This is a genomic window from Chitinophaga costaii (genome assembly GCF_900094705.1).
In the GTDB taxonomy this organism is placed as follows: domain Bacteria; phylum Bacteroidota; class Bacteroidia; order Chitinophagales; family Chitinophagaceae; genus Chitinophaga; species Chitinophaga costaii.
In genome coordinates, this window is record NZ_FMAR01000001.1 from 519,042 (window position 1) to 749,727 (window position 230,686).

Sequence of the window (230,686 nt, forward strand, 5' to 3'; positions counted from 1 at the left end):
GAAATGCAGATGGTTTCTATAACTTCCTGCAGGCTTTCGTCTTTGAAGAAACCCGTATAGTCCCATTCCTGCTGGCAGCTTTGATTAACAATGGTTACGCCATACCGGTTGCCGATTTCTATAGCCACTTCCTTAAAGCTGGCGTCTTTGAAGACCAGGAAGCCCTGTTTCCAACCGATGATCTCTTCTGGTTTGGTAAAGAAATTTTTCTGGCCTGCGGTAGATCTGCAATCGTAGTCCAGGCGTTCACTGGGCAGCAATACGATGGGCTGATTTAGCCGGTTGGCAGCACCATCTATCTTCACTTTGCCGGTTAGCAACGATACGGTGATATGATTTTCCTGGCGGTAAGCGCGGATATTAAAGGAAGTACCCAGGGCGGTGGTTACCAGCGATCCGGATACCACGCGGAAGGCCCGGGCGGCATCTTTGGCTACATTAAAATAAGCTTCTCCTTCTTCCAAATAAACCTCCCGTTTGTTGTCAGGAAACTTTAATGGATAGCGTATGCGGCTGGATGCGTTAACCGTTACCGTGCTGCCATCTGCCAATGCCACCTGTTCGGTGCTGCCTTTGCCGGTAGTAATAATCATGTAGCCATTTTCCACCACGCGGTTGCTATGCGCCGGTATCACTATGGGAGCGGCCGCAACTACCGCTTCCGCAGGAGATGGGGGTGCCGACTGCTTATAAAAAAATGCGAGCAGCAGCAAGCTGGCAGCCATACTGGCTACAGCGATGGTCCACACCTTCCGTACGCCATGGGTGGGTGCAGGCAATATATACTGCAACTGCATTTTTACTTCGTCTAATTGCGCTTGTAGCGGGGCTTCCTGGATTACCTGGGTGCGATGGCTGTTAATGCTGTCAAACCATTGCTCCACCACCTGCGTTTCTGCCGGCGTGCAGGCATTATCCTGGTAGCGCGCCAGTAGTGCTTTGATCTGTTCCGTATCCACTGGGTTTATTTGTCGTATTTAGGTGTCGGTAAAAAAAGGACAAAGTACCATGCTCTCCGAAAAAAGGCCTGGTACTGCTTAGTGCTGCAGGAAGTGTAGCAACAACAGCCAAAGCAGCAAATCGGTTTGTGCATATCGCTCCCGCAAAATTTTCAATGCCTTGCTGATCTGGTTTTTTACCGTTTGCTGGGAAAGATCCATGCGGGCGGCAATTTCTTCAATACTGCGATGTTCAAAACGGCTCAGCATAAACGCTTCTTTCATACGGTCTGGCAGGTGGTTAATACCTTCCAGAACCCGTTGGGCCTTTACTTTATGATCCAGCCGGTCGGAGATGAGATGCGGTTGCGTATCAAAGTGTTCTATCAGTTGTTGCAGGTAGCGGCGGTAGGTATCGTCTTTGCGATAGAGGTCTATAATCTTATGGCGTGCACATTGGTACAGGTAAGCCTTGAGTTGCTGTGTAACTTCAATGGTGGCGCGGTTTTCCCATAAATAGGTGAAGATATCCTGCAATATATCCTTACCCGCTTCGCCGGTATCCGTTTTACTACAGATGTATAGGAAAAGCGGCTGGCTATAACGGTCATAAATGGCGTTGAACGCGTGTACATTATGCTTGCGCAGCAATGCCAGTAGTTGCCGGTCATCATACTGTTGATACATGCAAGAGCGTGTTCATTATTGGTTGAAAAAAGGTACCCGGTATTACAGTGCTTTTATACATAAGCATTGCCATACCGGATTCCTAACTTTGTTATCTTTTTCTTGATACTTAAATGGAAAGGGGTTAATAATTCTTGCTTTCTGTTGCTTTTTCAAAAATACGTGAAACTCATAAAAGGCAAACGGCGCCGATCAGCTACTGACAACGGGCGACTTTGGTCATCAGGGGATGTAAAGTATAAATAATTTTACAATTTCTTAACTTTTTTTTCCGGGAACGATGCCGGAAATCCATTTTTCCGCCTATGCTTCTTTGAGCCGCAGCTCCTGTTTGTACTCCTTGGGGGTTTTGCCTACAATCTCTTTAAAGAAGCGGTTAAAGTTGGAAAGATTCTTAAACCCGCAACTGTAGGCTATTTCAGCGATACTCCAGTCTTCCTCTGTAAGCCGTTTGCAGGCATGACCAATACGCACTTCGTTCAAAAATTGTACAAATGACTTTTTAGTGCGGTTTTTAAAGAAGCGGCAAAACGACTGGGGAGAAAGGTTGGTAATGCTAGCCACATCCTGAAGGGAGATTTCACGGGAAAAATTGTTCATCACGAATTTAAACACCTCGTCTATTTTATGATTGTCCTTCGCGTTATAAGCGTGTGAATAACCGGTACTGGCCAGGAAGTAGTAATCGCGGGTCTCAGAGAGTATTTTCAAAATATGCAGCAGGCTGATAATCCGGTCTAGCCCTTCTTTTTTCGGCAGGGCCAGTATTTCGGGCTTTAGCAGGGCCTGCGTGGCCCCGGTTATTTTCATGCCACGCTGCGCACGGTGAAATAATTCGCTCATAGCCCGGGTTTCGGGCAATGCGTAAAATTTGTCCCCGAAAATATCCCGGGGGAAATAAATTACTACTGAGCGCGCCCGTAAAGCGTCGTCGCCCTGGTAATAATTTTCCTCGTTGTACCACACGTGAGGAATGTTAGGGCCCAGAAACACCATGTCGCCTACATCGAAGCTCTCAATACTATCGCCTACAATGCGTTTTCCATGGCTCTCAGTCACGTATACCAGTTCACATTCAGGATGAAAATGGAACGGGGTATTGAAATACGCATCAGCGCGTTCCACCATCGTGATTTGGTTGTCGGCAAAAGCCCCCACTTTAATGAGAATGGGTTTCATTCAGGTTACGATTTAGGCTAAAGTTAGCGATGTTAGTATGATGGTTGATTTGGGTATGTTGTAGTAATAAACACGCTCCAGCTATGCCTACCGGACGAATTTTGTCCGATGCTCTGCCAAATTATAAAAATTTGGTTAAAAAAGCACTACCTGCCAAAATAATTAAAAAAAATCTTTGCGCCTCACACAATAAGTAACAAGATAATTAAAAACCAATGGGGTACACTAGTCAGGGCATATTTATTTTTGTATCTTAGTCTTGGACGGATCGGGCTAAATCGATTTAACTGAACTGAATGAAGGGAATTTCAATTAAAGATATAGCAAAACAGGCAGGTGTTTCGCCTACTACTGTATCTTTTGTACTTAATGGCAAGGGTAAGGAAAAGCGTATTAGTGAAACGGTGATCAAAAAGATTAACAGGATTGCCACGAAGTTGAAATACAGACCTAACCAACTGGCCCGTGGCTTACGCACCGGTAAAACTAAAACCATTGGCCTGATCGTGGAAGACATTGCCAACCCCTTCTTCAGCCTTCTGGCCAAAGTAGTGGAAGACGAAGCTGATAAGTCGGGCTACAAGGTGCTGTACAGCAGCACGGAAGATAACCTGGCCAAAGCTCAGGGCCTGCTGGAGGTGCTGAAGTACCGGCAGGTAGATGGCTACATTATTACGCCCACTAAGGGGCTGGAGAAAGATATTGAAGCCTTGCAGGAAACCGGCAAACCCCTCATTCTCATTGACCGTTATTTTCCCGCGGTAGATTCCAACTATGTAGTGCTGGACAACTTCCAAGGCGCTTACGATGCGGCCAGCCATTTGGTAAACCAGGGTTACAAAAACATAGGTATCATTACTACCACTTCCAGCCAGGTGCAGATGAGCAACCGTTTCAATGGTTTTGAAGCCGGGCTTACAGCAGCACAGGCACCCTTGCAAAAACAGTTTATTAAACGCCTGGCCTTCGACCAGCAGCGGCATGCATTTATTGCAGAAATGAAAAAGTTTTTCCAGACAGCACCAACACTGGATGCTGTGTTTTTTGCGACCAACTATCTGGGCATTTACGGTATTGAAGCCATTCGTTCCATGGGATTGCAAATTGGGAAAGACATTGGCATGATCAGTTTTGATGATCACGATATTTTCAGGCTCAATACGCCTTCTATTAGTTGCGTGGCCCAACCGATCGAAGACATGGGCAGCCAGATTGTAAAAATATTAATGGACGAGATCCTGCAGGCCACCGATATCCGGCACCAGGTAGTAATGGCCCCCACCCTGTTGATCCGGGAATCTACCGGAGGCAAGGATCATTAAAAAAAACTGCAATTGGCTGTGATGGCATTTGCCCATAGCAGGTATGCCATAAAAAAAGAGGCTGTTTCCTTTGTAAAGAAACAGCCTCTTTTTTTATAACAATTGCTTATTTAGCCAGCCAACCGCCGTCTACTGCGAGGGCCGTACCATTTACATAAGAAGCGCCATCTGAGCAAAGGAAAATCACTGCATTGGCAAGTTCCTGTGGTTCTCCCAAACGACCCATTACCAGTGCGCTTTCAATTTTATCCTTCGCTGATTTGCTATTTCCCATGGTGCCTTCCAACATAGGCGTTTTGATAGGGCCAGGAATAACAGCATTTATCCGTATGCCCGACTTACCATAATCAATGGCCGCTACTTGCGTAAGGCCAATAATGCCATGCTTTGAAGCGGTGTAAGCCGATAAGGAAGGTACGCCGGTAATACCTGCCGTGGAAGAGGTGTTAACGATAACGCCTTTACCTTGTTTCAGCATTTGGGGAATCTGGTACTTTAAACCCAGCCATACGCCTTTAAGGTTAATGCTAATCACCTTATCAAATTCTGCTTCATCTACATCGGCGGTAAGTTTGCCACCCATTTCCACGCCTGCATTATTAAACGCATAATCCAGCGATCCATAGGTAGCTACTGTTTTTTCCACCAATGCTTTTACATCCGCACTCTTTGAAACATCTGTTTTCACGTAAATGGCTTCTCCACCGGCTGCTTTGATAGCGGCTATTGTTTCTGAAGAATCAACAATGTCTGCTACTACTACTTTTGCACCCTGTTTGGCAAATTCAATAGCAGTTGCTCTGCCAATGCCTGTAGATCCACCTGTTACTAAGGCTACTTTGTTTTCAAACTGTTTCATTGTATTAAGTTTTTGACCTACCTATTCATCAAATATTTTCTTTATCCAGGCAGGTTATACAAATGTAAATCATAATACTTTTATTTGAGCAATAGATCCCACAAAAACCGCTACAGGCGCGTCTGGTATCGTATTTAATCAGCTATATTATTGATGCCAGATGTAAAGGTTTTGTTAAAATCAAACGGCATAAAAAGAGCATCTTATTTGGATGCAGGTACCGAACGTTAGCATACCATTAATTTGCCAGCCGCTGCCTGTTATCTACAAATTTTATGGGCTTGCGGGCGCCTTCCGGGAATTGTTTTTTCAGGATATCTGCTGCGGAATGATACTGGATGTCCGGTATCACACGCAGCTTGCCTTGCAGATAGGAACGGATACGCCGGTCGGTATCTTCATTTTCCGATACAGCGGCCAGGTGAAGGGTAATATCGTCTGTACCGATTTCGTTAGAAAATACTTCTACCAAATATTCTTTTACTTCTTGCATATCGGATAGCAGATCGAATAATGCAGGCGGGTATAGCGTGGTGCCTTTGTACTTGATCATTTGTTTTTTACGGCCTATCACCGGCGAAAGGCGCAGCGTGTGCCGCCCGCAACTGCAAGGGGCCGCTTCATACCGGCAAATGTCGCCGGTTTTGTAACGCAGCAGGGGCATGCCTTCCACCCCCAGCGTGGTAATGGTTACTTCCCCATCCTGGCCGGGTGCTACAGGCTGGTTATGCTCATCGAGCAACTCTACATACAGTAGTTCGGGGTGATGATGTCCGCCATTGCCGGCTTTACATTCCGTAAAGGCTGCTTGCATTTCGGTAGAGGCGTAGGTAGAGTATAACTGAATGTTCCAGTGGTCGGTAATTTTTTTACCCAGCACGTTATAAGAAAAGTCCAGGTTGCGGATATTTTCGCCAATGCAAATAGCCTTCTTCACCGAGCTGGTATTTATATCTATGCCATGCTCCTGTGCATAGGCCAGCAGTTTAATGATGAAGGAAGGCACCGCCACGATGGTGGTAGGCTGTATGCGCCGGATGTTTTCCCATTGCATAGAAGGCACGCCAGGCCCTACTCTCAGCACACCGGCTCCCAATTTACGGATGCCGGTATAATAGGCCATACCCGCCATAAACTGCCGGTCCAGGGTGAGCATAAGCTGATACACGTCTTTATCGGTACCATCGGCGCAGCAAAAAGAAATATATTCATTGTAGGCCAGTCTTTGCAGATCGTGGTCAGTGAGGGCCATTACCACCGGGTGTCCCAGGGTACCGGAGGTGGTAGTATATTCGGCGATCTTACTTTTGTCAACGCACAGAAATTCCCAATTACGTTCCTGCAACTCATCTTTGGTGACCGGCGGTATTTTAGTGAGGTCTTCCAGGGAGCGGATGCTATCTGGCGTAATGCCATGCTGCGCAAACCACGCCTTGTAAAAAGGGGAAAACTGCTGCAGGTATCCTATCTGGTGCAGCACTTCTCTTTCCTGGTACTGCCTGATGGCGGCAGCGGGCTGTAATTCTATATCCGGGATGTACATAGTCTGACTTTAGTTTTCTTCCACCAGCACGGTAGCCGTGGCCAAGGTGGCGGTGTGGGAAAGGCTTACATGCAAAATAAAATTGGTATAAGCTGTGGCGCCATGCCCTAGCAAATGCAGGGAAGGTTTGCCAGCGAGGTCGTTGCGCACTTCTATTTCATGGAATTGCAATCCACTCTCCCCCCAGCCTGTGCCCAATGCTTTGAGCAGGGCTTCTTTGGCGGCAAACCTTGCCGCATAACTCTGGGCTGGCTGGGCCTGTTTTTCACAGTAAGCAATTTCCAGTGGCGAAAACACCCATTCACGGAAGCCCCGCCCCTGCTGTATTTTCAACTGGATGCGGGCCACGTCTACGATATCGGTGCCAATGCCTTTGATCATTTGGTTTGCTTGTTTATTTTTTTGAGTTGTGCGCGAATATGATCTTCTTCGTTTTTCGTAGCAATCACTTTGGTGAGGGCGGTTTCGTAATATTTCTTTGCGTCGGCAAATGACTGGTGCTTGTAGGCGTAATCACCGGCTATCACGTAGGTGTGATAGTAGGTAGGATTGGTGCTGATGAGTTCCTGCACATCAATATCCTTACCCGCCTGCACCGCTGCCTTGATGGTGCGGAAACGCTCAAAACGTTTAAAGGTATCTGTTTCCAAAAACGGATCGGGGCCTATGCTGGCAGCGCTGTCGTATATCTCATGATCCGTTTGCAGGCCGTGCATATCAAAGATGGTGTGCAGGTCGTAAGCGGCATATTGACCCAGTTGCCAGGGCTGGGTAGATACCCATACTTTCAGTTGCTTTGGTTCAAACACGATAGAATGGTGAGCAATAAACTGGTTAATGGCTTTTTCGTTGCCAACGCCAATATCTTCATTATGCAGGCCATACCGGTCGCGCAGAATATCTACCGTTTTTTGTACGGTATTAGGCCCTTCCTGTTGCAATAATTCCATTAAGCGGTTATAGCGGTACACGGAAGCACTGCGGGCTTCCTGCTCTATATTAGACGGCAGCTTGCGCAGCGTATCGCCCTGGAAGTGATTGGTGCAGGTTATATAATCGGCCTTGGCAGGCGGTTCGTACAGGTCTATACTTTCGGGTGTTTTTTCTATCACCACTGCTTTATTATCTGCCGCAGAGCCAATGAGGAATGATTCCGACACAAACATTTTTCTGCGCTGTGCAATGGCCCAGGCTTCCTGGATATTACCGGCGTACTGCAATATCTCTCTGGCCACCAGCGATACCGGCGATGCAGATCCGGAAGGAATGCTGGTCTTGGCGGCATTGATAGTTACGGTAAGTCCTTTTTCATTCATGCCGGAAACGCAGCCCACGAAACCTGCCCAGGTAACGATCATGAATTTATGACCCGCGGTAGGTTTGTAAAAAGCTACAATCTTGTCTTCTGCAAATTTATCGCCCACATAAAAATCAAAGTTGCGGCCTATGATCAGGTTACTATCAGCAGAGCGGCTGTTCCAGGTGGCAAAGGAAGTACAACCCACCAGGGCCATACTTTGCAGCGCATGCCCAATGTCGTGTGCGGCGTGGTAGTTCATGAGGCGCTCGTAGTTGGTACCCACGTAAGCATAGTTGGGTGAGGCTTCAAAAGAAATACCGAAGATCTCTTCTTTGTATTCTTCCGGCACGTGCTTGTCCAGGTCGCGGTTAAACCATCCCACAAAATATTTCAGGAAACGCAGGTAAAACGGGGAAGGGATCATGCGGTTAATCTGCTCGGAAAAATGGTCTTCCTGCCGCTTCACCAGTTCGGAACTCAATTTGCCATAAGCCACACCCCGTTCAAAAGGTTTACCCTCCACGTACATTTCGTAAAGGCCGGTTTTGCTTTTACGGAACCAGTTGTTTTGCAAAGTAAAGGCAGTACTATCCAACGCCTTGCGTTGCGCTTTGAGCAACGATTGGTCGGCAATTTTAGGAGGGTCCATATGGGCCACAGACACCACATAAATGATGAGTACCAGCAAAAGGGCTAGAAAACCGCCCAGTATTATTAATAGCACACGTAAGATTTTTGTCCCGACACTTCTCTTCTTTTTCATAGCGAATGTTGCTTAATGGCTCCCAGCAATGGTTCCATGCCTATGATCTCACCACAGGTCATTACCGCGCTCATGGTTACCCCCATAATGCCATGCAAGTTCAGGTTTTGCCCTGTAAGATACAAATTAGACAAGCGGGTACGGGTAGAAATAAAAGTTTTTAAGGTATCATGATAATCTTTCTCCACCCCATACATACTCCCGTCTGATGTGCCTATGTAATCGCGGTAGGTGAGCGGGGTGGCGGCATAGCAGTGCTGAATGGCATTTTTCAGGGCCGGAAAGCGCAGGTATACCTTTTCCAAAAGCTGCTGCGTTTTTTGGGCTTTGAAAGCCTGGTAGCCTTCGTGGCGAACGGAAGGATGGGCCGTGGTATTAAAAGTGTTTTTCCAGGGATCCAGGTCTTCCGCATTCATGTAGGTCATAATGGTGAGGTTGTCTGCAAAAGGCAACACCGCTTTGCCGGGCGGCACAAACATAGCCCAGGTAAGCGGCCACTCGCCTTTAGTGTAGGCAATGCCGGCCCAGGCATCATTTTTCGTATGTGCGTAATAGTTATAGTTGAGATAAGGAAAGGCATGAGGCTTCAGCGTAAGGTTAAGCACAAAGGCTCCCGGAGAATTTTCCAATTGCCCGATACGCAGCTTGTAAGCATTGCGTAACAGTGGGCTATCAGTCATTTGTATGGTTTGCAACGGGTGCATGTTGGATATGAACAGGTCTGCCTGCACCTTGCTCCCATCAAGCAAGCGAAGATGATCTACCCCCATGTTATCGCATACAATGTTTGTTACGGGTGCATTCCGGTGTACCGCTCCCCCATTTTCCCGGATCACCTGGTACAATAACCGGGCAATCTGCGAGCCGCCGTCTACACATTTATAGCTGCTTTCAATAAAGCTGTTGGTCACGAGTGCATGTACATACAGCGGCGTTTTGTTGGCCTTACCAGCGTAGAGCAGGTTATTGCCTGCCAGCACCTGCCGTAATCTTTCATTGTGGGTAATGCTTTCCAGGAATTCGGTGGTGCTATAGGCCAGTACCGATTCTTTTTCGCTGTAACTGCCCAGGCGCAGGTTGTACAAGGGAAATTTGCTACAGATGTCCTTTATCCGCTGGCAATAGGCGTCCAGTGCAACCGCTTCGCCCGGAAAATCGCTGAGCAGGCAGGCCTTGAAGTTGTTATAACCCTGGGCGAGTTTGTATTCCTTGTCTTCGTTACAAAAGTTAATGACATCGAAGCCATCTACATCCATCTTTTGTAGTTGCAGCTTATCCATAATACCCAGGTAGCGGAACACTTCATGGAGGGTCTGCCCTTTATCCAGGCCTCCAATGTAGTGCACCCCCGAATCGAGAATGGCCTTATCGCGGCTAAAGGTTTGCAGGCAGCCACCTATCTGTTTATTTTTTTCATACAGGCTTACCCTATAGCCATGCTTTGCCAGCAGGGCGCCGCATACCAGTCCTCCCAGTCCACTACCGATGATTGCTACTGTAGGCGTATTCATGACAAACTCAGGGGTTATGGGTGATGATAAAAATCAGATTGGACGTATGTTTTGCGTGATCGATGGTCACTATTTCCGCGCCCAGTTCTGCCACGGTGGCACGTAATTGTGTGCCGGAGAAAAAGGACAATGCTTGTGCCGTTTTATTAAAGTTCACCACTCTGGTGGAGAAAAATTCCGTAAGCCGTGTGCGGGCATGCCGCTGCTGCAAGTCCTGGTCTCCATCGCGCAAAATAATGCGACCACCAGGCCGCAGGTGCCGTAAACACTTTTCCAGCAGCGCGCGCTGCTGTGCCGGCGTAAGGTAGTGCATTACATCGCTGAGGATGATGGCGTCGTAACTTTGCCAATCCAGGTCGTTGGCATTGGCTTCCAGAAATTGCAGGTTATCCGGTCGCAGATAACCGTTTTGCGCGGTTTGTATTTTCTCTTCGTCATAATCAATCCCGGTTATACGCCGTTCGTTCGATAGAAAATACAACATATAATCCATAAAGCCATATCCGCAGCCAATATCCAGGATATCGCCCTGCCGGGGCACCAGGTCGTTAAACACGGCGTAATTCTTTTCCATGGCGGTTTTTATCCGCATATACCATTCCAGTACGGGGCCTTTATAGCGGTAATTGGCTATCAGTTGCTCGCGGAAATAGGAGGGTGTTTCTGTGGCGATGCGCAGTTGCGCATAGGCTTGTTTAAAATGCCGGCTAATGCGTTTGGTGCGCTCCGCATATCCTTCCCCCCAGGTCTTGTCTTCCTGCTTTATACGTGGCAAATACTGCACGGTGACCTGTCCATCTTTTAATAAGAAATCGTTTTTAGACATAGTATAAGCCGTGCCGTGCAATAGGATGGGCAAAATATCCAACCCCAGTTGCTCTGCAATGAAAAACGCCCCCTTATGAAAGCGGCGGATGCCCGGATCTTCCGAACGGGTGCCTTCCGGATACACTACGATAGAATACCCTTCGTTTACTTTCTGCCGCAGGCGTTCAATACTGTGTGCCGCACCATCGGCCACGGGGTAGTAGTCGGCCAGCCGCACCACTGCGCCAAATACCGGCGAGCGCCACACCCACTGGTTGGTAAGCAATATTACTTTCGGGTGCAGCATAGTGCTTACCAGGATATCGAGGAAAGACTGGTGGTTACTGATCACCACGGCCGGCTGCGAAAAATCTTCGTTGTCAGGATTGAGGATGCGTTTCTTTACGTTGGCCATCACGTAGAGCAGCGAACGGGTAAATGTAGACAGCAAAAAATGATATACGTTTTTGCCCCGCCGCTCCCCAATGATCTTTATCCGGATCAATACGAAACCAATGCCCGTCATGAGCAAACAACCCACTACAAAATACGTGAATGCAAAAACCGATTTCGTCCATCCCCACAGTGTCCACGGCATGCGCCCCAGGCGCACCCGGTTGGTGATGAGCCAGTGGAAGAGGAAAGGAATGAGTACCTGCGATATTAATACCACGCTGCCAATACCGATAATGGAGATCAAGGCAATGGAACGCAAGGAAGGATGCTGGGCAAAGATCAATACCCCTAAGCCCAATACCGTGGTGATGGCAGACAGGAAAATAGAAGATTTGAACGACGATAGTTGCCGCCGCCCTGTTTTATATTCCTGCAACAACCCATCCATGATAAAAATGGAATAGTCGTCGCCCAGGCCAAAAATGAAGGTGGAGAGAATGATGTTGACGATATTAAAACGGATACCAAACAGCCCCATGATGCCCAGTATCCACACCCAGCTGATGAGCATGGGAATAAAGGTGATCAGGGTAAGCTCTATGCGGCCGTAAGACAGCAATAAAGCAAAAAACACCAGCAGGGAGGTCATCCAGGCAATGCTGTTAAATTCCTGGTTAATGACGGCCACCAGGCGATTGGCAGCGTATTGCTTATCCAGTACCGTGGTGCCGGGCATGTGTTCCAGCGCGGCATATACTTTTTGCTTGTCCGCACCACCCACTTTCAGCAGCGTTACCACGGATACCACGCCGTGTTTTTCGATGATAAAATCATGGAGGCTGCCCGCCTTTAATTGATCAATGGCTGCCTGGTCCAGTGGTACAAAAGATTGGTGTAGCAGTTGTTCAAAAGCATCAAAAGCGGCGGGGCTAAAATGATAAGCAGCACCTTCCTGGCGAAGCGTGGCTAGCAGTTGCTGCTGCTTATCCGGCGTCCAGTAAGCATGCCAGCGGTGTATGCGGGCTGCCTGTTCTTTCTCCGAAATCAACAAGGCACCTACGCCGGCATATTTTTTCACCACTCCTTCCTGCTGCAAGCGGCGCACCACCGGCATCATCTGCTCGCTGTTTTCCAGCGCGGCTTCCAGGGTGTTGCCTTCGGTTACTACGTACACCGATTGGGCTGTATAGGCGTTGATATCGTTGAGTTGTTTTTCCGCTTTTTGCAGGGCGGGCGTCATGAAGTTCATGCGCATCATATCGCTTTCAAAGGTCACGTGGCGGGCGGTGAAAACAAACAGGAGGGTGAGCGCAAAAATAGCAATGAGCAGGTATTTATTTTTCTCCGGATGATAGGCAGACAGCTTATCCAGCCAGGTGTTCTGATGGGCAGGAACGAAACTGTTTTCTTTATCACCCAGCACAATCCAGTGTGGCAGAAAGATGAGGGAGAACAGGGCGGCACCCACCAGGCTGAAAGCAGCGAAGAAGCCCACGTCTTTAAGGAGGGAGGAATGTACAAATTGCAGGCACAGGAAACCACCGATGGTGGTAAAACTACCGATGGTCATGGGTTCCGACAGGTCGCGGATCACGTCGCGGATATTATGCAGGTGGCGGTAGTGATTAAATACATGGAGGGAATAATTCACCGCAATCCCCAACACTACGGAACCTGCGCCCAGTGCCACTACCGAGATATGCCCTTTGATGAGGTACACCACTGCCAGCGAAAACAGCCATCCAAAAATAACGGGCAGCATAATGAGTACCGGTGCCCGTTTTTTCCGGAAAAATAATGCGATGAGTATCACCAGCAGCAGCAGGGTAATGCATTGGGTGAGCAGCGTATCCTGGCGAAGCTGGCGGGCATTGCCCACAGACACTGCCGTGGCGCCGAAGTAGGAGGCCACTACCGCAGGATGTTCCTGCTGCAACCGGGCTAGCAGGGCATCCAAGGCCTGGAGGAAGAGGGCGTTCCTGCCAGTTTCATTCGGAGAAAATGCAGGCGAGATAAAGATCATCAGGTGGCGGTGATCTTTGGTCATTACATAGCTGTCGTATAGCTCAAATTGTTCATCATATTGCAGGCGTTGCAGTTTTTTTACGCCCAGCCAGGATATGCCCACAGGATCTTGTGCAATGGCTTTTTTCAGCACCAGGCCCGCCGGTGAAATGAGGGTGCGGTAATCGTAGGCCAGTTGTTTTTTCACCGTTCCGGGCGCTATCATCGAATCGATCTTCGTGTAGTCGCCGGGTTCCAGGAAAACAGGCAGGTGACCGCGAATAAGATCCATGAGATCCAGCACCATGGTATCGCCCATTTGCGCCTGCATGGTTTTGATGTAGGGCGATAAATGTACGGCCGCACTATCGGTGAATGCGGCGGCAAATGCAGTAAGACTGTCTGGCTGCGGGGCTGCTACCGTGTCTTTCGCGGAAAGGGTGAGCACGAGTTTGTCGGCAAATTTACTATCCTGGAATACCTGTTGCAGCTTGTCGAGCCGTGGTTCATGCGGCAGGATTTGCGAAATATCTTCTTCCAGCTTTATACGGTAGGCCAGCACACCCGCCACGGCAAAACAGGCCAGGGTGGTGATCCACAGCCAGGCTTTGCGCCGCTCAAAAAAATTATAGATGGCAATGAAAATAGTACTCATATTGAAACCGACGGTATACGAATAATAGCGCTGTTAAGCATTGGCCCCGGCCTGTTTGCGAAAAACCGCCAGCACCAGGTAAATGATCAGCGTAGTGAGTGTACCGGCCAGCAAGGCCAGGGTAATGCTGCCGGTAATGTATTGTAACAGGTTTTCCCGGACGGTTTGTAAGGTAAGCCCTTTACTGAATAGCAGGTCTGTACCTCCTTTTACCCAGATACGGCCCATCAAAAAACTTCCAAAGATAACGAATGGTATCATGGGCGGAAAGCTAATGTGGCAGCATAGGAAGGTAATGCCCTTATTGAGTTTAAAGAGGGTGGATACCAAAATGGCCGTCAGCATCTGCAACCCCCAGATGGGCAGAATACCAATACAAACACCTACGCCGGCAGAAAGCGCCTTTCGCATGTTAGACTCATTAGGCCGTAACATTTCATCCTGCCATATTTTTTTCCAATTATCTTTCTTGCTGAAATAAATCAGGAAGTTGCGGGGATGAATGTATAAAAAGGCAATGAGTACGAGCACGGTATTAAGTACGCTGATGCGCGAAAAATCACGGAAGGGCCGGAAGTGCGAAACCCGTTCTCCCGGCGGCGGGTAGTACACCTTCACGGGTACCCAATCTATGTGTATGCCCTTCCAGGCACACCGCACCAACACCTCTATTTCGAACTCATATTTGCGGCACACAAAGCGCATCTTGCGCATACGGTGCAGGGGGTACAAGCGGTAGCCGGATTGGGTATCCGGCATTTTCTGGAACGTTTCTACATAAAACCAGAAGTTGGAAAATTTATTGGCAAAGGTATTCTTGCCCGGCATGTTTTCTTGTTGCAGGTTACGGGCACCTACGATAAGGCTATTGCGCTCCCCCCGCTCCAGGCGCTCCAGGAATACCGGCAGGTCTTCTGCAAAATGTTGTCCATCTGCATCCAGGGTGATGGCAAAATCATACCCTTGCTGTAAGGCTTTTTTAAAGCCCTGCCGCAAGGCCCAGCCCTTGCCCCGGTTAGGGGCATAACTTACTAGCTGAATACCGGGAAGGTCGTGGAGAATGGCAGCGGTTTGGTCGGTAGCGCCATCGTTTACCACGATAATATTTTTCGTATAGGTCTGTACCTGGGCGATCACTGCTAACAGGGTGCCGCCATTGTTGTACGTAGGGATGATCACGCAGCATTTATGCGCCTCGAATAGCTCGTGATATGTTGGCTGAATAGCTGCCATATTGAATGCCCTTAGGCTTAGGTGGTTTGTGAAATAAAATTCCCCTGGAATTTAAAAAATATGATTTCTCCGAAACGGATGTTGGCGGATACTTTCCAACTGGCATCGGGTTGTGCTACGTATTGTACGGTGATATTCACTTCCGGCTGTTTTACCGGGTCTATGAAATTAAGGAATTTAATATTGCTGCCATGCCGCAGCAGGGTGTTCTGCGCAGTACCCTTGTCTAGCAGCTCTTTTACGATCTGCATCATACATACGCCCGGCACCACCGGCTGCCCGGGGAAATGGCCTGCAAAAATGGAATGGCCCGCATCTAGGCGTACGGTTACCGCAATGCTATTATCGCCCCTTTCTTCTTGCGTGATGGTATAAAAACTATTCTCTAACATGATCTTCTTTTTTTTATATTTCAATATCGGCTTTGTACTCAATCAGTTGCTTGCTGCGTTTTCTGCAAAGCGATATTGAATTTGAATTGGGTGTGGTGTATGCTGATACTGTCTGGCGTGCCGTTTTGATAATGCCACATTTTTACGATGACCACCGCTTTGCGGGCCGACGATTTTTCTATGCGCACCAGTTGCCGGCAATCCTTATCGGTAATAAAATAACGGCGACCCTTTTCGGAAGGTATAGCTACATATTGGTATTTCCCGTCTGTAAGTACCTGTGCCTGGCGCAAATCCGGGCGCAGCAGCACTAATTCAAAATCCTGTTGCAAGGTCTTAACCACGGCGGGTTTGTCCATTTTATGGAACAGGTAATGTTTAATGAAGGTGCCTTGTGCCGTGTATTCAAAATCAAAGAACTTAAAGCCCATTTCATTGGCAAACACCATCCGCACACTGCTGTCAGGCATTTGCTTGCAGAAGAGCAGGCCACTGAGGTGGTGGGATAATACGTTTACCTGAGTGCTGTACAGGTTGTTGGTAAAGTGCGGCGCAAATTGCTGTATGCAGGCCGCGTCACCAGTTGCCGGTTGCAGGCTTTTGTAGGCAGTGCGGCAGGCCCCCAGCAGCAACAGGGTGACCAGCCCTATATTATTTAATCGCAAAGAGGGCATCCGGAATATTTACGTTCAGTTGTTTGTGAACAAAAGTAATCACGGTATTATCGCCGGAATATTCTTGCATCACGATCTTGTTTACTCCCCCTTCTTTTTTATCAATGAAGACGGAAATGTTTACAAACAAATCTTTCATTCCTTTGGATACCGGGGTAAGCTCCAGCAGGTACATGCTGCCGTTTTCCAGCATGCGGTTAGAAAAATCGGTATTGCTCAACACGGTGCCCTGCACACAATCTACTGTAATGCGGTTCACCTGTTCAAAGAGCTTGTTCGTTTTGCCGGACACTTTATTTTCCTGCTGACTGTCTTTAGTTTTTATATCCTTGCCGTTCATCACCAATAAATAATAAGAAGGGGTGGTGTACTCCATGCGCACTTTGTTTTCTTTTTTAAACCAGAATTTCCCTTTAGACACGATCTTGTCGGAGAGCATGCTCAAGGTTTTCACCTGCACAAAATCGCTTTGAATGCTTTCCGTGTTGCGGGCCGTAACTATGAGTTGCTGGCTAAAAGCTACCGCGGCAGCTTCTCCCAACGGTTTGTAGCCCGCCTGCGCCAGGGCGCTTCCGGCGGTGAAGCAACAAAAAATGATCATCCAATATTTACGCATAAGATGGTGTATTTATCAATTTATCCAATCGTTCAATGGTATATCCGCGTGCCTGTATCTGCGTGATGAGTTCTGGCAATAGCTCCACGGTAATAGCGCAGGTATCGTGCAGCAGCAGGATGGACCCGGGTTGCAACCGGTTCAGTATGCGTTGCAGCAGCGCGTTTTTGTCGGTGGCCACTGTGTCCAGTGAGCGGATGTTCCATCCCACTGGCACATATTGCCCACGGCGAATTGCCTTGGCCAGGTTGGGGTTCGTAACACCGTAAGGTGGGCGAAACAGCCTGGGCCGCAAGCCGGTGGCGGCTTCCACGGCCTGGTCGGCAGCCTGCATATCCAGCAGCATTTTGGGCGCGGCAAACAGGTCGAACCAGAAATGATGCGTAAAACTATGGTTGCCGATCACATGACCGGCAGCGTGTATGCGTTGCAGTAAGGAAGTGTTGGCAGCGGCATGTTTACCTATACAAAAAAAGGCCGCAGGCACCTGGGCTTCCTCCAGTATGTCCAGCACGGCGGGCGTGTATTGGGGTAAGGGACCATCATCAAAGGTAATCGCTATGACCTTCTCCTTTGTTGGAACATTACAGGTAACCGGCAGAAAAAAACCCGCCGTTATGCGCATAGCCCCATATACCAGGCCCCCACTATACGCCAGCAGGATAATCAGGTACCACCACCAGCCTATGTACACCTGGCCCAGATAACTATACAACAACAGGCCTGCCACGAGCAGGAAGGTAATGATATTGAGCCGCCGCTGCGTTAGCATACTTGCATTAAAATTAAGGAATGGTGGGTGGTTAGGTGATGATTATACATCAAAATGTTGTTAATTTTTGCCGGCACAGTGCCGCTATACATGGCTTCGGCAGGTACTTGCTGATGGGCTAATACGTTAGCCCCCAGCCACATACCAAAGCCTGTTGCGGTGGGATATTCCCCGCACAGGTGTTTAAACGCCGCTTCGGGTTTCCCCGGAAAGTGGGCGGTGGTCCAGGTATTATACCATTGATCGTCATCCACATCACCATTGCGACCCGTAATAAGCAGGTCTATATCGGCTGCCAGCAGGCCATGGGCTGCCAGGAATAAGGTGGTGGCTTGCTGTATGGCCGCGTTGTCTGTAGGTTTGTAAATAGTTTGCACCCCGGCCAGGCAGGCTTTGGTATGCGGCGTGCTGGCTGCACCCAGCACAAAAAACGCAGCACCCTCACCGGCAATGGTACCTTTGTTATGCAATTGCAGCAGCGACCCGCTATGGCCCGGGTTTGTTTTGTACAGACCAAAGCGTTGCAGGATGGCATGGCTAAAATGGGTGATCTCGTCCAAACCACCTACCAATAGCTGCCTGGCCTCCCCTTCGCGCAGGAACATGATGGCATCCAGCAGGGCGCTTTCAAAAGAAAAACCCCGGTGTACAAAGGTGTTATTATAGGCATGGCAGCCCAGCAGCAGCGCTATCTGGCCGCCCACCGTATTGTGCGTGCTTTGTATAAAAGCGGTAGGCGTAAGCATTTGTTCTTCCTGCACCACCATTTTTTGCAGGAACACACCGGTATCATCCAGGCAGCCATAAGCCGTGCCGGTAATGATACCATCTGGCACCGATATGCCGGCCTGCTGCAAACTAAGTTGCGCCGCACCCACGCCCATCTTAATGACGCGGCTCATGCGGCGTATCTGTTTAAGGTCTATCCACTGTTTATAATCAGGGTCTACCACCTTCAGCCTGTTGGTGGTATAATCCTGCACGGCTGGCCAGAAAGCCGCCCCCACCGCAGTTTGCTGCGGTGAAATGGCACCAGTGCCGTTGATGTATATTTTCATGTGATGGTTCAAAGTACTTGTTATGCGGTGCCGGGTATATGATCACCTGGTTGTATACCGTATGATGTAAATTTTTACCGGCCTGTGTTTAAAACGTATATCTGTTAACTACCTCCCTTACTAAATACCAGGCAGGAACAGTTGCCGCCAAAGCCAAATGAATTGCTCATCACATGCCGCAGGTCGTTGCCAGCGCTGAAAGTAGTGATGGGCGAAAAAGGCAGTTCCTTCATTTGGGTGGTAAACTGTGCGTTGGGGTACAGCAGGCCGTCGCGCACGGAAAGTGCGGCAAATACGGCTTCTATACCACCACTGGCACCCAGGGTATGCCCGGTAAACGACTTGGTGGAACTGGCCGGGGGCGGTGTATTGCCAAAGAGCCGGGCTATGGCCAGGCCTTCGCTCAGATCGTTGTTTTGGGTGCCGGTGCCGTGCAGGTTAATGTAGCGGATGTCTGCCGGTTGTAAGCCGGCCATGTGTAACGCCCCCTGCATGGCCAGGTAGTTGCCAGTACCGTCTGGCGAAGAGGCCGTTTGATGATAGGCATCATTGGCATTGGCAAAGCCGCTTAGCGTAGCCCAAAGGCCTTTCCGGTCTTTGGCCACCGCGTCAGACACCAGTACCACGTAGCCCGCACCTTCTCCCAGGTTCAGGCCACGGCGGCTATCGTCGAAAGGGCGGCTGGGCGCAGTATCCAGTATCATCAAAGTATTAAACCCATTGAGGGTAAACCGGGTAAGCGCATCGGCACCGCCGGCAATGACTACGTCTGCCAGATTATTATGAATGAGCCGCGCGCCATACATCAGCGCGTTGGCCCCGGAAGAACAGGCTGTGCTAATGGTGGTGATGTGATGGGATATGCCCAGTGCATCTGCCACCACTTCGGTGATGGTGCCGCATTCGTGCTGGGATACGCCGTGCAGGCGACCCTTGCCCTGATCCTGCAAAAAAGCTGGAAAGAAATCTTCTGTTTTATCCATACCGCCCACGGTATTGGCAGATACAAAGGCGGTACGGTAATCGCGCACTTCATCCAGTCCGCTGGAAGTCCAGGCTTCCCGCGCCGCAATGAGGCTTAGCATGGCGGTGCGGGCGGTAGAGAGGGGCAGCCCGGAAAGCTGCGCCAGGTGGTCATTGGCCGCCTTTACCTCCACCACCGGAAAGGCGGTGTGGGCCGAACGAAGGAATTGCAGGGGGGCCATGCCTGGCTGCATGCGCTGAAAGGCTTGCACACAGGCCTGCACATGCTGGCCTATGCCGCATATCACCCCTCCACCTGCAATCCATGTAGGTGCCATCATGCTTATTTTGCCTTTTGTTCGGTAATAAATTCGGCAATGGTGCGCACAGATGTAAAAATGCGCGGCCCATCGTCCGGGTTGGCGATACGGATACCATAGTACTGTTGCAGCAAAACAATCAGCTCCAGTGCGTCGATAGAATCCAAGCCCAACCCTTCTTTAAACAGGGGGGCATCGTCGCCGATATCTTCAGGCTTTACCTCCTGCAAGTTCAGTTGTTCTATGATCTGCGCTTTAAGATCGGCTATCAGTTGCTCCATTTCCATTTGTTATAGATTGATATAGTTTTTCCAGGTTGTGGGCGTTTAGCGGCAGGGCGCTGCTCCCAGCTTCCTTTTCCACCAGGAATAAGGCCGCTTCAAAATGTGTGTGCATTACCTCCACCCAGCCGCAAATACAGGCGTCTACGGCTTGTTCGGCAAATAGTTCCTGTACATAATCCGCCATGCCAGTGGTATCAAAACGGGGCTGCACGAAGAAAATGTTTTCTCCCTTAAACCCATGGCGAATGCAGATCTCCCCGATCACGATGTTGGACAGGGTGTATACAAACAGGGCCGGGCTAGCAATGTCTTTTACCGTATCGAAATAACGCAGGTCTGTATCCAGGCTGCTGCTTTGGTTGGCCAGGGCCAGGCCCACGCTGCCCGCGGCATAGCGTTCTAACAAGGGCGTGCCGGTGAGTAAAATCTCTGCCGCCAGCCAGCCCAGTTTACTCAGCGTATCCATTTTATGGAACTTGGGATAAGGGCTGCCTAACTGCTCATAGCCCGCCCGCAGCAACACGGTCACATCGGCACTGCCCGGCACTGCCAGCGGCTGCCCGTTGCGGAAGATGCCCTGCGCACCGATAGCGCTGGTAGCGTTAATATAAGCCACTTCTTTATGCAAGCCAGTTCCCATTTAATTTTTCCGTGAGTGCTATTTTGCGCGCTAGCCGTTTTAGTTCGGTGTCGTGCTTTTCCACGTACAGATTGCTGTTGTCCCAAACATATCCTGCCAGCACGCTGCATATCTTTTCTTTGGTGCCCTGGTCGGGATTATCGCAGAAAAAGATAGTATCAAGGGTACCTTCGTACCAGGCCATTACGTAAGAGCGGAACACGTTTACTCCCTGACGGGTAGGTTCCATGTATTCTTTTTCCCAATCAACAATTTCGCCCTGCAACTTGCGGATCACCAGCTTGGCGGCGGTTTGCGCAGATACGCAGGCCAGCGTTACACCAGAGGAAAAGATAGGGTCCAGGAATTCGGTTACATTGCCGGTAAGGACAAATCCTTCCCCGTAAAATTTATCGGTAGTGGCAGACCACGACTGTAACGTGCGGGGTTCAAACACCAGGTCTACGTCCTTAAAGCGCTCTGCAAAATAAGGCTCTGCGGCCAGCAGGGCGCGGTATTGTTCCTCCGGCGTGCCGGGGTATTGGTCAAAAAATTCAGGATCGCCCACATAACCCAGGGAGGTAACTCCGTTGCTAAAGGGAATGATCCATACCCACACGCCTTTTTTGTGTACTACGGCGGTAATGCGGTTAGGCTCTCCATCCATGAAACGTTTGGCATCTACCGTGTGGGCGAAGACGGCCTTGCGCGATTGCAACACCGATTCTTTTTCAAGGTCAAACAAGCGGGGAATTACGCGGCCATACCCGCTGCCGTCTACAATGAAGCGGGCTTCAATTTCTTTTACCTGGCCTTTTTCATCTTCCACAGTGGTCACAGAATCGGAGCCGTTAAAGCGTATAGCCGTAACCGTTGTTTCATATTCTACCGGCACGCCCATGGCTTCCACGGTGTCTGCCAGGGTTTTGTCGAAGGTAGCCCGCTGCACCTGCCAGGTCCAGGTCCACCCGTTGGTATATTGTTCTTTAAAAGTGAAATCACAGATCTTATCGCCTTTCACGAATTTAGCACCAAACTTCTCCTGGAAACCACAGGCCTTGATGGCGTCTATAAACCCAGCCTCCGTTAAGGCTTCCATACAGCGGGGCAGCAGGCTTTCGCCTATCACAAAGCGGGGGAAGCGCTGCTTCTCCACTATCTTCACGGTATAGCCCGCCTGGGCAATGATGGAGGCGGATACTGTACCGGCAGGGCCGGCACCAATTACAAGAACATCTACCTTTTCTTTTTGCATCGTGACAAAGTGTATTAAATGTTTTATGTACCAGGGTACTATTTACTTTAGGTAAAAACAGCAGGGTGATCATGTGTTTGAGCGGTAGGCTGCTCTTTATTTTATCACACATTGCAGCAGGGTATAGCTCATACCCATCTGATCATTCTGGCTAATTACCGTAAGGCCAGCCGCGGTAATGCAGGCAATCAAGTCATCTGAGTGATACATCTGGCTATTGCCATTGGCCATGGCGGTAAAGTACAGCGACGTTTGCTGCAGGCAGTAGGCAGCAGACTTAAACACCTGCCGGTCCCAAAACGGTTCCAGGATGTAAATGCGGCCCCCATCTGCCAGTGAAGCCATGCAACGTTGCAGGATCGCAATAATCTGGGCCTCGGAGAAGCAGTCCAGGAACTGGCTCATCCAGATGGCGTCAAATTTTCCGTCGGGGAAGGGCAGGTTTTCATTCAGCACATCGGTGGTGAAGAAAGATACCCGGTGTTCCAGGCCGGCGGCTTTGATCTTTTGTGTTGCAATCCCCATCTGGCCGGGCAGGTCCAGGATGGTAACTTGCACATCGGGGTCGTAACCCGTGCAGGCCAGGGCCCACTTGCCGGTGTTGCCACCCAGTTCCAGCAGTTGGCGGGGCTTGCTGGCAAATACCACGGGCAGTACCTGCGGATAAGCAATATCGGAATAATAGTGATCGAAGTCGAACCAGCTTTTGCCAATGTCAGGCGGCAGCAGCGACAGGCCCGGGTAAATGGTTTCCCAGGGCCCCAGCTCCCGCAGGCCGGCCGGCTTGCCGGTTATGAGGGCTTCCTCCAGGTGGTCCATGCCCCGGTAGCAAATGTCTTGGGTGAAGTCCATGTTAATGCGGGTCAGCTCATCATATTCTATAAAATAACCCATTTTGGAGAGGGTATATTTTTTATCGTTGACCAGCAGCAGTTCTATGCCCAGGCCCGCTTCCAGCAGCACACGCACGGCATATTTGCTCAAGGTAAGCTGGGCCACAATGTCTTCCAGGCTAATACCGGCGCGGCCCGCATCGGATATAATCTTTAGAATGCCCAGGTTGCGCAGTGCGCGCGTGGCCTGGAACGCCACGGGGGCAAAAGCCAGTTGAAGGGCGGCTTCCTTAGCCTGCAAGGCGGTTTTTGTTTCTTTGGAAAAAAAGTTCATGAAAGACGTAATAGGTTGCGTGGTAATGAGCTGTATTTAAAATTTGGAAAATACCATGGCCGCATTACAGCCGCCAAAGCCGGAAGTTGTTTTTATAAAATGCTGCATACCAGGTTGGTAACGACTTTGGTTACTGATATCCAACGGCTGGCTTACGCCCAGGGTTTCAAATCCCGGGGTGGCCAGCAGGCAGTTGTGCAGCAAGGCATGCATACTCACAATACTTTCCAGCAGGCCCGCTGCACCCAGGGTATGGCCATAGTAACCTTTGAGGCTAAATACCGGCGCATGGGCAATACCTGCCAGGCCAAAGGCTTTGGCCTCCATCTCATCGTTGTACGGCGTAGCCGTGCCATGGGCGGAGATAAAGGCTATTTCCTTCGGCGATAGTTCCGTATTATCTATGGCTTTCTGCAGGGCCAGCGCCAGTTCTGCGCCAGTGCGGGAAGGACCAGAAATATGATTGGCGTCGTTGCTAACCCCACCGCCGCCTATGCGGATGTTGCTCACCGGCGATTGCAGGGCCGGATTGTTGGTCAATACCAGCGTGGCGGCGGCCTCCCCCAGGTTCAGCCCATTGCGGGCAACGTCGAAGGGGCGGCATACCTGGCTGCTCAATGCATGAAAGGAGGAAAATCCGGACACCACAAATTGCGTCAGTATATCTGCGCCGGCAATCACCACCTGGTCGTATTGGCCAGAGGCCATCAACCGTTTGGCCGTAAGAATAGCCAGCAGCCCGGAAATGCAGGCATTGCTCACCACCAGGGGGGGAGATGACGCCTGGAAATAGGCGCCAATGGTGGCCGCAGTATCATACAGTTGCATGCCCCGCAGCGCAGCCGCATCGGGCACCTGGCCTGCATGCTGCTCCAGCCAGTCTATATTGCCCTTGGTGGTGCTGAGCAGCAGCAAGGTGCGCGGCTGCGACAGGCGAATGCTGGTTTGGCCCAATGCCTCGTTAATAGAGGCAATGACTAACTGCTCAAATTTGGTAAGCCCCTGCACGGTTAGCCCGGCAGTATAAGCCGCCAGTTGTTCCGGCAGGATAATCCCTGCCGGCAGTTCCGTTTCCATGCAGGGCAGTTGCAAAGGCTGTAAGCCGCTCCTGCCCTGGCTTACCGCAGCGTAGTTTTGCGCCGTGGTAGCCCCCAGTGGAGAAGTAATATTATCCGCCGCTACATACACAGGTTGCATATTCACTGGTTAAGACAAAGCATGTTGTTGTTTCCACTGCTCAAAAAACTTAGGCAGGATGAGCTGCAACGTTTGTGTTGACTTGTCGAGGAACACCTGCACGGAAGCGCCGGTGGCCACGATCTCGTGGGTAGTGGCATTGTACAGCGTGTACTCAAAACGTATTTTGGCCGCCGGGGTAGGCACATAACGCGTTTCTACGATCACACTGTCGCCATAACGCAGGCTGCGTTTATAGTTACAGTCTACATGCACCACTGGTACGGTATATCCATTGGCAAAAATATCGAGATAACGCAGGCCAAATTTGTTGCCAAAGGCTTCGCGCCCATCTTCAAAATAACGCACGTAGTGGCCATGCCATACAATACCTAAAGGATCTGCCTCGTTAAACCGCACTAAAATTTCCACTCTTTCCGACAACAATGCCTCCATAGAAAAAAATAAGTATCAAATAAAAACAAACTGGCCTGTTTCGTGCAAAAATTGCCATGAAACAGGCCATCATGAAAAAAAGCTAGCTATTAGCCTTCACCCATTTTTTATAATCGTGGTTGTCTATATCATTGATGGTTTCATATACCACGTGCAACCAATAATTGCGCATGGTAAATCCTTTGCCGGTTTGCACATACCGCTGTGACAACAATACTTTTTTATGAGACAGGTCTATCAGCACTGCATAAATTGCCCCCTTCTTCTGGCCTTTATCCAACGCTTCCACGATGAAGAGCAAGCCTATGCCGCTACCCTTGTAATGGGCGGCTATTTTGGCAATGTCCGCATCTTTAAAGCGCTCAAAATCGGCGGCATCACTGCTTTTCAGCTTGTCTTCGCTGATGCCCTCATTAAACTTGGTTACCTGGGTCAGTTCGTTTTTTACCGGGTGATGGAAGGCACCGGCGATGTCGTATTTCTTAACCTCGTTCACCACTACATCATTGTAACTGGGTACTACTTTACTTATAAAATCGGTCGCGTTCAAGGCCGTTTCGCCCAGGTAGCGCGTTTGGGTAAAGTCCACACCCAGGTAAGTAAGGGTGGCTTTATCGTCTGCAAAGAATGTTTTTAGGGTTTGGGCCTGCACCGCTAGTTGGCATAAAAGCAAGGTGCACACAGCCCATAAAATCTTTTTCATATTACTGATTGAGGTTATGATGAAATGTAAGATTGCAGTGCAAAATACAAATTCAATTGGCAAATCGCACCCTTAGGCTAGCCGGCCGGTCATATTCCAGCGGGCAGCGACGATACTTTACCGCCTCCCCGATCTCCAAGGCCCCCGGCCCTGCTAGCTATTGGCTTTCTTCCACCGTTTGTAATCGCGGCCGCTAATATCTTTAAGGGTAGCCGCCAGGGCGGCCGTCCATTGTATGCCGGCTCGGCCTCGTTTTATATACCGTTTGCTGAGCAATACCTCTCCGGTACCGAGTGCGGTGAGTACCACGTACACGGCAACTTTCCAGCTTTTGCAGTCTGCAGCTTCCACTACGAATAGCAGGCCTATACCTTCGCCGCTATAATGGCGGGCTACACTTGCGATATCAGCTGGTTGCAAGCGCTGAAAATCGGTGGCAGTATTGGATTTTATGACACTGGTATCTATACTGGCATTGATCTGCTTTACCTGGGAGAGATCGTTATGCACCGCTTGGCGGTAAAAGGATGCGGCAATGTCGTATCGCTGGGGATGGTTTACCACCTCCGTATTGATGTCGGGAATTACCTGGCTTTTAAATTGGCCGGGGTGCAGGGAGGGGGCGTGGAGGTAGCGCATTTGCGAAAAGTCTACTCCCAGGAAAGTGAGGGGCAGCTGGCTGTTGGCCAAAAATTCGGAGAGGGTTTGCGCCACACCTTGGCCGGTAAGGGCCACCAGGAAAAACACCAGCAGTTTTATTTTTTTCATAACAGGGCACCGGGTTTTAAGGCGGAATAGGTAAAATAAAGTTTTTGGCAACGGAAGGCCACAGCACCCCGCTGCCTGCAGGCTATTAACCTGCCAATACCGGTTTTTTATCCACGATGGGGGCTGCCCATTTTCATCAGGGATTTATAAAAATCTTAAGCTCACAACTGGCCAGCACTTCTGCTTGTAGCATTACGCGGGCCAGCACGCTGGTGGCGTTAAATACGGTGTTCTGCACTTCTATCCGGGTTTGCACCCTGGCGCCGGCTGGCGGCAAGCGGTTTATCTGCAAATCTTTTACCGCGCCGATAAAGCCCACCTTCACCGGCTCATTTTTTTGCAAAGCCAGGAAACCAGCATGGGCCGCCGCCGTTTGGGCCATGTTTTCCAACAGGCCGGAAGGGGAAAACTTCCCAGCCTGCACGAAAATATTGTCTGCATTGATGGTGAGGGCCGTGTCGGCACTTTTGTCGGTGGCACCGGTCAGGGTGTCTATCATCACCATGGGCGGGCGCTGTGGTATATATTGAAGAATGTCCATGAATAAGTATAGTCAGTTACATAAAACGGAGGGAAAGCCGGCTTAGTGTGTGCCGGCTGTTTTTTCGGGCAGGTGCTGCCCGGCGGGGGCCGGGTCTTCCTGCCAGAAGTCGTAATAGTTATACCACTGCTCCGGGTACTGCCTCACCTTCTCTTCCAGGGCTTGCACAAAATCATGCACCGCTTCGTTCTTACCTTCCTGGCGGCGGCCATGGTAGTATTTGGGCGGCGTGGCCGAGAGGTGATAATGAGTGGCACTTTCCTTAAAGGCAAATACTACACACACCGGCACTTTAAAGGTAGCCGCCAGCAAAAAAGGCCCTGCCGGAAAGGCTGCAACATGGCCCAGAAAAGGCACCTGCACGGTTTTATTACCTTCCATAAAACGGTCGGCATGCATACACACCAGCTCATTTTTATGCAGGGCGTCGTTGATCGCGTAAATGTGGGACAGGTCGTTTTTAATGACAATGATATGCACTTTACGCTGGCCGGTGACCGATTCCAGATAAGCCTTTATTTGGGCATGCTCCCCATCATACATCACAATGTGGATAGGGGTTTGCAGGCGTTCAAAGAGGTAGCCCGCCACTTCCCAGTTGCCCGCGTGGGCACTGAGCAATATGCCGCCCTGTTTTGCAGCAATGATGTTGCGCAGATGTATTTCCCCGTCAAATTCAAAGGTAAAGGGGCTGGGCATATTGGCCATAACAACCACCTTATCGATGATCGTTTGCCCAAAGCGGTAGTAGTTATGGTACACCGCCCACCCACTGCGCCAGCGGCCAAAGTGTATGCGCCGGCGAAAATACCGGTAACTGTATTTAGTAGTGCTAAAAGAAAACAGGCAATAATAAAGACTGACCAGGCGAAGTAAAAAGTACGCAGGATACACGCCTCCCATGCGCAAGAGGCTTATGAAAACACGGTAACCCAGCGGCGTGCCTTTGGACTTTCCTTCCCATGCGGGCATTACACCAGTTCTTTTTGTTTAAGACGGGTTATCACGTAATCATAAAAATCCTGGAAAGTAACGATGTTGTGAAAGTCCTCCGGTTTCACCTTGAAACCGAAATTACTTTCTATCACTACCACCAGATCAATATAATCAAGGCTATCTAAATCCAGTGTGGCCTTCAGGTCTGCCTCCGGAGCAATTTTGCCGGGATCTACCTCAAATTCCTCTACCAGAAAAGCGTTTGTCCGTGTTATGATAGTTGCAACTTCCATAAAGTGTGATCCAGATATAGGTTAAGCTATTAAAAAATCAGTGATGTATCGAATAGTGAAACCAATAAGATGTGGGCTGTTTCGCTGGCACATCCTTTTTTTAATTGAAATTATTCCAGGTGTAGGCCGGGTATACAGTTCCCGCAGATTGGAAATAGGATCGGCTTTAAACGCTGCAAAATATAAATTTATTTACTATTCCGCAGTTTTTCATCCCCCTTTTATGGTAAAACGTTCCAGGTTACCCGCCGCGGCTGCAAGCTGGAGGCTGCTTTCACCGGTCATCTACTTCCATGCTATTTCACCATTCCCGGCATATTTCCCAGGCGTTGTAAGCCTAAGCGCCCTCCCATTTTTTTACAATCAGCGAGGAATTGGTACCACCAAATCCAAAGGAATTAGACAAAAATACATTAAAATTTTTATTAATAGTATCGGTTACCAAATTCAGGGGCGCGGAGGCTTCATCGGGGTTTTCGAAGTTAATGTTGGGAGCAATAAAACCCTGCTGCATCATAAGCATAGCATATACGATCTCGCTGGCACCGGCCATCCAGCATTCGTGCCCGGTCATTGACTTAGTAGAGCTAATGGGCGGCCGCCACTGGCCAAACACGCTGTGCAGGGCCTGGGCCTCGCTGGCATCGCCGGCGGGGGTACTGGTAGCGTGGGCGTTAATATAGCCGATTTCCTTTCCGGAAATACCCGCGTCTTGCAGGGCAATCTGGAGGGAGCGCATAGGCCCGTCTACCGTAGGATTGGAAATATGGCTGCCATTGGAACTAAAGCCATACCCTATTATTTCACCCAGGATGTTGGCCCCCCGGCGCTGGGCCGATTCCAGACTTTCCAGGATTACCGTGGCCGCCCCACCGCTTGGCACTAGTCCATCGCGGTCGCGGTCAAAGGGGCGGGAGGCCTTTGCTGGCGCATCTTCCCGGATAGAGAAGGCCGCAATGGCGTCGAAATTGCCCATAGACAAAAGATTAATCTCCTGTGCCCCGCCACAGATCACGCAGTCCTGCATGCCATTGCGGATAAACATATACCCCAGGCCAATGGCGTGGGAACCGCTGGCGCAGGCCGCACTTATACTGAAGTTTACTCCCCGTAGGCGGAATATGGTGGCCAGGTTCATCGTTACAGTAGAGTTCATCGTCTGAAATACAGAGCCAGAGCCTACCATCATCGTATCTTTTTTCTCCCGCATAATGTCGGTGGCTTCGATCACGGGCTTGGCCGAACTATCGTTGCCGTACAAAATACCTACGGGATATTTTTCCATAAAATCTGGGTCTATGCGGGCTTCCGCCAGGGCTTCGCGGGTGGCCATGTAGGCAAATTCTGCCTGCTCGGGCATCATCATCCGCGCCCGCCGGTCCAGGAAGGGCTTCAGATCAGGCCTTTCTACGTAACCAGTAAGGCCGGAACGGTATCCAAATGCTTTGCGGGCAGGGTCCAGGATAATGCCAGAACGCCCCTTGTATAACGATTCACTAACGGTGGCCAGGTTTTTTCCTATGCAGGAGTAAATGCCCAGGCCGGTGATGACTACTCTGTGGTTCATATGCTACTGCCCCCGCTGTGTGCAACGGGGCGCTCTAAAGTTACAATTTATAATGGGGATGCACCGGCGGTGATCAGGTGTATAGCCCCCCGTTAATAGACAATACTTCGCCCGTGATATAGCCCGCTTCCTTCGATACAAAAAAGGCTACGGCGGCAGCCACTTCTTCCGGGGTGCCAAAACGGTTCATGGGTACCTGGGCCGCGAGCTCTTTTTCATTCAGTTCCGCCGTCATGTCGGTGGTGATGAAGCCCGGGGCCACGGCATTTACCGTTACCCCCCGTTTGGCAACTTCCTGGGCCAGCGCTTTGGTGGCGCCAATTACACCGGCCTTGGCAGCTGAATAATTGGTTTGCCCTGGCAGCCCTTTAATGCCACTGAGTGATACGATGTTTACAATACGCCCAAAGCGTTTCATCAGCATACCATTGATCAACAGTTTGGTCACGTAGAAAAAACCATCCAGGTTAGTACCCAGCACATTGCGCCACTGCTGGCTGGTCATCCAGAAAAACAAGGCGTCCTCCCGGATGCCGGCATTGTTTACCAGCACTTCAATAGGTTTGTCTTTATTGGCCTCCAGCCAGCCACCCAGCACTTCCTGTACGGCAGCCTCGCTGGATACGTCGAATGGCAGCAATACGCCGCCAGTGCCGGCTGCCGTAACGGCTGCCAGGGTTTCTTCCGCAGCGGCCTGGTTGCCCTTGTAGGTAATGATAACGTGGTATCCCAGCGTGGCCAGCCGGATACTCACGGCCCTGCCTATTCCCCTGGACCCGCCGGTCACTAATGCATATTTCATGTGTTGTGTTATCGTGGTCATTAAAACTTTGGCGTTTGCCCGCGCAGGTAGTCTTTAACCCGCTGCACATCTTTATAACGCGGCGCGTCTTCTACAAACACCGGGAATATTTTCCGGATGGCGCTATATACCCCGTGGGTAAAGGCCGCCAGCTTGTCCTGGCATTGCAGGTAATCGATGGCTTGCAGTAAGGTCATCATTTGTATGCTCAATACCTCGTAGGCATTTTCCATTACCTTGTTGGCAATGAGGGCTGCGTTGGTACCCATGCTTACAATGTCCTGGTTGTCGTTGTTGTTCGGAATGCTGTGTACGTACATGGGGAAGGAAAGGGTTTGGTTTTCGGCCACGGTACTCACTGCGGTAAACTGCACCCCTTGCATGCCAAAGTTAAAGCCCAGCTTACCCAGGTTTACGAAGGGCGGAAACTTTTGGTTCAGCTTATCATTCAGCAGGTAGTTTAGCTGGCGTTCGGAGAGCATGGATAATTTGGTGATAGCAATCTTTAGCTTGTCCATTTCCAGCGATACATAATCGCCGTGAAAGTTACCGCCGTGAAATACATTGCCCCGGTGATGATCTACCACGGGATTGTCGCTCACCGAGTTCAGTTCTTCCACCACCAGGCGGGCGGCCTGCTCCAGCGTGTCGTACACTGGGCCCAGCACCTGTGGTACGCAGCGCAGGGAGTAGTATTCCTGTACTTTATCTTCAAAAACATCTTCTTCCAGTTCTTTATAGAGGTGATCAGGGCGGTGGCGGATCATTTTGCTACCGGCCAGTAATTCCCGCATCTGGCGGGCTATTTCGTTCTGACCCACATGTTTTTTCACGGCGTTCAGCTCGGCAGATAAATGGTCGTCGAAGGCTTCCACCACTTCATTGATCATGGCGCTCATTACGGTGCCCCAGTGCAGGAGGCGTTTGGCTTCCAGCACGTTTACCAGGCCAATGCCGGTCATGGCGGAGGTACCGTTCAGCACTGCCAGGCCTTCCCGCAGATGTATTTTCAGGGGGGTAATGTCTAGTTGGGCAAACACGGTGGCAGTAGGTTGTAGCTGGTCGTTATATAATACCTCGCCTTCACCGATGAGTACCAGTGCCAGGTGGGCCAGTTGCACCAGGTCGCCGGAGGCCCCCACGCCGCCATGCTCAAATATGCAGGGATACACGTTCTGGTTGATCAGGTCGCGCAGCAACAGCACAATAGAAGGATGCACGCCGGAATACCCTTGCATAAGAGTACTTAAGCGGGCTATCATCAGACTCTTGGTATGTATGGGCGACAGGCATTTGGAAGCGCCAGAGCTATGGCTGCGGATGAGGTTATACTGTAACTGAAGGGTATCTTCATCGTTCACCTTATACTGCGCCATGGGCCCAAAGCCGGTATTGATGCCGTATATGAGTTTTTTACCGGAGAACTGGCGCAGGAAATGATGACTGTCTTCCACGTTTTGCAAAGCGGCTGCATCCAGCTCCACCCCGGCTCCTTCGTATAAAATTTTGTAAACCTCTTCCAGCGTAAGCGGCTTGCTTCCTAAAATGATCATTGTGTTACAAATTATATTTATATGATTGCGTGACAAAAGTATCTTTAGCCCTCCTCTACAGCCCCCTGCCCTACCGTAACCAGGATTTTGTCTATCCGGTGGGCATCCATATCTACGATTTCGAAGGTGAAGCCCCGCCATTCCAGCTTTTCGCCGGTTTGGGGAATATGTTCCAGCCGGTATAAAATGAAGCCGGCCAGGGTATCAAATTCCTGTTCAAACTCGGCCATCCAGTCGGCCCGGTCAAATTCTGACAGGAAGTCGTAGAAAGGTATCTGGGCGTCTACCAGGTAGCTGCCATCTTCCCGTTTAAACAGGGTGTACTCTGCCTCCTGGCCCGTTTGGGGCATATCACCTACGATGGCTTCCAGAATGTCGTTGAGGGTGATCATGCCCAGGAAGGTGCTATACTCATCCACAATGAAGGCAGCATGTATCTGGGTTTCTTTAAATTTTTCCAGCACCTCGTAAGCCGAATTATTTTCAGGTACGAAGAGGGGTTTTTTCATCAGTGTTTGCAGGCTTGCCCCCATCTCGGCCGCAAAAAGGTCTTTGATGGTAAGCACTCCTTTAATATTATCGATCTGGCCATCGCATACCGGGTACACAGAGTGCAGGCTTTCGCTGATCTTGCTTTTATAATCGGCTTCCAGGGCTTTAATGTCTAGCCAGGTTACGTCGGTGCGGTGGGTCATCAGGGAGGTAATGTTGCGGTCGCCGAGGTAAAACACGCGCTCAATGATTTCTTGCTCGGTTTCTTCGATAGCGCCGGAATGCGTGCCTTCGGTGATCATGGCCTTGATCTCCTCTTCTGTAACAGGGGTTTCGTTCGTCTTAAAGCTGAACAGTTTCAGGATACCATTGGTACTGGCGGTGAGCAGCGCCACAAAGGGAAAAGCCAGGCGGGAGAGCAGGGTCATGGGCCGGGCCATAGACTTAGCCACGTTTTCAGAACGGGCCAGGCCTATGCGCTTGGGTACCAGTTCGCCCAGCACTAGGGATATATAAGTAGCCACCACCAGGATGACGGTCATGGCCAGGAAATTACTATAGGGTTGCGCAGCCGGAAAGTGATGATTTATCCAGGCGGCCAGCGGAGCTTTGAGCGTTTCGCCGGCATAAAGGCCTATGAAGATACCCACCAGGGTAATGCCTATCTGGACGGTAGAAAGAAAGGTGTCTGGATGGTTGGCCAGCTTCAGGGCGGCCTTTGCTTTTTCATCCCCTTTATTCGCGGCATGTTCCAATTTAAGCTTACGGGCGGAGACCAATGCTATTTCCGCCATGGAGAACAAGCCACTGATTAAAACGAGGATGATGATTATGACGACTTCCATAGAGCGCTAAAAATAAAGAATTATTCAAATATCATTGTAACAAAAGCCAAAAGGATGCCGCCCGCGATGGCAATTACCTTACGGCCACTGATTTCATGATACCGGGTACCACTTTCAAAGAAGATGGTGGTGGCAATGTGAATGAAGGCACCGATCACCAGGGCTACTACGTATACGAGGTAGTCTGCCACTACGCTAAACGTTTGCCCCAGCAGCCAGGCTAAGATGGCGGCCAGGGGAGTTACCAGGCCAAAACCTACCAGTATGGCCCACAGCCGGGGCTTGCTTACCCCCCCATGCACCATCACCGTCATAAGGGCCAGCGACTCTGGCAGCTTGTGAAGGGCCACACCCAGCATGAGGGAGGGGATGGCAGCGGCATCCTGGTAGTGGAAGCCCAGGGGCAGACCTTCCATAAAGGCATGCAAGCTAAGACCCACCAGCAACGGGGCGATGGCAATGTGGTGGTGACCGGCCCCTCCCGGTGTAGCCATATGGGTATGCCCATGCTCCATACCATGTGAAAGCTGGGCCAAGGCTACCTGTATGAAGAATCCCAACACCACATAAATGCCGGCCCGGCTACCCAATTGGGCAAATACCTCGGGCAAGAGGTGCATGATGGTAATACCAAACAGGAAGGCACCCGTGAAGGCCAGCAGGTACACCATGAAATGACCGGCTTTGCCAGCTCGCAAAGCAATGATACCCCCCGTGAGGGTAGCTATAAATATGAATATGAGATAAGTCCAGTTCATGCTATCACTGGTTCCTGAATAAGACCAATACGTCTTTGAAAGAAACGGGCGCAGCCCCAGCCAATGCCAGCACCCAACAACGCCCCACCCAGCACATCCAGCGGGTAGTGTACACCCACATATACCTGGCTGTAGGAAATGGCCGCTGCCCACACTAAAAAGAGCCAGCTATACTTCCCGAAATAAGGACGCAGGGTAATAAAGCAAAGCATGGCCAAAGCAAAATGATTACTAGCATGGTTGCTCGTGAAGCTGCCACTGCTGGGGCAATAAGGCACCATTTGCCGGGCAAAAGAAGCCACCACCGGGTCATGACAGGGCCGCAAACGCCCTACCGCTCCTTTGATATACAGGCTGGTCTGGTCGGATATACCAAAGGCAATGAGAAACACCATGCACCACCATAATCCCCGCCAGCGAAAGTTCAGGAGGGTAAACAGGGCCAGGAACAGGTAGAGCGGCGCCCAGGTATACGGCTCGCGCAGCCAGGGTGCCAGCCAGTCGAACACCGGGTTTTGCCACTGGTGATTCATATAAAAAAATATTTTACGGTCGAAATTGACGATAGCTTCCAGCATCCCTTATATTTTTTCCGCCAGCAAAATGAGCCGGGGCGATTGTTGGTCGGAATAAGCGTTAAAATAATAATCCCCAAAAACGTCCTGTATTTTCAGCCCCTGCTGGGCAAACATCTGTTGAAAATTGGCCAGGGTAAAGGCATTCACACATTCGGTAAAAACAGCCCTGGCCGGCTTATCGCGGTCCAGTATTCTTATTTCCTTGATGAATTGATGGTCCCTTACTTCCCGGCGAATGTCGAATACCACGTGCTGCTTTTCCGTGACCTCATGGGGTACCAGGTGGGCCTGAACAAAGGTGCTGTTCAGGTAGTCCAGCATCACCCGCCCGCCCGGTTTCAGTGCCTGGGCAATGGTGCGCAGGGCATTGTTATTCTCCCGGGCGGTGGCGAAATACCCGAAACTGGTAAAGAAATTAAAGGCTACGTCGAAGTAGTTAATGCGAAATGGCAGCCGCATATCATGCTGGTAAAAATGCAGGTGGTCATTTTCCTGCTTTTTGGCCGCCAATATGCTTTCAATGGAAAGGTCTATACCCGTTACATCAAAGCCCCGGCTTGCCAGGAGCTGCGCGTGACGGCCCTTTCCGCAGGCCACATCCAGCATAAAACAACCCGGCTTGGGCTGAAGATAAGCCAATAGCTTATCAATAAATGCAGCCGCTTCCTTCTCATCCCGGTTTGCATACAGCAAGTAATAATAGGGCGAATTAAACCAATCCCTGAACCATTGTTTGGGTACTTCCATGGTGTAAAAACCGTTAAGCGTAAGTGGTGAATCGCTACGAAGATAAGCGCCGTATGATTAACCTTTCACTATTAACCTTTTTTATTATTCAACATCAAATATCGGGTGCTTTCGTAAAAGCCATGCGTTAAATGCTCCAGGTAACGCGCAGTATCCGGCAATTGCGCTTTTATATCCAACTGTGGATTGGCTTTCAGGTCGTAGAGGGCGGTTTGTGCCGTGTTGGCCTGTTGCTCAAACAGGTATTGCGGGCCAATCACCGCGTAATACACGGCCTGGTTGCGCACATAACTGATAAACTTATACGGATGCACATGGGTACTGTCAAAAATATCGGTACCCAGGGTGTAGTTTTTATAGGGCATGCCCACCATACCGGCCACGGTAGGATACATGTCCAGCAGGCTTACCGGGTTGTGTACCCGCTGCGGCACTATGTTTTTAGGACTGTACATCATGGCCGTTACATGTACACCACCGGTAGCCATTTCGTACTCCGGCAAGGGCATAAATTTATATGGATTCAGCACACAGTTGTGGTCTCCAAAAAATACAAACAGGGTATGATCCAGGTACCCGCTCTTTTTGGCCAGTTCCATGAGGTGGCCAATGTTATAGTCTTCATACCGCACCGCATTAAACTGGGCCAGGGATACGAAACCGGAGGCTTTTAACTTTTGCGGATCTACTTCCTGCGCCGTTAGTTTTTTAAAATCCCCGGCACCCGCCGTGGTGGTGTAGGGCGGATGATTATCTGCCAGTTGCAGGAAAGCAATGAAAGGTTGCTTTTTATCATGAGCCGCTTTGAAGATATCATTAGCCTCGGTAATGAGGTCGTAGTCCGAAACGCCCCATACATCTGCCTTGGGCGATTTGTAATAACCTTCTTCAAATATTTTAATACTGTCTACATTGTTGGTAAATACCGCGCGGATATTGGCCCAGTTGGTATTGCCGCCCAGCAAGTAATATTTTTCATAGCCTTTAAACTGGTCCATCACCACCCGCTGATCTACCATGCGGGGATGGCGGCTGGCGGTTTTTTCACGGGTAATATCCGGCAGGCCGGTAGTAACGCCATATACTGTTTTGGCAGTGCTGATGGCCGGCACATAAAAATTCTCGAAGCAAATACCGCTATCCGCCAGTTGTTTCATATGCGGGGTACCCTGCAGCGGGTTGTTGAACACACTGGTGGGCGCCGCGCCGGTGCTTTCCATCATCACCATGATCACATTGAGCTTAGGCTTGTCCTTGGCCGGCACGGTACGCAGGTAGTTCAGCGCCTGCTCATCTGGCTGGTCTACCTCCAGGTAACGCGCCATGGTGGTATAATACTTACGGGTTTTTTGTACATCAAACGTATCGTCATTTACCGACAGGTTGGAGGTGAAATATAATATAGGATTCAGGGCCAGGCTGGTAATGGCGTTGTCGCGGGTAAACATAGCCTGGCTCCAGCGCAGGGGGAAGTAAGCAAAGTTGCCGTATATGCCGGCGGCAAAGAGCAGTACCGAACCGATGATCCAGCCCACATATTTTCCCCTGCTAACCCTTACGGCCAGGGCTGTGGCCTGGTGGTAAAAAATACGGCGGAAGCCCCACCAGGTGATGGCAAAAAATACAATCAGGCCCAGCGCCCAGCGCACTACGTGGTAGCTTTGCCATAGCATGCGGGTATTATCGGCCCGCTCGCCACTGGCAGCAAAACGCAGGATAGAAGGCTCCAAGCGCACCCCCAGGTAGCTGTACTCGCCCAGGTCTAGCAGGTATAGCAGCACTAAGCCCAGGTATACGATGAAAAGGTATATAAAATGAATACGGCGGATCAGCGGACGGTTAAAAAACTTTTCCCGGCTTATGAGCGCCAGCAAAAGCAGGGGCACCATAAGTATCAGTGCCAGGCGCAGGTCAAATTTAAAACCAAGGTACCAGGCCCTGGTAACGTCGCGGGGATTAGGATCGGTTGTGGTGAAGCAGCAAAAGTAAAAGATGGCCCGGAAAAAGAGCAAGATAAGTAAGAGGTAAGCAGTTTGTGTGAACACATACCGCAGATAGCGGGGAACTGTCCCCCATAATTTTTTCATGGTTTAAGATTATTAAAACGCCTGCAAGATAGGGATATTGCAGACTTCCCCCACCTAAAAACGACACCGGAGGGTTAAATACAAACATACCCATCGCTGCTAGTGTACCTACCCAACTACTGGGTTAAAGCTGGGCAAAGCCTGTTGTGCGCCTATGAGCCTAGCTTACGCCTACTTAACGCCCAGTTTAAACCGTACCAGCGCCTGGGCTTACCCCCAAAAACACCTGTACCGGGATAAGCCGGGCGCTCATTTTCCGCAACCGTTTGCCTTATTCACATATATAAATAAATCATATATAAAATATAGTACTATTCATTGCATTTTCCCTGCCTTCCTCTTAACAATTTATCCCTGCATCTATACGTTGTAGCCCTTACAATAAATACCAGGCATCCATAGAACTTATTATCTTCGCAGTCCTTTAAAATTCAAAAACTTGGCACTCATCAAATCAATTTCCGGAATCCGTGGTACCATCGGCGGCAAACCGGGCGAAGGCTTATCACCACTGGATGTAGTAAAATTTACCGCTGCTTATGGCACCTGGCTGCTGCGCCAGCAGCCCACCAGTAAAAAGATCGTGATTGGCCGCGACGGCCGTATATCGGGCGAGATGGTGAAAAACCTCGTAGTAGCCACCCTTAATGGTTTGGGCCTGGACGTGGTAGACCTGGACCTCTCCACCACGCCCACGGTAGAAATAGCCGTGAAAGGAGAACAGGCTGCCGGCGGCATTATCCTCACCGCCAGCCACAACCCCAAAGAATGGAACGCCTTGAAGCTGCTGAATGCCGAAGGAGAATTTATTTCCGGCGCAGACGGCGCCGCCCTGCTGGAAATAGCCGCCAGCGAAGACTTTAACTTTGCCGACGTGACTAAATTGGGCAGTTATACCCGCAACGACACCTACCTGCAAAAGCATATAGCAGCCGTACTAGCCTACCCCCTCACCGATGTGGAGGCCATTAAAGCCCGCAAGTTTAAAGTGATACTGGACGCCGTGAATTCTACCGGTGCCATTTACGTACCGGCCCTGCTGCAAGCCCTGGGCGTGGAAGTGGAAGTGCTGTTTGGCGAAGTGAATGGGCGTTTTAGCCACAACCCCGAACCCCTGCCGGAAAACCTCACCGCCCTCTCCAACGCCGTGAATAAAACACAGGCCGACCTGGGCATCGCAGTAGATCCGGATGTAGACCGCCTTTGCTTTGTATGCGAAGACGGCAGCATGTTTGGCGAAGAATATACCCTGGTGGCCGTGGCCGACTATGTACTGGGCAAGCGCAAAGGCAATACTGTGAGCAACCTCTCCTCTACCCGCGCCCTGAAAGACGTGACCCTGCGCCATGGTGGCGAATATTTTCCCGCAGCCGTAGGAGAAGTGAATGTGGTGAATAAAATGAAGGAAGTACAGGCGGTCATTGGCGGCGAAGGCAATGGCGGTATTATTGTACCCGACCTGCACTATGGCCGCGACGCCCTCATCGGCATTGCCCTCTTCCTAAGCCACCTGGCCCAGACCAAAAAGAGTATTAGCACCCTGCGCCGTACCTATCCCGACTACTTTATGTCTAAGAATAAAATAGAACTAGATAAAAGCGTAGACGTAGCCGCCATCTTTGAAGAGATTAAAGGTAAATACAAAAACCAGCCGCAAAACACGGTGGATGGCCTGAAAATAGAATTTGACACCGACTGGGTACACCTGCGTACGTCTAATACGGAGCCGATTATCCGCATCTATGCCGAAAGCCAGAATGATACCACGGCCGCTAATATTGCCCGCAAGATCATGCAAGACATCAAGGAACTGCTGTAAAAAAATTGCTTCCCGAAAGGATAGTAGGTAAAGATTTTACACCTGCGGTACGAAGGAGCCGTTCGCATCCGGTTAAAGTTTGTAATTTTGTTGCTGTTACAACAACAATATTTACCAACCAGGCCAGCTAACAGCTCCCTTTTTTTAGAACAAAGACCGCCATGAAGAGAATTTATTTCGACAATGCTGCTACCACATCATTAGACCAGGAGGTGCTGGATGAAATGTTACCCTACCTGACGGAGAAATTCGGCAATCCTTCCTCCATCTATTCCTATGGCCGCGAGTCCCGCCTGGGCATAGAAAACGCCCGTAAATCGGTAGCTAAAATATTGGGCGCTAACCCCGGGGAGATTTTCTTTACCTCCGGTGGCACCGAAAGTACCAATACTGCCATCCTGGCCGCCATCCGCGACCTGGGCTGCCGCCACATTATTTCCTCCCCCATTGAACACCACGCCACCCTGCACACAGTAGAGTACTTCCACAAAGCAGAAGGCATCCGCCTGAGTCATGTGAAACTGCTGCCCAACGGTCATGTAGACCTGGAAGACCTGCGCCAGCTACTGGCCAGCGCCCCTGAGAAAACCCTGGTGACACTCATGCACGCCAATAACGAAATTGGCAACCTGCTGGATATGCAGGCAGTGGGCAACTTATGCAAAGAATTTGACGCTATTTTCCATTCAGATACAGTGCAAACCGTGGGACATTATCCCTTTGACCTACGCCATACCCATGTACATTTTATTAACGGAGCCGGTCATAAATTCCATGGCCCTAAAGGCGTGGGCATTTTGTACATCAACGAAAACCTGAAGATCACCCCCTTTATCCAGGGCGGCTCACAGGAGCGCAACATGCGCGCCGGTACGGAAAACCTGTACGGCATCGTAGGTTTTGCCAAGGCGCTGGAACTGGCCACCAAGGAGCATGAGGCACATAGCAACCATATTAACGCCGTACGTATGTACATGGCAGAACAACTGCAAAAACAGATACCCGGCGTTACTTTCAACGGCGACCTGTTTGGCAGAAGCCTTTACACCGTACTCAATGCTTCTTTCCCTAAAACGGAGAAAAGTGAAATGATCCTGTTTAACATGGACATTGCCGGCATCTGCGTGTCTGGCGGCTCAGCGTGTACCTCCGGTGCCGACATCGGATCGCACGTGATCGGCGCCATAAATCCAGACCCCAACCGCGTAGCAGTACGCTTCTCTTTCTCTAAATACAATACCAAGGAGGAAGTAGACGAAGTGATCGCCAAGTTGAAAGAACTATTGTAAAAGACTGGATAGGTCGTTGCAACCTGGGAAAAGTCCCATCTTTATTTTCTGTACTGTAGCATATGCGTTCGTTTACATACTTGTTGCGTATACCTTACGGGTGGTTTGCCAGTCTTCTACGCCAAACATTTTATCGCCTACTACCGGCACATTTTTAATGGCGCCATCACTTCCTACTTCTATTTGCAATACCTCGTTGAACAAGGCTTCAAATACGCTGCAAGGCCCATCGTTGCCGGTGAGGGATATGCCCTCTACCACCTGGCTCCAGATCTGGAAAGGCAGCAAGCGGTGATCAGGAAAACGTTTTTTAATCAGGGTCAGCAAGGCATTAGCCTGTTCTTCATACTGGTTTTCCGGGGAGATGGTAAGCAGGTTGTAGGTAAAATAGGCTTCCCCGTTTACCATCACTGCGCTTTGATCAATGCCGGCAATGACGTAAAAAGGACCCAGCAAACTGGTAAAAAAACACAGTAACTTGCGGCGTTCAAAATCCTGCCCCTTTACCTCCTCCATCACAATGGCGGCACCGTAGCCAGGATCGTCGGGGTAGGTTACATCCTCCACTGGCAAACCCAGGCTGGCAGATACTTCCTTCTGAAAGGGCATCCAGGTTTCCTTGTAAAATCCGTTATTGAATTTACGGGATACTGCCGCCTTTAATTTCAGGGTGGCAATATGTTCCTCATACCGTTTCCATTCACTGGCAGCTATGTCTATAGGGTAATAATACCGCAGCGCGCGGGATACCAGAGAAAAGTCGTAGCGTGCGTCGTTGTAATGTAACATAACAAAGCAAATGTGTGTGTTGCGTAAAAAAGATACGTTGCCTGCCGGCGGGTGGTGTACCTGCCGTCATAAAGTAATTGCCTGACTGATTTGCTTAGCTGTTGCGGCTTATGAGTTCGTAAAAACGATCGCGATACCCTTCACTGATGGGAATGGGCTGGTTGGCGATCATCACGGTGTTGCGTTCCACCGAATTTATTTTATCGAGTGATACAAGGTAAGAGCGGTGTACCCTAATAAATTTCTCCTGTGGCAATTTGGTTTCAAATGACTTGAGGCTGCGTAAGGTGAGCACCGGCTGATTTTGAGTATAAATTTTCGTATAGTCTTTAAGCGCTTCGATGAACAATATATCTTCCAGATTGATTTTAATGATCTTGTATTCTGTTTTGATAAAAATATAGTCGTTAAGTTTTCCGCTATCCGCTGCCGCAGGTTGTTTTTCTTTGGACAAATATTCCTGCACCTTGGTAACCGATTTCATGAAACGTTCAAAAGAGATCGGTTTCAGCAGATAATCGATGACATCCAGATTGTAGCCGTCCAGGGCATACTGTTCGTAGGCACTGGTGAAAATGATGAGTGGCGGGTTTTTCAGGGATTTCACCAATTGAATACCGTCGATATCAGGCATTTTGATATCGAGCAGGATGAGGTCTACCCGTTCTTCCTGCTGCAAAAATTTGAGGGCGTCTGCTGCCCGTGTAAATTTTTGCACCAGCTGAAGTGCGGAAGACTTCTTGGCGTAATCCTCGATTATTTCCAACGCGAGTGGCTCATCATCCACCGCTATACATCGTATCATGTTTCAACACAATTTTAAGATCTATGATGAATTTATCTTCCTGCTCTCCTACGTACAATTGATGGGCGCCGGTGTAGCCGAGTTCCAGGCGTTTTACCACATTGGCCAGGCCAATGCCGCCGCGCTCTGCCACGCGTTGCTTAAATAAACTATTACTTACCTGCAAATGCATTTCATCGCCCAGAATGTTGAGGTTGATGGCGATAAAAGAAGGCTCGGCATAGCTGATTCCATGTTTGAAAGCATTTTCTACGAAAGGTATCAGCATCATTGGTTCTATGAGCAATCCTTCCGGGTCGCCCTCTACCTGGTAATCTATACGGATATCGCGCAGCAAGCGCAGTTTCTGTATTTCGATATAGTTGTCCAGGTACTGCATTTCATTGATCAGCGGCACCCGGTTTTCGTTAGAGAGGTAAATCACGTACCGCATAATACCGGAGAGCTTCAGGATGGCGTCTTCTGTTTGCTCCGATTTTTTATGGGCCAGCGAGTAAATCGTATTCAGGGTATTGAACAAAAAATGCGGGTTGATCTGTGATTTCAGGAAGCGCAGCTCCGCATTTAGCTGGGCCACTTTAAGGGCTTCGTTTTGTTTTTCGGTATTGAACCACTCTATGGCAATCTTGATAAAGCCGCTCATGAACAGCATGAGCAGGGCAAACAGGCCGGATTTGCGGAGCACTTCCACCAGGAAAACATTGCCGGAGAAGAAGTGCCGCTGCTCGCTGCTAACGTTGGTGGCCACACTTTCCCGCAGGCTGCGCTCCACAAAGGAGGGCGGTGCGTAAAAACTGTCGCCTACCAGGGATTGGGGGATGGCCGGTTGTGCATCGCCATACAGCAAGAACGGGCTATGCAACCCGGAAGTTACACCTGCCGCAGCATGGTCGTACGTCATGCCGAGCAAGCGGGGCTTGTTGGTCACATTCTTAAAAAAAATATATTCCACGACGGCCTGCTGCACAATGATCACCCCCACCATGAGCAGCACCATCCCGATATAACGGGGCAGGTGTTTGCGGGCCAGGAACCTGGGAATAAATACGTAAATATTGAGGTAAAAAAGGCCGATGAGGAACAGGGCGTTAATTAATTCCTTGAAGAAGAAGGAAGAATCCTGCACCTGAATACGGTAAATGAAAAAAGGAAAAAAGAAAAAACAAGCCCAGGCCGCTATTTGCAGCAAAACAACGACGATCCGGTTTTGGATGATGAGCTTATAGTTGACCATGGGCGGTAATCGCCCAAACTTACGCCATTCGTGGAAACAGATTTGTTAAAGTTCCCTAAAAGCAACTTAAACATATGTTAAAATGATTCCTATATGTGGGCTGGGGAGGCCAATGGGATTGAGTTTCAGGGATGTTGTATGCCCAGGGAGTCCAGGTCTTTAATACTAATGGCTGGCAATTGGTGCGGGGTCTGAACTAGATGGCGGGCAATCCAGTCGCCCGTCTTTTGAGCGTCTGATTGACTGGAAAATGGTATTCTGGCATTAATGGCAGGAATATAACGTTGATTTACAACAGTGTCGTTGTCTATCTTAATGTAGTATCCGTAGTTAGCTGCATTGTCAGGCCATTGATAAGCAATAGCTGATACCCGGTGTCGACGTTGCCGCTCAGCAGCGTGCCTGCTTTTCCGGATCAATACGAAGATCAGAATAAGCAGGCTGCCAGCTAAGAGTATCCAATTAGTTCTTGTCATGAAAACTTAGTCGTTCGCAACCATGGTCTCGTTGGGAGAGAAATAGTACATGTCGGTATACAGGGATGTAGCGGAAGTAGATGAACCACCTCCAGCTATATAACCTTTTCCATTCAGCGTAAAGCCGAATGCGCCATATCTTGGAGAACCTTCGAAGTCTGTTTTCTGTGTCCAGGTGTCATTGGTTGGCTCGTATTCCCAGGTGGTAACCGTGTTACCGCCATTCTGTCCCACCGTAACGTAACCCTTGTTTCCAATGATAAAGGCGGAGCCAAAAGAACGAACTATGTTAGTGTATTTATCGTCGTAAGAATCGGTGCTGGAATTAGTGATATCGCGCAGCTTATGCCAACCGTTTACGCCAGCAGCAATGCTATCCGGGTTCATTACATAAAAGTCTGTTACATTACCGTTATTGCTAATGCCAGTTACAAAGTAGGCTTTGTTGTTCATCACGAACACGGTAGCTCCGTAACGGGGATCGCCGTTGTATTCGCCTCTTTCTTTTTTCCAGGTATTGGTAGTGGCGTCCAGAGAATAAAAATCTTTAGTAGCCGCCGGGGTAGAGTCTTGACCGCTAGTCAGATAACCCACATTGCCTATACCAAAGCCAGTTGCAAAGCGGCGTTGGGTAGCCGGTAAGTCTGGAATTGCACTCCAAGAACCCTGGACAGGATCATATTGAAAAAAATCTTTATAATAATGATACCCATCATAACCAGTACCTACGTAACCTTTTCCGCCAGCGCCAAAAGCAGCTGCACCCCAGCGGGGTACTCCCGGAAAATCAGCGATCTGTTGCCAGGTGTGGTATTTGGAATCGTATGACCAGAAACCTACAGTGCCGTTATTGCCATCGAAGCCTGTGCCATAGTAAGCAGTATCGCCTACCACGAAACCTACTGACTGTATCCTGCCACTTTGAAGTGAGCCCACTGTACCGTCTTTGTGCCAGTTGCCCAATTTATCATTATCATCACTTCTGGAGCAGGCCACTGCCGCCAGCAACAACACGAGCCAAGAACCTTTTAATAACCGCATAGCTGAATTTTAATTGTATTTTTTAGGTGTTCAAAATTATTGGAGCTTACATTAGCCTTCACGCGGAAATAGATGTAAGCTTTCATTTCCGCGGTGAAATTACGTTTTTTATCTTCCAATACTAATATTTTTGCCGCCTCTGACCCTCTCATAATGCAAATTTTAAAAGATACACTATTATTATTCATCGATAAAATACCGTAATTCGCATAATAAAAAGCAGAAGGGTATATATCCTTATTGAAATTGCGCTCCATGAATTTTGTCAAGTACCGTTCATTCGAAGGCAGGCGGTTTTACAACACCTGCATGTTTATTATGTGTCTTTTGCCAGTAATGGCAATGGTTTCGTGCGATAAAACCGGTTTTCAATACGACGGATTGATAGACCCGGATCACCAGACAAATTATACTCTGGCCGATTCGCTCACCGCCTCCATGCGAACTTTTCAATTGGATTCGGTCATAACCTCCGGTTCCGCTACCATTCTGACCGGTGAATACACCGACCCGTCTTTTGGTACGCTGACCGCCGGTTCTTACTTTCATTTGCAGACTCCGGCTACTACCTCACTCCAGATAGACCAGAACGTTATATACGATTCTACTGAATTTGTGCTTAAACCTAATAAATACTATTATGGGGACAGTATGAGTTTGCAAACTATTAATGTACACAAGCTCAAGCAGAAAATCCTACTGCCAACCACGCAAACGTCTCTTTACAATAACGAAACGTGGCCTTACGATCCTACGCCAATAGGCAGCTGGACCGGTACCATCCGTCCCAACATCGACTCCTTTATACATATACGGCTACCGGATGCCATTGGCCGGGACTTCTTGGATCAAGCGCGCCGCCATACCGTGGCTCTCACCAGCCAGGCAGACTTCCTAAATTATTTTGGAGGCATTTCCATTCAAACTAAAAGCGGCAATGGTCAGCAGGTGATTATGGGCTTTAAAGGTCAAGATACCTCCGTTTACCTGCGTGTACACTATCACCTTTCCGATGTACTTTCTACACCTCAGGCCTTGACCTTCCAGATTACGGACAATAACCTGCAATTCAATTCATTCAAATCTAACCGTTCCGGTACCCCCCTCGCCGCTTTCGATGCAATACCCACGCCAGGATACGGACGTTATAAAAGTATTACTACGGACTCCACTGGCCATGTTGCTTACATACAGGCAAGTACAGGACTGGTGGCCCGCTTGGATTTCCCCACCCTGGGAGGATTGCTCAATTATGGTAAATTCACCAAAGTGTTAAAAGCCGTATTGATACTACGCCCCGAAAATTCTACCTACCGCGACCTAACCCTACCTCCCAAGTTAGCGCTGTGTGAGGTAGATAAATATAACAATGTATTGGACACCCTGAGTGCCACAACCGGCGGTACTATGTATGGCAACCTGGTGATCGACAAACTGATGAACGAACAAACCGCGTACACGTACGATATTAGTAGTTACATCAATAGCCAGATCAGCATAATTGGTACGGATGAAGTGCATGGTATCATGATCATGCCAAACATAGGCGATTTTCGCTCCCGTACTGACCGCATCCTGCTTACCGATGGCAAACACAGCACCAGCGAAACAAACAGATTAACAATACAGGTATATTACCTGACATACCAATAATAAAAGGCAGTAATCCGAGATATGAATATTAAAAAGATCATCAGCGTCAGCGCAGGTTCCGTGTTATTGCTGTTCTCTAAACAGGCAATTGCACAACATGGACAGAACTCACTGTACTCCGCTTTTGCGATTGGCGACCTGGACGAACATGATTACAGCCGTAACTTTGGTTTGGGCAGTGCGGGCATGGCCCGCAAGTCCGTGGGATTTCTCAACGAGCTGAACCCCGCCTCTTATTCCGGTATACCCACGCAGAACTTTATATTGGAAGGCGCCTTAAATTTTAAACTGGTAGGTTATAAAGGCAATGAAATAAACCAAACGGGCGGCGATTTCGCTTTCCGCCGGGTAGCCTTGGGTTTCAATATTATGCCAGGCCGCTGGGGTGCCAGCATTGGTTTTCAACCCTATAGTTCAATTGATTATAAATTATTGGAAACTAAATATATTACAGGTACTTCCACTCCCCTGAACGCTTCTGTAGAAGGTTCCGGCGGGCTAAACCGTGTGTATTTCTCTAACGGGGTACGGGTTACCAAAAACCTGTCGCTGGGCCTATCCTCCGCTTTCCTCTTCGGTCCTATCAATTCCAAGGAAACTTTCGAGGATAATATTACCAACGGCTCTATCTACACGCAGCGCAGCGCTTATGGTTTTAATGCCAACTTCACACTGGGCGCACAATACCATGCTCCCCTGGCTGGTAAATGGGCACTGGACCTGGGTGCCACCTACCGCTTCAAGACTTCGCTGCACATGAAGCCTAAGATCAATATCAATAATTCTTCCGATGAGTCGCTCTTTGAAGACGATCTGGCCAATACTAATTTTAACTTGCCGGAAGCTTACGGAGGTGGTTTCTCCCTGACCAATAACAGGCTGACCATCGTAGGCGACTACCGCCACGAAGCCTGGGACGGGCTGAATAAACCCACTACTTATCAACTGAAAAACAGCGACCGTATTGCTGGCGGCATTGAATATTCCCTTTCCAAAGCTTATTATAATGGGCAGTTGGAAGGAAAGTTGCTGCAACTGGGCGCCAGCCATAACAAAAGCTATTTGAACATCGATGGCAAATCCATCATGGACAACGCTGTAACGGTGGGTATTTCCATCCCGCAGGGTTATGTGCTGCGTTATTCCCTGGGCCTGGAGATAGGCCGCCGGGGTACCATGTCTTCCGGGCTAGTACAGGAAACGTATGTGAATGCGGTGTTCCATCTCACGTTCCGCGATATCTGGTTCGTGAAGCGGAAAGAATATTAATTGTGTGAATGTAATCAATATAAGAAACGAGAAGGCTGCCTGTAAGGGCGGCTTTTTTTGTGGGTAACCCCCATCCTATAAATCTCTTATTGCGATAATCCGGTTGCGCCATCTCCCGCCATTGCCCCACCCTGCAAAAATTGCCGGAACCATTTCCCCGATGCCTTTACAGTACGTTGCTGGGTTTCAAAATCTACGTGTACCAGGCCAAAACGGGCCCGGTAGCCTTCTGTCCATTCAAAATTATCCAGGAGTGTCCATACGAAGAAGCCTTCTACCGGCATACCATCCCGCCGGGCCTGTAATACGGCGCCCAGGTATTCCTGGAAATAATCAATGCGCTGCTGATCAAATACGTCGCCGCCGGCTATCCTGTCTGGAAAAGCCGCTCCACCTTCTGTTATGATAATTTTTTTTACGCCTTTATACGCGGAGAATTGGTGCAGGATATCATACAAGCCTTTACTGCTAATCTCCCAACCCAGACCTGTAAGCGGCACCTGGCGGCTGGAAGCTTTCACCTCCGACAGTTGCAGGTTGGGCATAAAGGCATTGTAACGTACGGTGAGCGGAAAATAATATTGAAGACCAATATAATCGAAATTAAAGGCCAGCTTGTCCCAATCCCGCCAAAGGGCGTAGCGGCGTTCTATGCGTTGTAACATCGGAAAAGCATCTACCGGGTAGCCCAGGCCCAGCGCAGGCTCTATGAAAAGGCGGTTAAAGAGTGCATCGGCCCTTGCAGCGGCCTGTATATCCTGTTCGTTTTGGGTATAAGGCACCATATGAGAGCAGGAATAAGTAGTGCCTATTACCGCATCCTTCACCATTTCCCTTAGCACCTGCCCACCTGCTGCCTGTGCCAGCGCCGCGTGGTGTACGGCGGGCAAGAAGTAAGACAGGCCAAACTTGCCCGGTGCATGTACCCCTAGCATATAACCCAAAGAAGTAAAACCAAAGGGTTCGTTAAGTACGATCCAGTTTTTCACCTTATCCCCATATTCCCGGGCGCAAACGCGCACAAATTCTTCAAAGGCGAACACCGTACCCCGGTGTACCCATCCGCCCTTTTGTTCCAGGGCATGGGGAAGGTCCCAGTGGTAAAGGGTTACGTAAGGGATTAGGCCCGCCTGTAAGCAGGTGTCTATTACGCGATGATAAAAGGCTATGCCGCTGTTGTTAATAGCACCCGTGCCGCCGGGAATAAGCCGGGGCCAGGAAATAGAGAAACGGAAAATGGAAAAGCCCAGCTGCCGGGCCAGGAAAATGTCTGTGGTATACCGGTTGTAGAAATCGGTGGCCGTCTGCGCATGGCTGCGGTCTTTGATTTTGCCTTTTTGTGTGCTGAATACGTCCCAGATGGATTTGCCCTTGCCGTCGACCAAGGCAGCACCCTCGTTCTGGAATGCGGAAATAGCCACGCCCCATTTAAAATTATCGCCAAAATCCTGGCGGGTAAAGTGCTGCGGGAATTGATGCATGTAACGGGTATATGAACAGCATACGACTGCCATCACCCTGCAGTTTACATTAGTTTGATCGGAAAAGGGTATTATATTTTTGTTAATCCCGGCAAGAGGAGTTGTTGTATAGGTTTTAAATAGCGGTGTTAAAACATGGTGTATTATCGCAAAAAAACATTAACAAGCAGGGCTTCGGGTGAAAAGCAGCGTGCCGGTGCACCAAGCTGCCGGCACGCTACTAGTGTTAAAGACCTGCTTACCTCAAGCCAGGTAATTTTAATGCTTGGTCGTAACTTCCACTACGCCATTGGCAGCAGCCGAGCCGTAAGCGGCTACAGCGCTGGAATTTTTCAGTACGTTGATGGAGGCTATCGTATTGGGGTTTATTGCATTAAACACCTGCCCGGACACAATTTTGCCATCGATAATGTAAAGCGGCTCTCCACTGATGGAGTGATTTATTAATTTAATATTAACGGTATCGTGACCATTTTTATTGAAAGTTTCCGTTGTTGCGGAGGGCGCACTTTTAAAGTAGATGGTATCAGGTTTTAATTGATGTGTGGAGGTGGAGGTGGTGGTGTGGCCACTAAACACAGTAACGCTGGCACCTTTTACCGTGATCGTGTCTTTCGGATGACTTCCATCCCGCACGAAGGTAAATTTATGCTTATTATCGGGCTTAGTGGTATCTGCAGCCCGCAGGGTGGTGGCTGGTGTGGGGGCAGCAAGGGCAGGTGCAGCACGCTGCAGCACCGGCGCGGCAAAGCGTACTATTTTTTCTTTTACGAACGTGGATGCGCGGCTGGCATTCAGTGTCAGGGCCAGTATTACTGCGGCCATCACCGGAACGGTATAACGCAGCACCTGGTATTGCGGGGAACGTTGTTTGTTCATCATTTTGATCCTGTTTTTTAAAGATGAGAAATTGAAATTATTAGCGATGGCCGTCGCTTGTGGGATCCCATTTACTGCTAAAAGACTGAATTGATATTGTTGCGGGTTCATGCCCTCGCGTATTAAGGTGCGGTCGGTAATGAACTCAAGATTTTCACGGATGGCGTGTTGCAGGAACCAGGCAGCAGGATTAAACCAGGCGAATATTTGCACCAATGCTCCTACCATTATATCCAGGGTATGTAACTGGCACACATGCACCGCTTCATGGCGCAGGATGCCGGGCAGCAACTGCGGGGCATGCAGGTCTGGATTGAGGTATATATTTCGAAAGAAAGAAAAAGGACTTACCTGTTTTTGCAACGCATGCACCTGGTAACCCATGATATCTATGAGCCGTGCACTGTGGTGCAGGCGGCGCAGCGAAAGAAGCTGTAGTAAAAAACGTACTATCATTACCGTTATACCGGCCCAGAAAACAAATTCAGCGATCTGCCAGACCAGCGGTGTGGTAGGCTTTGGGGCCGGCAGGCTGGGCAAATAATAAATAACGACCTGATGAAGCTCGGCATGCCGTGCCAGCAGTTCGTCTACCGGCACCAGTGGCAGCAGCTGCGCACACAAGGCGCCACCAAGCAGGAACCAGCGGTTGCCCATTACAAAGGTGAGGCGGCGCAGCAGCAGGTAATACAGGCAGCAGAACAGCCCCAGTGAAATATTGGCTTTAAACAGATAAAGTAGTAATGTGGGTACCATGGCCATGGTTTTTATTTTTTTTCAATAAGCCGGAGAATTTCCTTCAACTCTTTCGGACTGATCTTGTTTTCCTTTGCGAAAAAAGTAACCAGCGATGCATAAGAGTTTTCAAAGTAGTCCTTTACAAAACCATTCATGAATTTCTGCTTGTAATTGGCTTCAGTAATGCGCGGCGTGTATTCGTACACGTTACCTACCTTGCGGCTGTCGAGAAATCCCTTTTTTTCCAGGTTCTTAATGGTAGAGGCCAGCGTGGTGTATGGTGGCACGGGCGCTGCATGCGCCTCTACAAAATCTTTGATGAAGCCCTGGCCTATTTTCCAAACGGCCTGCATGGCCGCTTCTTCCTGCTGGGTAAGTTTTTCCATGTTGTAATTAATTCACTTCAACAATATTACGATAAGTTCGTAGAACTACGAAATTATCGTAGATTTTTTTTTCGAGGGCGGTAAAAGGGTATTTCCTGGGTATACCGTGCCGGCTTCGCTTAAAGAAATGATGGCAATAATGGGGCATAAAAAAACGTCCCGGAGGCGGGACGTTCTTATGCTAAAACATTTATGTAGTGGTGATCAATTATTATTTGCTGGCAAATGCTTCTTCCAGTTTTTTGTCCAGCGCGTCGCCACGCAGGTTTTTGCCGATGATTTTTCCCTGGGGGTCCAACAGCACATTCTGTGGAATGGCGCGGATGCCGTATTGTTCAGCCACGGCGTTTTTCCAGCCTTTCAGGTCAGATACATGTGTCCATAGCAAGCCGTCTTTTGCAATCGCTTCTTCCCATTTTTCTTTATTATCGTCCAGTGATACGCTGAGGACGGTAAAGCCTTTATCCTTATAGGTGTTATACGCTTTCACCACATTTGGGTTCTCCGCACGGCAGGGGCCGCACCAGCTAGCCCAGAAGTCTACCAAAACATACTTACCCTTAAAATCTTCCAGGCTCACCGACTTGCCGGTGGTATCTGCCTGGGAGAAGGTGAGCGCCTGTTGGCCAACAGCAGTTTTTTGGGCTACGGTAAGGCGTTGGGCAAATTCCTTTCCGGCGGGAGTAGCTTTCACAGCAGGACTGATCTTGGCAAACACGGGTTCTACTTCGGCCACATTTATGTCGTAGCCAGCATAATTATTCAGCACATACATGGCAATGGGAGATGCAGGATGAGCCTTTAGGAAATCGGCGTAGATAGTTTTTTCGCTGGCTTCCAGTTCTTCGAACTTAGGTTCCAGTGCTTTCATAGCAGCGGTATCTTTATTATTATACAATTCGCGGTACTGCTTCTGCAATACTTCCGACTGGGCCATGATATCTTTCAGGCTGTTATTCAGCCCCTCGAAGTCTACCTGCGCCTTGGAGCCGGTTACCGTGGCCTTGCTGATAGAATCTTTGGTGGTGACCTTGGTAGTACCTTTATCCACAAAAATTGCCAGTCGGTCTCGCTTATATGGATTTAAAGGGTCTGGCGGCGTATTGGCTTGTGGTTTAAAAAGGAGGGTGGCTTGAGTAGGTTCTGAAACGCTGCCTTTAAAAGTGAAATGACCTTGCAGTACTTCAGTGCTGTCGATGATGTTTTGACCACCGGTGCGCATCATGAAGAAAGCTTTGAGGGGATTTTTTTGATCTGTTACCGTGCCTTCGATCAGGAAAGGCTGTCCGGTGTTGGTTGGTTTGGCTGGTTTAGCCTGCGCCAAAAGTGTGATCGGGCTCAAAAGCACAGCGGCTAAGGTTAATTTGTTCATTTATTTGGTAATTAAGATTTGCTAGGCTACAAATGTGCCGAAAGACAGTGTGAATGGCAATTGGATTATGATAAACGGTGAGGGCTTGGGCAGGATATGGGGGGCGGTATTGACTTGCGGCAAACGCCCCCTGCCTGGGAAGGGCCGTAATCCAACATTTTTACAAAGGTTGGTTATTGGATAAGCAACTCTTCCAGTTTGGCATTCAGCGCTTCTCCCCGCAGGTTGCGCGCCACTATTTTTCCGTCGGGCCCAATCAGCATATTGGCGGGGATAGATTGAATACCGTATTGCACGGCCACCGCATTAGACCAGCCTTTCAGGTCGGACACCTGGGTCCAGGTCAGTCCGTCGTGGGCGATGGCTTTGGTCCAGGGCGTTTTATCTTTGTCTAAAGAAATGCCGAGTACGGTGAAATTTTTGTCTTTGTATTTTTGATAAGCCGCCACCACATTGGGATTTTCCTGGCGGCAGGGGCCGCACCAACTGGCCCAGAAGTCTACCAGCACATATTTGCCACGGAAAGATTTCAGGGATACTGGCTTTCCATTTACATCATTTTGGGTGAAGTCTTCGGCCTCCACATTAATGCCGTTCAGGCGGGCGGCTTGCAGATATTGGCTAATGGCCTCTCCGTACTTAGAGGACTGGATGGGCTTATCCAGCGAAGTAAATAATTGCTCCATCTGCTGTGGGTCTACCCGGTTGCGCAGTTCGTTCAGCATGAGCCATATGCTGGCTATATTATGCGGGTGTTGCTGCACAAATGCCACCCCGGTTTTGGTAACCTGGTTGCCGAAGGAGACTGCTTTTTTGCGAAAGGCGTTTTTGGCGGCCTCATCTTCGCCATTGATAGTATGGGCTTCGGCATTGAGTGCCTGGGCTTGGGCAATCAGGGGCTGAAAGGCTTGCTGGTAGGCCTGCATGGCCCTTGCATCCTCATCGCCTTTAAAAGACTGCGCTACGGGGAAGGTAGCGGCATCGCTGGTTACCTGAATATTTTCTTTGCCGCTGGTAAACAGCATGGGCTGATCATTACCTTGCAGGATAAGGGCAAATACAGCCTTGCCTGCACTTTTTACTTTCAGGGAAAAAGCCTCGTCTGCTTTGAGCAGCAGGCTGTCTTCTGCACGATTGTCATTATCGTCGTAGAGGTAAATAATTTTACCATTTCCTCCTTTTATTTTACCGCTAATAGTTTGCTGGCAAAAGGCGGCGCTACTGCACCATAAACCGGCTGCCAGGAACACAATTTTTTTCATGCGCAAAATTTCCTTTAGGCGGCAATATAACAAATAAAGCACATGCGAACTTTGCCGCTCCTGTAGTTTAGGCTTTCTTTTGCCGTCCTTCCAGCACTTTCATGATGTCGGACAATTGGTATCCTTTGGCGTTCAGTAGAATGAGGTAATGAAACAGCAGGTCTGCACCTTCGTTGAGGAAGAGTGTTTCATCATTGTCTTTGGCTTCTATGACCAGTTCCACGGCTTCCTCCCCTACTTTCTGGGCAATTTTGTTAATCCCTTTGGCAAACAGGCTGGCGGTGTAAGAACGCTCCGTGGGATGGTTGCGGCGGTCTGCAATGGTGCGTTCCAGTTGGTACAGGAAGTTGTCGTTCACATTATCCTCGTTCCAGCAGGTGCCGCTGCCGGTGTGGCATACAGGGCCTACGGGGTGTACGCGGATCAGCAGGGTATCATTATCGCAATCTACTTTTATATCTTCCAGCAGCAGGAAGTGGCCGCTTTCTTCCCCTTTGGTCCAGAGGCGTTGTTTGCTGCGACTATAGAAAGTAACTTTTTTTTCGGCCTGTGTTTTATCCAGGGCGGCCTGGTTCATATAGCCGAGCATCAGCACTTTTTGGGTGTTGGCATCCTGTATGATGGCCGGTACAAGACCGTCTGGCGATTTTTGAAAATTGATGTCCATTGATTGGAATGTTGTTACGCTGTTGAAATTTTAAAAGCGGACGTTTACGCCCTTGTCGTATAAATAGTTTTTAAGATCGGGAATGGCAATCTCGTTGTAGTGGAAAATGCTGGCGGCGAGGGCGGCATCTGCCTGGGCTACTTCAAATACTTCCTCGAAATGCGCCATGGTACCGGCGCCTCCGCTGGCGATCACCGGCACATTCAGGTGTTGGGAAAGCAGGGCGGTGATGTCCAGCGCAAAGCCTTGTTTGGTACCATCGTTGTTCATGGAGGTGAGCAGTATTTCGCCTACGCCCCGGTCTACCGCTTCCTTGGCCCAGTCGAAGGTGCGTTTTGCTGTTTTCACCCGGCCTCCGTTCAGGTATACGTACCAATCGCTCTCCTCGAACTTGGTATCGATGGCCAATACCACGCACTGGCTGCCAAACTCGCGGGACAACTCATTGAGCAGTTCCGGGCGTTTAAAAGCAGAGGTATTCACCGAAATCTTGTCGGCCCCGGATTGCAGTAATACCTGCACATCTTCTACCGATGCAATGCCTCCCCCTACGGTGAAAGGGATGTTAACCTCCCGGGCAATGCGGGTCACCAGTTCGGCTAATGTTTTTCTTCGTTCATTCGTAGCCGTTATATCCAGAAATACCAGTTCATCTGCACCCTGGCGGGCGTACATCGCTCCCAGTTCTATAGGATCGCCAGCGTCGCGGATATTTTCAAAGTTCACTCCTTTCACCGTGCGCCCGTCTTTAATGTCGAGGCAGGGAATAATGCGTTTGGTCAGCATAAATATTTATTTGTATATGCGTTGTACGGTTTCATTCCGGCGAACAAATGTTTTTAATTCTTCCATGGTAATGCGGCCTTCATAAATGGCCTTGCCCACGATCACAGCGTTACAACCTATTTGCTGGAGGTCGTAGATATCTTTCATACCTGCCACACCGCCGCTGGCAATGAAATACAGGTGTGGGAAGGCTTCCAGCAGGCGTTTGTACAGGTCTATGGAAGGCCCTTGCAGCAAGCCGTCTTTGGCCACGTCGGTGCAAAATACCTGCTGCACCCCTGCGGCGGTGCGGGCGGTCAGGAAATCGAAGATGGTCACTTCAGTAGTTTCCAGCCAGCCAGCTACGGCCATCTGCTCTCCTTTTACATCTGCGCCCAGCATGATCTTTTGTGGGCCATATTGTTTTATCCATCCATCAAACAGTGCGGGTTCCTTTACGGCCACACTGCCTACGGTGGCCATGGCGGCCCCGCTTTCGAAGATGATGTTTATATCTTTGTCTGTTTTTACGCCACCGCCAAAATCTATGACCAGCCTGGTTTTGCCGGCAATGGTTTCCAGCACTTTCCAGTTTACCACCTGTCCTTTTTTGGCGCCATCCAGGTCTACCAGGTGAAGGCGGCGTATGCCCAGGTCTTCAAAATACAAGGCTACTTCCAGCGGGTTTTCATTATACACTTTCTGTTGTGCATAATCTCCTTGTGTAAGGCGCACGCATTTGCCATCGATCAGGTCTATAGCAGGAATAATTTCAAAAGGCGAAGATGGTGTATCCAGCGGTAATTCCATTCTGCAAAAAATGAGGTGTTCTCTTTCAAAATAATCGCCGGCCTGTACAAAACCCAGGGGCGTATAAAAACTTTGTGCGGTATTGCGCGCATGGCACCAGAGCAGTGTTACGCCCTGGGCCTGAGCCACCCGGGCCATGTGGCGCAGCAGCAGCTTGCCATACCCCTTGCCCTGCTTGTCTGGCGCGGTGGCCAGTTTTCGAAACTGGGCTGAGGCGCCGTTGATGAACAATGACCCTACTGCTACCAGGCGGTTGGCTTCAAACACGCCATAGTGCAGGCCTCTCCCGTCATTTTCTACCAGCACTTCGTGCAGGTCTTTATGCGGATATAAAACGTCGCGGCGTAAGGGCAGGGTATCCGTTACCGTTATCTCCCTGATGGTTGCAGACATGGCCTTTTATAGTTTCAAAAAATTTTCTATGATGCGCTGTCCGTGTTCCGCCGATTTTTCGGGGTGGAACTGCACGGCGTAAAAATTATCTTTTTGCAGGGCAGCGCTATAATTAATCACATAGTTGGTAGTAGCCACCGTATGCGGGCTTAACGCTGCATAATAACTATGCACGAAATATACGTAGGTGTTTTCCGGTACATGCTCAAACAAGGTGCTGTACAGGCCCGTGATATTGTTCCAGCCGATCTGTGGTATTTTCAGACCGTTAGGTACTGGTGATTGGAATTTTTTCACTTCCACATCAAAAATGCCGAGGCAGGTGGCATTGTTTTCTTCGGAGTGTTTGCAAAGCAATTGCATGCCCAGGCAAATACCCAATACCGGCTGTTGGAGGTGGGTGATTACCTGGTCTAGCTTGCGTTCGCGCAGGTATTGCATGGCGGTACTGGCCTCTCCTACGCCGGGAAATATCACCTTATCGGCAGACTGGATCTGCTCCGGGTTGTCTGTAACGATGCCTTTCACCCCCAGTCTTTCCAATGCAAACTGTACGGAGCGGATGTTGCCGGCATTGTATTTAATGATTACTGTTTTCATGTGTTATGCGATGATACCCTGTATGAAAGATTTGACGGTGGCTGGCAAAGCGTCGTTGGCGTTTGCGATGGCTTTAATGAAAGCCGTACCGATAATGGCGCCGTTGCTGTAGGTGCAAGCCGTTGTAAAAGTACCTTTATCTTTAATGCCAAAGCCGATCAGTACCGGGTTTTTCAGGTGTAAAGCCTGTAATTTCCGGAAGTAGGCGGTTTGGTCGCCCATGTCTTTATCCTTGCCGGTAGTGGAGGAAGAAGACACAGCATACAGGAAACCCTTGCTGGCGGCATCCAGGCGGCGCAGCCGGGCTTCGCTGGTTTCGGGTGTTACCAGGAAGATCAGGTACAGGCCGTATTTTTCAAAAATGGCCTGGTATTCCTTTTCATACTCGGGCAGGGGCAGTTCCGGCAGGATAAGGCCATCTACGCCCACGGCGGCGCATTGGCGGCAGAAATTTTCCACCCCCATTTGCAGGATGGGATTCAGGTAGCCCATCAGGATCACAGGAAGCTGTATGCTGCTACGAAAATCCTTTAATTGTTCAAAAAGCCGGGCCAGCGTCATGCCATTTTTCAATGCCTGGGTGCTGCTATCCTGGATCACTGGACCATCGGCCAGGGGATCGGAAAAGGGCATGCCCAGCTCAATAAGGTCTGCACCCGCACTTTGCAAGGCCTGCATCACGGGCAGGGTACTTTCCAATGTGGGAAACCCTGCCGTGCAGTACACATTCAGTACGTTTTGCTTTTTCTGAGCGAATAACTGGTCTATTCTGTTCATAGCCATATGATGTTATGTACAAGGTGCAATGTGTTTAAATGATGGTGGGCATCTTTTGCCAGCATTGTGTTGTACGTGTTTGTCAAATAAATACCTGGTCCTAAAATTTGTCGAGATTCCGGATATAGGCTTCCATATCCTTATCGCCACGGCCACTCAGGCACACGACTACCACCTCTTCGGGCCGCAGGGCCAGGTCTTTCAGTTTGGCCACGGCGTGCGATGATTCGAGTGCGGGAATAATGCCTTCCAGGCGGGTCAGCTCAAAAGCGGCGGCCAGGGCCTCGTTGTCGGTAGCGCTGAGGAAGGTGCCGCGGCCACTCTCAAACAGGTGGGCATGCATGGGACCAATGCCGGGATAGTCCAGGCCTGCCGAAATGGAGTAAGGCTCAGTGATCTGCCCGTCATCGGTTTGCATGAGCAAGGTTTTGGCACCATGTATCAATCCTACTTTTCCCAGCACGGTGGAGGCGGCAGATTCGCCGCTGTCGTTGCCATGGCCGGCAGCTTCCACTGCGATAAGTCGCACGGAAGGCTCGTCGAGGAAGTGATAAAAAGCGCCTGCGGCGTTACTACCGCCGCCAATGCAGGCCACTACATAATCGGGTATTTCCTTCCCGGTTTTTTCCAGGAGCTGTTTCCGGATCTCTTCACTGATCACCGACTGGAAGCGGGCCACCATGTCTGGATAAGGATGTGGGCCTGCGGCGGTGCCGAGGATGTAATGCGTGTTTACCGGGTTATTGATCCAATCGCGGATAGCTTCGTTGGTGGCGTCTTTCAGCGTTTCGCTACCGCTGGTGGCGGGTACCACGGTGGCACCCAGCATTTTCATGCGGGCCACATTGGGCGCTTGTCTTTTAATGTCTACACTGCCCATATACACCACGCACTCCATATTCATCAAAGCACATACGGTAGCCGTGGCTACACCGTGCTGACCTGCGCCGGTTTCGGCGATGATGCGTTTTTTGCCCAGGCGTTTGGCCAGTAAGATCTGGCCAACGGTGTTATTTATCTTGTGTGCACCCGTGTGGTTCAGGTCTTCGCGCTTGAGGTAAATATGACCACCATATTTTTCGGACAGCCTTTTGGCCAGGTACAAAGGAGAAGGGCGGCCCACATAGTCGGTGAGTAGTTGCTGGAATTCCTCCTGGAAGGAGGGATCAGCCAGGATCTCCTTGTATTTGAGTTGCAGCTCTTCCACGTTGGGATACAGCATTTCAGGAATATAAGCACCCCCAAACCTGCCATAGAAGCCATTTTTATCGGCCTGGTAGGGAGAGTTAAATGTATTTTCAGCGATCTTCATCTGCTAGTGATTTTGAGTGGAGGAAAGGGCCGTAATAAAGGCCTGTACCGCGTTAAGATCTTTAATGCCGGGTGATGTTTCAAAGCGACTGTTTACGTCTACGGCATAAAGCCGGGGCCATCGCAGGGATTTTAATGCGCCTACCGCTGATGCACCAATGCCGCCGCTCAGGAAGAAAGGCACTTCAAAAGGATAGTCGTCCAGCACCGTCCAGTTAAACTGATGACCGGTGCCGCCATAACCCGCTTTGCTGGCGGTATCGAACAGAAAGTAATCGACCACCTTTGTGTAAGGCTTCATAATATCCCATGACACGGTATCGGCTATACGAAAAGCTTTAATCACCGGCACATACTGGGCCAGCGTGGCGCAATATTCGGGCGTTTCGTCGCCATGTAGCTGCACCAGTTGCAGGCCATAACCGGTTACCCGGTCCAGCACCGACTCCAGCGTTTCATTGACGAACACGCCTACTTTGGCCAGATGGGGCGCTGTTTTTTTTACGTCGGCAGCGGCCAGTTGGTGACCCATGTAGCGGGGCGAACGTTCGTAAAAAATGAGGCCGGCATACTCAACGCCCAAGCGGGACAATGTTTCCAGATCTTCCAGCCGGGTGATGCCACATACTTTTATTTTCATCTGGCTTTTTTTTGTGCGAGGGCATTTACAAAATCCAGGAAAGCGGCACCGGGGTCTTTCTGCTTCATGAAATGTTCGCCCATCAGGAATCCGGAGAAGCCTGCATTGCGCAGGGTGATAATGGTGTCTATGTTATCAATACCACTTTCCGCTACCTTTACTTTACCTGCTGGAAGCTGTGCTGCCAGGGCAATGGAGCGGTCTATATCTACGCGGAAGGTCACCAGGTCGCGGTTATTAATACCTACCATGTTCACATAGTCTGACACCTTTTGTAGCTGCGCTTCCGTATGCATTTCCAGCAATACTTCCAGGCCCAGGTTATGGGCGGTAGTGGACAGGCGTTGCACCTCCTCTTTGGTTAAACATTCTGCGATCAGCAGGATTACATCTGCCCCAATGGCTTTGGCTTCCAGCACCTGGTATTCATCCACTATAAAATCCTTGCGCAAAATCGGCACTTCCACCAGCGCACGCGCTTGGGTGAGGTCTTCCGGACTACCGCCAAAGAAATGATCATCCGTAAGGATAGAAAGTCCGCTGGCGCCAGCATTAGCGTAGGCCTGGGTTACTTCTTCCACCGGCGAGTGATCGTTTATGACCCCTTTGGAGGGGGAGCGGCGTTTATATTCTGCAATGATGCCAGACTTCTGTGGCTGTTTTAAAAAGTCTACCAGCGATAACCCAGCACGGTTAAACAAGGGTTCATTTTCGAGTGCTTGCACCGGGCGCTGTTGCTTGGCCGTTGCTACCACGGTACGTTTATACGCCACAATTTCCGCCAGGATGTCTTTCATAATTCAATTATAAAGATTGCAAAGAAATCAGTTTATTAAATACGCCCAGGGCGGCACCCGATTCCAGGGAGGTAATGGCTGCCTGAAAACATTCGTCGTAGGTAGGGTACTTGCCCATGCAATGCAATCCCATGGCAGCATTGGCCAGCACTACGGCGTTCTGCGCCCAGCTACCTTCGCCCTTCAAAATCTTCATGAAGATTTTTGCGGCATCTGCTACGGTATTGCCCCCAAAAATATCTTCGGGCGATACGCGGCGCCGGCCCAGTTCTTCCGGTGTACGGTCTTTCTCCCCATGGCGATCTATCACCTTAGTGTCGCTGGTGAGGGAAATTTCATCGTAGCCATCCAGGCTATGTACAATCACAAAGTCTTTATCGGTTTGCTGGAAGAGATAGTTGTACACCCGCGCCATTTCCAGGCTGTACACCCCAATAAGTTGATGCTGGGCAAAGGCTGGGTTTACCAACGGCCCCAGCATGTTAAAGAAGGTACGCACGCCTAACTGGCGGCGCACGCTGGCCACGTTTTTCAGGGCGGGGTGAAATAAGGGTGCATGCAGGAAGCATACGCCGGTTTGTTCCAGTTCTGTTTTTAGTTTTTCCGGATCGCTTTTGAACTTGTAGCCGGCCATTTCCATCAAATTAGATGCGCCGCTCACGGAAGACACACCATAGTTACCATGTTTGGCCACTTGCCCGCCAGCGCCCGCCACGATAAAACAAGACAGGGTAGAAATATTAAAGGTGTTCTTTGCATCGCCTCCAGTACCTACAATATCCAGCACCGCATGCCCGTTCAAATGCACTGGCACGCACAGTTCCAGCAAGGCATCTCGGAAGCCCAGCAACTCGTTGATCGTGATACTGCGCATAAGAAACACCGTCATAAAAGCTGCCAGTTCGCTTTCATTGAACACGCCGTTGGATATCTGCGTGAGAATATCTTTGGCCTGTGCGCGGCTAAATGTTTTATGTTCGAATAAATAGTTGAGTATCTTTTTCATGTTAAACTATGCTAAGACGGGATAAAAATCATTTCCTTAAAACCTCTACTGCATCAGGCTTTCAGCCAGTTGCGCAGTATCTGCTCCCCATTGGGCGTGAGTACGCTTTCCGGGTGGAATTGTACCCCGCTTACATCGTAGCGGGTATGTTGCAGGGCCATTACAAATTGCTCATCGTCCCTGGCCGTAACGGTTAGCTCGGTAGGCAGGCTTTTTTCATCCACTACCCAACTGTGGTAGCGTCCTACGGCAAAGCGGTCTGGCAGTTCGTTGAACAGGCGGCCGGCGCGGTTGGTTACATTAATATCTGTGGCTACGCCATGATATACATCGGTGAGGTTAATAAGGTTGCCGCCAAAAGCCTGCCCAATGGCCTGTAGGCCCAGGCATACGCCAAAGATAGATTTAGTAGGCGCATAGGTTTTGATCAATGGCAGTAGTAAGCCCGCTTCTTCAGGAATGCCGGGGCCGGGCGAAAGGATGATTTTATCGTATTCCTTTACCTGCTCCAACGGAATTTCATCGTTGCGGATCACAGTTACTTTCTGGTGGGTGATCTTCTCCACCAGGTGTACCAGGTTGTAGGTAAAAGAGTCGTAGTTATCGAATACCAGGATGTTCATGTCAGATCGTTTGTGCCAGCAGGATGGCTTGTTTCAATGCGTTCAGTTTATTGTTTACTTCTTCCAGCTCGGAGGAGGCAACCGACTTGGCCACCACACCGGCACCAGCCTGGTAGTAAAGGGTATTGCTTTTACTGAGCATAGAGCGGATCATGATAGCGTGGTTAAACTCTCCATTGAACCCCACGAAGCCAATACACCCTCCATAAAAACCACGGGCCGTAGGTTCGTATTGGTCTATGATCTGCATAGCGCGGTATTTGGGCGCGCCGCTCAAGGTACCTGCCGGGAAAGTGGCAGCCAGTAAGGAAAAGGGGTTGGTGTCTGCCGGGATTTTGCCGGTTACTTCGCTCACCAGGTGTATCACGTGCGAATAGTATTGCACCTGCCGGTCTTTCTCTACCTGCACTTCGGTGGCGTTGCGGCTCAGGTCGTTGCGGGCCAGGTCTACCAGCATTACATGTTCTGCATTTTCTTTCGGGTCTTTCAGCAGTTTATCTGCCAGTATTTTGTCCTGCACATCGTCGCCAGTGCGGCGGAAAGTGCCAGCTATCGGGTGTATGGTGGCTTTATGATCTTTGATGACCAACTGTGCTTCGGGCGAAGAACCCATTAATTTGTAATCGCCATAGTCGAAGTAAAAAAGATAGGGCGAGGGGTTAATGGAACGAAGCGTGCGGTACACATTAAATTCGTCGCCTTTAAATGACCGCTGGAAGGCCCTGGATAGCACCACCTGGAACACATCGCCCCGGAAACAATGTTGTTTGCCCTGTTCCACCATTTTTATAAAGGCATCATCGGTCATGTTGCTTTGCTCTTCGGAAGCTACTTCAAAATGGTAGGTGGGCGTGTCTTTATGTTTTATCAATGCTTCTATCTGCTCAAACTCGCTATCCACACCGGCTATCTGGTTTTCACAGATATACAGTTCATCCTTGAAATGATTGATGGCGATCACGTATTGATAGAAACGGTAACGCATCAACGGAATGGTAGCATCGTTTTGTTTGCCATGGTTAAAGGAAATCTTTTCGAAAAACTGCACCGCATCAAAGGCGCTATATCCAAAAAGACCTTCCGTAACCGGTATGGGCGATTTATCGCTGAATACAAAACTTTTCAGGAAGGCATCCAGTTCATTGAGTACAGACTGTTTGTCTTTGAGTTGTTTTCTTTCTACCGGTTGATTGGGGTATTTAAATTCAAAATCGTTGGTAGAAGTAACTTCAATACCGGCAATGGGCTTCACGCCGATGAAGGAGAAACTGTTCTCACTGGCGCGATAATCGGTACTCTCCAGCAGGATGGTGCCTGGAAATTTATCGCGTAGCCGCAAGTAGATGCCTACGGGCGTAAACACATCTGCCAGCATTTGCTTATACCTTGTTTTTACCTGGATGATCCGCATAGTTGATAAAAGCTTAGAGTTGATATTGAGCAAAAAAGAAAAAGGCCCGCTGTGTTAGCGAGCCTTCCTATCATATCTTGGAAATAGACATAGCACTGAACACAGTTATCTTAAATCGATACCGTGCCACCACCAATATTTATTTGTCATGTTATTTTGCATAGCGAGAACAAATATGGAACGTTTTTCCCGAAAATGCAAATTTTTTTAAACACGACTGGTAGCAGCTGTTATCCTGGCGGCTTTCCCTTGCTGGCAGCGGGCGTTTACCTTACAGCAGCCCTTTGGTACTGGGCAATTGCATGTGCATAGGATCGCGGCGTACGGCCATTTTTATGGCTTTGGCAAAGGCCTTGAAGATGGCTTCTATCTTATGATGCTCATTCTGCCCTTCGGCCTTGATGTTCAGGTTACTACGTGATCCATCGGAGAAGGATTTAAAGAAATGATAAAACATTTCGGTGGGCATCTCCCCTATTTTTTCCCGGTTAAAAGTGGCCTCCCACACCAGCCAGGCCCTGCCGCCAAAGTCTATCGCCGCTTGTGCCAGGCAATCGTCCATGGGCAGCAGGAATCCATACCGCTCTATGCCGCGCTTGTCGCCCAGTGCCTTTGCCATGGCTTCCCCTAGCGTAATGCCGGTATCTTCTATCGTGTGATGCTCATCGATGTGCAAATCGCCTTTGGCCTTTATGGTAAGGTCTATGCCGCCGTGGCGGGCTATCTGTTCCAACATATGGTCGAAAAAACCCAGGCCGGTATGAATATTGGCCTTGCCGCTGCCGTCCAGGTTCAGGCTTACCGTAATATCGGTTTCTTTGGTAGTACGTGTATGCGTAACCGTGCGCAGGCCCAGTTTCAGGAATTCATAGATCTTAGCCCAGTCGGTAGTTTCCAGGGCAATGGTGTGGCGCAGTGCTTCCAGCTCATCGGGCTGTAATTCTGCCTGTCCCAAGCCATTGCCTTCATTGATCCAGATGGCTTTAGCACCCAGGTTTTTCGCCAGTTTTACATCCGTAATGCGGTCACCGATCACGAAGGAATTTTGCAGGTCGTAGTCTGCCCCAAAATATTTGGTAAGCATGCCAGTGCCCGGCTTACGGGTGGGTGCATGATCTGCCGGCAAAGAGCGGTCTATGCATGCAGCTGCAAACACCACCCCTTCATTGGCAAATGCATGCATCACAAAATTATGGGCCGGCCAGAAGGTATCTTCCGGGAAGCTGGGCGTACCCAGGCCATCCTGGTTTGTGACCAGTACCAGCTCATAGTCTAGCTCTGCGGCAATCTTGCCCAGGTAGGTAAATACCTTGGGATAAAATTCCACCTTTTCCAGGCTATCTATCTGGTAGGTAGGCGGCACTTCTTTGATCATGGTACCATCGCGATCGATGAAGAGTACACGTTTCATGCAACTAATTTTTAAGCACAGAAGAAGAGGATTGGAAAGCGCCGATCGCTTCGATCAGGGCGGTATTTTCGTTGGGCGTACCCACGGTTATGCGCAGGCAGCCGGCGCAAAGCTCCACCTTGGAGCGGTTGCGCACAATGATGCCATCAGTTACCAGGTGATCATAAATCCCGTTGGCATCGATGGTTTTGGCCAGGATAAAATTGGCATCGCTGGGATAAATGTGCAGCACCTGCGGCAAAGCAGACAGGCGGCTCACCAGCAGCGAGCGTTCATGCACGGTTTCTTTGATCCACGTATTAACCTGTTCCACATTTTCCAGTGCCTGCAAGGCTAGATCCTGCGTAGCCTGACCTATGTTGTAAGGAGGTTTTACTTTATTGAACACGGTAATGATATCCTCGCTGGCAAAGGCCATGCCCACGCGCAAAGCCGCCAGGCCCCAGGCTTTGGAGAGGGTCTGCATCACCACCAGGTTGGGATACTCTGTGAGTTCCTGGATAAAGGAATGCTGGCGGGAGAAGTTAATGTAAGCTTCGTCTACCACTACAATACCGTCGAAATTGCTCAGGATCATTTCCATGTCTTCCCGGTTCAGCGCATTGCCGGTAGGGTTATTGGGCGAACATAGAAAAATGAGCTTTGTATGGGCGTCGATGGCGCTTTCTATAGCGGGCAAGTCCAGTTGAAAATTTTCCGTGAGGCTTACTTTGCGGATGGTCACGTCGTTGATATTGGCACTCACTTCGTACATGCCATAGGTGGGTGGACAAAGAATTACGTTATCTATCCCAGGATTGCAGAAGGCGCGTAGCAAAATGTCGATGGCCTCATCGCTGCCATTGCCTATAAAAATATTTTGCGGCGGTACGCCTTTAATATCTGCTATCTTGTATTTCAGTTTCCACTGCATGGGATCGGGATAGCGGTTATAAGCCACCGGCAAGGGGGAGCCGAAGCTGTTTTCATTGGCATCGAGATAGATGCTGGCTTCTCCCTTAAATTCATCGCGGGCGGAAGCGTAGGGCGTGAGGCGTTTTATATTATCTCTGAGTACGAGATTAAGGTCGAACATCGGGATACGTTTAAAAATGAATTAATAATTTAAGCGGATGGTCACAGCTTGTTTGTGTGCCAGCAGCCCTTCCGCCGCAGCCATCTGTTCTATGGTGGCTCCTATCTGCTGCAAGCCTTCCCTGCTCAGGCGCTGGTAGGTAATCTTTTTCAGGAAACTATCGAGCGAAACGCCGCTGTAAGCGCGGGCATGGCCGTTGGTAGGCAGGGTGTGATTAGTGCCGGAGGCATAATCGCCGGCACTTTCCGGAGAGTAATTACCAAGGAACACAGATCCTGCATTGATCACCTTTCCGGCCAGCGCTTCCTCCTCTTTGCAGGCTATGATGAGGTGTTCGGGCGCATATTCATTGAGCAGCTCCATACCTTCGTCCAGGTTATGCACCAGTATCAGTTTGCTGTTGTTCAGCGCCAGGCTGGCAGTTTGCTGCCGGGGTAAGGCCAGCAATTGCGCTTTCACGGCAGCTTCCACATCTTGAATAACCTGGGGCGAGTTTGTAACCAGCAATACCTGGCTATCTGCACCATGTTCTGCCTGTGATAAAAGATCGGCGGCCACAAAAGCGGGTACACAGGTTTCATCGGCCAGCACGGCTACTTCCGATGGGCCGGCGGGCATATCGATGGCCGTGCCGGCCTTGTTCACCAATTGTTTGGCCGCTGTTACATATTGATTGCCGGGTCCAAATATCTTATACACTTTAGGCACCGTTTCCGTGCCGTAGGCCATGGCGCCAATGGCTTGTACACCGCCTATCTTATATACTTTATCAATGCCAATGGCCTGGGCCGTAAATAAAATGACAGGGGGTAACTGGCCCTTTGCATTGGAAGGCGTGCACAGCACAATTTCGCGGCAACCCGCTATCTTGGCGGGAATACCCAGCATGAGGATGGTGGAAAACAACGGGGCAGAGCCACCGGGAATGTAAAGCCCTACTTTATCAATAGCCACCGATCTTCGCCAGCATTGCACACCGGGCATGGTTTCTATAACAGCAGCAACTTCCTGCTGCGCTTTGTGAAAACGTGCTATGTTTTGGCTGGCCTGCAAAATAGCTTGCTTCAGCGCTGGATCTACCATAGCCGAAGCTTCGGCAAATTCGGCACTGCTTACCTGTACATTGTCCAGTTCTACCTGGTCAAATTGTTTAGCATAAAACTTCACGGCGGCATCGCCTTCTTGTTGTACGGCCTGTAGAATGGCCGCTACCTTGCTTTCCAAGGCAGCGGTGTCCATAGCAGGACGTTGCAGCAGGGCGGCCCAATCTTTTTTATCCGGGTATTGAACGGTCTGCATGTTACAGATTTTAAATGATCATTTTTTCAATAGGCACTACCAGGATACCCTGTGCGCCGGCTGCTTTGAGACTTTCAATAATGTCCCAGAATTCATTTTCATTGAGTACACTGTGTACAGAGCTCCAGCCTTCTTCCGCCAAAGGCAGTACGGTAGGACTTTTCATGCCGGGTAGCAGGCTAATGATTTTTTCTAGGTTGTAATTAGGAGCATTGAGTAAAATGTATTTATTGTTCTTTGCTTTACGCACAGCGCGCATGCGGAATAATAATTTATCCAGCAGTTGCTGCTGATCGTCTGAAAGCTTGCTGCCTGCCACCAATACGGCTTCCGATTGCAGCATTACCTCCACCTCTTTCAATCCATTCATAAACAGGGTAGAACCACTGCTCACCAGATCGCAAATAGCATCGGCCAGCCCAATGCCTGGTGCAATCTCCACAGATCCGCTGATCTCGTGGATGTCTGCTTTTACGTGATGCTGTTCCAGGTAGTTGGCCACGATCACGGGATAGGAAGTGGCTATGCGTAGCTGTTGCAAATCATTGACGCCGTTATATTCCATAGATTTAGGTACGGCTACCGAGAGGCGGCATTTACCAAAGCCCAGCTTCTCTACTACCTTTACCTGTTTTTGCTTTTCAAAGACTACATTCTCTCCCACGATGCCGATGTCGGCTACGCCGTCTTCCACGTATTGCGGAATATCATCGTCACGCAGGAAAAAAAGTTCTAAAGGGAAATTGCTGGCTTCCGTTTTCAGGCGGTTCACGCCATTGTTCACGTCTATACCACACTCTTTAAGGAGTTTCATGGAATCGTCGTGCAGGCGGCCCGACTTCTGTACTGCGATCTTTAGCTTGGCAGACATAACTAGTAATTGTTTAAGATGTTTCTTTAAACGGCGTTGAATAGGCGCTAAAACAAAAAGGGCCTACCTTGTCGGTAAGCCCTTGAATGTCAATATATTGTGGAGCACAATATCATCCCAGCCTACCCATTGGTAAGATATGATGGTGATGATGGATGTGCGTATTTGCTTTCATGATGGCACAAAAGTAATAACTATTCTTAATTATCAAAGTATTTTTTAGATTTTTAGGAAATCTATGTGACTTACCAGGCCGCTCCCATTGTGCCGCCGGCGAGGATGATGGTGGTAATGTGCTTGGTAAATCCTTGCAGCAGGTAGCATGTCTACCAAAGTTGTACATTTAACCCATTGCAAACAATTTTTTTGACCATGGACTTAAACCGTTTCCGGCAGCATTATGATGCCGGGCTTATTACTGAGGAATCTTTTAAAAAAGTAACCCTAACAGAAAGTACACGCCACTTCTCCATACACTGGGAACTTCGCAGCCTGTTGTATCTCGGCATCTTGCTCGTGAGCGGGGGGCTGGGTGTGCTGGTGTATAAAAACATTAATACTATTGGTCACGATGTGATCATTGGGCTGATTGCCCTGGCCTGCGCCGGCTGTTTTTATTATGCCAGTAAAAAGAAAAGACCGTTTGCCTGGACCAAAGTGGATGCGCCGGATTCTTTATTCGATTACATCGTTTTGCTGGCGTGCTTACTGCTGATTACCCTCGTGGCTTATGTGCAGTTCCAATATTCGCTATTCGGTACCCATTACGGACTAGCGGTGTTTGTACCGATGGCTCTTTTGTTTGCATGTGCCTATTACTTCGATCACTTGGGCATCCTGAGCATGGCCATTACCAACCTGGCAGCCTGGGTGGGCATTGCGCTTACACCGCTCACCATCTTGCAGGCCAATGCCTTCCAGGACTCATTTTTTATCGTGAAGGCGCTAGCACTGTCTGTGGCACTTATCCTGGCCGGCTGGGCCTCGCGGGTGCTGCAACGCAAGGCGCATTTTTCATTTACCTACCATAATTTCGGCGCACATTTATTTTTCATCTCCACGTATGCAGGCCTATTGCTACCGGATGACTCCTTTCCCATTTGGTGGCTGATGATGATGGGTGGGGCTTATTATTTTTACAGGCTGGCGTTCAAGGATCATTCGTTTTATTTCCTGGTGGTACTGGCCCTATACGGATACCTGGGCACCAGCACCTTCCTGATACGGAGCATCATTGCACTGCAACCGTCGGGCGATATGGTATGGGTGTACGGCGGGATTTTATATTTTATTGCATCTGCCTGCGGACTGATATTTTTACTCATTCACTGGCACAAAAAACTGAAAGCGCATGCTCATTTATAGTAAAAACGGACTGGACAACCTGGACATACAGCAAGATGCCACTACGGCCTTCCAATTGAAATGCATCAGCAGCGAGGAAAAAGCAGCCATTGAAAAGGCTTATCCCACGGGGTTTTACACACCAAACCTGTTTATCCGCATAAGCTTGTTTTTCCTTACCACTATCATCGTTTTTTTTGTATTAGGTTTCTTTTCGCTCGTCATGCTTTCTAACGGCGGCGAACAGATATTTAATGGATTGATGATCGTATCCGGACTATGTGCCTACGGGGCTATGGAGCTGATGGTGCAGCAGAACAAACACTATCGCTCCGGCGTAGACGACGCACTGCTGTGGTCTGGCGCGGGTCTTTTATTATCGGGGCTTGTCATGGCTATAAATCCCTCCTCCCTGCAGATAAGCGTAATGGTGTTTATAATCAGTGCACTGGCCACTGCCCGCACGGCGGATAGCGTGATGGCCGCCGTATGCCTGCTGGCTGTGCTGGCCATTATTTTCTTTGGATGCCTTCACTTATCCCACATAGGCAGCAGTATATTGCCGTTTGCGCTGATGGCCGCATCGTTGTTATTTTATTTCGGGGTGAAGCGTGCAGTTACTTTACCAGCGTTACACTATTACCGGCATATAGCCCCTGTACTGCTCACATTATGCCTGCTGGCGTTTTATGCAGCGGGGAATTATTATACCGTCAGTACTGCCCATGCCGCCATACAGGGCCAGTATGATGATACGGATAGCCCCATTGCCCTGGGCTGGCTATTCTGGTTATTTTCTACGGTAGTACCCTTGGTATATCTTTATTTTGGTATTAAAAACAAGGATGCCATTTTAATACGTACCAGTTTGATATTGGTGGCAGCGGCAGTGTTTACCATCCGGTACTATCACCACCTCCTGCCATTTGAGTGGGCCTTGTTGCTGGGAGGATTGTTGCTGGTAGGTATTACGTATATGCTTATCCGTTATCTCAAAACGCCCAAACACGGTTTCTCCGATGAACCGGAACAAAATGCGTCACGCTTTGGAAAATTACAATTGGAAGCGCTCATCATTACCCAAACCATTCATGCGCCCGCGCATAGCGAGGGCAGCCACTTTGATTATGGCGGCGGCAGTGGCGGCGGGGGCGGTGCGGGCGGCACGTTTTAAAACAAACAGGGTGTACCTTTTCCGGCACACCCTGTTTGTTTTTACGCAACTTTCAATATTTTTTTCCCAGCCTTGTAACCACTGGTGGCGAAATAAAAGATGAATAAATACAAAGGCAACATAATCGCGTAAGCATAGCGGCTGGCGTGGCCAATGTCCTGACCCGTGTGATGCTGAAGATAATCTACTAGCTGGCCATATAACCAGGGAAACACGGCACCACCTGAAATCCCCATAATGAGCAAGGAAGAAGCCGTTTTGGTAAACTTACCCAAATCCGCCAGGGCCAATGGCCAGATGGAAGGCCACATCAGTGAATTGGCCAGGCCCAGCAAAGCAATAAAGGCCACAGAAACATATCCACTGGTAACTAGTGCGCCCGTGGTAAAAAGCAGTCCCAGTATGGCGCTCACCACCAGGGCTTTCTGCTGGGAGAAATATTTAGGGATGCATACTACTCCAATTACATAACCCACCACCATAGCACCCAGGGCGCAGGCCGTGAAATATTTGGCCGTTTCCAGTTTTATATTAAGGGTGTTGCCATACTTAATGATAGAATCGCCTACAATCACCTCCACGCCAACATAAAAGAACAGGGCCAGTACGCCCAACACCAGGTGAGGATATTGGAACACACTGGTTTTTTCTATCTCTACAGCGTCGGCACCGGTACTTTTTGTTGCTTCCAATTTTATTTCGGGCAGGGAGGAAAAATAGATAACGACAGACAGGATGACCAGTACTATAATGATCACGGTATAGGGCAATATTACCTTAGCGGCCATGGCATCCAGTTCTGCTACTTTTTGTAGGGGGGTCATATGTTCCAGTGCGGCCTTCAGGTCGTCTGCTTTCTCCAGCACTACGGCACCCAGTACAATGGGCGCCAGCACACCGGCCACCTTGTTACAAATGCCCATAATGCTCATCCGTTTAGCCGCGCTTTCTGTAGGCCCTAAAATGGTGATATAAGGATTGGAAGCCGCCTGCAGCACCGTCATACCGGTAGCCTGCACAAAAAGGCCAATCAAAAATAATAAGTACGTGCGGGATAGCGCGGCGGGAATAAAAATCAGTCCTCCCACCGCCATGATGAGCAACCCCACGGCCATGCCGTTTTTAAAGCCAAACACTTTTAGTATCCAGGTAGAGGGGGCCGCCATCACTACGTAAGCGATATAAAAAGCAGAGGTAACCAGGAAAGCCATGGAAGTAGACAGCTCACAGGCAATTTGCAGGTAAGGTACCAGCACCGAATTCATCCAGGTTACAAAACCAAAAATGAAAAATAACATCCCGATAATAGCAATGGGGCTCATCCCCCTGCTTGCCGTTACCGGCGCCGAAATAGAAACAGACTTCATAAAAAGCGGATAAGTTGGTGGATCAATACAGGTATATTAAAATAGAAACAATATGATGCGATTGCTTAAATCTACGGCATAAAACCGGCAAATTCATTGTTTTATTAGATAATATTTGTGCTAAATCGTTTAATCTTTAATGCAAATCACATAAATATAGGTTTTTAATGTGATTAGGGTTAATGCAAACGTTTGAGTAATTATAGCGCCGTTACTGAAAATTTTAAATTAATTATAGAGCACCCTCTTAGGTTATAAAATGTATGCTGTACATTTATTTCACCTATCTCCTATATTCACGTTATAATGCGGAAACCACCATTCAATCATTTAAATCATTTCCTGCAATGAAAAAGCAACTTGCCCGGCTGGGATGCTCCATACTGGCTTTCACGTTATGCCACATCGCTGTTGCGCAAAAAGGTGAAGTGATAAACCGGTTATCGAATGCTCAGACCAATGCTTTTTACACCAGTAACAAAGCACCGCTTGCAGCGTCTTACTTCATTAAACTACCCATTGCCAGTATTACCCCCGGCGGTTTTGTGCGCAAAGCTATGGAGCTGGAAAGAGACGGCCTGGCCGGCCATCTCGGCGAGATCAGCCTATGGCTTTCCAAAACCGACAACGCCTGGCTGAATAAGGAAGGTATAGGCAAATACGGTTGGGAAGAGCTTCCCTACTGGCTGAAAGGTTATGGCGATATGGCCTACATACTGCACGATGAGCATATGCTGAAAGAAACCAAATTCTGGATAAACGCCGTACTCAATAACCAACGCGATAACGGCGACTTCGGCCCCAAGGTGGAAAGGGGCACCGGCAAACGCGATCTATGGACTAACATGCCTATGCTCTGGTGCCTGCAATCGTACTACGATTACACCCACGACCCGCGTGTGCTCACGTTGATGACCAGATACTTTAAATGGCAGCTCTCCATCCCCGACGATCAATTCCTGGAAGACTATTGGGAAAACAGCCGTGGAGGCGATAATATGTACAGCGTTTACTGGCTGTACAACATCACCGGCGACAGGTTCCTGCTGGACCTGGCCACAAAACTGGACAAAAATACGGCCAACTGGCGCCAGCTCAATAACCTGCCCAACTGGCACAATGTGAATATCGCCCAGTGCTTTCGCGAGCCCGCACAGTACTACCAGCAAAGCAAAGACACCAATGACCTGCACGCCACCTATAACGATTTTTACCTGGTGCGTAACATTTACGGACAAGTGCCAGGCGGCATGTTCGGCGCCGATGAAAACGCGCGCAAAGGTTACGACGATCCCCGCCAGGCTATTGAAACCTGCGGCATGGTGGAACAGATCACTTCAGACAATATGCTCACCAGCATCACCGGAGATCCGCTGTGGGCGGAAAATGCGGAGAATGTAGCTTTTAACCAGTTCTCCGCCGCCTTCACGCCGGACTACCGTTCCCTGCGTTATCTCACCGCGCCGAACATGATCATCAACGATGGAAAAAACCACTCGCCCGGCATTGCCAACGAAGGCCCTTTCCTGATGATGAACCCCTTCAGCAGCCGCTGCTGCCAGCATAACCACGCAGCTGGCTGGGTATACTATTCCGAATACAGCTGGATGGCCACACCAGACAATGGCCTGGCGGCACAACTTTATTTCGAAAATAAGGTAAAAGCCAAAGTGGGCCATGGCCAGGAAGTAAGCATCACCCAGCACACCCACTACCCTTTCGACAGCGGTATTCAACTCACGTTGAACACCGCTGCCAGTGTGGATTTCCCGCTCTATCTGCGTATCCCGGAATGGTGTAAAACACCTTCCGTAAAGGTGAATGGCAAGGCATTATCCATAACTGCTAACGCCTACGGTTATATTAAATTGAGTAACCGCTGGAAAAATGGCGATCAGGTATTCATCAACTTCCCGATGGAAATCAGCGTGCGTACCTGGGATAAAAATAAAAACAGCGTAAGCGTGAATTATGGCCCGCTTACCTATTCGCTGAAAATTAAAGAAGACTACACCAAAACAGACGGCCGCCATAATGCACAGGGCGATGCCGGATGGCAGCCCAGCGCCGATCCGGAAAAATGGCCTTCTTTCGAGATTCATCCTGGTTCTTCATGGAACTATGGTTTATTGTTAAACGAAAAAGATCCGGCCAGCTCCTTTAAGGTGATGAAGAAAGCATGGCCGGCGGATAATAATCCTTTCACGAACACCAATGCACCCATAGTGCTGATCGCAAAGGGCAAGCAGATCCCAGCCTGGGGCATTGATCAATATGGATTGGTAGCGGTATTGCCGCAAAGCCCCGTTCAGAGCAGCGAGCCGGTCACCCCACTCACGCTGGTACCGATGGGAGGCGCAAGGTTGCGGATATCGGCGTTTCCTGTAGTGAAGTAAAGTGTATGCTTATAATAACAAAGGAGGCTACCTGTAAAGGCAGCCCCCCTGTGTATAAAAAAAATTAAGTTTGATTATATCTCCTTACTTCCATCCGCCACCTAAACTGCGGTATAAATTTACCACTGCCTGCAACTGTTGCAGTTTGTCGCTGATATGATCCAATTGTGCCGACAGCAGGCTTTGTTCGGAGGTGAGTACATCGGTATAATTGGTGGAAGAAGTATATTTCAGTAATTCCTTCGTATAGTCTACTGCTTTTTGCAGGTAAGCAATTTGCCTTTCACGCAAACTAATTTTTTCTACGGCGGCCTGGTAATTGAATAATGCATCGGATACTTCCTGCCCTGCGGTAAGCAACGTTTGCCGGAAGGTGATCAGCGCTTCGTCTTGCTGTGCCTGGGCGACTTGCAGGCGTTGTTTATTTAAACCCCGGTTAAAGATGGGTTGTGTAAGCCCGCCTACCACACTGCCAAACAAAGCCGGCGCGTTGAAAAAGTTAGACACGCTGGTGCTATATAAACCGCCCTGGGCGGTGATGGTAAGGGAAGGATAAAAATAGGCACGGGCGGCATTGGTTAGTTCAAAATTATAACGGTATTGGTATTCCGCTTCCTGCACATCTGGCCGGTTGGCCAGCAGCTGGATAGGTACCCCTATTTTTAAATCAGTATAAACCTTCTGGTCTTTAAGGCTATCCCGCTGAATATCGCCCGGATTACGACCCAGCAACACGCTAATGGCGTTTTCCGTTTGCCGGATAGATTGCCGCAGGTCTGGAATGGTTACTTCTGCAGCGTAACGATTGGCTTCACTTTGCACTACGGCAGCACTGGTTACCACATCACTTTCTTTGAGCGTTTTCATGGTAATGGCGTCCAGCTTGCGGTTTTCCACGGTTTTGAGGGTTACCTGTAATTGGGCATCGTAGCCCAGGAGGGCATAGTAGTTAGTAGCGATATCGGAAACAAGCTGGGTCATTACGGCACGCTTGTAGGACTGGCTTTGCAGCAAAGCCGCCAGGGCCGCACGTTTGGAGCTTCTATATTTCCCCCAGAGATCTGCTTCCCAACTGCTGCTACCTGCCAATTCATATAGTTCATTACTAACCGCGCCCCTGTTGGCCTGTTGCTGGTAAGTAGCCGTAAGGCCGCCGGAAAGTTCAGGGAAAAATGCCGCCCTGCTCTGGCGCAAGTTGGCCGTTGCCTGGCGAATGCGAGCCATGGCTACTTCTAAGTCCAAATTGTGCGCAATACCATCGGCAATCAATGCCTGCAAAGTGGTATCGGAAAAAAGCTGTTTCCAGGAAAGGTCTGCCAGGTTGCTGCTATCTGCCGTTTGGATGCTGTCGCGGTAAAGGCTTGCACCTACCGCTTCCTGAGGGGTATGATAGGGCTTCGCCACCTTACAGGAAGCAACCAGTAATATTAAACCAATAATAATTGCCCATTTCATAATTACAACTGCATTAAATTTTTACGAATGTGCCGGGGCTGGGTGATCCTGATCCTCTTCCTCATCTACCAACAATTTTTTGCCCCGCACTTTTTCCTGCAATCCCTGGAAAATTACAAACAAGGTAGGTATCACAAATACACCGAGCAAGGTGCCAAACAGCATACCGCCAATAGCGCCTGTGCCAATAGACCGGTTTCCCTTAGCGCCAACACCACTGGCAAACATAAGCGGCATTAGCCCAAATATAAAGGCAAAAGAGGTCATGAGGATAGGCCTCAAACGCGCCTTGCCACCCTCTATCGCAGATTCCAACAGGCCCATGCCCTTAGCCCTGCGCTCTACTGCAAACTCTACGATCAAAATGGCATTCTTAGCCAGCAATCCAATGAGCATTATCAGCGAAATCTGTACGTAAATGTTATTATCCAGGTTGAAGATTTTTGCAAATGCATACACGCCGGAAAGCCCTACCGGCAGAGACAATAGCACGGCAAAAGGCAACAGGTAGCTCTCATACTGTGCACTGAGCAGCAGGTACACAAAGAGCAGTGATAAAATAAATACATATACCATTTGCGAACCCGCATTCTGTTCTTCCCGCGATATGCCTGAATACTCAAAGCCATATCCCTGCGGCAAGGTTTGGGCCGCCACCTGCTGGATGGCCTGGAGCGACTGGCCGGTACTATAACCAGGGTTGGGCGAACCATTGACCGAGATAGCGGTAAACAAATTAAAGCGCGATACGCTTTCCGGCCCGAAAATGCGCTTCATAGTAATGAACTCCGTTACAGGCGCCATGCCATTAGGAGTCTTCACCGATATACGGTTGAGGCCTAAAGTGGTAGACCGGTAGTTAGTATCTGCCTGCATGATCACCCGGTATTGCTGACCAAATTCATTGAAATTAGATACGTAAGAACTGCCATAAAATGCCTGCATGGCACTGATAACATCCGTTACCATAATACCCGCATCTTTACACTTGGCCACATTCACATCCATTTGATATTGTGGAAAATTGGGATTGAAGGAAGTAGCGGCATATTGTATTTCAGGCCGGTTATTTAATTCGCCCAGGAAGGCCTGCCCAACTTTATAAAATTCGTCGATGGTATGGCCTCCTTTGTCCTGTAGTTGTAGCGTGAAGCCGCCACTGGTACCAAAACCAGTAATCGTGGGCTGCTGCATAAATACAAGACTGGCCGGGTGCAGGTAGGCCGTGCGGGCGGTGAGTTGTTTAATAATATCATCGTCACTCACACCTTTGCGCAGGTCCCAAGGTTTGAGGCGGATGATGATCAGGCCATAGGCACTCCCTGTTCCTGCAATAAAGTTCTGACCCAGGTTACGCAACGTACTTTGTACCTCCGGAATGGTATGGGCAATACTATCTACCTGATTTTCGATGGCCGTTACCCGCTCCATGGATGATGCTGGCGGCAGCGATACATTTGCATAAATAATTCCCATATCTTCTTTAGGCACAAAACTGGAGGGTGTACTGCGCAGCAGAATTACGAAGCTGGCAGCAAAGATGATAACAGCCGCCCACACCAGCCAGCGCCGGTGCGAGAGGAAGGTTACGGCCTTACTATATTTAGCGGTCATCGCGTTATAGCCGGCATTGAAGGCCACTCCAAACCGTTGCATTAATGTTCTCTGTTCCCCTTCCTTGCCATGATCAGGTGGTTTCAGAAAAAGCGCTGCCAGGGCAGGACACAACGTAAGTGCATTAACTGCGGAGATAATAATAGCAATGGCCAGCGTAATTCCAAACTGCCGGTAAAACACGCCTGCCGATCCGGTTACGAAAGTTACTGGCAAAAATACAGACACCATCACCAGCGTGATAGCTACGATGGCGCCGGATATTTCGCTCATGGCATCCTTAGCGGCCTTCACCGGAGATTTATATCCGCTTTCCAATTTGGCATGCACTGCCTCTACCACTACAATAGCGTCGTCTACTACAATACCGATAGCCAGCACCAGTGCAAATAAGGTAAGCAGGTTAATGCTGAAACCAAACAAATAGAGAAAGAAGAAAGTGCCGGTAATAGATACTGGTACTGAAATGCCATGAATAATCGTGGAGCGAAAGTCTTGCAGGAAAATAAAGATCACGAGAAACACCAGGGCAAAACATTCTATCAGGGTGTGTACTACTTTTTCAATACTGGCATTGAGGAACAGGTTAATGTCTACCATGTAGGTATAGTGAATACCTTGCGGAAAACTTTGGGCAGCCTGTTCCAGCACCTTTTTACAATTATTGATAACGTCGCGTGCGTTGGAGCCGGGGGTTTGGTTAATGGAAATGCCAACCGACTGTTTTCCATTTGTAGTCGTAAAGCTGTTGTAGGTCTGTGACCCTAATTCTACGCGGGCAATATTTTTCAGGCGGAGATACTGTCCGTTGCCAATAGATTTGATAATGATATTCTCGAACTGGTCTACCGAGGTAAGGCGGCCACTGTAGCGGATTACGTACTGGAAGCTCTGGTTATCATTTTCCCCGAACTTACCCGGGGCCGCGTCGATGTTCTGTTCTGTAAGCGCGGTCTGCACATCGTCTGTAGACACACCGTACACCGACATCACATCGGGTTTTAGCCAGATGCGCATAGAATACGTCTTGGCGGAGCCAAATACGCTGGCATCCCCTACACCAGTTACGCGCTGCAACTGCGGGATCACGTTGATGGCCGCATAGTTTTGCAAAAAAGTCTGATCATATTCCGGCTTATCGCTGTAGATAGACATGATCAGCAGGTTACTGGTTTGCCGTTTACGCACCGTAACCCCTACTTTGGTCACTTCTTGAGGAAGCAGGGCGGTGGCGGCAGATACGCGGTTCTGCACGTCTACGGCAGCCTGGTCCGGATCGCGGCCTACATTAAAAAACACCTGGATGTTGCCTACACCATCATTCGTAGCCGTGGAAGTAAGATAGGTCATTCCTTCCACCCCATTGATTTGCTGTTCCAGCGGAACAATCACGCTCTTCAGCACTACATCCGCATTGGCACCACTGTAGGTAGTAGATACCTGCACCGTGGGTGGTGCGATGTCAGGGTATTGGGAGATGGGTAATTTTACCACGCCGAGTATACCCAGCAGCACGATAAGAATGGAAATAACGGTACTGAGCACCGGTCGTTCTATGAATATTTTCAGCATAAGATGTCCGGTTAGGATTGACTTTGACTTGCTTGGAACACGTGATTAAGGCTGTCTGCATTGGCAGGTTTGGGTACAATCTTCGTACTATCTTTCAGGTTATTACCACCTATCAATACACGGTCGCCGGCTTTCAGTCCCTGCTGCACGATCATGAATTGCCCGTTGTTACTGGGCACTGCGGTAACGGCGGTACTCATAACTATATCATTTTTGAGTACGACATACACGAAACGTTTGTTCTGCAATTCGTAAGTAGCACTTTGCGGTACCAGTAAGGCCGTGTCTATCACACGTGGCAGGCGGATGGTAGCGCTGGCACCGCTGCGGATAACGCCCTGCGGGTTGGGAAACAGTGCTTTAAGACTGGCTGTACCTGTTTCGGTAGCAATCAGACCGCTGGCCGTTTCTACCCTGCCCTTCTGCGGATATTCTACCCCATTGGCCAGCACCAGGGTTACTGGTGGCAGTTGCTTCAACTTGTCTTCCCAGCTACTGCCCTTCAGTCGCTCAGACAGGTTGAGTAATTGTTTTTCATTGAGGGAAAAGTATGCATACACATCGGAGATCGTAGACAGCATGGTGAGTGGATTGGTAGTAGTACTGCTCACCAGCGCGCCAATTTTATAAGGGATAGAACCAATTACACCTGCCTGCGGCGCGCGCAGGAAAGTATAGCCCAGGTTGGTCTCTGCATTGGCCAGGGTTGCATTGGCCTGCGCCAGCGCGGCCTCTTTAGATTCTAAAGTATATTCGGCCGACTTCAGTTCATAAGCGCTTACGATGTCTTTTTCTACCAGCGGCCTTACCTTTTCTACGTCCATCCGGGCAGCATTTACATCGGCAATAGCGCTTTTAATGGCGGCATTGGCGGTAATTACGGCCTGGTCGTATTGTGGGTTGCTGATCTTAAAAAGCAATTGCCCTTTAGCCACGGTGGCTCCTTCATTTACATAAATAGCTTCTACGTAGCCATCTACTTTGGGACGGATCTCAATCACTTGCTGGCCTTCAATAACCGCCGGAAATTCACTGAAAATGGTAGCCTGTTGTGGCTGCACGGTTAATACCTGGTATACTTTTGAGCCGCCTTTCCTGCTATCGTCAGGCTTTTGATGGCAGGCTGTAAGCAGGTTGCCCAGCGTAATAACCGCGTAAGCGATGGTCGCATGTAATTTCATTACTTCCCGTTTTGCTTTATATTCTATTATCTTTTGCCAGGCAAGCCATGGATGAGGATCAACAACAGCAGCATAATGCTGTATGCTTGCCTGAATAAAGATACGTATTTAATGATGTCTGTTTTGATGCTGTTTTAATGATGCCATAAAACAATTTAATCTTATTCTAATGCAGTCCCAGCTTCATTCTAAATGACTGCAAGTTGAACAATATTTTCACCACTCCGGCATAGAAGATTGTTATTTTTTGTTAACTGAAAACAAATTCGCTACAGAATCTATTAATCATCACTACTCGCTAACTAATTATGAGCTTCGCGAGGCCGCCGGTAGACTGGTATGGAAGGTGGCAGTGCATTCGCTATCTAGTGAATGTTGCAAAAACGGTTAACTTGTACATTATGCAGCGCAGCATATCAATGATAACAGCCAACCCCACCTGGTAACGGGCCATCATAACGCAAAATAGGGTGCTCCTTTAAAATGCTTTACATTTACCTTATGGAATTGCTTACTAATAGCACCATTCCTGCCTATTCTTTGCTACCATCCATTGCCAATGGAAACAGCTTGTTCGAGATGAGGGACCTGCATGGAACAGAACAACACAACCCCTCTTTTTTCTTGACGCATCACCGGAAAAATTTTTACATGTTCGTGGTGGTAAAAAGCAGGGAGCAGCCGTCATTGGATAAACACAATACCTTACATACTGCGGCCAGACATGTTTTATTTAACCGTGCCGGCACAGGTGTATGTATAAGAAGTGCAGGAACCCAACACAGGTTTTGGGGTTTGCTTTCTTGTTAAAGAAATTCCAATCGCTGGTAGCAGCCCATTACACCACCTTGCAAAACGTGGCTGCCTATGCTTACATGCGACACATTTCGGCCCGGCATCTTGGCGCGGTGGAAAAACAGCAGAGCGGCAAAAACGCCATTGAGCATATCCACGCCCTAAATATGCAGGAAGCCAAAAGACAATTGTTCCACACGACGGATAGCAGTAAGGAAGTTACTTACCATCTCGGATATGATGAGGCTTCTTATTTCAAACGCTTATTAAACGGCATCAACAGCAAACACCGCTCACCTACCAGAACACCACCCGGGAAATGTACCAGTGAAACCTTCGTAAGTACTATTTCGCTGAATATACCAACTCTACTTTTGAGGTAAGTTCCTGGAAAATGGTGGGAACATCCTGCGCATAGAAAAAGGCCAAAACCTGCTATTGAAGCGGATTTTGGCCTTTTGTTGCCGAACCTGGATTCGAACCAAGACAAACAGAGTCAGAGTCTGTCGTACTACCGTTATACTATTCGGCAATAGTATTTTTGTTGTTGCGGGTGGCAAAAATAAGATTTTTCCCAATAAGTCCAAAGTAGATTTTTAATTTCCCGGTCAAATCACGCTCAAATGACCAGTGATGGCGAATTTTAAGCCCCTCACCGGCAGCCGCCTTTCCAACCACCGGCCTGCTATTTATACTGTAGCATGGCCTCAGGGGAGTGAAAATTACAAGTGAAAGAGCGGCTCCATACCGGGGAAATATTTCTCACAGCGCCGGCCACTACCTTTTTAACAAGCGCCCGCATGGTTTGCCGGGTATTTGTGCTTACTTCCATATTCATTATTGTTTACCCACCCGCACCATCAGTACACCCTTTGCTGGTATATGGAAGCGGGTACCCAATTCCTTTTTATTCGATTCCAACAAGTCACATTCCCATAGGTGTAAGACTGCTTTGTTCCGGGCGGTAAATGTTACCTGTGTGGGAGACTCCGCAGCATTCACCAATTGCAGCACCACGCCATTACCATCGCTGGCAGGGTTTATATTTTCTACGTAGGCATTACCCGACTGCAACTGGAAAAACAAGCTTTCCGCCCCCGCGCCGGTAGCGGCGGCAACAACCAAAGGCTGGTGATTTTCCAGGCCGGTTTCATTTACTTCAGCAGCATTGTAAGCAGCGTGTGCGTGCAGATAATAATGAAAAATTACCGGCCCTTCCTGGCTGTACCGGAAATTCGTATGCCACAAGTTGTTCATTACCCAGGAAGCAATGATTGGTTGCTGGTCAGTATATGTGCGCCAAAGGGGTGAGTTATGCAATCCGCCCAGCAAACCGGCGGTGGGGTATTGCCCTATTTCAAACAGGGGGGCATCGGGGCTAGACCAGGTAATGCCATGATCCTTATCCGACACATCTACCCAACGCTGCAGGGTGTACCAATTCCGGTTGGAGAACGGCAACTGGTCCGACTCCGCGGTGATGCTGCTCCAGGGAATGTTATAGCGCACCTGTGCGCCAGGCAGATGAAAAGGAAATACAAAATGCAGGCTTTCCTTATCGCCGGTTGCTTTTTTATCGATGGTATTAATGAAAGCTACCCTGTCTACACCGGCCACCAGTTGTACCTCCCGGGTTAGTTGGTGGGTACCGTCGGCTTGGGCGCTCACCAACAAGCTAACCAACAGCGGACCGTTTTCCTTGACCCGGATACGCACGTCGTGTGCGGTTTTCAGACCGCCCACGGAATCGCCCACGAGGTAGTCGTATTGATTCAGGCCACCTGCATCTGCCAGGTTAGCGGCACTACCTGCTTTTTGCAGACTGCTGATATTGCCTGTGTGTGCATCTACCTGCACGGTATAAAAATCGTTTTTCAACGTATATCCGTTCACGGTAGCCCTGTTTTTAACGAAGGCTTTGCCGGGGCTGATGTGGTAGCGCTGCTTACTAAAAGGGGCCTGCTGTGTAACCAGGAAAACCAGCTCCCCGCTGCTCAGCCGCTGTGATGGCAGTTTATGTCCATGGTTATCCGTTACCAGGTTGCCCCCTTGACTAAGGGCGGCAGGCACGGTTACCAAGGCGGTGCGGGTATAGGCAAGCGTATTGTATACATCCACCGCATTGGGCAAGGCGTTATCTCCCGCTATGCTGGCGGTTAATAGTGCAGAAGACCGTGTCTGGGCCTGCAAGGCAAAGTTTTGTTTATAAGCCCACTGCGCTTTTACTTTAGGATCGGCTGGTTCGGACACACTATTGTAAGCGCCCCAGGTATGTTCATTGAACATCACCATATCTATCCAGGCCTTATTAAAATCCGAAGCAGGATAATCGTTGCGGCCCCGCAGAGCCCAGATAGCGCCGGCCTGCTGCAAGGCATCTGAGGCGTTACGGGTGATTGCCGTTTCCTTTGCGCCAGAACTTATACCATCTGTCCAATACTCCGTGTAATCGCCGGCCACGGTTGGAATTTTGTCGTGGTAAGCTGCTTCAACATCCTGAAAGAATTGGTGGGTCGACGTAATCACCAAACGGGGCGAGGTATACCGCTCATTCCAGGCCTTCACCGCTTCGGGTAGTTCAGGATCAATGGGCGCATTATCGCTCATGGCCCAGGTAAGCAGGGTCATATTATACGGAAATCCTTTTTGCCGGAGATCTTCGAGGTAGCCGAACAACCAGGGATTCAGAAAATTTTCGGAAGGCTTGCCGGTGTAAAACGGTGTAGGATTTTCTACTGTAAAGAAGTTGGGGATTTTATCCCCCTTCAGCATATAACCAATGGAGTAAGGCGATGATTGCCAGAACAGCATCCGCTGCTTTCCGGAGGGCGATACCCAGTAGAATGGCTTGTCGCGCAGCTTGTCTGCTTCGCCTATACGGTCCGACGCATTGGGTGCACTCAAAAAATAATGGATCCCCGTAATATCCGACTGGGCACTAAGTCCCCAGGAAGCGCCCGGCACGTCGCCCTGGAACATAGTGTGTATCTCCACCCCATTTTCTTTCGCAAGCTGTAAGCTGGTTTGAAACTGGTGCAGCAACTGTACCGGGCTGGTAGCGCTGGTATTCACATTGCCATAAGATCCATCCAGGTTTATCCATCCTTTTTTCACGGCTTCCCAGAACGCCGCTTTTTTTGCAGGGCTGGCCTTTGCCAGATAATTATCTACTACCCAGATTGCTTCAGTGTTCCATTTAAAGCGGGCCTCCAACGGATAATCTTGCGTGCGTTCCGCGATCTTAATGGCTTCATCTATGTTATTCATGTGAATGGCCAGCACCTTATCCTGCACATTTGTATAGCCCACATCTACATGCGCATGCGGCAGGAGGTACACGCTCCATTGGCGGGCTGGGGGTACTAGCACACGAGCAGTATATGCGTTACCGTTAGTCATATATTTTACGGAGGCCTGCGTTTCTACCTCCACGGGCGCGCCGGGTAGGGGTAGTTCGTAATAGCGAAGACCTTCCTGGCCGGGCAAAATTTGCACACTGTCTTCCAAACCATTGAACGAAATATATACCACACCCGGAGCATAGGCATTACCGCCATGAAACTCCAGGCGAGCCATGCGTGCCGGCTGGTCATGGTAGCGAAGATAGGCGGGAGTAGCCTTGAGGCTTATGCCGGTAAATACTTGCTGTGCCAGGGCCGGAATGCCCCCTAACACACAGCCTGCCAGCCCTATAAAAATGTTTATTTTCATCGTATGAATTAAATATGTGTCTTCCTACTTATCAATAATAGGCTTTCATAACAATCTGCAAAGGACTTAAAAAATGCTAGCATAGATAAGCACTTCCGTACATTAAAAACGTATATGCGTTATCGTTAGTAATTAACCTGCGACCATGTATAGAGCAGGGAAATGACGTTGTGATTGTGCGCGTGAGCTTTTGTACTACCTTCCGCTCATTTGCTGTAGCGGCGTGCAGTAAATTTTAGCCATTTTACGTAGCCGCCATGTGTCTTTATTCGGTTTTTTTTATTTTTTACGGGTCCTCATGAATTCGCTTACGCTCATTTGTTTCTTTTACACCATCAAAAAGAAAGCCCCCGTCGCAACGGAATATCCCTTCCGGCGCAAGGCAGAAAGATCAGCTATCATAAATGTAACAAATACAACCAAGTCTTATGCATATGTTTTGCAGCAAGGCCCTTACCTACCTGCCGGTTATGACCGCAAACTTACCGCCGCCATAACAATGCCGGACAACCAACCGGTACTATGCACACAAATTAGCACAAACGTTTGCATTTCCGCTTACAAAAAGGAAGGTGTAAGTTTAAGGTACAACCACAAATTTATCACCATGAATCGCTACGATCGTAGAAAATTTTTGAGAGATACCACCATGGCGGGCATTGGCCTCTCGCTCCTCCAACCGGCGCGGCTTTTTGGCAGCGTGATTAAACCACAGGTGCGCATAGGCCTGATTGCTGTGGGCCTGCGTGGGCAAACCCACCTCGAAGAAATGTTGAAACGCAGTGATGTAGACATTATCGCCATGGCGGACCCCGATAAAGATATGATGGCCATGGCCCAAAAACGCATTGCCAAAGCTGGCAAAAAAGCGGCAGTAGAATATACCAACGGTCCCCACGATTATAAAAACCTACTAAAACGCGACGATATAGACGCAGTGTTTATCGCCTCACCCTGGGAATGGCACTTGCCACAAGGTATAGACGCTATGAACGCCGGTAAGATTGTAGGCATGGAAGTGTGCGGCGCACAAAAGCTCCAGGACTGCTGGGATGTTGTGAACACTTACGAGAAAACGAAGGTTCCCCTTATGATGCTGGAAAATGTATGTTACCGCCGCGATATCATGGCCGTACATCATATGGTAAAGCAAGGCATGTTTGGCGAAATACTGCACCTACAAGGCGGCTACCAACACGATCTGCGCACGGTACTCTTTGGCAATGGCAAGGATAAGAACAACGTGGATTTTGGCGAGAAGGGCTTCAGCGAATCCAAATGGCGCACGGCCCATTACCTGCACAATAATGGCGACAACTATCCTACCCATGGCCTTGGCCCGGTAGCTACGATGATAGACCTGAACCGGGGCAACCGTATCACCCACCTGTCTTCCGTATCCACTAAGAGCCGTGGTTTGCACCGCTATATTGAGAAGAAAGGGGGAGCAGATCATCCCAACGCGAAGGTGAAATTTGTCCAGGGCGATATTGTTACCACGCAAATCCAATGCGCCAACGGAGAAACAATTGTGCTTTCACTGGACACCTGCTCTCCCCGTCCTTACAACCTGGGATTCCGCGTACAGGGCACCAATGGACTGTGGCAGGAATACGGATCCGGAGCATCCGACACGGGCCGCATTTACCTGGAAGACGTAAGCCCTTACGATGAATGGGAAGGTTCAAAAGCATACCTGGACAAGTACGATCACCCCCTGTGGCAACGTTATTCTAAAGACGCTGAAGGCTCTGGACATGGCGGCATGGACTTCTTCGTAGACAATGCTTTCATTGAATGCATTAAACGCAACGTGGCATTTCCGCTGGATGTGTATGACCTGGCTACCTGGTATGCTGTTACCCCACTCAGCGAAAAATCTATCCTGGAAGGCGGTCAGGTACAAGCCGTTCCCGACTTCACCAAGGGCGCCTGGAAAACCCGTCAGCCGGTGTTTGGAGTAAGTAATGAGTTTTAAATAGTCCTTATATCTTATTTAAAAGCCCTGCAAAAAAATGCAGGGCTTTTTTTGTTACTTACAGAAAGGACCATAAAAAAAGCCCCGCACTTTGCGAGGCCTTTTTACCACTTTGCATGCTTGTTCTCTATTCAAACATTACTTCCTCAGGGGCGTTTTTAATGCCTGCTGAATTATTTCTTTAAAGGCATCTTCTTTTGCGGTGAGTTGCTGCAAGAGCACCAGTTGGTTATTAGCCCTTACAAGGTTATGTCCTCCGTAACGTGCGCCGTAGTAACGGTCGTTGTTCAGGTGATCGGTCAGGAAACGCAGGGCCTGCATATAGATCATGAACTTACCCGCGTACACCAGGTGCTGAAGTTCGGCTGCGGTGAGGCTATCCTTCATTTCGCTCAGATAGCCCGCTATAATGGCGGAGAAGTATGCATCGCGAATATTAATTTTGCTAAAATCCTCTTCTTCTTCTGTAACCGGGGAGAGATAAGTGCGCAACATGTCGCCCAGGTCGCTGATAAAATAACCAGGCATCACCGTATCAAGGTCTATCACACAAAGTCCTTGCCCCTCCTCATCAAACAGTACATTGCTAATTTTAGTGTCGTGGTGAGTAACGCGCAATTTAAATTGTGGGTCCTGCCGTATATGCCGGTAGGTAGTCTCGATATCCCGAAACTGCTGCACCAAGGCAATGCTATCATGGGCTGCCGCAATGCGGGAAAGATCGCCCTCCCGCAACACCGACTGGAACTGGGTATAACGCAGGGACAGGTCGTGAAAGCCTGCCAGCGTGGTGCGCAACTGCTGATAGGGAAAGCCTTCCAGCAGGCGCGTAAAACGACCAAACTGCCGCGCAGCCTCATAGGCCATGGCCGGTGAGGTTACCACGTCGTACGCCTTAGAAGGCCCAATGAAAGGCAGGAGGCGAAAATATCCGGTTATATCGCGTACAATACCTGCGCCATCTAAAGAGGCTACAGGTTCTGGAAATAAATATCCTGGCGCATGCTGGCGCAGATACGCTGCCAGGGAGCTAATATTCACGGCAATATTATCCGGTTGTTGAAACACATCCTGGTTAATCTGTTGCAGTATATAATCGCGGCCCCCAGGCGCCTCCACTTTCCAAGTACGGTTTATTAACCCGCTGCCAAAGGGAGTAATCTTGCATTGCGCTGCGTTCAATCCGTATGCGTGAAGTATCGACGGCAACATGCGATTTATAAAGTTGAATGGTCTGTTGATAAATTCCGCACTAAGGTAATACCCACACACAGTTAACATCCATGCAAACGCTTGCGCAAAATCTCACAATCGCTTGCGTAACCATTCTTTAGTGATTTTATGATCGTATAACCAGTAACATAACATCCAGGCACATCCTGATAGTTGAAGCAAGGGTAGCGAAAATGAACTCCTTGTAAAACATATAATAAAAATATAATATAAAAATACGCTTATAGTCACCGTAGCATTATCGTTTACCTGTAAGCTACAAATCTTGGGGAGGCCATTGAACTTACCAATCAAGTATGCAGTGATCCAATATCCAGGCACTGAGAATACCCTTCTATATTATTTTATGCGTTAAATCGCTCGTTTTTAAATATTTTTATAGCAGTGAACACATTATATACAGGTGGGCTGTTGTAAGGGATGGAAGAACGTTTATATACAGAAGAGATTTTATTACAGCGGTTTGCGGCCGGCGACCCCACTGCTTTTCAGTTTATTTTTCGTCAACACTACCAGGCGCTTTGTTATTTTGCCAATTCCATCGTGGCAAACGATCAGGAAGCGGAAGACCTGGTACAGGAATCTTTTTCCAAGCTCTGGGACAAACGCAACGGTTTCGGATCGGCCAGCAGTATTAAAGCCTTCCTTTTCATTAGCACTAAAAACGCTTCCCTCAATTTTATTAAAAGCCGGGAACGGCATTCCCTGAAAGAAAAAGAGTTTTCTTATTTGCACCCCGAGGAGGAATCGCTGGACATAAACAGGTTTGACCCTGTGTTGACGGAAACGGAGATCATGCAGCAACTGTATGCGGAAATAGAACGGCTGCCCAACCAGTGCCGCCGCATCTTTAAAATGAGTTACCTGGAAGGCCGGAAAAACGAAGACATTGCCAATACCCTTCACCTCTCTTATAATACCGTACGCGCCCAAAAGCTACGGGCACTTAAACTCATCCGCAGTGGCCTGCTCAAAAAAAATATCCTTCCCCTGCTAGGCATGTACCTGGTACTACTCCGCCACACACATTAACTTCTGCTATTAGAATTTTTTTAACGAATTAGACCATTTTCTTTAATCGAAACCAATTTGCTGTTGTTTTTATATCAAAAGCGCAAAATTGGAAGCAGATCAACATAAAGAACTTTTCCCTTTCTTACAACGGGCAGCTTACCTGATCCGCCAGCACCAGCAGGGCTTGCTGACGGCGGCAGAGCAGGAAGAATTGCATACGTGGATCGGTGCTTCTTTAGAAAACCAGCGCTTATTTGATCAAATGACGGATCCTGCTTTTCTACAGGAACACCTCCACCGATTCGAAAAATTTGATACGGAAGCTGGCTGGAACAATTTCCGTGCTTTACATTTCCCCTCCCGGCAGGCGCGCCTGCGCCCGCTTTTTGGATGGTGGAGTGCTGCCGCCATTTTGTTAATGCTGGTGGGCATCGGCTTATTCTTTCGCCACCAGTCTTCCACATCCCGCCCCCTGGCGGCCATCCAGGCTTCACCGGTGGTGCCGGGCCATTCCCGTGCTTTGCTTACCCTGGCCGATGGATCGGTGATACCGCTGGATAGCAATGGTAACCGGGTAATTGCCCAACAAGGAGCTACAGTGCAGCAACAAAATGGTCAGCTGCAATACCTGGCCCAAGGCGATGCCACTACGGCCATGAATATGCTCACCACGCCCCGGGGCGGGCAGTTTCGCCTTACCCTGCCAGACGGCACGAAAGTGTGGCTAAATGCAGCCTCTTCCATCCGCTACCCTACCGCCTTTACCGGCACGCAGCGCACCGTGGAGATCAGGGGGGAAGCTTACTTTGAAGTAGCGCCTGTGGCTAACAAACCCTTTACCGTAAAAATCAATCAAAATACCAGCATAGCCGTATTAGGCACGGGATTTAACGTGAACGCCTATACGGATGAGCCTTTTATCCGCACCACCCTCATAGAAGGCGCTATCAGCGTTCATACCGGAAACACTTCCAGGGTACTGGCCCCCGGCCAGCAAGCCCTGGTAAATGGCCCTGCCATACAGGTAAGCGACCATGCAGACACTACGGCCATACTAGCCTGGAAAAGAGAAGCTTTTTATTTCCAGGAAGCAGACATCTCCTCCGTTATGCGGCAACTATCGCGTTGGTACGACGTAACGGTGGTGTATGAAGGCAGTATGCCCTCCAGGCGTTTTCAGGGCGAAATAGAACGCAACCTGCCGCTTGCAGACGTATTGGAAGGACTGGAAAGTACCGGCATCCATTTTCGCCTGCAAGGCCGCACAATTATTGTAACACCATAACAAGCCACCAATATTTTTTGTCCGTTGCCATCGAATGTAAATCCCTAACACGCTTTAGCGAAAGTAATGTCATGCCGTATAAAAAAAACCGGAGGTGATTGGACCCACCCCCGGCTAAATAGTAAGACGGCATACGTACTAAGGTTGCACATACTTAAATACCTATTCCTCCATCTTAACAATGCAAATCTATGCAATTGAATGATCATGGTAAAGGCCCCGTCATGCCGGGACTTTCCTCAACCAAAATCGCGCTTATTATGAGATTGACGCTTGTTCTCATGATTGTTGCCACACTCAAAGTATCGGCGGGTGTATTTGCCCAAACGGTATCGGTATCGGTAAAAAATGCTTCCATAGAAGAAGTATTATCCATGGTGAAACGCCAAACGGGCTATCTTTTCTTTTACGACCGCGATCTGCTGCGCACCGTAAAACCGGTGACCATCAAGGCAGATCGCACGACCCTGCCCCTATTCCTGGCCGCAGTATTTAAAGACCTGCCGCTGGATTATGTGATCAAGGACAAAACTATTTTCATTAAAAAGAAAATCCAGCCCGCCACCAGCACACTGCCCGCAACAGCCAGTGAGGCCGTGCAGGGGCCTATAAGTGGCTGGGTAAAAGATGCCAGCGGCACGCCCCTGATCGGTGTAACCATTAAAATAAAGGGTACTAGTACCGGCGCCATTACCGACCCACAGGGGCAGTTTACCATCAACGCAAAGCCCGGCGACAGACTGGTGATCTCTTATGTAGGATATGCTACAACAGAGGTAGGCGTAGGCAATGGCCCCTTGCAGATTACCTTGCAGGCGCAGACCAGCGGCCTGGATGAAACGGTGATCATTGGCTACGGTACCACCAGCAAACGGAATAATACCGGCTCCGTATCCAGCCTGAAAGCGGCAGACATTGCCGACCAGCCGGTGCTGGACCCGCTCGCCGCCATGCAGGGCCGTATCTCCGGCCTGTTTATTACTTCTTCCAGCGGCCTGCCCGGTTCCAATTTTAAAGTAGTGCTGCGGAGGCAAAGCTCCATCCTGAACCCTAACGACCCGCTGTACATCATAGACGGAGTGCCTTACTATTCGGAACCGCTAAACCAGTTCACGTCGGCTAACGGTAAACAAAGCCCGCTTGCTTCTATTAACCCTTCCGACATAGAACGCATAGACGTGCTGAAAGATGCAGACGCCACGGCCATCTATGGCTCCCGTGGTGCCAATGGCGTGATCCTGGTAACGACTAAAAAAGGAAAGGCTGGCCATACCCGCACCAGTTTTAATGTATACACCGGCGCCAGCCAGGTAGTCAATACCGTGGACATGCTAAACACGCCGCAATATGTGCAGATGCGTAAAGAGGCATACGCCAACGATAACAAAACCTACGATGCCGAATCGGCACCCGACCTTACGATATGGAACCAGCAGAAAACCACCGACTGGCAGAAATTTATCATCGGCAGCACCGCGCATACCACCGAAGCACAGGGATCTGTGTCTGGCGGTAATGAGCAAACACAGTTCCTGCTGAGTGGCACCTATCACAAGGAAACCACGGTTATGCCGGGCAGCCTGGGCTTCCAGCGCGGCTCCGCCCACTTTAACCTGAACCACACCAACGAAAACGGACGGTTTAATGTGACGGCTTCCCTAAATTATAATGCCAGCACAGACCGTTCCCTGGCTTCCGATCTTACTTCCTTCTATAATATGTCGCCCAACTACCCGCTGTACGATAGCACGGGTGCTTATTATTGGTTCAGTAACCTGCAAAACCCGCAGGCCTATTTACTGCGCAAATCGGAAGTGCGAACCAATAACCTGGTTGCCAACAGTACCCTGCGCTATACCCTGCTGCCCGGCCTGAACCTCAAGGCTAACCTGGGATATAACCGGACAGACATGAAACAAACGCAGCTTTACCCGAATGCCACCTTTAACCCGATGACTTCTACCGGCAGCATGTCTTACTTCGGCAACTCCGATGTAGAATCTTACATCGTAGAGCCACAGGTAGATTATAATAAGAAAATCGCAAAAGGGGATCTGCAGGTAATGGTGGGCGGCACCTGGCAGCAAAGCATCCGCCAGGGACAATCTGTTATAGCCACCGGTTTTTCCAGCGACGCGTTGTTAGGCGACCAGCAGGCCGCCAGCCTGATTACACCCAAACCTTCTATGTATAACTTTTACCGCTACACGTCTATATTTGGCAGGATCAATTATAACTGGGAAGAAAAATATTTGCTGAATGCTACCTTCCGCCGCGATGGCTCCACCCGTTTCGGGCCGGGCAATCGTTTCGGCAACTTCGGCGCCATTGGGGCCGCCTGGATATTCAGCAAGGAAGCATTTATCAAAGAGGGCAGCTTCCTGAGCTTTGGTAAACTGCGCGCCAGCATAGGTGTAGCCGGCAACGACAACATCGGCGACTATCAATACCTGGATAGCTGGACCTCCAATGCTTATCCTTATGATGGCGTATCGGGGCTGTCCCCTTCCCGCCTGCCTAATCCAAATTATAAATGGGAAGAAAACAATAAAAAGGAAGTGGGCCTGGAACTGGGTTTCCTGAAAGACCGCATTCTGTTTAACACCAACTTCTATTATAACATTTCCGATAATCAACTGGTAGACTATGCACTGAGTCCGCAGGTAGGTTTCCCATCCATCACCGCCAACCTGCCTGCCAAGGTAATGAACAGCGGATGGGAGTTTGAGGTAAATACCATCAACATTCAGCACAAAGAATTTACCTGGAGAACATCCGCCAATGTGTCCATCAACAAAAACAAACTGAAATCTTTCCCGAATATCGAGTCTTCTTCTTATAAAGATCAATATGTAGTAGGAAAGCCGCTTTCTATTGTGAAAGGCTATCAATTTATGGGATTAGACCCTCAGACCGGGCGCGCTAACTTTTCCACCCATGGCGATGCCCCGGATGCGCCCACCGAATATGATGATTATGTGATCCTGGGTAAACAGTCGCCCGACTTCTATGGCGGTTTGCAAAACTCCTTTTCCTTTAAAGGGTTTACCCTGGATTTCCTGCTGCAATTTGTAAAACAGGAAGGGCCAGGCATTGATTATGGTTATGGCGTTTCCGCCATTGGTGCATTGGCCAACCAGGACCTGCGCGCCCTGGACCGCTGGCAGCACGCCGGCCAGGCAACAAGTGTTCCGGCAGCCACTACTACAGACGGCACTGCCAATTTCCAAGCCTATAGCCTGTCTTCGGCCAACTGGGACGATGCATCTTACATCCGCCTCAAAAATGTGGCCCTGCACTACGACCTGTCTAAATATACCCGGCGTTGGAAGATCACAAACGTGAATGTGTATGCCACCGCGCAAAACCTGTTCACCATCACCAACTACTCCGGCATGGATCCTGAAACACAGGGCACGGTAATGCCGCCTTTGAAAACATATACGATCGGTTTACAGTTTTCGCTGTAATGACCGCTTATACCGTAGACCAATAAAAGCTTTAACATGAAACGCATTCATATATTTTTATTCACCCTCCCGCTTATCTTCAGCACTGCCTGCAATAAATACGTAGATACGCCTTTACCGAAAAACGAATTGGTATCCGATTTGGTATTTACAGACGACAAAGCGGCTACTTCCGCCGTAACGGGTGTGTATGGCGCTATGTATTCTTATAACTACCAGTTCGCCAACATATTGATGAACTACCTCACCGCCATGCAGGCAGACGATATGTATTACTATACCAGTTTTGCCAATTACGACGTGTTCCGCGAAAACAGGTTGCTGCCCAGCAGCCAGTATGTGCAGAGCATGTTTGCCAACCTGTACAGCTTCATTTACCAGATGAACGCCTGCGTGGCGGGGCTTTCGGATGCCAAAACACTTACCCCGTCCGTACGCAGCCAGTTGCTGGGAGAGTCTTATTTCATGCGCTCTTTCTTTTATTTCTACCTGGTAAATCTGTATGGCGATGTGCCTTTGATCACCGGTACTGACTACAAAGAAAATGGTGTGAAGCCCCGCGAAAAAACAGCCGTGGTGTATGATACCATTATTAGCAACCTGAAATCTGCCGTGCAGTTGATGGGTGATGATTATCCCACCGGCCAGCGCCTGCGTCCCAACAAAGCCGCTGCCAATGCGCTGCTGGCAAGGGTTTATCTCTATACTAAACAATGGGCTTTAGCAGCATCTACCGCCTCGCTGGTGATCAATGACAGCCGCTACTCCTTGCTGGCAGACCTGAATAAAGTGTTCCTGGCCAACAGTGAAGAAGCCATTTTCCAACTGGAACCCATTAATATAACCGGGGGGCGCAATACCTGGGAAGGCCTTACTTCCACCCCTGCTTCGGCCACGGCTACTGCTTATATTCGTTTAGATACCCTTCACCTGATCGCTAAGTACGAAGCTAATGACCAGCGACTGGCACAATGGACTGGCTTCCGCAAAACTGCCGCCGGGGCCACATATTATTTCCCTTACAAGTACAAAGTGAGAACGGATCCTTCCGGGCAAATCACAGAGTATTCTATGGTAATGCGCCTGGCGGAACAATACTTCATCCGTGCGGAAGCCCGCATACAACAAAGTGACCTGGACGGTGGCCGCGCAGACCTGAATGCCATCCGGGAAAGGGCCGGACTGCAAGACCTGCCTGCTACGCTGAGTAAAGACGCCCTGCTGCTGGCCGTAGAACAAGAACGGCATGTGGAGTTGTTTGCCGAATGGGGCCATCGCTGGTTCGACCTGAAACGTACCGGTCGCTCCGATGCCGTACTAGGGCCCATTAAAGGTGCTAACTGGCAGGCTACCGATACCCTGTATCCTATTCCTGCCAATGCTATCAGCACCAACATCAATCTCACCCAGAACGAAGGGTATAACTAACCGTGCGTAAAATGAAAAAATTAACCATGCTTGCTTTGCTACTGTCAATGGCCGCGTTTGCGGCCGTTGCACAGCAGCGCCTCACTATTACGCCTTTATACCCGGAACGCGGGCAAACCGTAACCGTTACCTACGATCCTTCGGCACCCGGCGCTGCAATAAGCCCTTCGGCCAGCGCGGTGACCATGGTATTTACTTATTCCAATTTTTACAACCTGCCCTGGCGTATGCCCATGCAGCGCATAAATGGTAAATGGACCGCCTCATTGAAGCTGGCAGACTACACCGCCTTTGCCACCTTTATCCTGGAAAGCGGCGACGTAACAGACAAACCGGCTAAAGACCAGCACTACGAAATTGCCGTTTACAAAAATAAGATCCCAGTGGAGAACGGGTATCTTTATAAGGCTTACAGCCTGAGCGCACAGATAGGCAGGTCTCCGCTGCTGGCGGATAAACAGGCCGCTTTATACGAACAGGAACTGGCCCTGCACCCCGATAATTACGAGGCGAAGGTGCGCCTGCTTATGTATAAAATAAACAAAGCCACTACCCCCGCCGAAAAAGAAAAATTCCGCGATTCGGCACACCAGGTTATTGCAGACCAATTCTATAAAGCACCCACCTTTAATGGTAATATCAACAAGGTAACCATGGGCTACCTGATCATCGGTGAAAACAGCCGCCTGGACTCTATCCGTAAGGTAGTGATGGAACGCTATCCCGAATCCGATATGGGTCGCGAATTGAGGACCAGCGCAATAGCCAGCGGCAAAGACACCACCCGGCAGATTGATCTCTTTGAAACGGAGCTCAAAAAAGAAACGCCGGAGAACGAGGCTTCTTTTACCGGCATGCACGAAAAGCTGTTTCAATATTATGCCGCGCGGAAAGACAGTAGTAAAGCATTATACCATGCCCGTTTTCTGACAACGGAAAAAGAAAGTCCATACACGGCAGCAACCTGGCAAAAGATTGCGCAAACATTGCTAGACAATAACGTGGCGCTGGATACCGCACGCTTTTATGCGCAACGGGCACTAGACAGTGTGCGCCACTACCCGGTAGGCATTATCCGCTACTTCCCGGAAACCGGTTACATCTATCCCTATGCATCTGATAGCACCCGCGAACTGGTGTACAAAAAAGCAAGCTTGCACCTGGCATCCATCCAGGGCCTGATTGCAATGAAACAGGGCCGCTATGCCGAAGCAGACCAACAAATAAAGAAATCCATCAGCCGCTTTGCCGATAAAGCCACGATGGACAATGCGGAATGGTATTATCAACAAAGGCAGGATACGGTAAACCTAATTACCCTAAAGCAATTTCGATATAACATTTTGATAGAGGAGTTACTGAAACAACGGTTAAACCGCCTCGCTCCCCCCCTCAACACTTTTGTGGATATGCAGGGCAAACCTGTAGATACGGCAGCGCTGAAAGATAAAATTATTGTGATTGATTTCTGGGCCACCTGGTGCATTCCCTGCATGGAAGAAATGCCCTATCTGCAAAAAATTTACGATCACTACAAACACAACCCGCGTATTGTATTTATGATAGCCAACAGCGGTGCCAGGAATACCCTGGCCAATGCCCAGGCCTGGAGCGGTAACAAAACTTATACCTTTCCCGTGTATTTTAATACCGATCCGGAAGTAGGCGACAAGTTTAAATTTAATACCATCCCGGCATCTTATTTAATTGACCAAGCCGGCTATATCCGATTTAACAACATAGGTTTTGAAGGCCCTGAACTGGAGGCTAAATTAAAAGGGCAGATTGAAATATTGTTGCATAGCAAGTGATCTGCCTGGCTACAAAGGCTGTTATAATAAAAAGCGGCTGCCATCCAATTTTCCAGGATAGCAGCCGCTTTGCATATAGCGCAGATTAATTTATTGGAATAACCCTGCAAACAGTTGGCAGGAATAGCGCCGGGCCTCCTGGTCGTAAATGTACGAAGTAGCCATAATTTCATCTACCCCGCTAGCGGCCAGAAAAGCTTCCAGTTTTTTCCGCACACTATCTACCCCGCCAAAGAAAGCATATTGTAACATCTGGTTCACGCTGGCTTCTATCATGTCGTTCCAAATACTGCTCATATCGTTTACCGGTGGCTGTAGTGGCTGGCGCTGCCCGGTAACAATACCGGCGAACATTTGTTGCTGGGAAGTAGCCAGGCGCAGGGCCTCTGCATCGGTATCTGCCATCACCACGTTTACGCAAGCCAGCACATAAGGCACTTTTAATTGCGCGGAAGGCTGGAAATTGTCGCGGTAAATTTTTATGGCACGCATAAATTCAGCGGGCGCAAAGTGGCTGGCAAAAGCGTATGGCAGGCCCATTTTCGCCGCCAGGCGGGCGCTATCGGTGCTAGAGCCTAGTATCCAGATGGGAATGTCCAGCCCCTCGCCAGGAATGGCCCGCAGGGCAGCATGGCTATTGCTTGCCGAAAAAAACGTTTGCAGTTGTTGCACATCATCCGGGAAATGATAAGCGGCCTGCATATTAAGGCCCCGGATGGCGCGGGAAGTAAGCTGGTCAGACCCCGGTGCCCGGCCCAGTCCAAGGTCTATACGCCCAGGATACAAAGACGCCAGCGTGCCAAATTGCTCTGCCACGATGAGTGGCGCATGGTTGGGAAGCATAATGCCACCAGAACCAACCCGGATGGTCTGCGTATTGCCCGCAATGTAGCCTATCAGCAAGGAGGTGGCACTACTGGCCACACTGGCCATATTATGATGCTCTGCAAACCAATACCGGCTATATCCTAATGTTTCCGCTTGTTTTGCCAGTAGCAGGCTGCTGTGAAAACTATCTGCTGCCGTATGGCCTTCTGTAACGGTAGCCAGGTCTAGTATGGAGTATTTTACCTGGCTAAGTGATCTGTTATTCATCTTTTATGCTTATGGTTCCTGTTCCGGGCATTGTTATCCCGGCTTTCTATTGTTAAGGTAACCACTTTCAGGATAACCCGCATAAAAAAGCCGCTCCGGGAGGGAAGAAGGGGATCATTTTGCATTAACATAGCCCTGCTTTTACATCGTAACGATGGCATAGTCTTTCAGCACCCGGTTTTAAAACATGGCAGAAATTGCCTTCACATCCAAAGAAAAGAACGCCAGATCTGTGATTACAAAAAGTAAAATAGATAGTGGAAATAGCAGCAAGATTTTCTAAAATATTCATCCCCTTCCATCAATGCAAAATTAGCTTCCGAATATTATACAAATTAAAAAGCTGTTCACCCGCATTTGGTACATTCCTTAAGACTTTCTCTCAATATAAAACCAAACGATATAAAAGACGGTATACAGATTACATGGAGGAATCATATAAAGAGGGGCAGCTTTTCATTGATATTCCCATAGCATTTTCCCATTTCTTTTCATGCGTTTCGTTGCATCCAACCAACCTACCACAAACACCTGCTAGTTGAATTTTAACCTAATTAGATACTCATTTATCTTTTTATTAAAAAGAATAAAAAACTTTTTAAAAAAAATAAAAAGATGCTTGCAGTTTCACAAATCATTAATTAAGTTTGTTTAGATGGTTGCGAGAAGCGAGTAAAGAAGAACCAACATTATAAAAGCGAAATATGCACCATTATTAAAAGCGTTTTCGGGATTGTCTGCTTATCTGATAAATAAATAAATCCAAAATGCTTCCAGGCCCTACCCATAAAAATAGGAAGAAAACGCAACTGAGAAACGACCTTCTCAAGCAACTATATTACCAAGGCACCTTATCCCTAAACGAACTAAGTTCGCTGGTGAAAAAGAGTTTGCCCTTGGTTACGAATACGGTCAATGAGCTGCTAGAGGAGGATTATGTGGTAGAATGCGGACTGGCGCAATCTACTGGGGGCCGGCGACCACTTACATTTATGCTTAATCCTGAAAAGCCGAGGTATATCGTTGCCGTGGCAATAGACCAACTGGTAACGCGGGTAGTGATCTACAACCTGCTTAATAAAGCCGTATCGCCAGTTGCTACCTGGATGCTGGATTTGCATATGGAGCAGGCCCACGAAAAAATTGCTGGTTTTGTGAAGGATTATATAACGAATTCGGGCATACCAAACAATCACTTATTGGGCATTGGCATTAGCATGCCTGGTTTCATTAATATGGAGGAGGGCATAAATCATACTTTCTTTAAACCCATACAAGGAGGCATTGGAGAATACCTGCAGCAGGCCACCAGGCTTACCGTTTTTATAGACAACGACTCTTCTTCCATTGCACTGGCAGAGTTAAAGTACGGAGCCGCAAAGGGATTAAAAGAGGTCATGGTAGTAAATATAGGCTGGGGTATAGGACTAGGCATGATCGTGAACGGGCAGTTGTTCCGTGGACATAGCGGGCTGGCAGGAGAATTTAGTCACATCCCGTTGTCACTCACAAACAATCTTTGCTCCTGCGGTAAAAGAGGATGCCTGGAAGTAGATGCGTCCTTGTTGGTAGTGGCAGAGAAGGCAAAAAGTGCCATGCTGCGGGGAGAGAAATCAAGCCTGCGTGAATTATTTGAGCAAGAAAACCAACTGCCTGGTGACCAAGTGCTGGTTGCGGTAAAAACAGGCGATCCACTGGCTATTTCTTTACTAGCCGAATCAACCTTTATGATTGGCAAAGGTATTGCCACGCTAATTCACATTATGAACCCGGAACGGGTAGTATTAAGTGGCCGCGGGGCCACGGCAGGGAAAATACTCCTGGCACCCGTTAACCAGGCAATTAATGAATTCTGCATTCCACGTTTGGCAGAATATACACATTTGCATGTTTCGGATCTGGCGCACGAAGCCGCTCTTTTAGGCGCTGCAGCTTTAGTCATGGAAAACTGCAACCTGAACTGATTTTTTTTTATAAATAAATTTTGTATTGCTCCGCATATACCTGTAAGTATGCGTCCGGCGCTTTATTGCCTTATATGAACACCGTATAAAACGGATTTTATCAACCAATTACGCTCTCACCATGAAACAGTTGTATGTATGCTGTATTGCATTGCTACTATGTTGTAGCGCCTATGCACAAAAGGTCATTACCGGAAATGTTACGGATACCAGTGGACCCGTCGTCGGGGCATCCATTGTCGTAAAAGGAACAAGCCGGGCCGCACTTTCAGGAGCAGATGGCAGGTTTTCCATCAAAGCGACAAACGGCGAAGTCCTGAAAATTTCCATGATCGGCTACCAAACCAAAGAGATTACCATCGCTGAACAAAATACCATCCACGTCTTATTAGAATCAACCAGCTCCGGCCTAGGAGAAGTAGTGGTAACCGCGCTGGGCTTGTCGAGAGACAAGCGCGCCCTGGGTTATTCCATCACCGAACTTAAAGGCCAGGACATTGCCAACGCTAATGTGGTAAACCCTATTAATGCATTGCAAGGCAAAGTGGCAGGCGTGCAGATAAACATGGGAAGTTCCGGCCCACAATCTTCCCAACGCATTCTCATTCGTGGCAACACTTCACTCACCGGGAATAATCAGCCTATCTTCGTAATCGACGGCGTAATTATCGATAACGAAACTACCAAAACCGGCACCGCTGAAAGAGACTTCGGGAATGATCTTAAAAACCTGAATGCCGACGATTTTGAATCGGTATCCATCCTCAAAGGTGCAGCAGCTACAGCCCTCTACGGCTCCAGGGCATCCAACGGCGTGATCCTGATCACTACCAAAAAAGGTAAAAAGAACCAGGGCCTGGGCATTAGCTTCTCCGAAACCCAACAATGGGAAACCGTTTACGGATATCCCCACATGCAAAACGAATTTGGCCAGGGTACTACTACCCTGTGGTCTCAGGATGCCAATCAACAAGATATCCGCAACACCAACTCCAGCGACCGCGATTATGGCGTACCCTTCGACGGGCAACCTTATACGGTAAACGGAGGGCTGTACAGCGGCAAGTACCAGGCCTATCCAAACAACCTGAAAGATTTATACCAAACAGGCCGCTTCCAGAATACAAACGTTGCCTTATCAAACGGAACAGAAAAAAGCGCCTTCCGCTTTTCTTATTCTAACCTGTCTACTGATGGTATTACTCCAAGGAACACCTTTGGCCGTAACAGCTTTTCCTTAAATGCGCAGCACGAAATCAGCTCCTACATTTCAGCTTCGGGCGGGTTTAATTATGTACACTCTACAGCTAGCAATCCTACTTATCAGGGACAGGGATTTTCCCCCATTTATGATTTTTTGTATTCCGTTCCAAGGGAATATGACCTGAAATATTGGCGCAAAAATTATGTAAGCCAAAACGGTGATGGCTATAATGCCAACGATCCATGGAGCTATTCTAAAACACTATACGACTATCTCCTCAACGATCAAACGCAAAAGGAAGACAACTTCCGCGCCAATCTAAACCTGGATTTTAAAATCACCGATTGGCTGAAACTTACCACCAGCGGCGATATCTATAAACTATTCACCACCAATGAAACGAAGAAACTAGCCACCGGCACCACCGAATACTCCGGTGCGCAATACATCCTGGATAGCAAAAGAAAAGATCAGTTTAGGATCAGGGCTGTACTCAGTGCAGATAAGAAAGTAGGCAACTTCGGCATCAACGCATCTGCCGGTGTGGAAAAATGGAAAACCAGTGGCGCGCTGCAAATATCACAAACCAACAATGGCTTGCTGGTACCAGGCGTATTCGACCTCTCCAATTCTTTCTCCGCCGCCACCACCAGCGGAAGATTAAATACCGACCAAAAAACGATCAACTCTGCCTACGGTTTTATCAACGCCGATTGGAAAAACCAGCTTTACCTGGATATTACCGGCCGTAACGACTGGTCGTCGAGCTTAATGTATGCCAACGGAAAAGGAAATGTATCCTATTTTTATCCTTCTTTCAGCTTATCCTGGATCGCTTCCGAAACGTTTAAACTGCCCACCGCTATTTCCTTTGCAAAGCTGCGGGCATCCTATGCAATCGTAGGAAAGGATGTTGATCCCTATGTAATCACAACACCCGGCACTTATAACTATGGTGGCCTGGCTACAGATAATATGTTTGGCGGCAGTGGCTTTGCTTATTACATATTTGCCAACTCCCAGTTAGGCGCGCAAAACCTGAAGCCGGAAAAACAACACGCAATAGAACTTGGCGCAGATATCCGCTTCCTGGACAATCGCATCGGCATCGATTTCGCTTATTATAAAACCAACACTAAAAACCAGATACTCGCCCTTTCCACCCCCGAAGAATCGGGCGTAACGTCTAACCTGATCAACGCAGGCAATATTCAGAATGCAGGGATAGAAGTATTGATCACCGGCACGCCCATCAAAACACGCAACGTAGGATGGGATCTGACCTTGAACCTCACCCGCAACCGCAACAAGATTATTGCATTGGCAAATGGGGTATCGGTATATAAATTAAATGGCGGCGGCGGTGAAACAGGCGCCTATGCAACCACCAAGGGGGCCTATGGCGATATCTATACCTCGCAGGCTTATCTGAAAGACGATCAAGGTAACAACCTGCTTACAGGCAATGGTGTATTTACCCAAGCCGGTGTCAGCACAAAGATTGGCAGCATTCAACCCGACCTGCTGGGCGGCCTATCTTCTAATTTACGATGGAAAAAATTTACCCTGGGTGTACTCTTAGATGCTAGATTTGGCGGTGATATGCTATCACTTTCCCACAACTATGGCATGTACAACGGTACCCTCGCATCCACCCTGCATGGACGCACCGAAAAATACGGTGGCCTGGCCCGTACACTGGCTGATGGCCGCGTAGTGCATGACGGCATCATACCAGATGGCGTATTCCAGGCCGGCACTGTAGCCGCAGACGGTACAGACCTTTCTGGCAAAACCTATAAATGGGCAGTTGAAAATGGTCATAAAGACCCCGTATCCGCCTCCGATTATTACGGTAATCTTTACGGATGGGCCTCCGGCATCCGGTCTGAGTCGATCTATAAATGCTCCTGGCTGGTACTACGCGAAATTTCCCTGATGTGGAACTTACCAGTAAGCGGCATTTCCAAATATGTAAAAAATGCAAGCCTCGGCGTAAGTGTGCGGAACGTAGCGTTTTTGTACAACAGCCTTCCTGATAACCTGAATCCCGAAGGGTTGGTAACTACCTATGGCTCCGAATATATGGAAGCTGGCGGCTCCCCCCTGTCACGGAACTACAGCGTAAAACTTAACGTAACCTTTTAAAGATATTGCTATATGAATACCTCATCATTTAAAAAACTGGTACAGGCCTGTACACTTTCAGCCAGCATAATAGCATTGGGAAGTTGTAAGAAAGACTTTCAGGAAATAAACGTAGATCCACAAAGCATTACCACCGTAGCACCTGAAACACTTTTCTACACCGCAGAAACAAAAATGCTGACCTCCAATGCTTCCTGGTACGACACCTACGCCTGCAAGCTGCGCTGGATGCAATATTGCTCCAATATCTGGGGCTATTCTACCACGAACTTCACTTACTTTAGTTCCCAAATAGGCGCTTCATTATATGACGACTATAACAGCGTGGGGTCATACATTACCAATGCCGGTTACCTGGCCACGCAAAAAAATACACTGGACCAATACTCCGACATGCTTCAAATGGGAAAAATCCTGATCATTACAAAAGGCATGCAAACCACCGACATACAAGGCTCACTCGCCTATAAAACGGCCTGGCAGATCAGAAACGGCAAAGACAGCTCCATATATCTCAATCCCAGTTTTGAATCCCAGGAAGAACTATACAAAACCTGGAATGACGACCTGGTAACCTGTATACAAAAACTGCAAAATCCACCGGCTAATGTGAAAAAAATCGGATCGTACGATCGCGCTTTCGGCGGCAATACCCAACAATGGATCAAAACAGCCAATGCCCTGCGCCTGCGCATCGCCATCCGCCTTTGGAAACGGCTGCCAGACCTGGCAAAATCTATCGCCACCGAAGTACTGGCTCCCGCCAATGCAGCCAATATCCCTACTGGCATTAACGACAGTTTTATCCTATGGCACGCTAACGACTATACGACTTACAATCCCGGCGACTGGCATTCTGTATACGACATGGATTGCGCAGCAGCGCCTTTCATGAACTACCTTAAAAAGTATAATGATCCACGCAAGAATATTTTCTTCCAGATCAACAACCTGACACCGGATAATATAGCCGCCTATAATGCCCAATCTTCTGACAAAAAAGTAGGCGGTAACATTACCAGCGCCATGACGCAATGGGAAGGTGGTACGGTGAGCTACGATAAAAGATCTACCGACGAACCTTATCTAGCCAGAACTTTAGCCGGGTCTCCCGCGGTAAACATGCGGGCCATGAACTACCCGCAAACACGGCTATGGAAAGGCACTGGCTACGATGGCACCGGCTCTGGCGGCAACTTCGCCCCCCTGCTTACTTACGCAGATTTTTGTTTTATGGCAGCAGAATTTGTACTCCAGGATAACATACCCAGCACCCAAACCGCCAGCCAGTGGTATACCGCCGGCGTAACCGCTTCCGTAAAACAATGGGATGCCATCGGCAATTACTGTAAGGTGTACGACTACGAAGCACTTACAGATGTACAACTGCAGGCATTCCTCACACAACCCGGCATTGCATGGGACGCCAGTAAAGGACTGGAACAGATCTACTGCCAGGCCTACGTAGAAGATTTTAAAAACACGAACGAATCGTGGGCGCAATGGAAACGTACCGGTTTCCCAAATCAAACTTCTTCCATCATTAAGTTTGACAAAGTGCTGATCAACGGGGTAGAACAAAACATTCCGCGCAAAGTAAAATTTGAGTATCCAACTGTAGGTACCACCAATTACGATAATATCAAAGCCCGCCTGGACGGGATGGCAGCCTTCCCCGAATTTGGTGGAGTAACCAATGAATTTGGCCATCTGTGGTGGGAAAATTAAATAGTAAATGCATGAAAAATGGGGAAGGATTCCTTCCCCTTTCTTATAATAAACCACTATGAAGCTCCATATATCTACCATCGTTAAACGGGGACTTTTGCTTATCTCATTAAGCCAACCATGGCATGCAACAGCCCAATATTTTTCAGCCGGAAACTTGGATGTTCGCATGGACACACAAGGCCGCATAGCAGCCCTGCAACCAACCACCCGCGATCAAAACTATGCAGTAACCGATACACCAGGCTACCTGTTGCAAATCGTGCTGGCGCAAAAAACCATTAGCCCGGTAAGCGCCCGCTTCGACAAAAACAATATTTACCTGCAATATCCAGCCGGGCAAACCGCCGTGGTGAATGTAACAAAGCGCAACACTTACCTTCGGTTTGAATTAAAAACCATCAGCAAAGGAATAGACGCCGTGATATGGGGCCCTATCAACACAACGGTAGCCGATACCATTGGCAACATGATTGGCGTGGTGAGAACGGCATATTATGCACTCGGCATTCAGGCGCTCAACAAAAAAACCTCCGGCGGCGTATTGCAAAATGAAGAAGGCGCCATCTTTGACAACGGCAGCACCGCACGCGCCACCAGCTTTGGCGCAGCCTTGCAAGCATTTACCGTAAACCGCTCCGTAGACCGCACCATTACCGTATGGGATACCTGGCATCAAGTGCCCTTAAAAGCTATTCCCGATGGTAAACTCGAAGGGTCGGCCATCGCCTTATTTGGTTGCACCCCCGGCGCAGTATTAACCGTCCTGGAAAATATTACCAGCCAGGAAAACCTGCCCTACGCCACCTGGAATAAAAAATGGATCAAGACTTCACCCGAATCGGGCCGCCCTTACATGATCACCCGGTTCAATGAAAATAATATAGATACCTTCCTCCACTATGCTAAAAGCATGGGGCTGGCTGGCGTATACCACGAAGGACCTTTTAAAACATGGGGCCATTTCGTATTGGATAGTACAGAATTTCCTCATGGCATAAAAGGATTTAAAGCCTGCGTAGACAAAGCACATGCACTGGGACTTAGGTTAGGATTTCACACCCTTACTAACTTTATCACTACTAATGACACTTTTGTTTCCCCAGTGCCAGACCCACATCTCATGACGGCAGGTTCCGCCACACTTACAGGCAACATAAGTGCAGATGCCACTAAAATATCGGTTAGTAGTCCTACCTATTTTGAAATGCGAAGTGAACTGAATAGCGTGCGCATCGGCAATGAAATCGTACGTTTCCGCGAGGTAAGTAAAACAGCGCCCTATCAATTACTGGGCTGTATAAGAGGCGCTTTCGGCACCCAACGCAACGCCCATGCACAGGGCAACCAGGTAAGCCGCTTAATAGATCACTCTTATAAAGTATTTTTCCCTGACTGGGAGCTTCAGCAAAAACTGGCTAGCAATGTCATCCGGTTTATCAACGAAACCGGCGCAGACCAGATGGATTTCGACGGCCACGAAGGTACCTACGCCACCGGCATGGGGGATCTTTCATTTAATACCTTTGCCGAAAGTGTGTTTAAAGGCGCCAACCATCCCATGGTGTTCGGTTCCAGCCGGGCTAACCACTACTTCTGGCACTTCAATAACTACCTCAATTGGGGAGAGCCTTGGTACGGCAGCTTTCGCGAAAGCCAGTCGGATCTAAGGATCACCAACCAGGCATTTTACGAAAGAAATTATCTCCCTAACATGCTGGGATGGTTCCTGATAACAGAACAAACTACTTCAGATGATATAGACTGGATGCTGGGCCGGGCTGCTGGTTATAATGCCGGCTACGCATTAGTAGTGCGCGAAAAGGCATTGAGCAACCCACATATCAGCGAAATCACTGCCCAAATTAATTTATGGACGAGCGCACAAACCCATCATTCCTTTTCCATGGAACAGCGTACATGGCTGAAAAATCCCGCCAACGAAGTGCATCTTTACCAGGAAAACGACGCGCTTTTTATGCAGCGATTTAGTAAATACGAATTTAACTATGAAGCAAAAAACGTACAACCAGGAGAACCTACCACATCCACCTGGTCATTCAAAAACCCAGCCAGCGCCCAGTACGCACAATTGGTACTGCTGTGTGACGGAAAAGAAGGCAAAGTGAATAAACCCGTGCTGGAATTGGATCACTCCTTTCACATAGAATTACCAGTTACACTGGCAGCAGGCGAAAGCCTCGTGATCGGCAAGGCCAGGATGGCCCGGCTCTACGATGCAAAAGGCCGATTCCTGAAAGAGATAGACCTCGGTGAAGCGCTCCCACAAATGACTACCGGCGACCACGAACTTTCGTTCGACGCTACGATGGATACCGGCGCACATGCCCACCTAACCGTTAAGCTGGTAACCGGCACAGAAAAACTTAAGGGAGAAAACTAACCCTCGTTAAACATAACTAACGTAATATGAAATATGTTTTTTTATTGCTGCTGTTAGGATGGACGCCCTACCTCAAGGGCCAGTCTAATATAACGCCGGATTCCGTTCGCCCCAAAATGCAATGGTTCTCCGACGCCAAACTAGGCATCTTTATCCACTGGGGAATATATGCCGTAAAAGGAGTGGGCGAAAGCTGGAGCTTTCACAATAAAACCATTTCTTACCCAGACTATATGCAACAACTACAAGGCTTTACCGCTTCCGCATACGATCCAGACGCATGGGCCGCCCTTATTAAAGAAAGCGGTGCCCGTTATGCAGTAATGACGGCCAAACACCACGATGGTGTTGCTTTATGGAACACAAGGCAAAATCACTACAGCGTGGTGAAAAATACGCCGGCAAAACGTGACCTGCTCCTACCATTTTATAAGGCCCTCGATAAATATGGCATTAAAAGGGGCATTTACTTTTCCCTGCTCGATTGGAGCCACCGCGATTATCCAGCCTTTACAAAAGATAGCAACCGGTACGACATTGCCGCAGATCCAAAACGCTGGGAGCGCTTCCTCCAATTCGACCGTGCACAAATGGAAGAACTAAGCCACACCTTTAAACCAGACCTCTGGTGGTTCGATGGAGATTGGGAACATAGTGCCGCTGAATGGAAGGCCCCTGCTATCCGCAAAATGCTGTTGAAAGATAATCCCACCACCATTATCAATGGCCGGTTACAAGGGTATGGCGATTATGAAACACCGGAACAGAACTTCCCCGTAACCCGGCCAGCGTTCGACTGGTGGGAGCTTTGCATGACGATCAACAACAACTGGGGCTATCAACCCCAGGACACGAATTGGAAAACACCCTACGAAATCATCACCATTTTTGCAGACGTGATCAGCAATGGAGGTAACCTCCTGCTCGACATGGGACCAAAACCAGACGGCAGTATTCCTCCGCCAGTAGTTACCCTTTTACAGGAGCTGGGCCAGTGGGATAAAAAATATGAAAAGGCCATTTTCAATACCGTAGGCGGCTTACCTCCAGGACATTTTTACGGGCCTACCACCCTGTCGAAAGATTCCATGAGCCTGTATCTTTTTATCCCTGCTAAAACGCACGGCGAAATCATGATCAAAGGATTAAAGAATAAAATAAAAAGCATCCGCGAAGTAGGAAGCAACACTTCCTGCGATTATAAAATAGTAGGAAAAATATCCTGGAGCCCCATTCCTGGCCTGGTATACATTCAGGTACCCGAAACGGTACAGGATAAATATATGACCGTACTGGAAGTAAAATTAGACAGCCCACTACGCCTTTACCGTGGCAAAGGCGGCCTTAAATAAAGGCAGGTAACGGACTTATAAAAATCATACCTAAAACATTTATTTATGAAATGGTACGCTTTATTACCTATCGCTCTCTGCCTGCATACGAGTACCGGATGGGCACAACAAACAGCATCACACGTTCCCCGTATTGCCATTGCAGGCCTGGCCATTGAATCTAGCACCTTCTCCCCGGCACTTACCGATGAAGAAGCATTTCACGCCAAATACGGCATGGCTGTACTGTCTACCTATCCTTTCTTCTCACCAGATTCTTCCATCCGTAAACAAGCGCAGTGGTTTCCCGCTATCGTAGGACATTCTTTGCCGGGTGGGGCCGTTACAAGAGAAGCCTATGAATCGCTGGTGCGCAAAACGCTGGATTCATTGAAACAACACCTGCCCTACGATGGTCTTTTCTATGACATTCACGGCGCTATGAGCGTGGTAGGATTGAACGATCCGGAAGGCGATTTCATTACCCGCATTCGCAAAGTAGTGGGCAAAAAGACGGTGATCTCTACATCCATGGATTTGCATGGTAACGTATCCTGGCGATTGGCTGAATGCAGCGACCTGATTACCTGCTACCGCAAGGCCCCGCACGAAGATGCCATGGAAACAAAAAAAAGAGCGGTGGTGAATTTACTGGAACGCCTCCACAGCGGTAAGGGAAAACCCGCTTATAAAGCCTGGATACCCGTGCCTATTCTCTTACCGGGAGAACAAACAAGTACCCGCATTGAACCAGGAAAAAGCCTTTACCAGGAGGTAGCGCCCGCAGCTGCTCAACCAGGCATTGTGGATGCCGCCATCTGGATTGGATACGCCTGGGCCGATGAACCCCGCAATCATGGCGTGGTAATGGTTACTGGTGATGATAGCGTAAAGGTGGTAAGTACCGCAGAACGCCTGGCTAAAAAGTTTTGGGAAGCCCGTTCACAATTCGACTTTGTAGCGCCCAATGGCAGTTTAGAGGAGTGCCTGCAAAAAGCACTGCATAGTAAAAAAATACCTTTCTACATTAGCGACTCCGGTGATAACCCCACCGCAGGCGGTGCTGGTGATGTAACGTGGACCTTAACCCAATTGCTCAACAACCCTGCCTTTAAATCTCCCAATGGCCCCTCCCTGTTATATGCTTCTATCCCAGGCCCCGCATTGGTGGAGAAAGCAATTGCTGCCGGCGTTGGCGGCCACGTAGATGGTTACGCGGGAGCCACGGTAGACGCCCGTTTTGCGCCACCCGCCCACATTGTTGGTAAAGTAGAATCTATTGTGTACGGTGATATCGATGCCAAGGTGGAAGTAGCTATCCAGGTAGGTAGCCTCCACATTATCGTTACGCAAAAACGTAAACCCTACCATAAAGAACAGGATTTTACGAAGTTGGGATTGAATCCAAGAAAAGTCAATATCGTAGTGGTGAAAATTGGCTATCTGGAACCGGAGCTGTACGCTATGCAGGCAGATTGGCTGCTAGCCCTCACACCGGGAGGAGTAGACCAAGACCTGTATCGATTACGGTATCATAATATAGACCGGCCTATGTTCCCATTTGCCAAACAAATGCGTGATCCGGATCTTTCCGCACGACTGGTTCCATCCTATGATGATGAAAATAAGTAACCCAGCAGCCTTTTAAAATATGCTCCACACCTGCATGAACCTCCAAAGTTCATGCAGGTGTAGGAAGGCGCTTTATCGCGAATGATCCACATGCATAAACTTAATTAAGTCGGGAACAATCGTATTCCATACTGGTTTTTTCAACACTATTCGTATACGTACAAACATCAGACTGAATAAGGCCCCTATCATCAAAAGTGTAAGTGTATTGAGAAGTAAAATTTCCGTCACTTCTGGAACGAAACAAATGCTTATTTCGAATAATGACAGCCCCATAATTGGATATATCACTGTGCCTCAGCGGTTCTGCGTCCGTGGCATATTTATCGGTATAATAGGTATAATATATGGTATAACCTGAGTTGAATTTACTACTAACACAATCTCCATCAACGAATTTATAAGTTGTAGTATCTATAGAAAAGATTTGCCCCGCATAAGATCCTAGTGTTTGGATCTTATACTGTAGTTCTCCCGCAGCATTATAGTAATACTTATTCAGGATATAATACTGGCGGTCTTTGAAAAGTACTTTCGTTTGTACAACCCATTTCTTGCTATTAAGAATAGTGGTATCATAAGCATAATCCAAATGCACGTCATTCGGAGTTACGTAAATGAAACTATCTTTGTAGGAATAAATGTAATACCTTGTTCCTTCATCCCTAAGAATCAGCCGCCCATCGCTGTCATAGCTATATTTAGCGGTAGTGATATAAACATTATTACCATCTTTTAATGTATCATACGTTACAGATACTCTACAGGAATTATTTTTAGAACTGCTTTTTTTGCAGGCTACCGATAAGAAAAGGAATACCAACAAGGTAATATAGGAACGGGGTATATGCATAGCATTACATTTTGGGCTAAGATAGTAAGGCTATAGACCTATTTGCTGGCTATTTATTAAGTGGCGCATATGAATAAGCCTGTAACATCAATTAACAACTTCTCCCCGTGGCATAAGAGCGTATGCGCTCCTCATCAAACAATTCCCAATAGTCTTACATTTAAATAGTGATGGGAGCTTTATAATAAACCTTCAAATACAGCAGCCTATTTTTCCTATCGTAACACCAACGACGGCAGATTATAAGGGTGCAGGAATAAAGTCAACCAGCCATGTAGATAAAATGCAGGCTTTTTTTCACTTCATCCCAGGTACAGACAAGTAAAGTTTATGCCATAGCGGTAGTGCAACGATCATAAAAAAAATGAAAACATTTAGAAAAAAAACACCAGCAAAAGTTCAAAACAAAAAAGAACCTTTTTTAATTCATCGCAACTCATTAAAAATAAGTTGGAAAAAATTAAAAAAGGTTCACTTTCTAATTTAGTTGTCCCACCTGGATTCGAACCAAGACAATCAGAACCAAAATCTGACGTACTGCCATTATACTATGGGACATCTTATTGATTGGGATGGCAAAATTATAAAAATTCTACACTTCACAAAAAAAACTTTCAGCTCCTACCTGTTTTTCCGCAAAATAGTCAGGATTCGAGCAGTACCGCTCTCACCCGTTCTACCACCTGCATCGGCTCCAGCCACTCCATACAGGCATGATCTCCCCGGTAACAGGGCTTGTTACCAAATACAGAGCAGGGCCTGCATGCCAGGCTTATCTGCACCGCGTTGGCCGCTGGCTGCCCATAACCCATAAAACCCGCGTACGGGTGGGTAGCACCCCATACAGACACCACCGCCGTGCCCCGCAGGGACGCCAGGTGCATATTTGCCGAATCCATACTCACCATTACATCCAATTGCTCCATCATGGCAAGCTCCTCCGACAAACTAAACTTACCCGCCACACACACCGTGTTGGGATTATCTTCCGCCAGGGCCGCCAATTGCTGAATCTCGCCGGGGCCACCACCAAAAAGAAATACCCGGGTATTCGCGTCGGTAGATAACACATTCATCACCGCCTCCATCTTTGCCAGCGGATACATTTTTTCCCGGTATGTGGCAAAAGGAGCAATGCCTACCCAGCGCTGGCCCGGCTCCTTGCTGCCTGTTACCTGCAACATGGAGGCAGCAAGCGAAGAATTTCGTATAGGCGATACCGTTATACCTCCCACCCCCAGTTGGGCAAACACGTCGCGATAACGCTGCACCGTGGTTTTTTGCGGTTGAAATATTTTATGGTCCGGTCGCGTAAGCGCCTTTTTTCCTGCCCTCCCCTTGTCTATCACCGCGATCTTTTTGCCACTCAACGCAAAAAAAGTGCGCAGGATACGCGCCCGCAACACCCCATGCAAATCGGCCACAGCGTGAATGCGGTATGCCTGGCGTATTTCGCGGAACAAACGAAACAAGCCAGGCACACCTTTGTGCCGCCCTTTAACGTCTGCCCCCACCAGGTGCAGGCGCGATATGCCTTCCCCCAGGGCCAGCCAGCGCTGGTTAGTAACCAGCACGATCTCCAGTTGAGGATTGGCCGCCAGCATTTCCCGGATCACGGGAATGGTCATGGCGGCGTCTCCCAGGGCAGAGAGGCGAATGGCCAGTAAGGTAAATGGTTTATTTGTTGCCTGCATACAACACCGGATTCAGGGAAGGATCGTTGTACATCTTCATTTGCTTATACACTTTCATGTATTTAGTGCCGGCTGCAATGTCCGCCAGTAGCGCCTCTATTGCCCCACACAGATCGGCGCGCTGGGTAAGCAGCACCTCCAGCTTTTGCTGGCAGGCGGCACGGTGCGCAGCAGTGGCATCGGAACGCTGCGCTTCCTCCTCCATGTGATAAATTTTTAACGCCAGGATAGACAGGCGGTCTACTGCCCAGGCAGGACTTTCGGTATTAATCGTAGCATTCGCCGCAGGCGTAACACCCTTATATTGTTCCAGGAAATAACTATCTATATACTCTACCATATCCGTGCGCTCCTGGTTAGAGCGATCTATCCAGCGTTTAATTTTTAATGCTTCCACCGGATCTATATTCGGATCGCGGATAATGTCTTCCAGGTGCCACTGCACCGTATCAATCCAGTTCTTAGCATACAGTAAATGCTCAATGCTGGCCTTTTCATAAGGATTCTGGAGGTGGGTATACACATCATCCTTTACATGATAATCGGTAATGCTCTTGCTGAATACCTGCTGACAAACGGTTGTAAACATGCAGCAAAAGTAGTTAAATAAACAAAAAAGCGCATCGTAGAAACAATGCGCTTATTGTAAAAGATTGTCATGTGAATGTTCGAGAATGCAAATCGTGTTGCTTAATGGCTAATAGGAAACCAGCCAGGTCCGCTACAATAAGTTTACAAGGGCAAAATGCCTTTGTTTCAAAAGTTGACATAAGTAATGATGAAATAAATACGGTATTTAGAAAATGGCGATAACAATAATTTAATCAATGAATTTAAAATGAAATTTCTTAACGTGTTTTTCCCAGGGGATCTTTCCAAAGGCTAACGTTCGCTTATCTTTCCAGTTTCTCTCATACCTTCCACTGCAACCAATAGATAAATGGGACTTAATGACTACCAGGTTAAAACAATAAATATGTCTTGTTGATGATTATGTATGCAATGTAGCCGATCTGGTTGTCAAAAATACAGCAGTTGGCATTTTTCACTAAATTGGATAAGTCTGGTAGAGAACCATCCACCAGGCATATTGGGTAACGACATCTCAAAAAGCCGCCTGTTTTCATAAGACGGCCTTGCATATAAACAACTTATTACGCCTTCCGCTTTGCCAGGTAATACAAAGGAATGCCCAGCAATATAATGCCCAGCCCCGGCACGGTATAATTAGATTCGAACCGCAGTAGCAACAAAGCCAGTACCGCCGCCACCACGATGTACAAGGCCGGCAGTACCGGGTATCCAAAAGCCTTGTAAGGACGCGGCAACTCCGGGCGGGTGCGGCGCAGCACAAAAATACCGGCGATGGTCAGGATATAAAATATGAGTACCCCGAAGATCACCATTGATAGCAGATCGCCGTAACGCCCGGTCAGACACAGGAAACTGGCCCAAAAACATTGTATCCACAACGCATACGCAGGTACGCTGTTCTTGTTTAGAGTACCGGCCTTTTTGAAAAACAAGCCGTCTTGGGCCATCCCATAATAAATGCGGGCGCCCGATAAAATAAGCCCATTGTTGCAGCCAAAGGTGGATACCATGATCATCACCGCAATAATGATAGCCCCCACACTGCCAAAGGTGTTGATAGCCGCTACCACCCCAATGCGGTCGTCTGGCGTAAAGGCCAGGTCATGAAAGGGAATTACCGCCAGGTACATCAGGTTGGCACTCACATAAATGACCGTCACGATAAAGGTGCCGAGAAACAAAGACCGTCCAATATTTTTCTGTGGATCCTTGATCTCTCCGGCAATGAAGGTTACATTGTTCCAGGCATCGCTGGAAAATAAAGAGCCTTTCATGGAAATAGCAATAGCCCCCAGCAATGCCATACCAGATAAGAGAATGGGCGAGTCCAGCGGCTTGGGAATGGCGTCTTTAGTAGCAATGTGCTGAGGTATCCACGCATGGGCCCAGTTAGCATCCCAAATGTTTTTGTGAGCGCCCAGTAAAAAACCAAACACGATAAGCCCAAATAAGGAAAGCAATTTGGCCAGGGTAAAAACGGTTTGTATGATCTTGCCGCTCTGCACCCCCCGGGTATTAATGTAGGTAAGCACAATTATGGATACAATGGCCAGCACCTGCGCCGCTGAAATATTCACCCCCACTATACTAAAAAGAATGTTATCCGTACCCACAGCAGGTATCAGGTAAGCTGTATATTTGGCGAATGCCACCGCCACTGCCGCAATGGTGCCGGTTTGGATAACGCCAAACTGGGTCCAGCCAAATAAAAAGGCAATGAAAGGATTATAAGCCTCCCGCAGGTATACATACTGGCCACCAGCCTTGGGAAACATGGCCGATAGTTCGCCGTAGCTCAGCGCCGCGATCAGCGTCACCACGCCAGCCAATACCCACATCAGCGTGAGCCACCCCGCCGATCCTACTTCGCGGGCAATCTCCCCCGACACTAAAAAGATGCCCGATCCAATCATAGACCCCGCCACAATCATGGTGGCATCGAGTAAACCCAGCGAGGGTTTAAAGGTATTTTGCTCATTTTGGTTGATACGCATGCAGGTGGTTTAATGTGAATGGTTTGGTTCGCCTTATAGCAGTGGGTAGGTATAAAAAATCCCGGTTGTGTTAGAACCGGGACTTTAAGATAAATATTTTTATGGGCTTTTGCTACTTGATTATTTGGTGTTCATACCCTTAATCACATCCGCAGTGATGTCGTAAGACTCATCGTGATACAAAATGTTGCTGGCGCCGGCACGGTAAGAAAAGATATAAGAATAGCGCTTATCTGCATTGTAAGTCTTCAGGAAAATGTCCAGTTTCTTTTGCAGTTCATCATTGAATTGCGATTCTTGGGCAGCATATTGCTGCGACATGGCCTGCCGTTTCTGCTCCAACTCCTGCTGTTTAGTGTACAAGGCACGCTGAATAGATTCCACTTCGCTCTGTGTCATGGTATTGGCCTTCTGTTGGTATTGGGCAGCTTCATTCTGCAAGGCGGTGGCATTGGCTTTCAGCTCATTGTCCATGGCTTCCTGCTTCTTCTCCAGTTCTTTTTTTCGCTGAATGAAATAATCGAAATGCGCTTCCAGCGAATCGAGATCCACGTAAGCAATTTTGAAATTACTGGCAGCGGTAGTCGCAGTAGCAGGAGCAGCGGCACCCGCTGCAGAAGTAGTGGTGTTGGTGCCTTGGTTTTTACAAGCAGTCATACTACCGGCAACGAATAATGCCAGCATTCCTTTTTTCACAAAGTTTTGCAAAGTGTACATGTTTACAGTTGGATTATAGCATCCTGCAGATACAGGTGTTTTAATTTGACGGGCTAAAATAGTGTTTATTATGATAAAATAACCCCTGCCAGCGCCGTATCATAAGAATTTAGTTTTCTTTTAACGCGTATCATCACCACCTCCTATTTCCAATGCCGGTAGCTAAAAACCTTAAACTGATCGGCGCGCAGCAAACTACCGGATGTATAGATCGTGTAAATATGGGTAGAATCCATTTTTAAGGTAATGCTATCCCGGCGCATATAAGCAGAATCGCTGAGCAACCGGAAATAAAATTTATGGGTACCCGGCTGTATGGTCCGGAAATCACCCACCTGGGGAAATACCATTCCATTGTACAGCAGCACAGAATCGGCATCCATCATCACCGTCATGGGCTGCCGCAGGGTGGTTGCCCCGTCAATTGTACTGCTCAGGTCTATCACCCGCACCTTGCTATTCTGCTCCACGGGCGGCGTAAGGTCGTCGTCCGTAGCCAACGCCGTGATATTGGGCTGATTTTCTGCCGGCAAAGTATCATACACAAGATAAAATGAAAAGCTGTGGTTATTCCGGATAGTCAGCTCACCGGCACTCACCGTTGCATTCGTGGAAGCGTTAATGATGCCTACCGTATAGAGTTGTGCGCGAAACACAGAAAATACCGAAGTATCACCGGTCACCAGGTGATTAGCAATTTGTGTGCTGTCTAAAAACACGTTGAAGGCAGGATAACCCGCATTGGCTGGCACGGAATTAAAGACCATCACGCGGCCATGGGTTTGAGGAATGATGTCTTTGTCGTCCTTGCAGGCCGTGTAAACGACAGCAATGGCGGCGATCAACAAAATATACAGGAGCGGCTTCATGTCTGTATGCGTTTCAGGTTCCAAATGTAAAGCGTTAATATGGAAAATACGCGGGTCAATTAACCCGCCAATTATTCTTCCGGCATCACCACCTTATTTTTCCCGCGATCTGGTGGTAAAAACACTTCCGGCAAGGCTATTGGTAAACGATCGCCCGCAAGGCAGCAGGAAGTACCTCCTGAAAGCGAAAAGCCCCGCCGGTTTACCAGGCAGGGCTTTTTGCTTAAAACTATTTTCAGCACTATTCCTCTTCGTCAAACTGGAATACTTCCTTGGAAGAAGCGAGGATGTCGTACTCTTCTTTCGAACCTACGATCATATTCTCGAACTCCCGCAGACCTGTACCGGCCGGGATCAGGTGACCGGTGATCACATTCTCCTTCAGGCCCAGCATATCATCTATCTTACCGTTAATGGCGGCAGAAGACAATACCTTGGTTGTTTCCTGGAACGATGCAGCGGAAATCCAGCTATGCGTACCCAAAGAGGCTTTGGTAATACCTTGCAGCAGCGGGCTGGATGTGGCAGCCTCCGCATCGCGGTATTCTACCAGGGCCTTATCTGCACGGCGCAATTGGCTGTTCTCTTCGCGCACCTGGCGCAGCGTCACGATCTGACCGGGTTTCAGCATAGCGCTTTCGCCAGCTTCCGTTACCACCTTCTTATCGAAGATGTTATCGTTTTCTTCCAGGAATTCAAATTTATCAACGGTATCACCTTCCAGGAACTTAGTATCTCCAGGATCTTCTATGCTTACTTTACGCATCATCTGGCGTACGATCACTTCAATATGCTTATCATTGATCTTCACACCCTGTAAGCGATACACTTCCTGTATTTCGTTCACCAGGTATTCCTGTACGGCAAACGGACCTTTAATGGAGAGGATATCTGCAGGGGTGGTAGAACCGTCAGACAACGGCGTACCAGCCTTCACGAAGTCACCATCTTGTACCAGGATGTGGCGGCTCAATGGCACCAGGTATTTTTTAACCTGCTGCTCACGGCTTTCAATGATGATCTCACGGTTACCACGTTTGATATTACCAAATGCTACCACACCATCTATTTCAGAAACAATAGCAGGGTTGCTAGGGTTACGGGCTTCAAACAGCTCGGTTACGCGCGGCAGACCACCCGTGATATCGCGCAATTTGCCGAGTACACGTGGAATCTTCACGATTACCTGGCCGGCCTTCACTGCTTCCCCTTCGGGTACTACGATGTGAGAACCTACTGGTAAGTTGTAAGATTTAACCTCTTTATTACCATCTACAAAAACAGACGGAATTTTATTCTTGTCTTTGGTTTCAATTACCACTTTCTCACGGTGACCAGTCTGTTCGTCTGCCTCTTCGCGGTAAGTAATACCTTCAATGATGCTGTCGAAACGGATACTACCCGCGATCTCAGATACGATAACGGCGTTATACGGATCCCAGTTGCAGATCGGATCACCTTTGGCTACTTTCTGCCCGTCTTTTACCAGCAGGGTAGATCCATAAGGAATGTTGTTAGTGATCAGCAAACGGTCGTTCTTTACATCCATGATACGAAGCTCACCCGTACGGCCTATAACCACCTGTACTTTTTCACCATCATTGTTTTCGTAAGTCGTGGTACGCAGACCATCAAACTGTACGGTACCATCGAATTTGGCAGGCATTATAGATTCTACTGAAGTAGAACCAGCCACACCACCTACGTGGAAGGTACGCAGGGTCAACTGTGTACCTGGTTCACCGATAGACTGTGCTGCGATGATCCCTACGGCGTCGCCACGCTGCGCGGTGTAACCGGTAGCAAGGTTTTTACCATAACATCTTACGCAAACACCCCGACGGCTTTCGCAGGTCAGTACAGAACGGATCTCTACAGATTCGATCGCACTGTTTTCTATTTTATGCGCAATGTCTTCGTTGATCTGCTGACCACCTGAAACCAGGAGTTCTTCTGTGATCGGGTCAAATACATCGTGCAGGGAAGTACGGCCCAGGATACGGTCGTACAGTGGTTCTACCACTTCTTCGTTGTCCTTCAGGGCGGTGGTGGCTATGCCACGCAGCGTACCACAGTCTTCTTCAGTTATTACCACATCCTGTGCAACGTCCACCAGACGACGGGTCAGATAACCTGCATCCGCCGTTTTCAGTGCCGTATCCGCCAGACCCTTACGGGCACCGTGCGTAGAGATGAAGTATTCCAATACGTTCAGACCATCCTTAAAGTTAGACAGGATAGGGTTTTCAATGATCTCAGAGCCAGTAGAGCCACTCTTACGCGGCTTGGCCATCAACCCTCTCAAACCAGCCAACTGCTTGATCTGCTGTTTGGAACCACGCGCACCGGAATCCAGCATCATGTACACAGAGTTGAAGCCTTGTTTATCGGTAGCCAACTCGCGAATGAGGGTTTCGGTCACTTTGGTATCCACACGCGACCATATGTCAATGATCTGGTTGTAACGTTCGTTGTTGGTGATCAACCCCATGTTATAGTTGTCCCACACTTCATCCACTTCACCGGCAGCGCCATCAATCATCTGCTGTTTTACTTCAGGAATGATCAGGTCATTGATGTTAAAAGACAGACCACCACGGAATGCCATACGGAAACCGAGTTGTTTAATGTCGTCCAGGAACTTCGCTGTTTTCGGGATATCGGTGTATTTGATGATGTCACCAATAATTTCCCGCAGTGATTTCTTCGTCAGCAAGGCATTTACATACCCAGCTTCCTTGGGAACATGCTGGTTAAAGATCACACGGCCTACGGTCGTTTCAATCAGTTTAATTTCGAGACCGGTATCATCATCCTTCCGCACAGAGGCTTTCACCCGGATGTGTGCGTGCAGGTCTATACGATCTTCGTTATAAGCAATGATTACTTCTTCTGCAGAATAAAATGCTTTGCCCTCGCCGCGTACAATTTCATTACCAATGGTCTTTTTACCTTTGGTGATGTAATACAGACCGAGTACCATGTCCTGTGAAGGCAGGGTGATCGGCGTACCATTCTGCGGGTTTAGGATGTTGTGAGAAGACAGCATCAGCAATTGTGCTTCCAGCACAGCAGCATTGCTCAATGGCACGTGTACCGCCATCTGGTCACCGTCAAAGTCGGCGTTGAACGCAGAACATACCAGCGGATGCAGCTGAATGGCTTTTCCTTCCACCAGTTTAGGCTGGAAAGCCTGGATAGACAGGCGGTGCAGCGTAGGCGCACGGTTTAGCATCACCGGATGTCCTTTCAGTACATTTTCCAGGATGTCCCACACCACAGCTTCTTTACGGTCTACCAGCTTCTTGGCCGATTTTACAGTTTTTACAATACCTCTTTCAATGAGCTTGCGGATAATGAACGGTTTGAACAGTTCCGCAGCCATATCTTTCGGCAGGCCGCACTCATGCAGTTTCAGCTCAGGGCCTACCACGATAACGGAACGACCGGAGTAGTCTACACGTTTACCGAGCAGGTTCTGACGGAAACGGCCTTGTTTACCTTTCAGTACGTCAGAAAGTGATTTCAGCGCACGGCCTCCTTCGGCTTTCACCGCATTAGATTTGCGGGAGTTGTCGAACAGGGAATCCACGGCTTCCTGCAACATACGTTTTTCGTTACGCAGGATCACTTCCGGCGCCTTGATCTCAATCAGGCGTTTCAGGCGGTTATTACGGATAATTACGCGGCGATACAGATCGTTCAGATCGGACGATGCAAAACGGCCACCGTCCAGCGGAACGAGGGGACGCAACTCTGGCGGTACCACCGGGATATACTGCATCACCATCCATTCCGGACGGTTGTCCACGCGGCCATTGGCTTCGCGGAATGCTTCTACCACGCTCAGCCGTTTCAGCGCTTCCGCTTTACGTTGCTGGCTGGTTTCGGTAGCGGCCTGGTTACGCAATTGGTAAGACAAGCTATCCAGTTCAATACGTGCCAGCATCATTTCCACCGCTTCCGCACCCATCTTGGCGATGAACTTGTTCGGATCTTCATCCGGCAGCAGTTGGTTATCTTTTGGCAGCGTATCTAAAATATCAAGATATTCTTCTTCAGTGAGCAGATCACCATAGTTCAAACCTTTTTCCTGCTTAGCGCCCGGCTGGATTACCACATAACGTTCGTAGTAAACGATGGTCTCCAATTTCTTGGAAGACATACCCAGCAGGTAACCAATTTTATTAGGCAGGGATTTAAAGTACCAGATGTGCACCACAGGCACCACCAGGCGGATATGGCCCATTCTTTCGCGACGCACTTTCTTCTCGGTCACTTCCACACCACAACGGTCGCATACGATGCCTTTATAACGGATACGTTTGTACTTTCCGCAATAGCATTCGTAATCTTTCACCGGCCCGAATATCCTTTCGCAGAACAATCCATCACGCTCCGGCTTGTAAGTACGGTAGTTGATGGTTTCAGGCTTCAGCACCTCACCATAGGAGCGCTCCAGGATGGTATCCGGGGAGGCAAGGCTAATGGTAATGCTGCTAAAATTTGATTTGGGACGATTTTCTTTCTTAATGGCCATGTATGAGTTATTTAAAGAAAATTCAAGGAGAGTCTATAGCCGGCAAGCCACAAGCAGCAAGAACTTTCGTTTCCTTGCGGCTTGCAGCTTGGGCTGATGGCTTATTGCAATTAATCGAACTTCAGATCCAGGCCCAATCCACGTAATTCGTGGATCAGTACGTTGAAGGATTCCGGTACGCCCGCTTTCGGAATGTTATCGCCTTTCACGATAGATTCGTATGCTTTGGCACGGCCAACGATATCATCAGATTTGATGGTCAGTAGTTCCTGCAGGATATTGGCTGCACCATAGGCTTCCAGGGCCCACACTTCCATTTCACCAAAACGCTGTCCACCAAACTGCGCCTTACCACCCAGCGGCTGCTGCGTAATGAGGGAGTAGGGCCCGATAGAACGGGCGTGCATCTTGTCATCTACCATGTGGCTTAATTTAAGCATGTAGATAACACCCACGGTAGCTTTCTGGTGGAAACGTTCGCCGGTTTCACCATCGTAGAGGTAAGTATGGCCAAATTTAGGCAGCCCTGCCTGGTCTACGTAATCCGCAATCTCTTCGGTAGTAGCACCGTCGAAGATAGGGGTAGCAAATTTAACACCCAGTTTCAGACCAGCCCAGCCAAGTACGGTTTCGTAAATCTGGCCCAGGTTCATACGGGAAGGTACGCCCAGCGGGTTCAGTACGATGTCTACCGGAGTACCATCTTCCAGGAACGGCAAGTCTTCATCCCGCACAATCTTGGCTACGATACCCTTGTTACCATGGCGGCCCGCCATTTTATCACCCACTTTCAGCTTACGTTTGCTGGCCAGGTATACCTTAGCCAGTTTCAGTACGCCAGCTGGCAGTTCATCACCGATGGAGATATTAAATTTCTCCCGTTTGTAACGGCCCAGTTCTTCGTTGTACTTAATGTTATAATTGTGCAACAGAACATTAATCTGGTCGTTCACTACTTCGTCGGTGGTCCAGTTCAGCGGGTTTACGTTCTGGAAGTCAATATTGCCCAGATTCTTCTGAGAGAACTTAGAACCTTTGGAAATCAGTACTTCTCCATAAGTGTTGGTAATACCAGAGGATGTTTTTTCCTTCAGCAGCGTCAGCAACTTACTCATCAGCACTTCCAGCAAGTCTTCTTCATTCTTCTGGTGAATCTTTTCCAGCTTCTCAATCGCCGCTTTTTCACGGGTCTTGGAATTCTTATCTTTTTTGGCGCGGGAGAACAATTTTTTGTCGATCACCACACCTTCTGTGCTAGGGGGGGCCTTCAAAGACGCATCCTTCGCATCAGAAGCCTTGTCGCCGAAAATAGCCCGGAGGAGCTTTTCTTCCGGAGAAGGGTCAGACTCACCACGGGGGGTGATCTTACCTATCAGGATGTCGCCTTCTTTAATGTGGGCGCCCACCCGGATGATACCGTTTTGATCAAGGTCTTTGGTGGCTTCTTCACTCACGTTCGGAATATCTGGCGTCAGTTCTTCTTCACCCAGTTTGGTATCGCGTACTTCCAGTTCATACTCATCGATATGGATAGAGGTGAACAGATCTTCACGGGCTACCCTTTCGGAGATAACGATGGCATCCTCAAAGTTGTAACCTTTCCATGGCATGAAAGCCACTTTCATGTTACGACCCAGGGCCAGTTCACCACCACGGGTGGCATATCCTTCGGTCAGGAAGTCACCTTCTACCAAACGCTGGCCTTTCTTAACAGCAGGGCGCAGGTTGATACAGGTACTCTGATTGGTCTTAACGAATTTGGTCAGTTTGTAAATGATCAGATCATCTTCGAAGCTCACCAGCTTTTGCATTTCATCGCGTTCATAACGCACATGAATTTCATTAGCATCTACAAATTCAACCACACCCTTACCTTCTGAAGTGATCTGCAAACGGCTGTCGCGGGCTGCCTTACCTTCCAAACCAGTACCAACAATAGGCACCTGCGGGTTAATAAGCGGCACCGCCTGGCGCTGCATGTTTGATCCCATCAGCGCACGGTTGGCATCATCATGTTCCAGGAACGGAATCAGGGATGCACTTAACCCTACAATCTGGTTAGGCGCCACATCCATGTATTCTACGTCGTCTTTATCCAGGATCGGGAAGTCGCCGGTTTCACGCGATTTAATTTTATCGGAAATGAAATGACCTTTATCATCTAGTTCTGCATTGGCCTGTGCAATCTTCACGCTGTCTTCTTCTTCAGCGCTCAGGAATTTCACATGCTGCATGTCTACCTTACCATCCTTCACTTTGCGATAAGGCGTTTCGATGAAGCCCATCTCATTAATCTTGGCGTGTACGCACAAGGTAGAGATCAGCCCGATGTTCGGACCTTCCGGTGTTTCAATCGTACAAAGACGGCCATAGTGAGAATAGTGTACGTCACGCACCTCAAAACCAGCGCGTTCGCGGCTCAGACCACCGGGGCCCAGCGCGGAAATACGACGCTTGTGCGTGATCTCAGACAACGGGTTGGTTTGATCCAAAAACTGAGACAACTGCGAAGTACCGAAGAATGAGTTGATCACGGAGCTTAATGTTCTCGCATTGATCAGGTCTACAGGCGTAAATACTTCGTTGTCGCGCACATTCATTCTTTCACGGATAGTACGGGCCATACGGGCCAGCCCTACACCAAATTGCGCATACAGTTGTTCACCCACAGTACGTACCCGGCGGTTAGACAAGTGATCGATATCATCGATTTCTGCCTTACCGTTGGTCAGTTGTACCAGGTATTTGATGATGGAAATAATGTCGTCCTTCGTAAGCACCTTCATGTCCAAAGGAGTAGGCAGATTCAACTTGCGATTGATCTTGTAACGGCCTACATCCCCGAGGTCATAACGCTTATCGGAGAAGAACAGTTTATCGATAATACCACGGGCGGTTTCGTCATCCGGCGCATCGGCACCGCGCAGTTGGCGGTAGATGTGCTGAACGGCTTCCAGCTCGGAGTTAGAAGTATCTTTATTTAAGGTGTTGTAGATGATGGAGTAATCACCGCTCACTTCTTCTTTCTGCACAAACACACTCTTAACATCCATGTCCAGCACGAGGTCAATATTAGTCTGATCCAGGATGCTATCGCGTTCCAGGATTACTTCATTACGCTCGATAGACACGACTTCACCGGTGTCTTCATCTACGAAATCTTCTACCCAGCTGCGGAGTACGCGGGCAGCCAGCTTTTTGCCGGTATATTTTTCGAGATTTTTACGATCGGCTTTCACCTCATCCGCCATGCCGAAAAGCTGGAGAATGTCTTTATCTGTTTCGTATCCAATGGAACGCAACAGGGTGGTTACCGGGAATTTTTTCTTACGGTCGATGTAAGCATACATCACGTTGTTGATGTCGGTTGCAAACTCCATCCATGCGCCCTTAAAGGGGATTACTCTCGCAGAATAGATCTTCGTACCGTTGGGATGAACCGACTGTCCGAAGAACACACCTGGCGAACGATGCAACTGAGATACCACGACACGCTCAGCACCATTGATCACAAACGTACCACGGGGGGTCATGTAAGGAATATTTCCAAGGAATACATCCTGTACAATGGTCTGGAAGTCAACGTGCTCTTCATCATTACAACTGAGACGCAGTTTCGCTTTCAGTGGTACTGAATACGTTAACCCACGCTCAATACACTCATCAATAGTATAACGCGGAGGATCTACAAAGTAGTCCAGGAACTCCAGGTTAAAGATATTGCGGGTATCCGTAATCGGGAAGTTCTCTTTGAATACTTTAAAAAGGCCTTCGTTATTTCGCTTATCAGGAGTGGTTTCTAATTGGAAGAAATCCTTGAAAGATTGGATTTGGATAGCCAACAGATCCGGTGTCTCAGTAATTTGTTTGATCTTTCCAAAATTTACTCTTTCGCTTGTTTGGGCTTTTTTTAGAGACATATTCGAAGTTAGCTGTTATATGACAAGTATAATTAGGGGAAATTAAGCTTTCTTTGCCAAAATACCATCATAAAAGTTAATTCCCTAACCGGTGGCTCGTTTCACGGGCAATGAAACGTTTCCCTGAAGCCTCCGAAAAAGGTACCTTCCCAATTGGGTTAAGGCCAAAAGCACCGAAGCGCTTTTGACCTTATAAAGAGGTATTATAATTATGCAAAGAATTACTGAATTTCTACATCAGCACCAGCGTCTGCCAGCTTAGCTTTCAGGTCTTCTGCTTCCGCTTTGCTTACACCTTCTTTAATAGGTTTCGGCGCACCGTCTACCAATTCCTTGGCTTCTTTCAGACCCAAACCGGTCAGGTCTTTTACTACCTTTACCACGTTCAGTTTGCTGGCACCTGCGGCTTTCAGAATTACGTTGAAAGAAGTTTTTTCTTCCACGGCTGCTTCTGCACCAGGACCTGCTACTACTACTGCTGCAGCAGCTGGTTCAATGCCGTATTCGCTTTTCAGCACGTCTGCGAGTTCCTGAACTTCTTTAACGGTAAGACCTACTAATTGTTCGGCCAATGCTTTAACGTCTGCCATTGTTATGATAATTTAAAGTTGTTGTTGAATTTGATTTGTTTACTAAAATTATAGTGAAGCTTGGAAGCCTTTGTTAATGAGGCCCGGCATATACCGGAACCACGAAGTCCTTACTCTGCAGCAGGAGCTTCTGCTACGGCGCCTTCTTTCTTGCCTTTTTCCAGCAAAGCAGCAATTACGCGTTTTGCAGGAGATTGCAACAGACCCAGTACGTCGCCAATAAGCTCGTTCTTAGTCTTAATGGCTACCAGGGCCGCCAGTTGGTTGTCGCCAAAGTATACTTCCTCGCCCACGAAAGCAGCCTTCAAAACAGGCTTGGTTTCTTTCGGGCCTGAAGCCTTACGGAAAGAAGAGATGATCACCGCTGGCTCTTTCGGACTGTCGGAGAACATCAGGGCAGTTACACCGTGCAGGGCTTCATAGATACCACTGTACTTTTCGCTGTCCAAAGACTCCAGGGCCTTACGGATCAGGGTGTTCTTGGCCACTTTCAATTCTACCTGCTTGTCGAAGCACACACGACGCAGATCATTCACCTGAGATACGGTCAGGGATTCTGTGTTGGTGATGTAGAAGTTGCTATATTGAGAGAACTTGCTTTTCAGCAGTTCGATCACTTCGTTTTTTTGTTCTTGATTCATGACTTTGATTTTGTAATTAAACGGTTTAATGCCTGCACTAAACTGTCAATTAGTTTTGAACGGATTTAGTGTCAATTACAATACCCGGACTCATGGTGCTCGCCATGGACAAGCCTTTCAGGTAAGTACCTTTTGCAGTGGAGGGTTTCAGACGCACAATGGCGTTGATCAGTTCCTGAGAATTTTCTTCAATCTTCTCGGGAGCGAAAGAAATACGGCCAATAGATGCGTGGATGATACCAGCCTTATCTACCTTGAACGTAATCTTACCGCCTTTCACTTCATTTACCGCAGCCGCCACATCATTAGTAACAGTACCTGTTTTAGGGTTCGGCATCAGGTTACGCGGGCCGAGGATTTTACCCAACTTACCAATTTTAGGCATTACAGACGGTGTAGCCACGATAACGTCTACATCGGTCCAGCCACCTTCAATCTTGGTAATGAATTCATCCAGTCCTACGAAATCGGCACCAGCACTCTTTGCTGCTTCCTCTTTATCAGGAGTGCAAAGCACTAACACTTTCTTCGTTTTACCAGTTCCGTGTGGAAGCGTAACAGAGCCACGGATAGCCTGGTCGGCTTTCTTAGGATCTACGCCTAAGCGGATATGCAGATCGACAGAACTGTCGAATTTAGTGCAATTAAGGTCTTTTACAAGTCCTGCAGCTTCTTTCAGGGAGTAGATCTTATTCTTCTCAACCTTGGTATCTGCTACTTTTCTTTTTTTCGTTGCCATTTCTTAGCGTTTTGAGTAGTTTACCTGTTGCCAGGGGTTGCAAATTAGTTTTCCCAAGGAGCTTTACCGTCCACAGTAACACCCATAGAACGGGCAGTACCAGCCACCATTCTCATGGCGCTTTCCAGGGTGAAGCAGTTCAGGTCGGGCATCTTGTCTTTGGCAATAGCCTCTACCTGTGCCCAGGTTACCTTACCTACTTTATTACGGTTAGGTTCTTTGGAACCACCTTGCAACTTAGCAGCTTCAAATAGCTGAATAGCGGCGGGGGGAGTTTTGATAACGAAGTCGAAAGACTTGTCGGTGTAAACGGTCAGTACCACGGGCAGTACTTTACCGATTTTATCCTGGGTTCTTGCATTAAATTGTTTGCAGAACTCCATGATATTTACGCCTTTGGAACCCAGTGCGGGACCAATTGGAGGTGCAGGGTTGGCCTGGCCACCTTTCACCTGCAATTTTACGTACGTTGCAATTTCTTTTGCCATGATGAAGTATATAGTTTGGTTAAAACGTCCGCCACGTCTGTGGCAAACTCCCAAAGTCAGGTGGAAAATTACCTTTTAAAGGGGATGCAAAGGTAAAGAATAATATTTCTCTAAACAAAAAAATCGAAATCGGGAAACCAAGTTTGCTAACTTACACTCCCCTATTGAGGAAATTTTACAAATTCAAGACAAACCAAACTGCTTTCCTATACCTGGAGAATGCCGCCTTTTCCTTTAAATAATAAGGTCTGCACCTATCGGTACAGACCCTCTAAATATATGTAAGTAATCCTTAGCTTAGTTTTTCTACCTGCATAAAGTTCAGCTCTACCGGCGTAGCACGACCAAAGATCTTCACCGTTACTTTCAGCTTCTTCTTGTCCTCTATCACTTCTTCTATCACCCCGTTAAAATCATTGAAAGGTCCGTCAATGATCTTAATAGTTTCACCAACAATAAACGGTTCGCTCATAGTCATGCCCTGATCGGAAAGTTCGTCTACCTTGCCCAGCATCTTATTCACTTCTGATTTGCGCAGCGCAATAGGCTTTTCCTTACCCAGAAAATGAATAACACCAGATACCGTACGGATGGCCTGTATTACCTCATCGGTCATTTTGCCATCTATCGCTTCAATCATCACATAACCCGGATAAAAGTTTTTCTCGCGCATTACCTTTTTACCGGCCTGCACTTTGTAAACTTTCTCTACCGGCAGAAAGATCTGTGTGATCACATTTCCCCAATCACTACGACGCACTTCTATATCCAGGTATTCCTTTACTTTCTTTTCCTTACCACTTACTACGCGCAGTACATACCATTTGGTTTCAGGGGAGGGTGCGTTATTAACTACTTCTGTAATTTCTTCAGTCATTGTTGCAATGCTTATTTGGCAAACAAAGAATAATATTGGTTCAATACCAGGCTAGACACCTGATCCATACCCCATACCAGCAAAGTGATAACGATGGTGGCAGACAGCACTACAACGGTAGAAGACTGCAATTCACTCCACGTAGGCCAGGATACTTTATGTACCAGCTCGTGGTAGGATTCGCGGAAATAGTTTCTAACCTTATTCATGAGTAGGAAATTATTAGTAAAGGTGATGGTGTATTGTAAAATGGTAAGTTAGGCAGATTTAAGATTTTTACCAATAAATTCAAATGCTACCTAAAAAAAGGCAAGCGTAAACATTAATCTTCCGATTAATTATTAACGCTTCACCATTAACTTTTTAACCAATTATGCACGGGCAGTAGGATTCGAACCCACATCAAAGGTTTTGGAGACCTCTATTCTACCATTGAACTATGCCCGTGTATAAAGCCATTGGCAACTTACGCTGCCAATGGCTTATGTTGTGATTTGAAAAGGCTTATTTCAGGATCTCAGTCACCTGACCGGCACCTACGGTACGGCCACCTTCACGGATAGCGAATTTCAGACCTTTGTCCATAGCGATAGGCTGGATCAATTTAACGGTCAGAGAAACGTTATCACCAGGCATTACCATTTCAACACCTGCTGGCAGTTCTACCTCACCAGTTACGTCCGTAGTACGGAAATAGAACTGGGGACGGTACTTGTTGAAGAATGGAGTGTGACGGCCACCTTCTTCTTTGCTCAGTACATATACTTCGCATTTGAATTCGGTGTGCGGAGTGATGGAACCTGGCTGGCAGATTACCATACCACGACGGATCTGGGTTTTTTCAATACCGCGGAGCAACAGACCGGCGTTGTCACCAGCTTCACCTTCGTCGAGCAGTTTCTTAAACATTTCAACACCAGTACAAGTGGATTTCAGCGGTTCGGGCAGCAAACCAACGATTTCAACGTTTTCACCTACTTTAATACGACCGCGTTCAATACGACCGGTAGCAACAGTACCACGACCGGTGATAGAGAATACGTCTTCTACAGACATCAGGAATGGCTGATCAACTGGACGGGGAGGCAAAGGAATGTAAGAATCTACCGCATCCATCAACTGATCGATCGCAGCAACCCATTTTGCATCGCCAGCGAGTGCGCCGGTAGCAGAGCCCTGGATTACAGGAACGTTATCACCATCGAAACCGTTAGAAGACAACAGGTCGCGGATCTCAATTTCTACGAGTTCCAGCAGTTCTGGATCGTCTACCAGGTCTACTTTGTTCATAAATACTACGATCTGAGGTACACCTACCTGACGGGCCAGCAGGATGTGCTCGCGAGTCTGGGGCATTGGACCATCCGTAGCAGCAACTACCAGAATAGCACCGTCCATCTGGGCGGCACCGGTGATCATGTTTTTAACATAGTCAGCGTGACCTGGGCAGTCTACGTGTGCGTAGTGACGGCTTGCAGTCTGGTATTCTACGTGTGCTGTATTGATGGTAATACCTCTTTCTTTTTCTTCAGGAGCGGCGTCGATCTCATCGTATCCTTTCTTCTCTGCCAGGCCTTTATTGGCCAAAATGTTGGTAATGGCAGCGGTCAAGGTAGTTTTACCGTGATCCACGTGGCCGATGGTACCAATGTTTACGTGGGGTTTATCCCGCTTGAAGGTTTCTTTTGCCATTGTATTTTCTTTTTAGAAGGTTTGTAAAGATTGTATTGATAGTTGTTTTAAAAAAACGGCATTTACAAACTAGAGCCGTTGATGAGAATTGAACTCACTGCCTGGCGCCCTAAGCGCCTGCTCTTCCAACGAGCTACAACGCCTTGTTTTTTTAGTCTTTCAATAACCTGTTCCGTTGCCGGTGAAGCTTATTGTGATGAGCTGTTGATGAGAATTGAACTCACGACCTCTTCCTTACCAAGGAAGTGCTCTACCCCTGAGCTACAACAGCTTATTTATTTTCTAGTTAAAGGCTAATAATATACAGGGAGGACTGCTTTAACTATTAAACATCAACTGTTTTAGCTGGTCTATCTTTTCAAAGAGCGGGAGACGAGGTTCGAACCCGCGACCTACAGCTTGGAAGGCTGTCGCTCTACCAACTGAGCTACTCCCGCATGCGCCCGTAGGCATATTATTCTAACAAATATGTTCCGCCTTTTATCAAAGCAGAACATATGCTAGTGGTGGGCAGGATAGGATTCGAACCTATGAAGTCGTAGACAGCGGATTTACAGTCCGCCCCATTTGGCCGCTCTGGAACCTGCCCGTTTTATCTTTTCCCAAATGCTATCCGATGGAACTGGCCGGCGAAGCTACAACCGGGAAATGATTTTCAAAGAGCCAGCAGAGGGATTCGAACCCCCGACCCACTGATTACAAATCAGTAGCTCTGGCCAACTGAGCTATGCTGGCATTTTTTAATTCATAACCCGTTCAACGAGAGCGCAAAATTAATCGTTTTGTGCTAACTACAAAATGTTTTTTGCGATTCCCGGTAACAAAGTTTTTTAAGCATTAATTTGGCTGGAATGCCCTACTACAAAGAACTTTACTACCTTTAACACCCCCTCTTTTTTGATGGGATGGCAAAGGTAGTAAAGAGAAACTTAATTCCAAAAATATTTTTAAGATTTTACTTGAAATTTCCGCTCCTTGGTACGTTTGAGCTGATTCACAAGAGCATCGAAGGCGAGGTTAAAGGATTCTTCAAAGGATTTAGACTCGTGCTTAATAAAAAAATCATGTTGAGGGATATGCACTTTGATCCCTGCAATCTTGTCTTTAATCTGGTGCGCTATATTATCCAACTTTAGGTATACTTCCACACTGACAATCCGGTCATAAAATGTGTCTAATTTCTGGATTTTCCTACTTACATGATCAATCAGTTTGGAATCTGCATCGAAATGCAATGTTTGAATCTGAACGTTCATAGCACTTTTGGTTTTAAAAATTAACAATCGAATTCACATAGTACAGCTATCTGTCATAGGCGGCTATTTAGTTTTGTAAAGAACTCCCTCTCTAATTTAGATAACTTTACGGGCTTTTAAAGCCAGTACACGGAATTTATTTTGTTAATTTTAAGCTTTGGGATGGGCTTGCTGATGAACGGCTTTCAGCTTCTCTATGGTATTGTGGGTATATACCTGCGTAGCGGCCAGGCTGGCATGCCCCAGCAGCTCTTTCACTGCATTAATATCCGCCCCGTTATTGGTCAAATGGGTGGCAAAGGTGTGACGCAGAATGTGAGGACTCTTCCTACTAATGGTGGTAACGTTGTGGCGGGTAAGCACCCCACGCACCATATTATAAACATACTTAGGATATAATGGCTTACCGCTTTTAGGATGCAATAACAGCACCGCCGCTTCCGACGCAATTATTTTACGCCGCAAAACGAGATAGTCCTTAATCTGTGTACACAATACGCTACTCACAGGTACCCTCCGCTCCTTTCCTCCTTTACCAAGCACTTTTATCATTTCATGACCCAGGTCTACATCTTTCTCCTGTAGGCCAATCAGCTCCGACAAGCGTATACCGGTATTGTATAGAAGGTCAAAAATAAGGCGATGGGTTTGCCCCTCGAGGTCGTCCGTAAAAATGAGATGGGTTTCTTCACCAGCACGGGGCGAACGATTTTCTTCCAAAGCCTGCATTCCCTTTTCGTCAATAAATTCCGGCAGCCTACGGCCCGTTTTGGGCGACACCACCTTCACCATAGGCGATTGCTTAAGTGCACCCTGGCGGATAATAAATTTAAAGAACGATTTAAGGGTGGAAATCTTTCGGTTGATGCTTTTGGCGGAAATGGAGGAGGCCATTAACCCCGCCAGCCAAGTGCGGATATGCACATGACCAATATCGGCCACCGGAAGCAAGCCATATGTTATAGCAATAAAATCCTGGAATTGTTGTAAATCAGTACAGTAGGCAGTTACCGTATGCGTGGAATAGCGCTTTTCAAAACGCAGGTAGGCCTGAAAGCGGGCAACGAAATCTTGCAGTTCAGTCAATACAAAAAAATTGATGATTGTAAAGTTATTGAAAACTTTACAATCATCAAATATAAGTTACACTCCTTTAAATGAGTGGATTAATCCTCGATCTTACCGCTGGCAAGGGCCTGACGGTAAACAGCCTTCAATACCTGGGTACGACGCTTAACGGAAGGTTTGGTAAACGATTGACGCGTTCTCAGTTGTAGTAATACGCGCGCTTTTTCGAATTTCTTCTTGTATTTCTTAAGCGCTTTGTCAATGTTTTCGCAATCCTTTGAGTCAATTATTAACATAAAATTCCTTTAATTTTTTTATGGACAGCAAAGATAAGCGTTTTATTTTAAATTAAAACAAACCCTTTCTTAATTTTTCCGGCACGGCCTACTTACACTTTATACAATGCTGATCCGCTGCCAGCCCGCACCCCACACCCGCAGGGGGTCGCCAAAGGTAGGGCTATCGCACCACATTTTCACCAGCATAGCCGGATTTGGGATTTGGCATATTATTGAGGAATTTGCACACACAAACCAACAGCCATGTTTACAGGAATTATAGAAACAACCGGCACCGTAACGCAAGCAGCACGCCAGGGCAGCAACCTTAAATTTACCATACAAACACCGTTGGCAGCCGAACTCAAGATAGATCAAAGCGTATCACATAACGGGGTTTGCCTTACCGTGACCCGCCAGGATGCGGCCACCTTTGACGTGGTGGCCATCGATGAAACGCTGCAAAAAACTAACCTGGGCCAACTTAAACCCGGCGCCGCCGTGAATCTGGAGCGGGCCATGGTGTTCAATGGCCGCATAGACGGCCATCTGGTACAGGGGCATGTGGATGGCACGGGTACCTGCCTGTCTGTTACGGCACAAGATGGTAGCTGGGTATACCGCATTGGATTTGCAACACAGTTTGCTGCTTTGGTAGTGGAAAAAGGGTCCATCTGCCTGAACGGCATCAGCCTCACCGTATTTAATGTACGCGACGATGAATTTACCGTGGCCATTATTCCCTATACGTACGAACATACCAATATACAGCACTTACAGGCTGGCGACACCGTAAACCTGGAATTCGATATCCTGGGCAAGTTTGTGGCCCGGCACATGGATTTGCGGAATTAATCCCCAGTGCGCAGGTAGGCGCAGCCGGCAATTGGGGTAAAATGCCTCATTCCACGCCACTTTTAAGTACCGGGCCCTGTGCATGACCGGGCCAATCACGGATTAATCCTTACATTTAAGTTATTCCCGTTTATTGAAGCCCGTTTTATGAGTAATACTTTCACCACCGCTTTCGGCATCCGCTACCCGATCTTAATGGCCCCCATGTTTTTGGTAAGTAATGAAGCTATGGTACAAGCGGCTATGGAGCAGGAAATAGCCGGCACCTTCCCTTCCCTCAACTACCGGAAAGATGGTGAACTGGCGGCGGTACTGGAAAGGCTCAACGCCCGTAAGGCTGCACTGGATGGCCGCCGGGGCAATTATGGGGTAAACCTTATCGTACAGCGCAGCAATCCATTATATGAGCAGCACCTCCAGGTATGTGTGGCTGCCAAAGTTCCTTTCTACATTACCTCCCTGGGCAACCCCCGGCAGGTGATAGACGCCGCCCACAGCTATGGAGCCAAGGTACTCTGCGATGTTACCAATCTCCAGCATGCCCAAAAGGCCGCCAGTGAAGGTGCCGACGGTTTTATTGCCGTGTGTGCCGGTGCTGGTGGGCATGCCGGGCCTTACCCTATGCAGGTATTAGTACCAGCCCTGCGGGGGGCATTTCCCCACTTACCGGTGATCGCGGCGGGCGGCATTGCCAACGGACAACAGATAGCCAGCGCCCTGGTACTGGATGCCGCAGGCGTATCCATCGGCACCCGCTTCATTGCCAGTACAGAAGCCGGCGTAAGCGATGCCTATAAGCAAGGCATTGTGCAATATGGAATGGATGACATTGTGCCCACCGAACGCCTGTCAGGCACACCCTGCAATATCATCAATACCCCTGCCGCCAAACAGATGGGCTATCGGCAAAACTGGTTGGAAAAATTGCTGTCTCGCAACGCTAAAACCAAGAGATATTTTAAAATGCTGGTACAGCTCAAAGGCATGAAAAAACTGGAAAAAGCGGTACATCCCGGTGCCTATCAGCAACTTTGGACCGCCGGCCAAAGTGTGGAAATGATACACGACATTTCTAGCATAGCCCACATTGTACATCAACTAACCGCAGAACTTGAAACAAGCCAGCAACAATTATACGACCTGCATTTCTGAAAAACGATGCGGACTGTAATGCGCGACAGTAAAAGATTTCAGCTACCCACTGTAAGATCGTAGGCTAAATGATTTTGTAGTTCAATAAATTCGTATAACTTTGCAGCCGGCAAGTCTTATACGACCAGCTCCTACTGAATCCCCCCAGGACAGGAATGTAGCAAGGGTAGGTGGTTGTAGCGGTGCGATATAAGTAACTTGCCTTTTTTTATTTTAAGTACTCCCCCCTGCCCCTGTCCCACCCCTCCTCAGAAAAGTGGCCCTTTACTTGCAGCCATGCCCATACTTCTCATTCTTAAAAATCATTATTATGAAATTCTTTATAGATACGGCAAATCTTGCCCAGATCAAAGAAGCACATGAATTTGGCGTGCTGGACGGCGTAACGACCAACCCCTCGCTAATGCACAAAGAAGGTATTAAAGGCCATGAAAACATTCTGCAGCATTATAAAACCATCTGTGAATTGGTAGACGGTGATATCAGCGCAGAAGTAGTGTCTACCACTTTCGATGAAATTATTAAGGAAGGCAAGGAATTGGCCGCCCTGCATCCTAATATCGTGGTGAAAGTTCCCATGATTAAAGATGGAGTGAAAGCCATCAAATGGTTTACCGACAATGGTATCCGTACTAACTGCACCCTTATTTTCTCTGCGGGTCAGGCTATACTGGCCGCAAAGGCAGGCGCTGCATATGTTTCGCCCTTCATTGGCCGCATAGACGATTCCGGCTGGGATGGCACTGAACTGATTGGGCAACTTTCCCACATTTTTAATGTACAGGGCTATCACACCCAAATCCTGGCAGCCAGCATCCGCAGCCCGTTGCATATCATTAAATGCGCGGAACTGGGAGCCCACGTAGTTACCAGCCCACTGGAACCTATCCTGGGGCTGCTCAAACACCCGCTTACCGATCTTGGCCTGGCTAAATTCCTGGCAGACGCCAAGGGGTAAATGTCGAAGTAGTGCCCCACACGCATTGGCCTGGAAGCCCGCCTCAGTACAGCTTCTAGGCCTTTTGTTTTATGACCAAGCCGCTGCGTGAGCCATCCTTTCAATACATGTTATAACCCTCTCTTCGCTATTTTTTCCATATGTAAGTGGGTATCCCTCCAAATAAACTAATTTCATAAATGTAAATAAACTTTCATTTTTTATTGAAAGTTCCGTAATTTTGATATGGACTTAATTTCTTTGCTATGATTCAACCCAATATCCCGGACAACGGACAAACACGGATCGTGATTGTAGGCGGTGGTTTTGGCGGCATTAGCCTGGCCAAACAATTGAAAAATGCACCCTTCCAGATCGTTTTACTGGATCGTAATAATTATCATCTGTTCCAGCCCCTGCTTTACCAGGTAGCCACCGCAGGCCTGGAACCGGAAAGCATTGCCTTTCCACTGCGCGGCATATTCAGCAAACAAAAAAACATTCACTTCCGTATGGCCGAAGTGAAAAGGGCGAGGCCGGCAGACAATGTACTGGAAACCAGCATTGGCGATATCCGCTATGATTATCTGGTGCTGGCTACAGGCAGCAATACCAACTTTTTTGGCAACAAGGCCATTGAGGAACATGCCGTGGGCATGAAATCGCTGATCGAAGCAGTGCAGATCCGCAATTATGTGGTGAAGCAGTTCGAAGAAGCCCTCCTCATGCCTTCCGAGGAAGAAATAAAACCAAAACTCAACTTCGTGATGGTAGGCGGTGGACCTACCGGGGTAGAACTGGCGGGTGCCTTTGCAGAACTGAAACAACACATTTTGCCTAAGGACTACCCCGAACTGCCGCTGCACCTGATGAATATTTACCTGATAGAAGCAGGCCCTCGGCTGCTGGCCGCGATGAGCGAAGCCTCCTCCCGCAAAACAGCAGATGGACTGCAACAGATCGGCGTAAAGGTTATGTGCAATGTAGCAGTAAAAGATTACGATGGTAAGGTGCTGCAACTCAGCAACGGCGAAACCATTCCTTCCCAATCCCTGCTATGGAGCGCAGGCGTGAAAGGTGTACCCATCGAGGGATTACCACCGGAAGCCATTATTCCTAATGGCCGCATTATCGTGGATGACCATAACCTGGTGCAAGGCACTGCCAACATTTACACCATTGGCGATGCCGCCCAGTTGACCAATGATCCGGCTTTTGCCAAAGGTTACCCCATGGTAGCGCAGGTAGCCATACAGCAGGGAAAAAACCTGGCTCACAATTTATTGGCAATACGCCAGCAGCAACCACTAAGACCCTTTAAATACAAGGATCTTGGCAGTATGGCTACCATTGGGCGCAACCGCGCCGTGGCGGAATTTTCAGGCATGAAACTCTCCGGTTTTATTGCCTGGATGGCCTGGATGGCAGTACACCTGATGACGTTAATGGGTTTCCGGAATAAGCTGGTGGTATTTACCAACTGGATGTACCGCTACCTTACCTTCGACCGGGGCACCCGTATTATCATTAAACGCGGCGCAGCCAATATTACCAAACTGCGGCAAATTGTTCAGGATACCCGTTACCAGGGCTAATGCTTATCAATAAAACAAATCCCCGCAGCGCTTCCGTTGCGGGGATTTTTTATGCAGTGCGCGCGATCGTTTACCGGTTGCTCAATGAACTCCAGGTGGTGGCGTTTACCAACTGGTCATTACGGGCGCCCAGTGCGCGGTAGTAAACCAGAATGGTGTAATTATTTTCCGCTTCCCAGGAATTGCCTTCGGTAAGTTCTGTATTAAATTTATGCGCAGGGTCTTGCTGATCTATTACGCCATAGATGTAACTATAAATGCCTTGCTTCAGGTAAAACGTACATTCGTAGGCGTTCTTGGCGCCATTGTAAATAAGCTTGTTTTCATTGGTCAGTTCGTAGCCAGTCATTTCTCCAAACAGGTAGAGATTGTAGCCCGCAAAAGGTTGCTGTGTGGGGAATGAGAAGGTTACATTGGCATAATCACCCTCTATGTTAACATCGTAATTATCCAACATGGAAGGCAGGTACTGGCCATTCACATCTTTATAATATTCATACTGCTGGCCCGCCCGGTTATAATCGGGCGGCACACGGATAACATTGCCCTGGTTGGGATCTGTGGTATCAGGCTGGTTTTTGGCGCGGGCCGTACGCAAATGAAAGTTGCGCAAATCCGTCCAGCGCCATTCTTTGCCTCCCGGGAAAATGCAGTCGTTTTCCGTATTGTATTCAATCACATCGCCTTTCAGATACATAGGCTGCAGCCCCGTGATGTAATTGTCCCAGCGGAAGTTTTGCAGAATGTAGATTTTCAACTGATCGTAAGGATTATTAATATTGAGTCCCTTTACGTTCAGGGAAAAATTTACTTTCTGGGCGGTATAAAATAATTTAGGGCTGATGGGTTGTTTAATATTGCCATTAACTGTTACCAGCGGCTCCTGGATTAGCACCCGGCGGGTAAGCACTAGCTGAGAAGTATCGCTGTCCAGGTATACCTTTAGCAAGTAATTGCCGGAACGCAGCGGATTACAATCCTGGTTAGGCAGGGTAAGCTTATAGTGAGTGTATTTCTGGAGGCTCATGGTAGAAAACTGGTAATCGGTGATCCTGTTATCCGCAAAACCCCGCAGGTAATCAAACCGGTTGATGTCTGCCGGCGTCCAGTCGGCATTACAGAGATCCATCGTGTAGTAATAATTCTTCACATCGGCATCCAGGTCGTCGAACTGGAGATCCAGGTGATCACCACCATTGAGCGTAATGATGGGATAGGAAAGAAAATTACCAGACTGGTTAAGTTTTACCGTTCGGATATTTTTCATATAAACGTGATCCGGCGAGGGTGCCTGTGCATGTAGCGACGCAGCGCAGGGCAAGCAAAACAGGATAAGCAGGAGATTGCGCATGTAAAAATTGTATTATGTATGGTATACAAGGTACAAGGTACAGTGAATGAACGATGCATGCCACCACAATATTATTTTAAAAGGCTTGAATTTATTATCCGTAAGCCTTTTGTAAACAGCATACTACAACGTACCTTGTACATTATACCCTTTTTTCATGCGGATTTCCAGTTTCATTGCCGGGCGGATCGCTTTTAATAAATCGTCCTCCTTTTCACGGTTCATCATTCGTATAGCCATTGCCGCTACGGCGGTAAGCGTGGCCGTGATGATCCTGGCCACCGCACTGGTAGCAGGCTTCCAGCAAACCATACAGGGTAAAATCTTTAGCTTTTGGGGCCACCTGCATATCACCCAGTTCCAACCCAATGCCGGACCGCTCACCGATGAACTACCCTTCCCCGACCGCCAAACGCTGGTAGATTCGGTGCGCAACATTCCCGGCATTGGCAACGTACAGGCCTATGCTACCAAGTCTGCCATGATAAAGGCGAATAACGGCATTGAAGGCGTGATCTTCAAAGGGGTAGACCGGCATTACGACTGGCAGCAATTGCAACGTTTCATGCGCCAGGGCGGTGCCCTTCATTTTAACGATAGCACTTACTCCCTCGATATCATTATCTCCGAGCATACTGCTAAGGCTCTCCAGCTACAACTTTACGATCCCCTGATCGTATATTTCATCCAGGGCAACGGGCAGCCCCCCCGGGCGCGCAAGCTAAAGATCACAGGCATTTACAAAACCAGCATTGAAGACTACGATAAAACCTTTATCATTGGTGACATCAGCCTGATACGCCGGCTCAATGACTGGGCACCACAGGATGTGGGCGGCTACGAGGTATTCGTGAAAGATGTGCGCCAACTGGACACCCTGTCCCACCAGGTGTACAACATTTTACCACAGCAGCTGGACGTGCGTTCTATCAAGGAAATTTATCCGAATATTTTTGACTGGCTAGGTTTGCAGGACAAAACAGAAGCGCTGGTGCTGGTAATTATGACCATCGTAGCATTGATCAATATGATTACCGCCATCCTCATCCTCATCTTGGAAAGAACCAATATGGTGGGAGTACTGAAAGCGTTGGGCATGCGCAATGGCAGCATCCGGGCGGTGTTTATTTATCAGTGTGCTTACATCCTGGGGGCGGGTATTTTACTGGGCAATGTGCTGGGGCTGGGACTGGCTTTCGTGCAACTAAAGACCGGCTTTTTTAAACTGCAGGAAGATGCTTATTATATGCCGGTGGCGGCCATCTCTATTCAATGGGGTAAAATATTGGTCATAAACCTTGGCACTTTTATAGTATGTACCTGCACGCTCATCGTGCCCTCTTTGCTCATCAGCCGCATTGCGCCGCTGAAGGCCATCCGCTTTAAATAAGCGTTATCTTATCAATAATCTTCCACAGATAATGCCCGTAGCCACCGCCGCGTTAAGCGACTCCGCGAAGCCCAGGCGGGGAATGGTGACCCGCTCCGTACAAAGTGCCATGGTAGCAGGATGTAGTCCCCTGGACTCATTGCCAATTACGATAATACCTTCGGTGATAGGTTCAAAATCCCCTATATTTTTCCCATGCAGGGTGGCCGCGTAAGAAGCCACGCCGGCGTGTTGCAGCACTTCCGGCAAACCGGCTTCCACAATCTTTACACGAGCTATACTGCCCATGGTGGCCTGTACTGTTTTGGGATTGTAGGCATCTACACAGCCCGGCGAACATACGATCTGTGCAATGCCAAACCAGTCGGCAATACGGATGATGGTACCCATATTACCCGGGTCTTGTATGTCTTCCAGCGCCAGGGCCACGCCTTCCCGGAAAGCCGCCGGCTCTGCATGACCGGGAATGGGCAGTACCGCCAGCGCCTGGTTGGGCGTGGTTAAGGAAGAAATTCTAGCCAGCTCCTCCTCCGTTACCACGTTTACCTCCAATCGGTGTACCTTATCCAGCAAGGGACGATGCTGCAACATCCAGGGTGCTGTAGCATACACTGCCTCCATAGGCTGCGCGGCAGCCAGCATTTCTTGTACAATTTTATCGCCCTCAGCAACAAAGTGCCCAGACAGTAAACGGTATTTTTTCTGCTGTAATGATTGAATATACTTAATTTGCGCTTTTGATAACATAGGCCCAAAACTACAGGGATTCTATAAATACGCCAAGCCAGGGCCGCAATTTTCGATCGCGGCAGCTATTTTAAAATAATCCTTTTTCAAACAGTGAAGCAGCAGATCTATCGATTTAACAACACCTTACGTTTTACCCCGCTGCTGGTGTTAACACTGTGTTTTTTGGCCAGTTGCTCCAATACCCGTTACCTCAAAGAAAACCAGCAACTCTACGTACATAGCGGCGTAGAGTTAAAAGGCGACATCCTCGTGAGCGACAAGCAGGAGTTACGCAGTTCCCTTGAAAGCAAATCGCTGATGCTGCAACAAGCCAATAAAAAATTCCTCGGTACCCGCATTAAGGTATGGCTGTATAACCAAAAATATAACGAGAAAAAGAAAAACCTGTTCTGGAACCTGGTACTCTCCCCCAAGAATATGGAAGAACCCTCCGTGTTCGACTCTGCGAAAGTGCAGGAATCCATAAAACGCATGAGCGCCTACATGTACAACCAGGGATATTTCTACGACACAGTAAGCTTTGAAAAGTCTGCACGAGGCCGTAAAGTAAGTGTAACCTACAAGGTGAATACCGGCAAAAATTTTGTGATCGATAGTGTGTCTTACGATATTCCCGATTCATCACTGATGACGGTAGTAAAAAAATCACAGCCGCTAAGCCTCGTACAGAAAGGCAAGCCCTACAAACAGGAAACACTGAACAGTGAGCGCGAACGCCTCACCCGCTTAATTAAGGATGCCGGTTATTATAAATTTGATCGCGGCTATATCCATTTTGAACTGGATACCCTGAATAAAAGTTTCCTCCGCAATTCACTGAATCCATTTGAGGGCATGCTCAACGTGTTCAATGAAAATAAGGGCCTGGAAAAACCAACCCTCAACATTGTTGTAATGATCCGCAATCCAGACGATAGCCTGGGCGGTATGCATAAAAAATATACCATCAACCGGGTCATCATTTACCCCGATTACCCCGTAAGTGGCGACACCAGCCGGTTTACTTTCCATGATTCCATTACTGGATTTACCAGCGTGCGTTACCGCCAGGATATCCTGCGCCACGATGTACTGAACCGATCTATCCTGCTGAGACATGGCGATACATTCTCTAACAAACAATACAATGCCACGATCAATAAGCTTTATGACCTGGGCGTATGGCAGTTTGTAACAGTAAACTACCGGGAGAACAGAGATACCACGCTAGATGCGCTTCTGTACCTCACCCCCCGCCGCAAACAAAGCCTCGGCGCCACTTTCGAAGTAAGTACCAGTTCCGACTATTTACTGGGTAGTGGCATCACCCTCAGCTCGCGCCACCTGAACCTGCGCCGCAGTGCCACCTCCCTCGATGTGAGCCTGAATACCGGCATAGAGCTGATCCGCTCCGGCCGGGCCTGGGTACTGCAATCCAAAGAATTTGGCGGCAGTGTGAATTTCACTTTCCCGAAATTCATTACCCCCTTCCATATTTCCCAGGATAAGCTCACGGCGGTGAAAACAAAACTAAGCATGGGGGCCGATTACTTGTCGCGCGTGCAAAAGTTTGACATCACCAACATCAATGCTTCCTTTGGGTACGACTGGACACCATCGCCTTACCGGCGCTGGATTGTAAACCCCATCTCCCTGAACTATGTAGGTACAAGGCTAAATCCTTCTTTCGAGGATACCATCGTTAATAAAAACCCTTACCTGAAACGCAGTTTTGAACCGGCCTTCATAGGCGGTGAAGTAGCCTCTTACATTTATACTAATAATGACGCACTGCACCGCGACCATTATTCCTTTTTCCGCATTAACCTCGAAGAATCAGGCCTGTGGCTCAATGGCATCAACAGCCTGGTGGGCCTGGTAAATAATCATAAGAACGATCTGGAAGACTACACCGGTCTTACCATTTCCAATTTCGTGAAGCTGGACGCCGATTACCGGCATTATTGGAAGCGCCCCCGCGCTGCCTTTGCCACCCGCGCTTATATTGGCATAGGAGTGGCCTACAGCTCTTCTACCGTACTACCTTACATCCGGCAGTTCACCGCCGGTGGGCCCAATAGTATCCGGGCCTGGCGGCTGCGCACCCTGGGCCCTGGCTCTTACCACGACACTTCGGCTACCGCCGCCATTTTCCCCGATCAAACAGGCGACATGAAGCTGGAAGCCAATGCAGAATACCGCTTCGACCTGATCCGCATGTTCGATGGTACGGTGAACCTTAAAGGAGCCACCTTCCTGGATGCAGGTAATATCTGGATGCTGCGTAAAGATCCTGACCGCCCTGGCTCTGAGTTCGAGATATCTCAGCTTTACCACGACCTTGCCCTGGGCACCGGCGTGGGGCTACGCTTGGATTTTTCTTTCTTTCTTATACGGCTAGACTGGGGTATTCCCTTAAAAGTGCCTTACTATACGGGCAATGCAAACGGGTGGTACTTTTCGGAATGGAAACACTTCTCCGACCCAAGCTGGCGAAGGGATAACGTGATCTGGAACGTGGCGATAGGATATCCGTTTTAAGAAAACAGACGTATAAGAACTGACAAACTATACATTAAACTTAGCTAAAAAAGCATCAAGTGTATACGCATCTTCCACTTTAAATTCGCCAATGCGGGTCCTCACTAATTTGCTCAGATATCCCCCTACACCCAGCGCCGCACCAAAATCGTTGGCCAAAGAACGGATATAGGTACCCGTGCTACATACCACACGAAAATGCACGACAGGCATATCTATCTGCGTGATCTCAAATTCCTTTATCAAAATCTGGCGTGGTTCCACCTTTACAGCTACCCCCTTGCGGGCAGCGAGATAAATGGGCTTGCCATTTTGTTTAATAGCCGAATGAATGGGCGGAAACTGCGCAATAGCACCAATAAAGAGCTTTGTGGCCTCTAGGATAGCTTCCGTTGTAAGATGACTGGTATCTTTAAAATTTTCGGGGGCGGATTCCAGATCAAAAGTAGGCGTTGTAGCGCCGAGAGTAAAGGTTCCCGTGTACTCTTTTTCCTGGGCCTGGTATTCATTGATCTTCTTCGTCATTTTGCCAGTGCAGCAAATGAGCAGCCCCGTGGCCAGGGGGTCCAGGGTGCCAGCATGGCCTATTTTGGCTTTTACTTTATGTTTCAGTTTATTCACCACATCAAAGGAAGTCCATTCCAGGGGTTTATCGATCAGAATAACCTGCCCTTCTGCATAGATATTTTGTTCCATGCCGCGAAATTAGGGTTTATTCCAGATCGTCCAAGCCGCTTCCGCCTGCAATACCAGCATTTCGTAGCCATTTTTAATAACTGCACCCTGTGCTTCGCCCTGGTGCAGGAAAAGGGTTTTGGCAGGGTTGTACACCAAATCATAAAGAAAATGCCGGGCCGTAAGGTATTTGTAAGGCAGCGCTGGCGCAGTATCCACCGCAGGATACATGCCCAGCGGCGTAGTATTGATCAGCAGTGTATATTGCTCGAGCATAGCCTGGTCTATCTGTCCATAAGCCAAATCCTCAGGCCCTTGCGGGTGGCGGCTTACCAGGCGATAGGTAATGCCCAATTGACGCAGGGTGTATTTCACCGCCTTACTGGCACCGCCGGTACCCAGCACCAGGGCATGCCGGTGATGAGGTTGCAACAAGGTTTCCAGCGAATGGCGAAAACCAATGGCGTCGGTATTATATCCAATGAGGCGACCACCTTCCAGGCGAATGCAATTTACAGCACCTATTTCAACGGCGGCATCGTCCAGGGCGTCGAGGTAAGGAAGAATGGCCGTTTTGTGTGGAATGGTCACATTTAACCCACGCAGGTGGGGCAATGACCGAACCAGCTCCGGGAAGCCGGTAATATCGGGTAAAGGAAAATTTTCATACTTGCTGTCCGCTATATTTTCCCGCTTAAACTTATCGGAAAAATAGCCGCTGGAAAAAGAATGCCCCAAAGGAAAGCCGATTAGTCCATAAAGATGCATGGCATGAAACTTTTAGCGTCCTGCAAAAATATCATTGGGCACACCGCAAACCAGTGTGCCCAATGGCTAAGAAAGAATGTTATGCTTTAAGCATTCAGGAACAAGTGGAAGGTATCGCCACGAAGCCCTATCCGCATGGCTTCCAGGGATATTACTTCATAAGGAGCCAGGTTGCCCAAGTTGGCATTACAGCCCACCAGCTCCAGGAAATAAAGCTGCTGTGCCTTTTGGGGTGCTTCCCAGATAATTTTCTCAGCAGGTATCTGGGTCAGGATTTCCTGCACCAGCCCTTCGCGTACTTCGCCGCTGCCACGGTAAATGCCCACATTGCCGCTCTCCCGGGCTTCCGCAATAACATAGCTGGCACCGGCATTCAACTCGGCCCGCATCAGTTCAATCCACTTATAAGGCGGAATAATATGCTCTGCATCTTTGGAACCTACTTCACTCAGCACCGTAAAGCCCAGCTTCACCAGCTTTTCTATGTAGCCGCATTTTTCAGAATGCGGGATGGTAATAGAACCATCAGATACTTCCACGTAAGAAACGCCAAAGTCTTTCAACACTTTCACATAATCGTCGAACTGGTTGCGGATAAGAAAGGCTTCAAAGAGAGTGCCTCCAAAATATAAGGGGATATTAGCATCCTGATAAACTTTAATTTTTTCACGAAGATTGGGCGTAACGAAAGAGGTCCCAAACCCTAGCTTCAGGATATCTACATGCGGTCCTGAAACCGACAGGAAACTGATGGCTTCTGATATGCTCAGGCCTTTATCCATTACCATAGTTAGGCCGCTATTCCTGGGCTTTTGTGTCCGGTCCGGGATTTGTGTCAAATTGAAATTCATTGCATCTCTTTTTTTATCTTCTAAATGGCCCTTCAATCGCTCTCACGTTTCCCTTCCTGGTTGGCCCTGAACAAATACGCTGATAAGGGTTAGCCGGGAAAAGGAACGCTCTTGGGATTCTTTTAAACCGGCGCAAAAATAATAAGATTGCTATAAATACAACATGGAATTAATCATCTTTTGCCGGAGGGTGGTCAAAGGCGGGAGAGATTTTATCCTCGTGTGACAAAAAGGGCCGCCTGGCGGCAGCCTTTTTTTATTTTAAATGACGTGGTATTTTCATTTCTTCCTGCGTAGCGAACTGCGGTACCGGCCCAACATGTCTACGATAGAGGTATGTTGCAGCAACTCAGCATCCAGCTCCACAAATTGCTTAGCCAACTTGGGAGAGCGTTGCAAGGCCGTTTCCAACTGCAACAGGGCTTCCTTCTGCCGGCCCATACGAAACAGGATAGCAGCCTTGTAGTACTGGAACACCGGCTTGGTGCTAATCTTCGGATCCAGGGCATTTAGCTGCCCCAGGGCCTCCTCGTAGAAACCAGCCACATACAAACCTCTCATGAAACATTGCCATCCTTTGGCATTATTAGGCCGTATGCGCACGGCGCTCAGCAGGTAAATGAGAGCATCCTTGTATTTGCCCATTTGCAGGTAACACTCGCCGGTGGCTACATTATAATCGCTGCTTTGTTTATTAAACTTAATGGCCGATTGCAGGCTTTTCAAAGCGTTCGCCCAGTTTTCTTCTGCCATGTAAGCCAGGCCTATCTTGTAATACAGCTTATCATCTGTAGGACTAAGATGACTAGCCTTGCGGTAATAATAACGGGCTTGGGTGTATTTACGCTGCTTGTCGTAGCAATGGCCAATGGCCTCGTAGATCACATCTTCAGGTTTGGCTATCTCCAAGTGTTTGGAAAGAATATCGATGGCTTCTGCGTAGCGGCGCATACGAATATAGGCATCCCCCATATTACGATACGCGTAGTCGAACTTCTCATCGATGGCAATGGCATATTGATAGGCATCAATCGCCTTTTCGTAGAGTTTTAAACCCTGGTAAGCCGTACCCAGATTAAACCAGGCCAGCTCGTTAAACGGATGCTCATTAATAATATCGGAATGCAAACGGATGCTTTCTTCAAAACGGCCGGTAAATTCAGTCCAGAAGCAGATCTTATGCAAGGATTCTTCATTATTATTATCGTGCAGCAGCGCACGGCGCAGCACGTCAAATACCATTTCAAACTCTTCCCAATCATCATACACGTCTGCCAGCTCCAGCAACAGCTCGGTTTTATCCTCCCCCTCAAACACCTCAATCTGGTCTTCCAACACCCGTACAGCCTTAGCATGCTGGTTCATAGCAATATAGGCGTCTGTCTTGAAAATGTAGAGTTGAACGTCAGTACTGTCCAGCAGGGCAGCCTTATTTAGCAAGGCAATGGCTTCCTTATATTTCTTGGATTCTATGAGTAAGCCAGCTTTTTTGATGAGCAACAAGGCCGAGTAGGGATATTGGGAAATCCCCATTTCGGCAGCCAGGAAAGCTACGTTGAGCTGATCCTGCTCATCATAATAATCAATAATCTGTTCGAAGGAATCTTCGTCCAGGAAGGAATTTGACTGACCAGATTTGAGGTTTTCGAACTGCTGCAGCAAATCCTTCAGGTCGTCAGCATCCTCTTCGAATTGTGGCAAATCTTTATTCATCAGTGTAAATATAATCATTTTCGGTTCTCATCCAACTGTTCCCGGCACCCGTCGATATCGATTTAATTGATGCCGGTATTGTGAAATTTTTAACGTTTTATTATAATAATTTAGTAACTTTGAAATAGATAAAATTGCAACACATCTGAAAAATTGCATATTTGTCCCAATATGAAAAACAAATTATACATCTTAAAGACTGTTTTATTTTCCTGCTTTCTGGTAGGATTTATAGGACTGGCGGAGGTTAAAGCCGCTTCCATCGGCATGGATCTTCCGGGTGACAGCAACAAAGACAAAGACAAGGCGGCTAAAAAAGTAACAGTAAGTGAGGCCTACAAGTCCAATCTTGCACTGGACGCAGGTTTCCGCTTCAGTGGCGTAATTAAACCCGAATTTAATCTCACCCCGGTGCCCAATAATATTAAACCTACTTTTACTTATAAGCAGGGAAATGCCACCTACCTCATTCCTTATTCTTTGGAGGTGCCACAGCAGCCTACCATGAATTATCATCGCTTGCAAATTACCTTCCCGTTTAAAAAGGGGTAGTTATAAAATAAATTAAAAAAAAGGCCTCGCTCATGCGGGGCTTTTTTTTGCGGGCAAGCTGTATATATTTTAAATTTTAATTTGTTTTGTCGTCACCCCTATCCTATCCTCATCCATAGTTTTGTATCGCAGAAATCTATTCAACAAACTGCGATGCTAAAAAATAATTTTCTTGTAGGTTGTAAAAAAGAGGAACAGATAGCATTGAGCCAAGGCTACAGCTTGTAGTGACCGCCTGGAATATTTAATATTTGATATTTGATCTTTAATTACCCAATTGTTTCATTTCTGCCTCGGTAATCTCTTTATATCCGCCTTTCGGCACATCAAACACAGAGGCAGGTACCGGGTCCAGATTTATAGAAGTGGCCACTACCCTGATTTTCCCACCACCTTTCAGGATCATTTCAAACTCCAGCGGAATGCCTTTCAGATTCATGAAACGGCGGTTATACAGTTTATTTTCTACCACCAAATCCGGGGTATAGTATACATCAAAAGTCTGTCCATCCAACATTGAAGCGGTGGCGCGGTGGCAATTGTAACCAGCTATACGTTTGGTTTCCGGCTTATCTACAAATTTTACAGCTTCATATTGCTGAATGTCTTTTTCGTACTGCTGCTTGCCTACATGGATTAGAAATTTTTCCGTATTGCGGGTAATGAGGGTAATATAACTTTCATCCTTCGTATTGATGATATAACTGTAGTTCACAATATTGAAATTCATATCTATACGGCTCATATTTCCGCGTATAGACTGCACAAAACTGCTACCGTTGAACATAGCGGAAGAGGCTTGCCCTTCCGGCACTTGCACATGGTAGGTAATGATCGCATCGGATACCAGGCGCTGGGCCTGGGTAGCATCACAGATGAAGTAACTCACGAGGATCAGGAAAAAATACTTTCTCATCATGATAGGGCAAGGTAATTCAAACCAAAGGACCAAAAACGTGTTAGCTCAAATATACGGCTTTAATAATCACACAGCATGGCAGTGGCTGCTACTTGACAATTTTAACATAATGGAGTTGGCTGCCGGCCCTATGTCATCTCATAATAAGTTAAGAAAAAGAGCAAATTTTTTAACCTATTATTAGACAAAGCATAAAAATACAACGAAAGTTACCAGTGGATTTTCTCCTTGTTCAAAAAGGATTGTATACCCTGCCTGCATGCAGGATGTTCGCGGGTTTCTGCGTTAAATTGGGCCGCATATTCCAGCGCATCCGCCAGGGGCATTTCAAATACACGATTTACCAACTTTTTAGTAGAAGTAAGGGAATGGGCCGCAGCACCTTCCAGCAGGTCATTGATTGTTAACTGCACCTGGGCTTCCAGATCGGAAGGAGCTGCTACCGTTGTAATCAGGCCGTCGTCTAACGCCTGTGCAGCCGTGTACAAACTGCCGGTGAGCAACCATTTACGGGCGCGGCCCTCGCCAATTTTACGCACCAGGAATACTGATACAAGGGCGGGAATAAAACCAATCTTCACTTCGGAATAGCCTAACAGCGCATTGCTAGTCACAAAACTCAGGTCGCATACCGTTACCAGCCCACAGCCACCCGCTACCGCATGGCCTTCTACCTGGCAAATCACTATTTTATCATGGTCATAAATTTCCTGAAACAATTGCATCAGCTCCCGGGAATCACGTAGGTTTTCTTCATACGTATTTTGCTGCAACTGGGTGAGGTAATCCAGGTCGGCCCCGGCACAGAAGGTTGGGCCATTGGCTTTGAGAAGCACCAGCTTCACCGTCTCATCTGTTTTGGCAGCAGTGAAGGCCTGCCGAAGTTCGGACACCATGGCCCCGTTCAGGGCATTACGTTTTTCAGGTCTGTTTAGCGTGATCGTAGCGAGGCGATTACCTACTGTGTAGGTGATGTAGGAAAATTCCATGCGGCCATTTTCATTAAAGTTAACAAGCCGCCCTCAACCTACAAAGCCGCTTCCTTCAAAAACTGAAAATGCCGGCCTTCCAGGAAGAAAGACCGGCAGATTTTAAACGAAATGTTATCAATGTAAAAATTATTTCGTAATTTCTTCTACCACCTTACCAATATTGCCGCTTGGCATCTGCACATGTAATAAGGCCGCTATAGTAGGGGCAATATCAGTCATACCCACCAGTCGGTTCGTATGTCCAGGATGAATGCCCCAGCCCATAAATACCAGCGGTATGTGCGCATCGTAAGGGTTCCAGATGCCATGGGTGGTGCCTGTTATACCACCATTTACCCATCCTGGTTGTGGAATTAGCTGAATATCACCACCTCTTTTCTTGTTATAACCGTTGATCACCATGGTGCGCATGGGTTCTAACAGCGCTTCGGAGCCTAGCTCATGCAGGTTCAACGCATCGGCTATGGGTGGCATGCGTTTAAGGGAAGCCGTAATGAAATCAATCACTTCCTTTTCATTTTTGCCAGCCTGCTGGATAGCAGCATGGTTTAACCAAAACTGATAATTATCCGTACTAACCACAACATCCTTGATGCCAAATGCAGCTTGCACCAGACTATTAATTTTAACAGATAGGTCTTTGTCGCTCCAACTTCCAGCCGGTATGTTGTTTTCTGCTAAAAAGCCAGGCACATGTGCTACACCATGATCTGCCGTCAGGAAGAGGAGGTAATTACCCTTTCCCAAAGTGGCGTCGAGGTAATTAAAAAAGTCGCCCAGGTCTTTGTCCAGACGCAGGTAGGTATCCTCCGCTTCAATGGAATTGGGCCCAAACTGATGCCCCACATAGTCGGTCGCCGATAAACTCACGGTTAGTAAGTCGGTAACTTTGCCTTTACCCAATTGATAATTTACAAGGGCTTGCTTGGCAAATTCCAGGGTCATGGTATTTCCGTAAGGCGTAGAAGCGATATTGGCCAATGGGGTTTTGAAAGTGTGGGGGAAAGATGAGTTTACCGTATTCGGGAAACGGCCTTCATAGGGTTTATCATCTTCCGTACTTAGCGTATAGCTTTCCAGCGGATAGAGAGTTGTCCAGGGCTGTTTCAGGTATTGCTCCGGGTATTTTTGATCATTGAACTGGTTTACCCAGGCTGGCAGTTCATTCATATAATAAGTGGAACTAATCCATTTGCCTGCACCGGGATCATACCAATAAGCAGCCTGGGCCATGTGGCCAGCAGGCATAATGGCGCCGCGGTCTTTCAAGGCTACACCTATAACTTTGCTTTCTTTGTTAGCTAGGCGCAGCTCATCACCAATGGTGGTTACCAGTAAGTTACGCGGGCTCATTTTGCCTGCCTTGTTATTGCTGCCCACGCCGCTCACCGTAGAATCCTCGGCGCAATACATCTTTCGGTTAAGGGCAGTATCGTACCAGGTATTTCCTACAATACCATGAATGGCAGGTACAGAGCCGGTATACACACAACTATGACCACAGGCAGTAATCGTAGGCGTATAATTTATTAGGGTATTTTCGCAGGAAAATCCCTGGCCGGTGAGTCTTCTGAACCCTCCCTGGGAGTATCGATTAGCAAAACGGTATAAATAGTCCCAACGCATTTGGTCAACGACTATACCGATCACCAGCTTAGGCCGGGCCACCGCCACCGTGGAAGATGTTTTTACAACCGCCGGGTTTTGCGCAAAAGCGCTGCTCATCACCAAAAGGGCCATGATCAGAAGATATTTACATTTCATGCGGGCTAAATTTTGGTAACAAATGTAGCTAGTTTAAACAAGTAATATTTATATACCTTTGCATGCAGATTTTTTATAATCATAACTTAACATATCATGGATATCTTTGAGAAGCTATTGCAAAACCTGGGGCCCATTGGCCAGCATTCAGACAGAGCACACGGTTACTTTGCGTTTCCTAAACTGGAAGGTGAAATTGGAGCACGCATGAAATTCCGGGGGAAAGAAAAGATTGTCTGGAGCTTGAATAACTACCTCGGCTTGGCCAATCACCCGGAGGTACGGCAGGCAGATGCAGCAGCAGCCAAGCAATACGGCCTGGCTACTCCCATGGGCGCACGTATGATGAGTGGCAGCACCGATCTGCACGACCAGCTCGAAAAAGAACTCTCGGAATTCGAAAAAAAGGAAGATACCGTACTCCTGAACTTCGGTTACCAGGGCATTATGAGCGCCATTGACGCACTGGTGGGCCGCCACGACGTAGTTGTGTACGATGCTGAATGCCACGCCTCCATCATTGATGGATTGCGGCTTCACCAGGGCAAGCGATATGTTTACAAGCATAATGACATAGAAGACTGCGAAAAACAATTAAAACGCGCCGAAGCCCTAATCGCTGCTTCCGGTGGCGGTATCCTGTTAGTGACAGAAGGCGTTTTCGGCATGGCCGGGGACCAGGGAAAATTGAAAGAAATTGTAGACCTTAAACATAAATTTAATTTCCGCCTCCTGGTAGATGACGCCCATGGCTTCGGCACACTGGGCAAAACCGGTGCCGGCGTAGGTGAAGAACAAGGCTGCCAGGATGGTATAGACCTGTACTTTTCTACCTTCGCCAAATCCATGGCTTCCATCGGTGCTTTCATCAGTGGCCCCGTTGGCATCATCCGCTACCTGCGCTATAATATGCGCTCCCAGATCTTTGCCAAGTCGCTTCCCATGCCACTGGTGCTGGGCAACCTCAAACGCCTGCAATTGCTGCGTGAAAAAAGAGAATTGAAAGAAAAACTCTGGCATAACGTAGAAAAATTGCAGACCGGCCTGCGCGAGCGCGGTTTTAATATTGGACATACCAACTCCCCGGTTACGCCTATCTACTTGCAAGGCGATATTCCTGAAGCTACCGCCATGTGCCTGGATTTGCGGGAAAACTATAATATTTTCTGTTCTATCGTGGTATATCCAGTAATACCAAAAGGCCAGATCATTTACCGCCTCATTCCTACCGCTGCCCACTCTGACGAAGACATTGAACAAACCCTGCAGGCCTTCAGCGAAACCAAAGAAAAATTGGACGCTAAAGCCTACGCTGTTGCGGAAATTCCGATGGTGTAAATCAGGATAATAAATTATAACAATAGGCGTATCCCGCCGGCTTTGGCCGGCGGGATTTTTTAATACTGCCAAATACAGGGAATTATCCGAATCATATCACCAACAACAGTTGGATGTCATCCCGAAAAAATTATTCCTAACTAATTATTATGCTAAGCAGTCGCACATTTGACCAGGGAACCATTTATCAAAGCAGGCACAGACATAAATAAAAAGTCCCGCCTAATTGGCGGGACCCGCGTTAAATCTTCTTTCACTAGGTGTTAGTATCAACTAGTCTTCATTAGGACATGGGTAGGATAGGATAGGGAACTTGGTTTTCATAGAATAGGAAATAAGTGAATATGCTTAAATATTTTAAGGTTTAAAAGGACTTTTAATGCATTCCCTATAAACGTTATTTGTCTTGTTCGATATATCAAAAGTAAAGGAAGTGAGGAGCATCATCATCACACGAACATGGGATTTTGTTAATGAGTTGTTAATGAGCGTTAGCAAACCTTAACATTTGTTTTTTTTATGTAATGCCCCATCTCAAAACCCGCTGTGAATGAGGATTTAGCAAATCATAATTCTTTAAAAAAAGATAGTTTTTGTTAACAGTTATTAACAAAATGTACGCCGGAGACTATCTTATAGTTAAGATCTCATTAGTATTTATAAGATTCGTACTACGCCCGTGTTATTTAGTAGGTATATCAGCGATATTGGGCATAAAGACCATCATTTAAATTAACAAGGGTCGGAGAAACCCATAAGCTATATCCCTAAAACGCGTAAAGCCGGCAAGTAGTATTGCCGGCCTTACATTATTTATGCACACCCGAATGGTCTGCACTTCTATTATTTCAGCTCATTTTCAATTGCGGTGTCATAAGCATGTTTCCAGGTAGCAACTGCTCCCCAATCTTCGTTATCAATCACGATATTATCTCCAGAAACCAGGCCTATCTTTTCATATCGCACTGAATGGTCGGTAGCGTCTACCAAGCCATGGAGCAAGGCTTCAAATTTTTCCTGGTCTTCCGGGCGCACACTCACTACCACGCGGCTCTGGCTCTCTCCAAACAAGTAAGCGTCTGTACGGAAGTTGTCGTTGGTATGCACTGTAAAGCCCAGGTTATTTACCATAGCACTTTCCAGCAACGTAACAAAAAGGCCACCCTCACTCACGTCGTGGGCAGATTGTAATAATCCTGCCTTATTTAACCGGGATATAGCATGCTGAAGCTGAAATTCTTCATCCAGGTTAAAATGAGGGGTAGGACTAAACTCAATGCCAATCAGTTTATGTAAATATTCAGAGCTACTGATATCATTTCGGCTGCGACCTACCAGGTACAACACATGCCCCTCCTCCCGGAAGCCCAGGGTGAGACGCTGGTCTATATTGTCCAGCAAACCCAGCATACCGATGGTAGGCGTAGGGTACACGGCACCTTCGGGACTCTGGTTATAGAAACTTACATTACCACCGGTCACCGGGGTATTAAACTTTCTGCAGGCATCGCTCATACCTTTAATAGCGTATACAAACTGGTAGTAATATTCTGGATCGTATGGATTGCCGAAGTTCAGGCAATTGGTGATAGCTACCGGCTCGCCACCACTGCATACAATATTGCGGGCGGCTTCAGCCACGGCTATTTGTGCACCAATTTGCGGATCGGCATATACGTAACGGCTGTTGCAGTCTACCGTGAGAGCCAGCGCTTTCTGGGTGCCTTTCACTAGTACAATGGCCGCATCACTGGGTGCATTGGTACTAGCATTGGCAGTACCTACCATGCTGTCGTACTGATTATAAATCCAGCGTTTAGAGGCAATGTTAGGCAACTGCACCAGGCGTTCCGCCACAAATTTTGGCGACAGGGTATCGGCAATGCCGAGGATATCAAATTGTTTGATTTTCTGAAAATAAGCTGGCTCAGTGTAAGCCCGGTGGTATTGGGGAGCGCCGCCGCCCAGCACCAGGCTTTCTGCCGGCACATCTGCTTCCAGCACATCGCCCATGTAGAATTGCAAATTCTTACTTTTAGTTACTTCGCCTATTTGTATGCAGTGCAAGTCCCATTTATCAAAAACCTGGAGAATGGCAGCTTCTTTGCCTTTTTCCACCACGATCAGCATACGCTCCTGGCTTTCGCTGAGCAGCATTTCCCAAGCTTTCATGTTTTCCTGGCGGGTAGGTACCTTGTCCAGTTGGATGCGCATGCCATGTTCGCCCTTGGCGCTCATTTCGGCAGTGGAGCAGGTAATACCAGCTGCGCCCATATCCTGCATGCCAATGATGCCGCCGGTTTTGATCACTTCTAAACAGGCTTCCAGCAATTTCTTTTCCTGGAAAGGGTCGCCCACCTGCACCGCTGGCAAGTCTTCCGCACTATCTTCCGTGATATTGGCAGAAGCAAATGCAGCGCCTCCTATGCCATCCTTACCAGTGGCAGAACCAACAATGAACACCGGATTGCCCTCCCCGTAAGAGGTGGCAGAAACCGTTTCGCCCACTTTAACAATACCTGCACTGAATGCATTTACCAGCGGATTGGTGCTATAAGTATTTTCAAAATAGGTTTCGCCACCTACCGTTGGTACACCAAAGCAATTGCCATAGTGACCAATACCATGGACTATACCTTTTAAAAGGTGTTGTGTTTTCTTATCTTTTATATTACCAAAGCGCAGAGAGTTTAAGGCTGCAATGGGGCGTGCGCCCATGGTAAAAATATCGCGGTGAATGCCTCCTACACCAGTGGCTGCACCCTGAAAAGGCTCAATAGCAGAAGGGTGGTTGTGCGATTCAATTTTGAACACACAGGCATAACCATCACCAATATCCACCAGCCCCGCATTTTCTTCCCCGGCCTTCACCAACAGGCGGTTACCATCACGGGGTAGAGTTTTCAACCATACAATGGAGTTTTTGTAGCTGCAATGTTCACTCCACATCACCGAGTACATACTCAGCTCCGTAAAGTTGGGGGTGCGGCCCAAAATTGATTGAATCCTTTCAAATTCATCTGCGGTAAGACCTAACTGTTCTGCAGTTTCAACGGTAATTTGCATGCAATAAAATATATTGGAACAAGTGATTAAAAAGATGCGCAAAAGTATGCCTTTTTAAAGAATTCAACTCGTTAAAGCCTGGCTTTTTACAAGCCATCATACTATTGCCGGCGAGCGTCATTTAGCTGGCGGCTTGGTTTCCACGCCACCAGCCCGGTTCCCCGGTCATTACAAAGATGATTTGCAGGCATAACAGATAAAAATTGTGCTGCAAGCAATGGTGAGAATAATATAAGAAGTATCATAGCAATACTTAAGTAAGACTACAGAATTTCACTGTATAAAGGCAAAAAATGAAGCTATAAGTACTGATTTTACCCGGTTTTTATAAAATATTCAGCGGTAATGCCAGCAAATCTGACCGCCTAAATAATCAATGATGAGCCTGACAACTTATAAGCCCCTATATTATAAAAATATGAGCGACGTCATAAAATCCACTGATTAGCAATGTTTTTTTTGTTCATATTCATTTTTTAGGTAACATCCGCATCTTTTACCCAATCATATTCAGTTTTTTTAAATTCAATATATAATAGCGGTTTCATCGCCACATTTTTATTCAAAAATTAAAAAACAGATGTCTTTTGGCAGCTCCGTGTAATTTTTTAGAAATAAACTACGTAATTCTTGCATATAAAGCGTAGGAATTGTTCTTTTGCCAAAAATTTATCACACTATGCAATCATTACGCTTTTCTGCATTGGGCCACCTGGCCGGTGTAGATCCAACGATAAGTGGTGCTGAACACACCAATAAGATCACAGAAGTTTTCGGTAGCAATGTTTTCTCCGGCAAAGTAATGCGCGAATACCTGAGCGATGAAGCTTATAAAAGCCTGATGAATTCCATTAAAGGGGGCAATAAGATTGAGCGTAAAATGGCCGATCAAATTGCTTCCGGTTTGAAATCCTGGGCCATGAAGAAAGGTGTTACCCACTACACCCACTGGTTTCAGCCCCTTACCGGCACCACCGCGGAAAAGCATGATTCTTTCTTTACCCTGAAAAGCGACGGCACCGCACTGGAAACCTTCGACGGCGACGCGTTGGTACAACAGGAACCCGATGCATCTTCTTTCCCCAATGGTGGCATCCGCGCTACTTTTGAAGCACGCGGTTATACTGCCTGGGACCCTTCTTCTCCTGCCTTCATCATTGAACAGGGGGCCGGGAAAACCCTTTGTATTCCCACCATTTTCGTGGCATATACCGGTGAATCACTGGACTACAAAGCACCCCTGCTGAAAGCCCTGTCTGCCCTTGACAAAGCTGCTGTAGACGTGTGCAACTATTTCGATAAAAACGTTACAAAAGTAACTGCCACCCTGGGTTGGGAACAGGAATATTTCCTGGTAGATGAAACCCTGGCCAATGCCCGCCCCGACCTGGTAATGACCGGCCGCACGCTGGTAGGGCATGCGCCCGCCAAAGGCCAGCAACTGGAAGACCACTACTTCGGTTCTATCCCCGAAAGAGCATATGCCTTTATGCGCGATTTCGAAGAAGAATCTTACAAACTGGGCATTCCCCTGAGAACCCGTCACAATGAAGTGGCGCCTTCCCAGTTTGAATGCGCACCCATTTTTGAAGAAGTGAACATCGCTGTGGACCACAACTCCATGCTGATGGATATCATGAATAAAGTGGCCAAACGTCACCGCCTGAAATGCCTGCTGCACGAAAAACCATTTGCCGGCATCAACGGTTCTGGCAAACACAATAACTGGTCTATGGCTACCGATACCGGCGTTAACTTGCTGGCACCCGGTAAAACGCCGAAGACTAACCTGATGTTCCTGACCTTCTTTGTGAACACCATCAAAGCAGTACACGACCATGCAGATCTGATGCGCGCATCTATTGCCTCTCCAAGCAACGATTTCCGCTTGGGTGCCAATGAAGCACCTCCAGCTATCATTTCCATCTTCACCGGTAAATACCTGACCGAAGTACTGCAGGAAGTGAAAACCCGCGTGAGCAACAAATTCGACGAACAAGATGAAGCTATCCTGAAACTGGACCTGCACCGTCACATTCCGGAACTGCTGCTGGATAATACCGACCGTAACCGTACCTCTCCTTTTGCTTTCACCGGCAACAAGTTTGAGTTCCGCGCCGTAGGATCTTCCGCCAACTGCGCCTCCGCTATGACCACGCTGAACGCTATTGTGGCCAAAACCCTGACTAACTTCAAAAAAGAAGTAGACAGCCTGATCGAAAAAGGCGAGAAAAAAGAGATCGCCATTATGCAAACCTTGCGCAAATACATCGTTGAATCTGAAAAGATCCTTTTCGAAGGCGACGGTTATAGCGAAGAATGGGAAAAAGAAGCAGCAAGAAGAGGACTGGAAAATATCAAAACCACGCCCACCGCGCTGGACGCTTTTGTGAATAAAAAGAATGCTGAACTGTTCATCAGCACCGGTATTTACAACGCCAAAGAACTGCACGCCCGTCATGAAATCCTCCTGGAAGATTACGTGAAAAAGGTACAGATCGAAGCCCGCGTAATTGGCGACCTGGCTACCAATGTGATCTTGCCTTCCGCCATCCGCTACATGAACCAGCTTATCACCAACATCAGTGGCCTGAAATCCATTGGCCTGGGTGAAGAAAGCTACGTAGCCCAGAAACAGATTGTAGGCAAAATTGCTGAACACGTAAATGTAATCTCTGATAATGTGCAGAAACTGATCGAAGCCCGCAAAGCTGCGAATAAGCTGACAGACAGCCGGCAGAAAGCCATTGATTACTGCGATAAGATAAAACCGTATTTTGACGTAATCCGTTACCACGCTGACAAACTGGAATTCCTGGTGGACGACAGCAACTGGACTTTACCGAAATACCGCGAACTCCTTTTCTTGCGATAAAAAACCGTAAGATTGTTTTGGTGTATGATTTAGCCCCCGATTTTCATCGGGGGCTTTTTTGTTGTTGGAGCTCCTCCACTCCCGCCTGCCAGCATTCACTGTTAAAGATTGTTAAGCTATTTTACCGTCCTTAAACCGGACCCCCTTAAGCCGGTCTTACTTACACAAAACAAAAATTCGACCATGAAAACATTATTCACCCTCGCCCTTTGTGTATCACTGGCTACCGCGGCTACCGCACAAGACAGTACGCACACACACCAGGGCCGCGGCGACCACCGCATGACCGATCTGCACCTGAGTAACAGCCAGCACGAACAATTGAAAGCAATCAATAAAGATTTCTTTACCGCAGCCCATGCCTTAAGGACGGACAGTTCATTGAGCAAAGCCGACCGTAAAACGAAATTCGACGCGCTGGAGGCAGATCACCAGAACAAGGTTAAAGCGGTACTCTCCGCAGACCAATATGCCCAATGGCAACAGGATATGAGCAAGCATAAACCGGGCATGCACCCTGGTGGTCCTGGTGGTCCTGGTGGCCCTGATGGCACTGGTGGCCCTGGTGGTCCTGGCGATCACCGTCACGATTTTGGCCAAATGCAGGAAAAAATGAAGGAAGAGCTGGGCCTCACGGATACCCAGAGCCAACAACTGGCTACTGCCAACAAAGATTTTTTTAAACACATGGGCGAGCTGCATAAAAACAGTGCCAGCAGCGATTCCGCTACCCGCCGTACACAGTTTCAGACGTTAAGAACCAATTATGAATCCACCGTAAAAGGCATTCTTAATGCAGATCAATATGCCAAATGGCAGCAACACGAACAAGAAATGCGTTCTCACATGCGGCCCGGCGGCCCCGGCGCACCCGGCTTTGACAGCCCCCGCCCCGATTTTGGTAAAATGAATGAAAGGATCAAACAAGACCTGGGACTTAACGATGATCAAAGTAAACAGCTTAGCGCCGCTACCCAGGATTTCTTTAAAAATGCCCAATCCCTGCGCGGCACTGGCGATTCTGCTGCCCGGCGCACCCAGTTCCAGGCACTGAAAACCCAGTACGATTCAAAAGTACAGGCCATACTCACCCCGGAACAATTTGCTAAATGGCAGCAACACCAACAGGAAATGCGTCGTGGTATGGGCCATCACCATCCGATTGACGACGATAAGCAATAACGAATTTTGGTTTAAATTTAGATAGCGTTTTTTATAACGGCTTGCAATTCCTTGCAGGCCGTTTTTGCTTTCATACTAAAAAGAAGGGCCGCAACACATGTGCTGCGGCCCTTTTCATTGATTTCATATTCCTACACCAGCTTAAACGTTTCCGTAAACTTGGTCGTAAAATCACCATTGCGGAAATCTTCATTACGCATCAGTTGCTGATGGAATGGGATGGTGGTTTTCACCCCTTCGATCACAAATTCACTCAGTGCCCGCTCCATAGTATTAATGGCTTCTTCACGGGTTTGGGCCATGGTAATGATTTTTGCCACCATAGAATCGTAATATGGCGGAATCACATAACCTGCGTAAATGTGTGAATCCACGCGCACGCCATGCCCGCCAGGGATGTGCAATACGTTGATACGGCCAGGGGATGGACGGAAATCGTTATACGGATCTTCCGCGTTAATGCGGCACTCAATGGCGTGCATAACGGGTGTATAATTTTTGCCGGAGATGGGAATGCCAGCAGCAATTTTTATCTGTTCCTTAATCAGGTCGAAGTTAATCACTTCTTCCGTAACGCCGTGTTCTACCTGGATACGGGTGTTCATCTCCATGAAGTAGAAGTTACGGTGTTTGTCTACCAGGAACTCGATGGTGCCTACACTTTCGTAGTTAATGGCGGCAGCGGCTTTAATGGCAGCTTCTCCCATTTTATCGCGCAGCTCGGGCGTCATGAAGGGTGAGGGCGATTCTTCTACCAGCTTCTGGTGTCGGCGCTGAATAGAGCAGTCGCGCTCACTGAGGTGGCATACCTTACCATATTGGTCGCCGGCCACCTGTATTTCTATATGGCGAGGCTCTTCTACGAATTTTTCCATGTAGATGCCGTCGTTGGAGAAAGAGGCGCGGGCCTCATTCTTAGCCATCGTGTAAGCATTTTCTACCTCACTCTCCGCCCATACCACGCGCATACCTTTACCACCGCCACCGGCGGTAGCCTTAATGATCACGGGATACCCCATACCATTGGCCAGGTTCTTGGCTTCTTCCACGCTGGACAACAATCCTTCAGAACCAGGTATCACTGGTACGCCGGCTGAGATCATGGTTTCTTTGGCCGTCATCTTATCCCCCATTTTGCGGATCATTTCCGGAGTGGGTCCGATGAACTTGATACCATGCTCCCCGCAAATTTCCGCGAAGCGGGCATTTTCGGCCAGGAAACCATAACCAGGATGAATGGCATCTGCATTGGTAATTTCTGCAGCAGCCATGAGGTGAGGTATATTCAGGTAAGATTCGCTGCTGGCCGGTTTGCCAATGCAAACTGCTTCGTCGGCGAACTTCACGTGTAAGCTGTCTTTATCGGCCGTGCTGTAAACAGCCACCGTTTTAATGCCCATTTCTTTACAGGTACGTATAATGCGCAGGGCAATCTCACCACGATTGGCAATCAGTATTTTTTTAAACATCGTTTTTCGCTAGGTTAAAGAAATAAAAAAGCCGGAAGAAGCAAAATGGAAAGTGAGTGTAACCCGACTTTCCATTTTCTCGTCTTCCGACTATAACATCTTATGGTTCTACTAAAAACAGCGGTTGATCATATTCTACTGGGGAAGCGTCCTCCACCAGCACTTTCACGATCTTTCCACTTACTTCACTTTCAATTTCATTAAACAGTTTCATCGCTTCGATGATACAAACCACTTTGCCGGAATTAACCTCATCGCCTACGTTCACGAACGGTGGCTTGTCGGGGCCGCCGCTGCGGTAAAAAGTACCGATCATGGGTGATTTGATAGTCACCAGGTTATCCGCTTTGGCTGCGGCTGGAATGGCCGGAGCAGCGGGAGCGGCTGCAGCGGCTACCTGCGCGGCGGCCACTGGTACAGGAACGGGAGCTGGCACAGCATACACCTGCTGTATTTCATTGTCCTTCTGTTTTATAGTGATCTTAAATGCTTCCTGCTCAATGCTCAGTTCGCTGATGTTGGATTTGTTAATAACCTTGATCAGTTCCTGGATCTGTTTAAAATCCATGTAAAGAGTTTTTGGTTTTAGTAAAATGTGTTTGTGACGATATGGTAACCCCGCCTTACAGACGCTTAAAACACCTTTGACCTGGGTGATGCAGCATGGCGGCTTATTTTATTTTTCCTTTACGCGCTCTATGTATTCACCCGTTTTAGTATTTACGCGGATCAATTCACCTTCTTCCACAAACAGTGGCACCATTACAGTAGCACCGGTTTCCACGGTAGCGGCTTTGAGTGTGCGGGTGGCAGTATCGCCCTTCAGACCTGGCTCAGAATAGGTGATCTGCATAACAATTTTGTCTGGCAGCTCAACGCTCATGGGTTGATCTGTTTCCGTGTTAATTAGCATAGAAACCTCCTGGCCGTCTTTCAGGAACTGTGGCGCATCTACCATCGTTTCGGGTAGGGCCATTTGTTCGAAAGTTTCATTATCCATAAAGTTATAACCGGAATCGTCTTTGTATAAAAACTGGAACGCCTTTCTTTCTACGCGTACCGGGAAGATGGTATCGCCAGAGTTCCAAGTATGTTCAATAGAACGGCTATTGTCAACCCCTTTTAATTTGGCCCATACTTTCGCGGCCGCGCGGGCGGTTTTGTTTTGACCAAATTCTACAACAGAATATAAGCTGTTTTCCAACTTAATAATTAATCCTGTCCTGATATCTGCAGTTGTAGCCATAAATTAGGTTACTGTTTAAAGTTAGAAATTTGCATTAGGACTGCAAAAGTAAAAATTTTAGAATATGAACGAACACTATTTTACGGTCATTTTGACCAAAAATGAAGGAAATTTGCGCCTTTTGGCCGTAAATATCCGGGAATTACTACAAATCCAACACTAGCACCCGTTTTATTTTTACCACTCAACTAGTTTTAACTAAAATTATTTCCCGGAATGAGGCCCGGCACTTAACTTTATCCATCTACAAAAATAATTTCGATAGTTATGATGCGTCATTTGATGGTCCTCTGCATTTGCCTCGTTATGTTCGGCTTTTCCGCTCAGGCACAGGAAGCGGGAGCAAGCCAGCCTGCTTACAAACAATATCCCGTGATCCCTGCATTCCCACTTACCTTAGTGGATGGCCACAAAATCACTAAAAACGATCTGAAAAAAAATGTTCAGACCCTTGTTTTTATTTTCAGTGTGGAATGTGAACACTGCAAACACATGACCGAAGAAATTGAAAAAAACATCGATAAGTTTAAAAACATCCAGATACTTATGATAACTCCCTTCCAACCTGAACTGATGAAGGATTATTATAATACCTATAAAATAAAAAATTACCCAAATATTATAATGGCCAGCGAAGCTACCCGGCAGATCATGTATTTCTATGACCTGCATTACTTCCCAGGCCTCTATATTTACAACAAAAAAGGACAGTTTGTGAAAGGCTGGGAAGGCACTGCAAGACTGGATTCTCTGACTGCTTATCTTAAATAAGCAAACTGTATACCCCTGCGTTCCTGCACCGCCCCATTCCACGAAGGTGCAGGAAATGCCCGGCTTACCGGAGCCATGTATTGGAGCGAAGGCCCGACACCTCATTCGCCTTATTTAGCCTACTTTTGATATAAGACCTTTAATTATCTCACCTCAAAATCATGGATACATGAAAGTAACCGTTGTAGGAGCGGGCAATGTAGGTGCCACATGCGCCAATGTCCTTGCTCATCGGGATTTTTTACAGGAAGTGGTTTTATTGGATATCAAAGAAGGTACCGCCGAAGGCAAGTCGCTCGACTCCTGGCAACAAGCCCCCATCGATTATTACAGCACCAAAGTAACCGGCATTACCAATGATTACAGCAAAACCGCTGATAGCGACGTAGTGGTTATCACCTCCGGCCTGCCCCGTAAACCCGGTATGAGCAGGGACGACCTTATCTCCACCAATGCCAACATTGTAAAATCCGTTACCGAAAGCATTGCCCAGTATTCACCCCATGCCGTGATCATCGTTGTGAGCAACCCCCTCGACGTGATGACCTATTGCGCTTACCTCGCTGCCAAAAAAGACAGTAAAAAGGTATTCGGCATGGCCGGCATCCTGGACACCGCCCGTTATCGCGCCTTCCTGGCCGATGAGATCGGATGCTCTCCCAAAGACATTCAGGCCATCCTGATGGGTGGCCATGGCGACACTATGGTGCCGCTGCCCCGCTACACTACCGTGAGCGGCATTCCCGTTACCGAACTAATAACTCCGGACAAATTAACTGCTATTATCCAACGCACTAAAGTGGGTGGTGGTGAAATAGTAAACCTGCTGGGTACCTCTGCCTGGTACGCCCCTGGTGCCGCAGCCGCCCAAATGGTGGAAGCCATTCTTAAGGATGAAAAACGCATTTTCCCTTGCTGTGCCTGGCTTACCGGAGAATATGGTTTTAAAGACATTTACCTTGGTGTACCCGTAGTGCTGGGCAAAAATGGCATAGAAAAAATTATAGAATTACAACTGAACCAGGAAGAAAAGACCCTGCTTAACGAATCTGCTTTACACGTAAAAGAAGTAATGGACGTATTAGATCAAATGAAACGCGTAAACGCTTAAATTTCCACGAAAAGATATTTTACTGGGCGTTATCATTCCCGAATTTTTCTTTAACCGTTTAATTCAAACAGCCTTACCCTTCCATACTTCCATGGCCGGTTTTATATCATAGCGCCTTTCCTCCTGGCCCAATAATTGTAAAAATACCGTCATGAGCATATAAAATTAGATGTTATAACATATATTTTCATTTATCTTTGCTACGTTAAAAAAACACTCCATGAAAAAATTATTATTTTCTTTACTGGCCTTGGCACCCCTGGCCCTGTTTGCACAAACCAATACCTGGACACTGGATCCAGCCCATTCTGCCGTAAAATTTGACGTTACCCACTTGGTAATTTCCTCTGTTGAAGGACGTTTCAACAAATTTACTGGTGGCCTTACTGCAAATAAACCCGACTTCAGCGATGCCCAGATCAATTTCTCTGTAGATGTGAATAGCATCAACACCGACAATGAAGGCCGTGATAAACACCTGAAAACAGACGAATTTTTCAACGTGGAGAAATACCCGAACATGACCTTCAAAAGCACTGCTTTCAAGAAAGTAAGTGGAAACAAATACACCCTGGTTGGCGACCTTACCATTCGTGACGTTACCAAGAAAGTAACTTTTGACGTAGTGTATGGCGGTACTGCCAAGGATCCCTGGGGCAACATGCGTGCAGGTTTTAAAGCTACTTCCACCATCAACCGTTTCGATTACAACCTGAAATGGGACAAGGCTACAGAAGCAGGTGGCATGGTAGTAGACAAAATTGTAAATATTACCCTGACCCTGGAATTTGTACAGGGTAAATAATTAAAACATAAGATAGTTCACAGGATCATAGGTTAGGAGTGAATGGCGGTGTAAATCACCGCCATTCTTATGTTAGCTAAAATAATGTAATTTTATTACGGCCTTTTAATTCAGTAGCGTATTACTGCAAACGCTGCGGGCTATACACAAGTTTATCTAAATAGGATATGTCAAACATTGAAAAATTGATTTCGCAAAGGAATTTCAGGAGTGAGTACCACAAGGGTATGGTCGGCCTTATTTTCGTCGGAAACTGGATTGTATCAAAGCACCAGCAGTTTTTCAAACGTTTCGACATCACCATGCAACAATACAATATCCTGCGCATCCTGCGGGGGCAACACCCAGGCACTGCCAATATCAACCTGTTAAAAGACCGAATGCTTGATAAGATGAGCGACGTTTCCCGGCTGGTGGAGCGATTGCGCAAAGCGGAATTGGTAGACCGGAAAAGTTGCGAATCCGACCGCCGCGCCGTAGCTGTAGCGATCACCCAAAAAGGCCTAAAATTATTGGACGCCATCGATGAACAGTTCGATGAATTACAATTGGATATGACCTCTACCCTTTCAGAAAAGGAAGCCTTACAATTAAATAAGTTGTTGGATAAGCTTCTAGGGAGCTATTGATCATTCCCATTAAGACCATTAAGAAATTCTCTTAAATTTCTTCCGTATAATTTAAGTCTTTCCCAAATGTTTCCGGTATCGTATACGCCGCCAGCAGCGCCACCCCAATGGTCAAACAGGCTACGATAGCGCCGCTTTGCAGGTAACTGAAACTTTCTTGTAGCCCTTTAAATAAAGCCGTAATGGCCAGCAGCATTCCACGGGCAAAGTTGGGCACTGTAGTAGCCACCGTAGCCCGCACATTGGTACCAAAACTTTCCGCTGCAATGGTCACAAAAATAGCCCAGAACCCGACGCTGATGCCCGACACAAGGCACATGGTATAAAATGCCGTGGCCGTCACTCCTTCCATGTTCAGGTATATACCCACACACGCTGCATTTAAAATTAAAAACAGTAGCATCACCTTACGCCGGCTTTTCCATAACTGACTGATATAACCACTGCTAAAATCGCCGATCACCAATCCAGTGTAGCAGAAAGCCACGGCATCGCCCGGGTTAATGGGCGACTGCACTTGCAGTTCTACACCGAAACGGTTGGAAAAGGCCATCAATATACCTATTACAAACCAGGTGGGAGTTCCTAACAGCACGCATTGCAGGTATTTTATAAAACGTTTCCTATCGGTAAATAAGGCCCAAAAACTACCCCGCTTGGCATCACTGGATTTGATAGCGTTAAACATGCCCGACTCCAATACACTTACCCGCAGTACTAATAAACCCAGCCCCAATGCACCGCCTATAAAATAACATACCCGCCAAGCTTCCACCTGTTTAAAATGGTCGGCAAATTTATAAATGAAATTGGCCGCTACCGCGCCACTCACGCCCACTGTGGCTACGATCATAGTGCCATAACCGCGTTTTTCCTTTGGCAATATCTCCGATACCAACGTAATACCCGCCCCCAACTCACCCGCCAAACCCAGGCCCGCCACGAAACGCCACACCAGGTAGCCCGTAGTACCGGATACAAAACCATTGGCAATGTTGGCGATGGAGTACAACAAAATAGAACCAAATAATACACTCAACCTTCCTTTTTTGTCGCCCACAATACCCCAGAGAATGCCGCCCAGCAGCAGTCCAGCCATCTGCACATTAATAAGCAGCAGCCCCGTATGATTGTCAATATCATCCGGCGAAAGCCCCAGCGACTTCAGGCTGGGCACCCGTACGATGGTAAAAAGCAGTAGGTCGTAAATGTCAACAAAATAGCCCAGCGAGGCCACAATTACGGCTAAACTAAAGATAGATTGCGCCCGTTGTGAAGACGACATAAGTGGAATATTTAAATACGGAACATGGAATAAGGGTGAAAGATAATTGTTATTTGTTAATTGTTATAACTAAAGCCTCCATTCTCTTCTCCTGCGCCCCCCAATAAAAACGCCGTTCTACTGGGCGTAGAACGGCGATGTTATATTTTTCATCAACAGATCAGGAAGGATTTATAGGCTTAGTCTTGCCGAAAATCAGCTTCAGAATTACCGGCAGCGTAGTGATCAGAATTAAAATGACAATAATTATGTCTAACCGGTGTTCCAACTCAGGGAAGGCCCTACCCAGGAAATAACCAATAGACATCATTGAAAATACCCAGCTAAAAGAACCCAGTAAATTATAAATCATAAAACGCCGGGAATCCATCTGCACAATACCTGCCACAATCGGCGCAAAGGTGCGCACAATGGGTAAGAAACGGGCCAGGAAAATGGCACCGCCACCATATTTTTCAAAAAATTCTTTTGCCTGGTACAAGTGTTTTTTCTTAAAAAAGAAGGTATCCTTTCGGCTAAATAATAACGGACCCGATTTGCGCCCGAACCAGTACCCCACATAATTACCCAACACTCCTCCCAGGGCTACCAACACCATTACCACGAACAATGGAGTGCCATGCAAACTGTCTACAATATCTTTCCCATAAAATCCTGCAATAAATAATAAAGAATCGCCTGGCAGGAAAAAGCCCACAAACAGGCCAGTTTCTGCGAAGATGATCAGGATCAACAAATAAAAACCACCATGTCCTATAATCCACTTCGGGTCCAATAACTCCTTAAACAATTCTATTATCTGATGCATGAATTAAAATATAAAAAAGTTTGAATTTGCCAGCGCCGGGAATAGTGATCCGCCGGGCCACGAATGTAAAATTTTTAACGTTGCTCTATTCCATTATTATAGGTTGAAGCCGGTAAAGGTCTCAACAATCCTTCCCATTTAGACACCACTGCGGCAGCTATTGCGTTGCCCACCACATTCGTAGCAGAGCGGCCCATATCCAGCAGGTGATCAATGGCAAGCAGCAAAATAAGCCCTCCTTCTGGAATATGGAACATAGGCAGTGTACCAGCAATCACTACCAGCGATGCACGCGGTACACCCGCTATACCCTTGCTAGTAAGCATCAGCACCAGCAGCATGGTCACCTGCCTGTCCAGCGTAAGCGGGATGCCGTAAGCCTGTGCAATAAACAAACTGGCAAAGGTCATATACATCATGGAGCCATCCAGGTTAAACGAATAGCCTAGGGGCAGTACAAAACTTACAATTTTCTTGTCACAGCCAAATGCTTCCAATTGTTCCATGGTACCGGGGTAAGCTGCTTCGCTGCTGGCCGTACTGAAAGCCATGATCACCGGTCCTGCCATCCGTTTCAGCAGTGGAAAAATTGCACCCCGCAGTACCAGCCCCCCCGCCACCGTCAATACTAACCAAAGTAACGCCAGCCCCAGGTAAAACTGGGCTATGAATTTCAGGTACACATACAAAACCGATAATCCCTGTGTGGCAATCACCGAAGCCAATGCTCCAAAAACTGCCAATGGGGCAAAATGCATCACATAGCCTGTTACCTTTAGCATAATGTGGGCCACGCTGTCCAGCAAGTGGATCACGGGCGCGGCTTTTTCGCCAATGGCCGCAGCGCCAACCCCAAAGAACAATGCAAATACCACGATCTGCAAAATCTCATTCGTCGCCATAGCGTCTATAATACTGTGCGGAATGAGGTGGTGAAGAAACACTTTTAGTGAGATAGATTCGTGGGCCACGCCCGCATCTGCATTGACAGGCGGCAATGGCAGGCTCAGCGATAAACCGGGTTTTAGCACGTTTACCAGCACCATTCCGAGGAACAAAGAAATTAAACTTGCACTGACAAACCACAGCATCGTTTTCCCTCCAATGCGACCCACCGCCTTCAGGTCGCCCAGTTTGGCCACCCCCACTACCAGGGTAGAAAATACCAGCGGGGCAATAATCATCTTGATCAGTAACAGAAACATATCCGTGAGCAGCGAGATATTATCTGAAAATATCTTAATTGTGGCCGGGGATGTGGTGCGGTAGGCATTACTCACCAACCAGCCGGTGAAAATACCAAGCAACATTGCTCCAAAGATGAATAAGGTAAGCCTGTTTGGGCGCTTCATGCAAATAATTTGTTATATAATATTTTGCTCCCGCCCTTTCGGAAATCAGCCCATCGGGAATAACGATAGAAGAAGAAACCTATGGCACTTTGTGCAAAAAGATGTTCAAAAATAAGGTATCCCGCTAAAATCGCCGGTCACAGCGGAAAAAATAAAAGAAGGGATAACAATTTGGCGTTAACATGTTATATTTGGCGATCTCTAAATTGCTTAGCAACCTAATCTGCTTAATCTAAATCAACCACAAGAACCAATATGGGCAAACTTTTTGTAAGAAAGCCACTGAGTCTTTTATTGTCTGAAGCTGACAATTCAGAAAAAGGTTTAAAACGTACGCTGAGTGCTGGATCGCTTATAGCACTAGGCATCGGTGCCATCATTGGCGCCGGTTTGTTTGTTAGAACAGCCACTGCGGCCGGACAACACGCCGGATCTGCGGTAACTATTTCTTTCATCATTGCCGCCGTAGGCTGCGCATTTGCAGGTCTTTGCTATGCGGAGTTTGCTTCTATGATACCCATAGCGGGAAGTGCCTACACTTATTCTTACGCCACCCTGGGAGAACTTGTTGCCTGGATCATTGGCTGGGACCTGGTGCTGGAATATGCACTGGGAGCCGCTACAGTAGCAATTTCCTGGTCGGAATACCTTAATAAGTTATGTGTCTCACTATTCAACTTTTCTATTCCATACCAATGGTGCCATTCTCCCCTGCAATCCTCTGCAGACGGCGTAAGCGGTATCATTAACTTACCGGCGGTATTAATCCTCTTTTTGCTTTCTATGCTGCTCATCCGCGGTATCCAGCAATCTGCAGTGGTGAATGCCATTATTGTAATTGTTAAAGTAGCTATTGTAATCCTGTTCATTTGCCTGGGCTGGAAATTCATCAACCCGGCAAATCATACTCCTTACTTGATCCCTGCCGATGCAGGTACCATTAGCATGGGGGGCGATAAGCTACTAGACTACGGGAAATTCTGGAATCACGGATGGGGTGGTGTAGTATCTGGTGCAGGCGTAGTATTCTTCGCCTTTATCGGGTTCGATGCCGTATCTACCGCCGCTCAGGAAACTAAAAATCCTAAAAAGGCTATGCCCATCGGTATCCTGGTATCGCTGGTTATCTGCACCGTACTATATATCCTGTTTTCCCACGTAATGACAGGGGTAGCGCCTTACAAAGATTTCGTAACTGCCGGTAGTGAAGCCTCCGTGGCCTATACGATCGATACTTATATGCCGGGTTACCACTGGCTGTCGCTCTTCGTTACCATCGCCATCCTGGCTGGTTTCTCTTCTGTAATTCTGGTAATGCTTTTGGGCCAAACCCGTGTATTCTTTTCTATGGCCAAAGATGGCCTCGTACCGCCGGTGTTTGCCAAACTGCATCCCAAGTTCCGCACGCCCTATAAATCGCAGTGGCTGTTTTTTGCTTTTGTTTCCGTATTCGCGGCCTTCCTGCCAGAATCCATCGTAGGTGACATGACCAGCATTGGAACCCTGTTTGCCTTTATCCTGGTTTGTATCGGCATTATTGTAATGCGTAAACGGAACCCAGAAATTCCCCGCGCTTTTAAAACACCCTGGGTACCCCTCGTTCCAATTTTGGGCGCCTTTGTATGTCTGCTCATGGTGGTAGGTTTGGGCCTGCCCAACTGGCTTAGGCTTATTGGCTGGCTTATTATCGGGTTCTTCATTTACTTTGGTTACAGTGTAAAACATAGTAAGGCTCGCAAGCTCTAAATTAACTTTTACCATAAAAACGCTCCTGTCCCGCTGGTACAGGAGCGTTTTGTTTTTAGCTTTGCCAGAAACAATATATTTTTGCGTTGCTGAAACCGCAAGCATTTGCGGCGGCAATGCACATTTTAATTTAATTCATACAATGGGAAGGATATTTGAAGTAAGAAAGCATACCATGTTTGCCCGCTGGGATCGCATGGCAAAGCAATTTACCCGTATAGGAAAGGAAATCGCAATCGCTGTAAAAGCCGCAGGTCCCGAACCTGATAATAACCCCGCCCTGCGCCGTTGCTATCTTAACGCCAAGGCAGTAAATATGCCGAAAGATCGTGTAGAGGCCGCCATCAAGCGCGCTATGGGTAAAGACATTTCCAATTATGAAGAAGTGATATATGAAGGCTATGCCCCCCACGGCATTGCCATACTGGTAGAAACCGCAACCGATAATACCACACGCACCGTTGCCAATGTACGCATGCATTTTAATAAAATGGGCGGTAGCCTGGGCAACAGTGGCTCCGTAGCTTTTATGTTTAACCGGGTAGGAGAATTCAAAGTGAAAAACGAAGGACAGGATCTGGAAGAACTGGAACTTGAACTAATCGATTACGGACTGGAAGAAATTGGGGAAGACAGCGAAGGCAATATTATTATCCGGGCCGCTTTCAGCGAATTTGGTAATATGTCTAAAGCATTGGAAGATAAAGGCCTTACACTCATTAGCTCCGAACTGAAACGTATTCCGCTTAACACCGTAGAATTACCAGAAGACCAGGCCAAGGAAGTATTGGAACTGGTAGACCGGCTAGAGCAGGATGAAGACGTACAGCAGGTATTTTACAACCTAAAATAAGCCAATGCCGTACGTGGAAAGTCTCACTGGTATCCCTGTGTGAATTATAACGTAACAGCTTCCACTCCAGCCTGGTATAAAATACTAAAACGCCTTCCGTTGCCGGAAAGCGTTTTTTTATTTTTTAAACATCCCTATTTAAATCAATTATGCAAGGCTGCAGTCGTGTAAGAGGGGCGGGTTTTATTATCGAAAGAAAACTTGAACCCTAGACCATGCATGGTTTCTATTTTCACGGAAGGGTCTACACGGAAATGCTTGCGCAGGCGAGTCATATATACGTCCATACTGCGGCCCACGAAGAAATCATCGACGCCCCATACATGCATGAGGATAGTTTCACGTCTGACCTTTTTATTGGCATTTTCACATAAATATTTCAGCAAATCCGCTTCTTTGGGAGGAAGGCACACACAGGTACCGGATTCTGGATGCAGTATTTTTAATTCGGTATAGTCGAAGGTTAAAGTACCAATATGATAAAGCAGCCTCCGGTCTGGTTGAAGCCGGGCGCGTTTCAAAAATACTTTGATGCGCAAGGCCAGTTCTTCAAAATTAAATGGTTTGCCCAAATAGCCATCAGCGCCGGAATTAAAGCCCATCATTTTGTCTTCTTCCATAAACCGGCTGGAAATAAAGAACAAAGGCACGTGCCCGTCTTTTTGGCGTATTTCCCGGGCCAGCTCAAAACCGTCTTTGCCCGGCATCATCACATCCAGCAAGCAGGCGTCAAAAGGGCGCTGCTGGAATGTTTCCCATCCTCGCTCCCCGTTTTCACAACAAATAACTTCGTAGTCTGCCTTTTCCAAATAGCGTTTCAACACTTTCGCAAAGAAATGATCATCTTCCACCAGAAGAATTCCTGCTTTCATACTTAGGAGCTGTTTAGATTAGATAATAGGTATTGCGGTTAAACCTTTCATAGTATGTGTACAAAATGGGGTAACATGCTCTCAATTAAATGTACCCATATCTACTATACACTTCAAAAGCAATTTAGTCACACTCTCCTATACCATTCATTTTGTTCATTATTGCTCGAAGATATTTTTCCCTATTATAAAATCCTCATAAACCAGCTACCAGTAAGGATTTACATGAATTTTCAAGTCTTTTTTAGTGAATAAGAAGTTAATAACACTTGTAAGTGTTCGTCACATGAAACGGAATCTTATTTTTGAAAGGATAGTTTTTATTTTTTAACTAGTTGGTTTTACATCCAGTAATGCTCTGACTGTTTTTACGGTCGGAGCTTTTTCTTACAAATTGCTGCTACGACCTTATTTGGTCACTCTTTTATGGCAAAAAAAAACGCAGAACCTTGTAGTCCTGCGTTCTATGTATTTTTTTATTTTCCGCTTTATTCTTCCATCATTTCCATCACTACCCGAATCACATCTTCCACATTGGGTTTGGAAAAATAATCACCGTCAGACCCATATGCGGGGCGGTGCGCCTGCCCGCTCAGTGTACGGGGCGCCACATCCAGCCAGCGATAACCTTGCTGCACTTCCATTACCTGCTGGAACATAAAAGCCGAGCCCCCGCCAGGCACATCTTCGTCCAGAAACAGGATGCGATTCGTCTTTTTCAATGACTCCACAATGCTGTGGTGTATATCAAATGGCAGTAAAGTCTGCACATCGATAATCTCCGTAGAAACGCCAAATTCCTCCAGGGTGATGGCAGCTTCTTCCGCAATACGCAGCGTAGAACCATAAGATACAATTGTAAGGTCGGTCCCGGATTTTATTACGTCCGGCACCCCCATGGGCACGGTAAAAGTATCCAGGTTGCTGGGAAGCTGCTCCTTAAGGCGATAGCCATTGAGAGGCTCTATTACGATAGCTGGTTCATTAGCAGCCAAGAGTGTGCTATACATACCTGCAGCCTGTACCAGGTTGCGGGGAACGCATACATTAAAACCGCGCATTGAGTTCACAATCATGCCCATTGGAGACCCGGAATGCCAAACGCCTTCCAGCCGGTGGCCGCGGGTACGCACAATGAGGGGACAATGCATAACGCCCGCCGTACGATAGTGCAGGCTGGCCACATCGTCACTCAGTGGCTCCAGACCATAAAGTAAATAATCCAGGTATTGAATTTCCGCAATTGGTCGAAGTCCGCGCAATGCCATACCAATACCTTGACCCATAATGGTCAACTCCCGGATACCTGTATCAAACACCCTATGTTTGCCATGCTTCTGTTGTAGCCCGGCAAAACCCTGGTTTACATCGCCAATTTTGCCCACATCTTCGCCGAAGGCAAATACCAAGGGATTATTTCCCAGCAACTGATCAAAATATTGGTTAATCACCTCGTATCCATTAATCAATACAGGCTCACCTTCATATGCTGCGGGTACTATGGGAACATTATGCACTGAGTTGACGCCAGTAGCGTGCAACAGGCTGTTGTAATTTATATCTTCCTTTGCTTTTGTTGCTTCGAAAAAAGTTTTCAAAGCCGCCAATGCCGGGCTTTCCGCCTTGCGGAAGCGCAGCAGCACCTGGCTGATGCCTTTTAATACATCCCTGCGCAGGGGTTCGCGGTTATTTAGTAACTCCTCCAAAGTGTTTTTTACGAAATCCACCGCTCCATTACCTTCTGCCACCAAGGCCTGTAGCAATGCGGAGGCCTCCTGCACTTGTTGTTGAATAGGAGCTGCGTATTTATCCCAGGCCGATTTACGGGCTTCCAGGGCAAATGTTTTAGCTTTTACCTCAATATCTTTCAGGGTAAGCTCGTCTGATAAGGCATTTTCCAAGATCCATTGCCGCATTTTGTGGTTACAATCAAATTCTTTTTCCCAGGCTATGCGTTCTTTACTTTTATAACGCTCGTGCGATCCGCTAGTAGAATGACCCTGCGGTTGTGTAAGCTCTTCCACATGAAACAATGCTGGCACATGTGTATCCCGGATCTTGCGGATAGCCACTTCAAATACCTCGCACATACCGGCGTAATCCCAACCTTTTACATTGTAAATGTCGAACCCATTAGAATTCTCCGTTTTACGGAAACCTTCCAAAGCTGTGCTGATAGAGCCTTTGGTAGTTTGATACTTGCGCGGTACAGAAATGCCATATCCATCGTCCCAAACAAATACTGCCAGTGGCACCTGCAACACACCTGCAGCATTCATGGTTTCCCAAAAATGACCTTCTGATGTAGAGGCATCTCCAATGGTAGTAAAACAAATTTCGTTGCCTTTATTGGATAAATTAGTAAGCCCATGTAAGGACTCTACCTCGCGGAATACCTTGGATGCGAAAGCCAGTCCCAACGACCGCGGCATTTGCGCAGCGGTAGGAGAAAGATCGGCGGCAGTGTTTTTCTGGGCGGTAAGATTTAACCACTTGCCGTCAGCACCCAGGTTGGGGGTAGCAAAGTGGCTATTCATTTGCCGGCCTGCGGAAAATGGGTCATTGGCCAAGTCCGGATCAGCATATAATTGGGAGAAAAATTGCTCGGGAGTTGCAATGCCGGTTGCAAAAGCAAATGTCTGGTCGCGGTAATACCCAGAACGAAAATCACCGGGCATGAAGTACTTGGACATGGCTACCTGGGCCAGTTCCTTGCCGTCCCCAAAAATGCCAAATTTTGCTTTGCCGGTAAGCACTTCACGGCGGCCCAGCAGACTGATCTCCCTGCTTTCGCAAATTATTTGGTAGTCGCGCAACACCTCTTTCCTGAACTCTTCGAACGACAACCGGCTTTCCATATTTTTAGTGGTTTCAGTATTCATGCCTGGCGCTTAAAATTCACTTAAATTACAAAAGTAAGGTTAATTTATGCAGATGGAAAATGACTGAAATTCAGGCCTTCCAAGAAATTTATTTTTTTTAATAGGATTTTAATATTTTGTGAGTCCATTCACATTTATTGGCTGTAATTTTGTTTAAATCAAAGGCAAATAAACATTTTTTTTAACCAATCGTCTAAAAACCCTTATTAGCATATGAAAAAGTTACTCTTATCCCTGTTTGCATCTGCACTTGTAGCCACCGCTGCTTTGGCTCAGGCCCCCACTACCGCCGCTCCTGCTGGTCCGGATGCCTTGGTAAAGTTCAAAACTGAAAGTATCAATTTCGGCAAAACAACCCTGAACAAACCCGTTTCAGTGGATTTCGAATTTACCAATATTTCCAAACAGCCCGTGCTGGTGGAAGCTGCACGTGCTTCTTGCGGCTGCACCACTCCAAAGTGGACTACAGAGCCGATCCTGCCTGGCAAAACTGGCAAGGTTACCGCTAATTATTCTGCAAATAGTGTAGGTAATCAAACCAAAACTATTTGGGTGAAATTTAAAGGTGTAGATCAGGATAAAGAACTGAAACTAAACGGTGAAGTGCTGACCGCTGCTCCTGCTGCCGCCGCAAAAACTAAATAATTATTTCAGGTAATAGCGCCCTGCAGCTACCCCGCTGCAGGGCTTTTTTATGTCCATGCAAGAATAAAGCCCGTTGCCTTTGCCATCTAATGCCTCGGTTACCAGCCTTTTGATGTGTTTACCTTACTTTTGCAATCCAAACTATATCGTTTCATGACACCAACCATCAGTCAGCGCGGCCAGCAAATGCCCGCTTCACCGATCCGTAAATTAGTACCGTTCGCAGAAGCGGCTAAAAAGAAAGGCGTAAAAGTATACCATCTCAACATCGGCCAGCCCGATATTGAAACACCGAAAGCGGTACTGGACGCAGTTAGACACTCCGATTTTAAAGTGTTGGAATACAGCCATAGTGCCGGTAATGAAAGCTACCGCCGCAAGCTGGTGACGTATTACCAACGTTTTGGCGTGGAAGTAACACACCAACAGATCATTGTTACCACAGGTGGCTCTGAAGCCATCCTCTTTGGTTTCCTGGCCTGCCTGGATGCCGGTGATGAAGTGATTATTCCCGAACCTTTTTATGCCAACTACAATGGTTTTGCTACTGAAGCCGGCATTATAGTGAAAGCCGTAACATCCCAAATCAATAATGGTTTCGCCTTGCCAGACCTGTCGCAGTTTGAAGCACAGATCACACCCCGTACAAAGGCCATCGTTATCTGTAATCCTAATAACCCCACCGGTTATGTGTACAGCCAGGAAGAACTGGAAACTCTCAGCCAGCTTTGTTTAAAATATGGACTATTCCTCTTCAGTGATGAAGCTTACCGCGAGTTTTCCTACAACGGCGCTCCTTTCTCCGCCCTTAACCTGAAAGGCATGGAAAATAACGTAGTGGTAATGGACACCATTTCCAAACGTTACAGCGCTTGTGGAGGCCGTATTGGTGCCTTTGTAACGAAAAATCAGGCCCTACTGGACGCTACAATGAAACTGGCCCAGGCCCGCCTTAGCCCGCCTAGTTTTGCCCAGATTGCTGGCGAAGCCGCTGTAGACCTTCCCTCTGATTATTTTAACGGTATTAAAGCAGAATACCAGCACCGGCGTGACATATTAGTGAAGTTGCTCAATGAAATTCCCGGCGTATACTGCCCCAACCCAGGTGGTGCCTTCTATGCAATCGCCAAATTACCAATAGACGATGCCGATAAGTTTTGCCAGTGGTTATTAGAATCTTTCTCCTGGGAAAACCAGACCGTTATGCTGGCTCCAGCTACCGGTTTTTACGCCACACCCGGACTGGGCCGGCAAGAAGTGCGCTTAGCTTACGTGCTAAATGCCGAAGATATTGAAGCTGCCATGCAATGCCTGACCCAAGCACTCTACGTATATCCAGGTAAAACACAGATATAATACATTATAATTAATTTTATATTTATTTTTTTAGACAAAAACATCATTTTTTATACCTCTAGTGTAGAATTATTCAATTTTTATACATAAATTTGATTCAGCAACCAATTAAGAAAGTCAAATTCTTAATGTTTGTAAAAAGGTAATGCAAGAAGTGTTAGCAAATATTTAACCTGCTTAATTTTATTAGAAACGTTTTTGGTGTGAACTTTGGAGGGATAAGTTTGATGCGTTAAATGTTAACAAATCACCAAACTTTAAAAAAAAGAGAAAGATTAACTAAAACGTTTTAGCATAATACCTTATTTTTGTATCAGTTTTTCATAACGTGGAATTTATAAAGGCAAACGGCTCCGATCACGGAGCCGTATTTTTTTGCCCATATTCCTCGCCCACACCTGTTCTACAAAGATCACGAAAATGTTTTCGTGTAAAATATACTACCCCATCCGTCACCAGCTTAGCTCTTTAGGTTATTATCAATGTTATTTTCCCCTTCTTAATAAATCTTATAACAAAAAAACTCGTTCATTTTCAGTAATATTGCGGCACATAAAGCGGCGATAGTACTGCTCTAAGCATACCGTCTACCGTTTTTATAACGTGGAATAAGATAACAACGGTCCTGACTCTTCAGGACCGTTCTTTATTACACGTAGTACGCACATCGGTCACCTCATAAGCATTTTAACTACTAGTTTTCTATTGCATAAAAAAAGAGGAGCCATTGATCAAGGACCCCTCTTTTTTTTATGCAATAGTTTATAGGCTGCTTATTGCTGGTGCTCTTTGATCAACTTAAAGAAATCATCAAACAAATAACGGCTATCGTGTGGGCCCGGTGTGCTTTCTGGATGATATTGCACAGAGAATGCAGGTTTGTTTTTAATCCGGATTCCTTCTATTGACTGATCGTTTAGGTTCACGTGCGTTACCTCTACCTGATCACAGGAAGCTAGGGATGCAGGATCTACCGCAAAGCCATGGTTTTGTGTAGTGACTTCACATAAGCCAGTTTGCAGATTCTTTACCGGATGATTCAGGCCACGGTGTCCGTGGTGCATTTTGTAAGTATTCATGCCATTGGCCAGTGCCAGTAATTGATGTCCCAGGCAAATACCAAACATGGGGCGTTCTGCCTCCAGAATCTTCTTTACCGTATTAATCGCGTATTCCAGCGGGGCCGGATCACCAGGACCATTGGATACAAAATAAGCGTGTGGTTCAAATGCTTCGCAGGTTTCAAAAGAAGTATCGGTGGGGAACACTTTCAGGTAAGCACCTTTTTCGCTCAGGCATTTCAGCATATTGCGTTTAACACCGTTGTCCATCACCGCAATGCGTATCGGTGCATTTGGGTCGCCTACGTTGTAGGCTTCTTTAGTAGATACCTCCGCACATAGCGCCAGTCCTTCCATAGATGGCACCTTAGCCAGTTCGGCCTTCAGGGTTGCTTCATCCAGTATCTCTGAAGATATTATGCAATTCATAGCGCCTTTGCTCCGTATATGGGTTACCAGCGCACGGGTATCTACATCGTAGATCGTGACCACATTATTTTTAATAAGGAATTGTTCGAGCGAAAGGTCGGCCTGTTTGCGGGAAAAGTTGTAGGCAATGTTCTTGCATATCAATCCGCTGATCTTTACATCATCACTTTCCACATCTTCTGCTTTTGTGCCATAATTGCCCGTATAGCAATTATTCATTATCAACACCTGTCCTTTGTAGGACGGGTCAGTAAAAACTTCCTGGTAACCGGTCATGCCCGTATTGAAACAAAGTTCGCCGGAGGCGGTCCCTATTTTACCAAAAGCTTTCCCTTTAAAAACAGTCCCATCTTCAAGGAGAAGTATGGCTGGCTGAATGTTTCTTGCGTGCGGCATCGTTAGAAATCTGCTGTTTTTACTTTTAAAAAAACCTTCAGGTAGTCCCAATCAACTCCCTGAAGGTTCGGATAAAAAACCGGGCAAAGGTACAAAAAAACTGCATTAACTCCTACAAATAGTCGCACTCACCACCACAAAAAAGCCTTCAATTATCACCAACCTCACTCAACTCCCATTCATAATTCAAAAATCATCATTTCATTTGATTTTTATCGACCTCAACACCCTGTCTGCCACAACGCTTGCCAGTTCATCATCGGCCCTGAATACCAGGTTCACCTGCCACATGTCTTGCTCCCGAATAAGTACCAAGTGACGGTATGCTAAAGTAATAGCTCCATTAAAGCGGTATGTTCCTTCTTCCAGATAACCTGGTATATCTGCCTGGGCTACCCGCTGTATACGCACAGTAAGATTAGACACACCGGGGCTGTGTTTCAATAGGCCGAGTGGGTCTGCTGGGCTATTTACGATGGCATCCTGGCTATTAATTACACTGGTTTTAAAGGAATACAGGTGCAAAGCAATGTCTATCCCTTCCCTATTATTTTCGTTGCTATAATTTTTACTATACGTTACAGATTCCCGGAGTTCTGGCAGCAGCCGGATATCATGTACGCTGAGCTTTACCGGGGTACTGATAGTAATGGCCTGCCGGCCTATTGTATTTTCCTGCCAGGCCGTGTAACGCCATGCCTTGGGTACTTTGGGATAAAAAATGTTATACGCCATCCTTTTACCGAAAATGGTACCGGTAATGGCTACTAGCAGCAATATAAAAACACTTACCATCACCAATTGCCGGCGGTTTCCCATCCAGATGTCCTCCAGCTTTTGTTTACAGCGCAGAAAGGGGGATTTACTTTTTTCAATTTGTTCTGAGGAGATGGCTACCTGCTGGATAAATTGGGAAAAATCCTGGTAAGGATGCCGCACCTGCCAGTCTGAAAAATTGTTATTTAATTTCTTGCCACAATGGTTACAAAATACCAAATACTCAGAGGTCAGTAAATTATAATTCTTGCAACTATCACATTTTTGATAATTCATGTATAAATATTAATTAAATATATACAATTTTATAATGCGATATTATTAAAAAAAGGGCAAAGCTGAATGCTTTGCCCTTTATAAGAAGGAATAAATTTTAGCTTATTCGCCTGCTTTTTCTTCAGCAGCAGGAGCGGCGGCTTCCGTAGTAGCAGCGGCTTCTTCACCTTTCTTTTTGGTACCACCGGCACGACGGGTTTTCTTGGCAGGAGCGGCAGCAGCAGTAGTATCTTTACCGTATACTTCGTTGAAGTCTACCAGTTCGATCAGCGCTACTTCGGCGTTATCACCAATACGTTTGCCCAGTTTAATGATGCGGGTATAACCTCCGGGACGGTTAGCAATTTTTTCGCTAATTACACCGAAAAGTTCCTTGATCGCTTCCTTGTCTTGCAGATAGCTAAAGATAATTCTACGATTGTGGGTAGAATCTACTTTGGCTCTGGTTAGCAAGGGTTCAATATGCACCCGCAATGACTTGGCTTTGGCCAGGGTTGTGGTGATACGTTTGTGGCTGATCAGTTCACTAGCCAAATTGCTCAATAAGGCTTTACGATGGGCAGAAGTTCTGCTAAGGCGGTTTAATTTATTACCGTGACGCATGACATTGTGATTTGGTTCCTCCGTACCGTGTCAGGAATTACGGAGTACTTGTTATAAAAGAAAATCGGAAGCAGTGCGCAGTAGCTTACTACTTCCGATCATCGGTGACTATTCTTCTTCGAGTTTCAGTTTGGAAAGATCCATACCGAAATGCAGGCCTCTTTCGTTCAGTACCTGTTCAATTTCGCTCAGGGACTTCTGACCAAAGTTGCGGAACTTCATTAATTCCTCTTGTTCGTACTGTACCAGTTCGCTCAGGGAATTAATTTTAGCGGCTTTCAGGCAGTTGAACGCACGCACGCTCAGATCGAGATCTTCCAATGGTGTTTTCAGGATTTTACGCAGTTGCAGTGTCTGTTCGTCCACTACATCTTCTTTCTCTGTATCCTTAGTATCGAAGCTGATGTTTTCATCGGTGATAATCATCAGGTGTTGAATAAGGATACGGGAAGCTTGTTTAACGGCTTCTTCCGGGTGGATGGTGCCATCGGTGATAACATCCATGATCAGTTTCTCGTAATCAGTCTTCTGTTCCACACGGGTATTTTCAATGCTGTACTTAACATTCTTGATAGGCGTAAATACAGAATCGATAGCGATGTAACCGAAAATAGCGTCTTTAGGACGGTTTTCTTCCGCAGGCACGTAACCACGGCCACGGCTGATGGTCAGTTCGATGTCCAGTTTGGCAGATGGATCGAGGGTGCAGATCAGCAGTTCGGGGTTCATTACCTGGAAAGTACTGGTTGCTTTTTCGATCATATCAGCACGGAACTCGGTTTTGCCTTTGATGGAAAGCTGGATCTTCTCATTCTGCTGAACGTCAGCATCAGAGATCTTCTTGAACCTTACTTGTTTCAGGTTCAAAATGATTTCGGTTACGTCTTCGGTAACACCTTTAAGTGTAGCGAATTCGTGATCGGCTCCTTCAATTTTTATTCCCACAATGGCATAGCCCTCCAGAGAAGACAGCAATACGCGGCGCAATGCATTACCGATTGTCACAGCATAACCTGGTTCTAATGGACGGAATTCGAATTGAGCTTCAAAGTCGGTTGACTTCTGCAATACGATCTTATCAGGCTTCTGGAAATTTAAAATTGCCATTGATATGATTGTTTTTGAGTGATTATTGATTTGCTACTATAATGACTTATTGGTCACCCGTCACAGGCCCATGATTTGCACCATAGGCCTGTAACCAATGACCAATAAAGTATCATCAATTATTTAGAGTACAACTCTACGATGAGCTGTTCCTTAATGTTTTCAGGAACGCTTTCCCGCTCAGGATAAGAGATGAAAATACCTTTCAGTTCTTTCTCATTCCAATCCAACCAGCTAAATTTAGGGTTTTTACCACGGATAACACTGGTCAGTGCAGTATTGTTTGCGGTTTTACCTTTCAGGGAGATAACATCACCTGGTGTTAGTTGAAAAGAAGGCGTATTTACCAGGATACCATTAACCGTGATATGCTTGTGGGATACCAACTGGCGGGCGGCAGGACGGCTTGGAGCGATGCCCATACGGAACACCGTGTTGTCCAAACGTGCTTCGAGCAATTTGATCAATACTTCACCGGTAACACCCTTCCGACGGTTTGCTTCGTCGAACAGGTTGCGGAATTGTTTTTCAAGCAAACCATAGGTATATTTTGCTTTTTGTTTTTCTCTCAATTGCAGTGCATACTCACCCAGTTGTTTACGTTTGCGGGTAGCACCGTGCTGACCGGGAGGATTGCTGTTTTTGCCTAAATACTTACCATTACCTAAAATGGGCTCACCAAAAATTCTGGAGATCTTGGTCTTTGGACCTGTGTACCTTGCCATGTTTAAATTTAATAGATTTTTTAGTGATGATGCACGCTCTTCAAAAAATCATAAAAATCTGATCGTGCACCCGTTGTGAATATACTAAATTACAGTTTCCATTACCCAATTTCTTTTTAAACCGGGTACTGGAAACCAAATAATATGCGAAAACTATACGCGGCGTTTCTTGGGAGGGCGGCAACCATTGTGCGGCAGCGGCGTAACGTCTTTGATCAAGGTTACTTCGATACCGGAACCGGCGATGGCACGGATGGCGCTTTCCCGACCGGCACCAGGGCCTTTTACAAACACATCTGCTCTTTTCAGACCAGCGTCTATAGCCACCTTAGCAGCGTCGCTGGCGGCCAGCTGTGCAGCGTAAGGCGTGTTCTTCTTAGAACCCTTGAAACCCATCTTACCGGCAGAAGACCAGGAAATAACCTGACCCTGTTTGTTGGTGATGCTTACAATAATGTTATTGAAGCTAGCTGAGATATGTACATCTCCGTAGTTGTCAACCTTAACAACTCTTTTTTTAGCAGGAGCTTTGCTATTATTTGCTTTTGCCATAATACTTTTAAATTCCAAAATATGAAATTCCAAATCCCGAAAACCGTTCGTTCAACGCTTGAAATCCCGGATTTGAAATAAGGGATATCAGACCACTGAAATATTAATCAGCGATCACTATTTCTTCGGTGCCTTCTTCTTACCGGCTACGGTCTTACGTTTACCTTTACGAGTACGGCTGTTGGTACGGGTACGCTGACCTCTTACCGGCAGACCCTTCCTGTGACGCAACCCACGGTAACAAGCGATATCAAGCAGACGCTTGATATTCATTTGAACCTCAGAACGCAATTGACCTTCTACCTTGAATTCAGCATTAATAATGTTACGAATGGCGGTTTGCTCGTCATCGTTCCAGTCTTTTACCTTTTTATTCAGGTCGATTTCAGCTTTGGTCAGGATGTACTTTGCAGTAGTGCTGCCAATACCAAAGATGTAGGTGAGGCCAATTTCCCCTCTTTTATTTTTAGGAAGATCTATACCGGCTATACGTGCCATATTGTTATTTTAGATTTATTATATTTAAGCTCTCCGGAAGCCAGAAGTTATTATTTACATACTTATTCAACTCCCGAATTCCGCTTTTCTGGTGATTATCCCTGACGTTGTTTAAAACGGGGATTTTTCTTGTTGATGACCAACAGAACGCCTTTCCTGCGAACGATTTTGCAATCAGCGCTTCTTTTCTTAATTGCAGCCCTTACCTTCATGAGTGGTTGTTTTTAAAAATGTTCTTTGTTTTTATACTGGAGCCTCTAATGAAGGCAGATCCATCTTACTTGTACCTGAAAATAATGCGGCCCCGGCTTAAATCGTACGGGCTCATTTCCACTCCCACTTTATCTCCTGGCAAAATACGGATGTAGTGCATCCTCATTTTCCCAGAAATAGTGGCCAGGATTTCATGCCCGTTTTCCAGCTTTACGCGGAACATTGCGTTAGACAAGGCTTCGAGAATAATTCCATCCTGTTTGATCAATGCCTGTTTTGCCATAAAAATTTTTAGGACTGCAAAGATAGCGAATAACTTTGTATTTTGAAAAATTTCCTGAAATAATTCTATCCCAGCGTACCTTTCCGCCGAAAACCCGTTAAAAACGTACTGTTTTTGCGGCTTCCAACCCTAGTTATACTTATAATACAGGCCATTATTGAGATTAATTCAGCACGCTCAGTGCTGGATTGGCGTGTTCTGCCGCCTCTATCTCAGCGAAGGAAGAGAGGATGTCGGCCTTACCCTTGGTAACGGCTACGTTGTGCTCGAAGTGGGCAGATGCCTTTCCATCGCGGGTGACCACCGTCCAGCCATCTTCATTGTATTCCACATCTTTTTTACCCAGGTTTATCATGGGCTCTATTGCAATCACGAGGCCTTCTTTCATAACAGGCCCACTGCCTCTCTTGCCGTAATTAGGCACTTGAGGATCTTCATGCAGGTGTTGACCCAGCCCATGGCCTACCAGCTCCCTTACCACGCCATAACCCCGCTCCTTCTCTGTATATTCCTGAATGGCATAAGCGATATCGCCAATACGGTTGCCCACCACTGCCTTTTCAATGCCTTTGTACAAGGAGGCCTTGGTAGCAGCCAGTAACTTCAAAATATTCTCCGGTGTTTGACCTACCGCGAAGGTATAGGCACTATCGCCATGGTAACCGTTAAGGAATACTCCTACGTCTACAGACACCACATCCCCTTCTTTAATTACGTAGGCACCAGGAATACCATGTACTACGGCTTCATTTACAGAAATGCAGGTATTCTTTGGGAAACCTTTATAATTTAAAAAGGAAGGTATTGCACCATTATCGCGGATAAACTGGCCCGCGAGGGTGTCTACCTGCTCTGTCGTCATGCCTGGCTTCAATTCTTTGGCCACCGCTGCAAGGGCAGCGCTCACCAATAATGCGCTTTTACGCATTATTTCTATTTCTTCTTTCGTCTTATAGTGGATCATAACTAATTAACCTTATGATCGCTACGCGTAGTTCCCGCAGCGATCGCCTGCTTGTAAAAAAAGAGCCACAAAGGTATGAAAAAGCACGGAGTGCGCCTAACCTACCTTTGTGGCTACTATAGTATTTTACAAACCCTCCTGATTAGAATCCGGCTGCGGGCGTGGTGGTGGTCCTACCCTGGATACGTCCGGTACTCATCATGCCATCATAATGGCGCATGAGCAACTGGCTTTCGATCTGTTGCAGGGTATCCAGGATCACCCCAACCATGATCAGCAGGGAAGTACCACCGAAGAAGGTGGCAAACGCCGTGTTCATAGAGGTAGCAGCGGCAAGGCCGGGCAGGATACCGATAAATGCGAGGAAGAATGCTCCTGGTAAGGTAATGCGGTCCATTACGGCACCAATATAGTTGGCAGTAGCTTCACCAGGTTTAATGCCTGGGATGAAACCGTTGTTACGCTTCATTTCATTCGCCATTTCGTTCGGGTTGAACATCAGGGCGGTGTAGAAGTAGGTAAATACAATCACCAGTACGGCGTAGATCACGTTATACCAGGGATTGGTATGGTCACTGAAAATACGCATAAAGCCGGACGCAGCATCTGCTGAGGCCGCGAAACCAATAACGGTAGCCGGGATGAACATGATAGCCTGGGCAAAAATAATGGGCATAACGCCTGCAGCATTTACTTTCAGCGGAATGAACTGGCGAACGCCACCGAACTGTTTGTTGCCGATGATACGTTTAGCATAGTTCACCGGTACGCGGCGGGTGCCTTGCACCAATAGGATCATACCAATGGTGATGAATACAAATGCGGTTAGCTCTACCAGGAATTTCAGCCAGCCACCGGGCCCTTCGCTGGCGCGGGTGGAGATTTCCTGTAATAATGCTTGGGGAAGACGGGCAAGGATACCTACCATGATAATAATGGAAGTACCGTTGCCAATGCCTTTGTCTGTAATTTTCTCGCCGAGCCACATCACAAACAGGGTGCCTGCGGTGAGCAATACAGTAGTGGTAATAATAAACAACAGCGGTCCGTAATTGGCTATCATAGCGCCGGCAAACTGTGTTTTAATATAAGCTACGTAGGCGAATGCCTGGAAACCGGTTACAAAAACCGTGAGTACGCGGGTATATTGATTAATTTTTTTACGTCCGCTCTCCCCTTCTTTCTGGAGTTTCTGGAAATAAGGAACGGCAATCGTCAGCAATTGGATGGCGATCGATGCAGAGATGTAGGGCATAATCCCGAGCGCAAAAATGGAAGCGCGGGCAAAAGAACCACCTGCAAACATGTTAAACAGTCCCAGGATACCCTTACTGCCAGCCTCCCCCAGTGCCTTCAGCGAATTGGGGTTGATGCCGGGCAAAGTAATATAGGAACCTGCGCGGTAGATCAGGGTCAGGAGCAACGTGGTAAGAATGCGGTTACGCAAATCTTCAATACTCCAGATGTTCTTAATAGTTTCAATAAATTTCTTCACAGGAAGATAAAGGTTTAATAGCGCTATTAAAAGGCGAGAAGACGCACTACGGATGTAGGCGTCTCCTTATCGTAAATTCTCTTAGATCAGTTCCACTGAACCACCGGAAGCTTCGACCGCTGCTTTAGCTTTCTCACTGATCGCGTTCACTTTCAGGGTCACTTTGCCTTTCAGCTCACCTACACCAAGGATCTTCACTTTAGCGGTCTTACTGATAAGGCCATTCATGTACAGTGATTCGAGGGTAAATTCGGTGAGACCGTATTTTTCGGTCAGATGATCGAGCTGGCCAAGGTTAAACACTTTGTAAGGTGCTGGTTCCAGGCTCTTGAAACCACGTTTTGGAAGACGACGTTGGATAGGCATCTGACCACCTTCGTTGCCTCTTTTACTTTTATAACCGGTGTTAGACTGGGCACCTTTATTACCTTTTGTAGAGGTACCACCTTTACCGGATGCTTCACCACGGCCTAAACGTTTTGATTTATGTACCGCGCCTTCTGCCGGCTTTAAATTATGGAGGTTCATTTATATTAATTTTTTTGACTTGCGCGGAAATTACCCGCTCGCCTTGTTAAATCTAAAAATGCTAATTCTACATGTAAAAGTACACTTTCTGAGCAGAATCGGAAATTATCTTATCCGTTCACTTCTTCTACTTTCACCAGGTGGTGTACTGCACGCACCATACCCAGAACCTGGGCGGATGCTTCTACTTCGACAGAACGGTTCAGTTTGGTCAGACCCAGTGCTTTCAGGGTCTGCTTTTGCTTTTCCGGACGGTCGATACCACTTTTTATCTGGGTAACTTTGATCTTTGCCATTGTATAATATTTTGGTATTAGTCAGCAGCGCACAGCTCCGGCAAAATACGCAATGGTACTGCGGGGCCATGACAACCGGCTAAAATTTATCCGTTAAATACTTTCTTTAAAGAAACGCTTCTGGTTTTTGCAATGCTGATCGGTTCGCGCAACATGCTCAAAGCTTTGAAGGTGGCTTTTACCACGTTGTGCGGATTAGCAGAACCTAGGGATTTTGCCAGTACGTCGGTGATACCGGCGCTTTCCAATACAGCGCGCATAGAACCTCCGGCAATTACACCGGTACCATGAGCGGCTGGTTTTATCAACACTTTAGCAGCGCCTTCTTTAGCCAACTGGTCGTGGGGAATAGTACCGTGCATTACCGGAACCTTGATCAGGTTCTTCTTAGCATCATCGATACCCTTGGTAATTGCTTCCTGTACTTCTTTGGCTTTACCGAGGCCATGACCTACTACGCCATTTTCGTTACCAACTACTACCAGAGCGGAAAAAGAGAACGTACGTCCGCCTTTGGTGGTTTTGGTAACCCTGTTGATCGCCACTACCTTTTCCTTCAGTTCCAGGTCGCCGGCTTTAACTTTATTAAATGAATTCTGTACCATTTTACAATTATGCTTTAGAATTACCCGGCCTTGAACCAGACGGGATTTTTAGATTTAAGATTAATATCAGCACGTAATTCTAACGCGATTAGAATTGCAGACCACCTTCTCTTGCACCTTCTGCCAGTTGCTGTACGCGGCCATGGTAGAGATAACCGTTTCTGTCAAATACGCATTTGTTAACGCCCAGTGCAATTGCTTTTGCAGCTACGGCAGCGCCTACTTGTTTTGCTTTTTCTGATTTGGTACCAGTGATGCCTTTGAGGGCTTTATCGCGGGAAGAAGCAGATGCAATGGTAGCGCCATTGGTATCGTCGATCAGTTGTGCGTAGATGTCGCTATTGCTGCGGAATACGGACAAACGGGGAGACGTAGGTGTACCGGATACCTTTTTGCGGATGCGATAGCGGATCTTCTGTCTGTTGACAACTTTTGTGTTCATGATTGGGTATTTAAGATCCCGATACTGCCGGGAACCAAGTTAAAATTAATTGTAAAAAGCGGCAGGAGCATTTGCCGGACCAGCCGGCAAATGATAGCCCCGCACGAATATTATTTACCAGCAGATTTACCGGCTTTCTTACGAACCACTTCGTCGCTGTAACGCACACCTTTACCTTTGTACGGTTCTGGTTTGCGAAGGCTACGCAGTTTAGCGGCTACCTGACCCAGTAACTGTTTGTCAATACCTTCAAGATTGATCTTGGGATTTTGACCTTTTTCGGTAACGGTACCTACTTTCAGTTCTTTGGGTACTTCGAAAACAATATTGTGAGAATAACCCAGGGACAGGTCCAGTAACTGACCGGCATTGGTGGCTTTATAACCTACACCTACCAGTTCCAGTTGTTTGGAGAAACCCGTGGTCACACCTTTTACCATGTTGGCGATCAGGGCGCGGTACAAACCATGCAGGGCACGGTGGCGGATCTGATCAGTAGGGCGGCTGATAAGGATGTTGCCATCTACCACTTCTACTTTAATATCGCGGTCTATTTCCTTTTTCAGCTCACCTTTAGGACCTTTCACAGTCACTTCATTGGCAGCAGAAACATTGATGGTAACACCAGTTTCGAGCTTGATGGGGGCTTTACCTATACGAGACATAACTTTATACTTTTAAAGTATTAATATTTTGAGTATCCGGTTACCGTGTTCAGCGGCCGTATAGAGCGCTTAATTGTCAGCATACCGGCAGATTGTGTTAGTAGATGGCGCAAACTACTTCACCACCAACGTTCTGGAGCTTTGCTTCTTTATCAGTCATAACACCTTTGGAGGTAGAGATGATAGCGATACCCAGCCCATTCTTCACGCGCTTAAAATCAGCAGGTTTAGAATACTGGCGCAGACCTGGACGGCTGATGCGATGTAATTCCTTGATGGCAGGCTCTTTGGAGGTGGGATCGTATTTCAACGCGATCTTGATAACGCCTTGCTTGTTATCTTCTTCAAATTTGTACTTCAGGATATAACCTTTGTCGTACAGAATTTCGGTGATGCGTTTTTTTAATTTAGAGGCAGGGATCTCAACAATACGGTGAGTTGCCATCTGAGCGTTGCGGATTCTCGTTAAGAAATCGGCAATTGGATCAGTAACCATTGTTTGTAAAATTTGTTTGTTTACAATGCGATATCCAAATCAATTATAGACAGGTATCAATAAAAAATGAGCTTGTGAAAACTGCGGAAGCCTCGCCACCAGGGCGGTAAGTACTTACCAGCTAGCTTTGCGAACGCCGGGAATCTTACCATCTAGCGCCAGGTCACGGAACATATTACGGCAAAGGCCGAAATGTCTCATATAACCTCTTGGACGGCCAGATAACTGGCATCTGTTTTTCAGACGAACGGGGGAAGCGTTTCTGGGCAGTTTGTCCAGACTTGCGTAATCACCTTCTGCTTTCAAAGCAGCGCGTTTATCAGCAAATTTGGCTACCAGGGCCTCTCTCTTTCTTTGTCTGGCTTTTACGGATTCTCTTGCCATAATGAGTGTTAGTTAAAAAGGGCAGTTATAAAATTCCAACTTCCACCCAGGAAACCGGGGTGGAAGCTGATCACGAATTTATGCTTGTTGCGGTTCTTTCCGCATGTTCTTGAAAGGCATACCTAGCTCTTTCAACAGTTCATATGCTTCTTCGTTAGTCTGGGCAGTAGTTACAAAAGTGATGTCCATACCGCCGATCTTGGTCACCTTATCAATATCTATTTCAGGGAAAATGATTTGTTCGGTGATACCCAGGGTATAGTTGCCACGGCCGTCGAATGCCTTTTCGTTGATACCCTTGAAATCACGTACGCGGGGCAGTGATACAGATACCAGACGGTCCAGGAAGTCGTACATATTTACGCTACGTAGGGTAACGCGGGTGCCAATAGGCATATGTTTACGCAACTTAAAGTTGGAAATATCTTTCTTAGACAGGGTCGGGATGGCTTTCTGACCGGAAATACGGGTCATTTCGTCTACCGCGATATCCACCAGTTTCTTGTCGCCTACGGCGCCATTGATACCTTGGTTCAGGCAGATCTTCACTAGGCGGGGAACCTGCATAACGCTTTTGTAGTTGAATTTCTTCATCAGCGTAGCTACCACTTCCTCTTTGTATTTAGTAGCGAGTCTTGGAGTATATGTAGTGTTTGCCATTATTTAATTACCTCCCCTGATTTTTTAGCGATACGAACTAATTTACCGTTTTCACGCGTTCTGCTAACCTTAGTTGGTGCACCAGCCTTAGCGTCCCACAACATTACGTTGGAAATAGCGATCAGCCCTTCTTGCTTTACAATACCGCCTTTGGTATTCTGTGCAGTAGGCTTGGTATGCTTGGTAACGATATTAACGCCTTCCACGAGGATGCGCGATTCCTGGGGTACTACTTCCAGTACCTTGCGGGGTTTGGTCCTGTCCTTATCATCACCAGCGATCACTACCACGAGGTCGCCTTTCTTAATGTTGAACTTAGGCTTGAATCTAGTTTTCATTACTTGTTTTGTTTATAAACGCCAAGCGAAACGGTTGTTTCGCTTGATAAATGTTTTGTCTCGTTTTGGAAACGGGCTGCAAAAATACGAACTAAAGTCCAAATTGCAAAGTGGAATTGTAGGCTTTCGCCTGCCATCCACTTTGCTTTTAACTACTTTATTACAGTACTTCCGGGGCCAGGGAGATAATTTTCATATAACCCTTGTCCCTCAGCTCACGGGCAACCGGACCGAAAATACGGGTACCGCGTGGGTCGTCTGAGTTATTCAGCAGCACAACGGCGTTATCATCGAAACGGATATAAGAACCGTCTTTACGACGTAATTTGTTCTTGGTTCTTACGATTACGGCTTTGGTAACCATTCCTTTTTTGGCGCCGCCGCCGGGAATGGCATCTTTTACGGTAACCACGATCTTATCGCCTACCTTGGCGTAGTCCTGGCCTGAGTTTCCCAGTACCCGGATGCACAATACTTCTTTGGCACCGCTATTATCAGCTACGCTCAGCCTGGATTCTTGTTGTATCATCGTAATGAAGTTTGTTTGTTTAGTCAGCGGCTGCAGCTACGGCAGCTGGCAGCTTGAAACAAGTTGAAATAATTTATTTTACTTTCTCGATCACTTCGATCAGGCGCCAGCTCTTGTTTTTGCTCAAGGGGCGTGTTTCCATGATCTTTACAGTATCACCAATGCTGCACTCGTTCTTTTCATCGTGTGCCATGAACTTGGTGGTTTTTTTCAGGAATTTACCATAAATCGGGTGCTTTACTTTACGTTCAACGCTCACAGTGATGGTTTTATCCATCTTGTTGCTTGAAACTACACCAGTTCTGGTTTTTCTAACTTTTCTTTCGGTCGTCATTGTTGAAGTATTTTAACCTCTGAATCCCTTGCGGGGAGTATTTATTGTGTTAAAAACAGGCCGGTAAACCGGTCGTGCTGCCATCGGCAGGAATTAGTTGCCCAGTTGTCTGCGGTGCAATTCCGTTTTCAGGCGTGCAATATCCCTTCTCAGCAGGCGGATGCTCATCGGATTTTCGATCGGCGTGATAGCATGACCGAAAGACATTTTCTTCAAACGCAGTGACTCGTCGGAAAGTTTTTCTTTCAGGTCCTGATCATTCAGGCTTTTCACGTCCAGTTTAGCTTTTGCCATTGTTTGTGTTGTTTTAATTTGTTGGATGTTTGTTTGGATGGGTAACGAATGGGTTGATTATTCCTTGGCGGATTAAGCAACGTAGTCGCGACGAATCACAAATTTCACCTTGATGGGCAATTTCTGTGCAGCCAGTTCCATGGCTTCTTTTGCTACCTGCATCGGTACACCGTCTGCTTCGAACAAAATACGGCCGGGTTTCACTACGGAAGCCCAATGATCGGGTGCACCTTTACCTTTACCCATACGTACTTCCAATGGCTTGGCAGTGATAGGTTTGTCAGGGAAAATACGGATCCAAACATTCCCTTCACGTTTCATGTGACGGGTAAGCGCCACACGGGCGGCTTCAATTTGCCGGTCGGTGATCCACTTAGGTTCCATTGCTTTCAGACCGAAGGTGCCAAAGGCCAGCGTAGCGCCTCTTTTGGCATTGCCTCTGATACGGCCTTTGTGCATTTTCCTGTGTTTCGTCCTCTTGGGCTGTAACATGTTATATGTTATTAAAAGTTAATCTCAATTGGTTTGTCTCAATGTGCTTCCAGGGTATTGGTTGCAGACTATCTGCGTCCACCGCCACCACCTCTGTTATCACCGCCTCTGCGGTCGCCGCCACGGCCACCACCACGGTTGTCACCCCTTTCAGGACGGCTACCCTCGCGGGCACCCCCGGTACGAACTTCACCGTCTTTACCAGACAGTACGTTCGGGTTTAGATCGCGTTTGCCCAGTACTTCCCCTTTACAGATCCATACTTTGATACCAATCTTACCATAAACGGTCATGGCAAACAGGGAAGCGTAGTCAATATCCATACGGAAAGTATGCAAAGGCACACGACCGGATTTGATCTCTTCTGAACGGGCAATTTCTGCACCACCCAAACGGCCCGAAGCCTTAATTTTAATACCCTCTGCACCCATTCTCAGGGCAGTGGCAATGGCCATTTTTATGGCACGTTTATAATTGATACGGCTTTCGATCTGTTTGGCGATCGTTTCGGCCACGATATTGGCATCGATCTCAGGACGGCGGATTTCGAGAATGTTGATCTGCACATCTTCTTTACCGGTGAGCTTCTTCAGCTCTTCCTTGATGCGATCTACCTCTCCACCACCTTTACCTATGATGATACCAGGTTTAGAAGTATGGATAGTGATAATCAGCTTACCCAGCGTTCTTTCGATCACTACTCTGGAAATGCCGCCTTTGTTGATACGGGCATTCAGGTAAGTTCTGATCTTGTTATCTTCGATCAGCTTGGTAGCGTAATCCTTTTTGCTGCCATACCAATTAGAGTCCCATCCTCTGATGATACCTAACCTGTTACCAATAGGATTTGTTTTCTGACCCATGTTCCTGGTTTATTTGTCTATGAGTTTGTAATATTTTGATTTCTTTCTCGCGTTGATTAAGCGCGGCTGTCAACGATAATGGTTACGTGATTGCTTCTTTTACGAACGCGATAACCTCTACCCTGTGGGGCAGGACGCATTCTTTTCAGCATACGGCCACCATCTACAAAGATGGTTTTTACCACCAGGTTCGCATCTTCAACACGGGTACCTTCGTTTTTAACCTTCCAGTTAGCCACTGCGGAAACCAGCAGTTTCTCCAGGGGAGTGCTGGGGTGTTTAGGATGGAATTTCAAAACATTCAAAGCTTTTTCCACTTCCATTCCACGGATCAGGTCTGCGAGCAGACGCATTTTACGGGGAGAGGTTGGATTATTATTAAGCTTAGCTACTGCTTCCATTGTTAATTAAGTTTCTTGTTTTGTTAATTGATTTCCTGTAAAACCGGCACTACTACATTTTCTTAGCAGCGTGACCTCTGAAGTTACGGGAAGGAGCAAATTCACCCAGTTTATGGCCTACCATGAACTCGGTTACATACACCGGAATAAATTTGTTGCCATTGTGTACCGCGAAGGTATGGCCTACAAAATCCGGGGAGATGGTAGAACGGCGGCTCCAGGTCTTTATAACCGTACGCTTGGTACCCTCGTTCATTTTATCTACTTTCTTCTCTAATTTCTGGTCTATGTAAGGACCTTTTTTAATGGAACGACCCATAGTTGTTTATGTTTTATCCAGTTTCCAGTAATCGTTTGCTGCAATGCTGCTTCACTTATTCGTCCGGCTACGGGAAACTGGAATCTGATGTTAGTAGGTTAATTACTTCTTAGCGCCTTTTTTGCTGAGTATCAGTTTATTGGAGCTCTTGTTAGGCTTCCGAGTTTTCAGACCCTTGGCGTATTTACCCGTTCTGGAACGCGGATGACCACCGGAAGATTTACCTTCACCACCACCCATCGGGTGATCTACAGGGTTCATCGCAACACCTCTGGTGCGGGGGCGGATACCTCTCCAACGGTTAGCACCTGCTTTACCAATACTTTGCAGGGCGTGGTCGGAGTTGGATACCGTACCTACTGTAGCCATGCAGGAGCTCAGCACTTTGCGCAGCTCGCCGGAAGGCATTTTCAGTACCGCATATTTTTCTTCCTTGTTAGACAATTGGGCGTAGGTACCGGCGGAGCGGGCAATAGCCCCACCCTTGCCAGGTTGCAGTTCAATGTTATGAATTACAGTACCCAGGGGCATGTATTTCATCAATAGTGCATTGCCTACTTCCGGTGCTACATTTTCGCCGCTGATCACGGTAGAACCTACCTGAAGACCCTGTGGGGCGAGGATGTAACGTTTTTCACCATCTGCATAATTCACCAGGGCGATGAATGCGCTACGGTTTGGATCGTATTCTATACTTTTTACAGTTGCCGGAATGTCTTTCTTATCGCGTTTGAAATCGATAATACGGTAGTGTTTTTTATGACCGCCACCAATGTAGCGCATAGATCTTCTACCTTGTACGTTTCTACCACCGGTCCTTTTAATCGGCGCCAGCAGGCTCTTTTCTGGAGAATCCGTGGTAAGCTCTGCGAATGCATTGCCAATTTTCCAACGGGTACCGGCTGTCATCGGTTTGTACTTTTTCAGTGCCATTGCTTAGAAAAAAGTTAATTGAGTTTAATAAATTGTGTTAGGTCGGTCTGTATATACAACCATCACAGCTACCAGCTTACGCTAACAGCCACGGGCACTAAATGTTAGCATACAGATCTATGGATTCACCCTTAGCGAGGGTTACTACAGCTTTCTTATAAGAAGGCTTTTTACCGGAAACAAAGCCAGCTTTCGTGAAGCGGTTCTTTGCTTTACCGGGCATTACCGAAGTATTTACTTCTGCTACGGAAACGCCATAAAATTCTTCTACTGCTTTCTTGATCTCCAGTTTGTTGGCTTTTTTGTCAACAATGAAGTAGAAGCGGTTGAATTTTTCAGTGGCTTTGTTCACCTTTTCAGTTACCACCGGTTTGATTAATACATCAGAAGGTTTCATCTTTTGAATTGCCTTTGCGCCATAGGTCTTTCGACCGGAAGCTTGTTAGGTTTATTAGTTGTTTGCTGTACCGTTAACGGTCATCACTACTACGCTTCTACAGGTTCTTCTGAGAAGATCTTGGCAGCACTTTCTGTAAATACCAGGTAGTTGCTGTTAATGATGTCGTAGGTGTTGATGTCGCTCAGCATTACGCCGCCTACAGACGGAATGTTACGCAAAGACAGGTACAGGTTGTCATTGTACTCAGGCAGCACTACCAGGGTCTTTTTACCGGAGGCATTGATGTTGAGGTTTTTCAACAGACTAACTACCTGTTTGGTCTTAGGCGCATCCAGGTTTACATCTTCTACGATAATGATGCTGTTTTCAGCAGCTTTGGTAGACAGTGCGGAGATCTTTGCCAGATCCTTCACTTTTCTATTCAGCTTAAAACCATAACCATGAGGTTTAGGGCCGAAAATGGTACCACCACCTTTATAGAGCGGGTTACGGATGTTACCTTTACGGGAACCACCAGTACCCTTTTGTTTGTGCAGTTTACGGGAAGCACCCTGTACTTCAGCGCGGGTTTTCACCTTATGCGTACCTTGGCGCTGGGCTGCCAGGTATTGCTTCACAGCCAGGTAGATTACGTGGTTGTTAGGCGTTACGCCAAAAATTTCTTCCGGCAGTTCAATCGTTCTTCCGGTTTTCTTACCTTCTATATTTAAAATATCTAATTGCATATTATTTCAGGATTAAAACGGTTGAACCAATGTGGCCCGGAACGGAACCACTTACCAGGATATAATTCTTTTCAGGGAATACTTTAACGATTTTCAACCCTTTCACTTTCACACGTTCGTTACCCGTTTGGCCCGCCATGCGCATACCTTTGAATACGCGGGAAGGATAGGATGATCCACCTACGGAACCTGGAGCGCGGCTACGATCGTGCTGGCCGTGGGTAGCTTCACCCACACCGGAGAATCCATGACGTTTTACAACACCCTGGAAGCCTTTACCTTTGGAGGTACCGACAACATCGATTTTTTCGCCTTCTGTGAAAATGTCTACTGTAATGGTTTCGCCGAGAGCTTTCTGTACATCCGGGTTGCGGAACTCTCTTACATGGCGTTTGGGGGAGGTGCTTGCTTTCGCGAAGTGATTTAATTCAGCTTTGGTAGTGTTTTTTTCCTTCTTCTCGCCAAATGCTACCTGGATGGCATTATACCCATCCACTTCAGGTGTCTTTACCTGGGTTACTACGTTGGGACCTGCTTCGATGATGGTAACAGCAGTTTGCTTACCATTTGCATCGAAGATGCTGGTCATACCAATCTTTTTTCCAATAATACCTTTCATTATATATGATTTTACCTAGCGCCTGGGGGTGATCGTGCTCTCCCCAGGATAGGCGGTTTAAATACGTTATTGGGCGGCCGCCCGGAAGGCGCGGCCTATGTCAGTTTATTGTGATGTACAATAGCCAACTTTTATGATACAACCCAATACTGACGGTCCTATCATCGACTACTGTTTTATGTCATATGTTCATGCAACTGCGGGCCTTTTGCCTGCGGTAGCCGGGTCCTATGCCTTAATCTCTACTTCTACACCGGAAGGAAGATCCAGTTTAGATAGCGCATCCACCGTTCTGGAAGAGGAGGTATAAATATCCAGCAAACGCTTATGCGTGCATAGCTGGAACTGCTCGCGCGCTTTCTTGTTAACGTGCGGGGAACGCAATACTGTAAAGATTTTCTTTTCAGTAGGCAACGGGATAGGACCAGTTACCACGGCACCCGTGTTACGCACGGTTTTAACGATCTTTTCGGCAGATTTATCTACCAGATTATGATCGTAGGACTTCAGCTTGATTCTAATTCTCTGAGACATATGCAATGAACTTCTTCTTTTTGAACCCTTTACAATTTGGGAGGGCAAAGGTAATTAAGTTTTTATACACCGACAAGAATTTCCGCAACTTTTTCACGAAAATCTTACTGACAGGTCCGCAAAGGTAGGGCATTTCAGCGGATTTACAGCATATTATTGCCTGTAAAAGAACTATTTATAAAAAGTTATTTCCATAAAAAAACTCCAGGTCAAAACCTGGAGCTACAGTGAGTTTCATGCTTTTTTCAGGGCATTTCTGCCCGCAAAAGGCAAGTGGTGTTTACAGGCCACCCAGCAGTGATTCTAGGAAAGACAGGAGGCTGCTCAGCAATTGGGAAAGAAAGCTCATAATTAGGAGGTTTTCATATTTTGGATATGCCTACTCTTTTCTATGGTTTTCGGCGGCCCCATAATTCCGGAAGGAACTGGAACGAATGTAACGGGAGTTTAGGAGCTGCCAAACAACCAGTTTGTTCATTTTCAAAGAATTAGAATAAGTCCGTTCACTCTCTTATAGCAAAAAATGGCCGCCTGCTTGTAGAGGCGGCCATCAAAGTGTCCATAAAAGTGTTTTGGGTACTGATTTTACAGGAAAAAAAGTTTCCGGCACACAGCCTCTACCCTATTCCCTTAAGTCAATAAGTGACCACTTAACCGTTTCTACGGAAATTCTTTTTTTCTTCATTTACAATTTCCTTAGCGTGCTTGGTAGGCAGGTAAATCTGGAAACCCAGGTTCAGCCCAATACGGTTGGTCGTGGTAGAATTTCCAAACCCTACCGTAAGATCGTATTTCAGCAAGGCTTCCAAAGCAACGTTTGGTGTAATGAAGTATGCCAGGCCTGGGCCAAAGCCTATTGCCAACCCGTTGGTGGAGGTACTTGCATCGGTAATTTTATCCTTGGTGTTAGTACCAGCAAAACCTACATTGGCTTCCAGGAAAAAACGGGCCCTTTTGGAAAATTCCAGTTTCTTATCGTCAAAATAATAACGGGCAAAAGGTGATACGCTGTAGTTAAACGTACTAAAGGTTTTGGACGTATTCACCGAAAAATCCACTTCTGCGCCCAACACAAAATTGTCCTGGAGAAAATAACCCAACTTCGGCGAAATACCCAGGTTAAATTGGTTGTTACCATTCTGGAAAGTTCCCATAATGTTCAGCAGATCAGTACCGACCATTAAATTTCCTTTCTGGGTTTGTGCGTGTACCGATGTAGCAGCGCCAAGCGTAGCGGTAATTAACAAAATCACATTTAAAATCCTTCTCATGTTACTTTTTTTTGGTGTACTTATTAGAAACTGGTTATCAGCTCCTTGCATACAAGTATCGCACCGTTTTAACAAAATGTTAATATCAACCGATTGAAACCACTCAATGTGGATAAAAATGGACAGAAAAAAGGTGATTGGGACTGTTTTAACTAAAAAAAATAAGGGAGTTTAAGTAGATGTTTCTAAATAAACTTGGTAGCATTGCTAATGATATTATTAATACCATAAGCTACGAATAGTTAGCCGGCAAAAAGAGGAATTTTTTACCGGGCATATTGGGGGAATTATGGGGCAGCATGGCCAGGATACCAACACTATGCCTGTACATGGAATACATCCTAAATGATGCAATAACGATAGATGGATGCAACTTATCTACAAAACAAAAAGATCCCGCCGCATTGGCAGGACCTTTCGTTATAATCAGCTTTAAATTGCTTAGTGCGCGGCTTGCTTACCTTTAGATTTAGCCACCACTTCTTCTGTGATGCTATTAGAGGCAGGCGAGTAGTGAGAAAATTCCATGATGGAAGTAGCGCGACCGGAAGACATAGAACGCAATTCCGTTACATAACCAAACATTTCCTTCAGCGGGACTTTGGCTTTGATCACCTGAACGTTGTTACGGCTTTCCATACCTTCCAGCATACCACGACGACGGTTCAAGTCACCTGTTACGTCACCCATGTACTGGTCGGGGGTGCTTACTTCTACCTTCATGATTGGCTCCAGCAATACCGGTTTTGCTTTACGAGCCGCTTCGCGGAATGCAGAACGGGCACATAGTTCAAACGACATCGCGTCAGAGTCTACCTGGTGGAAAGAACCATCAAACAAACGGATTCTCAGCGACTCTACCGGGAAACCGGCGAGTACACCACTACTCATGGATTGTTCAAACCCTTTCTGAATAGAAGGGATGAATTCTTTAGGAATAGAACCACCGAAGATATCGTTGATGAACTGCAGGTTTTTGCCTTCGTTTTCTTTCAACCATTCTGCATCGGCAGGCCCGATTTCTACCTGGATGTCGGCGAATTTACCGCGACCACCCGTTTGTTTCTTGTATACTTCGCGGTGTTCTACTTTCTGTGTCAGCGCTTCTTTAAATGCTACCTGGGGTGCACCTTCGTTCACTTCCACTTTAAATTCGCGCCGCATACGGTCTACAATAATTTCCAGGTGAAGCTCACCCATACCACTCAAAACGGTTTGGCCGGTTTCTTCATCTGTTCTTACGCGCAGGGTAGGATCTTCTTCTACCAGTTTGGCAATTGCCATACCCATCTTATCAACATCGGCCTGTGTTTTAGGCTCAATGGCGATGTGGATTACCGGTTCGGGGAAGGTCATAGATTCCAGCACGATCGGATGATCCTCATTACAGAGGGTGTCTCCGGTTTTGATATCTTTAAAACCAACGGCAGCACCGATATCACCTGCTTCGATGAAATCAATTGGGTTTTGCTTATTGGCGTGCATCTGCATGATACGGCTGATACGTTCGTTTTTACCAGTACGGGTATTTAGAACATAAGAACCAGCGTCCAGATGACCGGAATAAACACGGAAGAAAGCCAGGCGGCCTACGAATGGATCGGTAGCGATCTTGAATGCGAGGGCTGCGAAAGGTTCTTTAGCGTCAGGCTTGCGGGTCAGTTCTTCACCATTATCTGGATCCAGACCAACTACTGCTTCTACGTCCAGCGGTGAAGGCAGGTATCGGCAAACGCCGTCCAGCATTTTCTGTACACCTTTATTTTTAAAGGAAGAACCGCACATCATAGGGATGATGGCCATATCGATAGTGGCTTTGCGGATAGCTTCGTGGATTTCATCTTCCGAGATCGTGTTAGGATCATCGAAGAATTTTTCCATCAGTTTATCGTCATATTCCGCTACGGATTCTACCAGTTTGGCTCTCCATTCTTCTGCTTCTTCCTGCATATCGGCAGGAATAGCCACTTCCTGGTAAGTAGCGCCCTTAGAGGCTTCGTCCCAGATGATACCCTTCATGGTGATAAGATCTACCACGCCGGTGAAGTTATCTTCGGCACCGATAGGCAGCATCAGCGGTACGGGGTTAGCGCCCAGCATTTCACGAACTTGTTTTACCACGTTCAGGAAATCTGCGCCGGAGCGGTCCATTTTATTTACGAAACCGATACGGGGTACTTTGTAGCGGTTAGCCTGGCGCCATACGGTTTCAGACTGCGGTTCTACACCGGATACGGCGCAGAACAGCGCTACCAGACCGTCCAGTACGCGCAAAGAGCGCTCTACTTCTACGGTAAAGTCAACGTGACCGGGAGTATCGATGATGTTGAATTTGTATTGTTTGGTAAAAGCGTTTGGCTGACCTTGTATAGTGGGGAAGTTCCAAAAACAGGTAGTCGCTGCAGAAGTGATGGTAATACCTCTTTCCTGCTCCTGCGCCATCCAGTCCATGGTTGCAGCACCTTCGTGCACTTCACCAATTTTGTGGGTCTTACCTGTATAATACAGGATACGCTCTGTGGTAGTGGTCTTACCGGCATCAATGTGCGCAGCAATACCAATGTTTCTTTGAAATTTTAAGTCTGCCATAATATTAAAATGACTGTATTATAATGCATTTTGGGGGGCAAAGTTAGGTTATTTTCGGCAATAAATAACTATGGCCAGTCTGCCTATTGTTATTTCTTCTTTAACGACCGGCCCGGTAGGAATTAGGCTGTTTAGCCTGGGAGAATTACCAATTGCTCATAAAAAACCACCAGATTTCCAAATAGCAAGGCAGAACTTACAATCAACTGTTTGATTTTAAGAACATTTTTTCACTTTTGATAAGCTAATACTGCGAATACTGATACTGCTAGCACTCCAACACCTGCACTATACACCAAGAAAAGCATTACCGAATGGCTGTCTGGATTTTTTTACCTATTGCCCCAAAAAAACATAATGACTATCAAAATTCCATGGTATTATTTCCCCACCTGCTAATCAGTTATTGCTTATGAATTTATTTATGTGTACAGGTATTTGCGCCATCATACTGGCATTGAGACTTCACTTCCCAGCCATCGCACAACTGGTTTTAAACCGGCACATTACCGCCACTACAGGAGGCAGTGGAAAAGCTGGCCCAGTTAGTATACAATACACCATTGAAGAACCTGTTATTGCCATGATTACCGATGGCCGGGTTGTTCCGACAATAAAATGATTTATGTGAAAGGCCGTTTTTATGCCTGATAATGATGCCTGCTTAAAAATGATATTGGGGTAAGCCGCCAATGCCTGTTCATTGAGTATAGCACACAAAAAAGGCGAACAGCTCCGGAAGGAACTGTTCGCCCAATATATTGAGTGGGCCCGTGAGGGCTATAACTATACTCTGAAGTGAGAGAAAGCCTTATTGGCTTCCGCCATACGGTGGGTATCTTCTTTCTTCTTGAAAGCGGCGCCTTCACCTTTGCTGGCGGCTACGATTTCGCTAGCCAGTTTTTCGGCCATGCTCTTACCGTTTCTTTCACCGGCGAAGCGGATCAACCACTTCATGCTCAGGGAAATTTTTCTATCAGGACGAACCTCTGCAGGGATCTGGAAGGTAGCGCCACCGATACGACGGCTTCTTACTTCTACAGCGGGCGTAACGTTTACCAGTGCTTTTTTCCACACTTCATAACCGTTGTCACCAGTGATGGTGCTCACTTTGTCCACAGCATCGTAGAATATTTTGTAAGCGATGCTCTTTTTGCCCTGTTCCATTACGTTATTTACAAACCGGGTAACCTGTTTGTCATTGAACCGAGGATCCGGAGCCAGAGGCATCTTTTTCGCTGCTTGCTTTCTCATTTATTTGAAAAATTTGTAGTCTTATTATTTTTTAACTTTAACCTTTTTAGTTCCGTATTTAGAACGGCTCTGCTTACGATCTTTCACGCCGGCAGTATCGAGGGAACCACGTACGATGTGATAACGTACCCCTGGCAAATCCTTCACACGACCACCGCGGATCAACACGATGGAGTGTTCCTGGAGGTTATGACCTTCACCGGGGATATAAGCAATCACCTCAATTTTATTGGTCAAACGCACCTTCGCCACTTTACGCAAAGCGGAGTTTGGTTTCTTAGGGGTGGTGGTGTACACACGGGTACATACTCCACGACGCTGCGGACAGCTATCTAAGGCCCTGGACTTGGATTTAGCCCGGATAATTTCTCTTCCTTTTCTTACTAATTGTTGTATAGTAGGCATTCTTAACCTAGTTTTTTTTCTGTCTGATTAAAATGACATCCAAATTTCCCGGATAGGGATTTTGGGAGGGCAAAAGTATAACTATCCTTGTGAATAACAAAATAGTTTGTGGATAATTTCAAAATTTAATACGATCCATCGGGCGGTGTGTCTAGCAGGGACAGGGTAATTTGCTCCCATTCCGCCTGTAAGCTTGCTCCCGATACTGGTTTTCCAGCTTTACGGTACCAGTAGGCTGCGTTGCCAGGATCTCCTTCTTTGCGATGCAGGTAGGCATGCACCCAGGCCGCAGGGGCACCGGGTATGTCTGCCAGCGTGTGGGCCTGGGCCCAGTTGCCTTTGCGGTCCCACCATAGCGATTGCAGGAGCGGGGGCAGAAAGGCCGCGGGGGCGGGCTCCGCAAGCGAGTGTAGAAATTCAGCGTAAGTCAATAGGCTACTGTTTTTCCGGAGGGCAAATGTATGGAAAATTGGTGGAATGCAACAGATTTAAAAAGAATAAGCGCCATAAGCCGGGCAGCCAAGGCCCCAAGCGCTATGAATAACAGCCCATTCACCCTGACATTGGCCCGGGTATATGCGTACCGGGGCAGGAAGCTAACCGGCCTAATACTACCCTGCCCCTACCTTGAGCCTGGCAGGAGGCATATCAAAGCCTACATACGCTCAGGTAACGTGTACCTGGGCGTGCTAACTTGCTGCTGAAAACAAGGCCTTCCAGTAATTTCCCTCCCGGGTATGAAAAAGCCCGGGCAAATACATAGCCCGGGCCTAATATCCTGGATAATACATTAGATCTTAAAATTCCAGCCCCGGGTATCTTCGGCGCGGCCGGTACGGATAGCATCCAGACGATGGATCACCTCCGCCCCTACCTGATATTGGGTGGTGTCCAGGGTCATTTTGTAATCCTGGTAGTCTAGCTGCTCTACGTACGACAAGCTGGCGGCTGTGCCGGTACCAAATACTTCCCGCAGGGTGCCTGCTTTATGGGCAGCGGTAATCTCATCGATGGAGATGGGGCGCTCTTCCAGGGCAAGGCCCATGTCGGTCAGCACATCCATCACACTGGCACGGGTTACCCCAGCCAGGATGGTACCCTGAGACAGATCGGGGGTGATGGCGGTATTGCCAATAATCACAAACACGTTCATCGTGCCGCATTCCTGCAAATATTTATGTTCGTAACCATCTACCCAAAGAATCTGGTCGTATCCCTGCTGGCGGGCCTGCATGGTGGGGTACATCACCCCGCCGTAGTTGCCGGCAGCCTTGGCATAACCTACCCCGCCGGGGAAAGCGCGCACAAACTTGTCTTGCACCAGTAAATGAATGGGTTTATTGAAATAAGGGCCAGAAGGTGAATTTATGATAGCGAATTTGTAGGTTTCGGAGGGACGCACACCTATAAATTCGTCAGCAGCAATCATGAAGGGTCGCAGGTACAGCGAGCAGCCTTCGCCGGTAGGCACCCAGTCGCGGTCCAGGTCTACCAGTTTGGCCATACCTCCGATGAACAACCATTCCGGGATAGCAGGCATACCCATCCGCTCTGCCGAGCTAAGAAAACGGGCATAATTGTCCTGCGGGCGGAAGATCATGGGATTTCCCTGGGGATCTTTGTAGGCTTTGATGCCTTCAAAAATGGCCTGGCCATAATGCCAGGCGGCATTGGAAGGACTTACCGAGAAATTACCGAAAGGCAGGATAGCTGCATCTTTCCATTCCTTCCCATCGTATTCCGCCACCAGCATGTGGTCGGCGTACTGTTTTCCAAACGCGAGGTGGTCAAAATCTACGGTAGAAAGCTGGCTGGCCGTGGTACGGGTAACCTTAATTTTTTCATTGGCCTCCTGCACTGCGGTGGACTTTGCCGTTGGAATAACATCTGCCATCATGGTTAATCAGTTTAATCTCAATATTTTTACACTGTAGTCGTACCGCAAATTGAAAATTTTCAAGAGCCGGTTCGATTACCGGCCACTATTTATTTATTTTTTAATTGCGAAGCAGTTTTTTATATAATAATCTAGTGGGAACGGATTTGCAAATAAACAGCTTTTTTCTATAAAACACTACCGGCATGTCATTAGCGCATATACAGATAGATCCTTACTTCCTAGCCAAGATATTTACCCAGCCCATTATTCCGGGTGAAAGGCCGGCTACAATAATGCCAACAGCCCCACCCACCGTGGCCTTACCCCCGATAAAATTTTTAGGGGAAAATCAAAAAAACATAGCCCTACTGATTGATAATCCCAACGAGGTATATTTAAACGACGAGCTGTTTAATCTTCTTACAAATATACTAAATGCCTGCAAGTTAGGTATGCAGGATGTAGCCCTCATTAACCTGCATGCGTATCCGGGTATCTCCCTTGAGGCCCTGCAAAAAGCTGTGCCTATGCAGCAGGCCGTGTTCTTTGGGATAGATCCTGAAATGCTGGCTCTCCAGGGTATAGCGCTTTACCAGGTGAACCAGGCGGGCGGCAGCAGCGTTTTATACAGCCACGACCTGTCGTTCATTGCCCAAGACAAAGTCATGAAAGGCCGCTTATGGACCGGCCTGAAACAACTGCTGGGATTATAGCCGGCACCAGGGTGCCAGACTGATGATAGCATAATGCCACCTTCTGATGGGCCACCTCGCTGCTTTCTGCCCAACATGCATACATTGTAACTTCTACAACGTACTTTGAACATTATTTTTTACCACCGTTTTATATTCCATGCACACCTTAGTATTTGCTACCAACAATCACAATAAAGTAAAAGAAATCCGCGCCATGCTAGGCGAGGCTTTTCATATTATAACCTTAGAAGAAGCCGGTATTGATATTGATATTCCTGAGCCGCATGCTACGCTGGAAGAAAATGCTACCGAAAAATCAAAAACTATTTTTGAGATGACGGGGCAGGATTGTTTTTCAGAAGACACCGGGTTAGAAGTGGAAGCACTGCATGGCGCACCAGGCGTCATCTCTGCCCGGTATGCGGGAGAACAGAAATTGGCGGCGGATAATATTGAAAAAGTATTACAGGAAATGCAGGGCCAGGCCAACCGGCATGCGCAATTCCGCACCGTAATTTCCCTGATCTGGAAAGGACAGGAACACCAGTTTGAAGGGATATGCCCCGGAGTTATTCTTACTGAAAAACAGGGTGGTGAAGGTTTTGGTTATGATCCCATTTTTGCACCAGCCGGTGCAGGCCGTTCTTTTGCCACCATGACCACCACAGAAAAAAATCAATTTAGCCACCGCGCCAAAGCCGTGCAGAAGCTCATTGCCTGGTTGCAGGCAAATGCATAGGCCTGTCACCCATCATCTTCCTGTTATATCATCATTAAATGGCACGAATCAAATTAGTATTTCCAGATAAAGTTTTATTCAGCACCACTATTCCGGTTCGCATTACAGATGTGAACTATGGCGGCCATGTGGGCAACGATGCCATCCTCTCTATGCTGCATGAGGTGAGAGTGCAATTCTTGCAGCACCTGGGCTCCAGGATGGAACTGGATGTTTTTGGCACCGGCATTATTATGGCCGATGTAGCCATCATGTACCAAGCCGAGGGCTTTTATGGCGACGTGTTTAACATAGCCGTGGGAGTAGCAGACTTGAGTGCTGTAGGCTTTGACCTGATGTACCGCATTAGCACCCAGCGGGATCAACAAACCATTACCATTGCCACTGCCAAAACAGGTATTTTATGTTTTGATTACAGCATTCGCAAAGTGGCCAAAGTACCCGCAGCACTAGCTGCCAGACTGCAATAGCAAACTAAAACGCATTTAAACTGAACGCATGGAAAAATCAGCCATCCTGGAGTTATTGATCACACAACGGCGCACCATTAAGCCCACCCACATGAGTGGAAAAAAGATACCGGACAATATAATTCACCACCTGCTGGAACTGGCCGACTGGGCGCCCACCCATGGCTACACGGAACCTTGGTACTTCGTAGTGTACAGCGGCGAAAAAGTAGCCGCGTTCTGCACCGCCCATGCGGAGCTGTATAAAAACAATACGCCTCCGGAAAAATATACGCAGTTCAATTACGACAAGCTGCAACAAATGGGAGACAAAACCTCCCACGTAATTGTGGCCTGCATGCACCGCGGCGACAATCCCAAAATACCTGAGGTGGAAGAAGTAGAAGCGGTGGCTTGTGCGGTGCAGAACCTGCTGCTGGCTGCCACCGCCTACGACCTGGCAAGCTTCTGGAGCAGCGGCGGCATGACCTACTCCCCTGCCCTACATCAATATTTGGAACTGGGACCGGCAGATAAGGTGCTGGGATTATTGTACCTGGGTTATCCTGCGGAGGAGTTGCCCATAGGAAGACGCATTAAACCATTGACCGAAAAGGTGAAGTGGGTGAAATAATAATTCCTGCTGAAATATACAACCACTACTAACGAAAGGCTGCACCCGATTGCCGGATGCAGCCTCTTTTTTATGGCAGGTTTGTATTAGCCAATTTTGACAGAAGTCATAGTAAGCGAACCGCCTATAGCTTTGTCATTAAACAAGTTCACCGCTTCACCTGGTTGCTGAAGTCCCAGGGTATAGAGCAGGGGTAAGTAGTGTTCTGGCGTGGGAATGGCCAGGCGGGCATCACTGCCAAGTAGCTCGTAATGAATGAGGGAGGCATGATCGCCCCGTTGAATGCAATCCTTAAACCGTTCATTCATCTCTAGCGCCCAGTCGTACCCGCCGCCTTCCATCATTTCCCAGGCCACCATGCGCAGGTTGTGTACCATGTTGCCGCTGCCCATGATCAACACGCCTTTGCGGCGCAGGGCTGTAAGCTCCCGGGCCAGCTCATAATGATACTGTGGCGGTTGGGTATAATCGATGCTAAGTTGCAGCACAGGAATATTGGCTGCCGGGTACATTTGTTTTACCACCGACCAGGCGCCGTGATCGAGGCCCCAGTCATGATCTTCCTCCACGTGAATAGATTGGATAATACGGGCCGTTTCCTGCGCCAGTTGCGGGCTGCCAGGGGCTGGGTATTGCACGGCAAACAGTTCCGGGGGAAAGCCCCCGAAGTCGTGGATGGTTTTAGGAAAATCCATGGCCGTAACGCGGGTACCCTTAGACAGCCAGTGGGCCGATATAACCAGCACCGCACTGGGTGTAGGGATTGTTTGGGCAAGCTGCCTCCAGTTTTGGGTAAATTCGTTGGTTTCTATTCCATTCATCGGCGAGCCATGCCCCATAAAAAGCACGGGCATCAGCGACCCTTGTTCGGGAAGGCTGCTGGTAAAGCTATTAAAATCGCGCAGTGTGTTCATGGCGAAGCATCTCCTTTCTGTAAGGTATTTAATTACAGTACAAAGATACTCTCTTTTCCTGGTTTTTGAAAGTGGTGTTATGCGCTGCGGAAAACGGTCATACATTCAATTTATAGACATATATCGATGCACATATAGCGGGATGCATATGCCGTATTTATTGTATTATTACGGCGCATACGTTTAGTATTTATCATGGTAAAAAAATCTCCAGTCATTAGTGTTACCGTAGATGCGGTGGTATTCGGCTACGCCAAAACCGAAGGAGTATCAGTATTACTGATCCGCAGAAAATATCCTCCTTTCAAAGACGAGTGGGCTATACCAGGAGGGTTTGTGTTGGAAGATGAATCGCTGGAAGAGGCGGTGAAGCGGGAGTTACGGGAGGAAACGGGTATATCGGTGAAATACCTGGAACAACTGTATACCTTTGGCGCGCCAGATCGTGATCCGCGGCAGCGCATTATTTCAGTGGCATACTTCGCATTGGTAAAAACCGCACGTTTCATGGCATTGAAAGCCGATACTGACGCATCGGTGGCGCAATGGTTTAATATTACGGAGCTGCCCGCGCTGGCATTTGATCATAAACATATCCTGGAAAAAGCCATCCAGCGCATACAGGCCAAGCTGCGCTACGAACCCATAGGTTTTGAGTTGCTGGATAAAAAATTCCCTTTCTCCGACCTGGAGCGCCTCTACGTTTCATTACTGGGACGCGAAATAGACCGGCGCAACTTTAAAAAGAAAATGCTTTCGCTGGAAATATTGGATGAACTGGATGAATACGCCAGGAACGATGGAGCGGGCCGGCCCGGAAAAATGTTTTCTTTCAACAAACAACGCTATACCCAATTACAAAAAGAGGGTATTCTATTTGAAATATGATTGTCAACAAATTTTTATAATATGCGTAAAAATAACGCATATTATTTGGTAATGCGGAAAATATGCTGTTATATTTGCGTAGAATAAACGCAAAATGAAAAGTACAGGAGTTATCATCGCACGGTTTCAGACGCCCTACTTACACGAGGGCCACCATCATCTTATCCGGCATGTTACCGGCCAGCATCACCGCACCGTGCTGGTATTGGGTACCGCAGCCGTAAAGTCCAGCAAGCGCAACCCTTTTGATTTTTACACCCGCGAAGCCATGATCAAGGCAGACTATCCAGCTATTCCGGTACTTCCCTTACGAGATTATGCCATCGATAAAGTGTGGTCGGAGAAATTGGATGAATTGCTGGCCAATACATTTCCCGGCGAAAAATTTATTTTGTACGGCAGCCGCGACAGCTTTGCCTCCGCCTACAGCGGCAAGTGGGAAACCGCCACCCTGCCAGCTTTCGGAGATTTTAGCGCTACCTCGGTACGAGAAACGCATAGCGATCAGCCCCTGAATACGCGGGACTTCCGACTGGGCGTTAATTATGCAATTTATAACCGCTACGACACGGTGTATCCCACGGTGGATATTGCGCTGCTCAATGCCGGCCACACACAGGTGCTGTTAGGCAGGAAGCCTAACGAAGACACCTGGCGCTTTCCCGGCGGTTTTTCCGATCCCGCAGACGCCTCTTACGAAGCCGCTGCAAAAAGAGAACTAACTGAAGAATGCGGCGCACTGGAAACTGCTCCCATGCAATACCTGGGGTCTGTTAAAATTGACGACTGGCGCTACCGGGGCGAAACAGACAAGATCATCAGCCTGTTCTTTACCACTACCCTCCTGAGCGGCACGCCCAAGGCCAACGACGACCTGGAAGCCCTGCAATGGTTTGATATTGCCGCCCTGCCCCTGATGCTGGAAAAAGAGATTATCAACGCCGCACATATTCCATTCCTGCAAATCCTTCTTCACCACTTAAACGCGTAAACCATGTATACAGATAATATTATTTTGATGGCGGATGCCTACAAATATTCTCATCACAAGTTGTACTACCCTGGCACTAATAAAATTTATTCTTACCTGGAAAGCCGTGGCGGCCTATTTGGCGAAACTGCTTTCTTTGGGCTGCAATACATCCTAAAAAAATATTTCACAGGAGCAGTCATCACCAAAGAAGGGGTAGACCAGGCAGCTACTTTGCTGGACGGCGTGTTTGGCAGCAAAGGCATTTTTGACCGCAGTAAGTTTGATTACATTATTGAAAAGCACGGGGGGCGGCTGCCGGTTCGTATCAAAGCTGTAAAGGAAGGCAGCATACTCCCGGTGCGGAATGTGTTGATGACGATTGAAAATACAGATCCACAATGTTATTGGCTCACTAACTTCCTGGAAACAATTTTAATGCAGACCTGGTATCCTAGCTCCGTGGCTACGTTGTCTTATCACATTCGCCAGATCGTGGAGCAATATTTTGCAGCAACCGCCAGCGCCACATCGTTGGGTGGTACGCCTTTTATCCTCAATGATTTTGGCTTCCGGGGCACCAGTTCCGGTGAGAGTGCGGGCATAGGCGGCATGTCGCACCTACTTAATTTTAAAGGTAGTGATACGGTGATCGCTGCCGTGTATGCACAAAAATTTTATAATGCTTCCAGCGTAGTGGCGGCCTCCGTGCCGGCCACAGAACACTCCATCATGACCCTGCTGGGAGAGGAAGGCGAGTTGGAAGTACTGCGCCACATTTTAAAGGCTTGTCCCACCGGCATCGTATCGGTTGTATCCGACTCCTTCGATATATTCCGTGCCACCAGCGAATACTGGGGCGGGGTATTGAAAGAGGAAATACTGGCCCGCAATGGCACCCTGGTAATCCGCCCCGATAGTGGCGACCCGGTACAAACCTTGCTGCATGTTTTCGACATCCTGATGGATAAGTTTGGATATACTGTGAATGAAAAAGGTTATAAGGTACTGCCACCCCAGGTAAGGGTTATTCAGGGCGATGGCATTAACTTGGACAGTATCCGTACAATTTATAAAGCGCTGCAAGACCATGGTATTTCTGCGGAGAATCTGGTGCTGGGCATGGGCGGTGCCTTGCTGCAACGTCTGGACCGCGACTCCCAGCAGTTTGCCATTAAATGTTCTTATGCGGAGATCAACGGGCAGCCGGTGAATGTGCAGAAACACCCGTTAGAAATGAATGAGAAGGGTGAAATGGTGAAGTCTTTCAAAACCTCCAAGTCTGGCCGTCAGCAACTGGTGCTTACGCCCCAGGGTTATAAAACCATTCCGGAAACCGAGGCCAGTCCTTACCCGAACGAACTGGAAACTGTTTTCGAGAATGGGGAGCTACTGCGCGATGAAAAGTTTGAAGCCATCCAGGAAAGAATAATTTCCTATCTGAAAAAATATAATGGATAACGGCCCCGCATATACGGCGTTTTTGATCAAACACTTTGGCATTCATCCACGGCGCTTGTCCCCGCTGGGTGGTTATTCCAATCAGAACACCCTGGTGGAGACCGATACGGGTGAATACGTAGCCCGCCTGTCCCGCCATAACCGGCACCTGGACAGTGTACGCGTTGAGGAGCATGTGCTGCAATCATTGGAGGACGGGGGATATACAAAGGCGCCCAGGCTGGTACAACGTTTTTCCACGCCCCTGCAAATGGGGCACCGGTTTCTACACCTGTTCTACAAAATACCGGGACAGATACCCTGCCGGTGGTGGCAGCATTGCAGCGAAACAAAACTGGAACAAGTGTTTTCCGGACTGGCAGAACTGCACCGAGCGCTATCACGCATACTATCGATACACGACGCTGGCAAAGGCATGTACCAGTGGTACCGTATGCCGGCTGCGCCGCCAGCGGCCCTGGAAAGCACTGCTACCGGACGTTATGTTATTGCACAGTGGGAACACTTCTGCGAATCGGCCAATAAATTACAGGAAGCCGCAGCAAGGCTATTTCCCTGGGACAAAGGCCACTACCAATGGATTCATGGTGACGTGCAACTGGAAAATGTATTGTTTGACCAGGACCAGCTTACCGCTTTCCTGGATTTTGAAATGGTGCGTTGGGACGCCTGCGAGAAAGACGTGATTTTTTCTGCTTTCCGTGTATGCAAGGAAGGCCCGGAAGACGGCCTGTTTCGCTACGATGCCAGCCGGCTGCAAAAGGCCATTGCCGCCTACCGGAACACAGGCACCCACCTGCACGATGGATTTTTTGACCGGTACGATGCTTTTTGGAAACCCTTCTTTTGTATGGATCAGGCCCTGGTGTATTTGCACAACGCATTTGACCAGGTATGGGTATTGGAAGACAATATCGGCTTTATGCCATGCTTTAACGAAGTGCTGCACTATTACGAATGGTGAAGCACCTTTAAAAAGTCCTGTTTATGAGAGCCTTGTTTGCTTTGGACTGGCGCAATGTAACGGACGCGCAATTAACGGAAATCATTGCCCTGCAAGCGCATTATACGGAACTGGTACTGGTGATAAGCAGGCCAGAAACCTTGCTGGATAGTCATTCACCCATGATTTGCCATGATCTGATGCCTGCCTTGCAACAATTGCTGCAAACCCACCTACACCTACCTTTTTACCTGTTGCCTATTCCCGGAAAAGGGGTGCCGGATTACTACCACTGGTTGCATTGGCGTATACTTTGTCCGGCCTTCCACCATGTGTTTATTGATACGCCGGCACAAAAAAACGCCATGGAAGTTATTTTTCGTGTACCCATTACCGTTATACCGCGTAACGGCTTACCGCTGACGCTGCCGGCTGTACCGAAAAAACAGCGGGGCATTTTCATCACCCGCGCTCAGCCATTTCACAACGGGCATGCGGCCTACCTGGCGCAAATGCAGCAGGAAGTGGAAGAAGTGATTGTGGTGATTGGCGTGGCCAACCAATCGCACACCGCCAGCAACTTTGCAACGGCTGGCGAGCGACTGGAAATGGTGAAACCTTATTTACAACATACCTGGCCTGGCCGCCATCATTTGGTAGCGCTGCCTTACAGCGATTTCTCCCTGGAAAATTTTTACGAACTGGAATACCTGCTGCCCGATTTTAATACCGTGTACACCATTAACACCAGTACCATCACCTATGCGCAGACGGCAGGATATCCTATAAAGCATTTAAACATACAACTCGATGTGAGTGGCACACATATCCGCCACTGCATGGCGCAAGATCAGCCTTACGCGCACCTGGTGCCGCCGCCGGTGTACGATTATCTCCAGGAAGGGCCATTGATACGCCGGCTAAAACAATTACTGGAAAAGGAAAACCGATAAAAATATGTGTGGAATTGGAGGCATTTTATTGGCTAAGGACATGGAACCGGTGCTGCAACAAAAAATGAAGGCCCTTAATGAGGCCCAACGCCACCGGGGGCCAGACGACCAGCAAACCTGGGTGAAAGGCCCTGCTGCGCTTTGCCACCAGCGCCTTTCGCTGCTGGATGCAGCCGGTGGCACACAGCCCTTTGCAGATACTAGTGGGCGTTATCTTATTGTGTATAACGGAGAGTTATATAACCATGTGCAGCTCCGGGAAATGTTGCGTCCCCATTATGACTTCCGCACCCACTGCGATACCGAGGTGGTGCTGGCAGCATGGATTACCTGGGGAGCCGCCTGCCTGGAGCGCTTCAATGGTATGTTTGCTTTCCTCATCTGGGATTCCCAACAACAAACCGCCTTTGCCGCGCGCGATCCCTTGGGGGTAAAACCATTTGTGTATTACCAGCACAACGGTACTTTTTATTTTGCATCAGAGGTAAAGGCACTGCTGCGGGTATTAGACCGGCAGCCTCAAATTGATCCCCAGCGGCTGGTGGAATGTGTGATCTCCCCCGCCACCAGTGGCAATGGTGCAGCGTCGGTATTCAAAAACATACAATATCTGGAACCCGGCACCACCTTACATTTCAACAAGGATGGACTAAGCTTGAAAACCTATTACCAATTCCTATGGAAGCAGACGTCCCTACACGAAAATACCTTACTGGCCGAACTGGCGGCAGCCTTGCAGCAAAATGTAGCGCTTTCCATGCAAGCAGACGTGCCGGTAGGCGTATTCCTGAGCGGTGGGCTAGACTCTTCGCTGCTGGCCACCCTGGCAGCACCACATACTGCCAGTCCCTTACAGACGTTTACCATCGCCTTTCCGCATCACCAGCATATTCATTTTGACCCCGGCACCATTGTCAACTCCGACGATCTCCCTTTTGCCAAAGCCATCGCGGCACAAACGGGGTCCAGGTTTAACGAGGTGACCATGCAACATACATCCGTAGCAGAAAGTTTGCAATTGCTGGTAAGCATCAATGATCGCATACCAGTATGGGAGCAGGAGCTATCGCAGCAGCACCTATCGCGGGCGGCGGCACAGCAGCTAAAGGCTGTATTGGTGGGCGATGCGGCAGATGAAACCCATTACGGTTATTATTTTTTACTGCACGATAAAGTGAACAAAAGCCCACGGGGATTGATGGACCTATTTGGCGCGGAGCGGCGGGCTACGATGTTATCCGCAAACCTACTCCGACAACTGGAGCCGCTGGCATGGCTGGATCAGGAATACCGCCAACTGGTAAGCCAGGCAGGCTATACGTTTGGCAAAAGTGCGGAAGAAAACATCCTGGCCATGAGCCTACTCGTAAACCGGCGCTGGCTGGGCCGGCTGCTGCACAATGGCGACATCCACACCATGCACTACGGATTAGAGGCAAGGGTACCTTTCGCTAATCCCCATCTGCTGAACACCGTTATGAAAGTACCGCCAGCGCTGGGTTTTAAAGAAGGGGTGGAAAAATACATGTTGCGGCAGGTGGCCCTGCAACACATGCCGCCCTCTTTAGCGCTGCGCAAGAAATCCTCCCTGCCACGCGACCCGCGCCTCGGCAAAACCTACCAGGCTATCTTGCAAAAGTTATTGCAAACGCCCAACGACTTTATAGACACCTACCTGCACCGGCCCGCCCTGGCGGCTTTATGCCAACAGGAAGTGATACCGGAAAGCGACCGGATGTTGTTGTTCAATATGATTTGTTTAATTTATTGGGGGCTTCATTATGCAAACTAAAAAAATACTGTTCGTCACCATCCCGGAGAAAGGTCACATCAACCCAATGATAGGCGTTGCCCAGCATCTGCAAGCCATGGGGTATGAACTGGCTTTTTTTGCACAGGTAGATATCAGCCTACAACTGCGCCGGGCCGGCCTTCAGGGCCAGGTATACCATGATCCATCTCCTGTAAATATCGATCCGCAATTCATCACCAAAGGCGCCGATTTTGTAAAAAAGCTGGCCAACAAGGAATGGCTGCGCCAATGGATCAAAACATTACTTATCGATGCGGTGCCGGGACAAGTACAACTGCTGGATGCTGTAGTGAAAAACTTTGCGCCCTCCCTCATTGTCACCGATCCGATGGTGTACGCTGCCGCCCTGGTGGCACACACGCACAATCTACCATGGGTGGGCATTTCATCCTCCTTAAATCCTATCACACCCGATGACTGGCAGTGTGAATTAACGGATACGCTGCATACATTGGAGCCGCTGCGTAACGCTTTGTTTGAAGCACAGGGCTTGCTGCCACGCTTCAAAGTGAGCGATGCGATCTCACCCTGGCTGAATATTGTATTTGCCACAGAAACCTATATGCCCCGCCATATATGCGGCAATGATTTTTCTTACTATGCTGGCAACAGCTTCCCGATGCAGTCCCGGGGCGACGAAACAGACTTTCCCTTTCATCGCCTGGAACCTGGTAAGCGCAAGGTGTACATGTCTATGGGCAGCCAAATTTATTATCATCCGCATTTGTTCTCTACCGTAGCGCAGGCGCTGTATGACGATGATATACAACTGGTTTTTGCAATCAATGAACTGCTCAATACGCCTTTTGCCGATACGCTGCCCCGCCATGTGATGGCCGTATCTTATGCCCCGCAGTTGCAATTGCTGCCGTACATAGATTTAGTGATTTCCCATGGCGGCGCCAATTCGGCCATGGAAGCATTGGCAAATGGTGTTCCACTGGCGTTGCTGCCCATTTGCAACGACCAGTTTTTGCAGGCACAATTTGTAACACGCGCTGGTGCCGGCATTGTACTAAATCCCCACCTTCCATCTGCTACCCGCTACCGGGAGCAGTTGCTGCCGTTACTTCAAGCCGGCTCGCCAGTGCGGGCGCATGCCAGTAGCATAGGCGCATCCTTCCGCGCAAAGACAGGCCCCTTAGGCGCTGCGCAGGAGATCGAAAAACTTTTCCTTACCCGCCAGCCATTCCATCCGTTACTATGAGTACTTACCTGGTCATATCTCCTCACCTCGATGACGCCGTACTGAGTTGCGGCGCACAAATCGCATCTTGGACGGCGGATGGACATACCGTATTCGTGGCTACCGTATTTAATATGGCAGCCGAATCCCATGCACAACACTATGCGCAGCGCATACACGATAACGAAACCGCCATTGCTCTACTGGGTGCCAAAGCTATTTACCTGAACTTTATGGATGCCCCTTTTCGTAATCCGGCTTTCCATAACTTCAGTACCATCCTGCTGCATGATCAACTGCCCGCCACGGCCTTGGAAGTGACAACCACCTTAGGTCCTATTCTTCAAATGGTAGTGCATTCGGTGGTGGCAGATGCGGTGTATTTCCCTTTGGCTATTGGCGGCCATGTAGACCACCTGATCGTCTATGCGTGCAGTAAACAGTACTGGAAAACGAACACTCCTGTATACTATTATGAAGACCTGCCCTATGCCCTGGTACCTGGCTGGCGCACGGTGCGCTGGCTACAGCATGGCGCAGTGCCGGCTTCCATCCTTCCGGCAAAGGATCTTCCTCCAACCCGGCTACAGGACATACCGCTGGCATTCTTAAAAAACTATATGTCTGGCGAAGCAGACCGGCAGACCAGCGAAGCCCTGCACGCCGCCCAACAAGCTGCCTTACTGCCCGCTATGGCAGGGGCTTGCAGTTGGACTTTAACCGAAAACGTTTTCCATGTCAACAAATTCACATTCGACCAGTCGTATTTCCGGCAAAAAATTGCCGCCATCCGCTGTTATACCTCCGAGTGGCCTGTACTATTTGGGCCCACAGAAAAAGATATTGTAAACTCCTTAGGACAACCGGGTAACCCCAACGGTTACACGGAAATTTATTGGACCTTAAAATAATTAAATATGCGATTCGTAACCCATGATGCCGCGTATCAACAACAACTGCAAACAGGAAATACCCTGCTGAAGAAAACGACGATTAACGGGCAGCTTATTGATGCCTGGTTTGCCGAGCAGGATGATAAGCCACTTGTTGAAATAAAAAATGGCATTCAGCTGCAACATACCTCCAATGGGATTTTCGGCAGCATAGCCGTAGCGCTCACGGAGCCGGTGGCTGCTACCACGCGCACGGTGTACCAGCGCTTGCTAACTACGCTCGCATTGTACCCAGACTATACCCTGCTGCGTTGCTGGAACTATGTGCCTAACATTACCCAGGTGTACCAACAGTTCAACGCCGGCCGTTACCAGGCATTCCAGGAATATTATGGAGATGCTTTGTCGCAACACCCTGCCCCGGCTGCCAGCGCCGTAGGTACACAGGGGCCGCTGCTGAAAATTGAATTCCTGGCGGTGCAGCAACCACTGGCTTTTATAGAAAACAAAGACCAGGTGCCGGCCTATCAATATTCGGCATACTATGGTAAACTGCCTCCTTACTTTAGTCGCGGCAGCATTTTCATCAACAAGGGCCAGCGCCTGCTGCTATCCTCCGGCACCGCCAGTATTGTGGGCGAAACATCTGTACATGCCGGCGATATTTATGAGCAACTAGCCCGCTCCATCTTAAACCTACGCATCCTGGCCGGCCAGTTTAACCTGAAAAAATATAACATTCACTACGGCTTTGCATTGGAAGACATCGTGCTGCTACGCGTGTATTACAAGCAGGAGAATGACAGACCATTCCTGGAACGCTACCTGCCCAAAGTAATGGCACCTGGCTGCCAGCTTACTTTCCAGCAGGCAGACATTTGCCGGGAAGAGCTGCTGGTAGAGCTAGAAGCCGTTTTTGTAAAGAAAGGGGAAACAGAACAGGGCCGCCTGCCCAAATATTATTTCACAGAAGGGCGCATTAAAACAGAGTCTTTTGAAATACATGTGGCCGAACATTGTAACCTCCGTTGCCGCGACTGTTGTAACATATCGCCATTTAACGCCAAACATTTTATGTCAATCTCCGAAGTAGAAGCGGTGTGTGATTTCATAAAAACTAATTTACGGCCAGACGTATTTAAAATTGCCGGTGGCGAACCCACCCTGCACCCGGAGCTCGACAAGATACTCCAAACCATTCAACAGGCAAAAACCGGCTGTGCCGTGCGTGTAATTACCAATGGATTGTTACTCCATCGCATGAGCGATCTGTTCTGGGAAAATGTAGACCAGCTCACCATTTCGCATTATATCAGCGCACCGATGAAGCCGCAGTTCCTGGAAGAAGTGAAAGCGAAAGCAAAAAAATACGAGGTCGTGCTGAACATAAAATACGTAGAACAATTCAACGAAATATTCGTGAATGAAAAAATAACCGACGTGCAGCGCATACAAAACATTTACGATGATTGCTGGATGCGTCACCGTTGCCTCATTGTACGCCACGGTTATTTCTACAAATGCACCCGTTCTGCCTACATGAATGAAACCCTATCTCTTAAAGGAATTGCATCCTCCATAGATTACACCGTAGAAGATGGCATAGCCGTAAACGATCCAAATTTTAAAGAAAAAGCATTGGCCTACCTCAATGAAACAAAACCATTGTTTTCGTGTCAATATTGTTTAGGCGTATCCGGAAACCTTCGGGAAAACATACAGTTAAAGAAAGCAGACATTGCTGTAGGTGGATAACAGTTAGACATCATATACTTAAATCAGTGAACGCCCCTGTTGCAGGGCTGAAAAATGGCTATAATATTTGTCTACTATATAATAACATATGAAATGAGTGAAAAATTTAAATAAATTTTTCAAAGCGACAAAACCTGGATTAATACTGTAAGGATTTGATACTGGTTCCGTCTATCCACTAGATAAACCAATTGCATATTCAACATCATTAATCTTGACTCAACATGAAATTAGCAAATCAGGTGACACTTATTACAGGGGCAGCATCAGGTATTGGAAAAGCGCAGGCACTACTTTTTGCACGGGAAGGCGCACACATAATAGCCTCCGATATTCAGTCGCAAGCATTGGAGGAAACAGTTCTGGAAATTAAATCCGCCGGTGGTGAGGTGATTGGGATACCTGCAGACATCCGCAAAGAAGAGGATGTGAAAAACCTCTATGTACAGAGCTTAAAGGAATATGGGAAAATAAATATTCTATGCAACACCGCCGGGGTATTTGACAATCTTATTCCCATTACAGAAACAGACCTGTCACTGTTAAGAAGCATCCTATCGGTAAACATTGAAGGTACTTTTCTGGTAACTAAATATGTACTTCAAAGCATGCTTGCGCAAAAACATGGTATAATCGTAAACATGGCCTCTGATGCCGGGCTGATTGGCGGCGGCGGCGGTACTGCATATACCATGTCTAAACATGCGATCATCGGGTTTACAAAACAAATTAACGCAGAATTGGGCCATCAAGGGATACGGGCCAATGCCATTGCACCCGGCTTGATCCAAACCCCCATGATACAAGCATTCATAAGCAATGAAGATTCACCCATTGTGAAAGCTTTTCAAAAAATTCCCGCCCAAAGGTTTGGCCATACAGATGATATTGCAATGGCCTCTATCTTTTTAGCTTCAGATGATTCCCGGTACTTGTATGGTCAAGTCCTATCGGTCGATGGAGGGTTATTGTCAACGCTAAGATTTTAATGTTCATCCGGCTGCCAGCCATAGTCTTGCAGATCGTCCTTGTTTCCAGGAATGGCAGCCGGATCATTATTTTTTATGTTAACTAATTTGACAAATCAACTTTAGGCAAGGAATAGCTTAAACAATAATTTATAACAAGATTTTTTATCCTTTTCTCCACTGTATTACTTCTAAATGTGTCTATTTGATTTTTAGACTGCAAAATGGGTCAAGTCCAAATACATAATAAAGATGTAAGCATTCGGCAGACCACGGCTATGCCAGATAGGCATTAGACTGTGGATTTTCCATATATCGGTTATTTAAATTTTTATTTACATGTTTAATTAATTGAATAATAATATATATCATTAAAATAATAAATTTTAAAAAAAAATATTTTGCAAAACTAAAGGCTAACTTTTGAAATTATAAAGTTTAACTTTATTTTTGCAAGAGATGAAAACATTACCCCGCCATATTACTTCCCGGCTGCTACAGGCTTTAAATGTAAGTCCTGTCGTGTTCCTGAATGGTGCCAGACAATCCGGCAAAAGTACCCTTGTTCAAAACCTTCGGGAACAAATTGGCAGTAAGAGTTATCCGGCTGCCTATGTATCATTTGACCGGCCTACTCAGATGGCTGCGGCCTCATCCGAACCAGAAAATTTCTTATCTTCTTACCAGGACACTTTGATTATAGATGAGGTTCAGCTTGTCCCTGAATTGTTTCGTGCCCTAAAGGTGGTCGTTGATCAATTGCGCTTACAGGATAAAGCAAACGCAAATGGTCGTTATTTACTAACTGGATCGGCTAATATACTAGCATTGCCTAAATTATCTGATCCCCTTGTGGGGCGTATGACAGTCCTTACCCTTTACCCTTTCTGCACAGCCGAAGCTTCCCAAGGTAAGGGCAATGGTCTGGATAAACTTTTTAATTTTGATTTTTCTAATCTCAGTGACCGTGGCTTGCGCATCACCGATGCTATAAAGCTTGCGACCTTCCCGGAAATTGCCGATAAAAATGCCGCCGAGCGAGGAATTTGGTTTGATGGATATCTGGCCACTATCCTTCAGCGCGATGTGAGGCTCTTGGCTGATCTTGAAAAAATATCCGTCTTACCAAACCTTCTGCGTGTTCTGGCAACACGCGCAGGTAATCTACTGAATGACGCAGATGTTGCCCGTAATCTTGGCCTTAATCCTGTTACCTCGAAATTTTATCGTAACATCCTCAAAATGATGTTTCTGAATTTCGATATTGAACCATGGTATCGCAACATAAATAAGCGGCTGGTTAAATCACCCAAAGGTTATTTAACCGATACATTGTTACTCTGCCATGTATTAGATTTAAATCTGGAAGATATTGAAAAGAATAAGCCCGACCTTTTCGGGCATATCTTAGAAAATTACGTTGCCACAGAACTTACCAAATTACTGACATTCAGTGAAACCAAAGCCAAGCTTTTGCATTTCAGGACCAGCGATGGTAAGGAAGTCGATTTTGTGCTGGAAAGGCCGGACGGTTCGGTGTTCGCCATTGAGATAAAAAAATCAGAATCTATCAATATCCAAGATTTCAAAGGCATCAAAACGCTGGCAGAATTTACTGAAAAAGAATTTATAGGTGGGGTCGTATTATATTCAGGAAAAGAAGTTGTGCCTTTTGGAAAAAATCTTTGGGCAGTTCCCTTTCATATATTGTGGCAATAAGTATAGCTCATCTCATGCAGAAAGAGCAGTATCGAATGGCACGCTTCAGACTAAGGTCCATTAGTTGGGTACCAACAAGTGAATTTGGAGCTTATGGAAGATGAGTGCTGAAAATGCGGCAAACCTATGAAAACGTTGACAGGTATTGTGCTACCAAATAAGCAGTTAACTTTTGGAATAATACAGGCTGGTCAAAATACAATAGGAGTTATTATTGTAGTAAAAGAAAAGGCTTTGAAGCGAACGTTCTTCAAAGCCTTTTCTGTAGTGTAGCGGGCTCTGAAAGATTATCTAATGAGTTTACGCAGGATTTGCTGGCCTTTGACGCACTAAAACCCTGACAAAACAACACGACTAAGCCAATTCTTTAAAATAAATCCATTTGACGTACTTTAAGTACTAATATTTGAGCTAAAACAAACAAAATACTTGACTAACTTTATATTTTATCTTACATTAGTACTATGAGTACTGAAAATGAAAGTAAAATAAACAAGCTTTTCTCTCTACAACCCGCTGGCGTTGTACTTCAGTCTGATTGGCTTGTTAAACAAGGCTATAGCCATGATTTACAACAGCGTTACAAGAAAAGTAATTGGCTCCGTTCTATAGGCACAGGGGCAGTGGTTCGTACCAATGACCAAGTGGGTTATGAGGGAGCCATTTACGCCATACAGGTGCAAAGCAGTGCATCTATTCACCCAGGGGCGCGGACTGCGCTTTCCTTACTTGGGAAAGCCCACTATTTAGAGTTCTCCCAACAACGTGTCGTACTCTTTGGAAGTAATATTGAGAAATTGCCGACCTGGTTTAAGAAAAGAGACTGGCAAGTAAAAATTGAATTCCATCAAACGTCCTTCCTCCCCTCGGAACTTGGACTAACCACGGTGGAGTCTAAAAATCTACCAATAAAGGTGTCAGGGCCAGCCAGGGCTATCTTGGAATGTTTGTACCTAGCCCCTCAAAAACAAGATTTAATAGAATGCTACGAATTAATGGAAGGCCTGAACAACCTTTCCCCACAACGAGTTCAAATGCTGCTCGAAGCCTGTCAATCCATCAAAGTCAAGCGATTATTCTTGTACATGGCAGAGAAAGCGATGCATCAATGGTTCAACTATTTAAACCTTGAAAAAATAGACTTAGGAAGCGGAACGCGCAGTATTGTTAAAAACGGAGCATACATAGACAAATACAAAATTACTGTCCCCAAAGAATTAGAGCAAGATGCAAGCAACATATAAAAAACAGGTTAGCCTTTTATTGAGCGTACTGCCAGAGGTGGCAAAAGAAGAATGCTTTGCCCTACATGGCGGTACGGCGATCAATCTTTTTGTACACAATATGCCTCGCCTGTCGGTTGACATTGATCTTACTTATTTGCCAATTGAAGATCGTCCAACGTCAGTAACCGCGATATCAGAAGCATTAGAAAGAATTAAGGCTAGCATTGAGCGAGCCATTCCCCGCGCAACGGTGACTCATCGCAAAGATGCCGCAAAACTGTTGGTGTCTGTTAACGGTGCAGACGTGAAACTGGAAGTGAATTTAACCAATCGCGGAGCTATAGCGGCACCGCGGCAAATGCCATTATGCGCAAAAGCCCAGGCGGAATTTGAGACGTTCTTTGTAATGCCCGTGGTATCGCAAGGCCAGCTTTATGGCGGCAAAATAGTTGCTGCACTGGATCGCCAACATCCCCGCGATCTTTTCGATATAAAAAACCTCTTGGCGACCGAAGGGATAACAAAGGAGATCAAAGAGGGTTTTATACATTACCTACTGTGCAGTGACAGGCCGATTGGCGAGGTTATCAAGCCGAATTTCCAAGACCATACAACGACAATGGACAATCACTTTACTGGTATGACGGATGAAGTATTTGACTATGCCGAATACGAGCAGACACGTGAACAATTGATCCAAATACTTCATGACAGTTTAACAGAGCAAGACAAAGAGTTTATTTTGAGCGTGAAAAACGTCACTCCGAATTGGGGGATATACGATTTTGAACGCTTTCCCGGGATAAAATGGAAGCTACAAAATCTTGAAAAAATGAAAGATAAAACACCAGAAAAACATCAAGCCGCTTATAATGCCTTAGAAGAAAAGCTCAAAAAGAAATAGTATTGATACTATGGATAGAACTTATTTACAAAAGAAAATAAACTTGCCCCTGAAAAGACGCGACCATATCTCGACCAAAAGAAAAAAGGCTCCGTGAATTACTTCACAAAGCCTTGATTATCAAGTAGCCAGAACCGTAAAATTATCTAACCGTTCTGTCCAGGATTTTTTGCTTTTTTGTGAATTAGTAGCCTGATTGTCGCCGCGTCAAACACCGCTCAAGGTACTATCGAAATTCCACAATCCTGTTTAGTGACGTTAGATGGCATAATTTGGCATTTGATAACGCATTGGATCAAAGTATGTTCGGTCTCTAGTTAAGGAGAGGTATCATGTCATTGTATTTGCATGGCAAATAGCCAGTCTTATCTCAAAAAAAGAAAATGTATCTCCAAAGTGCTCCCGGATCTTATATACATCGCCACCAAAAACCATAATTGCTTCGCTTATTGTATCTAGTTTCTCTGCATTGAGTATTTTGTCTACTGAAATCAGCCCTTTTTGAGCTACATCGAGCACGTGAGTTTCTATAGTACTGATGGCAAGATTTCTAATCGATGCAATTTCGACGACTGTTTTTCCTGATTGTATCATTTCGAGGGTATCTTTAATGCTCTTGTTTAATGATGCCCCTCTTTTAGACTTTGGTTTTATATCGAAAGAAGTGTCCGATTTAATCTCCTTCTCTTTTATGGCATTTATCAATTGAATGACCAGAACACCAGTAGCTAGCTGTCGCATGATTTCAACTGAACGGTTCATTTCTTCACCCTTTTCTCGCAATAAACCATTTAATTTTTCCCAATAGGTTTTCGTAAACTGGTCTGTCTTTTTATTTGAAATCGTGTCTGCAGTCCCGGAGAATGGTGATAAACATTTCTCGTCAATCTTACTGGCAAAATATGTGCGAGCAGCGACAAAACGGTCATTTAAGTAAGTGAGTTCGCGGTTATGTTGGATAGCATCATTTATTTCAAGTTCAAAGCGCATGACAACTTGCTGCAAGGCTTCTAACTCACCCAATATATTAGCAAAACATGTTAGTGACTTAGCATCGACTTTTTGCTTAAAAGTTTCGGGGCGCGCAAAAAGATCTTGAAGCATGTGAATTGCCGGCTTTAATGAAAATCCTTCCAATATCCTATTAAAGAGAAAACTCCTTTGGCCATCTGATAGTAAGCATTCAAGTTCATGTTTAGTCATTGGCGCATAGAAGGACAAAACGCTCTTATTTGCCTGAATACTCTCTCTTGTGATTTGCGATTGTAAAAACAACCCTTTCAAGCTTCTGACGCGGCTAAGAGCTACGTAAACCTGTCCAGCCTCAAACGAACTTGCTGCATCAATGATGGCGTGTTCAAAAGTAAGGCCTTGACTTTTGTGGATTGTGATCGCCCAGGCCAATTTTATAGGATAGTGTACAAAAGCCCCAACAGGAATAAGTGTCACGGTATTTTTGTCTTCAGAAGTACTATAGTCGTATGCATACCACGTGTATTTTTCAACAGTTAATTCAACTTCATCAGGAAAAACAACCTTTATCTCATCCTGGGTGATATGGCTTATTTTGCCAACTTTTCCGTTAAAATAACGACGTGTTTCACCAGCATCATTTTTTATAAACATTACCTGTGCTCCCTTCTTTAACTTTAAGATGGGATCAATTGGGAGCATACTGTCTTTGAAGTCACCAGTTACGGTTCCATTAAATATATATTCTGGACCGGCTAGCGCATTAAGCCTTTCAACATTAACAGCCTGGGCCGTCACGTTGTGTGATGCAATCGTAATGCTGTCATCAGGTTTATCAGACGAAATACTCAGTTGGCGTGTATTAAGTAAAGAAAGTGCTTCGTCGGTTATTGCATTATTTCTTATTTGATCAAGTATCTGAATGAACTCATTGTCTGACTGACGGTATACTTGCTGAAATTCTATTTGAACTAGCTGGCCGCTATTAAATACTGTTGCACTGAAAAAGAACTGTGAAGTGTAGAATTCACTATAGAGTTGTATGTCTTCATTTCTAAGAACGGGTGGGAGTTGAAACAAGTCACCTATAAATACCATCTGTGTACCGCCAAATGGATGATCGTTGTCTCTAACATGGCGTAATATCCGATCCAATAAATCAACCTGATCACTTCGCACCATTGAAATCTCATCAATAATGATTAGTTCCAAGTCTTTGATAAGCATTTTTTTGGCAATTGAATAATTAAGATTCTTGACAATGTCAGCTATGTTGTAGAAATCAGTTTTATTGACACTGTTTTCTCCCGGCAGGAAAAAACCTGGAGGAACCTGAAAAAAGGAGTTTATAGTTGAACCTTGCGCATTGATTGCAGCTATGCCCGTGGGGGCGAGAACTACATGACGTTTAGTTGTTTGCTCTCTAACCGATTTGAGAAACGTAGTTTTCCCTGTGCCTGCCTTGCCTGTTACAAATAAATTACAGTTTGTAGTCTCAATAAACGAGGCTGTGAGGGACTGTATCTCATTGTTGCTAAATCCAATATTTACATTCCTCATTATTATAAAATTTTATCTTTAATATGAATATCAATTAGTTATGAAGACAGTAAATGCTGCCCGTATTATTTTGCTAAATTAGTGTAACCTGATTGCATTATATATAATAGAGGTAATGGAAAGCTATAAAGAAATAATAGAATTATTAAAGGGGCAGCATCCGTCGGGGCTAGCAAAGTTGTACCAAGGATACGGCAGAGCGTTTTATTCCTATTGCATTCAAAAATGGAATCTTTCGGAAGATGAGGCTTGGGAAGTTGTCTATCGTACTTTGGAGACGCTGGTATTAAAGATTGGGAATTATGACCTCTTAACGCAGGTAGATTTTGATCGGTTTGTTTACAGGGTGCTGATCAATTTTTTGCGTCAAGAATATAGGTCGAAAAAGCAAAAGGAGACTGGTCAAGTTGTATACGTAGATTTTAGTGCAGAAAGTGGGAGCAATGAAGGGTTCGCAAATTACTTGAATCGTGATGCGATACATTCTTATTATAATCAAGAAGGTTCAGAACATCCACAACTGACCAGTTTAAAAAATGCATTGGAATCGATGGAACAGACAGATAAAGACCTGTTATTATTGCGTGCTCAAAATTATTCGTATGACGAAATCGCGAAGCTCTTAGGGATCGACAATAATCAATTAAAGGTAAAGCATCATCGAGCAAAAAAGAAGCTCGTTGAAATTCTAAATGGACAATCAAATTATTAAATCATGGAAAGAGATAATATAGAAATATTAGATGAAGCATTGAGAATATTAGCTCTTGAGAGGGCTGGCAACACCGAACATGCTGATCAAGAAATGTCACTGATTCTTTCTAACGATTCTTTGTTGGACATGCCGCCAGCAAAAGAAGAAATGCTCTTTGTCGCCTTGAATGGCATAGTAACTACGCCCTCTTTAGGTCAGGTCATTCAGGAAAAGTTACAGCAGCTGAATATGACATCCGCAGAGTTATCAGACATAGTCAAATTGCCTGTTCAGACTGTCGACAAACTTGTATCAGACGATTTGTATACTAATAATGTTCCAATTGTTTTATTCAAAAATCTTTTAAACTACTTAAATATCAAATTTGCGGCTGCGGAGAAGTGTATTCACAAAACATTCGAGTTGTTGCAAAGCAAAGTTTTCAATCATGATGTCAATATTGCGTTAGCACCAGCTTTCCGAAGCAGTTTATATACTCCAAAGTCTATTGCAGTTCCTTCTCAAAGAGCTACAGATGGCAAGGAGCTTTTTGAAAACAGCGAGGCTATGGAGAAATATTTGAACAGATTGCGTGAATTATTGAATGATTAACTTATGTCTGGAACTATCAACTGGTCTTATAGTACCGTCAACACTCTCCGGCAATGCAATAGGAAGTTCTACTTTGCTTCATTGCTAGCTACTCATGGCCGCAAAAATCCGCTCAGAAGAAAGGCATATGAGTTGAAAAGCATGCAGAATCTAAAAATGTGGGCTGGCAGTGTTGTGGACAAATTTATGGAAATAGTGATTATACCTGCTATTACCAATAAAGAGGATTTATTCTTTGACCGGTTGGCAGACAGAGCCGTAAAAATGGCTGAAGAACAATTCAAGTATTCTAAATTCGGATTTTATAAAGACCCTTCTCAAAAAAAGGGGGATGCAAATAGTACCTTTTGTATTTTGGACATACATGAAATCAAGGCACCTTATACGGAAGAGGAACTTGCCTCATGTTATGCAACTATACACCAAGCGATACTTCGACTACCGGAAATACGCCTGCCAGATGGCTCCTTGTTGATCGACTATCTAAAGGCGGCAAACAGTCTTACACCAAATGTAAACAATTGGCTTGTTCAAATTGCGAAAGCTAGGTTGAAACCTCAGATAGATTTGTTGGGCATGTATAATTGGAAACCTATTATCATAGATTGGAAACTCTCCGCTAGTCATGTTTCTGATTACTCTCGTCAACTAGTTATTTGCGGCATTGCGGTTTATTTGAAACGATTAGAGAACCCGGAAAAAAAGCCGTGGACTCATGAGGACATCAAGCTATATGAGGTAAACTTGTTAAAGGGTATAGTCAAACAACATGAGTTCACAGAAGACAAAGTAAATGACCTTATCAATTTTATAAACCTTACCAGCAGCGATATTCAATTATTGATAGGCAGCGAGGGATCTGAAGCTGTAATAGAGGATTTCGAATTGACAGATGACGAAGGGCATTGCAAGAACTGCAATTTCCAAGGTCTTTGTTCTTACTTACTAATTAATAACAATCAATACGATGAGAAATCATACATTGAATCTATTCAAGGTAAACAACTTATCTGATTTGAACTTTTCATATAAGTTAGTGGAATTCAACCTTCCTTATCTGGAAGGCCAGGAGGATCGGTTTAATAAACAACTTCAGAAGATTTCTCAACAAGTTGCCTTATTAAGTGGTGGGCCAGCAGCACTCATCAAGCGTGAAAACAGGTATTGGATAGCCATCCCTGCGGATAAAATCTTTGAAGAAACATCTATTAATGTGGTTCCATATAATATCAGAGTTTCTTTACTGCCAGATGTTTATCAAGTCAACGCTTCTAGTATCGACAAGAATAATGTTGATGTTATTTACAAATTTCTTGA

At 47.4% G+C, this 230,686-nt stretch carries 206 protein-coding genes, 8 tRNA genes and 1 other RNA gene (2 of these 215 only partly in view); 62 read left to right on the forward strand and 153 right to left on the reverse strand.

Annotation, left to right across the window (positions count from 1 at the left end; all coding sequences use genetic code 11):
• From GA0116948_RS01855 to GA0116948_RS01865, 3 genes are all read right to left on the reverse strand, one after another.
• Positions 1 to 959 carry the 5' portion of a FecR family protein gene (locus GA0116948_RS01855; RefSeq protein WP_089708429.1) on the reverse strand. The gene continues 52 nt to the left of window position 1, outside the view, so 959 of the gene's 1,011 nt are visible here — the first part of the coding sequence; its start codon is at positions 957 to 959; its stop codon lies off the left edge, out of view.
• A 78-nt stretch (positions 960 to 1,037) separates the two neighbouring features.
• Complete coding sequence (locus GA0116948_RS01860) at positions 1,038 to 1,625, reverse strand: RNA polymerase sigma factor (RefSeq protein WP_089708431.1); 588 nt, start codon at positions 1,623 to 1,625, stop codon at positions 1,038 to 1,040.
• 303 nt (positions 1,626 to 1,928) lie between these two features.
• On the reverse strand, positions 1,929 to 2,804 hold the full coding sequence (locus tag GA0116948_RS01865; RefSeq protein ID WP_089708433.1) for an AraC family transcriptional regulator: 876 nt from the start codon (positions 2,802 to 2,804) through the stop codon (positions 1,929 to 1,931).
• A gap of 296 nt (positions 2,805 to 3,100) precedes the next feature.
• Between GA0116948_RS01865 and GA0116948_RS01870 the strand changes: the two genes are divergently transcribed.
• Positions 3,101 to 4,126, forward strand: coding sequence for a LacI family DNA-binding transcriptional regulator (locus tag GA0116948_RS01870; RefSeq protein ID WP_089708435.1), 1,026 nt, complete (start codon positions 3,101 to 3,103; stop codon positions 4,124 to 4,126).
• 106 nt (positions 4,127 to 4,232) lie between these two features.
• Here GA0116948_RS01870 and GA0116948_RS01875 read toward each other — a convergent pair whose 3' ends face one another.
• The 32 genes from GA0116948_RS01875 to GA0116948_RS02030 all read right to left on the reverse strand — a co-directional run bounded on the left by GA0116948_RS01875 (position 4,233) and on the right by GA0116948_RS02030 (position 37,619).
• Complete coding sequence (locus GA0116948_RS01875) at positions 4,233 to 4,985, reverse strand: SDR family oxidoreductase (protein ID WP_089708437.1); 753 nt, start codon at positions 4,983 to 4,985, stop codon at positions 4,233 to 4,235.
• A gap of 238 nt (positions 4,986 to 5,223) precedes the next feature.
• Positions 5,224 to 6,528 carry a phenylacetate--CoA ligase family protein gene (locus GA0116948_RS01880; RefSeq protein ID WP_089708438.1) on the reverse strand — a complete coding sequence of 435 codons (1,305 nt, stop codon included), beginning with the start codon at positions 6,526 to 6,528 and terminating at the stop codon, positions 5,224 to 5,226.
• Positions 6,529 to 6,537: 9 nt separating this feature from the next.
• Positions 6,538 to 6,909: a holo-ACP synthase gene (gene acpS, locus GA0116948_RS01885; RefSeq protein ID WP_089708441.1), complete on the reverse strand. Its 372-nt coding sequence runs from the start codon at positions 6,907 to 6,909 to the stop codon at positions 6,538 to 6,540.
• Positions 6,906 to 8,552: a C45 family autoproteolytic acyltransferase/hydolase gene (locus GA0116948_RS01890; protein WP_240619112.1), complete on the reverse strand. Its 1,647-nt coding sequence runs from the start codon at positions 8,550 to 8,552 to the stop codon at positions 6,906 to 6,908. The genes acpS and GA0116948_RS01890 overlap by 4 nt, the downstream gene beginning before the upstream one ends.
• 35 nt (positions 8,553 to 8,587) lie before the next feature.
• On the reverse strand, positions 8,588 to 10,102 hold the full coding sequence (locus tag GA0116948_RS01895) for a phytoene desaturase family protein (RefSeq protein ID WP_089708445.1): 1,515 nt from the start codon (positions 10,100 to 10,102) through the stop codon (positions 8,588 to 8,590).
• A gap of 7 nt (positions 10,103 to 10,109) precedes the next feature.
• Positions 10,110 to 13,964: a trifunctional MMPL family transporter/lysophospholipid acyltransferase/class I SAM-dependent methyltransferase gene (locus GA0116948_RS01900; protein ID WP_089708446.1), complete on the reverse strand. Its 3,855-nt coding sequence runs from the start codon at positions 13,962 to 13,964 to the stop codon at positions 10,110 to 10,112.
• A 33-nt stretch (positions 13,965 to 13,997) separates the two neighbouring features.
• Positions 13,998 to 15,197 carry a DUF2062 domain-containing protein gene (locus GA0116948_RS01905; RefSeq protein WP_089708449.1) on the reverse strand — a complete coding sequence of 400 codons (1,200 nt, stop codon included), beginning with the start codon at positions 15,195 to 15,197 and terminating at the stop codon, positions 13,998 to 14,000.
• Between the two features lie 17 nt (positions 15,198 to 15,214).
• The gene (locus GA0116948_RS01910; RefSeq protein ID WP_123891682.1) at positions 15,215 to 15,589 is read right to left on the reverse strand and encodes a 3-hydroxyacyl-ACP dehydratase; all 375 of its coding nucleotides are present in this window, start codon (positions 15,587 to 15,589) and stop codon (positions 15,215 to 15,217) included.
• Positions 15,590 to 15,627: 38 nt separating this feature from the next.
• Positions 15,628 to 16,254, reverse strand: a complete 627-nt coding sequence (locus tag GA0116948_RS01915) for a hypothetical protein (RefSeq protein WP_123891683.1) — start codon at positions 16,252 to 16,254, stop codon at positions 15,628 to 15,630.
• Positions 16,241 to 16,879, reverse strand: coding sequence for a LolA family protein (locus GA0116948_RS01920; protein WP_089708454.1), 639 nt, complete (start codon positions 16,877 to 16,879; stop codon positions 16,241 to 16,243). Before GA0116948_RS01920 ends, GA0116948_RS01915 begins: the two co-directional genes overlap by 14 nt.
• Complete coding sequence (locus GA0116948_RS01925) at positions 16,872 to 17,651, reverse strand: polysaccharide deacetylase family protein (protein WP_089708456.1); 780 nt, start codon at positions 17,649 to 17,651, stop codon at positions 16,872 to 16,874. Before GA0116948_RS01925 ends, GA0116948_RS01920 begins: the two co-directional genes overlap by 8 nt.
• Positions 17,645 to 18,709, reverse strand: coding sequence for a beta-ketoacyl synthase N-terminal-like domain-containing protein (locus GA0116948_RS01930; RefSeq protein ID WP_240619113.1), 1,065 nt, complete (start codon positions 18,707 to 18,709; stop codon positions 17,645 to 17,647). Before GA0116948_RS01930 ends, GA0116948_RS01925 begins: the two co-directional genes overlap by 7 nt.
• A gap of 104 nt (positions 18,710 to 18,813) precedes the next feature.
• A complete protein-coding gene (locus tag GA0116948_RS01935) occupies positions 18,814 to 20,013 on the reverse strand; it encodes a beta-ketoacyl-[acyl-carrier-protein] synthase family protein (protein WP_205686017.1) in 1,200 nt (399 codons plus the stop codon).
• Between the two features lie 2 nt (positions 20,014 to 20,015).
• Complete coding sequence (locus tag GA0116948_RS01940; protein ID WP_089708459.1) at positions 20,016 to 20,273, reverse strand: phosphopantetheine-binding protein; 258 nt, start codon at positions 20,271 to 20,273, stop codon at positions 20,016 to 20,018.
• On the reverse strand, positions 20,248 to 20,916 hold the full coding sequence (locus GA0116948_RS01945; RefSeq protein WP_089708461.1) for a hypothetical protein: 669 nt from the start codon (positions 20,914 to 20,916) through the stop codon (positions 20,248 to 20,250). Before GA0116948_RS01945 ends, GA0116948_RS01940 begins: the two co-directional genes overlap by 26 nt.
• Positions 20,897 to 22,150 (reverse strand): NAD(P)/FAD-dependent oxidoreductase, encoded by a 1,254-nt coding sequence (locus GA0116948_RS01950; RefSeq protein ID WP_089708463.1) that lies wholly within the window; start codon positions 22,148 to 22,150, stop codon positions 20,897 to 20,899. Before GA0116948_RS01950 ends, GA0116948_RS01945 begins: the two co-directional genes overlap by 20 nt.
• Positions 22,151 to 22,246: 96 nt before the next feature.
• A complete protein-coding gene (locus tag GA0116948_RS01955; protein WP_089708465.1) occupies positions 22,247 to 23,317 on the reverse strand; it encodes a class I SAM-dependent methyltransferase in 1,071 nt (356 codons plus the stop codon).
• A 36-nt stretch (positions 23,318 to 23,353) separates the two neighbouring features.
• Positions 23,354 to 24,514, reverse strand: a complete 1,161-nt coding sequence (locus GA0116948_RS01960; protein WP_089708468.1) for a beta-ketoacyl synthase N-terminal-like domain-containing protein — start codon at positions 24,512 to 24,514, stop codon at positions 23,354 to 23,356.
• Between the two features lie 9 nt (positions 24,515 to 24,523).
• Positions 24,524 to 24,949 (reverse strand): acyl-CoA thioesterase, encoded by a 426-nt coding sequence (locus GA0116948_RS01965; RefSeq protein ID WP_089708470.1) that lies wholly within the window; start codon positions 24,947 to 24,949, stop codon positions 24,524 to 24,526.
• An 82-nt stretch (positions 24,950 to 25,031) separates the two neighbouring features.
• Positions 25,032 to 25,652, reverse strand: coding sequence for a hypothetical protein (locus tag GA0116948_RS01970; RefSeq protein WP_089708472.1), 621 nt, complete (start codon positions 25,650 to 25,652; stop codon positions 25,032 to 25,034).
• A gap of 153 nt (positions 25,653 to 25,805) precedes the next feature.
• Entirely contained in the window at positions 25,806 to 26,420 is a 615-nt protein-coding gene (locus GA0116948_RS01975; protein ID WP_089708474.1) for a hypothetical protein, read from the reverse strand.
• Positions 26,421 to 26,556: 136 nt separating this feature from the next.
• Positions 26,557 to 26,961 carry a 3-hydroxyacyl-ACP dehydratase gene (locus tag GA0116948_RS01980; protein ID WP_089708476.1) on the reverse strand — a complete coding sequence of 135 codons (405 nt, stop codon included), beginning with the start codon at positions 26,959 to 26,961 and terminating at the stop codon, positions 26,557 to 26,559.
• Positions 26,962 to 27,003: 42 nt separating this feature from the next.
• On the reverse strand, positions 27,004 to 27,933 hold the full coding sequence (locus GA0116948_RS01985) for an LpxL/LpxP family acyltransferase (RefSeq protein WP_089708478.1): 930 nt from the start codon (positions 27,931 to 27,933) through the stop codon (positions 27,004 to 27,006).
• Entirely contained in the window at positions 27,933 to 28,190 is a 258-nt protein-coding gene (locus GA0116948_RS01990; protein ID WP_089708480.1) for an acyl carrier protein, read from the reverse strand. Before GA0116948_RS01990 ends, GA0116948_RS01985 begins: the two co-directional genes overlap by 1 nt.
• 337 nt (positions 28,191 to 28,527) lie before the next feature.
• Positions 28,528 to 29,757, reverse strand: a complete 1,230-nt coding sequence (locus tag GA0116948_RS01995; protein ID WP_089708482.1) for a beta-ketoacyl-[acyl-carrier-protein] synthase family protein — start codon at positions 29,755 to 29,757, stop codon at positions 28,528 to 28,530.
• Between the two features lie 73 nt (positions 29,758 to 29,830).
• Entirely contained in the window at positions 29,831 to 30,559 is a 729-nt protein-coding gene (gene fabG, locus GA0116948_RS02000; RefSeq protein ID WP_089708485.1) for a 3-oxoacyl-ACP reductase FabG, read from the reverse strand.
• Positions 30,560 to 30,579: 20 nt separating this feature from the next.
• Entirely contained in the window at positions 30,580 to 32,112 is a 1,533-nt protein-coding gene (locus GA0116948_RS02005; RefSeq protein WP_089708487.1) for an HAL/PAL/TAL family ammonia-lyase, read from the reverse strand.
• Positions 32,113 to 32,156: 44 nt separating this feature from the next.
• Complete coding sequence (locus GA0116948_RS02010; RefSeq protein ID WP_089708488.1) at positions 32,157 to 33,449, reverse strand: hemolysin family protein; 1,293 nt, start codon at positions 33,447 to 33,449, stop codon at positions 32,157 to 32,159.
• 20 nt (positions 33,450 to 33,469) lie between these two features.
• A complete protein-coding gene (locus GA0116948_RS02015) occupies positions 33,470 to 34,207 on the reverse strand; it encodes a ZIP family metal transporter (protein ID WP_089708490.1) in 738 nt (245 codons plus the stop codon).
• Positions 34,204 to 34,785, reverse strand: coding sequence for a phosphatase PAP2 family protein (locus GA0116948_RS02020; RefSeq protein ID WP_089708493.1), 582 nt, complete (start codon positions 34,783 to 34,785; stop codon positions 34,204 to 34,206). Before GA0116948_RS02020 ends, GA0116948_RS02015 begins: the two co-directional genes overlap by 4 nt.
• 3 nt (positions 34,786 to 34,788) lie before the next feature.
• Positions 34,789 to 35,532 carry a class I SAM-dependent methyltransferase gene (locus GA0116948_RS02025; protein WP_089708494.1) on the reverse strand — a complete coding sequence of 248 codons (744 nt, stop codon included), beginning with the start codon at positions 35,530 to 35,532 and terminating at the stop codon, positions 34,789 to 34,791.
• Positions 35,533 to 35,603: 71 nt separating this feature from the next.
• The gene (locus GA0116948_RS02030) at positions 35,604 to 37,619 is read right to left on the reverse strand and encodes an LTA synthase family protein (protein ID WP_089708496.1); all 2,016 of its coding nucleotides are present in this window, start codon (positions 37,617 to 37,619) and stop codon (positions 35,604 to 35,606) included.
• 439 nt (positions 37,620 to 38,058) lie between these two features.
• Between GA0116948_RS02030 and glmM the strand changes: the two genes are divergently transcribed.
• Positions 38,059 to 39,438 (forward strand): phosphoglucosamine mutase, encoded by a 1,380-nt coding sequence (gene glmM, locus GA0116948_RS02040; RefSeq protein ID WP_089708500.1) that lies wholly within the window; start codon positions 38,059 to 38,061, stop codon positions 39,436 to 39,438.
• Positions 39,439 to 39,599: 161 nt separating this feature from the next.
• Positions 39,600 to 40,727, forward strand: coding sequence for a cysteine desulfurase family protein (locus GA0116948_RS02045; RefSeq protein ID WP_089708502.1), 1,128 nt, complete (start codon positions 39,600 to 39,602; stop codon positions 40,725 to 40,727).
• A gap of 72 nt (positions 40,728 to 40,799) precedes the next feature.
• Here GA0116948_RS02045 and GA0116948_RS02050 read toward each other — a convergent pair whose 3' ends face one another.
• The 5 genes from GA0116948_RS02050 to GA0116948_RS02070 all read right to left on the reverse strand — a co-directional run bounded on the left by GA0116948_RS02050 (position 40,800) and on the right by GA0116948_RS02070 (position 45,072).
• Complete coding sequence (locus GA0116948_RS02050) at positions 40,800 to 41,516, reverse strand: hypothetical protein (protein ID WP_089708504.1); 717 nt, start codon at positions 41,514 to 41,516, stop codon at positions 40,800 to 40,802.
• Positions 41,517 to 41,610: 94 nt separating this feature from the next.
• Positions 41,611 to 42,321: a LytR/AlgR family response regulator transcription factor gene (locus tag GA0116948_RS02055; RefSeq protein ID WP_089708506.1), complete on the reverse strand. Its 711-nt coding sequence runs from the start codon at positions 42,319 to 42,321 to the stop codon at positions 41,611 to 41,613.
• The gene (locus tag GA0116948_RS02060; RefSeq protein ID WP_089708508.1) at positions 42,296 to 43,555 is read right to left on the reverse strand and encodes a sensor histidine kinase; all 1,260 of its coding nucleotides are present in this window, start codon (positions 43,553 to 43,555) and stop codon (positions 42,296 to 42,298) included. Before GA0116948_RS02060 ends, GA0116948_RS02055 begins: the two co-directional genes overlap by 26 nt.
• A gap of 125 nt (positions 43,556 to 43,680) precedes the next feature.
• Positions 43,681 to 44,031 (reverse strand): DUF4907 domain-containing protein, encoded by a 351-nt coding sequence (locus GA0116948_RS02065; protein ID WP_089708510.1) that lies wholly within the window; start codon positions 44,029 to 44,031, stop codon positions 43,681 to 43,683.
• A gap of 6 nt (positions 44,032 to 44,037) precedes the next feature.
• Positions 44,038 to 45,072 (reverse strand): Kelch repeat-containing protein, encoded by a 1,035-nt coding sequence (locus GA0116948_RS02070; protein WP_089708512.1) that lies wholly within the window; start codon positions 45,070 to 45,072, stop codon positions 44,038 to 44,040.
• A gap of 336 nt (positions 45,073 to 45,408) precedes the next feature.
• Here GA0116948_RS02070 and GA0116948_RS02080 point away from each other — a divergent pair, with 336 nt between their 5' ends.
• Positions 45,409 to 46,725, forward strand: coding sequence for a DUF4270 family protein (locus GA0116948_RS02080; RefSeq protein ID WP_165798316.1), 1,317 nt, complete (start codon positions 45,409 to 45,411; stop codon positions 46,723 to 46,725).
• Between the two features lie 21 nt (positions 46,726 to 46,746).
• A complete protein-coding gene (locus GA0116948_RS02085; protein WP_089708519.1) occupies positions 46,747 to 47,994 on the forward strand; it encodes a hypothetical protein in 1,248 nt (415 codons plus the stop codon).
• Positions 47,995 to 48,080: 86 nt separating this feature from the next.
• Here GA0116948_RS02085 and GA0116948_RS02090 read toward each other — a convergent pair whose 3' ends face one another.
• The 20 genes from GA0116948_RS02090 to hisG all read right to left on the reverse strand — a co-directional run bounded on the left by GA0116948_RS02090 (position 48,081) and on the right by hisG (position 68,568).
• Complete coding sequence (locus tag GA0116948_RS02090) at positions 48,081 to 49,475, reverse strand: GH1 family beta-glucosidase (RefSeq protein WP_089708929.1); 1,395 nt, start codon at positions 49,473 to 49,475, stop codon at positions 48,081 to 48,083.
• A 258-nt stretch (positions 49,476 to 49,733) separates the two neighbouring features.
• Entirely contained in the window at positions 49,734 to 51,110 is a 1,377-nt protein-coding gene (locus tag GA0116948_RS21550; RefSeq protein ID WP_165798317.1) for a M56 family metallopeptidase, read from the reverse strand.
• 11 nt (positions 51,111 to 51,121) lie between these two features.
• A complete protein-coding gene (locus GA0116948_RS02100) occupies positions 51,122 to 51,478 on the reverse strand; it encodes a BlaI/MecI/CopY family transcriptional regulator (RefSeq protein WP_089708524.1) in 357 nt (118 codons plus the stop codon).
• Between the two features lie 211 nt (positions 51,479 to 51,689).
• Positions 51,690 to 52,850, reverse strand: coding sequence for a TlpA disulfide reductase family protein (locus GA0116948_RS02105; RefSeq protein ID WP_089708526.1), 1,161 nt, complete (start codon positions 52,848 to 52,850; stop codon positions 51,690 to 51,692).
• Between the two features lie 173 nt (positions 52,851 to 53,023).
• Complete coding sequence (locus GA0116948_RS02110; protein ID WP_240619114.1) at positions 53,024 to 54,112, reverse strand: TlpA disulfide reductase family protein; 1,089 nt, start codon at positions 54,110 to 54,112, stop codon at positions 53,024 to 53,026.
• A gap of 67 nt (positions 54,113 to 54,179) precedes the next feature.
• Positions 54,180 to 54,779, reverse strand: a complete 600-nt coding sequence (gene hisIE, locus GA0116948_RS02115) for a bifunctional phosphoribosyl-AMP cyclohydrolase/phosphoribosyl-ATP diphosphatase HisIE (RefSeq protein ID WP_089708528.1) — start codon at positions 54,777 to 54,779, stop codon at positions 54,180 to 54,182.
• A gap of 30 nt (positions 54,780 to 54,809) precedes the next feature.
• On the reverse strand, positions 54,810 to 55,565 hold the full coding sequence (gene hisF / locus GA0116948_RS02120) for an imidazole glycerol phosphate synthase subunit HisF (protein WP_089708530.1): 756 nt from the start codon (positions 55,563 to 55,565) through the stop codon (positions 54,810 to 54,812).
• A gap of 6 nt (positions 55,566 to 55,571) precedes the next feature.
• Positions 55,572 to 56,747 carry a 1-(5-phosphoribosyl)-5-[(5-phosphoribosylamino)methylideneamino]imidazole-4-carboxamide isomerase gene (gene hisA / locus GA0116948_RS02125; protein WP_089708532.1) on the reverse strand — a complete coding sequence of 392 codons (1,176 nt, stop codon included), beginning with the start codon at positions 56,745 to 56,747 and terminating at the stop codon, positions 55,572 to 55,574.
• A gap of 6 nt (positions 56,748 to 56,753) precedes the next feature.
• Complete coding sequence (gene hisH / locus GA0116948_RS02130; RefSeq protein ID WP_089708534.1) at positions 56,754 to 57,347, reverse strand: imidazole glycerol phosphate synthase subunit HisH; 594 nt, start codon at positions 57,345 to 57,347, stop codon at positions 56,754 to 56,756.
• A 3-nt stretch (positions 57,348 to 57,350) separates the two neighbouring features.
• Positions 57,351 to 58,124 carry a tryptophan synthase subunit alpha gene (gene trpA / locus GA0116948_RS02135; protein WP_089708932.1) on the reverse strand — a complete coding sequence of 258 codons (774 nt, stop codon included), beginning with the start codon at positions 58,122 to 58,124 and terminating at the stop codon, positions 57,351 to 57,353.
• Positions 58,125 to 58,224: 100 nt separating this feature from the next.
• Positions 58,225 to 59,436: a tryptophan synthase subunit beta gene (gene trpB, locus GA0116948_RS02140; RefSeq protein WP_089708536.1), complete on the reverse strand. Its 1,212-nt coding sequence runs from the start codon at positions 59,434 to 59,436 to the stop codon at positions 58,225 to 58,227.
• A 3-nt stretch (positions 59,437 to 59,439) separates the two neighbouring features.
• On the reverse strand, positions 59,440 to 60,075 hold the full coding sequence (locus GA0116948_RS02145) for a phosphoribosylanthranilate isomerase (RefSeq protein ID WP_089708538.1): 636 nt from the start codon (positions 60,073 to 60,075) through the stop codon (positions 59,440 to 59,442).
• Positions 60,072 to 60,872 (reverse strand): indole-3-glycerol phosphate synthase TrpC, encoded by an 801-nt coding sequence (gene trpC / locus GA0116948_RS02150; RefSeq protein WP_089708540.1) that lies wholly within the window; start codon positions 60,870 to 60,872, stop codon positions 60,072 to 60,074. The genes GA0116948_RS02145 and trpC overlap by 4 nt, the downstream gene beginning before the upstream one ends.
• Positions 60,873 to 60,879: 7 nt before the next feature.
• Complete coding sequence (trpD, locus tag GA0116948_RS02155; RefSeq protein WP_089708542.1) at positions 60,880 to 61,878, reverse strand: anthranilate phosphoribosyltransferase; 999 nt, start codon at positions 61,876 to 61,878, stop codon at positions 60,880 to 60,882.
• Between the two features lie 53 nt (positions 61,879 to 61,931).
• On the reverse strand, positions 61,932 to 62,501 hold the full coding sequence (locus GA0116948_RS02160; protein ID WP_089708544.1) for an anthranilate synthase component II: 570 nt from the start codon (positions 62,499 to 62,501) through the stop codon (positions 61,932 to 61,934).
• Position 62,502: 1 nt separating this feature from the next.
• Complete coding sequence (locus tag GA0116948_RS02165; protein WP_089708546.1) at positions 62,503 to 63,912, reverse strand: anthranilate synthase component I family protein; 1,410 nt, start codon at positions 63,910 to 63,912, stop codon at positions 62,503 to 62,505.
• A gap of 271 nt (positions 63,913 to 64,183) precedes the next feature.
• Positions 64,184 to 65,323, reverse strand: a complete 1,140-nt coding sequence (hisB, locus tag GA0116948_RS02170) for a bifunctional histidinol-phosphatase/imidazoleglycerol-phosphate dehydratase HisB (protein WP_089708548.1) — start codon at positions 65,321 to 65,323, stop codon at positions 64,184 to 64,186.
• Between the two features lie 4 nt (positions 65,324 to 65,327).
• Positions 65,328 to 66,398, reverse strand: coding sequence for a histidinol-phosphate transaminase (hisC, locus tag GA0116948_RS02175; protein ID WP_089708550.1), 1,071 nt, complete (start codon positions 66,396 to 66,398; stop codon positions 65,328 to 65,330).
• 21 nt (positions 66,399 to 66,419) lie between these two features.
• A complete protein-coding gene (gene hisD / locus GA0116948_RS02180; RefSeq protein WP_089708552.1) occupies positions 66,420 to 67,697 on the reverse strand; it encodes a histidinol dehydrogenase in 1,278 nt (425 codons plus the stop codon).
• Positions 67,698 to 67,707: 10 nt separating this feature from the next.
• On the reverse strand, positions 67,708 to 68,568 hold the full coding sequence (hisG, locus tag GA0116948_RS02185) for an ATP phosphoribosyltransferase (protein WP_089708554.1): 861 nt from the start codon (positions 68,566 to 68,568) through the stop codon (positions 67,708 to 67,710).
• A gap of 372 nt (positions 68,569 to 68,940) precedes the next feature.
• On the opposite strand from hisG, the gene GA0116948_RS02190 reads away from it, so the two are divergent.
• Both GA0116948_RS02190 and GA0116948_RS02195 read left to right on the forward strand, forming a co-directional pair.
• Complete coding sequence (locus GA0116948_RS02190) at positions 68,941 to 69,933, forward strand: DUF2157 domain-containing protein (protein WP_089708556.1); 993 nt, start codon at positions 68,941 to 68,943, stop codon at positions 69,931 to 69,933.
• Positions 69,920 to 71,086 (forward strand): hypothetical protein, encoded by a 1,167-nt coding sequence (locus GA0116948_RS02195; protein WP_089708558.1) that lies wholly within the window; start codon positions 69,920 to 69,922, stop codon positions 71,084 to 71,086. The genes GA0116948_RS02190 and GA0116948_RS02195 overlap by 14 nt, the downstream gene beginning before the upstream one ends.
• A 41-nt stretch (positions 71,087 to 71,127) precedes the next feature.
• Here the strand turns inward: GA0116948_RS02195 and GA0116948_RS02200 are convergent, their stop codons facing one another.
• The gene (locus GA0116948_RS02200) at positions 71,128 to 72,453 is read right to left on the reverse strand and encodes a sugar MFS transporter (RefSeq protein ID WP_089708560.1); all 1,326 of its coding nucleotides are present in this window, start codon (positions 72,451 to 72,453) and stop codon (positions 71,128 to 71,130) included.
• Between the two features lie 347 nt (positions 72,454 to 72,800).
• Here GA0116948_RS02200 and GA0116948_RS02205 point away from each other — a divergent pair, with 347 nt between their 5' ends.
• Complete coding sequence (locus GA0116948_RS02205; protein WP_089708934.1) at positions 72,801 to 74,849, forward strand: beta-L-arabinofuranosidase domain-containing protein; 2,049 nt, start codon at positions 72,801 to 72,803, stop codon at positions 74,847 to 74,849.
• 84 nt (positions 74,850 to 74,933) lie between these two features.
• On the opposite strand, the gene GA0116948_RS02210 is transcribed toward GA0116948_RS02205, so the two are convergent.
• Genes GA0116948_RS02210 through GA0116948_RS02220 form a run of 3 tightly spaced genes read right to left on the reverse strand, consistent with a single transcriptional unit; the run spans position 74,934 to position 80,671 of the window.
• On the reverse strand, positions 74,934 to 76,304 hold the full coding sequence (locus GA0116948_RS02210) for an efflux transporter outer membrane subunit (RefSeq protein ID WP_089708562.1): 1,371 nt from the start codon (positions 76,302 to 76,304) through the stop codon (positions 74,934 to 74,936).
• A 21-nt stretch (positions 76,305 to 76,325) separates the two neighbouring features.
• On the reverse strand, positions 76,326 to 79,490 hold the full coding sequence (locus GA0116948_RS02215) for an efflux RND transporter permease subunit (protein ID WP_089708564.1): 3,165 nt from the start codon (positions 79,488 to 79,490) through the stop codon (positions 76,326 to 76,328).
• A gap of 11 nt (positions 79,491 to 79,501) precedes the next feature.
• The gene (locus GA0116948_RS02220; RefSeq protein WP_089708566.1) at positions 79,502 to 80,671 is read right to left on the reverse strand and encodes an efflux RND transporter periplasmic adaptor subunit; all 1,170 of its coding nucleotides are present in this window, start codon (positions 80,669 to 80,671) and stop codon (positions 79,502 to 79,504) included.
• Positions 80,672 to 81,459: 788 nt separating this feature from the next.
• On the opposite strand from GA0116948_RS02220, the gene GA0116948_RS02225 reads away from it, so the two are divergent.
• Complete coding sequence (locus GA0116948_RS02225; protein WP_165798318.1) at positions 81,460 to 81,849, forward strand: helix-turn-helix domain-containing protein; 390 nt, start codon at positions 81,460 to 81,462, stop codon at positions 81,847 to 81,849.
• A 78-nt stretch (positions 81,850 to 81,927) separates the two neighbouring features.
• Here GA0116948_RS02225 and GA0116948_RS02230 read toward each other — a convergent pair.
• The 4 genes from GA0116948_RS02230 to GA0116948_RS02235 all read right to left on the reverse strand — a co-directional run bounded on the left by GA0116948_RS02230 (position 81,928) and on the right by GA0116948_RS02235 (position 85,177).
• A tRNA-Gln gene (locus tag GA0116948_RS02230) sits at positions 81,928 to 81,998 on the reverse strand.
• Positions 81,989 to 82,144: a hypothetical protein gene (locus GA0116948_RS21180; RefSeq protein WP_165798319.1), complete on the reverse strand. Its 156-nt coding sequence runs from the start codon at positions 82,142 to 82,144 to the stop codon at positions 81,989 to 81,991. The genes GA0116948_RS02230 and GA0116948_RS21180 overlap by 10 nt, the downstream gene beginning before the upstream one ends.
• 7 nt (positions 82,145 to 82,151) lie before the next feature.
• Positions 82,152 to 82,298: a hypothetical protein gene (locus GA0116948_RS21185; protein ID WP_165798320.1), complete on the reverse strand. Its 147-nt coding sequence runs from the start codon at positions 82,296 to 82,298 to the stop codon at positions 82,152 to 82,154.
• A 5-nt stretch (positions 82,299 to 82,303) separates the two neighbouring features.
• Complete coding sequence (locus tag GA0116948_RS02235) at positions 82,304 to 85,177, reverse strand: glycoside hydrolase family 38 N-terminal domain-containing protein (RefSeq protein ID WP_089708570.1); 2,874 nt, start codon at positions 85,175 to 85,177, stop codon at positions 82,304 to 82,306.
• Positions 85,178 to 85,475: 298 nt separating this feature from the next.
• Between GA0116948_RS02235 and GA0116948_RS02240 the strand changes: the two genes are divergently transcribed.
• Positions 85,476 to 87,155 (forward strand): Gfo/Idh/MocA family protein, encoded by a 1,680-nt coding sequence (locus tag GA0116948_RS02240; protein ID WP_240619115.1) that lies wholly within the window; start codon positions 85,476 to 85,478, stop codon positions 87,153 to 87,155.
• A gap of 138 nt (positions 87,156 to 87,293) precedes the next feature.
• On the opposite strand, the gene GA0116948_RS02245 is transcribed toward GA0116948_RS02240, so the two are convergent.
• Positions 87,294 to 88,367, reverse strand: a complete 1,074-nt coding sequence (locus GA0116948_RS02245; protein WP_089708573.1) for a phosphotransferase enzyme family protein — start codon at positions 88,365 to 88,367, stop codon at positions 87,294 to 87,296.
• A gap of 441 nt (positions 88,368 to 88,808) precedes the next feature.
• On the opposite strand from GA0116948_RS02245, the gene GA0116948_RS02250 reads away from it, so the two are divergent.
• From GA0116948_RS02250 to GA0116948_RS02270, 5 genes are all read left to right on the forward strand, one after another.
• Positions 88,809 to 89,420 (forward strand): RNA polymerase sigma-70 factor, encoded by a 612-nt coding sequence (locus GA0116948_RS02250; RefSeq protein WP_089708575.1) that lies wholly within the window; start codon positions 88,809 to 88,811, stop codon positions 89,418 to 89,420.
• Between the two features lie 88 nt (positions 89,421 to 89,508).
• Positions 89,509 to 90,687: a FecR family protein gene (locus tag GA0116948_RS02255; protein WP_089708577.1), complete on the forward strand. Its 1,179-nt coding sequence runs from the start codon at positions 89,509 to 89,511 to the stop codon at positions 90,685 to 90,687.
• Between the two features lie 260 nt (positions 90,688 to 90,947).
• On the forward strand, positions 90,948 to 94,157 hold the full coding sequence (locus GA0116948_RS02260; RefSeq protein WP_165798321.1) for a TonB-dependent receptor: 3,210 nt from the start codon (positions 90,948 to 90,950) through the stop codon (positions 94,155 to 94,157).
• A gap of 36 nt (positions 94,158 to 94,193) precedes the next feature.
• Entirely contained in the window at positions 94,194 to 95,585 is a 1,392-nt protein-coding gene (locus GA0116948_RS02265; protein ID WP_089708581.1) for a RagB/SusD family nutrient uptake outer membrane protein, read from the forward strand.
• Positions 95,586 to 95,596: 11 nt separating this feature from the next.
• On the forward strand, positions 95,597 to 97,396 hold the full coding sequence (locus tag GA0116948_RS02270; RefSeq protein ID WP_089708583.1) for a TlpA family protein disulfide reductase: 1,800 nt from the start codon (positions 95,597 to 95,599) through the stop codon (positions 97,394 to 97,396).
• A 90-nt stretch (positions 97,397 to 97,486) separates the two neighbouring features.
• Here the strand turns inward: GA0116948_RS02270 and GA0116948_RS02275 are convergent, their stop codons facing one another.
• Complete coding sequence (locus GA0116948_RS02275; RefSeq protein WP_089708585.1) at positions 97,487 to 98,491, reverse strand: LLM class flavin-dependent oxidoreductase; 1,005 nt, start codon at positions 98,489 to 98,491, stop codon at positions 97,487 to 97,489.
• Between the two features lie 767 nt (positions 98,492 to 99,258).
• On the opposite strand from GA0116948_RS02275, the gene GA0116948_RS02280 reads away from it, so the two are divergent.
• The 6 genes from GA0116948_RS02280 (at position 99,259) to GA0116948_RS02305 (ending at position 110,902) form a co-directional block, all read left to right on the forward strand.
• Positions 99,259 to 100,455 (forward strand): ROK family protein, encoded by a 1,197-nt coding sequence (locus GA0116948_RS02280; protein WP_089708587.1) that lies wholly within the window; start codon positions 99,259 to 99,261, stop codon positions 100,453 to 100,455.
• Between the two features lie 121 nt (positions 100,456 to 100,576).
• Positions 100,577 to 103,807 carry a SusC/RagA family TonB-linked outer membrane protein gene (locus GA0116948_RS02285; protein ID WP_089708589.1) on the forward strand — a complete coding sequence of 1,077 codons (3,231 nt, stop codon included), beginning with the start codon at positions 100,577 to 100,579 and terminating at the stop codon, positions 103,805 to 103,807.
• Between the two features lie 12 nt (positions 103,808 to 103,819).
• Positions 103,820 to 105,535, forward strand: a complete 1,716-nt coding sequence (locus tag GA0116948_RS02290; protein ID WP_089708591.1) for a SusD/RagB family nutrient-binding outer membrane lipoprotein — start codon at positions 103,820 to 103,822, stop codon at positions 105,533 to 105,535.
• Positions 105,536 to 105,704: 169 nt separating this feature from the next.
• Positions 105,705 to 107,939: a hypothetical protein gene (locus tag GA0116948_RS02295; RefSeq protein ID WP_089708593.1), complete on the forward strand. Its 2,235-nt coding sequence runs from the start codon at positions 105,705 to 105,707 to the stop codon at positions 107,937 to 107,939.
• 26 nt (positions 107,940 to 107,965) lie between these two features.
• Positions 107,966 to 109,291 carry an alpha-L-fucosidase gene (locus tag GA0116948_RS02300; protein ID WP_089708595.1) on the forward strand — a complete coding sequence of 442 codons (1,326 nt, stop codon included), beginning with the start codon at positions 107,966 to 107,968 and terminating at the stop codon, positions 109,289 to 109,291.
• A gap of 45 nt (positions 109,292 to 109,336) precedes the next feature.
• A complete protein-coding gene (locus tag GA0116948_RS02305; RefSeq protein ID WP_089708596.1) occupies positions 109,337 to 110,902 on the forward strand; it encodes a M81 family metallopeptidase in 1,566 nt (521 codons plus the stop codon).
• 100 nt (positions 110,903 to 111,002) lie between these two features.
• Here GA0116948_RS02305 and GA0116948_RS02310 read toward each other — a convergent pair whose 3' ends face one another.
• The 25 genes from GA0116948_RS02310 to rpsU all read right to left on the reverse strand — a co-directional run bounded on the left by GA0116948_RS02310 (position 111,003) and on the right by rpsU (position 133,730).
• The gene (locus tag GA0116948_RS02310) at positions 111,003 to 111,755 is read right to left on the reverse strand and encodes a hypothetical protein (protein ID WP_089708597.1); all 753 of its coding nucleotides are present in this window, start codon (positions 111,753 to 111,755) and stop codon (positions 111,003 to 111,005) included.
• A gap of 487 nt (positions 111,756 to 112,242) precedes the next feature.
• Positions 112,243 to 112,313: transfer RNA gene (locus GA0116948_RS02315), tRNA-Gln, on the reverse strand.
• An 86-nt stretch (positions 112,314 to 112,399) separates the two neighbouring features.
• Positions 112,400 to 113,449 carry a glycosyltransferase family 9 protein gene (locus GA0116948_RS02320; RefSeq protein WP_089708598.1) on the reverse strand — a complete coding sequence of 350 codons (1,050 nt, stop codon included), beginning with the start codon at positions 113,447 to 113,449 and terminating at the stop codon, positions 112,400 to 112,402.
• Entirely contained in the window at positions 113,433 to 114,038 is a 606-nt protein-coding gene (locus tag GA0116948_RS02325; RefSeq protein WP_089708599.1) for a DUF4254 domain-containing protein, read from the reverse strand. Before GA0116948_RS02325 ends, GA0116948_RS02320 begins: the two co-directional genes overlap by 17 nt.
• Positions 114,039 to 114,603: 565 nt before the next feature.
• Positions 114,604 to 116,037: an APC family permease gene (locus GA0116948_RS02330; RefSeq protein ID WP_170876063.1), complete on the reverse strand. Its 1,434-nt coding sequence runs from the start codon at positions 116,035 to 116,037 to the stop codon at positions 114,604 to 114,606.
• A gap of 120 nt (positions 116,038 to 116,157) precedes the next feature.
• Positions 116,158 to 116,754: an OmpH family outer membrane protein gene (locus GA0116948_RS02335; RefSeq protein WP_089708600.1), complete on the reverse strand. Its 597-nt coding sequence runs from the start codon at positions 116,752 to 116,754 to the stop codon at positions 116,158 to 116,160.
• 143 nt (positions 116,755 to 116,897) lie between these two features.
• The gene (locus GA0116948_RS02340) at positions 116,898 to 117,623 is read right to left on the reverse strand and encodes a DUF4397 domain-containing protein (RefSeq protein ID WP_089708601.1); all 726 of its coding nucleotides are present in this window, start codon (positions 117,621 to 117,623) and stop codon (positions 116,898 to 116,900) included.
• Between the two features lie 241 nt (positions 117,624 to 117,864).
• Complete coding sequence (gene rpoC, locus GA0116948_RS02345; protein ID WP_089708602.1) at positions 117,865 to 122,163, reverse strand: DNA-directed RNA polymerase subunit beta'; 4,299 nt, start codon at positions 122,161 to 122,163, stop codon at positions 117,865 to 117,867.
• A gap of 110 nt (positions 122,164 to 122,273) precedes the next feature.
• Positions 122,274 to 126,083 (reverse strand): DNA-directed RNA polymerase subunit beta, encoded by a 3,810-nt coding sequence (gene rpoB / locus GA0116948_RS02350; RefSeq protein WP_089708603.1) that lies wholly within the window; start codon positions 126,081 to 126,083, stop codon positions 122,274 to 122,276.
• A gap of 221 nt (positions 126,084 to 126,304) precedes the next feature.
• Positions 126,305 to 126,673: a 50S ribosomal protein L7/L12 gene (rplL, locus tag GA0116948_RS02355; protein ID WP_089708604.1), complete on the reverse strand. Its 369-nt coding sequence runs from the start codon at positions 126,671 to 126,673 to the stop codon at positions 126,305 to 126,307.
• A gap of 110 nt (positions 126,674 to 126,783) precedes the next feature.
• A complete protein-coding gene (rplJ, locus tag GA0116948_RS02360; protein WP_089708605.1) occupies positions 126,784 to 127,314 on the reverse strand; it encodes a 50S ribosomal protein L10 in 531 nt (176 codons plus the stop codon).
• Positions 127,315 to 127,363: 49 nt separating this feature from the next.
• Positions 127,364 to 128,053: a 50S ribosomal protein L1 gene (rplA, locus tag GA0116948_RS02365; RefSeq protein ID WP_089708606.1), complete on the reverse strand. Its 690-nt coding sequence runs from the start codon at positions 128,051 to 128,053 to the stop codon at positions 127,364 to 127,366.
• 44 nt (positions 128,054 to 128,097) lie between these two features.
• A complete protein-coding gene (gene rplK, locus GA0116948_RS02370; RefSeq protein WP_089708607.1) occupies positions 128,098 to 128,541 on the reverse strand; it encodes a 50S ribosomal protein L11 in 444 nt (147 codons plus the stop codon).
• Positions 128,542 to 128,833: 292 nt separating this feature from the next.
• Complete coding sequence (gene nusG, locus GA0116948_RS02375) at positions 128,834 to 129,418, reverse strand: transcription termination/antitermination protein NusG (protein ID WP_089708608.1); 585 nt, start codon at positions 129,416 to 129,418, stop codon at positions 128,834 to 128,836.
• Positions 129,419 to 129,429: 11 nt separating this feature from the next.
• Positions 129,430 to 129,627, reverse strand: a complete 198-nt coding sequence (secE, locus tag GA0116948_RS02380) for a preprotein translocase subunit SecE (protein ID WP_089708609.1) — start codon at positions 129,625 to 129,627, stop codon at positions 129,430 to 129,432.
• 167 nt (positions 129,628 to 129,794) lie between these two features.
• A tRNA-Trp gene (locus tag GA0116948_RS02385) sits at positions 129,795 to 129,865 on the reverse strand.
• A 57-nt stretch (positions 129,866 to 129,922) separates the two neighbouring features.
• Positions 129,923 to 131,110, reverse strand: a complete 1,188-nt coding sequence (gene tuf / locus GA0116948_RS02390) for an elongation factor Tu (RefSeq protein WP_089708610.1) — start codon at positions 131,108 to 131,110, stop codon at positions 129,923 to 129,925.
• Positions 131,111 to 131,183: 73 nt separating this feature from the next.
• Positions 131,184 to 131,253: transfer RNA gene (locus GA0116948_RS02395), tRNA-Leu, on the reverse strand.
• A gap of 56 nt (positions 131,254 to 131,309) precedes the next feature.
• Positions 131,310 to 131,381 (reverse strand) — tRNA-Thr (locus GA0116948_RS02400).
• 93 nt (positions 131,382 to 131,474) lie between these two features.
• Positions 131,475 to 131,547: transfer RNA gene (locus GA0116948_RS02405), tRNA-Gly, on the reverse strand.
• Positions 131,548 to 131,614: 67 nt separating this feature from the next.
• Positions 131,615 to 131,699: transfer RNA gene (locus tag GA0116948_RS02410), tRNA-Tyr, on the reverse strand.
• Positions 131,700 to 131,771: 72 nt separating this feature from the next.
• Positions 131,772 to 131,845: transfer RNA gene (locus tag GA0116948_RS02415), tRNA-Thr, on the reverse strand.
• A 212-nt stretch (positions 131,846 to 132,057) separates the two neighbouring features.
• The gene (locus tag GA0116948_RS02420; RefSeq protein ID WP_089708611.1) at positions 132,058 to 132,366 is read right to left on the reverse strand and encodes an HPF/RaiA family ribosome-associated protein; all 309 of its coding nucleotides are present in this window, start codon (positions 132,364 to 132,366) and stop codon (positions 132,058 to 132,060) included.
• 150 nt (positions 132,367 to 132,516) lie between these two features.
• Positions 132,517 to 133,452: a tyrosine-type recombinase/integrase gene (locus tag GA0116948_RS02425; protein WP_089708612.1), complete on the reverse strand. Its 936-nt coding sequence runs from the start codon at positions 133,450 to 133,452 to the stop codon at positions 132,517 to 132,519.
• Between the two features lie 80 nt (positions 133,453 to 133,532).
• Positions 133,533 to 133,730 carry a 30S ribosomal protein S21 gene (rpsU, locus tag GA0116948_RS02430; RefSeq protein WP_089708613.1) on the reverse strand — a complete coding sequence of 66 codons (198 nt, stop codon included), beginning with the start codon at positions 133,728 to 133,730 and terminating at the stop codon, positions 133,533 to 133,535.
• A 246-nt stretch (positions 133,731 to 133,976) separates the two neighbouring features.
• On the opposite strand from rpsU, the gene GA0116948_RS02435 reads away from it, so the two are divergent.
• The 5 genes from GA0116948_RS02435 (at position 133,977) to GA0116948_RS02455 (ending at position 138,251) form a co-directional block, all read left to right on the forward strand.
• Entirely contained in the window at positions 133,977 to 134,567 is a 591-nt protein-coding gene (locus GA0116948_RS02435) for a riboflavin synthase (RefSeq protein WP_089708618.1), read from the forward strand.
• A 147-nt stretch (positions 134,568 to 134,714) separates the two neighbouring features.
• The gene (locus GA0116948_RS02440; protein WP_089708620.1) at positions 134,715 to 135,719 is read left to right on the forward strand and encodes an NAD(P)H-dependent flavin oxidoreductase; all 1,005 of its coding nucleotides are present in this window, start codon (positions 134,715 to 134,717) and stop codon (positions 135,717 to 135,719) included.
• Positions 135,720 to 135,826: 107 nt separating this feature from the next.
• An RNA gene (gene ffs, locus GA0116948_RS02445) (signal recognition particle sRNA small type) lies at positions 135,827 to 135,926 on the forward strand.
• A 103-nt stretch (positions 135,927 to 136,029) separates the two neighbouring features.
• Entirely contained in the window at positions 136,030 to 136,677 is a 648-nt protein-coding gene (fsa, locus tag GA0116948_RS02450; protein WP_089708622.1) for a fructose-6-phosphate aldolase, read from the forward strand.
• Between the two features lie 245 nt (positions 136,678 to 136,922).
• Entirely contained in the window at positions 136,923 to 138,251 is a 1,329-nt protein-coding gene (locus GA0116948_RS02455; RefSeq protein ID WP_089708624.1) for an NAD(P)/FAD-dependent oxidoreductase, read from the forward strand.
• A 70-nt stretch (positions 138,252 to 138,321) separates the two neighbouring features.
• Here the strand turns inward: GA0116948_RS02455 and GA0116948_RS02460 are convergent, their stop codons facing one another.
• Entirely contained in the window at positions 138,322 to 139,602 is a 1,281-nt protein-coding gene (locus tag GA0116948_RS02460; protein ID WP_089708626.1) for a type IX secretion system plug protein, read from the reverse strand.
• Between the two features lie 157 nt (positions 139,603 to 139,759).
• On the opposite strand from GA0116948_RS02460, the gene GA0116948_RS02465 reads away from it, so the two are divergent.
• On the forward strand, positions 139,760 to 140,992 hold the full coding sequence (locus GA0116948_RS02465; RefSeq protein ID WP_089708628.1) for an ABC transporter permease: 1,233 nt from the start codon (positions 139,760 to 139,762) through the stop codon (positions 140,990 to 140,992).
• Positions 140,993 to 140,995: 3 nt separating this feature from the next.
• Here the strand turns inward: GA0116948_RS02465 and GA0116948_RS02470 are convergent, their stop codons facing one another.
• Positions 140,996 to 141,739, reverse strand: a complete 744-nt coding sequence (locus GA0116948_RS02470; RefSeq protein WP_089708630.1) for a TrmH family RNA methyltransferase — start codon at positions 141,737 to 141,739, stop codon at positions 140,996 to 140,998.
• Positions 141,740 to 141,832: 93 nt separating this feature from the next.
• On the opposite strand from GA0116948_RS02470, the gene tamL reads away from it, so the two are divergent.
• Positions 141,833 to 144,262: a translocation and assembly module lipoprotein TamL gene (gene tamL / locus GA0116948_RS02475; RefSeq protein ID WP_089708633.1), complete on the forward strand. Its 2,430-nt coding sequence runs from the start codon at positions 141,833 to 141,835 to the stop codon at positions 144,260 to 144,262.
• Between the two features lie 27 nt (positions 144,263 to 144,289).
• Here the strand turns inward: tamL and truB are convergent, their stop codons facing one another.
• From truB to GA0116948_RS02495, 4 genes are all read right to left on the reverse strand, one after another.
• Positions 144,290 to 144,958, reverse strand: coding sequence for a tRNA pseudouridine(55) synthase TruB (gene truB / locus GA0116948_RS02480; RefSeq protein WP_089708634.1), 669 nt, complete (start codon positions 144,956 to 144,958; stop codon positions 144,290 to 144,292).
• A 9-nt stretch (positions 144,959 to 144,967) separates the two neighbouring features.
• The gene (locus GA0116948_RS02485; RefSeq protein ID WP_089708636.1) at positions 144,968 to 145,705 is read right to left on the reverse strand and encodes a shikimate dehydrogenase family protein; all 738 of its coding nucleotides are present in this window, start codon (positions 145,703 to 145,705) and stop codon (positions 144,968 to 144,970) included.
• Positions 145,706 to 145,791: 86 nt separating this feature from the next.
• Positions 145,792 to 146,556 (reverse strand): phosphosulfolactate synthase, encoded by a 765-nt coding sequence (locus tag GA0116948_RS02490; protein WP_089708941.1) that lies wholly within the window; start codon positions 146,554 to 146,556, stop codon positions 145,792 to 145,794.
• 279 nt (positions 146,557 to 146,835) lie between these two features.
• The gene (locus GA0116948_RS02495) at positions 146,836 to 148,269 is read right to left on the reverse strand and encodes a tetratricopeptide repeat protein (RefSeq protein WP_089708638.1); all 1,434 of its coding nucleotides are present in this window, start codon (positions 148,267 to 148,269) and stop codon (positions 146,836 to 146,838) included.
• A 171-nt stretch (positions 148,270 to 148,440) separates the two neighbouring features.
• Between GA0116948_RS02495 and GA0116948_RS02500 the strand changes: the two genes are divergently transcribed.
• Positions 148,441 to 148,821 carry a hypothetical protein gene (locus tag GA0116948_RS02500; protein ID WP_089708640.1) on the forward strand — a complete coding sequence of 127 codons (381 nt, stop codon included), beginning with the start codon at positions 148,441 to 148,443 and terminating at the stop codon, positions 148,819 to 148,821.
• A gap of 265 nt (positions 148,822 to 149,086) precedes the next feature.
• On the opposite strand, the gene GA0116948_RS02505 is transcribed toward GA0116948_RS02500, so the two are convergent.
• The 3 genes from GA0116948_RS02505 to pafA form a co-directional block, all read right to left on the reverse strand.
• Positions 149,087 to 149,740, reverse strand: coding sequence for a hypothetical protein (locus GA0116948_RS02505; RefSeq protein ID WP_123891684.1), 654 nt, complete (start codon positions 149,738 to 149,740; stop codon positions 149,087 to 149,089).
• A gap of 209 nt (positions 149,741 to 149,949) precedes the next feature.
• A complete protein-coding gene (locus GA0116948_RS02515; RefSeq protein ID WP_089708646.1) occupies positions 149,950 to 150,729 on the reverse strand; it encodes an enoyl-CoA hydratase/isomerase family protein in 780 nt (259 codons plus the stop codon).
• A gap of 129 nt (positions 150,730 to 150,858) precedes the next feature.
• On the reverse strand, positions 150,859 to 152,496 hold the full coding sequence (gene pafA, locus GA0116948_RS02520; RefSeq protein ID WP_089708649.1) for an alkaline phosphatase PafA: 1,638 nt from the start codon (positions 152,494 to 152,496) through the stop codon (positions 150,859 to 150,861).
• A gap of 96 nt (positions 152,497 to 152,592) precedes the next feature.
• On the opposite strand from pafA, the gene GA0116948_RS02525 reads away from it, so the two are divergent.
• Positions 152,593 to 153,834 carry an aminotransferase class I/II-fold pyridoxal phosphate-dependent enzyme gene (locus GA0116948_RS02525; RefSeq protein WP_089708652.1) on the forward strand — a complete coding sequence of 414 codons (1,242 nt, stop codon included), beginning with the start codon at positions 152,593 to 152,595 and terminating at the stop codon, positions 153,832 to 153,834.
• An 843-nt stretch (positions 153,835 to 154,677) separates the two neighbouring features.
• Here the strand turns inward: GA0116948_RS02525 and purL are convergent.
• Positions 154,678 to 156,900 (reverse strand): phosphoribosylformylglycinamidine synthase subunit PurL, encoded by a 2,223-nt coding sequence (gene purL, locus GA0116948_RS02530; protein WP_089708654.1) that lies wholly within the window; start codon positions 156,898 to 156,900, stop codon positions 154,678 to 154,680.
• Positions 156,901 to 157,579: 679 nt separating this feature from the next.
• On the opposite strand from purL, the gene GA0116948_RS02535 reads away from it, so the two are divergent.
• Both GA0116948_RS02535 and GA0116948_RS21400 read left to right on the forward strand, forming a co-directional pair.
• Positions 157,580 to 159,775: a glutamine synthetase III family protein gene (locus GA0116948_RS02535; RefSeq protein ID WP_089708656.1), complete on the forward strand. Its 2,196-nt coding sequence runs from the start codon at positions 157,580 to 157,582 to the stop codon at positions 159,773 to 159,775.
• 183 nt (positions 159,776 to 159,958) lie between these two features.
• A complete protein-coding gene (locus GA0116948_RS21400) occupies positions 159,959 to 160,957 on the forward strand; it encodes a hypothetical protein (protein ID WP_089708658.1) in 999 nt (332 codons plus the stop codon).
• Positions 160,958 to 161,088: 131 nt separating this feature from the next.
• On the opposite strand, the gene accC is transcribed toward GA0116948_RS21400, so the two are convergent.
• The 3 genes from accC to efp form a co-directional block, all read right to left on the reverse strand.
• Positions 161,089 to 162,426 (reverse strand): acetyl-CoA carboxylase biotin carboxylase subunit, encoded by a 1,338-nt coding sequence (gene accC / locus GA0116948_RS02545; protein WP_089708660.1) that lies wholly within the window; start codon positions 162,424 to 162,426, stop codon positions 161,089 to 161,091.
• 100 nt (positions 162,427 to 162,526) lie between these two features.
• Positions 162,527 to 162,994 carry an acetyl-CoA carboxylase biotin carboxyl carrier protein gene (gene accB, locus GA0116948_RS02550; protein WP_089708662.1) on the reverse strand — a complete coding sequence of 156 codons (468 nt, stop codon included), beginning with the start codon at positions 162,992 to 162,994 and terminating at the stop codon, positions 162,527 to 162,529.
• Positions 162,995 to 163,102: 108 nt separating this feature from the next.
• Positions 163,103 to 163,672, reverse strand: coding sequence for an elongation factor P (efp, locus tag GA0116948_RS02555; protein WP_089708664.1), 570 nt, complete (start codon positions 163,670 to 163,672; stop codon positions 163,103 to 163,105).
• Positions 163,673 to 163,939: 267 nt separating this feature from the next.
• On the opposite strand from efp, the gene GA0116948_RS02560 reads away from it, so the two are divergent.
• The 4 genes from GA0116948_RS02560 (at position 163,940) to GA0116948_RS02575 (ending at position 166,988) form a co-directional block, all read left to right on the forward strand.
• A complete protein-coding gene (locus tag GA0116948_RS02560) occupies positions 163,940 to 164,443 on the forward strand; it encodes a TlpA family protein disulfide reductase (protein WP_089708666.1) in 504 nt (167 codons plus the stop codon).
• A 169-nt stretch (positions 164,444 to 164,612) separates the two neighbouring features.
• Positions 164,613 to 165,554, forward strand: a complete 942-nt coding sequence (gene mdh / locus GA0116948_RS02565) for a malate dehydrogenase (protein WP_089708668.1) — start codon at positions 164,613 to 164,615, stop codon at positions 165,552 to 165,554.
• Between the two features lie 220 nt (positions 165,555 to 165,774).
• Entirely contained in the window at positions 165,775 to 166,359 is a 585-nt protein-coding gene (locus GA0116948_RS02570) for a YceI family protein (RefSeq protein ID WP_089708670.1), read from the forward strand.
• Positions 166,360 to 166,586: 227 nt separating this feature from the next.
• Positions 166,587 to 166,988: a MarR family winged helix-turn-helix transcriptional regulator gene (locus GA0116948_RS02575; RefSeq protein WP_240619117.1), complete on the forward strand. Its 402-nt coding sequence runs from the start codon at positions 166,587 to 166,589 to the stop codon at positions 166,986 to 166,988.
• A 31-nt stretch (positions 166,989 to 167,019) separates the two neighbouring features.
• Here the strand turns inward: GA0116948_RS02575 and GA0116948_RS02580 are convergent, their stop codons facing one another.
• The 3 genes from GA0116948_RS02580 to GA0116948_RS02590 form a co-directional block, all read right to left on the reverse strand.
• Positions 167,020 to 168,273 carry an MFS transporter gene (locus GA0116948_RS02580; protein WP_170876064.1) on the reverse strand — a complete coding sequence of 418 codons (1,254 nt, stop codon included), beginning with the start codon at positions 168,271 to 168,273 and terminating at the stop codon, positions 167,020 to 167,022.
• A gap of 160 nt (positions 168,274 to 168,433) precedes the next feature.
• Positions 168,434 to 169,081 (reverse strand): DedA family protein, encoded by a 648-nt coding sequence (locus GA0116948_RS02585; RefSeq protein ID WP_089708677.1) that lies wholly within the window; start codon positions 169,079 to 169,081, stop codon positions 168,434 to 168,436.
• Between the two features lie 74 nt (positions 169,082 to 169,155).
• Positions 169,156 to 170,433, reverse strand: coding sequence for a dicarboxylate/amino acid:cation symporter (locus GA0116948_RS02590; RefSeq protein ID WP_089708680.1), 1,278 nt, complete (start codon positions 170,431 to 170,433; stop codon positions 169,156 to 169,158).
• Positions 170,434 to 170,688: 255 nt separating this feature from the next.
• On the opposite strand from GA0116948_RS02590, the gene GA0116948_RS02595 reads away from it, so the two are divergent.
• Together GA0116948_RS02595 and GA0116948_RS02600 are read left to right on the forward strand one after the other, a co-directional pair.
• Positions 170,689 to 172,179 (forward strand): amino acid permease, encoded by a 1,491-nt coding sequence (locus tag GA0116948_RS02595; protein WP_089708682.1) that lies wholly within the window; start codon positions 170,689 to 170,691, stop codon positions 172,177 to 172,179.
• 142 nt (positions 172,180 to 172,321) lie between these two features.
• Positions 172,322 to 173,032, forward strand: a complete 711-nt coding sequence (locus tag GA0116948_RS02600) for a YebC/PmpR family DNA-binding transcriptional regulator (protein WP_089708684.1) — start codon at positions 172,322 to 172,324, stop codon at positions 173,030 to 173,032.
• A 143-nt stretch (positions 173,033 to 173,175) separates the two neighbouring features.
• On the opposite strand, the gene GA0116948_RS02605 is transcribed toward GA0116948_RS02600, so the two are convergent.
• Positions 173,176 to 173,904: a response regulator transcription factor gene (locus GA0116948_RS02605; protein WP_089708685.1), complete on the reverse strand. Its 729-nt coding sequence runs from the start codon at positions 173,902 to 173,904 to the stop codon at positions 173,176 to 173,178.
• A gap of 488 nt (positions 173,905 to 174,392) precedes the next feature.
• Positions 174,393 to 176,786 carry an alpha-ketoacid dehydrogenase subunit alpha/beta gene (locus GA0116948_RS02610; RefSeq protein WP_089708686.1) on the reverse strand — a complete coding sequence of 798 codons (2,394 nt, stop codon included), beginning with the start codon at positions 176,784 to 176,786 and terminating at the stop codon, positions 174,393 to 174,395.
• Between the two features lie 213 nt (positions 176,787 to 176,999).
• Between GA0116948_RS02610 and GA0116948_RS02615 the strand changes: the two genes are divergently transcribed.
• Positions 177,000 to 177,431: a DUF1573 domain-containing protein gene (locus GA0116948_RS02615; RefSeq protein WP_089708687.1), complete on the forward strand. Its 432-nt coding sequence runs from the start codon at positions 177,000 to 177,002 to the stop codon at positions 177,429 to 177,431.
• Between the two features lie 153 nt (positions 177,432 to 177,584).
• Positions 177,585 to 178,787 carry a pyridoxal phosphate-dependent aminotransferase gene (locus GA0116948_RS02620; protein ID WP_089708689.1) on the forward strand — a complete coding sequence of 401 codons (1,203 nt, stop codon included), beginning with the start codon at positions 177,585 to 177,587 and terminating at the stop codon, positions 178,785 to 178,787.
• A gap of 773 nt (positions 178,788 to 179,560) precedes the next feature.
• On the opposite strand, the gene carA is transcribed toward GA0116948_RS02620, so the two are convergent.
• The 38 genes from carA to GA0116948_RS02815 all read right to left on the reverse strand — a co-directional run bounded on the left by carA (position 179,561) and on the right by GA0116948_RS02815 (position 206,439).
• Positions 179,561 to 180,673 carry a glutamine-hydrolyzing carbamoyl-phosphate synthase small subunit gene (gene carA / locus GA0116948_RS02625; RefSeq protein ID WP_089708690.1) on the reverse strand — a complete coding sequence of 371 codons (1,113 nt, stop codon included), beginning with the start codon at positions 180,671 to 180,673 and terminating at the stop codon, positions 179,561 to 179,563.
• A 201-nt stretch (positions 180,674 to 180,874) separates the two neighbouring features.
• Positions 180,875 to 181,726: a hypothetical protein gene (locus GA0116948_RS02630; protein WP_089708692.1), complete on the reverse strand. Its 852-nt coding sequence runs from the start codon at positions 181,724 to 181,726 to the stop codon at positions 180,875 to 180,877.
• A 102-nt stretch (positions 181,727 to 181,828) separates the two neighbouring features.
• On the reverse strand, positions 181,829 to 182,329 hold the full coding sequence (rplQ, locus tag GA0116948_RS02635; protein WP_089708695.1) for a 50S ribosomal protein L17: 501 nt from the start codon (positions 182,327 to 182,329) through the stop codon (positions 181,829 to 181,831).
• Between the two features lie 108 nt (positions 182,330 to 182,437).
• A complete protein-coding gene (locus GA0116948_RS02640) occupies positions 182,438 to 183,436 on the reverse strand; it encodes a DNA-directed RNA polymerase subunit alpha (RefSeq protein WP_089708697.1) in 999 nt (332 codons plus the stop codon).
• Positions 183,437 to 183,555: 119 nt separating this feature from the next.
• Positions 183,556 to 184,161 (reverse strand): 30S ribosomal protein S4, encoded by a 606-nt coding sequence (gene rpsD, locus GA0116948_RS02645; RefSeq protein ID WP_089708700.1) that lies wholly within the window; start codon positions 184,159 to 184,161, stop codon positions 183,556 to 183,558.
• Between the two features lie 153 nt (positions 184,162 to 184,314).
• Positions 184,315 to 184,713: a 30S ribosomal protein S11 gene (gene rpsK, locus GA0116948_RS02650; protein ID WP_089708944.1), complete on the reverse strand. Its 399-nt coding sequence runs from the start codon at positions 184,711 to 184,713 to the stop codon at positions 184,315 to 184,317.
• Positions 184,714 to 184,830: 117 nt separating this feature from the next.
• On the reverse strand, positions 184,831 to 185,211 hold the full coding sequence (rpsM, locus tag GA0116948_RS02655) for a 30S ribosomal protein S13 (RefSeq protein WP_089708703.1): 381 nt from the start codon (positions 185,209 to 185,211) through the stop codon (positions 184,831 to 184,833).
• A gap of 95 nt (positions 185,212 to 185,306) precedes the next feature.
• Positions 185,307 to 185,423 (reverse strand): 50S ribosomal protein L36, encoded by a 117-nt coding sequence (gene rpmJ / locus GA0116948_RS02660; protein ID WP_073083232.1) that lies wholly within the window; start codon positions 185,421 to 185,423, stop codon positions 185,307 to 185,309.
• 65 nt (positions 185,424 to 185,488) lie between these two features.
• Positions 185,489 to 185,707: a translation initiation factor IF-1 gene (gene infA, locus GA0116948_RS02665; protein WP_012789309.1), complete on the reverse strand. Its 219-nt coding sequence runs from the start codon at positions 185,705 to 185,707 to the stop codon at positions 185,489 to 185,491.
• Between the two features lie 163 nt (positions 185,708 to 185,870).
• Positions 185,871 to 186,671 carry a type I methionyl aminopeptidase gene (gene map, locus GA0116948_RS02670; protein WP_089708705.1) on the reverse strand — a complete coding sequence of 267 codons (801 nt, stop codon included), beginning with the start codon at positions 186,669 to 186,671 and terminating at the stop codon, positions 185,871 to 185,873.
• A 142-nt stretch (positions 186,672 to 186,813) separates the two neighbouring features.
• Entirely contained in the window at positions 186,814 to 188,166 is a 1,353-nt protein-coding gene (secY, locus tag GA0116948_RS02675; protein WP_089708706.1) for a preprotein translocase subunit SecY, read from the reverse strand.
• 81 nt (positions 188,167 to 188,247) lie between these two features.
• Entirely contained in the window at positions 188,248 to 188,694 is a 447-nt protein-coding gene (rplO, locus tag GA0116948_RS02680; protein WP_089708708.1) for a 50S ribosomal protein L15, read from the reverse strand.
• A gap of 110 nt (positions 188,695 to 188,804) precedes the next feature.
• Complete coding sequence (gene rpmD / locus GA0116948_RS02685; protein WP_089708711.1) at positions 188,805 to 188,990, reverse strand: 50S ribosomal protein L30; 186 nt, start codon at positions 188,988 to 188,990, stop codon at positions 188,805 to 188,807.
• 86 nt (positions 188,991 to 189,076) lie between these two features.
• Positions 189,077 to 189,595 (reverse strand): 30S ribosomal protein S5, encoded by a 519-nt coding sequence (gene rpsE, locus GA0116948_RS02690; protein ID WP_089708713.1) that lies wholly within the window; start codon positions 189,593 to 189,595, stop codon positions 189,077 to 189,079.
• 88 nt (positions 189,596 to 189,683) lie between these two features.
• Positions 189,684 to 190,037: a 50S ribosomal protein L18 gene (gene rplR / locus GA0116948_RS02695; protein WP_170876065.1), complete on the reverse strand. Its 354-nt coding sequence runs from the start codon at positions 190,035 to 190,037 to the stop codon at positions 189,684 to 189,686.
• A gap of 110 nt (positions 190,038 to 190,147) precedes the next feature.
• Positions 190,148 to 190,702, reverse strand: a complete 555-nt coding sequence (gene rplF / locus GA0116948_RS02700; protein ID WP_089708717.1) for a 50S ribosomal protein L6 — start codon at positions 190,700 to 190,702, stop codon at positions 190,148 to 190,150.
• A 97-nt stretch (positions 190,703 to 190,799) separates the two neighbouring features.
• Positions 190,800 to 191,198, reverse strand: a complete 399-nt coding sequence (gene rpsH / locus GA0116948_RS02705; RefSeq protein WP_089708719.1) for a 30S ribosomal protein S8 — start codon at positions 191,196 to 191,198, stop codon at positions 190,800 to 190,802.
• 114 nt (positions 191,199 to 191,312) lie between these two features.
• Positions 191,313 to 191,582 (reverse strand): 30S ribosomal protein S14, encoded by a 270-nt coding sequence (rpsN, locus tag GA0116948_RS02710; protein WP_089708721.1) that lies wholly within the window; start codon positions 191,580 to 191,582, stop codon positions 191,313 to 191,315.
• Between the two features lie 78 nt (positions 191,583 to 191,660).
• Positions 191,661 to 192,242 carry a 50S ribosomal protein L5 gene (gene rplE / locus GA0116948_RS02715; RefSeq protein ID WP_089708724.1) on the reverse strand — a complete coding sequence of 194 codons (582 nt, stop codon included), beginning with the start codon at positions 192,240 to 192,242 and terminating at the stop codon, positions 191,661 to 191,663.
• Positions 192,242 to 192,580 (reverse strand): 50S ribosomal protein L24, encoded by a 339-nt coding sequence (gene rplX / locus GA0116948_RS02720; protein ID WP_089708727.1) that lies wholly within the window; start codon positions 192,578 to 192,580, stop codon positions 192,242 to 192,244. The genes rplE and rplX overlap by 1 nt, the downstream gene beginning before the upstream one ends.
• A gap of 160 nt (positions 192,581 to 192,740) precedes the next feature.
• The gene (gene rplN, locus GA0116948_RS02725; RefSeq protein WP_089708729.1) at positions 192,741 to 193,109 is read right to left on the reverse strand and encodes a 50S ribosomal protein L14; all 369 of its coding nucleotides are present in this window, start codon (positions 193,107 to 193,109) and stop codon (positions 192,741 to 192,743) included.
• A gap of 73 nt (positions 193,110 to 193,182) precedes the next feature.
• A complete protein-coding gene (rpsQ, locus tag GA0116948_RS02730; protein ID WP_089708731.1) occupies positions 193,183 to 193,443 on the reverse strand; it encodes a 30S ribosomal protein S17 in 261 nt (86 codons plus the stop codon).
• Positions 193,444 to 193,536: 93 nt separating this feature from the next.
• A complete protein-coding gene (rpmC, locus tag GA0116948_RS02735) occupies positions 193,537 to 193,737 on the reverse strand; it encodes a 50S ribosomal protein L29 (RefSeq protein WP_089708732.1) in 201 nt (66 codons plus the stop codon).
• A 72-nt stretch (positions 193,738 to 193,809) separates the two neighbouring features.
• On the reverse strand, positions 193,810 to 194,229 hold the full coding sequence (gene rplP / locus GA0116948_RS02740) for a 50S ribosomal protein L16 (protein ID WP_089708733.1): 420 nt from the start codon (positions 194,227 to 194,229) through the stop codon (positions 193,810 to 193,812).
• Between the two features lie 68 nt (positions 194,230 to 194,297).
• Positions 194,298 to 195,092, reverse strand: coding sequence for a 30S ribosomal protein S3 (rpsC, locus tag GA0116948_RS02745; protein ID WP_089708736.1), 795 nt, complete (start codon positions 195,090 to 195,092; stop codon positions 194,298 to 194,300).
• 56 nt (positions 195,093 to 195,148) lie between these two features.
• Positions 195,149 to 195,493, reverse strand: coding sequence for a 50S ribosomal protein L22 (rplV, locus tag GA0116948_RS02750; protein WP_089708738.1), 345 nt, complete (start codon positions 195,491 to 195,493; stop codon positions 195,149 to 195,151).
• Between the two features lie 52 nt (positions 195,494 to 195,545).
• Complete coding sequence (gene rpsS, locus GA0116948_RS02755) at positions 195,546 to 195,812, reverse strand: 30S ribosomal protein S19 (RefSeq protein ID WP_089708741.1); 267 nt, start codon at positions 195,810 to 195,812, stop codon at positions 195,546 to 195,548.
• Between the two features lie 102 nt (positions 195,813 to 195,914).
• The gene (gene rplB, locus GA0116948_RS02760; RefSeq protein ID WP_089708743.1) at positions 195,915 to 196,745 is read right to left on the reverse strand and encodes a 50S ribosomal protein L2; all 831 of its coding nucleotides are present in this window, start codon (positions 196,743 to 196,745) and stop codon (positions 195,915 to 195,917) included.
• Positions 196,746 to 196,842: 97 nt separating this feature from the next.
• Entirely contained in the window at positions 196,843 to 197,142 is a 300-nt protein-coding gene (gene rplW, locus GA0116948_RS02765) for a 50S ribosomal protein L23 (protein WP_089708745.1), read from the reverse strand.
• An 89-nt stretch (positions 197,143 to 197,231) separates the two neighbouring features.
• The gene (rplD, locus tag GA0116948_RS02770) at positions 197,232 to 197,870 is read right to left on the reverse strand and encodes a 50S ribosomal protein L4 (RefSeq protein WP_089708747.1); all 639 of its coding nucleotides are present in this window, start codon (positions 197,868 to 197,870) and stop codon (positions 197,232 to 197,234) included.
• 1 nt (position 197,871) lies between these two features.
• Positions 197,872 to 198,489, reverse strand: coding sequence for a 50S ribosomal protein L3 (rplC, locus tag GA0116948_RS02775; RefSeq protein ID WP_089708749.1), 618 nt, complete (start codon positions 198,487 to 198,489; stop codon positions 197,872 to 197,874).
• A gap of 228 nt (positions 198,490 to 198,717) precedes the next feature.
• Complete coding sequence (gene rpsJ, locus GA0116948_RS02780) at positions 198,718 to 199,023, reverse strand: 30S ribosomal protein S10 (protein ID WP_012789286.1); 306 nt, start codon at positions 199,021 to 199,023, stop codon at positions 198,718 to 198,720.
• 650 nt (positions 199,024 to 199,673) lie between these two features.
• Positions 199,674 to 200,294 carry an outer membrane beta-barrel protein gene (locus tag GA0116948_RS02785; RefSeq protein WP_089708946.1) on the reverse strand — a complete coding sequence of 207 codons (621 nt, stop codon included), beginning with the start codon at positions 200,292 to 200,294 and terminating at the stop codon, positions 199,674 to 199,676.
• 441 nt (positions 200,295 to 200,735) lie between these two features.
• Entirely contained in the window at positions 200,736 to 202,883 is a 2,148-nt protein-coding gene (gene fusA / locus GA0116948_RS02790) for an elongation factor G (RefSeq protein WP_205686020.1), read from the reverse strand.
• 786 nt (positions 202,884 to 203,669) lie between these two features.
• Positions 203,670 to 204,137, reverse strand: coding sequence for a 30S ribosomal protein S7 (gene rpsG / locus GA0116948_RS02800; RefSeq protein WP_089708755.1), 468 nt, complete (start codon positions 204,135 to 204,137; stop codon positions 203,670 to 203,672).
• A gap of 24 nt (positions 204,138 to 204,161) precedes the next feature.
• Positions 204,162 to 204,542: a 30S ribosomal protein S12 gene (gene rpsL, locus GA0116948_RS02805; protein WP_089708757.1), complete on the reverse strand. Its 381-nt coding sequence runs from the start codon at positions 204,540 to 204,542 to the stop codon at positions 204,162 to 204,164.
• 125 nt (positions 204,543 to 204,667) lie between these two features.
• Positions 204,668 to 204,973 carry a hypothetical protein gene (locus tag GA0116948_RS02810; RefSeq protein ID WP_089708760.1) on the reverse strand — a complete coding sequence of 102 codons (306 nt, stop codon included), beginning with the start codon at positions 204,971 to 204,973 and terminating at the stop codon, positions 204,668 to 204,670.
• A 359-nt stretch (positions 204,974 to 205,332) separates the two neighbouring features.
• Positions 205,333 to 206,439 (reverse strand): branched-chain amino acid aminotransferase, encoded by a 1,107-nt coding sequence (locus GA0116948_RS02815; protein WP_240619118.1) that lies wholly within the window; start codon positions 206,437 to 206,439, stop codon positions 205,333 to 205,335.
• A 185-nt stretch (positions 206,440 to 206,624) separates the two neighbouring features.
• Here GA0116948_RS02815 and GA0116948_RS02820 point away from each other — a divergent pair, with 185 nt between their 5' ends.
• From GA0116948_RS02820 to GA0116948_RS02835, 4 genes are all read left to right on the forward strand, one after another.
• Positions 206,625 to 207,134, forward strand: coding sequence for a hypothetical protein (locus GA0116948_RS02820; protein ID WP_089708762.1), 510 nt, complete (start codon positions 206,625 to 206,627; stop codon positions 207,132 to 207,134).
• Positions 207,135 to 207,273: 139 nt separating this feature from the next.
• Positions 207,274 to 207,855, forward strand: a complete 582-nt coding sequence (rdgB, locus tag GA0116948_RS02825) for an RdgB/HAM1 family non-canonical purine NTP pyrophosphatase (RefSeq protein ID WP_089708764.1) — start codon at positions 207,274 to 207,276, stop codon at positions 207,853 to 207,855.
• Positions 207,856 to 207,893: 38 nt separating this feature from the next.
• The gene (locus GA0116948_RS02830) at positions 207,894 to 208,325 is read left to right on the forward strand and encodes a thioesterase family protein (protein WP_089708766.1); all 432 of its coding nucleotides are present in this window, start codon (positions 207,894 to 207,896) and stop codon (positions 208,323 to 208,325) included.
• 28 nt (positions 208,326 to 208,353) lie between these two features.
• A complete protein-coding gene (locus GA0116948_RS02835) occupies positions 208,354 to 208,938 on the forward strand; it encodes a nitroreductase family protein (RefSeq protein WP_089708769.1) in 585 nt (194 codons plus the stop codon).
• An 86-nt stretch (positions 208,939 to 209,024) separates the two neighbouring features.
• Here GA0116948_RS02835 and ygiD read toward each other — a convergent pair whose 3' ends face one another.
• Positions 209,025 to 209,852: a 4,5-DOPA-extradiol-dioxygenase gene (ygiD, locus tag GA0116948_RS02840; RefSeq protein WP_089708771.1), complete on the reverse strand. Its 828-nt coding sequence runs from the start codon at positions 209,850 to 209,852 to the stop codon at positions 209,025 to 209,027.
• A 195-nt stretch (positions 209,853 to 210,047) separates the two neighbouring features.
• Here ygiD and GA0116948_RS02845 point away from each other — a divergent pair, with 195 nt between their 5' ends.
• From GA0116948_RS02845 to GA0116948_RS02905, 14 genes are all read left to right on the forward strand, one after another.
• Entirely contained in the window at positions 210,048 to 210,740 is a 693-nt protein-coding gene (locus tag GA0116948_RS02845; protein WP_089708773.1) for an NUDIX hydrolase, read from the forward strand.
• A gap of 94 nt (positions 210,741 to 210,834) precedes the next feature.
• Complete coding sequence (locus GA0116948_RS02850) at positions 210,835 to 211,731, forward strand: NUDIX domain-containing protein (RefSeq protein WP_089708776.1); 897 nt, start codon at positions 210,835 to 210,837, stop codon at positions 211,729 to 211,731.
• 3 nt (positions 211,732 to 211,734) lie between these two features.
• Positions 211,735 to 213,171: a nicotinate phosphoribosyltransferase gene (locus GA0116948_RS02855; protein WP_089708779.1), complete on the forward strand. Its 1,437-nt coding sequence runs from the start codon at positions 211,735 to 211,737 to the stop codon at positions 213,169 to 213,171.
• Between the two features lie 22 nt (positions 213,172 to 213,193).
• A complete protein-coding gene (locus GA0116948_RS02860; protein WP_165798324.1) occupies positions 213,194 to 214,135 on the forward strand; it encodes an aminoglycoside phosphotransferase family protein in 942 nt (313 codons plus the stop codon).
• A gap of 23 nt (positions 214,136 to 214,158) precedes the next feature.
• Positions 214,159 to 215,067, forward strand: coding sequence for an adenylyltransferase/cytidyltransferase family protein (locus tag GA0116948_RS02865; protein ID WP_089708783.1), 909 nt, complete (start codon positions 214,159 to 214,161; stop codon positions 215,065 to 215,067).
• A 4-nt stretch (positions 215,068 to 215,071) separates the two neighbouring features.
• Positions 215,072 to 216,859, forward strand: coding sequence for an asparagine synthase (glutamine-hydrolyzing) (gene asnB, locus GA0116948_RS02870; RefSeq protein WP_089708785.1), 1,788 nt, complete (start codon positions 215,072 to 215,074; stop codon positions 216,857 to 216,859).
• Positions 216,849 to 218,087 carry a glycosyltransferase gene (locus GA0116948_RS02875; RefSeq protein WP_089708786.1) on the forward strand — a complete coding sequence of 413 codons (1,239 nt, stop codon included), beginning with the start codon at positions 216,849 to 216,851 and terminating at the stop codon, positions 218,085 to 218,087. The genes asnB and GA0116948_RS02875 overlap by 11 nt, the downstream gene beginning before the upstream one ends.
• Entirely contained in the window at positions 218,084 to 218,977 is an 894-nt protein-coding gene (locus GA0116948_RS02880; RefSeq protein ID WP_089708788.1) for a PIG-L deacetylase family protein, read from the forward strand. Before GA0116948_RS02875 ends, GA0116948_RS02880 begins: the two co-directional genes overlap by 4 nt.
• A gap of 6 nt (positions 218,978 to 218,983) precedes the next feature.
• Positions 218,984 to 220,714, forward strand: coding sequence for a chorismate transformation enzyme, FkbO/Hyg5 family (locus GA0116948_RS02885; RefSeq protein ID WP_089708790.1), 1,731 nt, complete (start codon positions 218,984 to 218,986; stop codon positions 220,712 to 220,714).
• A gap of 224 nt (positions 220,715 to 220,938) precedes the next feature.
• The gene (locus GA0116948_RS02890; protein WP_089708792.1) at positions 220,939 to 221,703 is read left to right on the forward strand and encodes an SDR family NAD(P)-dependent oxidoreductase; all 765 of its coding nucleotides are present in this window, start codon (positions 220,939 to 220,941) and stop codon (positions 221,701 to 221,703) included.
• Positions 221,704 to 222,141: 438 nt separating this feature from the next.
• Positions 222,142 to 223,401: an ATP-binding protein gene (locus tag GA0116948_RS02895; protein WP_089708795.1), complete on the forward strand. Its 1,260-nt coding sequence runs from the start codon at positions 222,142 to 222,144 to the stop codon at positions 223,399 to 223,401.
• Positions 223,402 to 223,527: 126 nt separating this feature from the next.
• Positions 223,528 to 223,674 (forward strand): hypothetical protein, encoded by a 147-nt coding sequence (locus GA0116948_RS21190; protein WP_165798325.1) that lies wholly within the window; start codon positions 223,528 to 223,530, stop codon positions 223,672 to 223,674.
• Between the two features lie 191 nt (positions 223,675 to 223,865).
• Positions 223,866 to 224,645 carry a type IV toxin-antitoxin system AbiEi family antitoxin gene (locus GA0116948_RS02900; RefSeq protein ID WP_089708796.1) on the forward strand — a complete coding sequence of 260 codons (780 nt, stop codon included), beginning with the start codon at positions 223,866 to 223,868 and terminating at the stop codon, positions 224,643 to 224,645.
• Complete coding sequence (locus GA0116948_RS02905; protein ID WP_089708798.1) at positions 224,629 to 225,531, forward strand: nucleotidyl transferase AbiEii/AbiGii toxin family protein; 903 nt, start codon at positions 224,629 to 224,631, stop codon at positions 225,529 to 225,531. Before GA0116948_RS02900 ends, GA0116948_RS02905 begins: the two co-directional genes overlap by 17 nt.
• Positions 225,532 to 225,861: 330 nt before the next feature.
• On the opposite strand, the gene GA0116948_RS21715 is transcribed toward GA0116948_RS02905, so the two are convergent.
• Positions 225,862 to 228,063, reverse strand: coding sequence for a helix-turn-helix domain-containing protein (locus GA0116948_RS21715; RefSeq protein ID WP_089708800.1), 2,202 nt, complete (start codon positions 228,061 to 228,063; stop codon positions 225,862 to 225,864).
• Between the two features lie 115 nt (positions 228,064 to 228,178).
• On the opposite strand from GA0116948_RS21715, the gene GA0116948_RS02915 reads away from it, so the two are divergent.
• The 4 genes in view from GA0116948_RS02915 to GA0116948_RS02930 are tightly spaced (at most 3 nt apart) and all read left to right on the forward strand, a layout consistent with a single transcriptional unit that may run on beyond the window.
• Entirely contained in the window at positions 228,179 to 228,775 is a 597-nt protein-coding gene (locus tag GA0116948_RS02915) for an RNA polymerase sigma factor (protein ID WP_089708802.1), read from the forward strand.
• A 3-nt stretch (positions 228,776 to 228,778) separates the two neighbouring features.
• Positions 228,779 to 229,369, forward strand: a complete 591-nt coding sequence (locus tag GA0116948_RS02920) for a hypothetical protein (RefSeq protein ID WP_089708804.1) — start codon at positions 228,779 to 228,781, stop codon at positions 229,367 to 229,369.
• 3 nt (positions 229,370 to 229,372) lie between these two features.
• Complete coding sequence (locus GA0116948_RS02925; protein ID WP_089708806.1) at positions 229,373 to 230,383, forward strand: PD-(D/E)XK nuclease family protein; 1,011 nt, start codon at positions 229,373 to 229,375, stop codon at positions 230,381 to 230,383.
• Positions 230,337 to 230,686, forward strand: the start of a protein-coding gene (locus tag GA0116948_RS02930; protein ID WP_089708808.1) for an argonaute/piwi family protein. It continues 2,044 nt past the right edge of the window; only the first 350 of its 2,394 coding nucleotides appear in the window; it begins with the start codon at positions 230,337 to 230,339; its stop codon lies off the right edge, out of view. Before GA0116948_RS02925 ends, GA0116948_RS02930 begins: the two co-directional genes overlap by 47 nt.

What these genes read in the sequence shown, in the direction of transcription:
- GA0116948_RS01860 (WP_089708431.1), bottom strand. Translation starts at nt 1,625, where the DNA reads ATGTATCAACAGTATGATGACCGGCAACTACTGGCATTGCTGCGCAAG.
- GA0116948_RS01865 (WP_089708433.1), bottom strand. Translation starts at nt 2,804, where the DNA reads ATGAAACCCATTCTCATTAAAGTGGGGGCTTTTGCCGACAACCAAATC.
- GA0116948_RS01870 (WP_089708435.1), top strand. Translation starts at nt 3,101, where the DNA reads ATGAAGGGAATTTCAATTAAAGATATAGCAAAACAGGCAGGTGTTTCG.
- GA0116948_RS01875 (WP_089708437.1), bottom strand. Translation starts at nt 4,985, where the DNA reads ATGAAACAGTTTGAAAACAAAGTAGCCTTAGTAACAGGTGGATCTACA.
- GA0116948_RS01880 (WP_089708438.1), bottom strand. Translation starts at nt 6,528, where the DNA reads ATGTACATCCCGGATATAGAATTACAGCCCGCTGCCGCCATCAGGCAG.
- acpS (WP_089708441.1), bottom strand. Translation starts at nt 6,909, where the DNA reads ATGATCAAAGGCATTGGCACCGATATCGTAGACGTGGCCCGCATCCAG.
- GA0116948_RS01895 (WP_089708445.1), bottom strand. Translation starts at nt 10,102, where the DNA reads ATGAATACGCCTACAGTAGCAATCATCGGTAGTGGACTGGGAGGACTG.
- GA0116948_RS01900 (WP_089708446.1), bottom strand. Translation starts at nt 13,964, where the DNA reads ATGAGTACTATTTTCATTGCCATCTATAATTTTTTTGAGCGGCGCAAA.
- GA0116948_RS01905 (WP_089708449.1), bottom strand. Translation starts at nt 15,197, where the DNA reads ATGGCAGCTATTCAGCCAACATATCACGAGCTATTCGAGGCGCATAAA.
- GA0116948_RS01910 (WP_123891682.1), bottom strand. Translation starts at nt 15,589, where the DNA reads ATGTTAGAGAATAGTTTTTATACCATCACGCAAGAAGAAAGGGGCGAT.
- GA0116948_RS01920 (WP_089708454.1), bottom strand. Translation starts at nt 16,879, where the DNA reads ATGCGTAAATATTGGATGATCATTTTTTGTTGCTTCACCGCCGGAAGC.
- GA0116948_RS01925 (WP_089708456.1), bottom strand. Translation starts at nt 17,651, where the DNA reads ATGCTAACGCAGCGGCGGCTCAATATCATTACCTTCCTGCTCGTGGCA.
- GA0116948_RS01930 (WP_240619113.1), bottom strand. Translation starts at nt 18,709, where the DNA reads ATGAAAATATACATCAACGGCACTGGTGCCATTTCACCGCAGCAAACT.
- GA0116948_RS01935 (WP_205686017.1), bottom strand. Translation starts at nt 20,013, where the DNA reads ATGATGGCACCTACATGGATTGCAGGTGGAGGGGTGATATGCGGCATA.
- GA0116948_RS01940 (WP_089708459.1), bottom strand. Translation starts at nt 20,273, where the DNA reads ATGGAGCAACTGATAGCCGATCTTAAAGCGCAGATCATAGAACAACTG.
- GA0116948_RS01945 (WP_089708461.1), bottom strand. Translation starts at nt 20,916, where the DNA reads ATGGGAACTGGCTTGCATAAAGAAGTGGCTTATATTAACGCTACCAGC.
- GA0116948_RS01950 (WP_089708463.1), bottom strand. Translation starts at nt 22,150, where the DNA reads ATGCAAAAAGAAAAGGTAGATGTTCTTGTAATTGGTGCCGGCCCTGCC.
- GA0116948_RS01955 (WP_089708465.1), bottom strand. Translation starts at nt 23,317, where the DNA reads ATGAACTTTTTTTCCAAAGAAACAAAAACCGCCTTGCAGGCTAAGGAA.
- GA0116948_RS01960 (WP_089708468.1), bottom strand. Translation starts at nt 24,514, where the DNA reads ATGCAACCTGTGTATGTAGCGGCGGATAATATTACTTCTCCACTGGGG.
- GA0116948_RS01965 (WP_089708470.1), bottom strand. Translation starts at nt 24,949, where the DNA reads ATGGAGGCATTGTTGTCGGAAAGAGTGGAAATTTTAGTGCGGTTTAAC.
- GA0116948_RS01970 (WP_089708472.1), bottom strand. Translation starts at nt 25,652, where the DNA reads ATGAAAAAGATTTTATGGGCTGTGTGCACCTTGCTTTTATGCCAACTA.
- GA0116948_RS01975 (WP_089708474.1), bottom strand. Translation starts at nt 26,420, where the DNA reads ATGAAAAAAATAAAACTGCTGGTGTTTTTCCTGGTGGCCCTTACCGGC.
- GA0116948_RS01980 (WP_089708476.1), bottom strand. Translation starts at nt 26,961, where the DNA reads ATGGACATTCTTCAATATATACCACAGCGCCCGCCCATGGTGATGATA.
- GA0116948_RS01985 (WP_089708478.1), bottom strand. Translation starts at nt 27,933, where the DNA reads ATGCCCGCATGGGAAGGAAAGTCCAAAGGCACGCCGCTGGGTTACCGT.
- GA0116948_RS01990 (WP_089708480.1), bottom strand. Translation starts at nt 28,190, where the DNA reads ATGGAAGTTGCAACTATCATAACACGGACAAACGCTTTTCTGGTAGAG.
- GA0116948_RS01995 (WP_089708482.1), bottom strand. Translation starts at nt 29,757, where the DNA reads ATGAACCACAGAGTAGTCATCACCGGCCTGGGCATTTACTCCTGCATA.
- fabG (WP_089708485.1), bottom strand. Translation starts at nt 30,559, where the DNA reads ATGAAATATGCATTAGTGACCGGCGGGTCCAGGGGAATAGGCAGGGCC.
- GA0116948_RS02005 (WP_089708487.1), bottom strand. Translation starts at nt 32,112, where the DNA reads ATGATCATTTTAGGAAGCAAGCCGCTTACGCTGGAAGAGGTTTACAAA.
- GA0116948_RS02010 (WP_089708488.1), bottom strand. Translation starts at nt 33,449, where the DNA reads ATGGAAGTCGTCATAATCATCATCCTCGTTTTAATCAGTGGCTTGTTC.
- GA0116948_RS02015 (WP_089708490.1), bottom strand. Translation starts at nt 34,207, where the DNA reads ATGAACTGGACTTATCTCATATTCATATTTATAGCTACCCTCACGGGG.
- GA0116948_RS02020 (WP_089708493.1), bottom strand. Translation starts at nt 34,785, where the DNA reads ATGCTGGAAGCTATCGTCAATTTCGACCGTAAAATATTTTTTTATATG.
- GA0116948_RS02025 (WP_089708494.1), bottom strand. Translation starts at nt 35,532, where the DNA reads ATGGAAGTACCCAAACAATGGTTCAGGGATTGGTTTAATTCGCCCTAT.
- GA0116948_RS02030 (WP_089708496.1), bottom strand. Translation starts at nt 37,619, where the DNA reads ATGAAAAAATTATGGGGGACAGTTCCCCGCTATCTGCGGTATGTGTTC.
- GA0116948_RS02045 (WP_089708502.1), top strand. Translation starts at nt 39,600, where the DNA reads ATGAAGAGAATTTATTTCGACAATGCTGCTACCACATCATTAGACCAG.
- GA0116948_RS02050 (WP_089708504.1), bottom strand. Translation starts at nt 41,516, where the DNA reads ATGTTACATTACAACGACGCACGCTACGACTTTTCTCTGGTATCCCGC.
- GA0116948_RS02055 (WP_089708506.1), bottom strand. Translation starts at nt 42,321, where the DNA reads ATGATACGATGTATAGCGGTGGATGATGAGCCACTCGCGTTGGAAATA.
- GA0116948_RS02060 (WP_089708508.1), bottom strand. Translation starts at nt 43,555, where the DNA reads ATGGTCAACTATAAGCTCATCATCCAAAACCGGATCGTCGTTGTTTTG.
- GA0116948_RS02065 (WP_089708510.1), bottom strand. Translation starts at nt 44,031, where the DNA reads ATGACAAGAACTAATTGGATACTCTTAGCTGGCAGCCTGCTTATTCTG.
- GA0116948_RS02070 (WP_089708512.1), bottom strand. Translation starts at nt 45,072, where the DNA reads ATGCGGTTATTAAAAGGTTCTTGGCTCGTGTTGTTGCTGGCGGCAGTG.
- GA0116948_RS02080 (WP_165798316.1), top strand. Translation starts at nt 45,409, where the DNA reads ATGGCAATGGTTTCGTGCGATAAAACCGGTTTTCAATACGACGGATTG.
- GA0116948_RS02085 (WP_089708519.1), top strand. Translation starts at nt 46,747, where the DNA reads ATGAATATTAAAAAGATCATCAGCGTCAGCGCAGGTTCCGTGTTATTG.
- GA0116948_RS02090 (WP_089708929.1), bottom strand. Translation starts at nt 49,475, where the DNA reads ATGCATCAATTCCCGCAGCACTTTACCCGCCAGGATTTTGGCGATAAT.
- GA0116948_RS21550 (WP_165798317.1), bottom strand. Translation starts at nt 51,110, where the DNA reads ATGGTACCCACATTACTACTTTATCTGTTTAAAGCCAATATTTCACTG.
- GA0116948_RS02100 (WP_089708524.1), bottom strand. Translation starts at nt 51,478, where the DNA reads ATGGAAAAACTTACCCAGCAGGAAGAAGCGGCCATGCAGGCCGTTTGG.
- GA0116948_RS02105 (WP_089708526.1), bottom strand. Translation starts at nt 52,850, where the DNA reads ATGAACAAATTAACCTTAGCCGCTGTGCTTTTGAGCCCGATCACACTT.
- GA0116948_RS02110 (WP_240619114.1), bottom strand. Translation starts at nt 54,112, where the DNA reads ATGAAAAAAATTGTGTTCCTGGCAGCCGGTTTATGGTGCAGTAGCGCC.
- hisIE (WP_089708528.1), bottom strand. Translation starts at nt 54,779, where the DNA reads ATGGACATCAATTTTCAAAAATCGCCAGACGGTCTTGTACCGGCCATC.
- hisF (WP_089708530.1), bottom strand. Translation starts at nt 55,565, where the DNA reads ATGCTGACCAAACGCATTATTCCCTGCCTCGACATTAAAGACGGGCGC.
- hisA (WP_089708532.1), bottom strand. Translation starts at nt 56,747, where the DNA reads ATGTCTGCAACCATCAGGGAGATAACGGTAACGGATACCCTGCCCTTA.
- hisH (WP_089708534.1), bottom strand. Translation starts at nt 57,347, where the DNA reads ATGAAAACAGTAATCATTAAATACAATGCCGGCAACATCCGCTCCGTA.
- trpA (WP_089708932.1), bottom strand. Translation starts at nt 58,124, where the DNA reads ATGAACAGAATAGACCAGTTATTCGCTCAGAAAAAGCAAAACGTACTG.
- trpB (WP_089708536.1), bottom strand. Translation starts at nt 59,436, where the DNA reads ATGAAGATCGCTGAAAATACATTTAACTCTCCCTACCAGGCCGATAAA.
- GA0116948_RS02145 (WP_089708538.1), bottom strand. Translation starts at nt 60,075, where the DNA reads ATGAAAATAAAAGTATGTGGCATCACCCGGCTGGAAGATCTGGAAACA.
- trpC (WP_089708540.1), bottom strand. Translation starts at nt 60,872, where the DNA reads ATGAAAGACATCCTGGCGGAAATTGTGGCGTATAAACGTACCGTGGTA.
- trpD (WP_089708542.1), bottom strand. Translation starts at nt 61,878, where the DNA reads ATGAAAAAGATACTCAACTATTTATTCGAACATAAAACATTTAGCCGC.
- GA0116948_RS02160 (WP_089708544.1), bottom strand. Translation starts at nt 62,501, where the DNA reads ATGAACATCCTGGTATTCGATAACTACGACTCTTTTACCTACAACCTG.
- GA0116948_RS02165 (WP_089708546.1), bottom strand. Translation starts at nt 63,912, where the DNA reads ATGCGGATCATCCAGGTAAAAACAAGGTATAAGCAAATGCTGGCAGAT.
- hisB (WP_089708548.1), bottom strand. Translation starts at nt 65,323, where the DNA reads ATGAAACGTGTACTCTTCATCGATCGCGATGGTACCATGATCAAAGAA.
- hisC (WP_089708550.1), bottom strand. Translation starts at nt 66,398, where the DNA reads ATGTTCGACCTTAATCTCGTACTCAGAGATAATATAAAACGCCTCACG.
- hisD (WP_089708552.1), bottom strand. Translation starts at nt 67,697, where the DNA reads ATGCAGACCGTTCAATACCCGGATAAAAAAGATTGGGCCGCCCTGCTG.
- hisG (WP_089708554.1), bottom strand. Translation starts at nt 68,568, where the DNA reads ATGTCTGCCAAGCTAAAGATCGCAGTACAGAAGTCGGGCCGCCTGCAC.
- GA0116948_RS02190 (WP_089708556.1), top strand. Translation starts at nt 68,941, where the DNA reads ATGGACTTAAACCGTTTCCGGCAGCATTATGATGCCGGGCTTATTACT.
- GA0116948_RS02195 (WP_089708558.1), top strand. Translation starts at nt 69,920, where the DNA reads ATGCTCATTTATAGTAAAAACGGACTGGACAACCTGGACATACAGCAA.
- GA0116948_RS02200 (WP_089708560.1), bottom strand. Translation starts at nt 72,453, where the DNA reads ATGAAGTCTGTTTCTATTTCGGCGCCGGTAACGGCAAGCAGGGGGATG.
- GA0116948_RS02205 (WP_089708934.1), top strand. Translation starts at nt 72,801, where the DNA reads ATGAAAAAGCAACTTGCCCGGCTGGGATGCTCCATACTGGCTTTCACG.
- GA0116948_RS02210 (WP_089708562.1), bottom strand. Translation starts at nt 76,304, where the DNA reads ATGAAATGGGCAATTATTATTGGTTTAATATTACTGGTTGCTTCCTGT.
- GA0116948_RS02215 (WP_089708564.1), bottom strand. Translation starts at nt 79,490, where the DNA reads ATGCTGAAAATATTCATAGAACGACCGGTGCTCAGTACCGTTATTTCC.
- GA0116948_RS02220 (WP_089708566.1), bottom strand. Translation starts at nt 80,671, where the DNA reads ATGAAATTACATGCGACCATCGCTTACGCGGTTATTACGCTGGGCAAC.
- GA0116948_RS21185 (WP_165798320.1), bottom strand. Translation starts at nt 82,298, where the DNA reads ATGGAAGTAAGCACAAATACCCGGCAAACCATGCGGGCGCTTGTTAAA.
- GA0116948_RS02235 (WP_089708570.1), bottom strand. Translation starts at nt 85,177, where the DNA reads ATGAAAATAAACATTTTTATAGGGCTGGCAGGCTGTGTGTTAGGGGGC.
- GA0116948_RS02240 (WP_240619115.1), top strand. Translation starts at nt 85,476, where the DNA reads ATGAATTCGCTTACGCTCATTTGTTTCTTTTACACCATCAAAAAGAAA.
- GA0116948_RS02245 (WP_089708573.1), bottom strand. Translation starts at nt 88,367, where the DNA reads ATGTTGCCGTCGATACTTCACGCATACGGATTGAACGCAGCGCAATGC.
- GA0116948_RS02250 (WP_089708575.1), top strand. Translation starts at nt 88,809, where the DNA reads ATGGAAGAACGTTTATATACAGAAGAGATTTTATTACAGCGGTTTGCG.
- GA0116948_RS02260 (WP_165798321.1), top strand. Translation starts at nt 90,948, where the DNA reads ATGAGATTGACGCTTGTTCTCATGATTGTTGCCACACTCAAAGTATCG.
- GA0116948_RS02265 (WP_089708581.1), top strand. Translation starts at nt 94,194, where the DNA reads ATGAAACGCATTCATATATTTTTATTCACCCTCCCGCTTATCTTCAGC.
- GA0116948_RS02270 (WP_089708583.1), top strand. Translation starts at nt 95,597, where the DNA reads ATGAAAAAATTAACCATGCTTGCTTTGCTACTGTCAATGGCCGCGTTT.
- GA0116948_RS02275 (WP_089708585.1), bottom strand. Translation starts at nt 98,491, where the DNA reads ATGAATAACAGATCACTTAGCCAGGTAAAATACTCCATACTAGACCTG.
- GA0116948_RS02280 (WP_089708587.1), top strand. Translation starts at nt 99,259, where the DNA reads ATGCTTCCAGGCCCTACCCATAAAAATAGGAAGAAAACGCAACTGAGA.
- GA0116948_RS02285 (WP_089708589.1), top strand. Translation starts at nt 100,577, where the DNA reads ATGAAACAGTTGTATGTATGCTGTATTGCATTGCTACTATGTTGTAGC.
- GA0116948_RS02290 (WP_089708591.1), top strand. Translation starts at nt 103,820, where the DNA reads ATGAATACCTCATCATTTAAAAAACTGGTACAGGCCTGTACACTTTCA.
- GA0116948_RS02295 (WP_089708593.1), top strand. Translation starts at nt 105,705, where the DNA reads ATGGACACACAAGGCCGCATAGCAGCCCTGCAACCAACCACCCGCGAT.
- GA0116948_RS02300 (WP_089708595.1), top strand. Translation starts at nt 107,966, where the DNA reads ATGAAATATGTTTTTTTATTGCTGCTGTTAGGATGGACGCCCTACCTC.
- GA0116948_RS02305 (WP_089708596.1), top strand. Translation starts at nt 109,337, where the DNA reads ATGAAATGGTACGCTTTATTACCTATCGCTCTCTGCCTGCATACGAGT.
- GA0116948_RS02310 (WP_089708597.1), bottom strand. Translation starts at nt 111,755, where the DNA reads ATGCATATACCCCGTTCCTATATTACCTTGTTGGTATTCCTTTTCTTA.
- GA0116948_RS02320 (WP_089708598.1), bottom strand. Translation starts at nt 113,449, where the DNA reads ATGCAGGCAACAAATAAACCATTTACCTTACTGGCCATTCGCCTCTCT.
- GA0116948_RS02325 (WP_089708599.1), bottom strand. Translation starts at nt 114,038, where the DNA reads ATGTTTACAACCGTTTGTCAGCAGGTATTCAGCAAGAGCATTACCGAT.
- GA0116948_RS02330 (WP_170876063.1), bottom strand. Translation starts at nt 116,037, where the DNA reads ATGCGTATCAACCAAAATGAGCAAAATACCTTTAAACCCTCGCTGGGT.
- GA0116948_RS02335 (WP_089708600.1), bottom strand. Translation starts at nt 116,754, where the DNA reads ATGTACACTTTGCAAAACTTTGTGAAAAAAGGAATGCTGGCATTATTC.
- GA0116948_RS02340 (WP_089708601.1), bottom strand. Translation starts at nt 117,623, where the DNA reads ATGAAGCCGCTCCTGTATATTTTGTTGATCGCCGCCATTGCTGTCGTT.
- rpoC (WP_089708602.1), bottom strand. Translation starts at nt 122,163, where the DNA reads ATGGCCATTAAGAAAGAAAATCGTCCCAAATCAAATTTTAGCAGCATT.
- rpoB (WP_089708603.1), bottom strand. Translation starts at nt 126,083, where the DNA reads ATGTCTCTAAAAAAAGCCCAAACAAGCGAAAGAGTAAATTTTGGAAAG.
- rplL (WP_089708604.1), bottom strand. Translation starts at nt 126,673, where the DNA reads ATGGCAGACGTTAAAGCATTGGCCGAACAATTAGTAGGTCTTACCGTT.
- rplJ (WP_089708605.1), bottom strand. Translation starts at nt 127,314, where the DNA reads ATGAATCAAGAACAAAAAAACGAAGTGATCGAACTGCTGAAAAGCAAG.
- rplA (WP_089708606.1), bottom strand. Translation starts at nt 128,053, where the DNA reads ATGGCAACGAAAAAAAGAAAAGTAGCAGATACCAAGGTTGAGAAGAAT.
- rplK (WP_089708607.1), bottom strand. Translation starts at nt 128,541, where the DNA reads ATGGCAAAAGAAATTGCAACGTACGTAAAATTGCAGGTGAAAGGTGGC.
- nusG (WP_089708608.1), bottom strand. Translation starts at nt 129,418, where the DNA reads ATGACTGAAGAAATTACAGAAGTAGTTAATAACGCACCCTCCCCTGAA.
- secE (WP_089708609.1), bottom strand. Translation starts at nt 129,627, where the DNA reads ATGAATAAGGTTAGAAACTATTTCCGCGAATCCTACCACGAGCTGGTA.
- tuf (WP_089708610.1), bottom strand. Translation starts at nt 131,110, where the DNA reads ATGGCAAAAGAAACCTTCAAGCGGGATAAACCCCACGTAAACATTGGT.
- GA0116948_RS02420 (WP_089708611.1), bottom strand. Translation starts at nt 132,366, where the DNA reads ATGAACGTTCAGATTCAAACATTGCATTTCGATGCAGATTCCAAACTG.
- rpsU (WP_089708613.1), bottom strand. Translation starts at nt 133,730, where the DNA reads ATGTTAATAATTGACTCAAAGGATTGCGAAAACATTGACAAAGCGCTT.
- GA0116948_RS02435 (WP_089708618.1), top strand. Translation starts at nt 133,977, where the DNA reads ATGTTTACAGGAATTATAGAAACAACCGGCACCGTAACGCAAGCAGCA.
- GA0116948_RS02440 (WP_089708620.1), top strand. Translation starts at nt 134,715, where the DNA reads ATGAGTAATACTTTCACCACCGCTTTCGGCATCCGCTACCCGATCTTA.
- fsa (WP_089708622.1), top strand. Translation starts at nt 136,030, where the DNA reads ATGAAATTCTTTATAGATACGGCAAATCTTGCCCAGATCAAAGAAGCA.
- GA0116948_RS02455 (WP_089708624.1), top strand. Translation starts at nt 136,923, where the DNA reads ATGATTCAACCCAATATCCCGGACAACGGACAAACACGGATCGTGATT.
- GA0116948_RS02460 (WP_089708626.1), bottom strand. Translation starts at nt 139,602, where the DNA reads ATGCGCAATCTCCTGCTTATCCTGTTTTGCTTGCCCTGCGCTGCGTCG.
- GA0116948_RS02465 (WP_089708628.1), top strand. Translation starts at nt 139,760, where the DNA reads ATGCGGATTTCCAGTTTCATTGCCGGGCGGATCGCTTTTAATAAATCG.
- GA0116948_RS02470 (WP_089708630.1), bottom strand. Translation starts at nt 141,739, where the DNA reads ATGTTATCAAAAGCGCAAATTAAGTATATTCAATCATTACAGCAGAAA.
- truB (WP_089708634.1), bottom strand. Translation starts at nt 144,958, where the DNA reads ATGGAACAAAATATCTATGCAGAAGGGCAGGTTATTCTGATCGATAAA.
- GA0116948_RS02485 (WP_089708636.1), bottom strand. Translation starts at nt 145,705, where the DNA reads ATGCATCTTTATGGACTAATCGGCTTTCCTTTGGGGCATTCTTTTTCC.
- GA0116948_RS02490 (WP_089708941.1), bottom strand. Translation starts at nt 146,556, where the DNA reads ATGAATTTCAATTTGACACAAATCCCGGACCGGACACAAAAGCCCAGG.
- GA0116948_RS02495 (WP_089708638.1), bottom strand. Translation starts at nt 148,269, where the DNA reads ATGAATAAAGATTTGCCACAATTCGAAGAGGATGCTGACGACCTGAAG.
- GA0116948_RS02500 (WP_089708640.1), top strand. Translation starts at nt 148,441, where the DNA reads ATGAAAAACAAATTATACATCTTAAAGACTGTTTTATTTTCCTGCTTT.
- GA0116948_RS02505 (WP_123891684.1), bottom strand. Translation starts at nt 149,740, where the DNA reads ATGATGAGAAAGTATTTTTTCCTGATCCTCGTGAGTTACTTCATCTGT.
- GA0116948_RS02515 (WP_089708646.1), bottom strand. Translation starts at nt 150,729, where the DNA reads ATGGAATTTTCCTACATCACCTACACAGTAGGTAATCGCCTCGCTACG.
- pafA (WP_089708649.1), bottom strand. Translation starts at nt 152,496, where the DNA reads ATGAAATGTAAATATCTTCTGATCATGGCCCTTTTGGTGATGAGCAGC.
- GA0116948_RS02525 (WP_089708652.1), top strand. Translation starts at nt 152,593, where the DNA reads ATGGATATCTTTGAGAAGCTATTGCAAAACCTGGGGCCCATTGGCCAG.
- purL (WP_089708654.1), bottom strand. Translation starts at nt 156,900, where the DNA reads ATGCAAATTACCGTTGAAACTGCAGAACAGTTAGGTCTTACCGCAGAT.
- GA0116948_RS02535 (WP_089708656.1), top strand. Translation starts at nt 157,580, where the DNA reads ATGCAATCATTACGCTTTTCTGCATTGGGCCACCTGGCCGGTGTAGAT.
- GA0116948_RS21400 (WP_089708658.1), top strand. Translation starts at nt 159,959, where the DNA reads ATGAAAACATTATTCACCCTCGCCCTTTGTGTATCACTGGCTACCGCG.
- accC (WP_089708660.1), bottom strand. Translation starts at nt 162,426, where the DNA reads ATGTTTAAAAAAATACTGATTGCCAATCGTGGTGAGATTGCCCTGCGC.
- accB (WP_089708662.1), bottom strand. Translation starts at nt 162,994, where the DNA reads ATGGATTTTAAACAGATCCAGGAACTGATCAAGGTTATTAACAAATCC.
- efp (WP_089708664.1), bottom strand. Translation starts at nt 163,672, where the DNA reads ATGGCTACAACTGCAGATATCAGGACAGGATTAATTATTAAGTTGGAA.
- GA0116948_RS02560 (WP_089708666.1), top strand. Translation starts at nt 163,940, where the DNA reads ATGATGCGTCATTTGATGGTCCTCTGCATTTGCCTCGTTATGTTCGGC.
- mdh (WP_089708668.1), top strand. Translation starts at nt 164,613, where the DNA reads ATGAAAGTAACCGTTGTAGGAGCGGGCAATGTAGGTGCCACATGCGCC.
- GA0116948_RS02570 (WP_089708670.1), top strand. Translation starts at nt 165,775, where the DNA reads ATGAAAAAATTATTATTTTCTTTACTGGCCTTGGCACCCCTGGCCCTG.
- GA0116948_RS02575 (WP_240619117.1), top strand. Translation starts at nt 166,587, where the DNA reads ATGGTCGGCCTTATTTTCGTCGGAAACTGGATTGTATCAAAGCACCAG.
- GA0116948_RS02580 (WP_170876064.1), bottom strand. Translation starts at nt 168,273, where the DNA reads ATGTCGTCTTCACAACGGGCGCAATCTATCTTTAGTTTAGCCGTAATT.
- GA0116948_RS02585 (WP_089708677.1), bottom strand. Translation starts at nt 169,081, where the DNA reads ATGCATCAGATAATAGAATTGTTTAAGGAGTTATTGGACCCGAAGTGG.
- GA0116948_RS02590 (WP_089708680.1), bottom strand. Translation starts at nt 170,433, where the DNA reads ATGAAGCGCCCAAACAGGCTTACCTTATTCATCTTTGGAGCAATGTTG.
- GA0116948_RS02595 (WP_089708682.1), top strand. Translation starts at nt 170,689, where the DNA reads ATGGGCAAACTTTTTGTAAGAAAGCCACTGAGTCTTTTATTGTCTGAA.
- GA0116948_RS02600 (WP_089708684.1), top strand. Translation starts at nt 172,322, where the DNA reads ATGGGAAGGATATTTGAAGTAAGAAAGCATACCATGTTTGCCCGCTGG.
- GA0116948_RS02605 (WP_089708685.1), bottom strand. Translation starts at nt 173,904, where the DNA reads ATGAAAGCAGGAATTCTTCTGGTGGAAGATGATCATTTCTTTGCGAAA.
- GA0116948_RS02610 (WP_089708686.1), bottom strand. Translation starts at nt 176,786, where the DNA reads ATGAATACTGAAACCACTAAAAATATGGAAAGCCGGTTGTCGTTCGAA.
- GA0116948_RS02615 (WP_089708687.1), top strand. Translation starts at nt 177,000, where the DNA reads ATGAAAAAGTTACTCTTATCCCTGTTTGCATCTGCACTTGTAGCCACC.
- GA0116948_RS02620 (WP_089708689.1), top strand. Translation starts at nt 177,585, where the DNA reads ATGACACCAACCATCAGTCAGCGCGGCCAGCAAATGCCCGCTTCACCG.
- carA (WP_089708690.1), bottom strand. Translation starts at nt 180,673, where the DNA reads ATGCCGCACGCAAGAAACATTCAGCCAGCCATACTTCTCCTTGAAGAT.
- GA0116948_RS02630 (WP_089708692.1), bottom strand. Translation starts at nt 181,726, where the DNA reads ATGAATTATCAAAAATGTGATAGTTGCAAGAATTATAATTTACTGACC.
- rplQ (WP_089708695.1), bottom strand. Translation starts at nt 182,329, where the DNA reads ATGCGTCACGGTAATAAATTAAACCGCCTTAGCAGAACTTCTGCCCAT.
- GA0116948_RS02640 (WP_089708697.1), bottom strand. Translation starts at nt 183,436, where the DNA reads ATGGCAATTTTAAATTTCCAGAAGCCTGATAAGATCGTATTGCAGAAG.
- rpsD (WP_089708700.1), bottom strand. Translation starts at nt 184,161, where the DNA reads ATGGCAAGGTACACAGGTCCAAAGACCAAGATCTCCAGAATTTTTGGT.
- rpsK (WP_089708944.1), bottom strand. Translation starts at nt 184,713, where the DNA reads ATGGCAAAAGCAAATAATAGCAAAGCTCCTGCTAAAAAAAGAGTTGTT.
- rpsM (WP_089708703.1), bottom strand. Translation starts at nt 185,211, where the DNA reads ATGGCACGTATAGCCGGTATAGATCTTCCTAAAAATAAAAGAGGGGAA.
- rpmJ (WP_073083232.1), bottom strand. Translation starts at nt 185,423, where the DNA reads ATGAAGGTAAGGGCTGCAATTAAGAAAAGAAGCGCTGATTGCAAAATC.
- infA (WP_012789309.1), bottom strand. Translation starts at nt 185,707, where the DNA reads ATGGCAAAACAGGCATTGATCAAACAGGATGGAATTATTCTCGAAGCC.
- map (WP_089708705.1), bottom strand. Translation starts at nt 186,671, where the DNA reads ATGATCCACTATAAGACGAAAGAAGAAATAGAAATAATGCGTAAAAGC.
- rplO (WP_089708708.1), bottom strand. Translation starts at nt 188,694, where the DNA reads ATGAACCTCCATAATTTAAAGCCGGCAGAAGGCGCGGTACATAAATCA.
- rpmD (WP_089708711.1), bottom strand. Translation starts at nt 188,990, where the DNA reads ATGGCAAAGATCAAAGTTACCCAGATAAAAAGTGGTATCGACCGTCCG.
- rpsE (WP_089708713.1), bottom strand. Translation starts at nt 189,595, where the DNA reads ATGGTACAGAATTCATTTAATAAAGTTAAAGCCGGCGACCTGGAACTG.
- rplR (WP_170876065.1), bottom strand. Translation starts at nt 190,037, where the DNA reads ATGAACACAAAAGTTGTCAACAGACAGAAGATCCGCTATCGCATCCGC.
- rplF (WP_089708717.1), bottom strand. Translation starts at nt 190,702, where the DNA reads ATGTCTCGTATAGGTAAAGCCCCCATCAAGCTCGAAACTGGTGTTACC.
- rpsH (WP_089708719.1), bottom strand. Translation starts at nt 191,198, where the DNA reads ATGGTTACTGATCCAATTGCCGATTTCTTAACGAGAATCCGCAACGCT.
- rpsN (WP_089708721.1), bottom strand. Translation starts at nt 191,582, where the DNA reads ATGGCAAGAGAATCCGTAAAAGCCAGACAAAGAAAGAGAGAGGCCCTG.
- rplE (WP_089708724.1), bottom strand. Translation starts at nt 192,242, where the DNA reads ATGGCAAACACTACATATACTCCAAGACTCGCTACTAAATACAAAGAG.
- rplX (WP_089708727.1), bottom strand. Translation starts at nt 192,580, where the DNA reads ATGAAAACTAGATTCAAGCCTAAGTTCAACATTAAGAAAGGCGACCTC.
- rplN (WP_089708729.1), bottom strand. Translation starts at nt 193,109, where the DNA reads ATGATACAACAAGAATCCAGGCTGAGCGTAGCTGATAATAGCGGTGCC.
- rpsQ (WP_089708731.1), bottom strand. Translation starts at nt 193,443, where the DNA reads ATGACGACCGAAAGAAAAGTTAGAAAAACCAGAACTGGTGTAGTTTCA.
- rpmC (WP_089708732.1), bottom strand. Translation starts at nt 193,737, where the DNA reads ATGGCAAAAGCTAAACTGGACGTGAAAAGCCTGAATGATCAGGACCTG.
- rplP (WP_089708733.1), bottom strand. Translation starts at nt 194,229, where the DNA reads ATGTTACAGCCCAAGAGGACGAAACACAGGAAAATGCACAAAGGCCGT.
- rpsC (WP_089708736.1), bottom strand. Translation starts at nt 195,092, where the DNA reads ATGGGTCAGAAAACAAATCCTATTGGTAACAGGTTAGGTATCATCAGA.
- rplV (WP_089708738.1), bottom strand. Translation starts at nt 195,493, where the DNA reads ATGGAAGCAGTAGCTAAGCTTAATAATAATCCAACCTCTCCCCGTAAA.
- rpsS (WP_089708741.1), bottom strand. Translation starts at nt 195,812, where the DNA reads ATGGGTCGTTCCATTAAAAAAGGTCCTTACATAGACCAGAAATTAGAG.
- rplB (WP_089708743.1), bottom strand. Translation starts at nt 196,745, where the DNA reads ATGGCACTGAAAAAGTACAAACCGATGACAGCCGGTACCCGTTGGAAA.
- rplW (WP_089708745.1), bottom strand. Translation starts at nt 197,142, where the DNA reads ATGAAACCTTCTGATGTATTAATCAAACCGGTGGTAACTGAAAAGGTG.
- rplD (WP_089708747.1), bottom strand. Translation starts at nt 197,870, where the DNA reads ATGCAATTAGATATTTTAAATATAGAAGGTAAGAAAACCGGAAGAACG.
- rplC (WP_089708749.1), bottom strand. Translation starts at nt 198,489, where the DNA reads ATGAAAGGTATTATTGGAAAAAAGATTGGTATGACCAGCATCTTCGAT.
- rpsJ (WP_012789286.1), bottom strand. Translation starts at nt 199,023, where the DNA reads ATGTCTCAGAGAATTAGAATCAAGCTGAAGTCCTACGATCATAATCTG.
- GA0116948_RS02785 (WP_089708946.1), bottom strand. Translation starts at nt 200,294, where the DNA reads ATGAGAAGGATTTTAAATGTGATTTTGTTAATTACCGCTACGCTTGGC.
- fusA (WP_205686020.1), bottom strand. Translation starts at nt 202,883, where the DNA reads ATGGCAGACTTAAAATTTCAAAGAAACATTGGTATTGCTGCGCACATT.
- rpsG (WP_089708755.1), bottom strand. Translation starts at nt 204,137, where the DNA reads ATGAGAAAGCAAGCAGCGAAAAAGATGCCTCTGGCTCCGGATCCTCGG.
- rpsL (WP_089708757.1), bottom strand. Translation starts at nt 204,542, where the DNA reads ATGCCTACTATACAACAATTAGTAAGAAAAGGAAGAGAAATTATCCGG.
- GA0116948_RS02815 (WP_240619118.1), bottom strand. Translation starts at nt 206,439, where the DNA reads ATGATGGCAGATGTTATTCCAACGGCAAAGTCCACCGCAGTGCAGGAG.
- GA0116948_RS02820 (WP_089708762.1), top strand. Translation starts at nt 206,625, where the DNA reads ATGTCATTAGCGCATATACAGATAGATCCTTACTTCCTAGCCAAGATA.
- rdgB (WP_089708764.1), top strand. Translation starts at nt 207,274, where the DNA reads ATGCACACCTTAGTATTTGCTACCAACAATCACAATAAAGTAAAAGAA.
- GA0116948_RS02830 (WP_089708766.1), top strand. Translation starts at nt 207,894, where the DNA reads ATGGCACGAATCAAATTAGTATTTCCAGATAAAGTTTTATTCAGCACC.
- GA0116948_RS02835 (WP_089708769.1), top strand. Translation starts at nt 208,354, where the DNA reads ATGGAAAAATCAGCCATCCTGGAGTTATTGATCACACAACGGCGCACC.
- ygiD (WP_089708771.1), bottom strand. Translation starts at nt 209,852, where the DNA reads ATGAACACACTGCGCGATTTTAATAGCTTTACCAGCAGCCTTCCCGAA.
- GA0116948_RS02845 (WP_089708773.1), top strand. Translation starts at nt 210,048, where the DNA reads ATGGTAAAAAAATCTCCAGTCATTAGTGTTACCGTAGATGCGGTGGTA.
- GA0116948_RS02850 (WP_089708776.1), top strand. Translation starts at nt 210,835, where the DNA reads ATGAAAAGTACAGGAGTTATCATCGCACGGTTTCAGACGCCCTACTTA.
- GA0116948_RS02855 (WP_089708779.1), top strand. Translation starts at nt 211,735, where the DNA reads ATGTATACAGATAATATTATTTTGATGGCGGATGCCTACAAATATTCT.
- GA0116948_RS02865 (WP_089708783.1), top strand. Translation starts at nt 214,159, where the DNA reads ATGAGAGCCTTGTTTGCTTTGGACTGGCGCAATGTAACGGACGCGCAA.
- asnB (WP_089708785.1), top strand. Translation starts at nt 215,072, where the DNA reads ATGTGTGGAATTGGAGGCATTTTATTGGCTAAGGACATGGAACCGGTG.
- GA0116948_RS02875 (WP_089708786.1), top strand. Translation starts at nt 216,849, where the DNA reads ATGCAAACTAAAAAAATACTGTTCGTCACCATCCCGGAGAAAGGTCAC.
- GA0116948_RS02880 (WP_089708788.1), top strand. Translation starts at nt 218,084, where the DNA reads ATGAGTACTTACCTGGTCATATCTCCTCACCTCGATGACGCCGTACTG.
- GA0116948_RS02885 (WP_089708790.1), top strand. Translation starts at nt 218,984, where the DNA reads ATGCGATTCGTAACCCATGATGCCGCGTATCAACAACAACTGCAAACA.
- GA0116948_RS02890 (WP_089708792.1), top strand. Translation starts at nt 220,939, where the DNA reads ATGAAATTAGCAAATCAGGTGACACTTATTACAGGGGCAGCATCAGGT.
- GA0116948_RS02895 (WP_089708795.1), top strand. Translation starts at nt 222,142, where the DNA reads ATGAAAACATTACCCCGCCATATTACTTCCCGGCTGCTACAGGCTTTA.
- GA0116948_RS21190 (WP_165798325.1), top strand. Translation starts at nt 223,528, where the DNA reads ATGAAAACGTTGACAGGTATTGTGCTACCAAATAAGCAGTTAACTTTT.
- GA0116948_RS02900 (WP_089708796.1), top strand. Translation starts at nt 223,866, where the DNA reads ATGAGTACTGAAAATGAAAGTAAAATAAACAAGCTTTTCTCTCTACAA.
- GA0116948_RS02905 (WP_089708798.1), top strand. Translation starts at nt 224,629, where the DNA reads ATGCAAGCAACATATAAAAAACAGGTTAGCCTTTTATTGAGCGTACTG.
- GA0116948_RS21715 (WP_089708800.1), bottom strand. Translation starts at nt 228,063, where the DNA reads ATGAGGAATGTAAATATTGGATTTAGCAACAATGAGATACAGTCCCTC.
- GA0116948_RS02915 (WP_089708802.1), top strand. Translation starts at nt 228,179, where the DNA reads ATGGAAAGCTATAAAGAAATAATAGAATTATTAAAGGGGCAGCATCCG.
- GA0116948_RS02920 (WP_089708804.1), top strand. Translation starts at nt 228,779, where the DNA reads ATGGAAAGAGATAATATAGAAATATTAGATGAAGCATTGAGAATATTA.
- GA0116948_RS02925 (WP_089708806.1), top strand. Translation starts at nt 229,373, where the DNA reads ATGTCTGGAACTATCAACTGGTCTTATAGTACCGTCAACACTCTCCGG.